Here is a 227,897-nt window from a genome sequence, read left to right on the forward strand (position 1 = left end):
TGCCGACGACCATCAGCTGGGTCTGGCCGGAGATGAAGGCCTGGATGACCGAATTGTAGTTGTCGAAACGCTTGATGTCGGCCGAGGCGGGCGCGGCCTCGGTGAGCGAGGTGTCCTCGAGCGTGCCGCGATTGACGGCGATCGACTTGTCGGCAAGGTCTTCCTTGCCTTTGACGCTGATAGCCGCCGGACCGATCACCGCGATGTAGTAAGGCGCGTAGGCGGCGGCGAAGTCGATGACCTGCTCGCGCTCCTTCGAGTAGCCGACGCTCATCAGGATGTCGACGCGATGGTCGTTCAGGTACGGGATACGGTTCTGGCCGGTGACGGCGACCGGGTTGAGCTTCACCTTGAGCGTGTCGGCGATGTACTGCGCGACGTCCATGTCATAGCCCTTGAGGCTCATATCGGCGCTGGCCGAGGAGAAGGGCGGGAAGTCGGCGAAGACGCCGACATTGATGGTGCCGGCCTTGGTGATGTCAGCCAGCGCGTCGGCATTGGCGGCCTGGGTGGAGAGACCGAGGCCGGCGGCGCCGAGCACCAGGATGGCGGCAATGGATGATTTCAGTGTCGAGTGGATTGTCATTGGTATTCCCCTTCTGGAAGCTTTGTTTGTTGGGGTCGGCCGCCGGCTCCAGCGCGGCGGCCGCCTTTCTGTTGCAGGTGTCAGGCGCCCTTGCCCGTGATGGCCGGGCTGAACACCATCAGGCTCAATATCTCGAACAGCACCTGGGCGCCGGCATGGGCGGTGTTGGTGGTGGCGTCGTATTGCGGCGCCACCTCGACGACGTCGCCGCCGACGATGTTGAGGCCCTTGAGGCCGCGCAGCAGTTCGAGCACTTCACGCGTTGTCAGGCCGCCGACTTCCGGCGTGCCGGTGCCCGGCGCGAAGGCCGGATCGACGCTGTCGATGTCGAAGGAGACATAGGTCGGGCCGTCACCGACGATCTTGCGCGCCTTCTCGATGATGGCCGGAATGCCGAGACCGGTCACCTCTTCGGCGTGCACCACGGTCATCCCGGACTCGTAGGTGAACTCCCACAGATATTCGGCCGAACCGCGAATGCCGATCTGGATGGTGCGAGTCGGATCGAGCACGCCGTCGAGCACCGCGTTGCGGAACGGGCCGCCGTGGTGGAACTTGGTCATGTCGAACAGGCCGCTGGTGTCGCAATGGGCGTCGATATGGATGAGGCCGACTGGGGCCTTCTTGCCGACGGCCTTCAGGATCGGGTGGCTGATCGAATGGTCGCCGCCGACCGACAACGGGATGACGCCGGCATCGACGATCTGGTTGGCGCGGCGCTCGATATCCTCATGGCTGGTCTCCAGCCGGTAGCGGCTGCGGAACGGCGTGTCGCCGATGTCGGCAACGCGAAGCTCATGCGTCGGGGCGCATTCCAGCACATGATTGTAGGGGCCGATGCGCTCGATGGCACGCAGCGCCCTCGGCCCAAAACGCGAGCCTGGCCGGTTGGTGACGCCAAGGTCCATCGGCACGCCGATGATCGCCACCTGCAGGTCACCGAAATCCGGGTTTTCCGCCGCGATTTCACGATAGGGCGCGGCGAGGAAGGTCGGGATGCCGGAATAGGGCGCCAGCCTGGTGCCCGATTTGGAAAAGATCTTGTCGGCGACCTTGCGGAATTTCGGGTCGAACATCTCGCCGCCATGGCTCTCGCCATATTTGCGACGCAACGCGTCTAGCTTGCCGCGATCGTATCCCATATCCGTTCCTCCTGGACTGATGCGGCCGTCGGCGACCTCAAGCGAACCGACCGTCATCCGGCCGGGTCGCTGTCCCGCTGGCTGCATGCAGATTTCACGTCTTGATGCTGTTCCGAGCCGAAGTGTCCGGCAGCCGCATTGAAAAATCAATTGATATTGTTAGGGTGTTTTCTGTGAGAAAATCTCACAAAGAAACCGGGCATCCATGGTCAAGCGCCTGCCACCCCTGAATCCGCTGCGCGCCTTCGAGGCAACGGCGCGGCATGGCTCGCTGACCAAAGCGGCGAGTGAGCTGAATGTCACGCATGGCGCCGTCAGCCACCAGATCAAGGCGCTTGAACAGTCGCTCGGCGTCAAGCTGTTCGAACGTGTCGGCCAGCGGGTCAGGCTGACACCGCATGGCGCCGAACTCTTGCCGGCGGTGTCGACGGCCTTCGACAGCATCGCCGCGGCCACGCAGCGGCTGACCCGGCCGGCAAGCAGCGGCGCGCTGTCGGTGTCCTGCGTACCGGCCTTGCTGCTTTTGTGGATGACGCCGAGGCTGGGTAGCTTCACCGCGCAATATCCCGACATCCAGCTGACGCTCAGCCCCTCCAACGACCCCAAGGATATCCGTGCTCCGCATATCGATGTCTGCGTGCACTATGGCAATGGCAGCTGGACCGATTGCTGGATGCGCAAATGGTCGGGGCTGGAGCTGTTTCCCGTGGTCAGCCCGACCTTGATCAACAACCGGCCGATCCGCAGCGTCAGGGACCTCGCCGACCATGTCTTCCTGCATGGCGACGACGGCCGCGAATGGCACACCTGGCTGGCGGCCGCCGATGCGCTGGACCTCGAAAAGGGCCGCCGCCATCATCTGGGCGACGCGCGCATGGCGACCGAGGCCGCGGTGCACGGCCATGGCGTGGCGCTGGGCGATTCCGTGACGGCAAGCGCGCTCTTGGCCAGGGGCATGCTGGTCGCGCCGTTCAGCCTTTCGGTGCCGGCGGTCGACGATTTCTACGTCGTCTGCCGCAACGAAATGCGCACGACGCCGATCGTGCAGGTGTTCATCGACTGGCTGTTCGCCGAGAAGGCCGGAGATGACGGTCGTGCCGACGCTCCGGTCGCCGGCCGTATCATCAGCCGCCGCAAGCGCCCGCAACTTAGGGTTATCGGCGCAAAGACCACGGGCTGAGACTGGCTGCGCACGGCCATACGCAGGCCGTTCTTTTTGTCGGGCCAGCCTGAAAGCGGGCAGCGCTCTGGCCAATTCGATGCTATGAGGCCTGTCGCGATTGTGGATGGCAGGCAGCGAAGGCGGCAGCAAGCATGGCAAGAACCGATATAGCGCGGCGTGTCTACAACCACACCTGGAAGCTCGATCCGATCGTGCGCAGCCTGCTCGACACGGACTTCTACAAGCTTTTGATGCTGCAGATGATCTGGGGCATGTACCCCAAGGTCGATGCCACCTTCTCGCTGATCAACCGCACCACTTCGGTGCGGCTGGCCGATGAGATCGACGAGGGCGAACTGCGCGAACAGCTCGACCATGCCCGCACCTTGCGCTTCTCCAAGAAGGAGATGATCTGGCTCGGCGGCAACAATTTCTACGGCCGCAAGCAGATCTTCGAGCCGGAATTCCTGGCCTGGCTGGAAGGTTTCCGGCTGCCGGACTACGAACTGTCCAAGCGCGACGGCCAGTACGAACTGACCTTCCCCGGTCCTTGGATGTACACCACGCTGTGGGAAATCCCGGCGCTCGCCATCATCAACGAAATGCGCTCGCGCGCCGCCATGCGGGCCTTCGGGCCGTTCGCGCTCGATGTGCTCTATGCCCGTGCCAAGGCCAAGATGTGGGCCAAGACCGAGCGGCTTAAGGCGCTGCCCGGCATCCGCATTTCGGATTTCGGCACGCGCCGGCGCCATTCCTTCCTGTGGCAGCGCTGGTGCGTCGAGGCGCTGAAGGAAGGCATCGGCGAGGCCTTCACCGGCACCTCCAACGTGCTGCTGGCCATGGACAACGATCTCGAAGCGCTCGGCACCAACGCGCATGAACTGCCTATGGTGTTCGCCGCACTCGCCAATTCGGAAAAAGAACTGAAGCAGTCGCCCTACAAGGTGCTGCAGGACTGGCAGCGCTATTATGGCGGCAACCTTTTGATCGTGCTGCCGGATGCTTTTGGTACAGCCTCCTTCCTGCGCGATGCGCCGGACTGGGTGGCCGACTGGACGGGCTTCCGACCCGACAGCGCGCCGCCGATCGAGGGCGGCGAAAAAATCCTCTCCTGGTGGCGCGAGAAGGGCAAGGACCCCAAGCAGAAGCTGCTGATCTTCTCCGACGGGCTCGAGGTGGAAACCATCGAGGAGACCTACCGCCACTTCAAGGGCAAGGTGCGCATGTCCTTCGGCTGGGGCACCAACCTCACCAATGATTTCGAAGGCTGCGCGCCGACGGAAACCAACAGCCTCGACGCGATATCGCTGGTCTGCAAGGTCACCGAGGCCAATGGCAGGCCGGCGGTGAAGCTCTCCGACAACCCGGCCAAGGCGACGGGGGATCCCAAGGAGATTGAACGCTATCTTCGGATCTTCGGGCAGAAGGATCGCGTGGAGCAGCTGGTCAAGGTGTGAGAGGATCGGCGGGCTCTTGGATAGGCTGAGTTCCTTGGCGGGCCTCGTAGAGCGCCTTCCTTCGGGATTTCTGCCTGTAAGCATCGCCACTTCGGTGGCCCTCCTCCCCACCCCCGCCTTCGCCCACGCCTCCGATCGAGGCCACGTCCTCCTCCTCCCAACCGGCTACTACCTGATCGGCGGCGCCTTCGCCGTGGCCGTCAGCTTCCTCGTGCTGGCGCTGCTGCCGCCGGCTTCCCTCGACCGTTTCTGGCGCCGGCGCCTGCCGCTGTTCACCCTCGGCGACAGCGTCCGCACTGCCGTCAGCCTGATCTCCTTTGCCGGCTTCGCAATCCTCATTGCCGCCGGCCTATGCGGCAGCCGCGACCCGCTCTCCAACCCGCTGCCGCTGGTGATCTGGACGCTGCTGTGGGCCGGCGTCACCTTGCTGCAAGGCATTTTCGGCGACCTCTGGTCTCGGCTCAACCCGTGGTATGGGCCGTGGCGCCTCGTCTCGCGCCTGTTTAGCGCAAGCGATGAAGGGCCATGGCGCCTCCCCCGATGGCTCGGCTGCTGGCCTGCCGTCATCCTGTTTTTCGCTTTTGCCTGGTTCGAACTCATCGATCCGGCACCCGACGATCCGGCACGGCTAGCATGGGCCGCCGGCCTCTACTGGCTGTTCGCCTTCCTGGCCATGCTGGTGTTTGGCTATCCCCGGTGGAGCCGCGGCGGCGAGTTCCTGACCATTTTCTTCGCGATGGTGGCCCGTTTCGCACCCGTACAGCGCGACGAGGAAGGCCGGCTTGGGCTATGCTGGCCGGGCGCCAAGCTGCTGGCGGCTGAGCCTCTTTCGCGCAGCGGCATCGCGTTCCTGCTGCTGGCCCTGTCGTCGGTGTCTTTCGACGGCCTGTCGAAAACCTTCTTCTGGCTCGGCCTGTTCGGCGTCAATCCGCTCGAATTCCCGGCCGCACCGCCGTGATCGGCAGCGGCACCTTCGGGCTCGTTCTGACATTCGTCCTGCTGGCAGCGGTGTTCATACTCGCCGTCTGGCTCGGCCTGCGTCTTTCCGGCAGCACTCAGCCATTCGGCCAAGCGGCCGGACTGCTGGTCTGGTCGATCGTGCCGATCGCGCTCGCCTATCACGTCGCGCACTATCTGACGGCGCTGCTTGTCGACGGCCAATATGCGCTTGCCTCGCTGTCGGACCCGTTCGCGCTGGGCTGGAACCTGTTCGGCACCGCCGACATGCCAATCGAAGCCGGCATCGTCGCCGGAGCGGAGTCCGCCTGGTGGCTGTGGAATATCCAGGCCGGTGCCATCATCCTGGGCCATGTGCTCGCCGTCCTCGTCGCCCACGGCTTTGCCTGGCGCCTGCATCCGCAACCTGCCCGTGCCGCGCTCAGCCAGTTTCCGCTCACGCTGCTGATGATCGCCTATACCGTCTTCGGTCTCTGGCTGCTTGCCACGCCAACGGTTGGATGACAAAAAGGCGGCCCCGATGTCGTTGGGGAAAGCTCGCTTGCCACATCAGGGCTTTGGTGATTTAGTTTGTACACATGCAATTTTCCGCACCCTCTGCGCGAGGATGCCGAACCCGCCTCATCGTTGGTCACGACTGAAAAACAGGGGAACGAACATGGCTGACAAGAACGGATTTTTCGACCTCTCCAAGACTGCACTTACCCGCCGCACGGCGCTGAAAGGGCTGGCCGCCGGCGCAGGCCTTGCCGTGGCGCCCGGGTTCGTCCGCTATTCCCAGGCGCAGAGCTCGGCGCCGATCAAGATCGGCTTCCAGTCGCACCGCACCGGCATCGGCGCTGCCTATGGCCGCTGGTACGAAAAGACCACGGCCGCCGCGGTCAAGGCGATCAACGCCGCCGGCGGCATCAATGGCCGTCAGGTCGAGGTCATCATCGAGGATGACGGCACCGATCCCGGCCGCGGCGCCGAAGTGGTCGGCAAGTTCGCCACCCAGCACAAGACCGACATCGTCTTCGGCACACTGTTTTCGCATGTCGTCATTGGCTCGGCGCCTGCCGCCGGTGAAAACAAGATCCCCTATTTCGTCGTCAGCGAAGGCCACCACGTCGCCTCGACCAAGCTCAACCGCTACGTCTTCCAGCCCGGCATCACCGATGTGAAGAGCCAGATCCAGTCGATGGCACCATGGATCGCGGCCAATGCCGGCAAGAAGGTGACGCAGATCTTCCCCGATTTCGCCTTTGGCTACGACCATCGCGACTACCTGCCGCCGGCATTGAAGGCGCAAGGGGCCGACGTCATTGCGCAGATCGCCATCCCGCCGACGGAATCGTCCTTCACCAAATATTTTCCGCAGATCCCGCCCGAGACCGAGGTCATCTATCACGTCATGGTCGGTCCGGCCGTGCTCACCTTCGTCAAGGAGCTCGGCGAATTCTACGGCTCCAACCGGCCGCAGCTGTTCGGCTTCATCGATTCGCTGGAAGCCACCGACATCAACAGCCCCGGCCTGGAATTCCTGGACGGCAGCCATTTCTGGGAAGGCTCGCCGCGCTACGCCCAGGCCGATGACAGCGAAGCGCAAAAAGCCTATCGCGCGGCCGTCGGCATCGACGACAATGGCGCGGCCGTCGGCGACCCCAAGGACGTCTCCACCGCCGCGCATATGTTCGGCTGCTGGGAAACGCTCTACGTCGTCAAGAAGGCGATGGAAGATGCCGGCTACAAGGGCCCGGAAGACCGCGCCAAGCTGGTCGAGGCGACCGAGGCGCTGACCGCCTTCGCCGAAGGCCCGGAGCATCCGCAAGGCGCGAAAACCTTCAACGGCAAGATCCACCAGTGTTTTGGTATCCAGAACATCTCCAAGGTCGAAGGCGGCAAGCTGAAGGTGGTGCACAAGACCAAGATCGAGGACGGGCTTTACGAAGCCGAAGGGGATTATACGACGCAGGCGCTGTGAGGCCTTCCCCTCCCCCTCGTGAGACGGTGGGGGCCGCGACGGCCCATGCCCCACCCCCCACCCGACCGCTTCGCGGTCACCCTCCCCACGAGGGGGAGGGTAAGGGCGCCCTGAATGCACTTCGGACCCCATCTCCTCCTCGCCGCCCTCGAAGGCCTCGTCACATCAGCGGTGCTGGCGCTTACCGCGCTTGGCCTCTCGCTGGTGTTCGGCGTCATGCGCGTCGTCAATGTCGCCCATGGCGAGTTCTTCATGCTGGGTGCCGTGCTTGCCTGGGCAATCACCACGGCGATCGGTGGCCACCCGGCGCTCGGTTTCCTGGCTGCACTGGTGATCGCGCCGCTGATCGTCGGCGCCATCGCGCTGGTGGCCGAGCGGCTGGTGCTGCGCCGGCTCAACTACAATCCGGAAGCCACCATCGTCGCCACTATCGGCATGCTCTACATCATCCAGCAGCTGGCGCTGAGCTTCTATGGCCCCGAGGCGCGGCCCGTCGAGCCGCCGTTCAGCTACCGCATCCTTTTGCCGTGGTTCGGCTATTCCGGCTACAAGCTGTCGATCATTGCGGCTTCCGCACTTCTCCTGATCGCCACCTGGCTGGTGCTGACACGCACCAGGATCGGCCTGATCATGCGCGCCACGCAGTATGACAGCGAGACGGCGCAGGCCTTCGGCATCCCGGTCGGGCGCGTCTATGGCGGCGTCTTCGCGCTTGGCGCCATGCTGGCGGCGGTTGCCGCGGTGCTGATCGTGCCGATCAGCCAGGCGCACTATCTGATGGGGCAGGACCCGCTGCTCTTGTCGTTCATCGTCGTCATCATCGGCGGCCTCGGCTCGCTGCGCGGCACCGTTGTCGCCGCCGTGCTGATCGGCCTCTCCGACGGCATCATCTCGATGTTCTTCTCGCCGACCTTGGCCAAGATCATCGCCACGCTCCTGGTCGCCATGGTGCTGGTGTTCCGGCCGCAAGGCCTGTTCGGGACGGCGTCGCGATGAGCGAAGCTTCGCCGGCAAAGGCCTATGCGCTGCATCTTGGCGTCATCGCCCTGCTCTTCGTGCTGAGCTTCGTTTTGCCCGAGTACTATTACGGCCTGCTTGCCCGCATCATGGTGCTGGCGGTGTTCGCCATGGGCTACAACATGCTGTTCGGCTATGTCGGCCTGCTCAGCCTCGGTCATGCCATGTTCTTTGGCGCCGGGCTCTATGGCGCCGGCCTTGCCATCATCCAACTCGGCTGGAGCGTGCCGCTGGCCTTCCTCGGCGGGATTGCTTGCGGCGCGGTGCTGGCGCTGATGATCGGCCTGCTGGCGCTGCGCACCACGGGTGTCGCCTTCATGATCGTCACCATGATGTTCGCCCAGGTGTTTTATCTGCTGATCCTCTATTTCGCGACCTGGACCGGCGGCGATCAAGGCCAGGTCGTGCCGCAGCCGGCGCGCGTGCTGAATTTCGGGGCGACCTCGCTGGACCTCACCAATCCGACCGTGCGCTACATGAGCGCGCTGGCGCTGTTCTCGCTCGTGCTTCTGGTCACGCTGGCGATCGTCCGCTCCCGCTATGGCCGCGTGCTGGTCGCCATCCGCGAGAACGAAGAACGCACGAAGATGCTGGGCTACGACACCTTCTCCAACAAGCTCATAGCCGTGGTCGTCTCGGGTACGATCTGCGCCGCCTCGGGCGCTGCCTATGCATTGCTGTTCGGCTATGTCGGATCGAGCTTCGCCTCGGTGCAATATTCGATCCTGCCGCTGCTATGGGTTTTGCTCGGCGGTGCCGCAACGACGCTCGGGCCACTGATCGGCACGGTCTTCATGTACTATGTCATCGACGTCACCAGCGGCTACACCTCCGCCTATCTGCTGATCGTCGGCGTGGCGCTGATCCTTCTGGTGCTGTTCTTTCCCAAAGGCATTCTCGGCAGCATTCGCCAGCGCTGGCTTGGGTGGCTGCCATGACGCCGCTTTTGACGACGAAAGGCCTGTCACGCAATTTCGGCGGTTTGCGCGCCGTCGACGGTGTCGATTTCACCTTGATGCCGGGCGAGATTCGCGCCGTCATAGGCCCCAATGGCGCCGGCAAAACAACCTTCGTCAGCCTCGTCAGCGGCCGCATCCAGCCCTCTTCGGGCGCGATCGTCTTTGACGGCGCCGACATTACCGGGCTGCCGGCCTATATCAGGGTGCGTCAGGGTATCGCCTATACGTTCCAGATCACCAGCGTCTTCGCCAATCTCAGCGCCTACGACAATGTCGCGCTGCCGGTGCAGCGCACGCTGAGCGATGGCCGCTCCAAGGGTGCAGTGAAGGCCGGCGTCATGACGGCGCTCGAACGTACCGGCCTGGCCGATCGCTCCCATATGCCGGCCGGGCAATTGTCCTATGGCCACCAGCGCCTGCTGGAAGTGGCGATGGGCCTGGCGCTGAAGCCGCGTCTGCTGATCCTCGACGAGCCGACGCAAGGCCTGGCCGACAGCGAGATCGACAATTTCATCACCCTGGTGCGCGACATCGCCAGAAACGCCACCGTGCTTTTGATCGAACACAACATGCCCGTCGTCATGCAGCTTGCCGACCGCATCACCGTCTTCAACGCCGGCAAGATCCTGGCGGAAGGCACGCCCGAGGCGATCCGCGAAAACACGGCGGTGCAGGAAGCCTATCTGGGGACCGCCCCATGATTGAGACGAACAAGGCGGAAGCATTGCGGATCGCGGGACTCGACTGCTTCTATGGCGAGGTCCAGGTGCTCTACGGCCTCGACCTCGTGCTGAACAAGGGCGAGGTGCTGTGCCTGTTCGGCCGCAACGGCGCCGGCAAGACGACGACGCTGAAGGCGATCATGGGCCTGGTTCCTTCACGTGCGGGTTCGATCAAGCTCGCCGGTCAGGAATTGACCGGCCTGCCGGCGCATGAAGTGCCGAAGGCCGGCGTCGCCTATGTGCCGCAGGGAAGGCGGCTGTTTGCCGAGATGACGGTGGCGGAAAACATCGAAATCGGGCTGATGGCACGCGGCAAGGGCAAGGCCGTGCGCGAAAACGTGCTCGACCTTTTTCCGTTGCTGCGCCAGCGACTTAGGCAACGCTCGGGTACGCTGTCCGGTGGCGAACAGCAGATGCTGGCCATGGCGCGCGCGCTCTGCCTCGAACCGCAGGTGCTTTTGCTCGACGAGCCGACCGAAGGTCTGATGCCGTCGATGATCGCAAAAATCCGCGAGACAGTGGCGAAGCTGCGCGACATGGGCGTCTCGACCATTTTGGTCGAGCAACGCGTCGATGCGGTGCTGTCGGTCGCCGACCGAGTTTGTTTCATCGAGAATGGCCGCAACCGCGAGACGGTCGATGTCGAGGAATTGCGCGCCGACCCGTCGGCGGTCAGGCGCTATGTCGGCGTCGGCTGATCAGCCGAAGAACAGAAAGCCCGCGATCAAAAAGGTCGGGATCAGCACCAGCCCGGACCACAGCATGTAGCCGAAGAAGCCGGGCATCTCGACGCCGCGCTGCCGGGCAATGGCGTAGACCATGAAGTTGGGCGCATTGCCGATATAGGTGTTGGCGCCCATGAACACGGCGCCGGCCGAAATCGCCGCAAGTGTCGAGGCGAACTCCGTCATCAGGTGGTGTGGATCGCCGCCGGCCAGCTCGAAGAACACCAGATAGGTCGGCGCGTTGTCGAGGAAGGACGACAGCGCCCCGGTCAGCCAGAAATAGGCGAGATCGTTGGGCGTGCCTTGCGCCGAGGTGACCAGCGCGACCAGCGGCGCCAGCGCGCCTTCATGGCCGGCTCTCAAGATGGCGATAACCGGCACGATGCAGATGAAGATGCCGGCAAACAATTTCGCCACTTCCGCGATCGGCCCCCAGTTGAAGCCGTTCGCCGCGCGGTATTCCTGACGCGAAACCGCTAGTGAAACGAAGGCGAGTGCCAGGATGACAGCGTCGCGCACCAGGTTCTGCAGTTCCAGCGTCACGCCTTGAATGGAGACGCTGACCTCCGGCCTCCATGTGGCTGACAGCAGGATGGCGCCGATGACGCCGGCCAGCAGCGGAATGTTGGGCAAGCCGCGGATGCGAACCTTCGAATCCGGCGTCGGGTCCTTGATCTTCGGCGCGCCGGCCTCGCGCCGGTGCAGGATGATGTCGATGGCCAGGAACACCGCCAGCACCAAGCCGCCGACGAACAGCGTCTCGCGCCAGAGGTTCGCGGTCGTCCAGAAGAAGTCGACGCCGCGCAGGAAGCCGACGAACAGCGGCGGGTCGCCGAGCGGCGTCAGCGAGCCGCCGATGTTGGAGACCAGGAAGATGAAAAAGATGACGACATGGGCGTTGAACGGCCTGGCGTCGTTGGCGCGGATGAGCGGCCGGATCAGGATCATAGAGGCGCCCGTCGTGCCGATGACCGATGCCAGCAGCGCACCGACCAGCAGCAGCCCGGCATTGACCAGCGGTGTGCCGTGGATGTTGCCGGCAACAAGGATGCCGCCCGAAATGGTAAACAGCGCGAACAGCAGAATGATGAAGGACATGTATTCGGTGAGCAGCGCATGCAGCACGGCCTCGGTCGCCGAAGGGATGCCGAAGGCCAATGCCAACGGCACTACGACCAGGGCCGCCCACAAGGCCGCGATCTTGCCGTAGTGATGCTCCCAGACATGGTGGAACAGCAGCGGGCCGGTGGCGATCGACAGCAGCAGACCGGCAAAGGGCAGCGCCCACCACAGCGACATCGCGGCGCCGGGCAGGGCGTGTTCATCAGCCGCGAAGGCTGCTCCCGGAAACAGCATGGCGAAGGCGATCGCCGCAGCCGCCATGATGCCTGCGCTGATCCGCGAAAAGCCCCCCTGACGCCCCACCGTCGGTTCAGTCCGACAACTGGTCTTCAAGCGTCACGCCGGCATCGCGCATGCGTTGCAGCATGGCATCGAGCGAGCCGTTGAGGTCGATGCCACGACAGGCATCGAGCCGAACGGTGGTCTTGAAACCCTGGCTGACGGCGTCCAGCGCCGAAAAGCCGACGCAGAAATCGGTCGCCAGGCCGACCAGGGTGACGGTGTCGATGCCGCGCTCCCTGAGGTAGCCGGCGAGGCCGGTCGGGGTCGTGTGGTCGTTCTCGAAGAAGGCCGAATAGCTGTCTATGGCGGGCCGAAATCCCTTGCGGATGACGAGTTCGGCCTTGGTCCAGGCAAGGCCGGAGTGGAAATCCGAGCCGAGGCTGCCCTGGATGCAATGGTCCGGCCACAGCGTCTGCTGGCCGTAGGGCATCTCGATCATGGTGAAGGGCTGCGCGCCCGGATGGCTGGAGGCAAAGCTCGAATGGCCGGCGGGGTGCCAGTCCTGCGTCAGCACGACGTGGTCGGCGCGCCGGATCATATCGTTGACCAGCGGCACGATCTCGTCGCCGCCGGTCACGGCCAACGCGCCGCCCGGGCAAAAGTCATTCTGCAGGTCGATCACAACAAGCGCTTCGTCGGCCATGGGCTTCCCTCTTCTGTACGTCATGCTCCAGTGGAAAATGCCGCGAACGCGACCGGAGGCAGAAACTTGACCAGATGGCCGGCCGCGTCAACCTCCGCAGGCGTAACAATCTTGTTGCCCGCACCGCGGCAGGCACGACAGGTCAAACTCTGGCTTTGACAATTTCCGCCGGCTTGATATCATTTGCATACGAATGAATTTCCGGTTTGCGGACCGGCAAGATCATGCCCGGGTAAACGCCCTGGGAGGGCTATTTCGGGGAAGGCCCACTCTCTGGGAAGGCAAAGCGTGATCCGTTACGCAAAACCCACCACGGTCGACGAAGCGCTCGCGCTGCTTGGCGAGGGCGCCTGGCGCATCCTTGCCGGCGGCACCGATTTCTATCCGGCGCAAGGCGCGAAGCCGTTCCGCGACAATGTCCTCGACATCAACGGCCTCGCCGCGCTGCGCGGCATCGCCGAGACGGACGACCACTTTGTCATCGGCGCGCGCACGACCTGGACCGATCTCATCCGCCATCCCTTGCCGCCAGCCTTCGATGCGCTGAAACAGGCGGCACGCGAGGTCGGTTCACCGCAGATCCAGAACGTCGCTTCCGTCGCCGGCAATCTCTGCAACGCCTCGCCGGCCGCCGATGGCGTGCCGGGCCTGCTTGTGCTCGATGCCGAAGTCGAACTGCGTTCGGTGACCGCCACGCGCCATCTGTCCTTGCCGGATTTCATTCTCGGCAACCGCCGCACGGCCTTGCAAGCGGGTGAAATGGTGACGTCCATCCGCGTGCCGAAACTGGCAGCCGCCGGTACGTCGGCTTTCGTCAAGCTCGGCGCGCGGCGCTATCTCGTGATTTCCATCGCGATGGTGGCGGCGCGCCTGGTCGTCGAGAACGGCACAGTGGCCGAAGCGGCCATCGCCGTCGGATCGTGTTCAGCTGTCGCCAAGCGGCTTGCCGGTGTTGAGACGGCGCTGCGTGGATTGCCTGCGGATCACCGGCTCGCCGCTGCGATCCAGTCCGCGCCGATGACCGAGCTGTCGCCGATCGCCGATGTGCGCGGCAGCGCCGAATACCGGCTCGACGCCGTGCGCGAGATTGTTGCCCGGGCCGTGCTGACGGCCGCCGGACCAATGAACGATCATATGGTGGCCGCATGAGCCAGGTTCTGCCTGAAGTCCGTGAAGCTCTGCCCGATCTGGGTGGGATGCAGTCTGGCCTCGAACGCGCCGCCATTGCCTTCGCGGTGAATGGCGCCGCCGTCTCGGTCAATGTGCCGCCTCTGCGCCGGCTATCCCAGGTGTTGCGCGACGAATTGCAGTTGACCGGCACCAAGGTCGGCTGTGACGCCGGTGACTGCGGCGCTTGCACGGTGCTGGTCGATGGCGACCCGGTCTGCGCCTGCCTGATGTCGGCGGCCTCGGCCACCGGCGCATCGGTGACGACAGTCGAGGGGCTGGCCAATGGCCGGCTTTCGGCATTGCAGGCCTCCTTCCTGGCGCATGGCGCGGCGCAATGCGGCATCTGCACGCCGGCGCTGCTGGTCGCGGCGACAGCGCTGCTGGACACGAAGCCCCGACCGACCGAGACCGAGGTGCAGGATGCGCTGGGCGGTATTTTGTGCCGCTGCACCGGCTACCGGAAGATCATCGCGGCGGTGATGGATGCCTCCTCGCAAGTGGTAAGCCTCGATTTCCGCTTGCCCGATCCGGCCAGGCGATCGGCGCGTCCCCTGTCAGGCTCGACGGCGTGCCGAAGGTCACTGGGGCTGAGAACTTCGGCGGCGATTCCTTCCCCGCCAATGCGCTTGCGGTACTCGTGGTCCGTTCGCCGCATTATCACGCCAGCTTCGCCTTCGGCGATCTCGACGGCTGGGCCAAGGCGCATCCCGGTATCGCCGCTGTCTTCACCGCGGCCGACATTCCGGGCAAAAACTGTTTTGGCGTCATCGGTCCGTTCGCCGACCAGCCGGCGCTCGCCGAAGGGTTTGCGCGGCTGCGCGGCGAGGCGGTGGCGCTGGTCGCCGGCGAGCGCGAGGCGATGCTCGATCTCGACCTGTCGGATTTTCCTATCCGCTGGACCGAACTGCCGCATTTTCTGCAACCTGCCGAAGCGCAGGCTGACGGCGCCGCGCTGATCCATGCAAATCGCCCTTCGAACCTGCTTACCTCCGGCTTCGTCGAGCGCGGCGACCCCGAGGCAGCCCTTGCTGCCGCCGCCATCACGGTTTCCGGCGCCATCGACACCTCCTATGTCGAGCACGCCTATATCGAGCCGGAAGCCGGCCATGCCTATCTGGACGGCGACACACTGGTCGTCGTTACCTGCACCCAGGCGCCCTACATGGACCGCGACGATACGGCAAAGGTGCTCGGCCTTGCCGTCGACAAGGTGCGCATCGTGCCTACCGCGACCGGCGGCGGCTTCGGCTCGAAACTCGACGTTTCGCTGCAGCCGCTGATCGGCCTCGTCGCGCTGAAGACCGGCCGGCCGGCGGCGCTCGCCTACACCCGTAACGAATCGATGATGTCGACCACCAAGCGTCATCCGGCCGAGATGAAAGCGACCATTGGCGCCGATGCCGAAGGCCATGTCACCGGCATGATCTTTGCCGGCGATTTCAACACCGGCGCCTATGCCAGTTGGGGTCCGACGGTGGCCAACCGCGTGCCCGTGCACGCTTCCGGCCCCTATGCGACGCCGAACTATCGCGCCGAGGGCCGCGCCATCCATACGCATGGCCCGATCTCCGGCGCCTTCCGCGGCTTCGGTGTGCCGCAGGCGACCATCATGCAGGAGACGCTCTACGATGAGCTGGCCGACAAACTCGGCATCGATCGCCTCGATTTTCGCCTGAAAAACTGCCTTCGGAACGGATCCGAAACGGTCACCGGACAGAGGCTGGAGTCCGGTGTCGGCATTGCCGAATGCCTCGAGGCGCTGCGGCCACATTGGGAGCGGGCGGAGGCTGACGCGGATGCTTTCAACAGTCAAAACCGGGATAAGAAGCGCGGCGTTGGCGTGGCGTCCTGCTGGTATGGCTGCGGCAACACTTCGCTGCCCAATCCGTCGACCATCCGGGTCGGCATTGCGGCTGACGGCACGGTCGTCCTGCACCAGGGGGCGGTCGATATCGGCCAGGGCTCGAACACCGTCATCACGCAGATCTGCGCCGACGCGCTTGGCCTGCCGCTGGAACGATTCCGGTTGAAGAGCGCCGACACGGCGATCAGCCCCGATGCCGGCAAGACGTCCGCATCGCGCCAGACTTTTGTCACCGGCAAGGCGGCCGAAAAGGCCGGCCGCGCCTTGCGCGAAAAGATCCTGCGCTTTGCCAATGTTTCCGAAAAGGCATCTCTGCAACTGGACGGCGCGGCGATTGTCATCCGCGAGGGCGAGGCCACCCGCCGCATCGATCTCGCTACGCTCGATGTGGACGCCGATGGCTTCGTCTTCCGCGCCGAGGAGACCTACGACCCGCCGACGCTGCCGCTCGATGCCAAGGGCCAGGGCAAGCCCTACGCCGTCTATGGTTATGGCGCGCAGATCGCCGAGCTCGAGGTCGATCTCAAGCTCGGTACGGTGAAGCTGATCAAAATCACCGCCGCGCATGATGTCGGCAGGGCGATCAATCCGCTGCTGGTCGAGGGCCAGATCGAAGGCGGCATCGCGCAAGGCATCGGCATGGCGCTGATGGAGGAGTACATCCCCGGCCGCACCGAGAATCTGCACGATTATCTCATCCCGACCATTGGCGACGTGCCGCCGATCGAGACCATTCTGGTCGAGGTTCCCGATCCCGAGGGACCGTTCGGCGCCAAGGGGCTGGGCGAGCATGTGCTGATCCCGACGGCGCCGGCGATCCTCAACGCCATCCGCCACGCCACCGGCGTGCTGGTCACCAAGGTCCCGGCGACGCCGACGCGTATCCGCGCCGCCATCCGCGAAAAAGAGGCACGCGCATGAGCGAGCTTGCCGAGCGTTTTGAGACCCATGATCCCGGCGAGAAGCAGGTGGCGGAGAAGATCCGTTGCGATGCCTGCCCGGTCATGTGCTACATCGCCGATGGCCGCACCGGCGCCTGCGACCGCTACGGCAATTCCGGCGGCCGGATCGTGCGCATGGATCCGCTGACCATCCTCGACCATGCGGCCGAGACTGGCGCCTCCATGGTTCCCTTCGTCGCCGAAGGCGAGGCATGGGATGGCGAGTTGCTCAACACCGGCCGCCGCTTCGTCACCGCAATCGGCGCCGGCACCACCTATCCCGACTACAAGCCGGCGCCGTTCATCGTCAGCCAGGAGGTCGAGGGCGTCGATCTCGTCACCGTCGTCACCGAAGGTATTTTTTCGTATTGCGGCGTCAAGGTGAAGATCGACACCGACCGTCATCTCGGGCCCGAAACGGCTATCGTACGCTCGCAAGGCGAAGCGATCGGCCATGTCACAACAGGCGAATATGGCTCGCAGATGCTGTCGCTGGGCGGTGTGCATCATTTGACCGGCGGCTCCAAGGCGGAAGGCCGGGCGACCTGCGACGCGCTGCTCAATCTGTGCAACCGCAAGCCGGTGGAACTCACCATCGACGGCGGCGCCACCATCATCGTCGAAGCCGGCAAACCACCTGTCATCGACGGCAAGCAGGAACACCGCATGCGTGTCGGCTGCGGCTCGGCGACCATCGGCATGTTCGCCACGCAATGGCGCGGGCTGGTCGACGAGGTGGTGGTGGTCGACGACCACATCACCGGCGTCGTCTCCGAGCACCAGGCCGGCAAGGTGCTGGGCTGGCAGGATACGGGCATCAAAATCATCGGCCGCCGCTCGACGCCGGGCCGCTATTTCAAGGTCTCCGAGCCCGGCCTCGGCTGGGGCGGCACCAGCATATCCGACCCGCTGTCGATCCTCGGCGAGTGGAACGCCAAGAAGGGCGCGCGGCCGGGCCTGTCGCTGCTGATGGTTTCGACGACTGGTGAGCAATTCGCCTACTACGAACTCGACGACGAATTGAAGCCGGTCGAAAAGCCGTTCCCCGAACGGCTGCAGAAGTCGGTCAATCTGATCGAGGACAATTGCGAGCCGGCGCTGTGCACCGTGCTGTTTATCGGCGGCGCCGGTGGCTCGCTGCGCGCAGGTGTCACCGAGAATCCGGTCAATCTGACCCGCTCGGTGCAGGGCTTGAAGACCTATGTGACGGTCGGCGGCGCGCCGGTCTATGTCTGGCCGGGCGGCGGCATCACGCTGATGGTCGATGTCACGCGCGTGCCCGAAGGCGCCTTCGGCTATGTGCCGACGCCGGCGCTGGTGGCGCCGATCGAATTCACCTTGCGCCGCGACGATTATGTCAGGCTCGGCGGCTACGAGGCCGAAATCCGCAGCGTCGAGGATATCGTCGCCAAGGGCGGCGAATACCTTAACCCGCGCCGCGGCACCGGTGCGCCGTCCGACAATCCATGGCCGCCGCTGGCACAGTTGCGGCGCGCCGCGTCGAACGGGACTGGATGATGGACGGCCCGCAAGCGCATTGGCTGCAGGACGGCAAGCGGCTTCATCTCAATCATGGGCCGATCGATCTGATCGTCGAGGCCTTTGGCGAGGCGCAGGAATGCCAGCTGGCCTATGAGCAAGCGGTTGCACGCTTCCAGACGATCCTGATCGAGTTGGTCGAGGAACTGCCCGAATTGCGGCTCCCGGCATTTTTCCTGGCACCGCGCACCTTTGCCGGCCCGACGGCGCGCCGTATGGAAGCTGCCGTCATGCCCCTGGCGGAATGCTTCATAACACCGATGGCCGCCGTTGCCGGATCGGTAGCCGACGAAATGCTCGCCGCATTGCTTGCCGGCCGCAAGCTCGATCGTGCCTATGTCAACAATGGCGGCGACAGCGCTCTTCACATCGGCAAGGGCCGATCGATCGGTCTGGCGGTCGCCGGCACCGGCAACGGCATGGCCGACCGGATCACGATCCGCGCGGAAGATGGCGTTCGCGGCGTCGCCACCAGCGGCTGGCGCGGTCGCTCCTTCTCGCTTGGCATTGCCGACGCCGTCACCGTGCTGGCGCGGACCGGCGCCGAGGCCGATGCGGCGGCAACGCTGATCGCCAACGCGGTGGACCTGCCAGGCAATCCCGCCATCAAGCGCATTCCCGCACGTGAACTGTCGCCCGACAGCGATCTCGGCGAGCGGCTGGTGACACAAGCCGTCGGCACGCTGGCATTTGGTGAGGTGGCGCAGGCGCTGGACAATGGCCTTGCTGTCGCCGAAGATTTTCGCCGGCGCGGCCTGATTGCCGGATCGGCGCTGTTTCTTGGCGGTGAGGCTCGCATCAGCGGCTCGGTTGCGCTTGCCGCGCCCAACAAAAATCCGAGGGAGGAAGTTGCCCATGCCTGAGTTTCCGATCCGCAAGGTCGCGGTGCTGAGCGAAGAGATCTTTCATGAAGGCGGGCCGGTCGCCGAAGTGCCGCGCCGACGGGCGGCGGCCATGGCCGTGGTCAGGAACCCGTTCGCCGGGCGCTATGTCGAGGATTTGCAGAGCGCCATGGACGATCTGAAGCCGCTTGGCCTGCTGCTTTCCGACAAGCTCATTGCCGCGTTGGGCGGTGACGTCAAGCAGATCGACGGCTACGGCAAGGGCGCCATCGTCGGCACGGCGGGCGAACTGGAACACGGCGCGCTCTGGCATGTGCCGGGCGGCTACGCCATGCGCGAACGGCTCGGTGACGCCAAGGCGATCGTGCCCTCGGCCAAGAAGGTCGGCGCCTTCGGCTCGAAGCTCGACGTGCCGCTCGGCCACATCAACGCCGCCTATGTGCGCAGCCATTTCGACGCTATGGAAGTCGGTATCAGCGACGGCCCGCGCCCCGACGAGATTCTTTTTGTCTGGCCATGACCTGCGGGCCGCGGGTTCACAACCGCATGGGCGGGTTGGCGGCCGCCGACATCAAGGCCTGGGACGGACTGCGGTGAGCGGCGGGGAGCTCAAGCTGGTCGAGGCTGAAGAGCCCGAGGAACACGATTACCTCCTGCAGGAGCAAGTCGGCTTCATCCTGCGCAAGGCGCACCAGCGCCATGTCTCGATCTTCGCCGCGCATATCGGCGATCTGACGCCACCGCAATTCGCCGCACTCGCCAAGCTGCGCGATGTCGGCGAAACCTCGCAGAACCAGCTCGGCACGCTGATCGCCATGGATGCGGCGACGGTGAAGGGTGTCATCGACCGGCTGAAGGCGCGCGGCCTGGTCGAACTCTCCAAACACGAGGTCGACAAAAGGCGGCTGCTGGTCAATCTGACCGCCGAGGGTCGCGACGCGATCGAACGGCTGATCCCGCTGGCGCGCGAGATCACCAGGGAAACGCTGGCGCCGCTCTCGGCCAAGGAGATCGCCACCTTCACGAAGCTGCTGGCGAAGCTTGCGTAGGTGCGGCGGCAAGGTCCTTTCCTCTCCCTCCGGAGGGGCTGCGGGATGCACAGATCTTCTGTGATTGGCGTGACTGATCGGCCCACGAGGCTTGATTGCCACGTGGTTCCCCCAATCCGTCGCTGCTTCGCAGCGCCACCTTCCCCCCTCCGGAGGGAAAGGAAGGGAGCGTTTCTGGACGAGCGTTGACGGCAAAAAGCTTGGCGCCTTTCCTCTACCCCGTCGATCGGGGGGTCCGAAGGACGGGCGAGACCCGTGGCTCGCCCCGGCAGGTGGCTCGGCGAAGCCGAGACGGAGTGGGGGTCGACCAGCGCACCATAAGACAATGCATGCACCAAGCTGTCCCTGCGACGGAAAACCTAATCCGCGAACACCCCGGAACATAGCGCCTGCAGCTTCGGAAAGACGCCCTTGCCGCCTGTGATGACCTGTGTTCCGCTCTGCAGCACCGTCTTGGGATCTGCTTTCAGGACCGTGCCGCCGGCCTCCTCGATCAGCAGCATGCCGGCCAGGCAGTCCCAGGCGTTCATGTGTTCTTCGACATAGCCAAGCAGCCGGCCCGAGGCCACATAGGCCAGCATCAGGGCGCCGGAGGCGTTGCGGAAGAAGACGCCGCCTTCGGCGAGGATTTTCTTGATCAGCACGGCGATATTTTCCGCCTCGGCCCGGTTCGAGAATCCCGTCCCCACCGAGCCTTCCTCCAGGCTGGTCGCTGCGCTTGCCTTGATCGGCCTGCCGTTGATGAAGGCGCCGCCGCCGCGCCTGCCGTGGAAGGTTTCGCCGGTCGACGGTTCGTGGATGACCCCGACCACCGTCTCCCCGTCCCTGGCGCAAGCGATCACCACGCACCAGGCCGGGATGCCGCGCACGAAATTGGCGGTGCCGTCGATGGGATCGATGACCCAGACATGGCCGGTCGAGCTGGCGACCGAAGCATGTTCCTCGCCGACGATGCCGTCCTGCGGATAGTCCTTGGCGATGGCCGCGCGGATGAACAGCTCGACCTCGCGGTCGGCTTGCGAGACCAGGTCCTGATGGCCCTTGCTCTCGATGGTCAGGCTTTCTAGGTCGCGGAAATATTCGAGCCCGAGTTCGCCGGCCCGCCGCGCCAGATCGATGGCAAACTGCGTGCGGGCGTCAAGATCATGGGTCACGGGAAGGCTCGCTCTGCGAAAGGATGCGCCGCACTTAGCAGAGCATCGCTGCCGGCAAAAGCACCTGGCGGATAAATGTCAGGCCGCCTGCGACAGCGATTTGTGCGCGTCAGCAAGGATCTCGAACGACCGCACCCGCGCCGCGTGATCGAATATCTGCGCGGTGACCATCAGCTCGTCGGCGCCGGTGCGGCGCACGAAGGCGTCGATGCCCTGGCGAACCGTTTCGGGAGAGCCGACGACGGCGCAGGACAGCGCCTGGCCGAGCATGGTCTTGGCCATCGGGTCGAGATCCCTGTCATAGTTCTCAACCGGCGGCGGCAAGCGTCCTGGCCGGCCGGTGCGCAGATTGACGAAAGCCTGCTGCAGCGAGGTGAACAGCAGCCGTGCCTCGGCATCGGTGGGCGCGGCAAAGACATTGAGGCCGAGCATGACATGCGGCCTGTCGAGCTGTTCCGACGGCTGGAAGCGCGAACGGTAGATGTCCAGCGCATGATCGAGCTCGGCGGGCGCGAAATGCGAGGCGAAGGCGTAGGGCAGGCCGAGCATGGCGGCGAGTTGGGCGCCATAGAGGCTGGAGCCGAGGATCCAGACCGGCACATTCTGGCCCTCGCCCGGCACGGCGCGCAAGCGCTGGCCTTCCTCCGCGGGGAGGAAATAGCCCATCAGCTCGACAACATCCTGCGGAAAATTGTCGACGCCAGCCTCGAGGTTGCGGCGCAAGGCGCGCGCGGTGTTCATGTCGGTGCCGGGAGCGCGGCCGAGGCCGAGATCGATGCGGCCCGGAAACAGGGCGGCCAGCGTGCCGAACTGCTCGGCGATAACCAGCGGCGCATGGTTGGGCAGCATGATGCCGCCGGCGCCGACGCGGATGGTTTTGGTGCCGCCGGCGACATGGGCGATGACCACGGATGTGGCGGCGCTGGCGATGCCCGGCATGTTGTGATGCTCGGCCAGCCAGTAGCGCTTGTAGCCCAACCGCTCGGCATGGCGGGCGAGATCGAGCGAGTTGGCCAGCGACTGCGAGGCATTGCTGCCTTCCACGATCGGCGACAGGTCGAGAACGGACAGTTCGGTCATGCGTTGGTCTCCACGATGTTCTTCTCACGCACCCTGGCCTCGAAAGCCCCGCGGTCGGGAATGATGATGCCGAGCCGGCCTTGCAGCGTGTCGGCGAGTTCGGCGGCGGTGGCTATCTCTGTCTGCTCGGTGCGGCCGCCAAGGTGATGGATCGACAGGCGGTTGCCGCGCAGCGCGTAACGCCGGTCCGTTGCGGCGCGCGCCGCTATGACAGTGCTGAGGAAATGCGATGTCGGGTTGGTCGACAGGAAGTAGCTGGTGACGGAATAGTCGACCTCATATTGCGGCTGCAGATCGAAGCGGTAAAGCGAGCGCCAGTCGCCGCCGATGGCGGCCTGGAGGCGGAAATGATCGTCGGCCTCGACGATGCGGAATGGCTCGTGCGGTGTCGCCTGTTCGCGGCCCGGTTCGAGCAGCAGCGGCGCCGTCAGGGTCAGGCCGCCGAAGCCGACATCGGCGATATAGGTCTTGCCATCGAGCTCGATGCGCAAAAGCATGTGGCTTCGCGCGGTGATGGCGTCCTCGCTCTGGCCCCAGAGCACGCGCGCGGCCAGGCCGCCGACCTCGAACCCAAGCGCCTTCAGCGCGTGCATGAAGAGGAGATTGTGCTCGAAGCAATAACCGCCGCGCCCACCAAGGACGATCTTGTCCTGCAGCGCGGCAAGGTCGAGCCGGACCGGATGGCCAAGAAACGGATCGATATTCTCGAACGGAATTGCCTGCGGATGCAGGAAATGCAGCGCCTTCAGCGTATCCAGCGATGCGTCAAGCGGACCGGCGTAACCGATGCGAGCTAGATAGGCGTCGAGGTCGAAGAAAACGTCGTTCATCGGGAGGGCACCGGCCATTGTCCGGCCGGATATAGGCATTCGGTCCGGGCGCCGCAAACACAGCGAGTTGGCTACGCGGCGGCCTTGTTGTTCTCCTCGACGGGTTCGTCCTCCACCACGGCGGTTTGTTGCGCGGCGAGGAAATTGCCGACATGGCCGAGCCCCTCGAAATGATCGCAGAACACCTTGATGACGACCAGCAGCGGCACCGCCATCAGCGCGCCCACGAAGCCCCACAGCCACGACCAGAAGGCGATGGCGATGAAGATCGCCACGGCGTTGATCTCCAGGCGCCTGCCGACCACCATAGGTGTCACGAACTGGCCTTCGACGACATCGCACAACAGCACGAAGGCCGGCGCCAGCAGCGCATAGGAAATGGTGTCGAAGCTGATCAGAGCCATCACCGCGACCAGCACGATGGTCAGCAGCGCGCCGACATAGGGCAGGAAGTTGAGGAGTGCCGCGGCGACACCCCAAACCAGCGGATTGGGCATGCCGAGCGCCCACAGGCCGAGGCCGATGACGGTGCCGAGACCGGCATTGATGATGGTGACGGTGAGCAGATAGTGCGAGATTTCGCGCTCGACGTCATAGACGACGCGCAGCGCCCGCTTCTTTTCGCTGAGGCTGGTGAAGGACTGGATGATCTTCTCGTAGAACATCGTGCCCGAGGAGAGCAAGAACAGTGACAGCACGAAGATGATGGTGAGGCTCGTGCCCGCCGAAAGAATGTTGCTGGCGGCCGCCGACAGGATACCGGACTGGGAGACCGCGACTTTCTGGATGCCCGGCTCCTGCGAGGTCTCGGTCATCTGTTCGACCTGATGCGAGATCTGCATGATCCTTTCCAGCGGACGCCGCAATTGCGCCAGCCGCTCGGTGAGTTGCTGGCCGATCGAGGAGGTGTTGTTGAGGAGATCGATGACAGGACCGCTGAGCAAATAGCCGGCGCTGGCGAAGACGCAGATGGACAGCAGCACCAGGAGCGTTGCCGAAACCACTTCGGGAATACCGCGCTTGCGCAGCAGCCGCACGATCGGCGTCAATGTCAGCGCCAGCAGGAAAGCCAGGATGACCGGCATGAAGAAGGCGCGGCCGAAGTAGAGCGCATAGACGGTCATGAAGATGAAGATGCCGACCAGCAGCGAGCGCATCAGATGGGTATCCGCGCGGGCCTCGACGCGCGGATCCGGGCTTTCGGCAACGCCTGCGCCGGTAGCGGCGGGTTCGGCTTTCATCATGGACCCTCGGCGGTGCGCCGCAATTGGCGCAGTCCGCAGAGGAAAAACGCCGGCACAACCGCAAGGTTCCTTTGGCCGGCAAGGCCAGTGGTGGCTTATGCAACCGGCGCTGCCACCGCAGGCACGGACTTCGCCGTCTCCTTGCGCACGATCGGCGCCACCCTTGTGCCGTAGAGTTCGATCGCCTTCATGATCTTGGCGTGCGGCATGGTGCCGATCGCCATCTGCAGCAGGAAGCGGTCATTGTTGAAGATCCTGTGCTGGGCGACGATCTTCTCGGCCACCTGCTCCGGACTGCCGACGAACAGGGCGCCATTGGGACCACGCGACTGGTCGAAATGCGCCCGCGATGTCGGGCCCCAGCCACGCTCACGGCCGATGCGGTTCATCACCTCGGCCTGCGGACCGTAGAAGTCGTTGGCGGCCTGCTCGGTGGTGTCGGCAATGAAGCCATGCACGTTGATGCTGGTGGCAAGACCCGCCGGGTCACTGCCGGCGCGTTTGGCGGCTTCGCGATAGAGGTCGAACAGCGGCGCGAAGCGCGCCGGCTCGCCGCCGATGATGGCAAGCGCCAGCGGCAGGCCGAGCGCGCCGGCACGGGCGGCAGATTGCGGCGTGCCGCCAATGGCGATCCAGACCGGCAACCTGTCCTGGAAGGGCCGGGGATAGACGCCGCGATCGTTGATCGGCGCACGCAGATTGCCGGACCAGGTCACCTTCACCTGATCGCGGATGGCAAGCAGCAGGTCCAGCTTTTCGGCGAAGAGCTCGTCATAGTCCTCGAGATTGTAGCCGAACAGCGGGAAGGATTCGATGAACGAACCGCGCCCGGCCATGATCTCGGCACGGCCACCCGAGAGAAGATCGAGCGTGGCGAACTGCTGGAAGACGCGCACCGGATCGTCGGAGGACAATACTGTGACCGCACTGGTCAGCTTGATGCGTTTCGAGCGCTCGGCGGCCGCGGCCAGCGCCACGACCGGTGCTGAGGCGGCATAATCGGGCCGGTGATGTTCGCCCAGACCAAAGACGTCGAGACCGACCTGGTCGGCCAGTTCAACCTCCTCGATCAGGTTGCGCAGGCGCTCGTGCGGGCCGATGGCGCCGGGGCCTGGCTGCGGGCTGACGTCGGCAAAAGTGTAGAGACCGAGTTCCATGTCATGTCATCCTGGTGTTGGGTTTTGCCGCTAGACGTAGCGAACGACCTGCCTTGCCGCCAGAGGCGTGGACGGTGAACAGTGCATGTCGGTTTGGGTGGAAAGGCGTCTCCCGGCTGCAACATCACGGAATTTCATGGCTGGCATACCGTTTTGGCGCTTGAACTCTCGGCATTCGCGCGTATGTAAGCCTCGCGAATTGACTTCAGGGAAGTGGACTTGGCTATCTACAGGGAAAAAGACATTTTCGAGCGGCGCAATGCCGCGAACGAGGCAAAGAAGGCGCTTCTGGAGCGCTTCAAGTCAAAGCCGGCGGCAGATGATCCTGCGGTGCTGGCGCGACAGGCCGAACGCAAGGCAATCCTCGAGGCCCGCGAAATCCGCGAAGCCGAGAAGGCAAGGCTGAAGCAGGAAAAGCTGGCACGCGAGGCGGTCGAGAAGGCCGAGCGCGAGGCAGCGGCTGAAGCGGCCCGCATTGCGGCCGAAGAGGCAGCACAGGCTGAAGCGAAGATCAAGGAAGCCGAAGAGACCGAGCGTATTGCTCGCTTGCTGGCCGACGAAGCCGAACGCAAGGCGAAACGCGACGCACGCTATGCGGCGCGCAAGCAGCGCACCGGCAGAACGCCCCCAGGCTTCTCCGCCCGCTAGCAGCTTCGGCGCAGCCAGTTCGAATATTGAATCAGGGTCGCCTCGCAGCGGCCCTGAAGGTGTTTGTGCGAAGGCAGCGCCTTTGGGCGACATGCATTCAGGCTGCGAATTTCAGCCCCATGATGCCGCAGACAATCAGCGCGATGCAGGCGAGCCGGATCGCGGTTGCGGGTTCGCCGAGCAGCCAGATGCCGAGCAGCGCCGTGCCGACGGTGCCGATGCCGGTCCACACCGCATAGGCAGTGCCGACGGGAAGCGCCTTCAAAGCCAGGCCGAGTAGTGTGAGGCTGACGATCATCGACGCGACCGTGAGCACGGTCGGAACCAGCCTGGTGAACCCGTCAGTGTATTTGAGGCCGATCGCCCAGCCGATTTCGAACAGGCCGGCGAAAAACAGAAGAATCCATGACATCGGGAACGCTCCATCCAGCATCGGGCCGGGCGGAAGCCGATCCTCAGATGCTGATTATAATGGCGGGTCGTCCCGACCGAATTTTCGGGGAGGCGCGGGGTCGTCCCCGCGCCGTTGATATAGGTTGTCCAAATGCCCGATCAACCCGGCGGCATCATCTGATGCCGCCGGCGGGATTTTGCCGCGCCTGACTTGCCGAGGCCTATTTTTCCTTGATGCGCATCGCCTTGACCGGCGGCGCCTTCAGGGCGGGGGCGGGCGCCGGCTTCTTGGCATCCTTCTTCGGCTTGCGGGCTTCCTTGCCAGCCTTCATCGCACCTTTAGCCATGATTCGTTCCTCCAATTGCGGGAAGCGAAGTGAAACAAGAGAAAGGCTTCGCTGCAAGGGGGCAGCGCCCGTCGCAGCCATCGGCCGGCTGCTTTCAACCAATTTCTAATTTACTCGTAAACCACGGCGGTCCGTGCCATTCTCATCTTCGCACTGCAGCATCGACCCGCGCCTTCGCCGGGTGATCGCTGGGCAGGCCGGTCAGGACAACAATGCGGATCCACATCGGCTGCGAGATGAGTTTCGACTTCCCGCAGGAAACGCCGCTCATCGCGATGCTCAATGTCCACTATTCCCGCGCCTCCGATCTTGAGCGCCCGGATTTTTTGACCTCGAATCCGCCGGTGCCGATCGAGAGCTACCGCGACAGTTTCGGCAATTGGTGCAACCGCTTCGTCGCGCCGCCCGGGCGGTTCAGCTTCGGCACCGATGCGGTGATCCGCGCGCCCGGTACCTTCGAGATGGGCGAGCTGATGGCCTGGCAGCACGACGTGCGCGACCTGCCGGCGGAAACGCTGCTGTTCCTGCTGCCCAGCCGGTTTTGCGAGAGCGACCTTTTGGCCAACGAAGCGTGGCGGCTGTTCGGCCATACGCCACTCGGCATCCCGCGCGTGCAGGCGGTGTGCGATTTCGTCCACAACCACATCGTCTTCAACTACGGCAACGCACGGCCGACGCGCACCGCGGCGGAAGCCTATCGCGAGCAGAGTGGCGTGTGCCGCGACTTCGCGCATCTCGCCGTCACCTTCTGCCGGGCGCTCAACATCCCGACACGCTACTGCACCGGCTACATCAGCGATATCGGCATGCCTAAGCCGTGGTCGAGCATGGATTTCGCCGCCTGGATGGAAGTCTATCTCGGCGGCCGCTGGCATGTCTTCGACCCGCGCAACAATGCACCGCGCATCGGCCGCATCCTGATCGCCTCCGGGCGCGACGCGGCGGATGTGCCGCTGACGCATATTTTCGGCCCAGGAACACTCGCCGGCTTCAAGGTGTGGACCGACGAGATCGTCGAATAGCGTTCCGGCCCCTTCGAAGACTTTGAACGACCCGGCGATTGGCGCGTTGTGATGGCTGTGGAGCTTCGGCGGCTGGGCCGTTACAACTGTATGCCTGAAGGGGACAACACTGCATGGCCGGGCATGGCGGCTCCAAGACGGTCATCTATGCGGCGCTCGCCGGCAATCTGGCGATCGCGCTGACCAAATTCGCCGCCGCCTTCTTCACCGGCAGTTCGGCGATGGTGTCGGAAGGCGTGCACTCGCTGGTCGATACCGGCAATGGCGGCCTGCTGCTCTACGGCATGCACCGTGCCGCGCGGCCCGCCGACCGCACGCATCCGCTTGGCCATGGTCGCGAACTCTATTTCTGGAGCTTCATCGTCGCACTTCTCGTCTTCGCGCTCGGCGCCGGCGTCTCGCTCTACGAAGGCATCGTCCATATCATGGCGCCGGAGCCGGTCGCCAACGTCAAGGTGAACTATATCGTTCTCGCCCTGTCCTTCCTGTTCGAAGGCAGCTCCTGGATGGTGGCACTGAAGGAGTTTCGTCGGCAGAAGGGCAAGCAGGGCTGGCTGCAGGCCCTGCAATCGAGCAAGGACCCGAGCGTCTATACGGTGCTGTTCGAGGACAGTGCAGCCCTTCTCGGCCTGATCGTCGCCTTTGCCGGCATATTGGCGGCAGAGATGCTGGAGATGCCGGAGCTCGACGGTGCCGCCTCGATCGGCATCGCGCTCATCCTCGCCGCGACGGCGATCTTCCTCGCCCGTGAAAGCAAGGGCCTGCTCATCGGCGAACCGGCCTCGCCCGAGGTGCAGAGAAAAGTGCTGGCGATCGCCCAGCAGGATCCGGCGGTGCAACGGGCGAACGGCGTCCTGACCGTCCACATGGGACCGCAAGAGATCGTTGCTGGGCTCAGCATCGAATTCGAGGACCATCTGACGGCGCCGGAGATCGAGGCCTGTGTCGAGCGCCTGGAGGCACGGCTGAAGAAGGAGATGCCGGAGATCACGCGGCTGTTCGTCAAGCCGCAGACCACGGGCACCTGGGAGCAGCGGCGCAAGCTGATCGAGGCGGCATCGAACTAGTCCTGGACCAGCGCAGCGCCGTTGCCCCGTCGCATTGCCTTGCTAAGATCAGGCGACGGATTTGGGAGGAGCAACCATGAAAATCGACGGCGGGTGCCATTGCGGCGCCATCACCTACGAGGCGGAGGTCGACCCGGAAAAGACCTCGATCTGCCACTGCACGGACTGCCAGCAGCTGACCGGCACGGCCTTTCGCGTCACCGTTCCCGCGCCCGAGGATCATTACCGGATTACCAGGGGCACGCCAAAAATCTATATCAAGACCGGATCGAGCGGCGCCAAGCGCGCCCAGGCCTTTTGCGGCGAGTGCGGTTCGCATCTTTACGCCACGTCTGTCGGCGACGGCCCGAAGGTCTATGGGATCAGGGTAGGCACCGCACGCCAACGCGAGGATCTGGTGCCGACACAACAGAAATGGCACCGGTCGGCGCTGCACTGGCTTCCGGAATTCGGTGGCATAAGCGTCGTGGAAGAGCAGTAGCACCTGCCACTCGGTCGAAAGCGGGCCTAGACTACCAATTATGTGCTAGCCTCGCTCACCATCAAAGGGCGGGTGATAGCGATGTTGGAAACGGACAAGTTGTTTGCCGGCTCGATCCCGGAAAATTACGACCGCTATATGGTGCCGTTGATTTTCGAGCCGTTCGCCGCTGACCTTGCGCAACGAGCAGCGTCCTTCACGCCCAATGCCGTGCTGGAAGTCGCCGCGGGCACCGGGGTCGTCACCCGTGCCATGGCGCCAAAACTATCCCCCGATGCAAGCTATGTCGTGACCGACCTCAACCAGCCGATGCTCGACTACGCCGCTTCGCGACAGGCTCCCGACAGTCGCATCCAATGGCGCCAGGCCGATGCCATGGCGCTGCCGTTCGAAGACGCGACCTTCGATCTCGTTTGCTGCCAGTTCGGCGCGATGTTCTTTCCCAACCGCCCATCCGCCTACCGCGAGGCCAGGCGGGTGCTGAAGCCCGGCGGACATTTCGTGTTCAACGTCTGGGACCACATCGAGGAGAATGTCTTTGCCGATGATGTGACCAATGCGCTGGCAAGGCTCTTTCCGAACGATCCGCCGCGCTTTCTGGCCCGCACGCCGCATGGCTACCACGATACGACACTGATCCGCAGCGAGCTGGAAGAGGCCGGCTTCTCCGGTGTGGCGATCGAGACCAGAGCCGAACAAAGCCGTGCGCCCTCGCCGCGCATTCCGGCCGTCGCTTACTGCCAGGGAACGGTGCTTCGCACCGAAATCGAGGCCAGGGACCCCGGGAAACTCGACGCCGCAACGGATTGTGCCGCATCCGCGATTGCGGCCAGGCATGGCAGCGGCGCGGTTGCCGCCAAAATTCAGGCGCACGTCATCGTGGCTGTGGCGTAGGCAAAATTATCCGTTCAGTCGTCGCCTTCGACGACGCGCAGCCTGAGCTGTCCGGTCTTCGAATCGGCAACGCGGGGGCCGGGCTCGATTTTTGCGGCAGGTGCCCGCGACGGCGCGTCCGGGCTGGCATCGCCATCGGGCTGCACTCCGAACTCCAGCGCCTCGATCTTCTGGCCGCGCTTGGTCACCTTCGATGTCGAGACGAGGATATCGTCGATGTCCTTGGCCGACTGGCCGAAATGGACCTGCAGCTTGCGCACGCGCTCGTCGACACGTTGCACATCCTCCATCAGCCGGATGACTTCGCCCTGGATCAGATGCGCCTGTTCGCGCATGCGGGCATCCTTGAGGATCGCCTGGATGACCTGGATCGACAGCATCAGCAGCGACGGCGAAACGATGACGACGCGGGCGCGGTGCGCCTTGTGAACGATCGCCTCGAAATTCTCGTGGATCTCGGCGAACACCGATTCCGACGGCACGAACATGAAGGCGGTGTCCTGCGTCTCGCCCTGGATCAGGTATTTTTCGGAGATATCGCGGACATGGATCTCGATGTCGCGGCGGAAGGCCTGCGAGGCGACCTTCTGCAGGTCGGCGCCATCGGCGGCGCGGATGGCATTCCATGCCTCCAATGGAAATTTGGCATCGATGGCCAGCGACGGCGCGCCGTTCGGCATCTTGACCAGGCAATCGGGCCGGCTGCCATTCGACAGGGTCGCCTGGAATTCGTATGCGCCCATGGGCAGGCCGTCGGCGACAATCGCCTCCATGCGCGACTGGCCGAAAGCGCCGCGCGTCTGCTTGTTGGAGAGGATCGCCTGCAACTGCACGACCTGGCCGGCGAGCGACTGGATGTTGCCTTGCGCGACATCGATGATCGCCAGCCGCTCCTGCAGTTTGGCCAGGCTCTCATGCGTGGATTTGGTCTGCTCGGTCATGGTCTGGCCGAGCCGGCCGGTCATGGCGTCAAGCCGCTGGCCGATCGACTGCGTCAGCTCCGCCTGGCGCGCGCCGAACACTTCGGCGATGGCGCCCATGCGGCCCTGCATTTCGGCCTGGCTTTGCAAGATGCCGGCCATCCGCGCCTCGGCATCGCGGGCATGGTCGGCGGCTTCCGCGGCAGCGACCGCGCGCGCCTTGGCCGACCGCCACAGCGCGATGACCAGCGCCACGAACAGGCCGAGAAACAGCAAGGCGCCGAAAGCCAGCGCGTGGCCGAGCGTGATCGTGGTGGCGCCAAGCCGTGCGACGGGCTGCGAAAGGATGGTGCTCAGATCATTCATGTGGACAGCATAGCCGATTCGGGTCGCTGGCACAGATCAAAACAAGAACACGGCTGAGATGCCCCGGTTGACGCTTTTCGCTGGAGGTCTTACGTGGGACGCCATGCCGATCAAGCCGCTCATCATCCTCCCCGATCCCATCCTGCGCCAGGTTTCCAAGCCGGTGGAGCGCGTCGACGCGCCTTTGCGCAAACTGGCCGACGACATGCTGGCGACCATGTATGACGCGCCCGGCATCGGGCTGGCGGCGATCCAGGTCGGCGAGCCGCTGCGCATGCTGGTGATCGACCTCGCCAAGGAAGACGAGACGCCGGCGCCGCACGTCTTCATCAACCCGGAGATCCTGGAAAGCGCCGAGGCGCGCTCCGTCTACGAGGAAGGCTGCCTGTCGATCCCAGACTACTACGCCGAGGTCGAACGCCCGGCTTCGGTGCGGGTGAAGTATCTCGACCGCGACGGCAAGCTGCAGGAGATGGAGGCCGAAGGCCTGATGGCGACCTGCCTGCAGCATGAGATCGACCATCTCAACGGCGTGCTGTTCATCGACCACATCTCGAAGCTGAAGCGCGACATGGTGGTGAAGAAGTTCAAGAAGCTCGCCAAGGACAAGGCGCCGGGCAAGCTGGTGGGATAGGGGAAAATGCCCCTTCGCGTCATCTTCATGGGCACGCCGGAGTTTTCGGTGCCGACGTTGCGCGCGCTTGCCGAGGCCGGACATCAGATTTCCGCCGTCTACACCCGGCCGCCGCGCGCGGCCGGCCGGCGCGGGTTGGAATTGACGCCGTCGCCGGTGCAGCGCGAGGCCGAGCGGCTGGGCATCGAGGTGCGGACGCCGACATCCCTGAAGGGCGAGGCCGAGCAGGCCGCGTTCAGCGCCCTGCAGGCCGACATCGCCGTGGTCGTCGCCTATGGTTTGCTGCTGCCGAAGGCGGTTCTCGACGCACCCCGGCTTGGCTGCATCAACGGCCATGCGTCGCTTTTGCCGCGCTGGCGCGGTGCCGCCCCCATCCAGCGCGCCATCATGGCGGGAGACCTGGAAAGCGGCATGATGGTGATGCGCATGGAAGAGGGGCTGGACACCGGACCGGTGGGATTGCTTGAAAAATGCGCCATAGACCCCGATATGACAGCCGGCGATCTGCATGATCGGTTGATGAGCGTCGGTGCAGCCCTGATGGTGGACGCGCTGGCGCGGCTGGAAGAGAACACCCTGACATTTACCGCGCAAGCGGCGGAAGGGGTGACTTACGCCAGAAAAATCGATAAATCCGAGACGCATGTGGATTGGACGCGGCCCGCGGCCGAGGTCCATAACCACCTTCGTGGCCTGTCGCCCTTTCCCGGCGCCTGGTCCGAAATTGACATTGGCGGCCGCATGGAACGGCTGAAACTGCTTCGCTCGACGCTGTCCGAAGGCCTGTCGCTTTCGGATGATTTGGGCGAGTCGGGAGGAATTCTCGATGACCGGCTGACGGTCGCCTGCGGGGCAGGCGCGATCAGACTGGTCGAAGTTCAACGTGCGGGCGGAAAGCCCGCCGCCGCGTCGGAATTCCTGCGCGGAGCCAAGATCGTAAAAGGAATGAAGTTCTCATGAGCATGATGTCGATACGCGCGGCGACGCCGCCGGGATCGCGAGGCCATTCGCCTCGTCGAGGAACACGCTTTCGGCCAGCAGGCGGAGGCCGGGCTGGTCGACGCGCTGGTGACCGGCGGCGACGCCGTCGTCGAACTGGTGGCCGAAGAAGACGGCCAGGTTGTCGGCCACATCCTGTTTTCGCGGCTGTTCGTCCAGAGTGGCGGCAAGAGCTCTGCGGCCGTGGCGCTGGCGCCGCTGGCGGTGGAGCCTTCGTTCCATGGCAGCGGCATTGGCGGGGCGCTGATCCGCGAGGCGCATATCCGCCTTAGGGATGCTGGCGAGACGCTGGCCGTGGTGCTGGGCGACCCGGCCTATTACGGCCGTTTCGGCTATAGCCATGCTCGCGCTGAAAAGTTCGAGAGCGAGTACCAGGGCGAAGCGCTGCAGGCGCTGGCCTGGGGCGATGCTCCCGAAGCCGGCCGGCTGGTCTACGCCTCAGCCTTCACTGCTCTCGCCGCTTAGGCGAGAGCGTATAGCCGCCCGGGCATGCCGCGTTTTCGCCTCGACATCGAATATGACGGCAGCCTGTTTGCCGGCTGGCAGCACCAGGCCGACCAGCCTTCGGTGCAGCAGGCGATCGAGCAGGCGATCGAAAAATTCAGCGGTGAGGCGGTGCGGCTGCGCGCCGCCGGCCGCACCGATGCCGGCGTGCATGCGACCGCCCAGGTGGCGCATGTCGACCTCACCAAGCCATGGCCTGGCGACAAGGTGCGCGATGCCATCAACGCCCATCTGCAGGCAGCCGGCGCGCATGTCGCCATCCTGAAGGCGGCGATCGTCCCAGACGATTTCGACGCGCGATTCTCGGCCACAGGCCGCCACTATCTCTACCGCATCCTCAACCGGCGCGCGCCAGCGGCGCTGGAAAAGGGCAAGGTGTGGTGGGTGCCGAAGCGACTCGATGCCGGCGCCATGCACGAGGCGGCTAAAATCCTGCTTGGCCGGCATGATTTCACAACCTTCCGCTCGACGCAGTGCCAGGCCAACAGCCCGATCCGCACACTGGAGCGGCTCGATGTGAGCCGGGCGGGCGACATGATCGAAGTAAGGGCCTCGGCCCGTTCCTTCCTGCACAACCAGGTGCGCTCCATGGTCGGCTCGCTCAAGCGGGTCGGCGATGGCGGCTGGACCGAGGCCGACCTCAAGGCCGCTCTCGAGGCGCGCGACCGCGCCGCCTGCGGCCAGGTGGCGCCGCCCGACGGGCTTTTTCTCATTGGCGTCTATTATCCCGAATAAGAGGCGCAGGCTCTATGCGGGATAGAGCCGGTAGGCTCTATCCCGAGCTCGGCAGGCTCTACCCCGGGAACGGTCCGGAAAGGCTCTGAGCCCCGACATCGTCCGGCACGGAGATGCCAAGCAGCATCTGCAGTCCAAACAGCACCAGCAGCGAAGCGATGAACATGCCGACGAAAACGGCGGTTCCGATCGCCGCGCCCTTGCCGATCGTGGCGTTGGTCATGCGCCAGGTCAGCGCCATCGACAGGGCAAACAAGAGCAGCGACACAAGGCTCGATATCTGGCTCGCGGACGACAGGAACAGTCTGATCAGCGCCGAGGGCAGCATCAGCCAGGCGGTGATGGCGGAGGCCCAGTTGCTGGCGACGACATAGTGGACGAAGCGGCCGCCGATGCCGGCGCGCGGCGCGACCACGGCGAACACGACCAGCGGCAGCACCCAGGAGCCGATATCGACCGTTGCCAGGCGCAACAGCATGCCGAAACGGCCCACAAAAGCGTTGGGATCGCCGATCTCGTTGGCGATGCCGACCCAGCCGACGATCAGCGCCGGCGCGGCAACGACGATGGCGAAGAAGGAATTCCAGAAGCCGTCCGCCGACAGGTCGAGCAGGCGCAATCCGTCGGCCTTGCCGAGCATCAGCCGCCAGGCACCTGTCAGCGAAGCTTGGGTTTCATCCGCCGAAAGCATGCTGCTCAGCCCTGCCCGAACCAGTCTTCGATGAAGCGTTGATAGATCCGCGTCAGCGTTTCGAGATCGGCAAGGGCGACGCGCTCGTCGACCATATGCATGGTCTTGCCGACCAGGCCGAACTCGACCACCGGGCAGTAATCCTTGATGAATCGCGCATCCGATGTGCCGCCGGACGTAGACAGCGCCGGTTTCTTGCCGACCGTCGCCTTGATCGAGCCGGCAAGCGTGTCGACCAACTTGTCGTCGCGGGTCAGGAAGACATGGCTTGGCCGGTCGCGCCAGACGAGGTCGTAGTCGACCGGCGTCTTCTTGCCCGGCCGATACTTCTTGCGCCTGGCCGCCTGGTCGAGGCGGTTGTGGATTTCGGCTTGGACGGTTTCGGCCGTCCAGGTGTCGTTGAAGCGGATGTTGAAGATCGCGGTGGCCTTGGCCGGAATGACGTTGGTGGCCGGGTTGCCGACATCGATGGAGGTGACCTCCAGATTGGTCGGCTGGAAATCCCTGGTTCCCTTGTCGAAGACGGGATGCAGCAAGGCGTCGACCAGGCTCATCAGCCCGCGCACCGGATTGTCGGCAAGCTGCGGATAGGCGGCATGGCCCTGACGGCCATTGACGGTGATTGAACCGGACAGCGAGCCGCGCCGGCCGATCTTGATCATGTCGCCGAGCGCATCAGGATTGGTCGGCTCGCCTACGATCGAGGCATCCCATTTCTCGCCCCTGGAGGCGGCCCATTCAAGCAGCTTGACGGTGCCGTTGATGGCGGGCCCTTCCTCGTCGCCGGTGATCAGCAGCGAGACCGAACCCTTGGGACCACCATGCTTCTCGACATGGCGCGCTATCGCCGCAATGAAACAGGCAATGCCGCCCTTCATGTCGACCGCGCCACGGCCATACATCTCGCCATTGGCGATCTCGGCGGCGAAAGGCGGATGCGTCCAGGCGGCTTCGTCGCCGACCGGCACGACATCGGTGTGGCCGGCGAACATCAGATGCGGGCCGTTGCCGGACCGCCTCGCATAGAGGTTCTCGATATCGGGCGTGCCGTCCTCGGAGAACACCGGCCGGTCGACCAGGAAGCCGAGCGGCTTCAGCATCGTTTCCAGCGCACTCAGCGCACCGCCTTCGGCTGGTGTCACCGAGGCGCAGCGGATAAGGGCGGCAAGGTTTGCGGCGGGATCGGTCGGCAGCGTCATGGCAAAAGCGATAGTCGAAAGCGGAAGGCCTGTCACGGCCAGACATGGAGGCCAGCCCGATGGCAGACGATGGCGCCGACATTATGGTTTGCATGTCGTATAGTCCGGCCGGTGCGGAGTAAGAAATGGCAGGCGGGGAAAAAAGGATCGTCATCGCCGGTGCCGGCAGCATCGGCTGTTATGTCGGCGGCTGCCTGGCGCTTGCCGGGCGACAGGTTGTCCTGCTGGCCCGGCCGCGCATCGAGGCCGCGCTGCGGCAGGGCGGATTGCGCGTCAGTGACCTCGAGGGCCGCGATCGGCTGGTCAAACCCGACGCACTCGGGATCACCACGGATCCAGCCACCGCCCTGTCCGAAGCGGACGTGATCCTGGTCACCGTCAAGAGTGGCGCGACGCAGGAGATGGCCGGGCTGATCAACGCCCATGCCCGCCCCGATGCGGTGGTGGTCAGCCTGCAGAACGGCGTCGACAATGCCGACAGGCTGCGCGCCGGACTTGGTCCGCGAACCGTGCTGGCCGGCATGGTGCCGTTCAATGTCGTACAATCGCCGGATGACGAACTGCCGCTGCGCGTCCACCGCGCCAGCGACGGCAAGGTGATGATCGAGGACGGCGGCCTTGCCGGCCTTCTCGATGTCGCCAGTCTTCTCGATGTCGCCAGTTTTCTTAATGTTGGGGGACTGGCGGTCGAAACGCATGGCGACATGAAGGCTGTGCTGTGGGGCAAGCTTCTGATGAATCTCAACAACGCGCTGGTGGCGCTGTCGGGCCTGCCGCTGGCAAGCGAACTCGCCGACCGCCGCTGGCGGCTGATCCTGGCCGGCCAGATCGACGAGGCGCTGCGGGCGATGAAGGCCTCCGGCATCGCGCCGGCTCGTGTCGCCGGCCTGCAGCCGGCGCTGCTGCCGAAGGTGCTGCGGCTGCCGGACTGGCTGTTCAAATTGCTGGCGCGGCGCATGCTGGCGATCGACCCTCAGGCACGCTCGTCGATGTGGGACGATTTGCAGCGCGGCCGGCCGACGGAGATCGGCGAGCTGCAGGGGGCGGTGCTCGGCCTCGCCCAGAGAACGGGTACGCCGGCGCCGCTGTTGAAAAGCGTTACCGCTTTGGTGCGCGCGGCGGAAGCGGCGCAGCGTGGCTCGCCGGGCCTGGCGCCCGAACAGGTTGCGCCGCCGGGTGGCTCTCGATCAGCGTGATCTTCTGCCAGATCTTGCGCGACAGGTTGGACGCCAGGTTCTCGATGTCGTTGACACCATCGATGACGACATCGTCATTGACCGACTGCGCGAACAGAGCGGCGATCTTGCCGGTGATCGACAGCATTTCGGAGCAATAGTCGAGGTAGCGCGCCAGATCGGCGGCATTGGTGATGCGGGCGGGAGAATGCGCCGTCGGCTTGAAATTGGCCGAAAGAGCCGCCGGATCCTTGGTCAGCTGATGCATGTCGATGACATGGATCAGCGAACGCAGGCCGTGCAGCTGACGAAACACCCGCTTGCGCTTGATGCGCTCCTCGGTGCGGATCAGCGCCAGCAGGCCGAGTACGGCGAGGATGATCATGTTGATCGTGGCTTCGATGCCTTGCACCGACTGCACCGCATCGTCGGCCTGGGAGATGTGAATGAGCGGCAGGATGGTGCCGACGAACAGAAAGATCAACGCGCCGGCGAGGACGGCGGCGATGATGAGCCCGCGCAGCCACCAGATCGGTTCCTCGAGCCCTTTCGCCGCCTTGGCCAGGTCGCGCGACAGCGACACCAGTTCGCCGGCGACGCCGCGCAGTCCGGCATCGGGAAAACGCTCGGCGACGCGGCCCTCGAGCCGTTCGGCGGTGTCGATGATCAGTTTCGGATCAAGCGTGCGGTAGCGCATGTCCGATCGGTCCTCAGGGTTGTGCCGGTTCGTTGGTGCGCCGGCCATAGCGGTTGGGCCCAGGCTGCCCTGGAAACAGGCACAACACAAGAAAGGCGACGATCGAGACGACCGGCACGAACAGGATCAGCGCGGCGATGCCCGGCTTGTCGAGGTCGTGCAGGCGTTTCACCGCCAGCACGATGTTCGACCATAGCGAGGCAATGAAGGCGATGAAGAAGATGAACGACCACATGTTGCTCTCGGCTGAGCCTTCCGGCACCAGCGTGAAGCGATACAGCGGGAACGCCTGGATGATGGCGACCAGCAAGCCACCAAGAAAATAGGCCGCGCGGCTGACGCGGCCCGATGTCTTGAAGAAAAGCCAGGTAAGATTTGAACTGTCAGGCAAGCGGGTCCGGTCCGTATTGATTGGCACCGCTGGTGCCCTGGAGGATGCCGAGTTCGACCAGCAGCCAGATGCCACCGATGATGGGGACAAAGCCGATCAGTGTCCACCAGCCCGACTTGTTGCGGTCGTGCCAGCGTTTGGCATAGAGGGCAACAGGAAATAGATCGATGCCAGCGCGAAGAGGATGCCGATGATGCCGACCTGGGCGCCACTGCTTGTGGTGAAACGCGTGCCAAGGATCGAGTCGAGAATGAAGGCGACGATACCGATAACGATGAACACGCCAATGCCAGCCCAGAATTTGGCGCGGTTGATGCGACCGTCGAAACTCGTCAGCAGATACTTCCAGTCCATGTCACCCCTCCATGTTGAACCAGCGCGACCGATTGTCGCGCCGGCGGAAGGTGCGCCCGCTTTGCGGAAAGATCAATCGCGCAGCAATTCGTTGATCGAAGTCTTCGAGCGGGTCTTGGCATCGACCCGCTTGACGATGACGGCGCAGTAGAGGCTGGGGCCGGGCTCGTTGTTTGGAAACAGCTTGCCGGGCATCGAGCCGGCGACGACAACGGAATTTGGCGGCACTTCGCCATAGAACACCTCACCGGTGGCGCGGTCGACGATCTTGGTCGACTGGCCGATGAAGACGCCCATGCCGAGCACCGAGCCTTCGCGCACGATGCAGCCCTCGACGACTTCCGAGCGCGCGCCGATGAAGCAATTGTCCTCGATGATGGTCGGGCCGGCCTGCATCGGCTCCAGCACGCCGCCGATGCCGACACCGCCCGACAGGTGAACGTTCTTGCCGATCTGGGCGCAGGAGCCGACCGAAGCCCAGGTGTCGACCATGGTGCCGGTATCGACATAGGCGCCGACATTGACGAAGGACGGCATCAGCACGGCGCCCGGGGCGACGTAGGCGGAACGGCGTACGATCGACGAGGGCACGGCGCGGAAACCCGCCTTCTCGAAATCGACGGCGCCCCAGCCATCGAACTTCGACGGCACCTTGTCCCACCAGACGGCCTCGCCCGGGCCGCCCTTGATGATCTCCATCGGGTTGAGCCGGAAGGAGAGCAGCACCGCCTTTTTCAGCCACTGGTTGACGTGCCACTTGCCGTCCGGCTGGCGCTCGGCGACGCGGGCGGCGCCGCGATCGAGCAGGTCGAGCGCCGACTGGATGGCGTCGCGCGTTTCGCCACGGGTCGCGGTCGAAATCGTGTCGCGCTCCTCGAAGGCCTTCTCGATGGTCTTTTCGAGGCTCGCCAGATCGGGCTTCGACATGAATTCGCTCCATTACCAAGCTGTTAAGGGGCTGCGCCTTAACCTGTTTCCAAAGTCGCGCGGACCCCGGGCATGCTTCGCCTGCCTAGGTCTTTGCCTGGAGCAGGTTCTGTCGCAAAACCGCAGGACACTTTTGCGGAACCTGCTTAAGTGAAGCCCTGGTGAGGGTCAATCGCGGGTGCGTCATGGGACGGCGCAAGTGAAGGAATTGGACGGGTAATTTGATGACACCTATGGAAAAGGCGGGGTGGACGCCGCTGCCACATTCGGACGAGGATCTGGAGCGGTCGAAAAGCGTGCCGGACACGCCGCAGACGCGGGCCGAGACCTACCGGCTTGCCTGGAACGATCCCGATTTCATGACACGGCGCGAATTGCGCGCGGTGCGCCTGCAGCTCGAACTCTTGAAGCCGGAGATGATCCTGGCGGAGCGCGGCATCCGTTCGACGGTGATCCTGTTTGGCGGCGCGCGCCTGCCGGAACCCGGCGGCGAGGCCTGGGCGGCCAAGAACGAGACGCAGAGGAAGAACCTCGAGGAAAACAGCAAATATTACGAGGAGGCGCGCAAATTCGCCCGGCTGTGCTCGCGGCAGTCGGCCGCCTCATACTATCGCGAGTATGTCGTGGTGACCGGCGGCGGCCCCGGTGTGATGGAAGCGGGAAATCGCGGCGCCGATGATGTCGGCGCGCCGTCGATCGGGCTCAACATCGTGCTGCCGCACGAGCAGGCGCCGAACGCCTATGTGACGCCGGAGTTGTGTTTCAACTTCCACTATTTCGCCATCCGCAAGATGCACTTCGTCATGCGCGCCAAGGCGGTGGCGGTGTTTCCCGGTGGCTTCGGCACAATGGACGAGTTCTTCGAGACGCTGACCCTGATCCAGACCGGACGCATGGAGCGCGTGCCGGTGATCCTGTTCGGCAAGTCGTTCTGGAAGCGGGCGATCAACCTCGACTTCCTCGCCGAGCAAGGCACGATCAGCCCCGGCGACCAGGACATCATCGATTTCGTCGACACCGCTGATGAGGCCTGGGGGATTATCAGCCGGTTCTACAAATTAGGGGAGTAGGGCGGGGAACTGAGGAATTGAGGAATTGAGGAATTGAGGAATTGAGGGGATCGCGGTCTCTGCGTTTCGGATCAATTCCCCAATTCGTCAGTTCTTCAATTCGTCAATTCCCTACTCCCCGGCAACTATCCCCGTCAGAAACCCCGCCAGATCGTCGGTGACGAAGTCGACGTCGTCTTCCTGCGCGGGGTCGCGCTCCCAGATCTCGGCAAAGGTCGGCTCGAAATTGCGCGGCACCACCAGAACGGTGGTCATGCCCAGCGCCTTCGGCACCTCCAGGTTGCGGGCGAGATCCTCGAACATCACCGCATTGTGGCCGGTGACGGCGTGCAGCGCGGCGAACTTCTCGTAGGTCTGGCGCGCGGGCTTAGGATTGAGGCCGGCAGCGACGATATCGAAGATGTCGTCGAAATGATCGAGGATGCCGAGCTGGCGCGCGGTGCGCTCGGCGTGCCTGCGGTCACCATTGGTGAAGATGAACTTGCGGCCGGGAAGCTGGCGGATGGCGGTGCCGAGGACGGGGTCGGGCACCAGCCAGGAATAGTCGATGTCATGCACCTTCTCGAGGAAATCGTCGGGATCGATGCCGTGGCGCGTCATCAGCCCGTTCAGCGTCGTGCCATATTCGAGATAAAGCTCCTTCTGCAGCTTGCGCGCCTCCTCGCGAGGCAGCGCCAGCAATTCCCCGACATAGGCGGTCATCTTGACGTCGATCTGCGAGAACAGATTCGAATGATGCGGATAGAGCGTGTTGTCGAGGTCGAACACCCAGTCGGTGACATGGGCGAAGCGGGCGGGATCAGGCAGCGTGGTCATGCGCTCCTTATGGCATGAAACGGGGATTCTGAAAGAGACTTTATCCACAACTTTCACGCGCTTTGAGTGGCGGAAATGGCCGCACGATTCAAATTTTAAGCAACCGGGAAAGGTGGCCTTCAGGGCTTGCTGGCACAGAGACAGTCCTGTGGGGAGTCTGCGATGAACAGCATTATTCTGAAATCCGCCGCTATCGCTTTCGCCTCCGTCGCCGCCTCTCTTCTCCTGACGCTGATCATCGTTCCGGCCCTGGGATTCCCGATCAACCGAACGATCTGGCTGACCTCCACCCTTTGTCCGCTGGTGCTCGCATGGGTGGCATGCGCCAGCACCTTCTGGCAGAGCGACAGGCTGAAAAACGCGCACCGCGAACTGGCCAGGGCGCACGCCCAGCTTGCCGCAGCGCATCGCCGCCTGTCGGAGAAGGCGAGCCGCGACGACATGACCGGCATGCTCAACCGGGAAAGTTTCTTTGCCGCGCTGGACGGCTCGCGGCGTAAGTCCGACCGCGGCGCGCTGCTGATCATCGACGCCGATCATTTCAAGAAGATCAATGACAGTTTCGGCCACCTGACCGGTGACGACGCACTGCTGTTGATCGCCAGCGCCATCGAGCGCGGCGTGCGCAGCGGCGACGTTCTTGGCCGCATCGGTGGCGAGGAGTTCGGCGCGTTCCTGGTCGGAGCCACCGAGCAGGAAGCCAAGCGTGTCGCCGAGCGCATTCGCCGCGAGGTTGAGCTGATCCGCTTCCGGCCGGTCGACGAACGGACCATTCCGCTGACCGTCAGCATCGGCGGCACCGTCTGCGGCGAGGACGTCAACGTCTCGGAACTGATGCGCGCGGCGGACCGGCGCCTCTACCAGGCCAAGCATCGCGGTCGCAACCTGACGATCCTTGACACGGACATTTCCGCGGCCGCGTGAGCCAGCCGGTCCGGTACACCCGGCCTGTTAAGGAATTTCTAACCCTGTTTGCATTCGGTTGTGCCGCTTGGCCGCCTTTTCACTGCTTCGAGACCGCGCTTGGCACGATACTGGCCTCTGTGACGATGCGTGTGCCGTTTGGGGAATGTCATGCGCGCATCGAAGCCCCTACCGAGAGACCTGTCATGAGTTTCTTCAAGAAAATGTCACGCCGCACGCTCGTGCGAGCAATGATCGCGCTGCCTGCCCTGTCCCTGTTCCGCAAGCTGCCCGAGACCGACGCGGCCCAGGCCAGTCCATCACGGGCCGACCCGAATGAGATCATCGAGGTCAATGGCTGGATCCTGAAGCGGAGCGACCTGGCATGATCTTCGACAGCTATGAGGCGTATCGCGCCGCCAACTTCAAACCCAAGGTCTGCATCCTCGGTTCCGGCCCGGCCGGCACAACCATTGCCCGCAAGCTGGGTGCCGCCGGCATCCCGGTCGTGGTGCTGGAGGCCGGCTCGCGGGACTTCAGCGACGAGTCGCAGGATTTCTACCGTGGCACCACGGTCGGCGATTTCTATTTCGACCTCGACATCACCCGGCTGCGGTATATGGGCGGCAGCTCCAACCACTGGGCCGGCTGGTGCCGCGTGCTCGACAAACAGGATTTCGAACCGAAGGCGTGGGCACCCGACACAGGCTGGCCGATCCGCCGCGCCGACATCGAGCCCTATCTGCCCGAGGTGCATGATATCCTGGAGCTTCCCGATTTCCGGTCCGACGTGCCGATCTCGGACGACATACGCTGGGTGCAGCTGATCAAGAGCCCGGCGGTGCGCTTCGCCGAGAAATTCGCGGACGAGCTCGACAAGAGCCGCAACATCGCCGTCGTGCTCAACACCTATGCCACCGAGCTTGCCGGCGACGGCAAACGGGTGACCGGCGCCAAACTGTGGTCCAACGGCCAGGACGCCGGCTCGTTCAGCGCCGACTACTTCATCGTCTGCACCGGCGGGCTGGAGAATTCGCGGCTGCTGCTGTGGTCGAACCAGCGCTCCAACGGCGGCGTCGTTCCGAACGCCACGGCACTTGGCCGCTATTGGATGGAGCACCCGACCTTCGAGGGCGGCAATGCCATCCTGGCCGACTATAGCGAGTTCGAGGTCGATGCCGTCAACGAGGCCTTTTTCTCGCCGACGCTTGCCGCGATGGAGCGGCTGCAGATCATGAATTTCGGCATCAGGCTGATCGAGACGCCCTATGCAGGCGTCAAGCATGTGATTGCGGATCTCGCCTGCACGGCGCCCGACATGGCGGAATGGGTCGCTTACCAGCTCAGCCAGAACCTGCGCTGCGCGGCCCAGCTCTACGTCGCCTGGGAACAGGCGCCGCTGGCGTCCAACCAGATCGAACTGTCGAAGACCGATGTCGACCATGCCGGCGTGCCGCGCATCGAGCTGCACTGGAAGAAATCGGCGCTCGAACGCCGCACGCTTGTCGAAGGCCTGAAACTGTTCGGCAAGACACTCATCGACAAGGATCTCGGCCGGGTTCGTCTGATGGACTGGATCGCCAATGGCGAGGATTATCCGACCAACGAGGAGACCGCGGGGCACCACCACATGGGTGGCACGCGCATGGGCACCGACGTCACCAGGAGCGTGGTGGACGCCAACTGCAAGGTGCACGGCATGGACAATCTCTATGTCGGCGGCTCCTCGGTGTTCTGCACCTCCGGTCAAGCCAACCCGACGACGACGATCACCGCGCTGGCCTGCCGGTTGGGCGAGCATCTGAGCAAGGTGGTCTCCGTCTGAGCGGCCGGAAATATCCGCGACGGGCGCGGTTGCCGGTCAGATCGATGGCTTTTCGAGCGGCGCCAGGTCGGCACGGTAACGCGTGAAGGCCCGGGTCGTGCGCGAGCCGAAGCGGATGAAGAAAGGCAGCATCAGGTCGCGCAGGAACAGGGCGACGCGGCCTTTCACCTGCTTTTGCGAGCCGATCCGCCGGCTGACCTTGACGATGTGTTCGACGCGGTCCTGGCGTAGCGCCTGAAAGGCGGCGAAGGCCTGCGTCGGCAGCGGTGTCGCATCCAGGCACGCGGCCAGCACCACGGCATCCTCGATGGCCATCGATGCGCCCTGCCCGGAATGCGGCGAGACGGCGTGCGCGGCATCACCCAGCAGAACCACCCGACCGGTGTGCCATTGCGGCAGATGCAGCATGTCGAACACCGGATAGGCGCGCGGGATTTGCGTGACGGTGTCGACGATCTGGCGGATCGTCCTGGGGTCACCGGCATGCAGCTGGCGAACGGTTGCCGCCAGACGCTGGGGATCGGGTCTCGTCAGGGCAGCATCCTCGTCCAGCGGAAAGGACGAGAACCACAACACCAGCCCATCATCCGGTTTCATGTAGCCGAAGAACGCTTTCTTGCCGAACACCATATGCATCAGGCCGTCGGTCGGCTCGACAAAGGGCAGTTCCGCCACACCGCCGACGCCGGTCAGTCCGGTATAGACAGGATCCGGGGAGGCAGGAAAACAGACGCGGCGGACGCGCGACCAGACACCATCGCAACCGGCCAGCCACGCGGCATCGACCGTGACATCGTTGCCGAAGGCAAGGCGTACACCGTCTGGCTGTTCCTCGATGGCGGCAAGCGCATGGCCAAAACGGATGTCGGCGCCAAGCGCCAGCGCTTCATCCAGCAGCGCGCCGAGCAGGTCCGAGCGGCGCAGCGTGACGCTTTCGGCGCCGGCTTCGCGCATCGACTGCCGCTCGTCGAGATGGATGAGCCGACGTCCGGCGGCGTTCATGATCTCGAAGCCAAGTGTGCGAATGCCCAAGCGCGCTTACACGCTCGGCAAGCCCAAGCGAACGCAAGGCGTTGATGCCATTGGGCGCCAGGGTGAGGAAGACACCTTCGCTCAACGCTTCGCGCGATCGTGCCTCGAACAGGCAGACGGCAAGCCCTTGCCGGCGAAGCATGACGGCAAGTGCCAACCCGGCAACGCCGGCGCCAATGATGGCGACCGGCAAAGCCGAGGGGGTGGAGACGGCCATGGTTAAAAGCCATAGATGGCGATGCGCACCAGCACCGCCGCGGCGGCAAGCGCCACGAGCAGGATGCCGAGGCCAATGGGAGAGCCCCAGCCATACCATTCCATCGCCAGCTTGGCGTATTTGAATTCATCCTCATGCGAGAGAGGGGTACGTTGTTGAATCAAGCTCATTTTTCACTCCTTGTCGGTGGCCGGCTCTTGCCTTGTCCAGGCTGCGGCCGCATATTTCTGTAATGATCTAAATGTTAGATAGATTGATAGTTAGATGGTCGAAATAAATTCGTCAAGCGAGAATCGTGACGACCTGACAAGGGCCATCGGCCTTGCCATCATGCAGTGGCAGGACGCGACCCAGGCCTATGACGAAGCGGTGGGGATGCGGCTCGGACTGAACATGGCCGAGCGCCATTGCATCGGGCTGCTCTATGGCGGCCCGCAATCGGCCGGTGCGGTCGCCACCGCGACCGGGCTGACGCCGGCGGCGGTGACGGCGCTGATCGACCGGCTGGAGGCGCGCGGCCTGCTGACGCGCACGCGCAGTCTCGAGGACCGGCGCAAAGTGGTGATCGAAGCGACCGAGGCGACGCGGGAGCTGTCGGCGCGCTATTACGGCGCCATTGCGCGGGAGGGTGAAAGGTGATCGCCACCTTCAGCGACGCCGAGCTCGCGACAATATCGCGCTTCGTCAACGCCGCGCTCGACTTGCAGCGCGCTCAGCTTGCGCGGCTGAAGGCCGAGGGGTCGGACAGCCCCGGGCGATAGGGGCGCGATGTGTTCGCGGCCTTGCCGCAGATGTCGGCAGGGAACGGGACTATTTCGGCTGGACCCCATAGGCGACAAGAAACGCCGCCACCGAGGCATCCGCGTGCCGTTCAAGTTCTGCCTTGGAGCGCCGGTTGCTTCCCGTGAACATAGCTTCATTCATCGGGATCCAAAGAAGCATTCCAAAAAGATGGCTGGCCGCCAGATAGGGGTCGCTGGTTTGTATCAGTCCTCGATTGGTGAGCTTTTGAAAGCAAGCCGCCGTCGAGGCAAGCATGCGCTCAAAACCTTTTTCGTACCAACTGCGGCCAAGCTGCGGCATTCGATCCGCATTGGCGATAATCAGGCGCCGCAGCTTCAACAGCTCTTCATCCATGAGAACCGCTATCAGACGTCGGGCAAGCTGCTGCAGGCCGCCTTCCATGAATTTCGCCTCGGAAAGCAGCGTCGTCACGGACTCGATGATGTCGTTGACCTGGCCAGCGGTTGACAGAACGACTTCGCAGAACAGGGTCTCCTTGTCGGTGAAATGCTTGTAGACGGTCTGCTTGGAAGCCCCCGCTTTGGTGGCGATTTCCTCCATGCTGGTTCCATCATAGCCCTTGCCGATGAACGCCGCCGTGGCCGCCTGGATGATCTCACGATCCTTGCGTGCTGATCTGGTCTCACCGTCGATTTCCATGGAATCCTCCTGACCAGTACTAGACGGTACCGTTCCCGCATGATAGTCATGACAACAGTACTAGACTGACTAGTACCCGTCAACGAAAGCAGGGCTTAAACCGATGAGCAAAATGATTTTCGTCAATCTACCGGTGCGCGATCTGCAGGCAGCGACCAACTTCTATCTCGCGATCGGCGGCACGCTGAATCCGCAGTTCTCGAACGACCAGGCCAGTTCGATCATGTTCTCCGACTCGATCGGGGTCATGTTGCTGACATACCAGCATTACAGCCAGTTCACAGCGCGGCAGATCGGCGACCCCAAGCGTGACAGCCAGATGCTGATCGCGCTCACCGCCGACAGCAAGGACGAGGTCAATGCCGTAATCGAGAAGGGCGTGGCGGCAGGCGGCCGCGCCGATCCCAACCCAGCGCAGGATCTCGGCTTCATGTTCAACCGCCACATCGAAGACCCCGACGGCAACGTCTGGGAATTCCTGTGGATGAACCCCGCCGCCATGCAATAGCCCGGCGGGATCAAGTCTCTAAAGCGCGTCGCGTCGAAACGGATTCATGCGACGCGCTTTAAACACTGGAGTCGGATTGCTAGACCGTCGCCGGGTCGAGCGCCGGCTGGCCCTTGCGGCGTGCGACGATCGCCTCGAAATCGGCAGTCTGGAAGGCATCGCGCAAGGCGTCGAAGGACGGCAGCACGAAATAGGCGCGCTGGAACTTGTCGATCTCGTAGCCGGTGCGCATCACCATTTCCAAGTCGAAGGGCACATGGTGCGCATCCTTGCTGTCGACAGCGAACTGCAGTTCGGTAAAGGACGACATCAGGCCGGCGCCAAAGGCCTTCAGCGGTTGGCCGGCCTCCTGCATAAGGCCGTACTCTGCCGTGTACCAGTAGAGCCGGGTGATCATCTCGTCACCGCCGAGAGCGATGATGTCGCCGGCCTTCTTGCCATACATCTGCATGAAGTCGGCGAAGACCGGCTGCGACAGCACCGGCACATGGCCGAAGAAATCGTGGAACATGTCCGGCTCGACGATGTAGTCGAGTTCCTGCCTGGTGCGCAGCCAGTTGGTGACCGGGAAGCGGCGGTTGGCGAGATGATCGAAGAAGGGGGCGGCGGGAATGAGGCCCGGCACCGCGACGATCTCCCAGCCGGTCAGCTTGCGCAGCTTGGCACTGACCTCCGCGAAATCGGGGATGCGGTCGAGCAGGCCGAGTTTTTCGACGCCGTCGAGATAGGAGTGGTGGGCGAGCTTGCGCGTCAGTTTGGTCTGGCGGTCGCACAGAGTGCGCCACACCGCCTGTTCCTCGGCGCTGTAGTCGTAGCCCTGCGCCACGGTGAAATCGGCACGGCAGACCGAATAGTCGCCGCGCAACCCTTGCGCCGCGCAGTCGCGGGCATATTCGGCAACACTCATCGTCGTCATGGTTTTTCTCCTCGCAAATCGGTGCTGTGAGGGTAACCGGATTTGCCGAGGCAATTTGGTTTTGATGATGGCTCATCAGCGATATTCGGGATAATATTCACTCACAATCCGCGCCGGAGGAGTGAAAATGCCTCAATTCGATGATTTCGAGATCAAGATGCTCGATGTCCTGCAGCGCGACGGCCGCAAGCCCGTCTCAGAACTGGCGCAGGAGATCGGCCTGTCGACGACACCATGCGCGCGGCGCTTCGAGGCGCTGCAGGACGCCGGCATCATCAAGGGCTTTGCCGCGGTGATCAGCCGCCGCGCGGTCGGCCTGATGGTCGAGGTCTTCATCCAGGTGCGCCTGGTCAGCCACAGCGACGGCTCGCCGGAAAAGTTCATTGCCGCCATGCAGCGCATGGACGAGGTGTCGGCGTGCTGGACGATGACGGGCGATCACGATTTCCTGCTGCATGTCATGGTGCCGTCGGTCGACGAGCTCAACGCCTTTGTCATGCACCGGCTGATGCGGCTCGACGGCGTGCGCGACGTCCACACGCAGCTTGTGCTGCAGAACATCAAGGGGCCCGGCCACGTGCCCCTCGCGCATCTCAGGCGATGATGGTGCCAGCCTTCCTCATTCCTGCGGAAAAGCTGCACGCAAACTGCTGAACCGGGCCAATCGGGCGGCTATATCGCCAACCAGCATATGCGGACCATCTCCCCATGAGGTCCGCCATGAAAATCGTCCTGATCAATCCGCCGCACACCGCCATCGGCAGCCGGGTGCCGGACGATCACCTGCCGCCGCTTGGTCTGCTGGCGATCGGCGGCCCGCTGATCGATGCCGGCCATCAGGTGCGGCTGGTCGATGCCGAATTTGGGCCGATGCCGCTCGGCACGGTGGTGCGCGACGCTCTGCATGACTTCCCGGACTTCGTCCTGATCGGCCATTCCGGCTCGACCTCGGCGCACCCGACCGCCCTGCTGATCGCAGGCATGATCAAGCAGCGCGAGCCGGCGACGATCATCATCTATGGCGGCGTTTTCCCGACCTATCACTGGCGCGACATATTGGCGGCGACCGATGTCTTCGACTTCATCGTGCGCGGCGAGGGCGAGGCGACCGTGGTGGCGCTGGTCGAGGCGCTGGAAATGCACCAGCCACCGGCGAGCGTCGCCGGCATCGCCTTTCGCGACGATCTGCGCCGGCCCTTCGCCACGCAGGCGGCCATGACGATCGCCGAGCTCGACGCCTACCGCGTCGGCTGGGAGCTGATCGACCACAGCCGTTACAGCTATTGGGGCGGTAAGCGCGCCGTGGTCATGCAGTTTTCACGCGGCTGCCCGCATCTGTGCAACTATTGCGGCCAGCGTGGCTTCTGGACCCGCTGGCGGCATCGCGATCCCAAAAAGTTCGCGCAGGAAATCGCCTGGCTGCACCGTAAACACGGCGTCGAACTGATCAACCTCGCCGACGAGAATCCGACGGTTTCGAAGAAGGCGTGGCGCGCCTTTCTCGATGCGCTGATCGCCGAGAACGTGCCGGTGCTGATCGTCGGTTCGACCCGCGCCGACGACATCGTGCGCGACGCCGACATCCTGCACCTCTACCGCAAGGCCGGTGTCATCCGCTGGCTGCTCGGCATGGAAAACACCGACGAGCAGACGCTGCAATTGATCCGCAAGGGCGGCAGCACCTCATCCGACCGCGAAGCGATCAGGCTGTTGCGAAAGCACGGCATATTGTCGATGGCGACCTGGGTGGCCGGCTTCGAGGATGAGGGGTTTCGCGACCTGTGGCGCGGCTTTCGTCAGCTGATCGCCTACGACCCGACCAGATCCAGGCGCTTTACGTGACACCGCATCGCTGGACGCCGTTCTTCCGCATCGCGCGCGACCGCAAGGTCATCCAGAGGGATGCCCGCCTGTGGGACTACAAACACCAGGTGCTGCACATGACCCGGCTGAAGCCATGGATGCTGTTCTTCAGCGTCAAGCTGATAGAACTCGCCGTACAGTCGCGGCCGAAGGCGCTGGCACGCATCGTGTTCCACCCCGACCCCGAGCAGCGGCATTCGATGCGCTGGTACACGAAAATGGGCCGCCGGGTCTGGTTCCGCGAGGTCTGGGGCTTTCTGGCCCGCGACGGCAGGGTGAAGGACGGCCCGACGCTTGCCGAATTCTGGGGCGCGCCGCAGGACGCGGAAGAGGAATCGATGACCGTCGCACGGCCGCCGCGCAAGCCGGCCGAAACCGCTGTCGCGATCTCGTCGAGCGCCTGACCAGGCTCGCGGCACTCTCGCAAAAATACGCGACGTATGCGTATTGACATACGCAACGTATGTACCCATTTCATACATACGAGGCGTATGTAAGTCTGCCTCGAACAGTGGAGCGCAGGTCGCGATCGTCGGGAGATCGGGCCTGCCCTTTGTTTGAATGGAGTGAAAATGACCAAACGCGATGCAATCTTCCCCGCCGGCCGGCAGGCGCTGTACGAGATCAACCGCTATTCGGCGGCGATCCGCTCGGGAGACCTTCTGTTCGTCTCCGGCCAGGTCGGCAGCCGCGAGGATGGATCGCCCGAGCCGGTTTTCGAGAAGCAGGTCCAGCTTGCCTTCGACAATCTCGCGGCCGTGCTGAAGGCCGCCGGCTGCACGTTGGACGACATTGTCGACGTCACCACGTTCCACACCGATCCGGCCGCGCAGTGGCAGGCAATTGACGCCGTCCGACTGAAGGTGTTTGGGGAACCACCTTATACGAACTGGACCGCGGTGGGCGTGAACTGGCTGGCGGGCTTCGACTTCGAGATAAAGGTCATCGCGCGCATCCCCCAGCCCGCCTGATCGGCCGGCCGTGGGCGACGCAGGGCGTCGCCTCAGGGCACAATCAGCGTGCCGGCGCCGTGTTCGGTGAAGAGTTCCAGCAGCACCGCATGCGGCGTCTTGCCGTTGAGGATGACGACGCCTTCGACGCCGCGCTCGATCGCCTCGATGCAGGTCTCGACCTTGGGGATCATGCCGCCCGAGACCGTGCCGTCCTTGATCAGCGCCCTCGCCTCGGCGACGGTCAGCTCGTCGATCAGCTTCTTGTTTTTGTCGAGCACGCCGGGCACGTCGGTGAGGAACAGCAGGCGCGAGGCCTTGCAAGCGCCAGCAATGGCTCCGGCAAAAGTGTCGGCGTTGATGTTGTAGGTGTGGCCGTCGCGGCCGGGCGCCACCGGCGCCAGCACCGGGATCATCTCGGAGCGCGCCAGGAGGTCGAGCAGCGTGCGGTCGACCTCGACCGGCTCGCCGACGAAACCGAGATCGAGCACACGCTCGATGTTGGAGTCGGGATCGATCATGGTCTTGCGCGCCTTTTCGGCGAACACCATGTTGCCGTCCTTGCCGCACAGGCCGATCGCCCATTCGCCCTCGGCGTTGATCAGCGCGACGATCTCCTTGTTGATCGAGCCGGCGAGCACCATTTCGACGATCTCGACCGTCTTCTGGTCGGTGACGCGCAGGCCACCCTCGAATTTGGATTCGATGCCCATCTTGGCCAGCATGGCGCCGATCTGCGGCCCGCCGCCATGGACGACGATCGGGTTGACGCCGGACTGTTTCAACAGCGCGATGTCGCGCGCAAAAGCCTTGCCAAGCTCGATATCGCCCATGGCGTGGCCGCCATATTTCACCACGACGGTCTTGTGTTCGTAGCGCTGCATGTAGGGCAGTGCGCGCGACAGCAGGGCGGCCTGCATTTCGGCGGTGGCGGTTATCTCCGTCATCGGCATGGTTCCCGGCTTTTGATTTGTGCATGTCGTTGTCCCAGAACCGCTGGGCACTTTTGGGCGACATGCACTTGGAAAGGACGGCGGCGTCTTAGCGGGAATTGGCCCGGGCCGCAAATGGCATTGCTGTCATATTCGAACGTCTCACGACGTCGTCATCGCGAAGGCACCATCAGCGGCGCCCTGCGGCCGAGCCAGCCCGAGAGCTTCTCCATCTGCGCGGCGAAGGACAAAAGCGTCTCTTCGTCGCCCAGGCGGCCGGCGGCCTGGATGCCGAGCGGCAGGCCGGCGTCGGTGACATAGACAGGCATCGCGATCGACGGCTGGCCACTGACATTGTGGATCGCCGGCCAGTGCGTGAACAGAAGGCTCTTGTCCATCAGCTGGCCGAACAGTGGCTTCAGCTTCAGCAAAGGCGTCAGGTGAAGCTTGTCGAGCAGGTTTTCGATCAGCTCATCGGCGCCTTTCGGATCCATGGCGCCGCAGGCGAGCGGCGGGTGCGCGATGACAGGCATCAGCACCGCATCGTACTGCGCGGTCTCTTCGATCATCCGCCGCGAGACGGCATGCAGCCGCTGCAGGCTGGCATAGATCTCGCCGGCCGAGAGCATTTCACCCAGTCTGCCGAGCACCCGCGTGGCGCGCTCGACGTCGCCGGTAACGGAACGGCCGACGCGCAGCGATTCCGCGCGCAGCATGCCGGCGACGGCGGAAGCAACCGTCCTGCAGAAGTCGGCCATGAAATCGCGACCGATGAAGGGCAGGTCGATGTCCTCGACGGTGTGACCGCCCTCACGCGCAAGCGCCACCGCCGTGTCCAGCGCTTTCATTGTTTCAGCCGAGATCGGCAGGCCAAGCGGCGATTTGCGATAGACGGCGAGCCTGAGCTTGCCGGGATCGCGCGCGGCGGCAGCAGCGAATGTGCCCTTCGGCGGCAGGGCCGCATAGGGCGACAAGGCGTCAGGGCCGTGGGTGAGGTCGAGCAGCAGCGCGCAATCGCGCACCGAGCGGGTGACGGCATGGTCGACCACCATGCCGTACCAGCTTTCGCTGACCAGCGGGGTCAGCGGGATACGGCCGCGCGAGGTCTTGAGGCCGACCAGGCCCGTGCAGGCGGAAGGCACGCGGATCGAGCCGCCGCCATCCGAGGCATGCGCCACCGGCACCACGCCGGCGGCGACCAGGGCTGCCGACCCCCCCGACGAGCCACCGCTGGTATGGCCGGTGTTCCAGGGATTGCGGGTGATGCCGAAGGCTTTCGATTCGGTCATCAGCCGCAGCCCGTGTTCCGGCGATGTCGAGGTGACGATCGGAATCAGCCCGGCGGCAAGGTAGCGCTCGGTCATCACCGAATTGACATCGGGCACTAAGGCCGGAATGCGGCTGCCGCCATGCGACGGCACGCCCTTGATGGCGATGCCGAGGTCCTTGATGGCAAAGGGCACGCCGGCCAGCGGCAGCGAGCGGTCGATCGTCTTCGCCCTGGCCCGTGCGGCCTCATAGAGCGGCTCGGCCGTGGCATTGATTTCGGGCCTTGTGGCCTCGGCGCGCGCGATCGCCGCTTCGGTCAATTCGACAGGCGAGACCTCGCCCTTGCTCACCAGCCCGGCGAGGCCGGTTGCGTCTTGTTCCCACAGGATCCGTTCGACCGACATGGCGCGCTCCCCCACTCCGGTCAAGCTAGCCAGCGGCGATTCCCTTGGCAATCGAAGCCTGCGGCCGGAGGCCGGAACTTTAGGCGCACAGAATATTTCCGGCGTTGCAAATACAGCGTAATCGCCTAATTTGACCCGCATGACGCCGCAGGACATCACCAAGCTGATTGTCCGGACTTCGATGAAGGATCGGGCAGCGTTCGATCTGCTCTACCGGCAGACCAGCGCGAAACTTTTCGGCGTATGCCTTCGTGTATTGAACGACCGGGGAGATGCTGAAGAAGCGCTGCAGGAAGTCTTCGTCAAGATATGGACGAAGGCGGATCGTTTTGCTGTCTCGGATCTGAGCCCGATCTCCTGGCTGGTGGCAATCGCACGCAACCACGCGATCGATCGCGTCAGGGCGCGGCGCAAGCCTGCCGCCGATATCGACGCCGCGCTCGACGTGGCCGATCCGGCACCGGGACCTGAAGCGATGGTGGTGGCGGGCGACGAATCCGAGCGCATCCATCATTGTCTCGAAGAGCTGGAGAAGGACCGAGCGGCGGCCGTCCGGGGCGCTTATCTCAAGGGCGAAAGTTATGCCGAACTGGCGGAACGCCACGGCGTGCCGCTGAACACGATGCGTACCTGGCTGCGCCGCAGCCTGATGAAACTTAGAGAATGTCTGGAAAGATGACACTGGCAGAGGACAATGGACCGGAACGTGGAGGCGACGACCTGCTCGCCGCCGAATACGTTCTTGGCGTTCTGCCGGTGGAAGAGCGGCAGATCGCATCCAGGCGCATCGACACCGAGACCGATTTCGCGCGGCTCGTCGATGGCTGGGAAGTGCACCTCTCGCCGCTGGCCGCCGCCTATGCGGAGGTCGAGCCGCCAGCTTCGGTGAAGCCGGCGATCGACCGCCGCCTGTTCTCGAGCACGGCTCAAACCTCTGCCGCACCAAGCGCCGGCCTGTGGTCCAGCCTCGCCTTCTGGCGCGGCCTTGCCGTCGCGGCTGTTGCTGCCCTGGCTCTCTATGTCGTCGTGCCCTATGTCAATCGGCCGGCCGAACAGCCGCAGGCGCGGCTTGTCGCCTCGCTGGCCGCCGACGGCAGCGATGTAAAATATCTTGCCGTCTATGATTCCGAGCGGCATGAGGTCAGCCTTTCACACGTTTCCGGCACGCTCGCTTCCGGCAAGGACTTCGAGCTTTGGATGATCGAGGGCAAAAACGCCCCGGTCTCGATGGGCGTCATCCCGGCCGGCGCGACCGCGCATATCGGGGTCTCGCCCGCCACGCAGCAGAAGCTGGCGCAGGGCGCGGTGCTGGCTGTCAGCCTGGAGCCTTCAGGCGGTTCGCCGACCGGGCAACCGACCGGGCCAGTGGTTGCCGCTGGCGATCTGAAGGGCATCTGACCGGATTCTCCTCACCGCGAACCCGTCGCCAGAATAATCCAAATCTATCTTGTGTCACGCATGTCTAAATAAGCGCGCGTGCCGGCAAACCGTTGCTCCGGGTAAATCTCCTCGCCCGAACAAATAAAATAAAAATCCAAAAATAGTCTGAAACTCCGGCGTTTGTGTTCCGTATCTCCTCGCGTCCCCAAAGATGGGAAGAGAAACCCGAGGAGTTTGAACATCATGCGTAGATACGCCACCCTTTTGCTCGCCGGTACGATCGCCGTTTCCGCGCTTGCCACCGCGGCCTATGCGGAAAACCCGATGGTCGGCGGCGCCGCCATGTATGCCCAGAAGAACATCGTCGAGAACGCCGTCAATTCCAAAGACCACACGACGCTGGTCGCCGCCGTCAAGGCGGCCGGCCTGGTCGAAACCCTGCAGGGCGCCGGTCCGTTCACCGTGTTCGCGCCGACCAACGAAGCCTTTGCCGCGCTGCCGGCCGGCACGGTCGACACGCTGCTCAAGCCCGAGAACAAGGACAAGCTCACCAAGATCCTGGCGTGCCATGTCGTCGGCGCCAAGGCGATGGCGGCTGATGTCGCCTCGATGGCCAAGGCCGACGGCGGCACGCACAAGGTCAAGACCGTCGGCGGCTGCGAGCTGTCGCTCAAGGCCGAAGGCGGCAAGGTCACCGTCACCGACGAGAACGGCAACGTCGCCAATGTGACGATCGCCGATGTCGAGCAGTCCAACGGCGTCATCCACGTCATCGACAAGGTTTTGCTCCCGAAGATGTGATCGGCCCTGGAATGTAACAAAGGGCTTGCAGCGACGAACCTGCAGCAAGAGCCCTCGGTCGGTTGCATGATCTCGCTCCCGCGACCTGCAGACGACACGCGTGCTCCGCGCCGCCCACGGTCTACCGTGGACCGGCGCGGAGTGTCGTTGAGGACCACCGTCACTGGCTTTTGACGTCTGCGTGGCGGTATAGTTTGGCAAAAAGAACAACCGGAGGAACTGGTCATGAACCGTCGCGACTTTCTTTTGAGCGGTGCCGCCGCCATCGGCGTCGTCGGGGCCGTCGGCAACCATGCTGCGCATGGGCAGTCCGCAGACGGCTCAGGCCGCCGAGAAATTCGAGATCACCAAGACGGACGACGAGTGGAAAGCCATCCTGTCGCCGGCCGCCTTCGACGTGTTGCGCAAGCAAGGCACCGAGTATCCCGGCACCAGCCCGCTGCTCAACGAGCACCGCAAGGGCATTTTTGCCTGCGCGGGCTGCGACCTGCCGGTCTATCCCTCGGAGACGAAGTTCGATTCCGGCACGGGCTGGCCGAGCTTCTGGCAGGAGATCGCCAACGGCATCGGCAAGACCGAGGACAGGTCGCTCGGCATGACGCGCACCGAGGTGCATTGCCGCCGCTGCGGCGGCCATCTCGGCCATGTCTTCGACGACGGACCGGCGCCGACCGGCCTGCGCCACTGCATCAACGGCGTGGCGCTGACCTTCAAGCCCGCCGCGGCCTGAACCAGCTATAAACGCAAAAAACTCCGGGTCTTGCGGCCCGGAGTTTTTTGCGCGGTCAGAGTTTTTCGGGCGTGGACTGGAGGAGCTTCCCGAAACCGCCGCGTGTGGTTCTTCTGTCAGTGCCCGCCGCCGCCTCCGCCACCAGGTGCGGCCGGCTTGTTGATCAGCATGGTGAACAGGCCGAGCGTCGCGAACAGCACCGTCAGCATGTAGAACACGTCCATGAAGGATAGCAGCGCCGCCTGCTGCTGGACCATGCCCGACAGTTTGGAGATCGCGGCACTGGTGGCATCGAGGCCCGTGACCTGCTCGAAATTGAGCGTCATGTTCTGCAGCTTGGTCTGCGCGGCCGCACTGCCCCACTGCACATGCTCGGCGAGCCTTGCATAGTGGAAGGCGTTGCGGTCGATCAGCACAGTGTTGATGAGGGCAAGGCCGACGGCACCGCCGAGGTTGCGGGTGAGGTTGAACAGGCCGGACGCGTTCTTCAACCGGTCGGGCGGCAAGGTGCCGAGCGCGATGTTGTTGATCGGCACCATGCACAGCATCATCGAACAGCCGCGCAGGATCTGCGGGATGAGCAGCTCATAGAAATCCCAGTCGGCGGTCAGATGCGTCATCCACCACGTACCGGTGGCGAAGCCGAAGAAGCCGATCATCATCATCAGCCGCAAATCCATCTTGCTCGACAGGATGCCGGAGATCGGCGCTGTGACGAACATGGCCAGGCCGCTGACGAACAGTGCCTCGCCGATCATCATCGAATCGTAACCGCGGATACGGCCGAGGAAGACCGGATAGAGATAGGTCAGGCCATAGAGGCCGATGCCGATGACGAAGGAAAACAGCGAGCCGAAGGCGAAGTTGATGTTGCTGAAGGCCCGCAGGTCGACGATCGGCTCCTCGGCGGTGAAGACGCGCCAGAAGAAGATCACCGCGCCGATGGTCATGACGATGGCACAGATGAACACTCCCTGGTCCTGCAACCAGTCATTGTTCGGACCCTCTTCCAGCACATATTCCATGCAGCCGAGGAAGGCCGCCATGCCGGCAAGGCCCCACCAGTCGAACTTGTTGAACAGCTTGAGATTGGGCTTGTCGAAATCGATCAGCGACCAGGCGGCGGTCGCCACCAGGATGCCGGGCACGACATTGACCAGGAACAGCCAGTGCCATGAAAAGGCGTGGCTGATGTAGCCGCCGACGGTCGGGCCGATGGTCGGCGCCAGCGTCGCCACCAGGCCGATCATCGGCGAGACGATGGCGCGCTTCGAGGGTGGGAAGATGGTGAAGGCCGCGGCAAAGACGCTCGGGATCATGCCGCCGCCGATGAAGCCTTGCACGGCGCGGTAGACGATCATCTGGTCGATGTTGGTGGCTGTCGCGGCGAGCGCGCTGGCCGCGGTGAAGCCGGCGGCGGCGATGGTGAACAGCACGCGCGTCGACAGCATGCGGCTGAGGAAGCCCGACAGCGGGATCATCACCACTTCGGCGATCAGATAGGCGGTCTGCACCCACGGAATTTCATCGGAACTGGCGCTGAGGCCCGCCTGGATCTCGGCCAGCGAGGCCGAGACGATCTGGATGTCCAGGATCGCCATGAACATGCCGAACACCATCGCCAGGAAGGCAATGACACGGCGTGTGGAGATGGTGTCCGGGACCGCCTGCCGTGCCGGTGGCGCTCCTGCGGTGATGGTTGCGGTTGCCATTGCATGGGCCTCCTTGAGGCAGGCCGGGCGGCCCGGTGCTTAATCAGCCACCGAGCCGCCCTCCGAAAAGCGCTTAGTTGGTCGTGGCGGCAGGTGCGGTGCGGCTGTCAACGTTGACGACAACACTCAAGCCAGCACGCAGCTTGCCGGTCTTCAGGGCATCGGCCGGGACGTCGATACGGACCGGAACGCGCTGCACCACCTTGGTGAAGTTGCCGGTGGCATTCTCCGGCGGCAACAGCGAGAAGACCGCGCCCGAGGCCGGGGCGAGCGACGAGACGGTGCCCTGGATGGGATGGCCGTCGATGGCGTCGACCGAGATGTTGACCTTTTCGCCAGGAACCAGCCGGGCAAGCTGCGTCTCCTTGAAGTTGGCGACGATGTAGAGCTTGTCCAACGGCACGACGACGGCGAGCTTCTGGCCGGGGCTGACGAGATCGCCCTGCTCGACCGAGCGGTTGCCGACGACGCCGTCATAAGGCGCCTTGAGCACGGTGAAGGACAGGTCGCGCGCGGCCTTGTCGTGGCTGAGCTGCAGGGAGGCGAGCGTGCTCGCCGACTCGCCGCGCTGCGCCTCAAACACGCCGATATTGGCCTGCGCGGCGGCGATCTGGGCATCGGCGCCGACGAGAGCGGCATTGGCCTGGTCGAGCGCGGTCTGGGCATCGTCCAACTGCGCCTGCGTGCCGACATGCGTCTTGACCAGTTGCGCGGCGCGCTGCTGGGCACGGGCGGCATTGTCGGCGGCGGCCTGGTCGGCGACCTTCTGCGCCTGGGCCTGCTGCAGGGAGGCCTGCGCGGCCTTGGTCTGCGCGTCGATGCGGTCGAGCGTCTTGGCCAGCGTGGCGATCTGCGCCTCGGCCTGGGCGACAGCGATCTTGTAGTCGCCATCATCGATCGTCAGCAGCGGGTCGCCGGCCTTGACCAGCTGGTTCTCGCTGACCTTGACCTGGTCGACATAGCCGGAGATCTTGGGCGAAACGAACGCCATGTCGGCCTGGACATAGGCGTCGTCGGTCGAGATCATGAAACGGCCGGTGGTCCAGTAGTCATAGCCGTACCAGGCGCCGCCGCTCAGCAGGGCAAGGCCGATGATCGGCAGCAGGAACGAGCGCACCGAGCGCTTCTTCCTGGCCGGAGCTTCGGCTGCAGGCGGCGGTGCCACCGGCAGGACGGGAATTTCCGGTGCTTCCGTCGCCGGAGCGACCTTGGCGTTGGGGAAAGGGCGGACTTCGGCAGTGGTGGGCGCGTTCGAGGACATGACAACTCTCTAAAGTAATAATACTGAACCGTTCGGTTCGATCTGGCCGTTGACATAGCGTGAAAAGAGGACCATATCAAGAGGCAATCGAACCGGTTGGTTCGAATTATTTTCGAGGTGTCACCCTATGGCCGAAACCTTACCCAATGCCGAAACCGCCGCCAGTCTCGACAAGGAACAGTGCGACCTGCTGGACAGCTTGCGGCGTGGACGCCCGGCGGCCGGGCAGGATCCGGTCAAGCGCAGCCAGATCATCGACGGCGCCCGCCGTGTCTTCATCGAGAAGGGCTTTGAAGCCGCCTCGATGAACGACATCACGCGCGAGGCCGGCGTCTCCAAGGGCACGATCTATGTCTATTTCGCCAACAAGGAAGAGTTGTTCGAAGCGCTGATCGAGGAAGAGCGCGGTACCATCTTCAAGAACATGTACGACATGCTCGACCGTGCCGACGATCTGCGCCAGACGCTGGTGAAGTTCGGCAAGGTGCTGTCGATGAAGATCACCTCGGCCAGGGTCATCCAAGCCCAGCGCACGGTGATCGGCGCTTCCGACAGGATCCCCGACATGGGTGCGCGGTTTTACGAACGCGGCCCCAAACGCGGCCATGACAAGGTGATGGAATTCCTCAATGCCGCCATCGAACGCGGCATGCTCAAGATCGACGATGTCGATCTTGCCGCCTATCAGTTCACCGAACTGTGCCTGGCCGGCCTTTTCCGCCAGTGCATCTTCGCCTACCGCACCAAGGCCCCGAGCCAGGAAGAAATCGATCACATCGTCAGGTCGGGCGTCGACATGTTCCTGAAGGCCTACGGCACGGAGAGGCTTTTCGAGGAAGAACGCCACCAGATGATTGCCCTGGAGGCAAAGGCCTAGAGCGATTCACCGTTTCATGGAAACGGCGAACCACTCTGACTCTTTGTTTTGACGCAATTCCCAAGGGAAAGCGCTATGCGCTTTTCCCGAGAAAACCGCTTACATTTTCCTGGAATTGCTCTAGCCGCCATTGGCCGCAAGCACGATCGCGGCCTGCAATTCCTCCATGCCTTCGCCCTTTTCCGACGATGTCGCCAGGACGAACGGAAACGCCGCCGGGCGCTTCTTGATCTTGGCCAGCGTCTCCTCGATCAGCCGCGGCACGCCGGCGACCTTGATCTTGTCGGTCTTGGTCAGCACGATCTGGTAGGACACCGCCGCCTTGTCGAGCAGCGACAACACTTCGTCGTCCTTGGCCTTGATGCCGTGGCGGGCGTCGATCAGCACATAGACCCGCTTCAGCGTCACCCGGCCCTTGAGATAGTCGAAGACCAGTTTGGTCCACTCGTCGACCTTCTCCTTGGGCGCGGTGGCGTAGCCGTAGCCCGGCATGTCGACCAGCGCCATCGGCGGCAGGTCGGCGCCTTCGCCCGAAAATCCGTCCGGCACGAAATAGTTGAGCTCCTGCGTGCGCCCGGCGTGTTGGAGGTGCGCGCCAGCCCCTTCTGGTTGACCAGAGCGTTGATCAGCGACGATTTGCCGACATTGGAGCGGCCGGCAAAGGCGATTTCCGGCGGCCCTTCCGGCGGCAGGAATTTCATCGCCGGCACGCCGCGGATGAAGATCCACCCGCGCGTGAACAGGTCGGTGCTGATCACAGTGCTGTTCAGAGCGTTCAAGCTGCTGCCTCCAGAAGAGAGATATTGGCGCCCCTGATGGCGTCGAGGTTGCGGCCGATCTTGTCCACCGGCCAATGCCACCATGCCAATGCCAGCAGCCGCCTGATCGTCCTGTCGTCGAAACGCATCTTCACCACCTTGGCCGCGTTGCCGGCGACGATCGCATAGGGCGCCACATCATGCGTCACGACGGATTTGGCGGCGATGATGGCACCATGGCCGATTTCCACACCGTGCAGGATCACCGCCTCCATGCCGATCCAGACATCGCTGCCGACCACCGTATCGCCGCGCACCTCCTTCGACCATGTCGCCGGGTCAAAGCCCTTTTCCCAGCCATGGCCGAAAATGTTGAACGGATAGGTCGAAAAGCCGGACATTGCGTGGTTGGCGCCATTCATGATGAAGCGCGTGCCTTCGGCGATGGCGCAGAACTTGCCGATGATGAGCTTGTCGCCGATGAAGGGATAGTGGTGCAGAACGCATTTCTGCGCGAATTTGTCCGGCCCGTCCGGGTCGTCATGATAGGTGAAGTCGCCGATCTCGATGTTAGGCTCCGTCACCAGCGGCTTCAGGAAGCCGACGCGGGTGTGCATCGGGATCGGGTGCTTGATGTCGGGGTTGGGTCCGTCCATGTCGGTTCGTCCGGGATTGGCAGGCGCATCCGCAACCGAAAGCGCCTGGTCAAAATAACGTGATCCGCCCTATAGCACCAATCGGCTGAGGAGCGAGCCTTCCTTGGCGGACAAGCTCATTTGTTGCCGCGGCAGATCACGATCGGATTGGACAGAGCGCTGTCGAAACCACTGCCCTGGTAGATCGTGACGTTCGAGGCTCCGGGCGGCAGCAGGAACGTGCCTTCGACAATTTTCTGATCGCCCGCCATCGTGTGCAGAGCCCAGCTGAACGTGCAGAATTGCGGCGGTGCCGTGGGTTCGACGTGGCTGCAGTTCAGCTGCGCGCCACCCAGCATGGCGGCACCGCCGCAGCTGACCGCCTCCTTTGCAACCGCCGCGACCGGACATCCGACGAGCGCCGTCACGGCTGCGATCCTGATCCAGTTCATCGTCGAAATCCTTGCCGGAAAACGCTCGCCGCCAAGGCGGCTTTTCCGCGCCGTGGCCCATGCGATTTTTGTTCCGGGCGGCTTAATCCGTCTTGCACGCGCCGTCCAGCAGGATTATGTGCATGATGATAATAAGCATGCTCACGAAAAGTTGCCGTAGATCCTGATCACCTCCCATGTCCTCCTCGCCCAATATCAGCTCCGTGCTGCACGACGTCGCGCGCCTGCTTCGAAAGCGGTTTGAGCAGCGTTCGCGGACATCGGGGCTGACCCGCGGCAACGGCCAGAAAACACGAGACGAGGCCTTTGCCGGTCTCTCACCTGAAACACAGCAGCATCTGCTGCAAACCCTAACCTTGATCAAATCCAATCTGCTCGCGGCTTGCACCCAGCCTGCCGTCGACCGGGAGAAAGTACATGGCTGAATCAACATCCCCCAAGAAGCCTGCCGAAGACGACCCTTCCACGGGTCGGACCGGCGACCAGGTCATCCGGTTGGACAGCGAACGCGAACAGAGACGCGCCAATGTCGTTATCGGCAATGACGAACTGGAAGCCCCGGCTGCGCTGGCGCCGGCGGCACTCGAAGCTCCGGCCAAGGAGCCGCGGGCACAGCCGGCCGCTGTCACCGTTGCCCCTCCTGCCCCGGCCAAGCCGAAGCGCAGCCTGACGCGGCCGGTGCTGTTTGCCCTGCTTCCCGTCGCGCTGGTCGTCGGCGGCTATTATTACGTCACCGGCGGCCAGGTGATGACGACCGACAATGCCTATATCCAGGCGCAGTCGCTCGGCGTGTCCACCGACGTCTCCGGCACCGTGCAGGAGATCGACGTGCACGAGAACCAGGCGGTGAAGAAGGGGGACGTGCTCTTCCGCCTGCGACCGGCCTCCTTCGAAACCGCGCTTGCCGCCGCCCAGGCCCAGCTTGGGACCGTACGCAACCAGGTGCTCACGCTGCAAGCGAGCTATCAGCAGTCGCTGGCGCAGATCGAGCAGGCCGAGGCCGACATTCCCTATTACGAGGCTGCCTTCCAGCGGCAGCAGGACCTGCTCAAGACCTCCACCGCCTCCAAGGCGTCTTTCGACAGCGCCCAGCACGACCTCGTCGCCGCGCGCCAGAAAGTGGCGGTCGCCAAGTCGCAGGCGCAGGCCACGCTTGCCCAGTTGGGCGGCGACGCCGACCAGCCGGTGGAAAAGAACCCGTTCTATCTGCAGGCCCAGTCGGGCGTCGACGATGCGCAGCGCAACCTCGGCGATTCCGTGGTCAAGGCGCCGTTCGACGGCGTCGTCACCAATGTCGACGCGCTTCAGATCGGCAAGTATCTGCCGGCTTCGCAGCCGGCCTTCAGCCTGGTGTCGTCGACCGATCTGTGGATCGAGGCGGAGCCGAAGGAAACCGAGCTGACCTATGTGCGGCCGGGACAGACGGCGACAATCAGCGTCGACACCTATCCGGGTGCCGTCTGGCACGGCACGGTTGCCTCGATCAGCCCGGCCTCGTCGTCGAGCTTCTCGCTGCTGCCGGCACAGAACACCACCGGCAACTGGGTCAAGGTCGTGCAACGCATCCCGATGCGCGTGACGGTCGACGACGCCAAGGGCAAACCGCCGCTGCGCGGCGGCATGAGCGTGGTGGTCGACGTCGAGACCGGCCACGCCCGCGGCCTGCCGGACTTCGTCACCAGTCTCATCAACCGGTTCGGACAGAAATCATGACCAGCGCGACCGCGGCAGGTGCCACACCGGTGGTCGCCAATCGCGGCGCCATCACAGCCTGCGTGATCCTGGCCGTCATCATGCAGGCGCTGGACACGACCATCGCCAATGTGGCGCTGCCGTACATTCAGGGCAGCGTTTCGGCCAGCGCCGACCAGATCAACTGGGTGCTGACCTCCTACATCGTCGCGGCGGCGGTGATGACGCCGCCTTCGGGCTACCTTGCCAACCGTTTCGGCCGCAAGCGCATCCTGTTGACCTCGATCACCGGCTTCGTGGTCGCCTCGGTGCTGTGCGGCTTCGCGCAGTCGCTGCCGCAGATCGTCGGCTTCCGCCTGCTGCAGGGCCTGTTCGGCGCGGCGCTGGTGCCGCTGTCGCAGAGCATCCTGCTCGACATCTACAGTGTCGAAGAGCGCGGCTCGGCGATGGCGCTGTTCGGTGTCTCGGTGATGGTCGGCCCGGTGCTGGGACCGGTCATCGGCGGCTGGCTGACCGAGAATGTCAGCTGGCGCTGGGTGTTCTACATTAACGTGCCGATCGGCGCGCTGGCTTTCGCCGGCGTGTCCCTGTTCGTCCTGGAAACCAAGCTGGACATCAAGGCAAGGCTGGACTGGCTGGGTTTCGGCATGCTCAGCATCACCATCGCGGCGCTGCAGATGTTTCTCGACCGCGGCGAGCAGCTCAACTGGTTTTCCTCCTCCGAGATCATCGTCGAGGCGCTGATCTGCGCGTCGGCCTTCTACATCTTCCTCGTCCACACCTTCACCGCCAAAAACACCTTCGTGAATCCGCGGCTCTTCCTGGATCGGAATTTCGCCGTCGGCATGATCTTCATTTTCATTATCGGCATCACCTATCTCGCCTCGCTCGCCCTGATGACACCCTATCTGCAGACGCTGATGGGCTATCCGGTGGTGACGGCCGGCATCGTCATGGGCCCGCGCGGCCTCGGCACGATGGCGTGCATGTTCCTGGTCGGCAGACTGATCGGCAAGGTGGATACACGATGGCTGCTGTTCATCGGCCTCGCGATCACCGCCTGGGCGATGTACGACATGACCGGCTGGACCCCCGACGTCTCGCAATGGACGATCATCAGCACCGGTTTTATCCAGGGGGCCGGCTTGGGCTTCCTGTTCGTGCCGCTGACCACCATCACCTTCGCCACGCTGGCGCCGGAGCGGCGCGCGGAAGGCACCGGCCTTTACAATCTGTCGCGCAACATCGGCTCCAGCGTCGGCATCTCGGTGGTCACCGCACTCTTGACGCAGAATGTGCAGATCAACCATGCCAACATTGCCACCTACGTGACGCCCTTCAACCAGGCGTTCGGCAATCCGGCGATCGCGCAAGCGATGAACCCCTACACCGCCGCCGGCCGCGCGGCACTGGACGGTGTGGTGACGCTGCAGGCGACTGTTATCAGCTACATGGACGACTTCAAGCTGATGATGATCCTGTCGCTGGCCGCCATTCCGCTGGTGCTGTTGCTGCGCAAGCCAGGCACGCCGGCCAAGGTCGATCACAGCGCCGTCATGGAGTGAGGCCGAGGCCCGGGCTGACGCGTCCGGACCCATCACGCATGTACCCCTCAAAAGAAACCGGGGTCCTGTGAGGGACTACAGGACCCCGGCCTCGCCGATAACGGCTTCCCTAGGAAATATGGACCTCGTCATGAGGCGGGGATGGCAGACCGAGAAAGCCCCAACCAGCTGCCACTGCCCCCTTTCGCCGGAAGTCGTTACTTCGGCAACAGCACCTTGTTGACGACATGGATGACGCCGTTCGACTGGTTGACGTCGGCGATCGTCACCTTCGCCTCGCCGCCGGACTCATCCATGATGTAGAGCTTGCCCTTCTTGACCTCGGCGGTGAGCGTGTCGCCCGAGACGGTCTTCATCTCGTATTTGCCGCCCATCGCCTTGGCCTTCTTCATCATCTCGGCGCCGGAAATCTTGCCGGCCACGACATGCGCGGTCAGCACTTTGGTGAGCTTGTCCTTGTTCTCGGGCTTCAGCAGCGTGTCGACCGTGCCGGCCGGAAGTGCGGCGAAGGCCTCGTTGGTCGGCGCGAAGACGGTGAACGGACCTGCGCCCTGCAATGTGTCGACCAGGCCGGCGGCCTTGACGGCGGCGACCAGCGTCGTGTGGTCCTTCGAATTGACGGCGTTCTCGACGATGGTCTTGGTGGTGTACATCGGCGCGCCGCCGACATTCGGGTTCTTGGCGTAGGCGGGAGCGGCAATCGCCACGCCGGCGACAAGGGCGGAAATGGCTATGATCCTGAATGACGGCAAGCGCATGTGGTCTTCCTCCGGGTGAGGGCTGATCGGAATTGATAGCCTTTGGAAATGCACACGCAGTCACGCCCCGCGACCGCTGGCAGTTTCGCCGATCACGGGAACGTGAACAGATATCCGCCCAAAGAAAAAGCCCGGGCGAACCGGGCTTTTTCGGGAAGAGAGCTTCTATTCCGCTGGAGACGGTTTCTTTCGGAACAGGGCCACCAGATTGTCCCACAGCTCGATCTTGGCGCCCTGGCGCTTCATGATGACGCCCTGCTGGAGGATCGACAGCGTGTTGTTCCAGGCCCAGTAGATGACGAGACCGGCCGGGAAACCTGCCATCATGAAGGTGAAGATTATAGGCATCCAGGTGAAGATCGCGGCTTGCGTCGGATCCGGCGGCGTCGGGTTCATGCGCATCTGCAGGAACATGGTGACGCCCATGATCAGCGGCCACACGCCAATCATCAGCATGTGCGGCAGCGTCAACGGGATCAGGCCGAACAGATTGAAGATCGAGGTCGGATCGGGCGCGGCCAGATCCTGGATCCAGCCGAAGAACGGCGCATGGCGCATCTCAATGGTGATGTAGAGCACCTTGTAGAGCGAGAAGAAGACCGGGATCTGCAGCGCCACCGGCCAGCAGCCGGCGAGCGGATTGATCTTCTCGGTCTTGTACAGCTCCATCATCGCCTGCTGCTGCTTCATCTTGTCGTCCGCGTATTTCTCGCGGATTTCGAGCATCTTGGGCTGCACCTTCTTCATGTTCGCCATCGACGCGTAGGACTTGTTGGCGAGCGGGAAGAACAGGGCTTTGACGATGACGGTGGTGGCGAGGATCGCCAGGCCGAAATTGCCGAAGAATTTGTAGAGCGTGTCGATCAGCCAGAACATCGGCTTGGTGATGAAATAGAACCAGCCCCAGTCGATCACCAGATTGAACTGGCGAATATGACGGTCCGCCTCGTAGGCGTTGATCTTGGCGACTTCCTTGGCGCCGGCGAAGATCTCCGTCTCGACCGTCGCGGACTGGCCGGCCTCGACATTGATCGCATCGGTCAGGAAGTCGGACTGGTAGCGGTGGCGGCCATCCTCGAAAAAGGCGTAGCGCGGCTGGAAAGGCTGCTTCTCGGTCGGCACCAGCGTGACGGCCCAGTATTTGTCGGTGATGCCGAGCCAGCCGTCGGTCGACTTGCCCGGCGTGACCTGCTTTTCAGATTCGATCTTGGCGTATTTGTATTCGGCCAAGCCCTCAGTGCCGGTAACGCCGATCAGGCCCTCATGCAGCACGTAGGTGCTGGCGACGGCCGGCTTGTCGTAGCGCGTGACGCGGCCATAATTGAACAGCGAAACCGCGCTCGAGCCGGAATTCTGCACCGTGTCCGACACCGTGAACATATAGTTGGCGTCGACGGAGAAGGTGCGCTTGAAGGTCAGGCCCTTGTCATTGGTGTAGGTGAGCGTGAGCGGCGTCGACGGGGTCAGCGTCGGATTGCCGTCCACGCTCCACTGTGTTTCCACACCCGGCACCGTGCCGGTCTTGTCGTTGCCAACGAAGCCGATCTCGGCGAAATAGCCGGTGGGCAGCGCCTGCGGGTTGAGCAATTCGATCTCGGGCGAATTCTTGTCGACGGTCTCGGTGTAGTGCTTGAGCTTGAGGTCGTCGAGACGCGCGCCGGTCAGGTTGATCGAGCCCTCGAGGCTCGGCGTGTCGATCTTGACGCGCTTCGAAGCGGCCAGCGCCTGGTCGCGGCCGGCGGCAGTGACGGTGTCACCGCCGGGCGCGTTGGGAATGGTGCCCGGCGCCGGCGCCGGCGCTCCAGCACCCGGATTGGCCGCCTCGGCCGCCTTCTTCTGTTCTTCCACGCGCTGCTGCTCGATGCGGGCGGCCTGACGCTGCACCTCGCTGCGCGGCAGCACATAGAAATACTGCCACAGGGCCAGGATCAGCACCGACAGCGCGATGGTGATGAAGAAGTTCCGGTTGTTTTCCATCGAGAGCCCTTGGCCTATCGTGTTCCGCGAAGTCGGCGGGAGAGTTCGGCCTTCAATTGGCCGAAGGGGGCACGCAGCGCATCATCGCGCCCGACGATGACATAATCATTGCCGGGCACCATGTCATCTGCGGCATGGACGCGGACGGCTTCTTCAGCCGCCGCCTGACGCGGTTGCGCACAACAGCGTTGCCGACCTTCTTGGTGACGGTGTAGCCGACGCGCGGCACGTCGCCATCGCCGCGGTCGAGGACCTCGACGAGGAAAAACCGCCCGCGTCGCTTTTCACCACGACGGACGGCCAGGAATTCCGCGCGTTTCAGAAGCCGCTTGGGATTTTTGCCCCACTGGCTTGCCGGTTGCGGGCAACGATCTCGTCTCGCTTAGGCGCTGAGCCGCTTGCGGCCGCGGTTGCGGCGAGCTGCGACGACGCCACGACCACCCTTGGTGGCCATGCGGGCACGGAAACCGTGCCGGCGTTTGCGGACGAGTTTGGACGGTTGGTAGGTACGCTTCATTTGTTTTAATACCGCGGGGTGCGGCCCTTCTTGATTCTGTCACTTTGTAACAGGAGCTTTGCCGGGCCGGCTTTGGCGCGATCGAAACCGCGCCGGGACGAATGGCCCGAGCGTGAGCGGGCTTATAGAAAGAAGGGTTTTGGAAGTCAATCCGGGGTCGTCGCGCCACGGACGCAGGTTTCATGACGGTAATTTAATGTTCGGACCAAAGGATAAAATTGGCAAAAAAGCCGTAATCGCCTAATCTTGGCTGATCAAGTGATTGTGAAGACAGAGTCGCATGAGCGAAGCTAGCCAAGCGGGGAAGGGATCGGCACGGCGCCTGCCACCGTCCGCAGCGTACCCTTGTCGCGTGGCCTGTCGACGAAATTGCTGCTTCTCACCATCGTTTTCGTGCTTTTGGCCGAAGTGCTCATCTTCCTGCCCTGGATCGCCAGCTACCGGCTGAGCTGGCTCAAGGAGCGGCTGAGCACGGCAGCAGCCGTGTCGATCGTGCTGGTGCAGGGCGAGTCGACCTCGCTGTCGCGCACGGCCCAGAATGACGTGCTGATGGCGATCGGCGCCAAGGCGATCGCGGTGCGCGATGGCGGCGTCTCGCGGCTTCTGGTGGTGGCGGACATGCCGCCGCAGGTCGACGAGCATATCGACCTCGCCAGCGTCGGCATGATCAAGGGCATGACCGGCGCGCTCGACACGCTGTTCTTCGGCGGCGACCGGATGCTGCGCGTCTTCGGACCGGTCGGCGACAGCGACAAGGAATTCGAGCTGATCATGCCGGATTACTCACTGCGCAAGGCGATGCTCATCTATTCGCGCAACGTCGCCTTCGTCTCGCTGCTGATCTCGCTGTTCACCGCCATGCTGGTCTATGCCGCGATCGACCTGATCATGATCGGGCCGATCCGCACCATGACGCGCTCGATGCTGTCCTTCTCCGAAGCTCCCGACGACCCTGGGCGCATCATCCATCCCGCCGCCCGCTCCGACGAGATCGGCGTTGCCGAACGCGAGCTGTCGCAGATGCAGGAGCGGCTGCAGAAGATGCTGTCCGAGCAGAAGCACCTTGCCGACCTCGGCCTGGCGGTCTCGAAGATCAACCACGACATGCGCAACATCCTGGCCTCGGCGCAGCTGATGTCGGACCGTCTGCGCCAGGTCAGGGATCCGACCGTGCAGGCCTTCGCGCCGAAGCTTTTGCGCGCGCTGGACCGGGCCGTCTCCTATTCGGAAGGCGTGCTTCACTATGGCCGCACGCAGGAGCCGCCGCCTTCGCGGCGCCGGGTGCGGCTGCGCCAGCTGGTCGAGGACGTGCACGGGCTGCTCGACATCGAGGAAGGCATCGAGTTCATCAACGCCGTCGAGGCGGCTTTCGAGGTGGACGCCGATTCAGACCAGCTGTTCCGGGTGCTCACCAATCTGTGCCGCAACTCGGTGCAGGCCATGGCGGCCGACACCGAGAGCGCCGTGGTGCGGCGGCTTGCGGTATCAGCCGTGCGCCTGGGCAGCGTCAGCCGCATCGCCGTCACCGACACCGGCCCCGGCCTGCCGCCGAAAGCGCGCGAAAATCTGTTCGCGGCCTTCCGCGGCTCGGCGCGCAGCGGCGGCACCGGCCTAGGCCTAGCCATCGCGCATGAACTGATCCGGGCGCATGGCGGCACGGTGGAACTGGTCGAGTCGATTGGCGGGCGCACCACTTTCGCCGTCACCATCCCCGACCAGCCGGTGCGGCTGGACCAGGCCCGCGGCAGCCTGCGCCGGCCGGCCTGACGGCCCCGGTGCTGTTTTCCTGAGGGGCGCTTGCCCTTCCGGCCTGACGCTTTCGATGATCTTTGCCGAGACTTTCTGCCACGCGGCCTGAAATCGGACCGGCTTCGCGGCAGCTTCAAAGCCCTGGGATCGGGGCCGTCATCACCGGATGACACACTCGCGACAAAACTTTTGCCGGATCGACTTGCTTTTCGCAAATTCAGTCGTTAGGGAACTGCACACATTCGCGGCCGGTCCCTGGGATCGGATCGCGGGGCCGTCGAAAACATGGCCTGATGCGCGCCCGTAGCTCAGCTGGATAGAGCACCAGACTACGAATCTGGGGGTCAGGAGTTCGAATCTCTTCGGGCGCGCCATTTCTTGAAACCGCTCATCTTATTCGATCGTCGAACCCGTCCGTAGCCGCGGCGTTTGGGACGTTTCCGTCGGGCAATGCGGCCCAGCGATCCCCCATCGCCGGGAGAGCCAGATCGGCCAGGAGCTCGATTGTGAGACGCATGCGCACCCCAAAAACCAATTGCGAGATCGAGTCCGCCGATCTAGACTGATTGCATAGTGCAATCAGAAGCGCGCGGATGCGCCGTATGAGGAAAGGCGGAAGGCATGGCCAAGCTCGTGTTCGGAATGAATCAGTCCCTGGACGGCTACGTCGACCATATGGAATTTGGGCCAACCCCCACGCTCTTCCGCCACTTCATCGAAGAGGCTCAGAGGCAGACGGGCAGCGTATACGGCCGCCAAATGTATGAGGTCATGCGTTACTGGGACGACGATCATCCTGAATGGGATGCGGATCGGCAGGCCTACGCGGCGGCGTGGCGGAACCAGCCAAAATGGGTCGTTTCGCGCTCGCTGAAGTCGGTCGGTCCCAACGCCAGGCTGATTGGGGATGATCTCGAGGGCGCGATCCGCAATCTGAAGGCCGGGAGCGACGGGGAGATCGAGGTTGCTGGTCCGACCTTGGCGCAAAGCCTTACAGAGCTTGGCCTGATCGATGAGTATCGAATCTACCTTCACCCCGTCGTGCTTGGTCACGGCAAGCCATATTTCGCCGGACCCCGGCCGCCGCTCCGCCTCATGACCCACGATCGGATTGGCGAGGACGTGATCCGGCTGACCTATGTTCCTGCCTGATCGCGCGATGTGCCCGTGCCGTCCCACCCCAGTCATCGGCGCGGAATCTTCACCAACATTCATACCTTGCTGCGCGATAGCAGTTTCACTATATTGATAGCAATGCTATCAATTATCCAGGAACGCTATCAGATGCCCGCCGTCACTATTCGAAACCTGTCCGAAGAGGCGCACCGCGCCCTCAAGGTACGCGCGGCCCATCATGGCCGTAGCACCGAGGCCGAAATGCGCGAGCTTCTGGAAGCGGCGGTTCGTCCCGCCAACCGTATTCTTATCGGCTCCGCCATGTCGGCGTTGAGCCGTAGCGCCGGGCTGACCAATGCCGATTTCGAGCCGCTGGAGCAGGATCGCGACAGAACGCCGGCTACGCCCATGAGCTTCGAATGATCGTTCTGGACACGAACATCGTCTCCGAGGCGATGAAGCCTGAGCCTGCCCCCGCAGTCCGCGACTGGCTGGACGAGCAGGCTGCCGAAACCCTCTACCTCTCGAGCGTGACCGTCGCGGAACTGCTGTTCGGCATCTGTGCGCTGCCTGACGGGCGGCGTAAACAGAATCTGGCCACGACGCTCGACGGGCTTCTCGACCTGTTCGACGGCAGAATCCTTCCCTTCGCTACAGATGCCGCCCGCCGTTACGCGGATCTGGCCGTCGCAGCCCGCAACGCGGGCAGGGGCTTTCCCACGCCGGACGGATATATTGCGGCGATCGCGGTCGCCCACGGCTTCGTGGTCGCGACCCGGGACGCCAGCGCCTTCAAGGCGGCGGGCGTTCCCGTGATCGACCCCTGGAAGGCCGGACAATAAGGCCGCGTTCTTGCGATGGAAACCACAATCCTGTTGCTGCTGATCGGCTTAGGCGCCGGTTTCTATTTTCGGGGTTTGCGCGCGAAGACCGAGGCGGCGAATTCTAAACGCCGCGCCGATGCGCTCGATCAGCAGACCAGCATACTTCGGCGCGATATCGTCGCAATGCACAACGCCGAATCCCGAAGGCTCGACGAGGTAGCCCGACGCAAACGCTTCTTCGAGGAAAATGACGTTTCCGACGTGGAGAATCAGATCAGGTTCATCAGCCAGACCGAATTGCGCGCCGTTCGTCCCGTCAACAAGGAGGCCGTGCGCGTCCTCTACGCGCTCGGCGAGTGGATTGCCACCCACCGGCCCGACTGGCGCATGGCGTTTGAAGTCTCCATGGGCGCCTTCATCAAGACCTCCTACGACCCCGAGGACCGGATGCAGAAGGCGGCATTCAGTTCCTACAACAGCAAGCGTGTGGATTTCCTGCTGATCGACAGATCAGGCCATCCCATGCTGGTGGTCGAATATCATGGTACAGGGCACGATCTGTCCGACGACGCGCCGGATCGCATGGAGGTCAAGCGTCTGGCTCTTGAACGCGCGCGAATTCCGCTGGTCGAGATTCCGGCCAAGGCGTCGAAGTCGGATATCATGCGCATGGTAGCCGAAAGGCTCTCTGCCGATACGGCGTCACCGAACTGAGTTTCTTCTAGTCTAAAGCATAACCATCGGGCAGCGGGCGATCGTCGCCGATATCACGACGCCTTCGCGAGAAAACTCTGGTAATCCGATTTCGCCTGCAGCAGGCGCAGCACGTTTTCGCGTGATCCGCGCACGTGGGCGCGGGCCAGGGCGCCGGCGCGGGCGGCATCGCCGGCGCAGATGGCTTCGACGATCTCGGCATGTTCGTCGCGGACGATCTTCCGTTCGTCGAGCCACAGGAGTTCGGCCCAGACTTAATGCTGGCACGTGCAAGCGGTAGCGTTCATCACGCGGTACGGTGCCAACCTCCTGATGGATTGTATGGTTCTGCTGATACAGCCGATACTGTCCGTTCGCGTGCGGCAGGCGCAGCCTTGGAGTAGATCCGACCATGACCCTTCCCGGCATCAAACGTGCCTTGATCACCGGCGCCGGAGCGGCCGACGGCATCGGCTTTGCCATTGCCCGCCAGCTTGGCCAAGCCGGCCATGCCGTGTTCCTCACTGGCGCCAGCGCACGCGTGCTTGATCGCGCCGCCGAGCTTTGTGCCGAAGGCATCGATGCCAGGGCCGTGGTCGCCGATCTCACCAAGGCCGCCGATGTCGCGCGGCTGCGGGCGGATGTCGGCGCCGTCGACATCCTTGTCAACAATGCCGGCATGGGCTCGCTGGCGTCACCCTCGGCCGACAAGGCTTTTATTGCGATGACCGAAGCCGATTGGGATCAAGGCATCGAGGTCAGCCTGAAGACGGCGTTTCTGGTCACCCATGCGTTCCTGCCGGCGATGGTCGAAGCGGGCTATGGGCGCATCGTCAATGTGGCGTCGGTCACCGGGCCGCTGGTGTCTTTCGTGGGCACATCAGCCTATTCCGCCGCCAAGGCCGGCATGGTCGGCCTGACGCGCACGCTGGCGCTCGAAGTGGCCAGGAACGGCGTGACCGTCAATGCCGTGGCGCCCGGCTGGATCGAAACGGGCTCGTCGAGCGAGATGGAGCTGAAAGCAGCCCTGCACACGCCGCCGGGGCGGGCCGGCCGGCCGGATGAAGTGGCAGCAGTGGTGGTGTTCCTCGCCTCGGCAGGCGCCAGCTATGTCAACGGCGCGCTCTTGGTCGTCGATGGCGGCAACAGCCTCCAGGAGCTCAAGGGCTGACGGACAGCGGGCAAGGGATCAGCCCTTGCCTGAGCTGTTCCTCGATCGCGATACTTCCGGCCTGAGATAGACCGCCAGGCAGCAGCAACAGATGACCAGTCCTGCAATCGGGTATTTCAGGGCCACCAATGCCGCCAGCGCGAAAAGGCAGAGCGTAGCCAGCGAGCGGACGCGCATGCGCCTTCGCACATCAAGCGGAACCTCATGCGCCGGCATCGGCTCTATGAGTTCCCGGATCAGAAAGATGTAGGTCAGGTTCACCAGGAAGAAGACGGCGGCGTAGAAGGCGACTGGCTGCGGCGCCAGTTCACTCACCGCCATCCAAGCGGTCGCCAGCGGCAGCAGCGACACCGAGAACAGATGCGCGAAATTGTACCACATCAGGCTCGCCGTCGCCTCTTTTGCATGGCGCAGAAGATGATGGTGGTTCGCCCAGACGATGGCGATGAAGAGATAGCTGACGCCATAGCTCAGCCATGTCGGCCACAGCGCCAGAAGCGCCACGAAGGTCGGAATTTCGGGCGGGCGCAGATCAAGCACCAGAACCGTGATGAGGACGGCGAAAACGCCGTCCGAAAATGCGCTCAACCGATCGAGCCCTGTGGAAGGAAGCACGTGGAACCGTCCTTGTAGCCGTTCGTCGCGCCTATAGTAGCGTTCTCGCCTGCAATATCCATGTCCGCGCCAGCCGTTTTGACATCGTCAGCGCCGCCGCTTCGGGCCAGGAGGCCGTGCCTCCGAAATCCACCAGCAAATTTTCTGCATTGTCGGCGGCGGTTTCGTCGGCCCGTCGGCATGGACGAGGTTGGTGGGTGGCGGGAAACGGCCAACCGGCCAGACCACATCATGCTGCGCGATAGCAATTTGACCATACTGATAGCATTGCCACCAACTATCCAGGAAAGCTATCAGATGCCCGCCGTTACTATTCGCAATCTGTCCGAAGAGGCGCACCGCGCCCTCAAGGTACGCGCGGCCCATCATGGCCGTAGCACCGAGGCCGAAATGCGCGAGCTTCTGGAAGCGGCGGTTCGTCCCGCCAACCGTATTCTTATCGGCTCCGCCATGTCGGCGTTGAGCCGTAGCGCCGGGCTGACCAATGCCGATTTCGAGCCGCTGGAGCAGGATCGCGACAGAACGCCGGCTACGCCCATGAGCTTCGAATGATCGTTCTGGACACGAACATCGTCTCCGAGGCGATGAAGCCTGAGCCTGCCCCCGCAGTCCGCGACTGGCTGGACGAGCAGGCTGCCGAAAACCCTCTACCTCTCGAGCGTGACCGTCGCGGAACTGCTGTTCGGCATCTGTGCGCTGCCTGACGGGCGGCGTAAACAGAATCTGGCCACGACGCTCGACGGGCTTCTCGACCTGTTCGACGGCAGAATCCTTCCCTTCGCTACAGATGCCGCCCGCCGTTACGCGGATCTGGCCGTCGCAGCCCGCAACGCGGGCAGGGCTTTCCCACGCCGGACGGATATATTGCGGCGATCGCGGTCGCCCACGGCTTCGTGGTCGCGACCCGGGACGCCAGCGCCTTCAAGGCGGCGGGCGTTCCCGTGATCGACCCCTGGAAGGCCGGACAATAAGGCCGCGTTCTTGCGATGGAAACCACAATCCTGTTGCTGCTGATCGGCTTAGGCGCCGGTTTCTATTTTCGGGGTTTGCGCGCGAAGACCGAGGCGGCGAATTCTAAACGCCACGCCGATGCGCTCGATCAGCAGATCAGCATACTTCTGCGCGATATCGTCACGATGTCGGCCTGGTGCCTGCGCCAATCAGTGGGAACCAAACCGCCCGGCGGCGGTTTTCCTCTTGAAGGGACGCAGACCTCAAAGGTGCGGAACAATGTACGACCATCTGGAATTGGAACTGGCGAGAGCCAGGCTGCGCGTCAAGCGTGCGGAACTGTTTCTCACGCGAGCGAATGAAATGCTGGACGAGGAGCGGGGCGTCGGCATCAGCATTGCCTTGTGCTGCAGGATCAGATCCGAGCAAAAACGTGTGGCTGACGCGCGCTCTCGCCTCCGCCACATCGATCCTACGACACACTGATTGTGCGATGATTATGATGTCTTTCGAATCTCCCGAAAAGAGTGCCGCATATCGCGCCGCGAAGCTCGCCGTGCTGCGAAAGCTGATGGTGAAGCATATCGAGCGCACCGATGCCCAGGCGCGGAATGTCGAACAGGCGCTCGCGGTGTTGGCCGAGGCAAATGCTCGGGCCCGCGGCGCGCATCAGTAGCGTCCAGGTCGTCCTCACGACGCCTTCGCGAGAAAACTCTGGTAATCCGACTTCGCCTGCAGCAGGCGCAGCACGTTTTCGCGTGATCCGCGCACATGGGCGCGGGCCAGGGCGCCAGCGCGGGGGGCATCGCCGGCGCAGATCGCCTCGACGATCTCGGCATGCTCGTCGCGGGCGATCTTCCATTCGTCGAGCCACAAGAGTTCGGTCCAGACATAATGCTGGCACTTGTCGAGGATGCCGCACAGCATGCCGTGCAGCATGACATTGCCGCTGATCTCGGCGATGACGCGGTGCAGGTCGATGCCGACCTCGAGCTCCTGGAATTTTTCCTTGGTGGTGCGGTCCGGAATGGCGGCCAGCCGCTCGCATTCGGCCAGCATGGCGCGCAACCGCGCTTTGTCCTTGTCGGTGGCGGCGGCCGCGGCCAGTTCGGTCGCGTGGCCGTCGAGCAGTTCGCGGATGTCGAAGGCCTCGCGGAACATGTTGATGTCGAACTCGGTGACGACATAGCCCTGGCGCGGGCGGCCGGTGACCAGGCCGTCGCGCTCGAGGCGGTTGAAGGCCTCGCGCACCGGCGTGCGGCTGACATTGAGTCTTGCGGCGATATCGCTCTCGGTGACGCGCGAGCCCGGCGGAATCTGGCCGGTCACGATCATCGCCTTGAGCGCGGAATAGACCGAGTCGCGCAGTGTGTTTTTGGTTTCCGTGGCCAAGTTCCGTTTCCAGTTCTCCGGTCTTTCCGCCGGAAGTCGATGTGTTCTCGCATAGCTGTATTCAAAGTCGGCGCGATTTGCCACGCCCCCGGCATTGCGTCCTCCCAGCCCGCCGTCGAAGGCATTCTAGCGACGCCGACCGGTGTTGACATCGCAGATCCCGAAGCTACACTCAAAATTGTATACAAAATCGCATGCGAAATCAAAAACAAATGGGAACACCGGTTGGAGAGCCGAAAATGAACAGGACAAGCGTTAGCATTCTCGCGGTTGCCGGCCTCATGGCCACAGTCGCGGCTCCCGCCATGGCGGGCGATACCATCACCGTCGCCTCGTGGGGCGGCACCTATCAGGAGGCGCAGACCAAGGCGTTCTTCAACCCGACCGCCGATGCGCTCGGCATCACCATCAAGCAGGACACCACCAACGGCCTCGACGATGTGCGCCTGCAGGTGACCGGCAATGCAGTGAAATGGGACATTACCGAACTCGGCGCCGACGAATGCGCGCGCGGCTCGAAGGAAGGGCTGTTCGAGAAGCTCGATTACGGCATCATCGACAAGGCCGGCATCAACCCGAAGCTGGTCCATGACGACTGGGTCGGCATTTCCTACACTTCGGTCGTGTTGATCTACCGGACCGATGTGTTCGGCGACAAAGGCCCGAAGACCTGGGCCGATTTCTGGAACGTGGAAAAATTCCCGGGGCGGCGCGCGCTCTCCGGCAGCCAGGCGACCGAGACGCTGAGCGTCGCCGCGCTCGCCTCGGGCTTGCCGATCGACAAGGTCTATCCCGTCGATGTCGACGGCGCCTTGAAATCCGTCGACAAGATCCGTGGCCATGTCGATGCCTGGTGGACCTCGGGCGCCCAAGCCATGCAGCTGGTCAAGGACGGCGAGGTCGACATGGCGAGCATCTGGAACGGCCGTGCCGGCACGCTCAAGAAGGAAGGCGCGCCGGTCAGCTTCTCCTTCGACCAGGGCGTGCTGACCGCCGACTGCATGGTCATCCCGAAGGGCGCCAAAAACAAGGAAGCGGCGATGAAGGCACTGGCGATGTTCGTCAGCCCGCAATTGCAGGCCAACCTGCCGCTCTATGTCGACAACGGGCCGGTCAACGAAAAGGCCTTCGAGACCGGCAAGATCCCGCCGGAACGGATCAAGGACATCAACTCGGCGCCCGAAAACGTCAAGAAGCAGGTGCTGCAGGATGCCGAATTCTGGCGTGACACACTGGTCGAGGCGACGGAGAAGTTCAACAATCTGATCCAGCAATAGGCCGCAGCCTTTAAGCTCACGGCGGGGCAGCACACGATCTGCCTCGCCACCTCTTGTTTTGCCGCCTAAGGAGAAAAGAATCTTGTCCATTGCGCCATCCGCGCTGCCGATCAGCATGCGTCGGATCGAAAAGAGATTTGGCAGCGTGCCGGTGCTGCGTGACCTGAACCTCGATGTCGAGGCCGGCGAATTCCTGACACTGCTCGGGCCTTCGGGCTCCGGAAAGACCACCTTGCTGATGATCCTGGCCGGTTTCGTCAGGGCCAATGGCGGCTCGATCCGGGTCGGCGATGACGAGATCATCACCACGCCGCCGCACAGGCGCAACATCGGCATGGTGTTCCAGAACTACGCGCTGTTTCCGCATATGAACGTTTTTCACAACATCGCCTTTCCGCTGAAGCAGCGCGGCGTGCCGACCGCCGAGACGACCGAGCGGGTGAAGAAGGCATTGGAACTGGTGAAGCTGCAGGGCCTCGGCGAACGGCGTGTCGACCAGCTTTCCGGCGGCCAGCGGCAGCGCGTGGCGCTGGCGCGCGCCATCGTCTTCGAACCGCGCATCGTGCTGATGGACGAACCCTTGTCGGCGCTCGACAAGGGCCTGCGCGAGCATATGCAGATCGAGCTGCGCGCCCTGCACCGGCGGCTTGGCATGACGACGGTCTATGTCACGCATGACCAGCGCGAAGCCATCACCATGTCGGACCGTATCGCGGTGATGAATGCCGGCCGCATCGAGCAGCTCGACAAGCCCGAGACGCTCTACGCCGCGCCGAAGACGCAATTCGTCGCCGGCTTCATCGGCGAGTTCGAATTTCATCCCCGTCGAGTGCCGCAACGGTTCGGTCTGGTATGAGGACAGGCGCATCCAGACCGTGGGGGCGGCGCCGGCGCCGGGCCAGCATTTGATGGTGGTGCGGCCGGAAAAGCTGCGGCTGGTCACGGCGGCCGAGCCGTCGAACGGCATCAATGTGCTCGATGCCACGGTCGGCGACATCATCTATCAGGGCGACAGTTTCGTCTGCTACGCGGTGCTGCGCGACGGCCGCCAGCTGACATTGCGCGACTATTGCCGCAGCGATGTGCTGGCGAAAATGCCGGCGCCCGGCCAGCCGATCAGCCTCGGCCTCGATGCGCAGGACACCATACTGGTGGCGGCCGAAGGATGAGCGCGCCATCCGCCCTGCTGGACGAAACGACCGGCCGCGCGGGTCAGGACCTGAACGCGCAGGCATTGCGCGCCGACGCGCGGCGCGAATCACTGCGGCTGCTGGCGCTCTTGTCGCCCAGCCTGTTCCTGGTCTTCGCCATCATCATCGTGCCGATCGGCTGGCTGTTCTGGCTGTCGCTGTTCGACGAGGCCGGCGCGCTGAGCGCATCCAACTATGCGCGCTTCTTCGAACAAGCCTCCTACATCAAGACCTTCATCACCACCTTCAAGGTCGCCTTCATCGTCACCGGCGCCTGCGTGCTGCTGGGTTATCCCCTGGCCTATATGCTGTCGCAACTGCCGCGTCGCGCCGCGTCGATCTGCCTGATCTTCGTTATCCTGCCGTTCTGGACATCGGTGCTGGTGCGCACCTATGCCTGGCTGGTGATCCTGCAGCGCAAAGGCCTCATCAACAGCTGGCTGATCGACCTTGGCGTGATCAGCCAGCCGCTGTCACTCGCCAACAATCTGTCCGGCGTCGTCATCGGCATGACGCATATCCTGCTGCCGTTCCTGGTGCTGCCGCTCTATGCCTCGATGAAGACCATCGATACCGACTGCCTGCGCGCCGGCATGAATCTCGGCGCCGGGCCGGTCGCCACCTTCCGGCAGATCTTCTTTCCGCTGTCGCTTCCCGGCCTCGCCTCGGGCGTGGTCATCGTCTTCGTGCTCTGCCTCGGCTTCTTCGTCACGCCGGCACTGATGGGCGGCGGCAAGGTGATCATGTGGGCGATGCGCATGGAACAGACCACCAGCCTCTATTCAAACTGGGGTGCCGGTGCAGCGCTCGGCGTGGTGCTGCTGGTGGTCACGCTGGCGCTTCTTGGCCTTTTCCAATGGCTGCTTGGCGCGCGCGCCACCGGTGTTTGGAGTTCGCGATGAGCGCAGATGTCGGCCTGCCGATCTCGCACCGGCAACGTCTGTGGCTTTATGCGCTCGGCGGCCTGGTGCTGTTGTTCCTGATCGCGCCGTCGGTCATCATCGTCATCATGTCGTTCTCGGATTCGACGCTGCTGCAGTTCCCGCCACAGCAATGGTCGCTGCGCTGGTACGAAGCCTATTTCCAGTCGCTGGAATGGCGCGATGCGACCATCGTCTCGGTCAAGGTGGCTGTCATGACCGTGCTGGTGGCGACGCCGCTCGGCACCGCTGCCGCCTATGCCATCAACCGGGGCACGCTGCGCTTCAACGGCACCATCAACGCGCTGCTGACCGCGTCGCTGATCATCCCGGTGATCCTGATCGGCATCGGCACCTTCTTCCTCTATGCGCGCATCGGCCTCAACAACACGCTGACCGGCCTGGTCATCGCGCATACGGTGCAGGCGCTGCCGCTGGTGGTGCTGACCGTGCTGTCGGGCCTGCGCTCCTATGACATGAACCAGGAGCGGGTGGCGCGCAGCCTTGGCGCCGGGCGCATCGCCGCCTTCTGCCAGGTGACCATGCCGCAGATCCGTTTCTCGATCGTCTCGGGCGGGCTGTTCGCCTTCATCACCTCCTTCGACGAGGTGGTGGTTTCGCTGTTCATATCGGGCGGCGAGACGACGACGCTGACGCGCCGCATGTTCAACGCGCTGCGCGACCAGATCGACCCAACGATTGCCGCGATCTCGACCTGCCTGATCGTGCTGTCGGTCCTGCTCCTGTCGGTTGCGCAGGTTTTCGGGCGGCGGCATTGATTTCACCAGACCAATTCGCAGAAATGACCCATGGGATATCCAGACAGAATGCGTGATTTCCAGTTTCCCGGCCGCTCGCCGGTTCGTGCCACGCAAGCGGTTGCCGCGACCTCGCACCCGCTTGCGACCCTTGCCGCGATCGACATGCTGCGCGCCGGCGGCAATGCCATGGATGCCGCCGTCTGCGCCGCCGCCGTGCAGGGCGTCGTCGAGCCGCAATCGACCGGCATAGGCGGCGATTGCTTCGTCCTTTACTGCCCGAGGGGACAGGGCGAGGTGCTGGCCTTCAACGGCTCGGGCCGCGCGCCGGCGGCCGCCACCGTCGACTGGTATCTCGACAAGGGTTTCAATGAGCTTCCGAAACAGGGGCCGCATGCGGTCACCGTGCCGGGCGCCGTCGACGCCTGGAGCCGGCTCTTGGAAGACCATGGCCGCAAGAGCCTGGCCGAGGTGCTGGCGCCTGCCATCCACTATGCCGAGAACGGCTATGTCGTGCATGACCGCGTCGCCTTCGACTGGGCGGAACCGGAAACCGACCTGTCGGCCGACGAGCACGCCGCGCGCATCTTCCTGCCGGGCGGCCAGGCGCCGAAGGCCGGCGATATCCACCGCCAGCCGGAACTCGCCGCCACTCTGCGGGTGATCGCCAAACAAGGCCGCGCCGGCTTCTACGAAGGCGCTGTCGCCGACGATATGGTGCGCCGGCTCAATGAATTGGGCGGGCTGCATTCGCACGAGGATTTCGCCGCGACCAAAGGCGACTATGTGGCGCCGGTCAGCACCGCCTATGGCGGCCATGACATCCACCAGATGCCGCCGAACAATCAGGGGCTGACGGCGCTGCTGATGCTGAACGTGCTGTCGGGCTTCAAGCTCGGCGGGCTCGACCCGAATGGCGCCGAGCGCCTGCATCTGGAGATCGAGGCCGGACGCCTCGCCTACCAGGACCGCGACCGCTACGTCGGCGACCAGGACCAGGTTCATGTGCCGGTAAAGCAGCTCCTGTCCGGGGCTTATGCCGACCGGCTGCGCGCCGAGATCCACCGCGAACGCGCCATGACGCATCTGCCGCGCCTGGACCTGCCCGGCAGCGACACGGTCTACATCTCGATCGTCGACCGCGACCGCAACGCGGTCTCCTTCATCAACTCGACCTATTATTCCTTCGGCAGCGGCGTCGTCGGCCCGAAGACCGGCATCGTGCTGCAGAACCGTGGCTCGAGCTTCCGCCTCGATCCGGCGCATCCGAACGCGATCGCACCCGGCAAACGGCCGATGCACACGATCATGCCAGGCATGGCGACGAAAGACGGCCGCGTGGTGATGCCGTTCGGCGTCATGGGCGGCGGCTACCAGCCTTTCGGCCATGTCCATCTTTTGACCAACATGATCGACTTCGGCATGGACCCGCAGCAGGCGCTGGATGCGCCGCGTGTGTTCTACAATGATGATACGGTGGAGGCCGAGCGCAACGTTCCCGCCGAGGCGATCGAAGGCTTGCGCAAGCGCGGCCATCGCGTCGCCGAGCCGCAGCATCCGCTTGGCGGCGGGCAAGTGGTGCTGATCGACTGGGAGAAAGGCACGCTCACCGGCGCCTCCGATCCGCGCAAGGATGGGATGGCGCTGGGGTATTGAGGCGATGGGGAGCCGGTACGCGGATCACTCCTCAACTCCCACAAACGGCAGGGCAATTGCATATGGTAGCGCCAGCCCCCTCTCCGTCCGCTTCGCGGCCACCTCTCCCCCATTTCATGGGGGCGAGGAAACGCTAACCGCCGAAGTCGCGGCCTTGAAAAGCTTGGGTTCCTCGCCCCCACAAAGTGGGGGAGAGGTGGCTCGGCGAAGCCGAGACGGAGAGGGGGCGGCGCCGACGTCGATAATTGTCCGGGGTCGGAATCATCCCAGGGCTTTCTAGAAGCAGCCGTTTGAAACATAGTCGGTGACCATGAGCACGAATTCACAAGACCTCTCCCACCGTCTCGCCGCCGGCGCCGATGACGCTCCGGCAATCCTGGCGCCCGACCGCGCTACCCTCACCCATGGCGGGCTGCGCAACCTGATCGCGGCCACGGCAAAACAACTGCATGCGCTCGGCATCGGCCGGGGCGACCGGGTGGCGATCGTGCTGCCGAACGGGCCGGAGATGGCCACCGCCTTTGTCGCAGCGGCGGCCGTTGCCTCGACGGCGCCGCTCAATCCCGCCTATCGCGCCGACGAACTCGATTTTTATCTCACCGACATCGGCGCAAAGGCGATCCTGGTGGCGGAAAACGAGACTGGCCCGGCGGTGGCAGTGGCAGAACGTCTCGGCATCGGCGTACTGCGGCTTGTCGTGCAGCCGGACACCCCTGCCGGCAGTTTCACCATCGAGGGCACGACGATCGGTCCACAGGCGGCGCCCGACATGGCGGGGGATGGCGACATCGCGCTGCTGCTGCACACGTCGGGCACGACATCGCGCCCAAAGCTGGTGCCGCTCAGCCATGCCAACATAGCGGCCTCCGCCCACCATATCGGCGCGACACTTGGCCTGAGCGCCGATGACCGCTGCCTCAACATCATGCCGCTGTTCCACATTCACGGCCTGATCGCGGCGGTGCTGTCTTCGCTGGCAGCGGGCGGCAGCATCTACTGCACGCCGGGCTTCAACGCGCTGCGCTTCTTCCAGTGGCTGAGCGACGCCAGGCCGAGCTGGTACACGGCGGTGCCGACCATGCACCAGGCGATCCTGCCGCGCGCGGCGCGCAATGAAGAAGCGCTGGCGGCGGCGCGCCTGCGCTTCATCCGCTCGTCCTCGGCGTCGCTGCCGGCGCAGGTGATGGGCGAGTTGGAGAAAACCTTCGGCTGCCCGGTGATCGAATCCTACGGGATGACCGAAGCGGCGCACCAGATGGCCTCGAACCGGCTGCCGCCGGGCCTGCGCAAGCCGGGCAGCGTCGGCGCCGGCGCCGGGCCGGAGGTGGCGGTGATGGCGCCGGACGGGCGACTGCTCACAGCCGGCGAGACCGGCGAGATCGTCATCCGCGGACCCAATGTGACGGCGGGCTATGAGAAGAACCCGGACGCCAACGCCACGGCCTTCGCGCATGGCTGGTTCCACACCGGCGACCAGGGCGTGCTCGACGAGGACGGCTATCTCCGCGTCACCGGCCGGCTGAAGGAGATCATCAACCGCGGCGGCGAAAAGATCTCGCCGCTCGAGGTCGACGACGTGCTGATGGACCATCCGGCGGTGGCGCAGGTCGTCACCTTCGCCATGCCGCATGACAAGCTCGGCGAGGAGGTGGCGGCGGCGGTGGTGCTGCGCGAAGGCATGAGCGCCAGCGAAAGCGATATCCGCGCTCACGCCGCAACGCGGCTCGCCGACTTCAAGGTGCCGCGCAAGGTGCTGATCCTGGACGAAATCCCCAAGGGCGCGACCGGCAAGCTGCAGCGCATCGGCCTTGCCGCCAAACTCGGGCTTTGACGATGAAGATCACCATTTTCGGCGCCGGCGCGATCGGCGGCTATCTCGCCGCCAAGCTGGCGATCGCCGGCCGCACCGACCTGTCGATCGTGGCGCGCGGCGCCCATCTCGAAGCCATTCAGGCCATCGGCCTGCGCCTGATCGAGGACGGCGAGGAATCGGTGGCTCCCGTCCGCGCCGCCGCGAAGGCCGAGGAGCTCGGCGTGCAGGACATCGTCGTGCTGGCGCTGAAGGCCCATTCGCTGACCCCGGCGCTGGACCAGATCGCGCCGCTGCTCGGGGACCACACCTCCGTCGTTACCATGCAGAACGGCGTGCCGTGGTGGTATTTCCATGGCGTTGGCGGGCCGCTCGAAGGCACAAGGTTGAACGCGGTCGATCCGGGCGGCGCGATCTGGCAGCGGATCGGCCGCGGCGCGTCATCGGCTCGGTCGTCTATCCCGCCGTCGAGGTCGACGCGCCCGGCCTCATCCGCCATGTCGAGGGCAAACGCTTCTCGCTCGGCGAACCCTCGGGCGCGCGCAGCGAACGGGTGACGCGTCTGGCCGAGGAGATGGTCAAGGCCGGCCTGCAGGCGCCGGTGCGCGACGACATCCGCAGCGAAATCTGGGTAAAACTGTGGGGCAACCTCTCCTTCAACCCGATCTCGGCGCTGACCGGCTCCACGCTGGCCGCAATCGTCGCCGACGAGGGCACCCGCACGCTTGCCCGCACGATGATGCTGGAAGCGCAAGCAATCGGCGAAAGCCTCGGCGTGCGTTTTCCGATCGGGGTCGATCGCCGCATCAAGGGCGCCGGCGATGTCGGCGAACATAAGACCTCGATGCTGCAGGACCTGGAGCGCGGCCGCCCGATGGAGATCGACGCGCTGGTGAGCGCCGTGCAGGAACTTGGCCGGCTAATGGACAAGCCGACGCCGACGATCGATGCGGTGCTGGCGCTGGTAAGGCGGCTGGCGATGGAGCGCGGGTGTTATGGGTGAGGGGGCAGACTGAGCCATGTGGGGGCTGCCGGCACAAGATCATTGACCGGCAGCCAGTGCTCGAACTCCTCGAAACAATCCCTGGAATGACGCGTTCAGCCGCCCTCAAGCCCCGCCTTGTCGACCAGATAGAAGATCGTATTGACCTCGCCGCCCGGCATCGTCTCGCTGAACTGGATGCGGCTGTTGGGCTGAATCAGACCGAGCAGGGTTTCCGCCGCACCTCGACGCCGAGGTCGCGCAGATCGCGGCCGTTGCCGCGCCGCGCCGATTTTCTGGAGTGATAAGCCGCGCCCAACGCGGCGAATTCGTAACCCTACTCGGCGGCCGTCTCCGATGGCGCCTCTGCCGGCCCCGAAGGTTCGGCCGCGGCACGGGGCTTGCGCGGTGAAAACAGCGACCTGAGCGTGACGTAGAACACCGGCGTCAGGAACAGGCCGACGAAGGTGACGCCGAGCATGCCGGAGAACACCGCGGTGCCGAGCGACTGGCGCATTTCCGCGCCCGGGCCCGTTGCGATCATCAGCGGCACGACGCCGAGGATGAACGCGAAGGCGGTCATCAGGATCGGCCGCAGCCTGAGCCGGCAGGCTTCGACGGCGGCCTCGGCGGCCGACAGGCCACGTTCCTGCGCCTGCCTTGCGAATTCGACGATCAGGATCGCGTTCTTGGCGGCAAGCCCGATCAGCACGATGAGGCCGATTTGCACGAGGATGTTGTTGTCCAGCCCTCGGAAAGACACGCCGAGCAACGCCGCGAGCACGCCGAGCGGCACCACCAGCACAATGGCGAACGGCAGCACCCAGCTTTCATATTGCGCCGCCAGAGCCAAGAATACGAACAGCACCGACAGTCCGAAGATATAGACAGCGGCATTGCCGGTGTTGCGCTCCTGATAGGCGAGTTCGGTCCATTCATAGGAGGTACCGGCCGGCAGCGTCTTTGCCGTGATCCCTTCCATCAATGCCAGCGCGTCGCCCGTGGAAACGCCGGGCGCGGCGTTGCCCTGTAGCGGCACCGAGACGTACATGTTGTAGCGCTGGACCAGCGCCGGGCCGGTGACGTCGCGGATCTCGATCAACGTGCCGAGCGGAACCAGCGCGCCGGTCGCCGAGCGCACCTTCAGTTTCAGGATGTCGGCGCGATCGAGGCGGAACGCCTGGTCGGCCTGCGCCCGCACCTGGTAGACGCGCCCGAAAGCGTTGAAGTCGTTGACGTAGGCGGTGCCCAAATTGATCGACAGCGTCTCGAAGATGTTGGGGATCGGCACGTTCAGGATGCGCGCCTTGTCGCGATCGATCGCCAGGAAGAATTGCGGGCTCGACGCGGAGAACGTGGTGAACACGCCCGTCAGCCCCGGCGTCTTGTTGGCCTTGCCCGCGATTTCGTAGGCAAGCGCCAGGATCTGCCGCATGTCGGCGCTGTTGCGCTCCTGGATCTGCAGCTTGAAGCCGCCGGCATTGCCGACGCCGCGAATCGGTGGCGGCGGCAGTGCGATAATGAAGGCTTCCTTGATGCTTTGCAGGCTGCCGAACAGATTGCCGATGACCTTGGTCGCCGACTGGCCGGCCTTCAGTCGCTCGTCAAACGGCTTGAACCTGGCGAAGATCACGCCCTGGTTGCTGGCGTTGGTGAAGGTCGCGCCGGAGAAGCCGGCGAAGGCGACTGCGTAGTCGACGCCCGGCGTTTTCTGGATGATCTGTGACGCCTGCTGGATGACCGCATCGGTCCTCGACAGCGAGGCACCGTCCGGCAACTGGACGACGACGATCGCATAGCCCTGGTCGAGCGACGGAATGAAACCGCGCGGCACCGTCTGCACCATGTAGACCGTGGCGTAGATGAGGGCGGCGAAAACGGCCAGCATGGCGGTGATCGCTATCCGCGAGCCGACCAGCACGCGGATGATGCTCGAATACCAATGGGCGACCCTGTCAAAGCCGCGATTGAAGCCGTCGGCGAGCGCCCGTCCGAACCGCGCCAGGAAAAAGCGCGGCGGCGCCGCCGCGGCGTGGTGCGGCTTGAACAGCAGTGCGGCCAGCGCCGGCGAAAGCGTCAGCGAATTGAATGCAGAGATCGCCGTCGACACGGCGATGGTGATCGCAAACTGCAGGTAGAACTGCCCGGAAATGCCGGGGATGAAGGCTGTCGGTACGAACACGGCTATCAGCACCAGCGAGATCGCGATGATGGCCGTTCCGACTTCGTTCATGGTCAGGTGCGACGCCGGATTGGGCGCCAGCCCACTGGCGATATTGCGCTCGACGTTCTCTACCACGACGATCGCATCGTCGACGACGATGCCGATCGCCAGCACGAGGCCGAACAGTGTCAGCATGTTGAGCGAGAAGCCGGCGGCATAAAGCACAGCCAGCGTGCCGATCAACGACACGGGGATCGCCACGATCGGCACGATCGCCATGCGCCACGATTGCAGGAAGACGATGATGACGATGATGACCAGCAACATCGCCTCGAGGATCGTCTTGTAGACCTCGTGGATCGACTCGGCGACGAACTCGGTTGGATTGTAGACGATGTCGTAGCTCAACCCCTTCGGGAAGTCGCGGGAAAGCTCCTTCATCTTGTCCTGGATCTCCGCGGCTGCGGCGAGCGCGTTGGTGCCCGGCCGCTGGAAGATGGCGAGCGCCACCGCCGGTTTGCCGTTGAGATAGGAGTTGGTAACGTAATCCTTGGCGCCGAGTTCGATGCGCGCCACGTCCTGCAGCGAGATCAGGCGGCCGTCGTCGGTCGATTTGACGATCACGTATCGGAAGTCGCGTGCGTCGTTGAAGCGGCCTTGCGTAGTGACCGTGTACTGGAACGCCGTGCCGCTGTTGGTCGGCGGCGCGCCGATCGAGCCGCCCGACACCTGGACGTTCTGGTCGCGCAGCGCCTGCACCACATCGCCCGAGGTCATCCCCAGAGCGGACAGTTTTTCCGGATCGAGCCAGATGCGCAGCGAATATTCGCGTTCGCCGAAGATGATGAGGTCGCCGACGCCGTCAAGTCTGAGCAGTATGTCGCGCACCCGCGAGCGGGCGTAGTTCGAGACGTAGAGCTGGTCGTAGGTATTGTCGGGCGACAGCATGTGCACGACCATCATCAGGTCGGGCGAGCTCTTGGTGGTGGTGATGCCGAGGCGGCGGACTTCTTCGGGCAGGCGCGGCTCGGCGACCGACACGCGGTTCTGCACCAGCACCTGCGCCTGGTCGAGATTGGTGCCCAGCTTGAAGGTGACGGTCAGCGCCATCGCCCCATCGCCCGACGAATAGGACGACATGTAGAGCATCCCCTCGACGCCGTTGATCTCCTGCTCGATCGGCGTTGCCACCGTCGCTGCGACCGTCTCGGCGTCGGCGCCCGGATACTGCGCGCGAATGACGATGGTCGGCGGCGCGATCTCGGGATATTGCGCGACCGGCAGCTGGGTATAGGCAATCCCGCCGAGGATCAGCAGGACGATCGAAACGACCGATGCGAAGATCGGACGGTCGACGAAGAAATGTGCGAACCTCATTGCTGCAACTCGGCGGTCTCGGCCTTGGGCGGCAACGTCACCATCTCGACCTTCACCTTGGTGCCGGGCCTGGCGTGCATCAGCCCGTTGACGATGATCGTCTCGTTGCCGGTCAGGCCCTCGCGGATCACGCGGTAGCCGTCGAGACGCGGGCCGGTGCGCACGGGCTTCGCCGACACCATCCCGGCCTCATCCACCAGGAACACGATGCGGCGATCCTGATCGGCGCCGATCGCCTCGTCGGGCACCAGCACGCCGCTATGCGGCAGCGACCCCGGCACGTTGATGCGCCCGAACATGCCTGGCTGGAGAACGCCGTCGGCGTTGGGAAACGTAGCCCGCACCCGCATGGTGCCGGTCGCGTTGTCGATCCGGTTCTCGGCAAAATCGAGCTTGCCTTTGAATACTGCCTCCGCGCGGTCGGCGACGTGAACCACCACATCGAGCCCGCCGGCGCCTTCCTGCATGCTGCCGCCACGCGCCTTCGCGTCGCGGGCGTAGCTGAAATACAGGCGCTCATCGACGTCGAAATAGAAGTCGATCGGATCGCGCGTGACGATGGTCGTCAGCAAGGTGGAATCCGGCTGCACGAGGTTGCCGACCGACACCAGCCGGCGGTCGATGCGGCCGGACAAGGGCGCCTTGATCTCGGTGAATTCCATGTTCAGGCTGGCCGTCGTCAGCGCAGCCGTCGCGCCCTGCATCTGCGCCTGCGCCGAAAGATATTCCCGCCGGCGGTCGTCGACCGTCGCGGTTGAGATATTGCCGGTCTTGGCGAGTTCGTCGGCGCGATCCAGCTGCATCTTGGAGAATTCGAGCAAACTCTTGGCGACGTCCACCTGCGATTTGGCGGCATCATAAGCCGCTTGGTACGGACGCTGGTCGATGGTGAAGAGCAGGTCGCCCTTGTTGACCAGTGCGCCGTCCTGGAAGCTGACCTTGTCCAGATAGCCGCTGACGCGCGAACGGATGGCGACCTGGTCGACGGCTTCGAAGCGCCCGACGAACTCGTCGTCTTCGACGATTTCACGGACCACCGGCTTGGCCGCCGTCACCACGGGTAGCTGCTGGTCCTGCGCAAACGCTGTGCTGCTGAAAGCAATGCCGAGCAGGAATGCCGCCGACACGGCGGCGCGGGCAAGCCAGCCGGCCGATCGATGGGGTCGCCCGCCCGCGTCGCGATGCAATTGCCCATTCCCTGGGGTGTCCATTTGCGTCCCCGCTCGCTGGACCCGGAGGTCGGTTGATACGCTCTACGCTCAGGCTTCTCGTCGAGAGAAGAGCACGGCAGTGTTGTGCATGGCAACATGATCATTTTCCATGTGGGCTGAAATGTCCACCCTGTGGCTGCCTCGCCACTTGGCTAGAGCCAGTCGCGATTTAGCGGCCAAGATGGGGCGCCAGCGGATGGCACCTTTTCTGGCTGGTTCGTCCCAGAACCGGACCGTCCGCTTCCCGCCCACCTCAAGACGTCTGCACATCGGCGCAGATTTCGCCTTGCCTCATCACGGTGATGCGGTCGCGGTCTACCACCGGCAGATCGTGGCCGATGAACAGCATGTCGCCTGCTGCCGGTCCTTCAATAGGTTGAGAATCTGTGCCTGGATGGAGACGCCGTCGCCGCCGGCCGGCGTGCGTCCATTGCTTACGCCGCGTTGCCGGTTTGGGGTTTGCGCAGCAGGCCCGCCGCCGGATCGAAAAAGGTCTTGGCGGCGGAGCCTTCGACGCGGCCTGCGTCGAAGGCCAGCGCGTCATGCATGGGAAGGGCTGGCGAGAAGAGAAAACCCTGCGCGATCATGCAGTCGAGCGATCGCAGGATCCGGCGATCCGCGTCGGTTTCGACGCCCTCGGCGACCACCTCTATTCCGAGCGTTCGCCCGAGATCGATGACTGCCTTGACCAGGGCCTGATCTTCCACGGAGCTGGCGAGATCGCGAACGAAGTCCTTGTCGATCTTGATCTTGCGGATCCGGCTGTCCTTCAGCGAAACCAGCGTCGAAAACCCGGTGCCGAAATCATCCAGCACAATGGACAGGCCGGCATCCGCCAGGCGTTCCAGCTTTTCGTCAATCCTGTCGCGATCCACGGGCGCTTCTTCCGTTATCTCGATCTCGAGCATCGCCACCGGGACATTCTTCGTCTTCAGGCTGTGCAGGATCATTTCATCGACATTGCCTGCCTCGAGCTCTCGCGGCGAGAGGTTCATCGCGACCCGAACATGCTGACGTCCGTTCCTCACGAGCTCTTCGATCATGGCGCAGCAGTTGAGAAACACCGTTTCCGTCAACAGGGAAAGCAGCCCGGTTTCACGCGCCGCGGTGACGATCTCGGGCGGGGAAATGGCGCCATGAACCTGGTGGCGCCAGCGCAGCAGCGCCTCGAAGCCGACGACTGCATTCGTGTCCAGCCGCACCAGGGGCTGGAACCATGAGCAAAGCGTGCCTGTTTCGATGGCGCCGCGCAGATCGCGCTCGATGCAGTGCTTGCGTTCGAGACCGCGGTCGAGACCGGCATCGAAGAGACGGTATTCATTCCTGCCACTGCGCTTGGCCGCATAAAGCGCGAAGTCTGCCCGCAGCAGCATCTCCGTCAATTGCGGCCTCTCCGACACATAGATGCCGATCGAAGCGCCGACGCGCACCGAATTCAATGCCGGATCCGGATTTGCGATAGCGGCGATGATCGAGGATGCAAGCTCGTCGGTTGACTGCACGGATTTGCCGGCGGGAAAGAGCAGCACGAACTCGTCGCCGCCAATGCGCGAAATGGTTGCGCCAGGCGGAGCATGGTCCTCGATCCTGCGCGCAACCCTGACCAGCAGGCCGTCGCCGATATTGTGACCATAGGTGTCGTTGACGGATTTGAAGCCGTCCAGGTCGATCAGCATGGCCACGAACGGACCGTCGGCAAGTCCAAGCTGGCGGATGGCTTGCTCGAGCCCATATCGGTTGTGCAAATTCGTCAGCGGATCGCGCCTGGAGTTTTGCTCCATCTGGGTGGCGAAGTCTTTCGCCTCGTATTTGAGGCGGCTTGTTTCCCGGAAGCGGGCTTGTCCAAGAAGCGCGCTTCTGATCATTCCAACGAGAAACAGCAGGACCGTGAAAGCCAGAATGTAATTTTCGATACCGCCTTTCGCCGAAAGGCAGCCGATGGCGACCAAAAGCGGCAGCGTCATGAAGTTGATCGAGGCCGGGGCGTATGATGTTCCGTAGGTGACCGAACCGGCCGACGTGCCTGCCAGGACGATCAGGTAGATCGGCGCCTGGGGCGTGGTGTAGCCATCGGTCAGCACCGCCAGGAAAGACCAGGCGATGCCCGACGCCAGAGCCAGCATGCCATAGGAAGAAAGCCGCGCACCGATCGGCTTCAGCCAGTTGTCGGCGGTGCCCGATTGGGAGAGAGCAAGGGCTATGCGTGCGCCATTTATTGTGCCGACCGCCGCAAACCACAACACCGCCGCAAACCCGCCGCCCGAAAGCAGCTGCACGGCCAGGATCAGCGCCGAAAGGACCGTGCCGATAGGCATCGAAATGAAGACACCCGCCCGCAGATCGGCGAACTGATCCCGGAGAATCCCGGCGTCCACGGATTCACCCTGCCCCTGAGGGGCGGATCCTTGAACAGGCTGCTCGGAGTGCCACATGGGGGTAAGTAGCTAGGCCAGTCGGGTGAAAATCGCGTTAAGGATTTCAGCACCTTACGGTGCAATCGCCCGATTTTTGGCCCGTGACGCGCCGTTCTTTTACTCGCTGGAGCGCGCCGGCCGATCCAGATCGACGCGTTGGCGCGGTGCAGGAAATTTGGCCGGCTAAAGGACAGGCCGAGGCCAGCGATTGATGCGGTGTCGGCACTGGTGCGCCGGCTGGTGGTGGAGCGCGGGTGTTACGAGTGAGGCAGGATATGACGGGCCAAGCCTTGACGCGTTCGAGCCCCGCCCAACATATCGTGTCCAACGTGCCGATGGACCGTGCTTGCTGCCAATCCGAGAGGCGCGCGCCGAAACAGCCCTAACCCGCATTCAGGAACCGCGTCCATGCGCCGATATGCCTGCCTCCTTGGAATTTCAGCCATGACCGCGGCTCATCCCGCGATGGCGCAGAGCGACGCCGAAATGAAAGCGTGCATCGACCGGTCCGCCGGCGTCACCTCGCAAATGCTGGATTGCGGGAAAGCCGAGATCGACAAGTTAGATGCCAGGTTGAACGCGGCTTACAACACCCTGATGCATCGCGAACATGGCCCTCAACGTGCCCAGCTGCAGCGTGAGCAGCGCGCCTGGCTGAAACATCATTTGCAGGAAACGCACCGTCTTGCCGCCGATCCCAACAACGGATCGGCGGCCTTCCTCTCATCTCAAGGGTTTGAACTGGACGATTTGAGCGCACGCACGGCCGAGCTCGAAAAGCGTGTCCAGCAAAACCCGTAGTCACTCAACCAGGATCATCAGCACAATCGTGGATTGCTCTTCGCTTTGGCGTCTCATGCCTGCAAAGCAACGCTCAACTGCACCAACACGGGCCGGACGCATCCTCACAAACTGGTTGTGTTCGACCCTTGCGAGCGGTTACTAAAGGGCTGATGTCGCGGCACTTCGAGGCCCTGGATTAGTCTTGCTCATTTGCCAGCCGTGCTGGGCCGGATGGGTCGTCTCGGGATTTAGATCCGTTGAAATGGAGCGAACGGGCATGGGCATTCTGGATTTTATTTCCAAACAATTTATCGACGTCATCCAGTGGACAGCCGACGAGCCGGGCGTGCTGGCCTCTCGCTTCCCGATGTCCGGCATGGAAATTCAGAACGGCGCCCAGCTCGTGGTGCGCGAGACGCAGAAGGCGGCCTTCTTCAATGAAGGCAAGATCGCCGACGTCTTCGGGCCAGGCACCTACACGCTCAATACCCGGACGCTGCCGGTGCTGACCTATCTGAAGAACTGGGACAAGTTCTTCGAGTCCCCCTTCAAGTCCGACGTGTATTTCTTCGACACCAAGGACCAGATCGACCGCAAATGGGGCACCACCCAGCCCCTGACCGTCCGCGACAAGGAATATGGGCCGATCCGACTGCGCGCCTTCGGCAACTATTCCTATGCCATCGGCGATGTCGAGATGTTCTGGTCGCGCCTGGTCGGCACGGCCGAGCGCTCCACCTCCGAGATGATCGAAGGGCAGCTGCGCGGTGTCATCCTCACGGCCATCGCCACCACGCTCGGCCAGAGCAGCGTCGCCTTTATCGACATGGCAGCCAATCAGGACGCATTCTCGCAAAAGCTGGCGGAGGCGATCGGTCCGGCGCTGCGGGCCTACGGCATCGACGTCAAGAGCTTCTACGTGCAGAGCCTGTCGCTGCCTGACGAGCTCCAACGCGTCCTCGACAAGGTGAGCTCGATGAACATGCTGGGCGACCTCAATCGCTACGTCCAGTTCCAGACCGCCGAATCGATCCCGATCGCCGCCGAGAATCCAGGCGGCCTGGCGGGGGCGGGAGCTGGCCTCGGAGCAGGGCTGGCGATCGGCCAGACCATGGCGCAGGGTTTCGGCAACGCTGCTGCTCCGGCAACGCCGGCCCAGGCGGCACCGGCCCAGCCGGCCGAGGATCCGATCCAGCTGCTCGAAAAGCTTGGCGGCCTGCTCGCCAAGGGGATCCTGACGCAGCAGGAATTCGACGCCAAGAAGGCCGAACTTCTGTCGCGAATCAAATAGGCTCCGAAGCGAGCCCAGCTTTCCAAACCTTGCGGTGCCGGGGGGCCGGCGCAGCCAACCGCCAACTCAGGGTTTTCATGCGCAAGTTCGCCTGTCCGTCTTGCGGCGCTGATGTCACCTTCCAATCGGCGCAATCGGTCTATGCCGTTTGCGCCTATTGCCAGTCCATGGTGGTGCGCACGGATGTCGACGTGAAGTCGATCGGCGTGATGGCCGCCCTGCCGGACGACATGAGCCCGTTGCAACTGGGCAGCGGCGGCTATTTCGAGGAGCAGTCCTTCACGCTCATCGGGCGGCTGAAGATCGGCTGGCGCGACGGGCTGTGGAACGAATGGCACCTTCTGATGGCGGACGGCCGGCGCGGCTGGATCGGCGAGGCACAAGGGTCCTTCTCCATCAGCTTCGAACTGGAAGGTGCCTTGCCCCGCGACGTCGAGGCGACCCTCGCCCACTGTCGGGCACTGCTGACAAGCGGCAAGGCCGCCGCCGAGGCAAGGCCCGGCTTTGTGGTCGAACTCGGCGGCGTCACGCTGCGCGCGGTCGACATCAAGCTGGCGACCTGCCTGGGATCGGAGGGCGAACTGCCCTTCGCCGCGCCCAAGGGCCGCCGGACGGTCGCGATCGACTGCATCGGCAGGAAGGGCGAGTTCGCCACGCTCGATCATGATGGCCGCGAGGCCCATGCCTATGTCGGCCGCTATGTGGAGTGGGATGCCTTCCGCTTCAGCAATCTGCGGCCGCTGGAGGGATGGTGATGGGCGAGCAGCCTTCGATCCTGCCGTCCGCCGAGCCGGCGCCGCCGCCGCGCGCGCCCGGCAAGCCGCGCACCTTCGCCTGCCCGAATTGCGGCGGGCCGGTCACGCTGCGCGCGGCCGGCCAGTCGATATCAGCCACCTGCAGCCAGTGTTCGTCCGTGATCGATGTCGCCGACGAAAATCTGAACATCATCGAGACGGCGCAATCGGCGATGCAGGACGCCGAGATCCCGATCGGCGCGCGTGCCCGGCTTGGTGATATCGAATGGGAAGTCGTCGGCTTTATGCGGCGCAGCGATGGGCCCGGCGACTTCCAGTGGACCGAATACCTGCTATTCAACCCCTATCACGGCTATCGATTCCTTGCCGAGGAATACGACCACTGGACCCTGGTGAAGATGCTGAACCGCGACGTCCCCGGCGCGGGCAGCCAGGGCGGGATCGATGCGAATGGACGCAGCTACCAGTTCTTCGGCAAGGGGATTGCACGCACAACCTACGTTGCCGGCGAATTCTTCTGGCGGGCATCAACCTCGGACGTCACCGCCGTAACCGACTATATCGCGCCGCCCTACAGGCTGATGGTGGAGAAAAACGACGAGGAGATCATCGTCTCCGAGGGCGAATATCTCGACGCAAGCCTCGTCGCCGCCGCCTTCAAGCTGCCGCTGCGCGTGCCCTCGTCCTTCTCGGCGGGCGTCAGTCAGGTAAATCCTTACAAGGCTTCCTTCAACGTCATCCTGGCGGCGGTGGTTGGCGCCACGCTGCTGCAAGTCGTCTCGCTGACAATGTCGGAAAACGCGATCGTCAGTTTCCAAACCTACGATCTGACCGCCGCCGACAAGGGCAAGACCCTGTCCTCCAGGCCGTTCCGATTGGAAAAGGAGGGCAATATCGAGATCGATACCACCTCGTACCTCAACAATGACTGGCTTGAGCTCGACATGGCGCTGGTCAACACCGACACCAACCAGGGCTATCCGGTGTTCCAGGCGCTGGAGCATTACAGCGGACAAGATTCCGACGGCGCCTGGGAGGAGGGCAGCTATGACACGACTTCGCTGCTGCCGCCGGTTCCGCCGGGCACCTATCAATTGCTGGTCGAGCCCGACGCCGGCGTGTTCTCCAAGGCATCGTCATTGGCGCAGCGTGTCGTCATCTCTGTCCGACACGGCGTGCCGGTCTGGTCGAACTATTTGATCGCCATGGCGCTGCTGCTGGTCGTGCCGGCGTTCGGCCTCGTCAAGCGGTCGATGTTTGAGAAGTCGCGCTGGGAAAAGGGTGGCGTTGCCGAGTGATGCGAGAGGGGAAGAGATGAGCAAACTGCAGATGATCTATGCCATGCTGGTCGTGCTCGGCATGTCGGCGGCCAACTTCAACGGCTATGCCTTGACCGCGATGTTCAACGGCAAGCAGACCGCCAACCGTGGCGTCAACGAATATCACAAATAGGGGGCTTTCGATGGATGTGACCGGCCTGATCGATTTGAAACTCGTCGTTGCCTCTTTGGTCTATTCGAGCCTGGGCCTCGTCGTCTTCGTCATCGCCTTCGTGCTGCTTGACCTCTTGACCCCGAAAGTGCACGTCTGGAAAGAAATCTGCGAGAAGCAGAACATGGCGCTGGCGATTTTCCTGGGGTCGGTGGCGATCGGCATCGCCCTCATCATCGCCTCGGCCATTCATGGCTGACGGGCGATCCCCGGGCGAGTTGGCGTAAGGCGCTTTCGTGGAAATCCTGCTGCTCTTTTCCGCCTTCGTCATCGCGACCTGCGGACTGGTCTACGAATTGATCGCCGGCACGCTGGCGAGCTACCTGCTCGGCGATTCCGTCACGCAGTTCTCCACCATCATCGGCGCCTATCTCTTCGCCATGGGCGTAGGGTCGTGGCTGTCGCGCTATATCGAGCGCAACCTGCTCGCCTATTTCGTCCGCATCGAACTTCTGATCGGGGCGATCGGCGGTTCCTCGGCCGCGGCGCTGTTCATCCTGTTCGACCAGGTCGCCTCCTTCCGCCTCTGGCTCTATGTCCTGGTCGGCGTGATCGGCATCCTGGTCGGCGTCGAAATTCCCCTGCTGCTGCGCATCCTGGAGGGGCGGCTCGCCTTCAAGGACCTGGTCTCCAAGGTCTTTACCTTCGACTATATCGGCGCGCTCTTCGCCTCGCTTCTCTTCCCGCTGGTGCTGGTGCCGCATCTCGGCCTGATCCGCTCGGCCTTCCTGTTCGGCATCCTCAACACCATGGTGGCGATCTGGATGCTCCATGCCATCAAGGCCGACATCATACCCCGGCGGGCGGCGCACAAGGCGGCGGCCTTCACCGTGCTGGCGCTGCTCATCGCCGGCTTCGTCTGGTCGGAACGCATCCAGTCGATCTCGGAGGCGAGCATTTATCCGGGCACGGTGATCTTCGCCCAATCCACGCCCTACCAACGCATTGTGGTCACCCGCCAGCAGCGCGACATCCGCCTCTTCCTCAATTCGAACCTGCAATTCTCGTCGCTGGACGAATATCGCTACCACGAGGCGCTGGTGCATCCGGCGATGAGCGCGCTGAAGGCGCCACGCAAGGTGCTGATCATCGGCGGCGGTGATGGCCTGGCGCTGCGGGAGGTGTTGAAATATCCGGCAGTCGAGGCCGTGACCATGGTCGATCTCGACCCCGCCATGACGCGCCTGTTTTCCAGCAACGAGCTGATGACGGCCCTCAATGGCGGCGCCCTGTCCTCGCCCAAGCTGACACTGATCAATGCCGACGCTTTTCTCTGGCTGCGGGAACGGAAGCCGGCCGATCAGCGCTTCGATGCGGTGATCATCGACCTGCCCGACCCCTCCAATTTCTCGATCGGCAAGCTGTACTCTCTCACCTTCTACCGCCAGCTGAAATCGGCACTGAACGATGACGGCATCGTGGTGATCCAGAGCACCTCGCCGCTCATCGCGCGCAAATCCTTCTGGTGCGTCGACAACACACTTGCCGCGGCCGGTTACCAGACCGCCGCCTATCATCTCTTCGTGCCGTCCTTCGGCGAGTGGGGCTTCATCATCGGCTCCTTCTCGCCCTATCGGGTGCCGAAACACCTGCCCGACGGGCTGCGCTTCCTTGACCTGCCGACCATGAAGGCGATGTTCCAGTTTCCGCCCGACATGGCACATGTCGCCACCGCCATCCAGCGGCTCGATGACCAGCCGCTGGTGCGCTATTTCGACGAGGAGTGGGGCGATTATCTCATCTATTGAAAACCGGCGTGCCGGTTTTCAGACCGGCAAGGAACGACCGCCTTTGAACGCCGTGCATCCGAAGATGCGGGCCGGGCGGCCGATGCCGCGAGCGATGGCCATGCCATGAGCCGGATCACCCGCAAGCAGTTCCTGGCTCTTGGCGCCGCCTCGATCGGCCTTGTCGGTTCCGGGGTGGCCGGCAGAGAGCTGCTGGCCGGAAGTGTGCTGTCCAGCGGCGGCGAGGGCGGAGCGGTGCCCGGTGAACTCGTCGGCGCCTCCTCCGCCATCGGCCACAGGCTGCGGGGCGGCACCTTCGCCGCGCCGGGCGAGATCCTGCGGACCGATATCGTCATCGTTGGCGGCGGCGTCGCGGGCCTGGGCGCCGGCTATCGCCTTGCCAAGGCCGGCTATGACGATTTCCTGCTGCTCGATCTCGAAGCCGCACCCGGCGGCAATGCCGCGAGCGGACGCAACGAGGTCTGCGCCTTTCCCTGGGGCGCCCACTACGTGCCGTTGCTGACCCAGGAAGCCAAGGCGGTGCGGGCACTGTTCGAGGATTTCGGTATCATCACCGGCTACGGCCCGACGGGCGCGCCGGTCTACGACGAATACGCGCTGTGCGCCGACCCGTCCGAGCGCCTCTACCGCTACGGGCGCTGGCAGGACGGCCTGGTGCCGGCGATAGGCCTCACGGCGCAGGAGGAGGCGGAGACCAGCCGCTTCTTCGCCACGATGCGCGACTTTCGCCGGCGCGTCGGCAGCGACGGCAAGCGCGCCTTTGCCATTCCGCTCGACCTGAGTTCGCAGGACGCCCACCTTATGGCACTCGACGCCATCGCCATGACGGCCTGGATGGAGCGCGAAGGCTACCGCTCGCCAGGGCTCGCCTGGTATGTCGACTATTGCTGCCGCGACGACTACGGCACGCGGTCGAAGGATGTCTCGGCCTGGGCCGGCATCCATTATTTCGCCTCCCGCAACGGCAGGGCGGCCGATGCCGACGATCAGGGGCTGGTGACCTGGCCGGAAGGCAACGGCTATCTCGCGCGCCGCCTCGCCGAGGTCCTGGGCCCGCGCGTGCGACCGCGGGCGCTGGCTTTTTCCGTTGAAACAGGGGGTACCGGCGTGTCGGTCGATGTCTGGGATGCGGCCGAGGACAAGACCTTCCGCGTCGAGGCGAAGGCGGTGGTGCTGGCGACGCCGCATTTCGTCACGGCGCGGCTGATCAAGGATGCTGCCCTGGCCGCCGGCTTTTCCTATGCGCCCTGGGCGGTGGCCAACATCACGCTCGACAGCCTGCCGGGCGGCACGGGGGCCGGCCTGAGCTGGGACAATGTCGTCTTCGACAGCCCCTTGCTCGGCTACGTCGTGGCCACCCACCAGATCACGCAGATGCGCCCCACCAAGACGGTGCTGACCTATTACTGGCCGCTCAGCCACCTGCCGCCGGAGGAAGCGCGCCGGGAGGCCCTGGCGCGACCGCTGCCGGCCTGGCAAGGCATCTTCCTCAAGGAGCTTCTGGCAGTCCACCCCGAGCTCGAAGGCCATGTCCGGCGGGTCGACGTCTGGGTTTGGGGGCATGCGATGATCCGGCCGGTGCCGGGCTTCATCTGGGGCGCGCAGCGGCGCGCCGGTCTCGTGCAGAAGCCGCCTGTCTTCACCGCCCATTCGGACATGAGCGGCGTCTCCATCTTCGAGGAGGCCTATACGCACGGGGTGCGTGCGGCCGAGAACGCCATGGCCTATCTCAGCCATCCCTTCGAGACGGTGCTGTGATGGCCTATTCCCTCCTCAAGGCCCAACCCTGGATATTCTCCGCCCGCTTCGACCTCGGCTTCATCCTGGCGCCGGCGCTGCTGGTGACGCTGGCCGCCCTGGCCTGGTCGCTGTTCGGCGGCGTGGCAAGCGAGACGTCGCCCTGGGTCTGGCTGGTGCTCGTGGTCGGTGTCGACGTGTCCCATGTCTATTCGACCCTGTTCCGCACCTATCTCGACCGCGCCGAGCTTCGCGCGCGCCCTTGGCTCTATGGCTTGACGCCGCTGCTGGCCTGGCTGGGCGGCTGCCTGCTCTATTGGTGCGGCAGCCTGGTGTTCTGGCGCGTGCTTGCCTATGCCGCCGTGTTCCACTTCGTGCGCCAGCAATACGGGTTCATGATGATCTATGCCCGCCGGGAACGCGGCCTGCCGCCGCTCTTGCGCCGCATCGACAAGGCAGCGATCTACGGCGCCACGCTCTATCCGCTGATCTACTGGCATTGCCACCAGCGGCAATTCTCCTGGTTCGTCGACGGCGATTTCATCCGCCTCGACCTGCCGCTGCTCGCCACCGTCGCCGGCCTTTTCTATGGCGCCATCCTGGCCGCCTACGTCGTCAAGGAGGCCGTGCTGCTGCGCCGCCGTATAGGCTTCAACCTGCCGCGCAATCTGCTGCTCGTCGGCACCGCGACATCCTGGTTCATCGGCATCGTGCTGTTCGACAACGACCTCGTCTTCACCGGCACCAACATCATCGCCCACGGCATCCCCTATATCGCGCTGATCTGGGGCTATGGCCGCAACCAGGCGCGTCTGCAAGGCGGGCGCAGTTCCTTCCTGGCGCCATGGATCGCCCATCTGTTCACCTGGCGGGCCGTGCCTGTCTACATGGCCGCCCTCTTCGGCCTCGCCTATCTGGAGGAGGGGTTGTGGGATGGCTTCGTCTGGCGCGAGCATGGCAGCCTCTTCGGCGTCTTCGATACCTTGCCGTCGCTCGGCTCTTCCGACGCGCTGATCTGGCTGGCGCCGCTGCTCGCCCTGCCCCAGGCCACCCACTACATCCTCGATGCCTTCATCTGGCGCATGCAGACCAGGGACACCAATTGGAAGCGGGTGCTGTTCGCGCAAGAGACGGGGCGGTCCTGATGGATAGCCGTGTGACCGATCAGGCCCAAACCGAGCAGGCCTTCGCCCCCGGCCTGCACCTCCTCGTCGATTTCTGGGAGTGCCGCGGCCTGCGGGATGCCGAGGGCATCGAGCGCGTGTTGCGCGAGGCGGCAGCGGCCTGCGGCGCCACGGTGCTCGGCGTCATGTTGCACAATTTCGGCGAGGAGGGCGGCATCACCGGCGTCGCCTTGCTCGCCGAATCCCATATCAGCATCCACACCTGGCCCGAGACCGGCTATGCAGCCCTCGACCTGTTCATGTGCGGCCGCTGCGACCCTCGAGGAGCCTTGCCCATACTGGAGGCGTGGTTCTCGCCGGGCCGTACGAGGGTGACGGAGCACCAGCGAGGATGAGGTTGCAGACCATCAGTTGGCGCAGGTTCTTCTGCCTCAAGCCAAGATGCAGTCCGAGTCCCGCCCTAGTCGGCACTCAACCCACTCTCGCTCAAAGCCTCGGCATCAGCCGTAGCAGTTCGCGCGCCCTGGCGATGGAGATGCGCTGGCGCTGGCCGCCGGAGAATTCATGCGGGAATTTGCGACCAGCGGCCTTTCCAAGGCCGGCCAGTTCCTGGAGATCGCCGACGATAGCCGCGGTTTCCTGCCCGCTCGGTGCCTTATTGTGCGGCCGCGCCCCGTCATCCCCTATATTAGTCAATAGTATGGACTCGACCGCCTGAGTCGCAACGCTTAGATTGCGTATGGACCTCTAGCCTTCCACGGGGAAGCCAACTGAGATATCAGGATGGCTTGGCAATGAATACGTCGATAACTGCTATCACTGTAACGCATAACAGCGCGCATACCGTGCGTGGCGCGCTTGCTCGCCTGCCGCCAGGGCTGGAGATCGTATGCGTCGACAATGCAAGCACCGACGATCTTTCCGCCGCGCTATCCGGCCTTGCCGTCCATCGTATTGATAATGCTGTAAATCTCGGCTTTGGGCACGCCTGCAACATCGGGGCGGCGGCGGCATCGGGGGAGTATCTGCTGTTCATCAACCCCGATGTGCGTCTTGAGACAGACGCCGTCGATGCGCTTATGCAGGCGGCTGAACGCTACCCAAATTGCGGCGTCTTCGTGCCCCGCACCAACACGGTGGATGGGCGGTTGTGGTTTCGCGAGCAGAGCGAAATCGATCGCCTTTCCGGCGTGTCGCTGCCCACACGTGTTCGGCAGGTCTGGGGAGATTGTTGCGTCCGCTTCGTCAATGGCGGCGTGTTCATGATCAAACGGACGCTCTTCCTGGATACGGGCGGGTTTGATGAGGATATCTTTCTGTATTTCGAGGATGACGACCTCTCATACCGTCTGCTGCAGCGTGACGAGCCGATGATCCTTGTCAGTGGCGCACATGCCGTCCACGACATTGGCACTTCGGTTGCGCAATCAACCCGCTCACGGATCTTCCGGTATCGGTCGAAGATGCGCTCGGAGATCCACTTGCGCAAAAAGTACGGCATCGCCTATAGCCCATTCGTGGACATACTCCGTTATTCGACGAAAATAGGCTTCTATTGCCTGACGCTTAATCGAAACAGACTGATCAATTCCTTGGGCCGACTGATAGGTATATTTGACAGCATCCTTGACCGATCGCGCGCGAATCGGAACAGCGGCTATGTCGCCTGACACTGCCGACACCAGCGTTGCCTTGGCTGATGTCCTGCCCCGCGAGCCGCGAAAGGAAGAGGCATGGGGCGTCGACCGAAGCAGTGACGTGAGCGAAATCCACATCGACGCGCCGGGACGCTACATCGTCGAGCTCTCGCCGACAGACAGGCGGATGCCGTTTCTCCGGGTCAATGTTCGCCGCCCAGGACATGCCGACAGGATCGTCTACGTGCCGGTTACCAGGCGGACGTCCTATCTGCTCAGAAGCAGCGAAGGCGGCTTGGTACTGCAATTTGATAGAGGCGACCTCGTTGCGGCGAGCGTTAGACCCTTAGGCATCGGGGATATTGGCACGCTGTTGAGTCGACGCCGTCGCCACAAGCGATTTCAACTGCCGTTTGGCCGAGGCCTCGTATTGCAGCCTCTTTTGCACATTTCAGGAGCGGAAGGGCGCGAATTGGCCCGTGCCCTCGGCAGCCTTGCCGGTTGGGGGTTTGGCACGGCGAGCGACAATCTGCAGAAGACCCTGTCGCGGCACTTTGATGGTCCGCCAGCCGAGGCACCCGAACGCCGGCCCACCGTCGAGCCGAAGATCGCCGTCGCGCTTCACCTGCACTACGTGGATCTCTGGCCCGAATTCGAGGTGCTGCTGGAAGCGATCGATCGTCCGTTCCATCTCATCCTCACACTGACCCGGCCCGACACGGCACTCGCGGCACGCGTTCAGGCGAAATTTCGGGATGCCGAGATCGTTGTCTATGACAATCGCGGTCGCGATGTCGGCCCGTTCATCCAACTGCTCCGCGAAGGAAGGCTCGATCCCTTCGATCTCATCTGCAAGCTGCATGGCAAGAAGTCGGGGCCGAGCGGGCCGCGTATGGTCCTTGGTGAGATCTGGCGCCAGGCGAGCGCCTTCGACCTGATCGGGTCCCGCGACGTGGTTGACCGCATCATCGCCGAATTCGAGCGTTCGCCCGACACCCAGATCATTGGATCCAGACGCTTTCGGTTGCCCAATGAATGGAAGGGGGAGAAGGCTGCGTGGGGCGAGAACAGGGCGATGGTCCTCAATTTGCTGGCTACAATGGGGATGCCCTCCAGTTCCCGTCTCGACTTCTTTGCCGGGACGATGTTCTGGGTTCGCCGCAGCGCGCTGGAACCCCTCATGCGACTTGACCTGCCTTTGGCAGCCTTCCCCGAAGAGGCAAGCCAACATGACGGCACATTGCAGCATGCCCTCGAGCGTGTGCTTGGAATGATCTGCACAGAGATCTCCGGCGTTGCCTGGGACGATGACACGACGCCGGATTCCCGCGAGGCAGACCCGATTGGATAGATCCGAATTTTTGATCTTCGTAGGATCGTTGGCCAGCAGAACGCGATGGAAGAGATTTCGGCTCCGTCAACGAATTCGAGCCAGCGGGCTGTTCGATGTGTCGTGGTATCTCGTTCAAAATCCGGATGTAGTCAGGAGCGGGAAAGATCCGATCCTGCACTACATCCGGCACGGTGTCGCCGAGTCCCGGAACCCAAGTCCGAACTTCGACAACGAATACTACCTGACGAAATATCCCGACGTGGCTGTCGCGTCGATGAATCCGTTGGATCACTACATTCGTTTTGGCAAGATTGAGGGGCGCAGCACCCGACGTGCTCCGGGCACAAATGCCGGCGACATCCAGAGACCCGCCACCTATGTGCCGCGATTCAGCGAGGGGCGACCGGCCGCTTTGAGGGCGCGCCTGATTGCATTCTATCTGCCGCAGTTCCACCCGATCCCCGAAAATGATGCTTTTTGGGGCAAAGGCTTCACGGAGTGGACGAATGTGACACGTGCGGTGCCGCAGTTCGACGGTCATTATCAGCCCCGGCTGCCGGGAGACCTCGGCTTCTATGATTTGCGGGTTAAGGACATCCAGAAGGAACAGATCGAGATCGCCATGCAATATGGCATTTCGGGGTTCTGTTTCCACTTCTACTGGTTCAACGGCAAGCGCGTCCTCGATATGCCGATCACCCAATTTGTCGAAAATAATGCTCATGAACTGGGCTTCTGTATCAATTGGGCAAACGAGCCTTGGAGCCGCCGTTGGGATGGGCGCGACCAGGAGGTGCTGATCCCGCAATCGCACTCGCCCGAGGACGACTTGGCCTTCATCGAACATGTATCCGGCTATTTCCGTGACCGGCGATACATCCGTGTCGGCGGCAAACCACTCCTCATGATTTACCGGCCCGGATTGTTTCCGTCGGCGACGGAAACGGCACAGCGCTGGAGAGCTTATTGCCGGGAAGCCGGCATCGGCGAGATTTTTCTTGCCTATCCGCAGTCGTTCGACATGGGCGATCCCGCCGAATTCGGATTCGACGCCGCCGTCGAGTTTCCACCGAATCTTGGAAGATTCCCCGAGATCAACGACAGCATCCCAACGCTCAAGAGCGGTTTCAGGGGAAAGATCTACGACTGGGCAGAGCTCCTCAATCGCAGCCGCGCCTACCCGCAGGTTCCTTACACGCTGTTTCGCGGACTTTGCCCCTCCTGGGACAACACCGCACGGAGAATGGAGGCAGCCTACATTCTGGTGAACGCATCGCCGTCCCGCTACAAAGAATGGCTCACCAACGCGGTCGTCGATACATGCGACCGTTTTGCCGATTTCGACAGCCGGCTGATCTTCGTCAATGCCTGGAACGAGTGGGCGGAAGGAGCCTATCTCGAGCCCGATGCCCGCTACGGCTATGCCTATCTGCAGGAGACGCGGTACGTCCTGTCGGCTTCGACAGCTGCCGGCAAACTGCCCAGGGATCCGTCCTGGAGCGTCTTGTTCGTGTCGCACGATGCGGTTCTCGGTGGCGCGCAGGCGTCGTTGCTCGACATCGTCAAATGGCTCCAGGCGCACACGGACCTGGAGATCAAGGTGCTGTGCCTGGCGGGCGGTGAACGGTTCGAAGAGTTTCGACGCATCGTCGATACCGTCCTTCTGGATGATCTGGTTTCGAGGACCGAGCCCACCGCTACAAGGCTGGCACGCATAACCGCCTGGTTCGGCGGCAGGCCGGACCTCATCTATTGCAACAGCCTGGCCACCGGCCGCGTGCACGCGCTGCTTGGTGAACTGGGCAGTCCTATCTTGACGCATGCCAGGGAACTGGCAACGAGCATCGCCCGATACGCCAGGGACGACATGGGGGATGTCGTCTCGCGCACGCAGAGATTCATAGCGTGTTCCCCAAGTGTCCGGGACTATCTGGCGGCCGAGTACAATGTCGAAGCGAACGCCATAGACGTCATTCCAAGTGCGGTTCCGCAAACCGACGCCGATCACAGTCGTACGGAAATCCAGCGCCTTGAAAGTCGCCAACGCGCCGGCTGGCCGGTGGACAAGACCATCGTGCTGGGATCCGGCCTCGGAATGCCATTCCGCAAGGGTGCCGACCTCTTTATCGAGGTGGCCCGCATTCTTCGTGCTCGCGGGGTCGAAGACTATCATTTCTACTGGCTCGGTTCGTTACCGGAGCGGGAACGGGATGAGGCTTTCGGTACGTGGTCGCAGCAACTCGACAGATTGCAAGCGGACGGGCTGGGCGAAAAGGTCACATTTCTGGGCGATGTCGAAGATGTGCGCGGCCATCTTCTGGCTGCCGATCTGTTTCTTCTGACTTCCCGAGAAGAGCCGTTCGGCCGTGTCATGCTGGAGGCGGCATTCGCCGAGTTGCCGGTGATCTGCTTCGCAGGGAGCGGCGGGGCACCAGATTTCGTCGAGGACGATGCCGGCATCATCGTCAAATGGGCTGATCCTGTCGCGATGGCCGATGCCACGCAGAAACTGATCCAGGACCAGCCATTGCGCAGGAAGCTCGGCAGGCAGGCAGGCGCCAAGGCACGGCGGCATTTTTCCACCGATCGGGTCTTTCCGCGCCTGCTGTCGACGATGCGGAAGGTCGCCGGCAAGCCGCCCGCGGTCTCGATCATCGTGCCGAACTACAATTACGCCCGCTACCTGCACGAGCGTATGGACAGTATTGTGGGGCAGTCCTTCCAGGATTTTGAACTCATCATCCTGGATGATGCGTCAACGGACGATAGCAAATCGATTCTGGATTATTATGCCGGTGTCCATGGTACCCGTGTCATCGTCAATGAAAGCAATTCCGGGTCGCCCTATCCTCAATGGTTCAAGGGCATAGAGCTCGCAAGGGCCGATTTGATCTGGATCGCCGAAGCCGACGACGTATCCGACCCGGCTTTCCTCGAAACCCTCGTGCCATTGTTCCGCGATCCAAGCGTGAAGTTTGCTTATTGCGCATCGAAGATCATCAACGATCGAAGCGAGATCGTCGGCGACTATCCGTCCAGCCCGTACCTCACCGATCTCTCCAATTTCAAATGGAAACGCAGCTACCAAGTTTCGGCGGAACAGGAAGTCAACGACGGGCTGGGCGTCAAGAATACGGTCTTCAACATCAGTGCGGCGGTTTTTCGGAAGTTTGAAATCACGACAGATTTCGCCGAGCACCTCCTGTCCCTGCCTACGAGCGGCGATTGGTACTTTATCCTCGAGGCAATACGTAACGGCTCCGTCGCCTACGAGTCCGCATTGCTCAACCATCACCGTCGGCACAGGGACAGCGTAACCAGCCTCATCATGGCTTCCCATTCAGAGGCCCTGCTGCGCACACGGCAGATGATCCATCACCATGTGTTGCGCACATACGGGACGGATTTGGCCATCAAGCTGAAAATGGCCGAATATGTCGTACAGCTCTGGAACCGGCAGTTCCCCGAGCGCCCGGCGGAAGAGATGGAAAGCTTGTATTCGCTAAAGGCATTGGGCGAGTTGCCTGCGAGACCATCGGAGAGCAGTTCCCCGGTGGCGTGAGTTGGCGAAGTGAGCTGGCCGCGCCTTAATTGCTGGCGGTGACGAGGTGGCCGTTGCCGACATCCTGCAGGGCCAGTTTCAGCGGTGCCTCGCCGATCCTGCGGGTGGCGCTCGGGATTTCCTGGTCGAGACGGGCGAAGCGGCTTCTGCGCTGCGCCGGGTCCGGCACCGGCACGGCCTCGATCAGCCGCCTGGTGTAGGGATGACGCGGGTTGGAAAAGACCTGGTCGCGCGTGCCCATCTCGACGATCTGGCCGAGATACATGACGGCGACGCGGTCGGAGATGTTCTCGACCACCGCCATGTCATGCGAGATGAAGAGATAGGCGACGCCGAATTCGCGCTGCAATTCCTTCAACAGGTCGAGCACGCGCGCCTGCACCGAGACGTCGAGCGCCGAAACGCTTTCGTCGGCGATGATCAGCTTCGGCCGCAAGGCAAGCGCGCGAGCGATGCAGACGCGCTGACGCTGGCCGCCGGAGAATTCGTGCGGATAGAGCTCCATCTGGTCGGCCGACAGGCCGACGCGCTCGAACAGTGCCGCCACGCGCTCCCGGCGCTCTTCCTTCGAGGCGATGCCGTGGATGACCAGCGGCTCGGCGACGAGGTCGCCGAGCCGCATGCGTGGGTCGAGCGAGGCGAAGGGGTCCTGGAAAATCATCTGCACGTCGCGGCGCACGGCCTTGCGCTCGTCGCGGCCAAGGCCCGACAAATTGCGTCCGCCGACGACGATGTCACCGCTGTACGGCACCAGCCCGGCCAGCGCCTTGGCGGTGGTCGACTTGCCGCAACCGGATTCGCCGACCAGCGCCAGCGTCTCGTTGGGCGCGATCGAGAAACTGACGCCTTCGACCGCGTGAACACGGCGGGTGACCCGGCCGAAAACACCACCGCGCAGGTCGAAGCGGACATGCAGGTCTTTGACGTCAGCGACATTTGCCGGCTCCGAACCTTCCGCCGCATCCCTGGATTTCTGGCGGCCGGCACCGCTGCCGATGCGCGGCACGGCGGCCAGCAGCTCGCGCGTATAATCGGCCTGCGGCCGAGCAAAAATGTCCGATGTCTTGCCTTCCTCGACCATGCGGCCATGCCGCATGATGATGACGCGGTCGGCCATTTCGGCGACCACGCCCATGTCGTGGGTGATGAGGATGACGCTGGTGCCATGCTGGCGCTGCAGGTCGCGCAAGAGCTCCAGAACCTCGCCCTGCACGGTGACGTCGAGCGCCGTCGTCGGCTCATCGGCGATCAGCACGTCGGGTTCGAGCGCCAGCGCCATGGCGATCATCACCCGTTGGCGCATGCCGCCGGACAGTTCGTGCGGAAACTGCTTTAGCCGGCTTTCAGCTTCCGAAATGCGCACCGCCTTCAGCGCCTCGATGGCGCGTAGACGCGCCTGCGCCTGTGACAGGCTGGTATGCGCCTCGATGGATTCGGTGAGCTGCCGGCCGATCGTCAGCACCGGGTTCAGCGACGTCATCGGCTCCTGGAAGATCATGGCGATGCGGTCGCCGCGAATGCGGCGCATCCGGCGCTCGTCGAGAGTAGTCAGATCGGTATTGCCAAGGCGAATCTCGCCTGACGATATGCGGGCGGCAGGCTGCGGCAGCAATTGCATGATCGCCAGCGCCGTCATCGACTTGCCGGAACCGGACTCGCCGGCAATGCAGAGCGTTTCGCCACGCGCCAGCGTCAGCGAGAGATTGGAGACGACCTCGCGCTCGCCCTCCTCGCCGCGCACGCTGACGGAGAGGTTGGCGATGTCGAGCACCGCTCCGGCAGTCACCGGGGCGGTTGCCCCGGTCCGGTTTTTGCCTGTGCCGGCCTTCATTCAAACACGCAGCGCGGGAAGTAGAACGACACCACCCAGTTCGGCATGTCGACGATCTCGCTGATTCTGAGATCGCCGCAGACAGAGGCGAGCATATAGGCTTCGACCGGGTCTATCTTGTAGCGCCCGGCAAGCAGGTCCACCATCTGAGCAACGGCCTCCCTCGCACCCGTCATCAGATCCGGTCCAATCCCCGTCGTCACCTCATAGCCCTTAGCGTCGAGATGACGCGTCACAGGACCGGACGTGGTGAAGCGCGGCGTCTTCAGCCTGGCATCCTTGACCAGGTCGAGCTTGAGCACGACGTCCATCGGGCTTTCGATCGCCGTGCCACAGACCTCGCCATCGCCTTGCGCGGCGTGGGTGTCGCCGACCGAAAACAGCGCGCCCGCCACCTCCACCGGCAAATACAGGGTGGTGCCGGCGGCGAGATCGCGGATGTCGAGATTGCCGCCGACGCGCCGTGGCGGCACGACCGAGTGAAGGCCCATCTCAGCCGGCGCATTGCCGATGGTGCCGGCGAAAGGTTTCAGCGGCACGCGCGCGTTCTTGCCGAACAGCGCCGGTTCGAGCGAGGCGGCATCGTATTTCCAGATGTTCAGCGCCGGCTCCTTGAAGTCGTCGGCGAGCAGGCCGAACCCCGGTATGTTCCCCGTCCAACCGAAGCCGGACGGTTTGAACATCTCGATCGTCACCTTCAGCGCGTCGCCGGGCTCGGCGCCCTCGACGAAGATCGGCCCGGTCACCGGATTGATCCCGGCGAAGTCGAGCTTGGCGATGTCGGCGACCGTGCTGTCGGCCTTCAACTGGCCGCCGGAAGAATCGAGACACTGGAACTCGATGGTCGAGCCAGGCGCCACCCGCTCGGCCGGGACAAAGGAATTGTCCCAGCCGAAATGATGATGGCGTCCATGGATGGTGTAGTCGCAGCTATTGCACATCTTTTACGTACACATTGTCATAGTTGATCGGGATATGGACCGGGTCGACATAGAGGTTGTCGGCGCCGCCCATGCGGGCCGATTTCATGGTGAAGCGCTGCTCGTTGAAGACCGGCGCCCAGGGCGCGTCTTCCATGATCTTGTCGTAGATAGCGCTCCACATCTTGTCGCGCTCGACGGCCTTCGCCGGGTCAACCACCGAGTCGGCCTCGGCCGCCTTGGCGTCGAGATCCTTGTTGCAATACCACGACCAGTTCCAGCCACCGGGCACCGCGCCGGCGCAGCCGAGGATCGGGCCATAAAAGTTCGACGGATCGGGGAAATCGGCGATCCAGGCCATGCCGCCCGACCAGATCATCGGCGCGCCGGCCTTGTCGCCGCCGGCGGCGATGACGTTGGCCTGGGCGAGCGACTGGATGCTGGCCTTGATGCCGATCGCCGCAAGATCCTGCTGGATCGCCTGGGCGATGCGCGGGTTGGGGTCGGTGTTCATGGCGAACAATTGCGTGTCGAAACCATCGGGGTGACCGGCCTCGGCCAACAGCGCCTTGGCCTTGGCGACGTCGTAAGCGTAGCCCTTGAACGCCTTGTCGTAGCCCGGCATCGACGGCGGCAGCGGCTGGTTGGCCGGCACGGCGCGGCCGTTGATGATCTGGATGATGCGCGCCTTGTTGATCGCCATGTTGACGGCCTGGCGCACCTTCACATTGTCGAACGGCGCCATAGTGGTGTTCATGGTGACGTAGCCGGTGTGCAGCTGGCCGCCTTCGACGACGCGCGCCTTCTGCTCGGGATCGGCCATCACCTCCTGGAATTTTGCCGGCGGGATGCCGTCGCCGGGCACGTCGATCTCGCCCTTCTGCAGGCGCAACAGCGCCACGATCGGCTCCTGGCCGATCTCGAAGGTGATCTTGTCCAAGTGCGGCAGGCCCTTGTGCCAATAATCCGCATTGCGCTCGAAGACGATGCGCTGGCCAAGCGTCCACTCGGCGAGCTTGAAGGCACCGGTGCCGACCGGATGCTTGCCGAAATCGGCGCCGTATTTCTCGACCTCTTCCTTCGGCACGACATGCGAGAAGTTGATGGCCATGACATGCAGGAAGGTGGCGTCGGGGCGGGTCAGTTCGAACTTGACCGTGTAGGGGTCGACGACGGTGACGCCGGCGAGGCTTGTCGCCTTGCCGGCGGAGACATCGTCATAGCCCTTGATCGAGCCGAAGAAGCCGGCGCCGGGGCTCTGCGTCTTCGGGTTGGTGACGCGGTCGAGCGAATATTTCACGTCGTCGGCGGTCATTTCGCGGCCATTGTGGAATTTCACGCCGTGGCGCAGCTTGAAGGTGAAGGTCTTGCCGTCCGGCGAAATCTCGTAGCTTTCGGCAAGGTCGGGCTTGAGGTTGGTGGTGCCCGGTTCGTAATCCATCAGCCCGTCGAACAGGCTCTTGATCATCGACCAGTTCTGCCAGTCATAGCCGATCGCCGGGTCGAGCGTCGCGACATCGTCCTTGTAGGTGATGGTGATGGCGCCGCCCTGCTTGGCGTTGGGATCGATGGTATCCTCGGCGCGGGCGCTTGCCATGCCGAGCATCAGCGCCAGCGCCGATGCCGCCACGGTGAAGGCCAGAAATTTTTTCATGTCGTGTTCCCTTTCTCTGATTGTTTTCTGGTTTGAGCTTGATGCTCATCTGAGTTTGATGCGAGGGTCGATCAAGGGCGCGATGATGTCGGCCAAGAGATTGCCGAGCACGATGGCGAAGGCCGAGACCAGCGTGACGCCCATGATGATCGGGATGTCGACCCGCTGGATGGCCTGCCAGGCAAGCTGGCCAATGCCGGGCCAGCCGAACACGCTTTCGACGACGACGATGCCGCCCATGAAGATGCCGATATCGATGCCGATCATGGCGATGACCGGCAGGATGGCGTTGGGCAAAGCATGGCGGAAAATGATGGCGCTGCGCGCCAGGCCCTTGGCGCGCGCGGTGCGCACGTAATCCTGGCGCAGCACGTCGATCATCGACGAGCGCATCATGCGCGCGTACCAGCCGGCGCCGAGTATGCCCATGGTCAGCGACGGCAGCACAAGATGGCGCCAGGTGCCGTAGCCGCCGATCGGAAACCAGCTCAGCCGCGCCGCAAAGACGTAGAGCAGCAAAAGCCCGACAACGAATTGCGGCGCCGAGACGCCGACGAAGGAGGCGACCATCAACGTCTGGTCGGTCGCCGTGCCGCGCTTGACGGCGGCGATCAGGCCCATGGAGAGCCCAATCAGCAGCTCGCACAGGATGGCGCCGAGCATCAGGAGCAGGCTCGCCGGCAGGCGCGAGACGATCAGCTCGGTGACTTCGGAGCGCTGGATGTAGGAGCGGCCGAGATCACCGCTGATGAGCCTCGTCAGATAGTGCCAGTACTGGACGACGAAGGGCTGGTCGAGGCCGAGCTGCTGGCGGATGTTCTCGACCGTTTGCGGCGTGGCGCTGCGGCCGGCGATCTGGCGCACCGGGTCGGCCGGCAGGAGATAGAGCAGCGCAAAGGTGATCAGCGAGACGCCGAGCAGGATGAGCAGCGACTGGATCAGGCGGCGGCCGAGATAGGCGATCATGCCCGGCCCCTTTGCGTCGGATCGAGAATGTCGCGCAGCGCGTCGCCGATCAGGTTGAAGGCCAGCGCCAGCGCCAGGATCGCGGCGCCGGGGAAGAACACCAGCCAGGGTGCGGCCTGGAAATAGGTCTGGTTCTCGAAGATGATGTTGCCCCACGAGGCGGTCGGCGGCTGCACGCCGATACCGAGGAAGGAGAGCGTCGCTTCGAGCAGCACCGTGGTCGAGATGCCGAGTGTGCCCCAGACGATGATGGTCGGCAGGAGATGCGGCAGGATGTGGCGAAACAGGATGCGTGGCGCGCCGGCGCCGATGGTGCGTTCGGCGTCGATGAACTCGCGTTCGGCGAGCGAGGAGGTCTCGGTGTAGATGACGCGCGCCGTCTGCACCCAGTTGACCAGCGCGATGACCATGGCGACGATCCACAGGCTCGGCTGGAACACCGCCGCCAGACAGATGGCCAGAAGCAAAGCCGGAAATGCCATCATCAGATCGGTGAAGCGCATCAGCGCACTGCCGACCCAGCCGCGGAAATAGCCGGCGGTGACGCCGACCAGCGTACCGATGAAAAGCGCCACGCCATTGGCAACGATGCCGATGATCAGCGAGGTGCGGGCGCCATAGAGGATGCGGGTCAACAGGTCGCGGCCGAGCAGGTCTGTGCCGAGCCAGAATTTGGCATCCGGCGGCAGCGGCGAGCCCTCTATGGTCAGGCCGTCGAACATCTGCTCGTTGGGGTCATAGCCGGTCAGCCAGGGCGCCAGCACGGCTCCGGCGACGACGATGGCGACGATGACAAGGCCCAGCAAAGCCAGACGGCGTTTGACCAGCCGGCGCCAGACACCGGCGCGCGGCTTGGCCGGCATGCGCACTGTTGCCGACAGATCAGGCGCGATGGGACTGGTCATCGCCGCCTTCCTCATCCGTCATTGCCACGATTCGGCGCGCGGCGTCCTCGACGCTGATCTGCCAGCTCATCGCCAGCGAGCGCAGCTGTGCATAGGCGCGCTCGTCATCCGTGCCTTTCGACAAGGCCGCCACCGCGCGCACGATGGTCTGCCGCTCGGCGACGCGCTGGCGCAGCGAGGCGATTTCGCCGGCTAAATGTTTTCGAGCCTCGAAACTCTGCCGCGCGATCAGCAGCGCGCTGTAGACGCCGGCAGTGCCGACCGGCTTCAACAGCTGCGCGTCGGCCTTGTGCGACAGTGCCCATTCGATGCGGCCCGGCGCTTCGGAACCGATCAGCGCCACCAGCGGCATCGGCGCCTCGCCGGCTTTCCACGGGAATTGCTCGTCAAAGCCGAGATCGGCGTCGAAGAAGACGAAATCGGCGGCGAGCGCTTCGGGCGGCAGTTCCGGCCAGCAATCGAGCGTGACCAGGCCGATCGCCGACAATTGCCTTGTGATCGCCTGCACCGTCGGATGCGGGCGATGCAGGATGAAGGCCCTGGCGCCGCCGAGATTGGGGATGCGCGGCGTCCTGGTCACGACACCACCCGCAGGCGCGGACGGCCAAATGTCTTTGCGGGATCGTAGCGAGACAGATAGGGATCCGGCGCAACCTCATCCTCGCGGCTGACGACCTCGAAGAAGCCGTCGGCGATCCGGCCGATGATCACCGGCAGCGTCGCGTGCTGGGAATGGGCGTCGATAGCGATCGGCCCGAGCCGGGTGGAGAACCGTGTCTCAGCAAACGCCTTTGAGAATTCCGCCGGGCCGGCATCGGGATCGCGCGAGAGTACGTCGGCCATCACCTGCACAGAAGCATAGGCGGAGGCCTCGAAGGACGAGGCAAAGGCGGCCGGCCGTGGCGCGAAATACGGCCCGACCGACAGATGGCCCTTGCCCGTTTGGCCGATCGCCGGCAGCTCGCCCTCGGTGAGGTTGCAGGAGATGACCGGGCAGGATTCCGGACGGAAGGCCGCATCCTCGTCGCCCAGATCGCGATAGGCGGCCAGAAAGGCGTAGGACGAGGTGCCGATCAGATTGTTGAGGATGAAGCTCGGCCGTGTCGCCCGGATCTCGGCGATTAGACGCGAAACATCGGTCTCGCCGATGCGCAGATAGCGCTCACCCAGCACCTTGCCACCAGCGTCCGCGATCAGGTCGCGCGCCACGCGGTTCATCTCCCAGCCCCAGATATAGTTCGAGCCGAGCAGGAAGCCATTGGCGCCGAAGCGCGGCACGACATGCGCCATCAGCGGCACCAGGTGCTGGTTGGGGCAAGCGTGCATGTAGACGACATGCTCATTGGCCTCGAAACCCTCATAGGGGCAGGCGTACCAGAGCATGCCACCCGCCTTCTCCAGCACCGGGATCGTCTCCTTGCGGCTCCAGGAGGTGACACAGCCGACGACATGGCGGGCGCTGCTGGTCTTGAAAATGTCCTCGCAGAGCGTCGCGTAGCGGTCGGCATTGCTTTGCGGATCGCGCTCCACCGGCACCAGCTCGATACCTGAGCCGCGGTCGGCATTGATGTCGGCGATGGCGCGCATGGCGCCCATGCGGCACGCATCGGAGACGAGCTGATAGCTGCCCGAACGGGAATAGAGGATGCCGATCTCGATGCGCCGCTTCAAACAGGACCCCAGAAATGAAAATGCCCCGCAGCCAGCGCCACAAGGGCGAGGCATACGAGGCATTCTTGCCGCCCGGCGATCAGAGCCGGTATTTGGCCTTAGGGTATTCGGTCCGGCTGGTCAGTCAAGCGGGAAAGTGGATAGTGTCCCGGTCTGAAATTTTGAGGCCGTCGCTTGTCGCGATCCACCTAAACTGAACCCATGGGAGGTCCAATGCCATTGCGCTATGCTGTGAGACTTGCCCCGACGACGCCACGGTGCTTCACTTGAAGCTCAATGAGGCTGCTGACAACGGCGGTCGCGTCGTTAACGTCATCTGGCAGCCGGAGCGCGAAGTAATCAACAGAGAGTACCATGACGATGTCAGGTTGCCTGTCTTAGCTGGCTACATCATCATTCTTGAGTATTTCGAATAATCCCCGGTGGGTCTTAGCGTCGTGGGCTCACCCTGCGCATGCCGGTGCGCCGCTTTCGCGCGCCTTACCAAAATACCTGTCACTTCCGGGCGATGTCCTCGAAGCTGAGGTCGAAGCGCATGAGATATTTGCGCAGCCGGTCGGCATCGTTGCCGCTGGTCTTCTGCAGCCGCGAGACGGCAAAAAGTTTCCGGCCGGCGGCGCTGATCGAATTGCTGTCGCGGCAGACCGCCATCACGGTTGCCAGCTGCGCCCGGTCGAAAATGTCGATCTGGCTTTGCCGCTCGGGACCGAGCACCTCCCCAAGAATGGCCTCCCGGTCGTCGGCCTCACCGGCACGCCAGAGTTTGGCCAGACGTTCGATCTCGTCGCGCACCGTCTCCTCGTTGATGCGGCCGAGCGGCGCCAGTGTCGCCATGCGGGTCACCGAGGCCGAGAGATCGCGGAAATTGGCGCGCCACATCGCCTCCGGCGCCACGGCGAATTTCAGATAGAGGTCACGGGCTTCCTTATTGAAGGTGGCGTTCTGTCCCTCCCGCTCGCCGAAGCGGCGCAGCTCGAAGTCGAGGTTCGGCTCGATGTCTTCCTTGCGGTCTCGCAGCGCCGGCAGCTGGAAGGTCCACAGGTTCAGGCGCGCAAAAAGATCCTCGCGGAACTTGCCCTCCTTCACGCCGATCGACAGATCGCGGTTGGTGCCGGCCAGAAGCTGGAAATCCGACATCACGTCCTGGTCGGCGCCGACCGGCAGGAAGCGCTTTTCCTCGATGGCGCGCAGGCACATGGCCTGCTCGTCGGGGCCAAGCTCGCCGATCTCGTCGAGGAACAGCACGCCCTTGTTGGCCGACTTCATCAGCCCGGCACGCTCGTTCTGGGCGCCGGTGAAGGCGCCCTTGACGTGACCGAAAAGGGTCGACATCGCCTGGTCGCCGCGCAAAGTCGCGCAATTGACCTCGATGAAGGCGCCGGAAACCTGTCGCTGTGCTTTCTTGAGCTCGTAGATACGCCTGGCCAGCTGCGACTTGCCCGCGCCTGTCGGGCCGGTGAGCAAAACCGGCGCGCGCGAGCGGATCGTCACCTTCTCGATCTGGTCGATCATCTGGTTGAACGCGGGATTGCGGGTGGCAATGCCCGACTTCAGGAAGGATGTCGCCTCGTCGTGCTCGGCGGTGAAGCGCGTGGCGATCGCATCGTATCGCGACAGATCGAGGTCGATGATTGAATGGCTGCCGGAGACGTCCTCGTCACGCCCCTCCTTGCGCGGCGAAAGCTGTAGCAGCCGCGCCGGGATGAAGTGCGCCTCGGTGAGCAGGAACCAGCAGATCTGCGCGACATGGGTGCCGGTGGTGATGTTGACGAGGTAGTCTTCCTTCTCCGGATCGAATTGATAGGCGCGGGCGAAATCGCGCAGGCCAGTGTAGACCTCGCTGAAATCCCAGGGGTCGCGCATGCTGATCAGATGCGGCCTGACCTCGGTGGCGGGCGAGACCTGCTCGATGTCGGCAATGATTTGCGTGGCCAGTTGCCGCGACTGGGTCCCATGGATGAGCTCCAGCCGATCGATGAACAATCCCGGCTGCTGGCACAGCGCAACCGTTGGCCGCCACTTCCGCCAGCGGTCTTCGGTACGGCCGGCATCGAGCGTTGTGCCGAGAATGCCAATCGCAACGCGTCGTTTCATTTTATCCTGTGATATAAGTTGCGAGATTTTTAGATCACTATACAGGCTCTCCCTGGACAAGGCCAGAGGGAGCATAGCTGTCAGCTCGTTTTTATTTCCTTGTTGAATCAAATAACTAGCTGAATTTGAGCGGATCGATACGCGCTCATTCTTCAAACTGGCACGCTGCCTGCAATGATGCTGGTGTGAAAATGAAGGATGAGAACAATGGCGAACAAATCCGTGTTTGCGACGATTGCAGGAAAGCTGCTCCCGCCGGCTGATGCCAGGAACCGTGAAGGCGCCAGGGCTTACCGCCTGTCGCCGCATCAGGCCCTGGCGCAGCTGGCGGCGACGGGCACGTTCAACGCGACCTTCTATGCCGAGCCGCGTGAGCAGCTGGACGAAGTGCTGAAGCTGGCGTGGCAGGTCGAGCCGGGGTTCCTGGCGCGCACCGCCGTCCACGCTTCCGAGCAGGGCTACATGAAGGACATGCCGGCACTGCTGCTGGCCGTTCTGTCCGCGATGCAGGGTGACGAGTTCAACCGGGCTTTCGGGCGTATCGTCAGGAACGGCAAGATGCTGCGCAACTTCGTGCAGGTCATGCGTTCGGGCGCCACCGGGCGCAAGTCGCTCGGCACGCGGCCGAAGCGGCTTGTCCAGGCGTGGCTTGAGCAGGCGGCCGACTTCGAGATCATGCGGGCCGCGGTCGGCAATGATCCGTCGCTGGCCGATGTCATCAAGATGGTTCACCCGAAGCCGAAGTCGGCGTCGCGTGAGGCGCTTTATGGCTACCTGATCGGCAAGCCGCATGATGTGGCGGTGCTGCCGGACGTGGTCAAGGCATTCGAGGCCTTCAAGCGTGATCCGTCGCTGCCCGTGCCGGAAGTGCCGTTCCAGATGCTCACCTCGATGCCGCTGTCGCGGGAGCATTGGGCGCAGATCGCGGCGACGGCCGGCTGGCAGATGCTGCGCCAGAACCTGAACACTTTCGCCCGCAACGGCGTGTTCGAAGTGGAAGGTTTCGGCGAAAAGCTGGCGGCGCGGCTGCGTGACCCGGAAGAGGTCCGGCGTGCTCGGGTGTTCCCGTATCAGCTCATGGTGGCGTTCACCATGGCCGGTGCGGAGGTGCCCGGCGTGGTCAGAGACGCGCTGCAGGATGCAATGGAAATTGCGCTCGGCAACGTGCCCCGCATCAAGGGCAAGGTGGTCGTGTGTCCGGACGTTTCGGGCTCGATGGGCTCGCCGGCGACCGGTTACCGCAAGGGCGCGACCTCGGCCGTGCGTTGCATCGACGTGGCTGCCTTGGTGGCCGCCGCGATGCTGCGACGCAACCCGACGGCGAGGGTCTTGCCGTTCGAGAACGATGTGGTGGATATCCGCCTCAACGCTCGCGACACGGTGATGACCAACGCCGCAAAGTTTGCCGCCATCGGTGGTGGCGGAACCAACTGTTCGGCTCCGCTGGCACGGCTGGTGCGTGAGAAGGCTGATGTCGACCTGGTGGTGTTCGTGTCGGACAACCAGTCCTGGGTGGATGCGACAGCGCATGCGCATCAGGGGACGGCGACGATGCAGGAATGGCAGAAGCTGAAGGGGTTGAACCCGGCAGCCAAGCTGGTCTGCATCGACATCCAACCCTATGCGACGACGCAGGCCAAGCCGCGGGCCGACATATTGAATGTCGGTGGTTTCTCCGACCGCGTCTTCGATGTGGTGGGCACGATGCTGTCCTCGAGCGGCGACCCGGACCATTGGGTGCGCACGATCGAGGCGGTCGAACTCTAAGCAATTCCAGGAAAAGTGAGCGCTTTTCCGTCCGGAATTGCGTCAAACAAAAAGGTCCCGGCGGTGCGCCCGCCGGGACCACCGGAACAAATTTTCTGGGCATGACGAATGCCGATGGAACTACAGGCTGTTCACCTCCAGGTCGCGGGTTCGAATCCCGTCGGGTTCGCCACTATGGACCCGTAGCTCAGCGGTAGAGCGGGACGTTTCGTCAAACCTTGTCGTCATGCCCGACGACTTTTTTGCGCGGCTTCGGTCGCAACTGGACAGAAAGGGACTCAACAAACGGCGTGACGAATGCCTGTGGAACTACATCCTAACTTTCGGGTCGCGGGTTCGATTCCTGCCGGAGCTGCCAATCGGCTCCGTAGCTCAGTCGGTAGAGCAGAAAGGCAGTTTCACAACAGACTTGTCGTCACACCTCGCAAGGAACAGCCGCGGCGAATGCCGGATGGAACTACAGCACCATAACGGGATGCTCCGTGAGGTTCGACTCCTCACCTTGCTGGCGCTCTCTGGCACGAGCGGAACTCCCGGTGTTTCATCATCCTTTGTCGCCGCGGCGACGCGAATACATGGCGAATGCAGGCAGGACTACAGGTAGCGCGCCCGCCGAAAGGCGGGAGGTCGGGTGTTCAAATCACTCTCCCGCTCCGTGGAGCGGGGTGGCGCAGTCAAGCGTCGTCTTGCCGATCCTTGTCGCCAGCCGATTGAACAGGGCGAATGCCTGCGGGAATACATTGGGATCTGGCGGTTCGAATCCGCCCGTCGGTCGGTTGATCGATCGGTTTCTCGCATCGACTTGTCGCCCGCCGAGGGAAGAGAATGAATGGCGAATGCAGGCAGGACTACAGGGACAGAGCGTCCGCGGCGAAAGTCGCGGAAGGTCGGATGTTCAAACCATCCCTTCCGTCTCAGGATGGAAGTAGCTCAGTTATTGTCTTGCCGACCCTTGTCGCCAGACCGAATGAACAGGACGAATGCCTGCGAGACTACAGGTAGACGCGGCTCGCTTCAGGAAAGCGGGTGCCGAAAGGCGTGAGGGTTCGTGTCCCTCCTTCGCAGCTTCGCGAAGTGGCGGAAAAGATGTCTCGCATTCCCTTGTCGTCCGTCCGCAATACGCAGTGCTTGATATGGACCGAAAGTGAAAGACATGACCGAGATTTTGAGTGGACAGGATTTGATCGACGCCGGCATGCCGCAGGGCAAGTGGTTCGGCAAGGCGCTCGCCGCCGCTAACGCGGTACTGGAAAGCGGCGGATCGCAGGGCGATGCGCTGGAGGCCGCGCGTGCTTTCGCGCCGCCGCCGGCCATGAAGCTGCATGCCGCCTCCTCGATGCCGCTGCATCTCAACATCGAGGCCGAAACGCCTGACGAGGCCGCCAATGTCGAGGCGGTGATGCGCTCGATGGTCGAGCTGATGCGCACGCCGGTGATCCGCGCCGGCGCCATCATGCCGGATGCCTGCCCGGCCGGTCCGTCGGGCACGATTCCGGTCGGCGGCGTCGCGGTGTCGGAGGCGATCCATCCCGGCATGCATTCGGCCGACATCTGCTGCTCGATGGCGATCTCGGTGTTTCCCGGCGTGGCGCCGGCCGTGTTGCTCGATGCCGTTCATGGGGTCACCCATTTCGGACCGGGTGGGCGTCCGCGCGGCCAGCAGATCCGGCCGGCCAAGGAGGTCTTCGAGCGTTTCGAGGCCAACCCCTTGCTGCGCGACCTGACCAGTGCCGCGATCGAGCATTTCGGCACGCAGGGCGACGGCAACCATTTCGCCTATGTCGGCACGCTGAAGTCGAGCGGCGAGACGGCGCTGGTTACCCACCACGGCTCGCGCTCGCCGGGTGCGCGGCTCTACAGCAAGGGCATGAAGATCGCCGAGGGTGTGCGCAAGACGCTGTCGCCGGAGACCTTGCCGCAGAACGCCTGGATTCCGGCCGATACACGGGAAGGCGATGACTATTGGGAGGCCCTGCAAACGATCCGCGAATGGACCAAGGGCAACCACATGCTCATCCACGACCTGGCGGCCGAAAAGCTGGCTGCGAAGGTGTCGGACCGGTTCTGGAACGAACACAACTTCGTCTTCCGCCGTTCGGACGGGCTGTTCTACCACGGCAAGGGCGCCACGCCGGCCTTCGACAACTGGGCCGACGACGCGACCGATCTGACGCTGATCCCGCTCAACATGGCGGAGCCGGTGTTGATCGTGCGCGGCAAGAACGCGGCGCACGGACTTGGCTTCTCGCCGCACGGCGCCGGGCGCAATTTCTTCGCGCACCCAGCACCGGCGCATGCAGGCGGGGCGCAGCGACGCCGATATCTTCGCGCAGGAGACGAAAGGCATCGATGCCCGCTTCTTCTCCGGCGTGACGGATATCTCGGAGCTGCCGAGCGCCTACAAGAACGCGGCCTCGATGCGCCGCCAGATCGAGCACTTTGGTCTGGCAGAGGTCGTCGACGAGGTGCTGCCTTATGGCTGCATCATGGCCGGCGACTGGGAAGCCAACGCGCCCTGGCGCAAGAAGCGGGAAGCGCGCCAGCAGCAGGGGCGTTAGCCGGAAACAGGATGCGGGCCGCAAGGTCCGCATCCGCCAACACGCGATCAGTGCCCTTGCAACTGCTTCCGGCGCCAGGCGGCGGGTGCCTCGCCGACCCGCTCACGAAAGAACCTGGAGAAATAGGCGGGATCATCAAAACCGATCTCGTAGGCGATGTCTTCGACCGTGCGCACCGTGAACAGCAGCAGGCGTTTGGCTTCCAGCAGCCGCCGTTCGCTGACCACCCGCTTGACGCCGCTGCCCAGCACCGCATGGGCGGCCTTGTCGAGAAGATGCGGTGTCGTGGCCAGCGTCTCGACGTAGCGGTCGACTGGCCAGTTGTCGCGGAAGTGTGCGTCGACAAGCCGGCGCAGGCCGAGTGCCAGAGAAGCTTCAGAGGATTGGGCGGCTGCGACGGTCGCCGGAGCGAGACGTGCTATGTGGGAGAGTGCGACAGCGATCAGCGACGGCAGGACCTTGTCATTGCCAGACTGCGCCTCGGCGTATTCGGCGGCGATCATGTCCAGCACCGTCGCCAACCTCTTCCACGCGGGACGGTCCGGCAGGCCATCGGTAAAGACCGGCCTGTCCAAGGGCAGCAGGCTGTGACCGGCGATTGCGGCGAGCGCATCGTCGGCGACCGAGACGACGATGGCGTCGGTGCCGGGACCGATCGAGAAGCCATGCACGACATTGCTCGGCACGAAGCTGACGGCGGGTGCCGAAAAGTCCCAGGACCGGTCCTCGATGCGATAGGTGCCGGAGCCGCTGGTCCAGTAGGTGATCTGGCCCATCTGCGGATGCTTGTGCGCCGCGACCTGACCGAGATGGATGTTGCCGCGCGCCAGCACTGTTTCGACGTGCAGGAAGCCGACATCGAGCGGCCGCACCGGCTCGCCATAGACGAAGAAATCGGGAATGGAACTCTGGCTCATGGCGCCGGAAAAAGTCCAATCGGTTTTGCCGTTCCGTCCATAACCGATCCTCAGGCCAGGCGCTAGGATCGGCGTGACAAGTGGAGGAACATCATGCGGTCAGAAGATTATCGTGCGGACAAAGCATGCCCATTCACCGGGGCCGAATATCTGGAGAGCCTGCGCGACGGCCGCGAGGTCTATATCAACGGCGAACGCATCGCCGATGTCACCACGCATCCGGCGATGCGCAATTCGGCGCGGTCGCTGGCACGGCTCTACGATGCGCTGCATGATCCGAAACGGCGCGATACGCTGACCTCGGCCACCGACACCGGTTCGGGCGGCTACACGCATAAATATTTCCGCGTCGCCAAATCCTCGGGCGAACTCGTTGCCCAGCAGACGGCGATCGCCGAGTGGTCGCGCATGTCTTATGGCTGGATGGGGCGCACGCCCGACTACAAGGCGGCGCTGATGAACACGCTCGGCGCCAATGCCGACTGGTACGGGCCGTTCAAGGATAATGCGCTGTCCTGGCACAAACGTGCCCAGGAAGCCGTGCTGTTCATGAACCACGCCATCGTCAACCCGCCGATCGACCGACACAAGCCGGCCGAGCAGGTGAAGGATGTGTTCGTCCACATCACCAAGGAGACGGATGCCGGCATCTATGTCTCGGGCGCCAAGGTGGTGGCGACGTCGTCGGCGCTGACGCACTACAATTTCCTGGCGCAGGGCTCGGCGACGGTCACCGAGGATCCGTCGCTGTCGGTGATGTTCATCGTGCCGATGAACGCGCCGGGGATCAAGATGTTCTGCCGCGTCTCCTATGAGCAGACGGCCAACACGGTGGCAGCCCCCTTTGACTATCCGCTGTCGTCGCGCTTCGACGAGAACGACGCGATCCTGGTGCTCGACAATGTCTTCATCCCCTGGGAGGACGTGCTGGTGCTGCGCGATGCGCAGAAGATCCTGTCGTTCCATCCGGCGTCGGGGTTCATGCATGGCTATTGCTTCCAGGGCTGCACGCGTTTTGCCGTCAAGCTCGACTTCCTCGCCGGCCTGCTGGCCAAGGCGCTGCGCGCCACCGGCGGCGATGCTTTCCGCCGGCAACCAGGCCGCACTTGGCGAGGTGATTGCGCTCAGGCACATGTTCTGGAGCTTTTCCAATGCCATGGCCTATAACCCGATCCCGTGGGCGAATGGCGCGGTGCTGCCCAATCTCGACGCCGCACTTGCCTACCGGACCTTCATGTCGGAGGCCTATCCGCGCGTCATCGACACGGTGCGCCGCGTGATCGCGTCGGGGCTGATCTACCTGCCGTCTTCGGTGCGCGACTTCAACAATCCCGAGATCGACAAATATCTGGCGCAATATGTGCGCGGCTCCAACGACATGGGCCATGTCGAGCGCATCAAGATCATGAAGCTGCTGTGGGACGCGACCGGCACCGAGTTCGGGGGCCGCCACGCGCTTTATGAACTCAATTATGCCGGCGCGCCGGAAGAGGTGCGGCTGCAGGTGCTGAAGGGCGCCGAACGCGGCGGGCGGCTGAAGGCAATGGAGGAGCTCGTCGACTCTTGCATGGCCGACTATGACGAGAATGGCTGGACGGGCGACACCTGGCTCGATCCACTTGCTTCGCCGGCTGGGTGAACGCCGATGGCCACGCAGATTTCGAAAACCGATTTCCGCGACGCCATGGCAAGGGTCTGCGCGCCGGTCAACATCGTCACGACCGATGGGCCGGCGGGGCGCGGCGGCTTCACCGCCACCGCCATGTGCAGCGTTTCCGACGAGCCGCCGACGCTCTTGGTGTGCATGAACGGGCGTTCGACGCAGGCCGCCATGTTCCTCGCCAACCGGCGCTTCTGCGTCAACGTGCTGACGCATGACCATATGCATCTGGCGGGAAAGTTCGCCGGCGCGACCAGGGACATGGAGGCACGCTATTCGGCGGCGCGCTGGCAGACGCTGACATCGGGCACGCCGGCGCTGTCGGACGCGATCGTCAATTTCGATTGCGAGATCGAGGACGTGCACATCGTCGGCACGCACAATGTCATGATCGGCCGCGTCATCGATGTCAGGCACGGCAGCGGCGGTTCGGCGCTGCTCTATGTCGACCGCAACTACACGCAGCCGACGCGGCTGGGGAGTTTTGGCGGGTGAGCCTCAGCTCTCGCCGTCGATCAGCGTCTCCAGCAGGTCGAGCAACTGCTCCAATTTCTCATGGCCGAAGCGCCGCTCGATGTCGTCATAGATGACGCGGCGCTCGGGCGACAGGGCGTCGATCAGGGCGGAGCCGGCCGGGGCGATGGTCAGGACAACGCGGCGACCGTCGCCTTCCGCCTTGTTGCGGGTGATGAATTTTCGACCCTCGAGTGCCTTGATGATGCGTGTCAGGCTGGGTGGCAGCACCGAGGCGCGATCGGCCAGCTCCGTCGCCTCGACCGAGCCGGCCTCGCTCAGCACGCGCAGCACGCGCCATTGCTGTTCGGTCACGTCATGCGCGGCGAGCATCGGGCGAAACCGCGCCATCACCACTTCGCGGGCATGAAGGAGCGCCATTGGCAAGGAGCGGCGGGTGTTTTCCGGCAGCAAGTGAAATTCTCTCCAACGCTGGCTTGCGATCGGCGGCAGGCTTCGCCGGGCGCTTGCTCTCAAAGCCCGTTACAGTCATCCCGTATCGTCGCCTCAGGCCGGATGCAAGGCTTGACTTCGGCGACACCCCATGTAATTAACGCGCTAACTACAACAATGCAAGCGACCAGGGAACGAAACGCCGTGCCGCACTTCTCCATCGAGTATTCGGCCAATCTCGATGCCAAGGTCGACATGGGCGAATTGTGCGCGCTGGTGTTGCGCACCGTGCTCGACACCGGGCTGTTCGAGACCGGCGCGGTGCGGGTGCGGGCCTTTCGCGCCGAGGCCTATGCCATTGCCGACAGCCTGCTGGAAAACGCCTTTCTCGACATGTCGTTTCGCATCGGCACCGGCCGCAGCGCCGAGGACAAGAAGCGGACCGGCGAGGCTGTGTTCGCGGCGGTGAGCCAATATCTGGCCGCGCTGTTCGAGACCCCGCATTTCGCTCTGTCGCTGGAGATCCGGGAAATCGACCCGGTGCTGAGCTGGAAGAAGAATGCAATCCACCCGCGGCTGCGTGGCAAGTGACGGAAAACTGACATGTCCGACCTCGAAGGCAATCTGAAAAAGGCCGAGGCCTATCTCGCCCGCTTCAAGAAAGACGGCGTGCTGAACCAGATCGGCGGCGAAGCGGTGCCGGCCGCCGACGGTTCGACCTTCGAGACGCTGTCGCCGGTCGACTTGAAGCCGCTGGCCAAGGTCGCTCGCGGCGGCACCGCCGACATCGACCGAGCCGCCAAGGCGGCAAAAGCAGCATTCCCGGCCTGGGCCGCCATGCCTGGCGGGGCACGCAAGAAGCTGCTGCACAGAATTGCCGACGCGATCGAGGCGCGCGCCGAAGAGATCGCCTTCGTCGAATGCATGGACACCGGCCAGGCGCTGAAATTCATGGCCAAGGCGGCGTTGCGGGGTGCCGAAAATTTCCGCTTCTTCGCCGACCGTGCGCCGGAAGCGCGCGACGGCGAGACGCTGCGCACGACAGGCCAGGTCAACATCACCACCCGCGTGCCGATCGGCCCGGTCGGCATCATCACGCCGTGGAACACACCGTTCATGCTGTCGACCTGGAAGATCGCACCGGCGCTGGCGGCAGGCTGCACCGTCGTTCATAAGCCGGCTGAATTCTCGCCGCTGACCGCGCGGCTGCTGGTCGAGATCGCCGAGGAAGCCGGCCTGCCGAAAGGCGTGTGGAATCTGGTCAACGGCCTTGGCGAGCATGCCGGCAAGGCGCTGACCGAGCACCCTGACATCAAGGCGATCGGCTTTGTCGGCGAAAGCCGCACCGGCTCGATGATCATGAAACAGGGCGCCGACACGCTGAAGCGCGTGCATTTCGAGCTCGGCGGCAAGAATCCGGTGATCGTCTTTGCCGACGCCGACCTCGAACGCGCGGCGGATGCGGCGGTGTTCATGATCTACTCGCTCAACGGCGAACGCTGCACCTCGTCGTCGCGCCTTCTCGTCGAAGCCTCGATCTATGACCAGTTCAGCGATCTGGTGGCGGAGAAGGCCAAGCGCATCAAGATCGGTCACCCGCTCGATCCGAAGACCGTGGTCGGCCCGCTGATCCATCCGGTGCACGAGGAGAAAGTGCTGTCCTATATCGAGATCGGCAGATCGGAGGGCGCGGTGGTTGCCGCCGGCGGCGGCAAGTTCGCCGGCCCGGGCGGCGGCTGCTATGTCAGCCCGACGCTGTTCACCGGCGCCACCAACAGGATGCGCATCGCCCAGGAGGAGATTTTCGGGCCGGTGCTGACGGCCATCGCCTTCAAGGACGAGGCGGAGGCGCTGGCGCTCGCCAACGACACGCAATATGGCCTGACCGGCTATCTCTGGACCTCTGACGTGACCCGCGCCTTCCGTTTCACCGATGCGCTGGAGGCCGGCATGATCTGGGTCAATTCGGAAAATGTGCGGCATCTGCCGACGCCATTCGGCGGCGTCAAGAATTCCGGCATCGGCCGCGACGGCGGCGACCATTCCTTCGACTTCTACATGGAGACGAAGAACGTCGCCTTTGCGACGACGGCGCACGCGATCCAGAAACTCGGCGGCTGACGGAGGAAATCAGATGCCCTTGCCCAAGCCCAACCTCTATCCCGCCTTCAACATCGTGCGCCTCAGCCATGTCGAACTGGCGGTGACCGACCTTGCCAAATCCCGCGCCTTCTATGTCGACACGCTTGGCCTGCAGGTCACCGACGAGACCTCAGGCGCAATCTACCTGCGCGCCATGGAAGAGCGTGGCCATCATTGCATCGTGCTGCGCAAGGCGACGACGCCGGAAGCGCGCGACCTCGGCTTCAAGGTTTTTTCGGATGACGACCTCGACAAGGCGGTGCACTTCTTCAAGGGCAAGGGCCTGCCGGTGGAATGGGTCGAGCGGCCCTACCAGTCGCGGACCTTCCGCACGCGTGACCCGCACGGCATACCGCTGGAATTCTACGCCCAGATGGAAAGGCTGCCGCCGATCCATCAGAAGTATGCGCTCTACAAGGGTGTGAAGCCGCTGCGTATCGACCACTTCAACTGCTTCTCGCCCAATGTCGACGAATCCGTCGCCTTCTACAACGAGCTCGGTTTTCGCGTGACCGAATACACCGAGGATGCCTCAAGCGGGAAGCTGTGGGCGGCGTGGACGCACCGCAAGGGCGGTGTCCACGACATCGCCTTCACCAATGGCGTCGGCCCGCGCCTGCACCACGTCGCCTTCTGGGTGCCGACGCCGCTCAACATCATCGACCTGCTCGATTTGATGGCGACGACGGGCTATTTGCCGAACATCGAACGCGGCCCCGGCCGGCACGGCATTTCCAACGCCTTCTTCCTCTATGTCCGGGACCCGGACAACCACCGCATCGAGATCTATTGCTCGGACTACCAGACGGTCGATCCTGACCTCGAGCCGATCAAATGGGACCTCAAGGACCCGCAGCGCCAGACGCTGTGGGGCGCGCCGGCGCCGAAAAGCTGGTTCGAGGAAGGCAGCAGCTTTGCCGGCGCAGTGGCACGCCAGCCGGACCTGACGGCATCGCCGATCATTGCGCCGTGAGCAGCACCATGAACCGGCTCGCCACCTTCACCATCAACGGCAAGACCCGCTATGGCGCGGTCACCGACAAGGGTGTCATCGACCTGTCGGCTCGCCACAGCCAGTGGCCGACATTGCGCGAAGTGATCGAAGCCGGCGCCTTGCGGCGGCTGGCGGAAGAGGCCGAGGCCTTTGCGGTCGATTTCCCGCTCGACGCCATCGCCCACGACATCCCGATCCCGTCGCCGGAGAAGATCATCTGCGTCGGCGTCAACTATCCGGACCGCAACGAGGAGTACAAGGACGGGCAGGCGGCACCCTCTAACCCGTCGCTGTTCATCCGCTTCCCCCGTTCCTTCGTCGGCCATGGCACGCCGCTGGTGCGGCCGCCGGAATCACCGCAGCTCGACTATGAGGGCGAGATCGTCATCGTCATCGGCAAAAGCGGGCGGCGCATCGCCGAGGCGGATGCGCTCGGTCACATCGCGGCGCTGTCGCTGTGCAACGAGGGCACCATCCGCGACTGGGTGCGGCACGCCAAGTTCAACGTCACGCAAGGCAAGAATTTCGACCGCACCGGGTCGATCGGGCCGTGGCTGGTGCCGTTCACGGACGAGGCGCAGATCGCCGATATCGCGCTCTCCACTCGCGTCAATGGCGAATTGCGCCAACAGGACCGCACCAGCCGGATGATCTTTTCCTTCCGCAAGATCATCAACTACATCTCGACCTTCACCACGCTGATGCCGGGCGATATCATCGTCACTGGCACACCGACCGGCGCCGGCGCCCGCTTCGACCCGCCGATCTGGCTGAAGCCGGGCGATGTGATCGAGGTCGAGGCCGACGGTATCGGTGTGCTCAGAAACGGCGTCGTCGACGAGGCAGCTTCATGACCCCGGAGCAGGTGGAAGACGCCGCGGCCCGGCTGTTCGAGGCCGAGCGTTCGCGCCGGCAGATCCGGCTGCTCAGCCTCGATTTCCCAGAGGCGACGATGGAGGACGCCTATCGCGTCCAGGCGGCGCTGGTGAAACGCAAGACCGATTCCGGGCTGACGCCGAAGGGCTGGAAGATCGGCCTGACCTCCAAGGCGATGCAATATGCGCTGGCCATCGACACGCCAGATTCGGGTGTGCTGTTCGACGACATGTTCTTCAACGACGGCGCGACGATTCCGGCCGGCCGCTTCATCCAGCCGCGCGTCGAGGCCGAGATCGCCTTCGTCATGAAAGCGCCGCTCAAGGGTCCCGGCGTGACGATCTTCGACGTGCTCAACGCCACCGACTACATCACGCCGGCGCTTGAAATCCTCGATACGCGCATCGAGCGCGTCAATGCCGAGACAAAGAAGGTGCGTACCTTCTTCGACACGATCTCCGACAATGCCGCCAATGCCGGCATCGTCATCGGTGGCCGGCCGCAGCGGCCCGATGAAGCCGATATGCGCTGGATCGGTGCCATCGTCTCGCGCAATGCCGAGGTCGAGGAGACCGGGCTTGGCGCCGGCGTGCTCAACCATCCGGCCATGGGCATCGCCTGGCTGGCCGACCGGCTCGGCCGCTACGGCATGTCGATCGCGGCTGGCGAGGTCGTGCTGTCGGGCTCCTTCGTCCGCCCGGTCGAGGCGCGGCCGGGTGACACGATCGTCGCCGATTTTGGCAGCTCGGGAACGGTCAGCATCCATTTCGCCAAGGACTGACGGTTCGGCAACTCATGCGCCGTGCAGATAGGCCGCCACCACGCCGGCGGCGATGGTCGAGATGCGCATGCCGGCTTCGCGGGTAATGTCGCCCTCGACGCGGCTCTGCACCCAGCCAAGGAAGGCAAAGGCGCGTAACGCGGAAAACAGCGGCAAGGCCGCGACGTCCTGCGGCGTCAGCTCCCGCTCTTGCCGGTAGCCGTCAAGCAGTGACGCCTCGATCAGCGGATAGATCGCCTCCTCGCGGTTCTGGTAGAGCGCGACGGCAAGATCGTAGGCGTGCCAGCCATGGCCGCAATCGTCGAAGTCGATGATCTCTATGGTGTCGCCGTCGAGCAGCACGTTCTCGCGCACCAGATCGGCATGGATCAGGCCGAAATTGCGCGGGCTGCGCTCATGCCGCGACAGTGCCGCGACCGCTTTCTTGTGGGCACGCCGGACCAGGTCGCGATTGGCATCGTCCAGAAACGGGCAGGTCTCGAAGCGGCCCCAGGTCGGGTTTGGGCCGAAGAAACCGTCGAAATCCCAGGCGTGGCGGGCAAAACCTTGTGGTGGCACCCAGTTAGCGGCGGCATTGTGCATGCGCGCGATGGTTCGTCCTATGGCGGTGAAGACTTCTCGCGCGCGTTGCGGCGTGTAATCAAGCGGCACGCCGCGCGCGCCGACGGCGCGGCCTTCAAGCCAGCTCAGGCAATCGACCTGACGCGGCGTCGAGGTGCCGATGCCGACCGGCACGAATAGATCGCCGGCTAAAGTCGGCACCGGGGATGGCGTGGCGACACCGGCCGATTGCAGGAAGGCCATCCATTGCAGTTCCGAGCGCAGCGCGGCGTCCGTGTGATAACCAAGCCGATGGATGCGCATGGCTGCCGGCCGGCCATCGGCCAGGCAGACGCGGAAGACCGCGTTCTCGCGGTATTTCAGCAGCTCTGGCTCAGCGTTGCGGACGCCCCAATGCTCGAGCGCATGCCGGGCAAGCGCCGTGACATCCGCCGCCGTCTCAGGCTCGGATCGCGCGGAAACCACGTTCACGCCGTCACTCCGCCGACTTCGCCGAGCACCTCGTCGAGCGTTCCGATCAGCAGCTGGGCATTGGCGCGGGAAAACGGCATTGGTGGGCGGATCTTCAGCACATTGCCATGGATGCCGGTCTTGCCCATCAACACGCCACGGTCACGCATAGCGTTGATGACGCGCCCGGCGATATCGGGCGCGGGCTCGCGGGTTTCACGGTCGCGGACCAGCTCGGCGCCGAAGAACAGGCCGGCGCCTCTGACCTCGCCGATGCAGTCGTGGCGATCGGCCAGCGGCCGTAAGAGGTCCAGCGCATAGGCGCCGACATCGTGTGCGTTGGCGACGAGGTTTTCGTCTTCCAACACATCGAGGACCGCGTTGGCCACCGCGCAGGAGACCGGATTGCCGCCGAACGTATTGAAGTAGCGGAAGGCATTGCGGAACGTCGCCAGGATCTCTTGGTGGTCACCACGGCGGCGACCGGGTGGCCATTGCCCATCGGCTTGCCCATGGTGACGATGTCGGGGGTGAAGCCGGCGCGCTGATGGCCCCAGAAATGGCTGCCGGTGCGGCCGAAGCCGGGCTGCACTTCGTCGGCGATGACCAGCCCGCCCGCCTCGCGCACGGCCGCCACGGCGTCATCGAAGAACCCGTGGGGGAGCGTCGGGAAGCCTTCATTGGCAAGCAATGGACACAGGATCATGCCGGACAGGCCGATGCCGTCCTTTGCCAGCGAAGCGATGGCTTCCCGTACGGCGTCGCCAAAGGCCTTGCCGTTGGCCATCGCGTCGAGGTGGCGAAAACTGTCGGGCGCCGGCATCAGCCTGACATGCGGCGCGCGGCCACCGACCGGCGGCATGCGGGTTGAGAGCTGTGAAACCGCTGAGGTGTTGCCGTGATAGGTGGCGTCGGTGGCGATGATGCCCATCTGGCCTGATGTCGCCTGCGCCATGCGCAGCGCGATATCATTGGCCTCGCTGCCGGTGCAGGTGAGGATGGCGGTCGACAGGCTGGCATCAAAGGTTGTGGTCAGCCGTTCGACATAGTCGAGGATGGCGGTGTGGAGATAGCGCGTGTGGGTGTTGAGCAGGCTCGACTGCCGGCACAGCGCCTCGACCACATGCGGATGGCAATGGCCGACATGGGCGACATTGTTGTAGGCGTCGAGATATTTGCGGCCGTCGGCATCGTAGAGCCAGACGCCTTCGCCGCGCACCAGATGCACGGGCTCGTCATAGAACAATTGCGATTTCGCGCCGAGCAGGCGGCCACGCCGGCTAATCAGCGTTTCTCCAGCCGCTTTCTTCTGGGATTGAGCCATCTGTGCGTACCAAACCTCCGTTGTGCCCGTCGACCCGTCAGACCTTCGACAGGCCAGCGTCGAGCGCTTCGCCGATCTTCGCGACGTCAGCGGCGCTGATGATGAGGGGCGGCGACAGGATGATGTTGTTGCCGGAGACGCGCAGCATGACGCCGGCCTCGTAGGCAGCCTCGGAAACCACGGCCATGGTCTTCTTGTCGGTCGGCTTCTTGGTGGCGCGGTCGGAGACCAGCTCCAGCGCCGCCATCAGGCCCTTGTAACGGACATCGCCAACGATGGCGTGCTTGGCCTTCAGGCTTTCCAGCACCGCCCCTAGCTCGACGCCGCGCGCGGTCGCGTTCTCGTTCAGACGAAGCCGTTTGGTCTCGGCAAGCGCCGCCAGACCCGCAGCGCAGCCGACCGGATGGCCGGAATAGGTGTAGCCATGGCCGATCGACCCAAAACTGGTCTTGTCGGCCTCGAAGACATCGGCGACCTTGGCGCCGATTAGCGTCGCGCCGAGCGGAAAATAGCCCGAGGTGATCGCCTTGGCGATGGTCATGAAATCCGGCCTCACACCCGTCAGCCGCGAGCCGGACCAGGCGCCGGTGCGGCCAAAGCCGGTCACGACCTCGTCGGCGATCAGCAGGATTTCGTGGCGGTCGCATATTTCGCGCACCAGCGGCATGAAGCTTTCGTGCGGAACGATGACGCCGCCGGCGCCGAGCACCGGCTCCATGATGAAAGCCGCAATGGTGTCGCCCCCCTGGAAGGCGATCTCGTCCTCCAGCGCCTTGGCGCAGAGTCTGGCCAGCCTTGCCGGATCGGTCTCGTCGAACGGGTTGCGGAAGGTCCAGGGTGCGGGAATGTGGAAGACGCCGGGCAGCAGCGGCTCATAGTTGCGGCGGAAATTGGCGTTGCCGTTGACCGATGCGCCGCCAAAATGGGTGCCGTGATAGCCCTTCTTCATGGCGAGGAATTTTGTCCGGTCGCCCTGGCCGAGGATCTTCCAGTATTGCCTTGCCAGCCGCAGCGCTGTTTCGACCGAATCCGAACCGCCCGAGGTGAAGAAGGTCCGCACCATGCCTTCCGGCGCGAACCATTCGGCGAGTTCGTAGGCGAGCTCGATCGACGGTCCGGTCGAGGTGCCGCGAAAACCGGAATAGTAGGGCAACGCGCCGAGCTGGTCGGCCATCGCCTTCTTGATCGGGTCGCAGCTGTAGCCGAGATTGACGTTCCACAGGCCGCCGACGGCGTCGAGCACGCTCTTGCCATCGATGTCGGTGACCATGACGCCCTCGCCTTTCATGATCACCTTGGGCGGATTGGCCCGCATCTCGGCCGGATGCGCCATCGGATGCCAGATCGGCTTGGCGTTGGTCTCGGTGAGGAAATTGATGTCGCGCATGACAAGGCTCCGCAAATAGTCTCAGGCAACTAAGACAAGGTCGAAATGGGCAAGGGCTTCGGCATAGGAAAGGGCCGGCCAGGCAACGTCGAAATGCACCGTGCGCATGCCGGCGGCACGACCACCATCGACATTGCGCTGCTGGTCGTCGACGAACACGCAGGCACCGGCAGACAGGCCGAGCGCCTCGGTGACGAATTGATAGGCGCGCGGGTCGGGCTTGAGGATGCCGGTGTAGGTCGCGTCGACGATGACGTCGAACAGGCCGAGCAGCGGCAGTTTTTGGCGAAAGTCGGCGCCGTAGAACAGGTCGAGCTCGTTGGACAGGATCGCCAGGCGAAAACCGGCCGCGTGGACGGCGCGAATGGCATGGTCGGCCTCGGGCCGCATCACCTTTTCCGGCTCGGCGCCGCGGGCGCGCTGGACGAAGGTTTCCATCGCCTGCCAGTCCTCGCCGACGAGACGGCCGACCTCGCTGGTGCGTGTGCGCCAATAGTCGCGTTCGCTGATTTCGTCGGCCTGCATCGAGCGCCACAGCGGATCGCCGTCGGGATCGAATGGCCCGCGCCATTGCAGCGTGCCGGGGTCGAGCCCGAGCGCCTGTTCGGTCAAGGCATGGGTTTCGAACAGGGTGCGGGTGACGACACCACCGAAATCGAGGACAAGCGCCTGGGCCACGGGAGCGCTCACGCTGCCACTCCCTTGGCCGGCACGCCGCGTGGAATTATGCCTTCCTCGACCCAGCGATCGAAGATTTCCAACGCCTTGGCGACAAAGCCGTCGCTGTTGATGTGGGCGTCGATCTCATGGAACTCGACGCTGGCGGGAATGGCTTTGCGCATCTCATCGACGAAGGCGGCCAAAGCTTCCGGTTCATAGAGCGGCTCGCCCTGCATGTCCCATTCCTGGATGCCGCCCGTGGGCAGGATAAAGGCGGAGCGCCCTTTCGATGCGCCGAGCTTGGCGGCAATGGTCCTGGCGACCTGGCGGCGATCATCGGCATCGACGGTGATCGAGGCGATCAGCCTGTTGTGAGCGTGAAACGGGCGTTCGGAAAATTTAGCCGGCAAATCCTGCCAGGTCGGCAGGTCGACCATATCGACCGCGCCGGGCGCCGCGATCTGCGGGATGCCGCGCGCGCCGGCATTTTCCAGCCGGTCGTTGCCGGAGGAGACGACGGAACCGGCCAGATGGTTGGTGATCTCCTGCAGGCTGAAGTCGAAGACAGCGCAGAAATGGTCCTGGCCGGCGATCGATTCGAAGGCGCGGCCACCCATTCCGGTGGTGTGGAAGACGGCGACATCATAGCCGCGCCGCTCCAGCGCCGGCTTCAGCGTCTTCATGTAGCGCAGGCAGGAGCTGCCGAGCGAGGTCATGCCGATGGTCGGGCCGATCGCCGGCGCCGAGGCGCGGGTCTCCAGCACGATTTTCGTGGCGCCGACCACCGCACCACACGCCTGTGAAAGCACCAGCTTGCAGATCGAGTTGAGACCGTAGAGCCCGCCGGCCCAGAGGATCATCATCAGATCCGGCGCGACGCGCTCGGGCGGGATGAGGTGCGAATAGGCGATGGTCGAGACGACGAATTTCGGCACGCCGAGCGGCAGAGAGAGCGCCACGTCCAGCGCCAGATCGGTGCCCATCGAGCCGCCTATGGCGATGAAGGCATCGATCTCGCCATTCCCATGCAGCCGGCGCACCAATTGCACGGCCCCGCCCGCCATCAAGGTCATGGCGGTGTTCTCGTCACCGCTGGCGACGATCTCCTCGATCGTCACGTCGACGGCCCGGGCGACGGCATGCTTGTCGTGATCGGGACTGTAGGGCGGATTGCCGAGCACGCTGACATCCATCATCACGGCGCTGCCGCCGGAGGCCTCGATGCACTGCTTCATGAACAGCAGCTCTTCGGCCTTGGTGTCGCCAGTGCCGATGACCAGGATGCGGGGCGTTGTCTGTGCAGACATCAGGCCTGCCTCCTCAGGGTTTGCAAATTGTCGCCATTGAGGCGCATCGAAATCTCCCGTGCCGTGGCCATGACCGCAAGCCCTCGCTGCGTGATGTCGGCCGTCGTCGTTCTCGCCTTCGGCGCGGCCACAGCGATCGTGCCGAGGGCAAAGCCGTCCGCCGCCAGGATCGCCGCCGCGACGGAGATGACGCCTTCTTCCAGCCCCTGATCGCAGAGCGAATAGCCGCGCTCGCGCGCCTCAGCCATGGAGCGCGAGATGGCGGCGGGGTCGATCAGTGTATGGGCCGTGAAGGCTTCGAGCGGACCCGCCAGGCATGCCTTGACGGCCTCATCCCCGGCAAAGGCCAGATAGGCGATGCCGGAGGCGGTTGAATGCAGGGGCAGCAGTTGGCCGATGTCGATGTTGACGCGGTTTGCCCAGGCGGGATGCTCGACATGGACGGTGACCAATCTGTCGGTGCCGAATTCCGACAGATGCACGGTCTCGGCCGTAGCACTTGCCAGATCTCGCACCAGCGGCACCGCGGTCTGCAGGAAGGGGAAGCGCGCCTCGCGGATGCGCGCCAGCCGCGACAGGCCGGCGCCAAGCCGATAATGCCGCGTGCCGGCGTCCTGCTCGACGAAGCCATGGCCGGTCAGGGCCACCAGCAGCCGCCGCGTCGTCGCCTTGTCGAAGCCCGACCGGCGCGCCAGATCGGTCAGCCCGAGTTCGGGCTCAGCCACGGTGAAAAGCTCCAGAAGTGAAATCGCCTTGCCGACCGTACCCACATTTGCCTCCAAGCACGGGCCAATCAATTAACGTGTGAATTAACTTGACAGGAAGCCGCTTTGTTTGCAAGTCTATATTCAAAATAAGGGTTCAAATAATGAACCGACATCCAGAGCGTATGGGACAGGCCAAGCGGCCGGCGAACCGACTCCCGGTTTGCAAACAGGAGGGACCAATGTCAGCAGTTTCGGAACAGGCGCCGGCCAACAGGCTGCGCAAGAACAGTCTCGGCGTCGGCGCCATCACCTTCATGGTGATCTCGGCGGCCGCACCCCTTACGGCGGTCGCCGGCGGCACGCCGCTCGGCATGCTGATGGGCAATGGCGCCGGCTTTGCCGGCACCTATCTGATCGTGACGGTGCTGCTGCTTTTGTTCGCGGTCGGCTATGTCGCCATGTCGCGGCATGTCGGCAATGCCGGCGCCTTCTATGCCTATGCCGCGCGTGGCCTGGGCGGTCTCGCCGGCGGCGCCACGGCGCTGATCGCCATCCTGTCCTACAATGCCATGCAGATCGGCGTCATGGGCCTGCTCGGTGCCGCGACCTCCGGGCTGTTCGCCGGCTGGGGCATCAATCTGCCCTGGTGGGTGTGGAGCTTCATCGCCATCGCCATCGTCGCCGTGCTCGGCTACCGCCAGGTCGACCTGTCGGCCAAAATCCTGACGGTGCTGGTTCTCTGCGAATATGCCGTCGTGCTGATCCTCGATCTGACGATCCTGAAGACCGGTGGCGACAGCGGCCTGTCGGCCGCGCCGTTCAGCTGGAGCCAGATCACATCGGGTGCGCCGGCCATCGCCATCCTGTTCTGCTTTGCCGCCTTCATCGGCTTCGAGGCGACGACGATCTATGCCGAGGAAGCCCGTGACCCCAAAGTCACCATTCCGCGCGCCACCTATTTCTCGGTGCTTTTGATCGGTGTCTTCTACATGGTCACGGCCTGGCTGATGGCGGTCGGCGCCGGCGTCGACAAACTGCTGCCGGCACTGCAAGGCCTGCAGGATCCGACGACCTTCCTGTTCGGCCTGTCCGACCGCTATGCCGGAACGCTGCTGACCCATGCGATGAGCATCCTGTTCGTGTCGAGCCTGTTTGCCGGCGTGCTGGCCTTCCACAATGCGGTTGCCCGCTACATCTATGTCTCCGGCCGCGAGAAGCTGTTGCCGCAGTCGATCGGCGTGACGCATTCCGCCCACCAGAGCCCGCATGTCGCCTCGGTGATCCAGAGCGTGCTGGCGGCTGTCGTCGTCGGGCTGTTCGCCGTGCTCGGCCTCGACCCGGTGCTGGCGCTGTTTTCGTGGCTGACCAATGTCGCGACGCTCGGCGTCATCGTCATGATGGCTGTCGCCTCGCTCGCCGTGGTGATGTACTTCCGCGCCAACCCGTCGGCGCAGGAAAACGCCGTGAAGACCACCATCCTGCCCGGACTGACCTTCATCGCCTTCGTCGTCATCATCTACCTGATCGTCATCAATTTCGGCAGCCTGTCGGGAGCCGGCGGCTTCCTCGGCGTGTTCCTGCCGGGGCTGGTGCTGATCGCCGCGGTGGTCGGCCTGCTGCTGGCCGGCGCCTTGAGGGGCCGCGATCCGGTCGCCTTCGAGAGCCTCGGCCTGCCGCTGAAGGATTGAGGACCGGAGAGACGCACCAGGGCGGCGGATCACGCCGCCCTTCTCACCCGTGAAGGAGTGGCGGCATTGAGCTTTGCCGAAAACATCACCGTCGAGGCGCTGGAAGCGGACCCCTACCCGATCTATGCCGAACTCAGGCGCAGCGCGCCGGTCGCCTTCGTGCCCTCGGTCAATCTCTGGTTCGTCACCCGCTGGAAGGATGTCGAACTGGTGGCGAAGTCGCCCGACATCTTTTCCGCAATCGTCAGAGCCGGCGTGTCACCCGTCGAGCGCTCCTTCGGCAAGCCGACCATCCTGACCAGCGATGGCGAGGACCACAAGAACCTTCGCCAGGGCGTCGACCCGAAATACCGGCCGCGCACCGTCGCCGCCTATGCCGGCGATCTCGTGCGCGCGATCGCCGAGCCCTATCTCGACGTGATCGCCAGCCAAGGCTCGGCCGAACTGATGGCCGATTATTTCGAGCCGGTGTCGACGCTCAGCCTGGCACGCTCGCTCGGTCTTGCCGACATCGACATGCCGACGCTGCGCCGCTGGTTCTACGGCTGGCGCAAGGCGCCATCAATTTCGAGAAGGACCCGAGGCGGCAGGAGATCGCCGACGCGATCGGCGCCGAGGTCGGTGAAGCCGTGGCGCCGACGCTGGAAAGGCTCGCCCGCGAGCCTGACGATTCCGCGCTGTCGCACATGCTGCATGACGGCATGCCGGAAGGCCAGACGCGCCCGATCGACTTCCTGATGCCGACCATAAAGGTCATCCTGCTCGGCGGCATGCAGGAGCCGGGGCACGGCGCCGGCTCGATCCTTGTCGGCCTGCTGAGGAATCCTGACCAGCTGCGGCAGGTGCTCGACGATCCCGGAACCTTCGTGCCCAAGGCAGTCGACGAGGGCCTGCGCTGGGTGGCGCCGATCGGCACGCAGACGCGCGAAACGACCCGCGCGGTCGAGATCGGCGGGGCGACGATCCCCGCCGGCGCACCGGTCGCCGCACTGGTCTCCTCGGCCAGCCGCGACGAGAGCCGCTTCGCCGATCCGGACCGCTTCGATATCCACCGCGACGAAGGCAATCACGCCGCTTTCGGCTTCGGCCATCATTTCTGTTCCGGCCGGTTTTTCGCGCGCGAGCAGATGTGCCTTGGGGTAAGGCTGCTGCTTGAACGCCTCCCCGACTTCAGCCTTGTGCCAGGCAAGGAACCGGTGTTCCGCGGCTGGGAATTCCGGGCGCCAACCACATTGCATGTCAGTTTCGGAGCCCGTTCCCCATGATCACTCAAAATGCCATCGACACGCTGCGCCACACGGAGATCGGCGCGCGCGGCCTGTTCATCGATGGCGCACAGTCGCAGGGAACAAGCGGCGCGACATTGCCTGTCATTTCGCCGATCGACGGTCGCGCTTTCGCCAACATAGCCGACGGCAATGCCGCAGATATCGACCGTGCGGTGAAATCGGCGCGCAGAGTATTTGAGAAGGGTTCGTGGTCGCGCGCGGCGCCCGCCTTCCGCAAGAAGGTGCTGACCAGGCTTGCCGAACTCATCGAAAAGCATGTCGATGAACTGGCCGTGCTCGGCGTGCGCGACAACGGCACCGAGATCGGCATGGCCTACAAGGCCGAGCCGCTGTCGGCCGCCGGCACCATCCGCTACTACGCCGAGGCGATCGACAAGGTCTATGGCGAGATCGCGCCGACGGCCGAGAACGTGCTGGGGCTGATCCACAAGGAGCCGCTCGGCGTCGTCGGCGTCATCGTGCCGTGGAATTTCCCGCTGATGATCGGCGCCTGGAAGATCGCGCCGGCCCTTGCCACCGGCAATTGCGTGGTGGTCAAGCCCCCGGAGATCGCCTCGCTGACGCTGCTGCGGCTGGCGGAACTGGCCAGCGAGGCCGGCCTGCCCGCCGGCGTGCTCAACGTCGTCACCGGCCGCGGCGCCGTCACCGGCGAGGCGCTCGGCCTGCATATGGATGTCGACGCCATCGCCTTCACCGGTTCGGGACCGGTGGGCCGGCGGCTGCTCGACTATTCCGCGCGCTCCAATCTGAAGCGCGTCTTCCTCGAACTCGGCGGCAAGTCGCCCAACATCGTCTTTGCCGATGCGCCTGACCTGAAGCAGGCGGCGCTCGTCTCAGCCAATGGCATTTTTCGCAATTCCGGCCAGGTCTGCGTCGCCGGCTCGCGCCTGCTCGTCCAGTCATCAGTCTATGACCGCTTCATGGACGAGCTTGTCTCGGCGACCACGCGGTTGAAGGTCGGCGACCCGCTCGATCTCACCAGCGATATCGGCGCGGTATCGAGCGCCGAACAGCTGGAGAAGAATCTCGGCTTCGTTGCCAAGGCTGGGCAAGAAGGTGCAAGGCTGGTCACCGGCGGCGAACGGATCCTTGCCGAAACCGGCGGCAGCTACATGGCGCCGACGATCTTCGAGAATGTGACTGAGGATATGCAGCTTGCCCGCGAGGAGGTGTTCGGGCCGGTGCTTGGCGTCATGCGTTTCGAGACCGAAGAAGAGGCCGTGCGCCTCGCCAATTCCACCGTCTACGGGCTGGCCTCCGCGGTCTGGACAGCCAACCTCTCCACCGCGCATCGCATGGTGCGGGCCATCAATGCCGGCGTCGTCCACGTCAACACCTATGGCGGCGCCGACATCACCGTGCCGCTCGGCGGCGTCAAGCAGTCCGGCTTCGGCCGCGACAAGTCGCTGCACGCGCTAGAGAAATATCTGGAGCTAAAGACAGCCTGGATCGCGCTTTGAGACCCGTGGCGATCTCGGGCTGCCGCCGAATCTGATCTTACATCCTAGGCGTACAGGCCCGTACCGCAGTCCGCTGCGGTCGGTCCGGTGCCGTCTTGTGCTCCATGTCTTGAGATTTTTGAGAGAATATTCCCGGCTTTGCCGAGAATGGCGAAACGCATTCTTTGATAAAATCGATAGAATTTCTGACGATGTGGTCAAGCCTAGGCAATCCGCCTTGCTGCCATGACTTCACAACCGCAGAGATTCAGACATGTCCGACGTCAACAACACTTTGCCATCTTCCCTTTGGTCAACCCTCAACCGGCGCAGCGGCCTTGCTCTGCTGTTCGCATCGGCGGTCGCGGTCGGCAGCCTGATGGCGCCGCATGCTTCCTTCGCCGAGGACAAGAAGGCGATCAAGGTCGGCATCATCAGCGGCGAGGACGAGGATGTCTGGCGTGTCGTCGTCGCCCAGGCGGCCGAGAAGGGCCTGACCATCGAGACCGTGGTGTTCAACGACTACACCCAGCCCAACGAGGCGTTGGAGCGCGGCGAGATCGACGCCAATGCCTTCCAGCACCAGCCCTATCTCGACAACCAGATCAAGACGCAGGGCTATCACATCGTGCGCGTCGGCTACACCGGCGTCTGGCCGATCGGCCTCTACTCCAAGAAGTTCAAAGCGGTCGCCGACCTGCCCCAGGGCGCGGTTATCGGCGTGCCGAACGACCCGTCCAATGAAGGCCGGGCGCTGCGCGTGCTGCAGAACGAGGGCGTGATCAAGCTGAAGGACGGCACCGGCATTCTGGCCACCACCGCCGACATCGCCGAAAACCCCAAGAAGGTCGAGATCAAGGAGCTCGACGCCGGCATCGTCGGCCGCTCGGTCGAGGATCTCGACGCCGCCGTGGTCAACACCGACTGGGCGCTGAAGAGCGGCCTGACGCCGGACAACCGTATCGCGCAGGAGCCGATCGCCGACAATCCCTACCGCAACTTCATCGCGGTGAAGGTCGGCAATGAGAACGAAGCCTGGGTGAAGACGCTGGTGGCTTCGTACCAGAACGACGCGGTCAAGGCCGAGTTCGACAAGGTCTACAAGGGCACCGGCCTCAGCGCCTATTGATCCGCCGGACGTCTAGTTCGAGAGCAAATGCGGTCCGCGCCTGAGCGCGGGCCGCAATCGCGTTTTCGGATGACGAGAACAGGAACACGCATGAACCAGCACATCACGGCATCCCAGGAGATTGCCGATCCGACCCACGCCCGGCCCGACGCGTCGCAAGACGTGGTGCGGCTTGTCGAGCTGAAACGCCGCTTTGGTGCCACGCCGGCGATCGACGGCATCTCGCTGACGGTGCGCAAGGGCGAGATCCTCGGCATTATCGGCCGCAGCGGCGCCGGCAAATCGACGCTGATCCGCTGCCTGAACGGGCTGGAACGGCCCGATTCCGGCGAGGTGTTCATCGAGGGCCGCGAGATTAGCCGGCTCGGCGAGCGCGATCTGCAGCCGCTGCGGCGGCGCATCGGCATGATCTTCCAGCACTTCAACCTGCTGTCGGCCAAGACCGTCGAGGAGAATGTGGCGCTGCCGCTGAAGATCGAGGGCCGTCCGAAGGCCGAGCGGCTGGTGCGGGCGGCGGAGCTGCTTGAACTTGTCGGTCTCTCGGAGAAGGCAAAAGCCTATCCTGCATCGCTGTCGGGTGGCCAGAAGCAGCGCGTCGGCATCGCCCGGGCGCTGGCCGCGCGACCGGCGCTGCTGTTGTCGGACGAGGCGACGTCAGCGCTCGACCCGGAGACGACGCGCTCCATTCTGGCGCTGCTGAAAGACATCAACCGGCAGCTTGGCCTGACCATCCTTTTGATCACGCATGAGATGGAGGTGATCCGCTCGATCGCCGACCGCGTGGCGGTGATCGATGCCGGGCGCATCGTCGAGCAAGGACCGGTCTGGTCGGTGTTCGCCGATCCGCAGTCGGACATCACCAAAAGCCTGCTCGGCGCCATCCGCCCGCAACTGCCGGCCGAACTGGCGGCAAGGCTGCTGCCGGCTTCCGGAGCCGAGACGATCCTGCGCATCGACGTTGCCGGCGAAGCCGCAAGCGGGCCGCTGCTTTCCGACCTTGCTACTTCTGTTCCAAGGCGCCTTCCGCCTCGTCCATGGCGGCATCGATCATATCCAGCAACAGCCGGTCGGCACGCTGTTTCTCTCCGTTCCCGGCAGCGAGGCTAGCCATCTCGCTGAAATCATCACATTCCTGAAGGCCCGCCAGGCGCGGGTGGAGGTGCTTGGCCATGTCGCCAATCCTGTTTGAGCTTCTGCTGCGGTCGATCTGGGAGACGGTGCTGATGACGGCCGCCTCCGGCCTGATCTCGCTGGTCTTCGGCCTGCCGCTTGGGCTGGCCTTGATATCAACCGAACGCGGCGGCATTGCCGAAAACCTGTGGGTCAACCGCGCGCTCGCCGCAATTATCAACGGCTTCCGCTCGGTGCCGTTCATCATCCTGCTGGTGGCGCTGATTCCGCTGACACGGCTGATCGTCGGCACCTCGATCGGCACCTGGGCCGCCATCGTGCCGCTGTCGATCGCCGCCACGCCCTACTACGCGCGCATCGCCGAAGTGTCGCTGCGCGAGGTCGACCATGGGCTGATCGAGGCGGCGCGGGCCATGGGCGGCAACCGCTGGACGATCATCCGCGAGGTGCTGGTGCCCGAGGCGCTCCCCGGCATCGTTGCCGGCTTCACCGTGACGCTGGTGACGCTGATCGGCGCCTCGGCCATGGCTGGCGCGATCGGCGCCGGCGGCTTGGGCGATCTCGCTATACGGTACGGCTATCAGCGGTTCGAGACGTCGGTGATGGTGGCGGTGGTGATCGTGCTGATTGTTTTGGTCTGCGGCATCCAGTGGGTGGGGGATCGGCTGGTGGCGAGGTTGGACCGGCGAGGGTGACGGCGAGCTAGGCGATGATGTCTTCGATGAGAGCCTGTAGTGGTGCTTCGGACCCACTGAAACTGTCAATCATAGCCTGGATCACCCGGTCACGGTCGAGGATATCGGCGTTGAACGTGAAGCCTGCGTGCTCGGCGAGCATGGCAAGGAATGTGAGCTGGGTATGGCCATTGCCTTCACGAAATGGGTGAACGGCATTGATCTCGGCGATGATGTGCGCCAGATGCTTCGCAAAGCTGACTCTGTCAAGATCAGCCAGGTGGTCGGGATTGCCGAGTTCGCGGAACACCCGCGCCATCTCACTGGCTATGTGTTCGGGATAACAGAACCAACTGCCGGCCTTGCCGATGCGGATCGTGCGCGCCTGACCCGCCCAGCCATATACATCCTGGAACAAGTGCCGGTGCAGGCTGAGGTAGTGAACGTAGTCGAGTTCGCCTGCCGGAAGAGGCTCATCGGCGCGAGTCTGGTCGCTGACGTCCAGCAGATTGATAAGCACCGTCGTGCCGGGATAGCAGAGCGGATCGAATTCGGCGGCATAGATCAACGTCTATTTCTTTTTGCGGATTTCTTCCTTGATGAGCGAACGCCGCTCATCACCGGACAGTCCGCGCCGCACGCCCTGGCTAAGTATTTCACCCATGCGGGGAGACAGCTTCATCCCTTCCACAGCGCTGATTTTCTCACCGCGCACGCTCGTCAGAACGAACTGGCCTGTCTTGGCGGAACGGACGATTCTTGAACTCGGAGACTTCATTGGGAGATCTTATCATAAGCTCGGAGGCGAGGCCAAAACGATTCCCGGCAAGCCAAGCTAGCCCCGCAACCTCGCCCCCTCCGGATCGAAGAACGGCATCGGCGCGACCACCGCGCGGGTCGGCACGCCGTCAATATCGACGCTTAGTTCTGTGCCTATCCCCGTGAAAGGCAGGCGCAGATGCGCGGTCGCCAGCACCTTGCCGAGTGAATAGCCGTGATCGCTGTAGGTGACAATGCCGGCATCCTCGCCTTCGGCCAGCACACGCGCATCCGTTGCCGCTGGTTTGTCGCCGTCGACGATCAGGCCGGTCCAGCGCTCGTCGAGGCCCTTGTCGCGGATTTTGAGCAGCGCCTCACGGCCGATGAAATCGCCCTTGTCGAACTTGATCCAGCGGTCGAGACCGACATGGAACGGTGTGCGGGTCTCGTCCATGTCGATGCCATGCGCCGGATAGGCTTTTTCCAGGCCAAGCGTGAACATCGCCAGCACGCCATAGGGTTTCAGGCCGAAGTCCTTGCCGGCCCGCATCAGTGCATCCCAGACGGAGGCTGCCTCGTCGGCCGGCACGAAGAGTTCGAAGCCGAGTTCACCGGTCACGCCGGTGCGCGAGATCAGCACCCTTGTGCCATTGATCTGGCCTGAGGTGAACGCCCAGCGCTTCAAGCCGTCTAGGTCGGCCTCTGCGACCAGCGCCTTCAACAATTCGCGCGAGCGCGGGCCCTGAATGGTGGGGAAGGCGACGGCGGCGGTGATGTCGGTGACATAGGCTTTTCGCCCTCCGGCATGGTGCTGCAGCCAAGGCAGCATCTTCAGGCGGTTGACCGAACCGGTGACCAGCATGAAATGCTCCGGTCCTAGCCGGAACACGGTGAGGTCGTCCATGATGCCGCCGTCCTCGCGGCAGACGGTGGAATAGCGGACCTGGCCCGGTTTCATCGCCGCGGCATCGTTGACGATGACAAGGTTGACCAGCGCCTCGGCGTCCGGCCCCTTGATGTCCATCTTGCCCATGGTGCTGAGATCCTGCACGCCGACATTTGCGCGCGTGTTCAGGTGCTCGTCGGCGATGCCGGAATAGTACTTGGCCGAGATGAAATCGCCGCCGACCCGACCCATGGTCGCGCCGAGCCCGACAATGCTGCTGTAAAAGGGGGAACGCCGCTCAGCCAAGAAGATCTCCATCATGTATTTGCTGTGCAGAGACCGTTTCGAAATTCGCTCTGGCGAGCCATATGTTGGTGGTTTCGAGAACCGGAGCGCAGCGGACGTTCAGGTCCGTGAGCACCGGAAGCGCAGAAAACGCCTTCAGATGGCCGCCAGAGTAGAATTTCCAAACGGTCTCAGTTGCCGTAGACGTCGAAGGCAAAGTATTTGTCGTTGATTTCCTTGTATTTTCCGCTGGCGCGCAAGGCGTCGATGGCGGCATTGAACTTATCCGCCAGTTCCTTGTTGCCCTTCTGCAGGGCGATGCCGACGCCGGGGCCGTGAATGGCCGGATCGGCGGTCAGCGTGCCGAGCAACTTGCAGCAGGCGCCGTCGGGCTTCTTCAGCCATTCGGTCAGGATGATCGAGCCGTCCATCATCGCGTCGAGGCGGCCATTGGCCATGTCGGTGCGGGCGTCGTCGCCGGTCGGATAGGCCTTGACGGTCGAGCCCGCATATTTCTGCTCGGCGAATTTCTGGTGGATGGTGGCGGTCTGCACGCCGAGCGCCTTGCCCTTCAAATCGTCCGGCGATGTGCCGGCGATGGTCGAATCCTTCGGCACCGCGATGGCCGGCGGCGTCTGGTAGTATTTGTGGGTGAACTCTACCTTCTCGGCCCGCTCCGGCGTGATGGTGATGTTGATGATGGCGTCGAACTTGCCGGCCTGGAGTGCGGGGATAGAGCCGTCGAAATCCTGGACATTGAATTCGCATTCGGCCTTCATTTCGGCGCACAGCGCCTTGCCGAGATCGATGTCGAAGCCGCCCAGCGTGCCGTCGGCACTGGCGTAGTTGAAGGGCGGATAGGCGCCCTCGGTGCCGATCCTGAGCTTGTCCTGGGCGCTGGCAGCGCCGGTGGCAAGCGTGAGGGCGACGGAAGCGGCAAGCACGAAACGACCGAAAAGACGCATGTTCCAGATCCCGTTGAGGACGAGAAGTCTACGGGCTTTCGTGCCTCCGGCGGAGACGGAAGCGACATGTCATGCGGCGATCACGGCGCGGCGGGTGGTCCGCGCCATAGGAGGGCGTTAGCCAGCGCGGTGCTTGTCCGTTGCCTCCCGGTCAACGGTGAGATCGCCCGCCGACAGGACAACGCCGAATTTTTGGCTGGCTTCCTCTGCGGTGTAGTATCCCAGCGCCACATCGCGCTGCACTTGATCGGCATCACGCTCGCGCGGATCGCCATAGCCGCCACCGCCCGGTGTGCCCACGCGGACGCGGTCGCCGGCCTTCAGCGGGATGTCCTGCTCCTTGGACAGATGCGGCGGCACGTGTTCCTCGCCGTTGCGGAACACGGTCACCGTGTTGACCGCGCCATCGCCGCCGCCGAGCGCGCCTTGCGGGCCGAAACGACCGTGATCCATGACGAAGGAGGCCCGGGCATCGCCGCGCAGGATCTCGACCTCATAGGCGAGCCCAAAGCCGCCGCGATGCTTGCCGGCGCCTCCCGAGCCTTCGCGCAAGGCATAGTGGCGGTAGAGCACCGGAAAGGCCTGTTCCATGATCTCGACTGGCGGCGATTTCGAAATGCCGATGGTCGAGCAGCCATTGGTCAGGCCGTCATGGCCCGAATTGCCGCCATAGCCGCCGCCGGAGATCTGGTACATGACATAGTCGCGGCCACGTGCCGGATCGTTGCCGCCAAGCGCGAAATTGCCGCTGGAGCCGGCGGGTGCTGCTGTCACCTTGTCCGGCAACGCCTGCACCATCGCTGCGAACACCGCCTCGGCGATGCGCTGCGAGACTTCGGCCGCACAGCCCGACACGGGACGCGGGTACTTGGCGTCCAGGAAGGTGCCTTCCGGCCGCTTGACGATCAGCGGCTCGAAAGCGCCGGCACTGATCGGCACATCCGGAAAGATGTGGCGCATGGCGAGGTAGACCGAGGACAGCGTCGTCGCCAGCACGCTGTTCATCGGCCCGGCGCAGGGTTTTGACGAGCCGGCGAAATCGAAGGTCAGAGTATCGCCCTGCTTCTCCACCGCGAGGGCGATGGTCAGCGGCTCGTTGATCACCCCGTCGGAATCGACAAAGGCCTTGGAGCGATAGGTGCCGTCGGGAATGGCCGCGATGTTGGCGCGCATCTGCTCGGCGGCACGACGGCGCAGTTCGGCGATTGCCTCCACAACCGTTTCATCTCCGTAACGATCCAAGATTCCATTGAGCCGGTCCTGGCCGATCAGCAGCGCGGCGGCCTGCGCCCTGATGTCGCCAATGCGCTGGTCGGCGACGCGGATGTTGGAGCAGATGATGGCGTAGATCTCGGGATCGAGCACGCCCTTCTTGAACAGTTTCACCGGCGGCAGCCGCAGGCCTTCCTGTTCGACCGCGGTCGCGGAGGCCGAGAAGCCGCCCGGCACCGAGCCGCCAATGTCCGGCCAATGGCCGGTGTTGGACAGCCAGCAGAAGATCTTGCCGTCCCGGTAGACCGGCATGGCGAAGCGCACATCCATCAGATGCGTGCCGCCGAGATAGGGGTCGTTGACGATGTAGATGTCGCCGGGCTCAGGGGCCAGGCAGCGACCGTCGGCGATCATCTCGATCACCGTTTTTGTCGAATATTGCATGACGCCGACGAACACCGGCAGGCCCTGGCTTCCCTGTGCGATCAGCGAGCCGTCGACGGCCGAATAGATGCCGTCGGAGCGGTCATTGGCTTCCGCAATGACCGGGGAGAAGGCGGCGCGGGAGAATGTCAGGTCCATCTCGTCGCAGACCTGCTGCAAAGCAGCCTGGAGGACCGAAAGCGTGATGGCGTCGAGTTTCATTCTCAGGCCTCGCCAATGTCGATGATGATGTTGCCGTCGGCATCCGATCTTGCGCGGTCGCCGGGTTCGAGCACGGTGGTGGCGTCCATCTGTTCGAGGATCGCCGGGCCGTCGATGACGGCATCGAGCGGCAGTTTTTCGCGAGCATACACCGGCGTGTCGTGCCACTGGCCCGCGTACCAGACCGGCCGGATCTCGCGCCTTGCCTCTTCGAGCGTCTTGGCGCGCCCGGCCGGGTCGATCAGCCGCGACAGGTCGATCGCCGGCCTGACGCCGGTGACCGATGTGTTGAGGTTGACGAGGTTGGCGCGGATTTCCGGCAGCTCGACCTTGAAACGGGCGAAATAGGCCTTTTCGAACAGGGCTTGCAGTTCCTGCCGTGTCACGGACGAAGACGGCAGCGGCACGTTGATGATGTGGGTCTGGCCGACGAACTGCATGTCGGCGGAGTGGGTGACGCGGATCGTCTCCGGCTTCACCGCTTCCTTGGCGATCAGCTCCTCGCCTTCGTTTCGGTGCCGTTCCAATACGGAGTGGAGCTGGGATTCATCGAGCACAGCCACCGGCTGGTTGATGGTGTTGACGAAGTCGTGCCGCAGATCGGCGACGACGCAGCCGAGCGCGTTGGTGATGCCCGGCCGCGCCGGCACCAGCACACGCGGCAGGCCGAGTTCACGCGCCAGTGCGGTGGCATGCAGCGGCCCGGCGCCGCCAAAGGCGAACAGCGCGAAATCGCGTGGATCATGGCCGCGCGACACCGAGACCATGCGGATGGCGCCGGCCATCTTCATGTTGCCGAGCCGCAGAACCGCACCCGCAGCCTCGACGCCGGACAGGCCGGTCGGTTTGCCGATCTTGTCCGCGAAAATGCCGGTGACGCGCTCTGACGTGACCGGGTTTTCAACCGCCAGCAGCTTCTTCGGCGCCAGCCGGCCGAGCACTAGGTTGGCGTCGGTGATGGTCGGCTCCAGCCCGCCGCGGCCATAGCAGATCGGGCCGGGATTGGCGCCCGCACTTTCCGGGCCGATCTGGATCAGGCCGGCCGCGTCGACGCGGGCGATCGACCCGCCGCCGGCGCCGACCGTGTGCACCGCCACCATCGGCACATGGATGGGCATCGCGTATTCGATCTCGATCTCGTTCGACACCGCCGGCTCGGCGTTGCGGATCAGGGCCACGTCGGTCGAGGTGCCGCCCATGTCGTAGGTGACGAGGTTTTCGAAACCGGCGCGCTTGCCGGTATAGGCGGCGGCAATCACCCCGGAGGCCGGGCCGGACATCACCGTCTTGGCCGACTCACGTGTGACGAAGCGGGCCGAGATCATGCCGCCATTGCCGTTCATGATCAGGAAGTCGCGGGCATAGCCTTTTGCCGCCAGTTCCTTGCGCAGCCGCTCGACATAGCGCTCGAGGATCGGCTGCACCGAGGCGTTGACCGAGGCAGTGACGCCACGCTCGAATTCGCGCGCTTCCGACAGCAGCGCATGGCCCGTGGTGATGTAGCTGTTCGGCCAGAGTTCGACGGCGATCTCGGCGGCGCGCCGCTCATGCGAAGGGTTGGCGTAGGAATGCAGGAAATGGATGACGAGGGATTCGCAGCCGGCCGCGATCAGCGCCTTCACCGCCTCGCGCATTTCGGCTTCGTCGAGCGGCGTGCGCACGGTTCCGGATGCCTCGACGCGCTCCGACACTTCGAGCCTGAGATTGCGCGGGATGATCGGAACGAACGTGCCGGTCATGCCATAGGGTTGCGGCCGTGTGCGCCGGCCAAGCTCGATCACGTCGCGAAAGCCGCGCGTGGTGATCATGCCGGTCTTGGCCAGCCGGCGCTCCAGCACCGCATTGGTGGTGGTGGTCGTGCCATGCACGATGAGGTCGATGCCGTCGATCGCAAATCCGGTGGCGCCAAGTGCTGAAACCACGCCGAAGGCCTGGTTGTCGACCGTCGTCGGCGTCTTGGCGATATGCACCTTGCCGCCGTCCTTGCCGTCGATCAGAAGCAGGTCGGTGAAGGTCCCGCCGACATCGATGCCGGCAACAACATTTCCCTGGGAATGGCGCGCTTGCGCGGGAAAATTCTCTTTCATCGTCGAAACCCGAAACGCTGGGACTACGGATATGCGTCAGTTTGGAAAGGTGTTTTAAGGTAGCATCTTGACGCAAATATCGTTTGTATACTAATAAATTCCGGACACAAGAGCTTACCGCTTTGGAGTGTGCGAACAGCACGCCGGGACCTGAACGGTCCGGGCGCGCAGGTGAAAGTTTGGCGCCCGCGTCCCTGGTTGGGCCAGAAAGTTGGATTTGATGAACACCACATCCGCTCTCAACACCGCCGGCGCCCGCCCGCTGCAGTTTCCGATTCCGGCGAATGTCTATGCTGAAACCGTCGTCTCGGTGAAGCACTACACCGACCGGCTGTTCTCGTTCCGCATCACCCGTCCGCAGTCGCTGCGCTTCCGCTCCGGCGAGTTCGTCATGATCGGCCTGCCCAACGCCGAGAAGCCGGTGTTCCGCGCCTATTCGGTGGCGAGCCCGGCCTGGGACGAAGAGCTGGAATTCTTCTCGATCAAGGTGCCGGACGGCCCGCTGACCTCGGAACTGCAGAAGATCCAAGTCGGCGACACCGTTATCATGCGTCAGAAGTCGACCGGCACGCTGGTGGTCGACGCGCTGACCCCGGCCAAGCGGCTGTTCATGATTTCGACCGGCACCGGCATCGCGCCCTTCGCCAGCCTGCTGCGCGACCCCGACACCTACGAAAAGTTCGATCAGCTGATCCTGACGCATACCTGCCGCGACAATGCCGAGCTGACCTACGGCCAGGAATTGGTGGCGGCGCTGGAAAGCGATCCGCTGATCGGTGAGCTGACCACCGGGCGCGTCACGCTCTACAATTCGACGACCCGTGAAGAATCGGCCCGCATGGGCCGAATCACCGCGCTGATCGGCTCGGGCAAGTTCTACGCCGACCTCGGCATCGAGAAGCTCAATCCGGAAACGGACCGCATCATGATCTGCGGCTCTATGCATATGCTGAAGGACGTCAAGGAACTCGCCGAAAGCCTCGGCTTCCAGGAAGGCTCGCTCAGCCATCCCGCGACTTTCGTCGTCGAGCGCGCCTTCGTCGGCTGAGCCGGACGCGGACACCTCGAACCTGCATTTTGACCATGCGGTCAAAAACTAGCTGCTTTTGCGGCCTTTTTCAGCTATCCCTCGCTTGAGGACTCGTGAAGCACGACTTCACGGGCTATCTTTGTTCGCGCCGGGAAACGACGCGCACCAAGACATAAGCGCAAGTCGCTGAATGAAAGGGCAGGAGATGAGCAGCACAATCCGCGAAGCCGATCTTGGCACCAAGGTGACGCCCCTGCCGGCGCGCGCCGCCGCCAACACCCCCGTACCGCTGGACCATCGCATCGCGCGCAATCCGGGCATGAAACTCGACCTCGGCTTCATGGAATCGGTGCGCAGCGTCAACCGCTCGGCGCTGGAACGCCGGGTCGCTAGCCTGACCAAGCGGCGTTCGATCAAGGCCGACAACCAGGCGGCATGGCTGCTGCGCGCCGTCGCCTGCATGGACCTGACGACGCTGAACTCCAACGACACCGAGGAGCGTGTGCGCCGGCTCTGCGCCAAGGCGATCAACCCGTTCCGCCGCGACATCGTCGAGGGCCTCGGCATTGCGGGCGAAACTATCCGGCCGGCCGCGGTCTGCGTCTACCATCCCTTTGTCGCCACCGCCGTTGATGCCGTGCGCGGCACCGGCATTCATGTCGCCGCCGTCTCCACGGCCTTTCCGCATGGGTTGGCGCCGCTGTCGACCCGCCTGCAGGAGATCGAAGCTTCGGTGCGTGACGGCGCTGACGAGATCGACGTCGTCATTCCGCGCGGGCTGGTGTTCGGCGCCAAGTGGCGGGAGCTTTACAACGAGATCGTCTCGATGCGCGCCGCCTGCGGTGACGCGCATCTGAAAGTCATTCTGGGCACCGGCGACCTCGCCACTTTGCGCAATGTCATGCTGGCCTCGATGGTGGCGATGATGGCCGGCGCTGACTTCATCAAGACCTCGACCGGCAAGGAAAGCGTCAATGCGACGCTGCCTGTAGGCCTGGCCATGGTGCGCGCCATCAGGGCCTATTTCGAGGAGACCGGCTATCTCATCGGCTTCAAGCCGGCCGGCGGCATTTCCACGGCAAAGGCCTCGCTCGATTGGCTTGTGCTGATGAAGGAGGAGCTCGGCCGGCCGTGGCTGGAGCCGGAGCTGTTCCGCTTCGGCGCTTCAAGCCTGCTGACCGACATTGAGCGGCAGCTTGAGCATCATCTGACCGGGCACTATTCGGCCAATCACCGCCACGCAATGGCTTGAGCACCCAATTACCCCCACCCCGATCGGCTTCGCCGATCGACCCTCCCCACAAGGGGGAGGGTAAAGGAGGCACCTTATGAATATTCTCGACCGCTATCACGCCATGGAGTACGGCCCGGCGCCGGAAGCCCGCAACGAGGCCGATGCGTGGCTCGCCGCACGCGATTTCGGCAAGGCACTGTTCATCGACGGCGGCTGGAAAGCCGCGAGCGGCGGCAAGACCTTCGACACCAGCGAGCCGTCTTCCGGCAAGCTGCTGGCCAAGGTGTCCGACGCCAGTGCGGCCGATATCGACGCAGCGGTTGCGGCCGCCACCAGGGCGCTGCCGAAATGGAGCGCCAGTTCAGACTACACCAGAGCAAAAGTGCTCTACGCGATCGGCCGCGCCATGCAGCGGCATCAGCGCCTGTTCGCCGTGCTTGAGACAATCGACAATGGCAAGCCGATCCGCGAAAGCCGCGACATCGACGTGCCCCTGGCGATCCGCCATTTCATCCATCATGCCGGCTGGGCGCAGGCGCTGGACAAGGATTTTCCCGGGCACAAGGGCGTCGGCGTCGTCGGCCAGATCATCCCGTGGAATTTCCCGCTGCTGATGCTGGCCTGGAAGATCGCGCCGGCACTGGCCGCCGGCTGCACGGTGGTGCTGAAACCGGCCGAATTCACGCCGCTGACCGCCATCCTGTTCGCCGAGATCTGCGAACGCGCGGGCGTGCCGAAGGGCGTCGTCAACATTGTCCACGGCGGACCGGAAGCGGGCGCTGCCATCGTCAACCATGCCGGTATCCAGAAGATTGCCTTCACCGGCTCTTCGGAAGTCGGCAAGATCATCCGCAAGGCCACCGCCGGCTCGGGCAAGAAATTGTCGCTGGAACTCGGCGGCAAGTCGGCCTTCATCGTCTTCGAGGATGCCGATCTCGACAGCGCCGTCGAAGGCCTGGTCGACGGCATCTGGTTCAACCAGGGCCAGGTCTGCTGCGCCGGCTCGCGGCTCTTGGTGCAGGAAGGCATTGCCGAAGCCTTGATCGCCAAGGTCAAGACGCGTATGAGCCGGCTGCGCGTCGGCAGCCCGCTCGACAAGAACACCGATATCGGCCCGCTGGTCGACATCACACAGCTCGACCGAGTCAAGGGCCTGGTCGCCGAGGGCGCGAAGCAGGGCGCCGTCTGCTGGCAGCCGGATGCGGCGCTGCCGTCTTCCGGCTACTACCATCTGCCGACGCTCGCCACCGGTGTTTCGCCGGCTAACATTCTGGCGCAAGAGGAAGTCTTGGCCCCGTTCTGGCGACCATGACCTTCCGCAACACCGAGGAAGCGATCGAGCTTGCCAACAACACGCGCTACGGCCTTGCGGCGAGCGTGTGGAGCGAGAATATCAACCTCGCTCTGCATGTCGCGCCGCAGTTGAAGGCCGGTGTCGTCTGGGTCAACGGCACCAACATGTTCGACGCCGCCTGCGGTTTTGGCGGCTACCGCGAAAGCGGCTTCGGGCGCGAGGGCGGGCGCGAGGGCATGTTCGAATATCTCACGGCAAAGCTGCCGCTCGGCCCGGTCATCAAGCCGGCGGTGGTTTTCGGCGCAACCTGTCGAGCAGGCTGACGGCGCGGCCATCGACCGCACCGCAAAACTGTTCATCGGCGGCAAGCAGGTGCGGCCGGACGGCAATTATTCGCTGGCGGTCGCAACAGCCAAGGGCAAGCTCGCCGGCGAAGTCGGCTTTGGCAGCCGCAAGGACATCCGTGATGCTGTTTCGGCCGCCCGCGCCTGCAAGGCCTGGCCGGAAGCGACCGCCTACAACCGGTCCCAGGTGCTCTACTATCTGGCCGAGAACCTTTCCGGCCGCGCGAGTGAATTCGCCACCCGCCTGACCGAGCTGACCGGCGCTGCGCCCAAGGCCGCGCGGGAAGAAGTCGACCAAACGATCGAACGGCTGTTCCTCTATGCCGGCCTTGCCGACAAGTTCGAGGGCCGCGTGCACCAGCCGCCGGCGCGTGCGGTGACGCTGGCACTGCACGAGCCGGTCGGAGTCGTCGGCATCGTCGCACCCGACGCCTCGCCGCTGCTTGGCCTGATCTCGCTCATTGCGCCGGCGCTGGCCATGGGCAACACGGTGGTCGCGGTGCCGTCCGAGCGTTATCCGCTGCTCGCCACCGATCTCTATCAGGTGATCGAATATTCCGACGTTCCGGCCGGCGCCATCAACATTGTCACCGGCCGCACGGCAGAGCTTGCCGGCGTGCTGGCCAAGCATGACGATGTCGACGGGCTCTGGGTGTTCGCCGATGCCGAGACCTGCGCCAAGGCGGAAGCCGAGTCCATCGGCAACCTCAAGCGCGTCTGGAGCGGCAATGGCCGCAGCCTCGACTGGGCGTCCGACGAGGCGGCTGGCGATGCCTTCCTGCGCCGCGCCATCGAGGTGAAGAATGTCTGGGTGCCTTACGGCGACTGACATTTCAGGGCTGTCGCAATGGTGATCGTGTTCGGGCTTGACGCCCGAACGCATGTTCTTTAACGAGAAAAAACATCTTTATCAGTGAACTGGCTGCGACACAGGCCGCACAATCGAGCCTGACTGGCACATGACGCCTTCGCCGGCCGCCGATAAAGGCAGTTGACCCAAGCTGACGAGGAAAAACATGGCGGATCTGGCAGGCAAGGTCGTTGTCATCACGGCAGCGGCGCAAGGCATCGGCAAGGCGAGCGCGCTGGCCTTCGCCAAGACTGGGGCCACCGTCCACGCCACCGATATCAACGAGACGCTTCTCGCCGAACTCGCCAAGACGCCAGGGATCAAGACCCGCAAGCTCGATGTGTTGAACGACGAGGCCGTGAACGCCGCCTTCGCCGAGATCGGCCGCGTCGACGTGCTGTTCAACTGCGCCGGCTTCGTCCATTCCGGCTCGATCCTCGAGATGAAGGATGGCGATCTCGATTTCGCCTTCAACCTCAATGTCCGCGCCATGATCCGCACCATACGTGCGGTGCTGCCCGGCATGCTGGAGCGCGGCGATGGATCGATCATCAACATGTCTTCGGTCGCCGGCGCCGGCAAAGGCGTGCCGAACCGCTTCGCCTATGGCGTCACCAAGGCCGCGGTCATCGGCCTGACCAAGGCGATTGCCGCCGACTATGTCAGCAAGGGCATACGCTGCAACGCCATCTGCCCGGGCACGGTCGAGAGCCCGTCGCTGCAGGACCGCATGCACGCGCAAGGCGACTATGAGGCCGCCCGCGCCGCCTTCATCGCCCGCCAGCCGATGGGCCGGCTCGGCACGCCTGAGGAAATCGCCGATCTCGCCGTCTATCTGGCCGGCGCCACCTATACGTCCGGACAGGCCTATAATATCGACGGCGGCTGGTCGATCTGAACCAATCTGACTGAGGAGAGTATTTAGATGAAACTGCTGCGCTATGGCGAAGCCGGGAGCGAACGTCCCGGTCTGCTCGATGCGGATGGAACGATCCGCGATCTCTCCGCCCATGTCGCCGACATTGCCGGCACCACGCTTCATCCGGCCTCGCTGGAGATGCTGGGCAAGCTTGATCCGAAGTCGCTGCCTGTGGTTTCCGGCAAGCCTCGCCTCGGCGCCTGCGTCGCCGGCACCGGCAAGTTCATCTGCATCGGTCTCAACTATTCCGACCACGCCGCCGAAACCGGCGCCACCGTGCCGCCGGAACCGATCATCTTCATGAAGGCAAGCTCGGCCATTGTCGGCCCGGATGACGACGTGCTGATCCCGCGCGGTTCTGAAAAGACCGACTGGGAAGTCGAACTCGCCGTGGTGATCGGCAAGACGGCAAAATATGTCAGTGAAGCCGACGCGCTCGACTATGTCGCCGGCTATGCCGTCGCCCACGACGTCTCCGAACGCGCCTTCCAGGCCGAGCGCCAGGGCCAGTGGACCAAGGGCAAGAGCTGCGACACGTTCGGCCCGACCGGCCCGTGGCTGGTGACCAAGGACGAAGTGGCCGATCCGCAGAACCTGAAGATGTGGCTGACCGTCAACGGCAAGACCATGCAGAACGGCTCGACCAAGACCATGGTCTATGGCGTCAAATATCTGGTTTCCTATCTCAGCCAGTTCATGTCGCTGCACCCCGGCGACATTATTTCCACTGGCACGCCGCCCGGCGTCGGGCTGGGCATGAAGCCGCCGGTGTTCCTGAAGGCTGGCGATGTGGTGGAGCTGGGCATCGAGGGCCTGGGCCAGCAGAAGCAGACGTTCAAGGCGGATTTGTAGGCGGCGAGAGATCTTTCCCTTCTCCCCTTGTGGGAGAAGGTGGCCTCGCGAAGCGAGGTCGGATGAGGGGTGCGCGAAGGATCTCTGCTTTGCAGAAGCAAGCGCCTGAAATCTTTCGATTTTTTTGACGCCTCACTCCGCTGGAACACCCCTCATCCGTCTCGGCGCTGCGCGCCGATCCACCTTCTCCCGCAGGGGGAGAAGGTAAGAAGCGTTGGCGCCCGGTCTACTTCAGCACTTTCCCATCCGCCCCAAACCTATACGTCTTCGCCGGATCCGGCGTCGCATAGAGCGTCGCGCCGGGCTCGGCGTCATAGACGCCAAAAATTCGCACCGTGATCAGCCCGGCCTTCTCGCAGTCGAGATAGAGATTGGTATCCGCTCCGAGATGCTCGGCATGCACCACCGTGCCCTTCCAGGCGCCTGACTTCAGATCGACCGTCAGATGCTCGGGCCGCACGCCGATGGTCTTGGCCGTCTCGCCGAGCCTGGCGCCGTCGATGAAATTCATCTTCGGCGAGCCGATGAAGCCGGCGACGAACTCGTTTGCCGGCGAATTGTAGAGCTCCATCGGGCCGCCGATCTGCTCGATCTTGCCGGCGTTGAGCACGACGATCTTGTCGGCCAGCGTCATCGCCTCGACCTGGTCGTGGGTGACGTAGATCATCGTCGCCTTCAGCCGGCGGTGCAGCTGCGCGATCTCCAGCCGCGTGTTGACGCGCAGAGCAGCATCGAGATTCGACAGCGGCTCGTCGAAGAGGAACAGTTTTGGCTCGCGCACCACGGCGCGGCCGATGGCGACGCGCTGGCGCTGGCCACCAGAGAGTTCGGCCGGCCGTCGCTCGAGATAAGGTTCCAGCGACAGCATCGACGAGGCGATGCCGATGCGGCGGTCGATCTCGGCCGCTGGCGTGCCGGCTTGCTTGAGGCCAAGGCCCATATTGTTCTTCACCGTCAGATGCGGGTAGAGCGCATAGGTCTGGAACACCATGGCGATGCCGCGCTTGGCCGGCGGCGTGGCGGAGACATCCGCGCCGTCGATGACCACCCGGCCCGAGGTCGAATCCTCCAGGCCGGCAATGACCCTGAGCAAGGTCGACTTGCCGCAGCCGGAAGGGCCAACGAAGACGACGAATTCGCCATCGTTCACTTCGAGGTTGATGCCCTTCAGCACCTCGACCGGCCCAAAGGCCTTCTTTACATTCTCAATCTTCAGCGAGCCCACGGCTTCGTTCCTGTCGTTAGAGTTTGACGGCTGCGCCGCTGCGCACGCTCTCGTCGGCTGCGAGGCAGACGGCGAGCGATTTCACCGCGTCGTCCATGTGTTTGGTGAGATCCAGATCCTCGCGGATCGCCTTCAGCACAAAGGCCTGTTCGAGGTCGCAGAGATCCTGATGACCGGGTTCGCCTGCCATCGACAGCATTTCATCTTGCTTAGCGAATTTGCCGTCCGGGCCGGTCTCCGCACTGTGCAGGCGGATGGTCGAGGTCTTGGTGTGGGTGTCGATGTCATCCGACTTCACACCTTCCTTCATGACGATCGACACGCAGCCCTTCGGCGAGATGACATCCTTCACGAAGAAAGCTGTCTCCGAAATCATCGGTCCCCAGCCGGCCTCGTACCAGCCGACCGAGCCGTCATCGAACAGCACCTGCAGATGGCCGTAATTGTACATGGTGGGCGCGACCTCTTCGGTCAGCCGCACGCCCATGCCGCGCACCTCGACTGGCCTGGAGTCGGTGATCTGCAGCATGACGTCGAGATAGTGGACACCGCAGTCGACGATCGGCGAGGTCGTCTGCATCAGCTGCTTGTGCGTCTCCCAGGTGTGGCCCGAGGATTGCTGGTTGAGATTCATGCGGAAGACGTAGGGGCCGCCGAGTTTGCGCGCCTCGGCGATCAGCCTGATCCAGGAGGGGTGATGGCGCAGGATGTAGCCGATCACCAGTTTCTTGCCATTGGCCTTGGCCGCCGCGACGACGCGCTCGGCGTCGGCTACGGTCGTTGCCAGCGGCTTTTCGACAAAGACATGGCAGCCGGCCTCGAACGCCTTGACCGCATAGTCGGCATGGCTGTCGGAATAGGTGGCGATGCAGGCGACATCGGGTTTTTCGTCGCGCAGCACCTCATCGAAGGACCGCCTGATGCCATAGCCCGACAGGCCTTCCGGCAGCGGCACGTCGGAGCGGTTGATGAGGGCTGCGATCTCGAAGCCCGGATTGGCGTGATAGGCCAGCGCATGGCTGCGGCCCATATTGCCGAGCCCGGCGACGACGACACGAAGAGGGGTCTGCGAACTCACTTGACGGCTCCGGAAGTAATGCCGCGGATCAGTTGCCGCGAGAAGATGACGTAGAGGATCAGCACCGGCATGATCGCCAGCGACAGTGCTGCCAGGATGGCGTTCCAGTTGGTGACGAACTGGCCGAGGAAGAGCTGCGCGCCGAGCGTCACCGTCTTGGTTTCTTCCGACGGCGCCAGGATCAGCGGGAACCACAGATCGTTCCAGATCGGGATCATGGTGAAGACGGCGACCGTCGCCATCGATGGCCTGACCAGCGGCAGCACCAGCCGGAAGAAGATGGTGTATTCCGACAGGCCGTCGATGCGGCCGGCGTTCTTCAGGTCGTCGGACACCTGCTTCATGAATTCCGACAGGATGAAGACGGCCAGCGGCAGGCCTTGCGCGGTGTAGACCAGGATCAGCGCCGTCAGCGTGTTGACCAGCCCACTCGCCACCATCAATTGCAGGATGGCGACGGTGCCCAGCCGGATCGGGATCATGATGCCGAGCGCCAGATAGAGGCCCATCAGCGTGTTGCCGCGAAAACGGTATTCCGACAGGGCAAAGGCGGCCATAGCGCCGAACAACAGCACGAAGAACAGCGAGGCGACGGTGACGACGAGGCTGTTCTGGAAATAGTGGATGAAGTCGCCCTGGCCGATGACGGTGGTGTAGCCGATCAGGTCGAATGTCCCGGGCGTCGGCGGCGTCAATGGCGCGCCGAAGATGCCGGCACGGGACTTGAACGAGTTCATGATGACCAGGATCACCGGAAACAGCGCGATCGCCGTGTAGGTCAACAGGATCGCGTGGGCGCCGATGGTGCGGGGCAGCGAACGGGTGGCGGTGCTCATCTCTTGCCCCTCAGAACTGGTAGCGACGCAGGCGCGTCTGGACGAGGAACAGGTAGACGCAGACGCCGCCGAGGATGATAAGGAACATCATCGTGGCGATCGCCGCGCCCATATTGGGATCGCCGACCTGCAGCTGGAAGCCGAAGAAGGCGCGGTAGAGGAAGGTGCCGAGAATATCGGTCGAATAATTCGGCCCGGCGAGCGCCCCTTGCGCGGTGTAGATCAGGTCGAAGGCGTTGAAATTGCCGACGAAGGTGAGGATCGAGATGATGCCGATCGACGGCAGGATCAGCGGCAGCTTGATCTTCCAGAACTGCGACAGGCCGGTGATGCCGTCACACTCAGCCGCCTCGATCACCTCTTCAGGGATCGACAGGAGGGCGGCGTAGATCAGCATCATCGGGATGCCGACGAACTGCCACACCGAGATCAGGCTGAGCGCGGTCAGCGCGTATTGTTCCTTGCCGAGCCATGGTGTGAACAGGCTTTTCAGGCCGACCAGATCCATCATATGCGGCGCCACGCCCCAGAGCGGCGACAGGATCAGCTTCCAGGCGAAGCCGACGATGACGAAGGACAGGATGGTGGGCACGAAGATCGCCGTGCGGTAGAAGGCGGCGAATCTCAGTCTCGGGCTGGACAGAAGGGCGGCCAGCATGACGCCGATCGGGTTTTGCACCAGCATGTGGATGATGAAGAACCAGACGTTGTTGCGCAGCGCATTCCAGAAATTCACCGACCAGTTGGGATCGCCGAACAGGGTGCGGAAATTGTCCAGACCGACGAAGACCTGGTGCTGTTCGATGTTGCGGAACAGCGACAGCTGCAGCGTGCCGGCGAGTGGCAGGATCATGATCGCCGTATAGACAAGCACGGCCGGCGCCAGGAAGATGCCGATGTGCCAGCGGAACGGTCTTTTCGGTCGTATTTCTGCGGCCATGAGTTCGGTCCCCGCCGTCTCTCGGTTCCAAAGGGTGTCGATGCTAGATGATGCCTCGATGCACGGCCCAGACATCCTTGCCCGGTACGGCAAGAACAAAGGCCTGCGACTGATCAGCTAGCCTTCCCCAAGACGAACAAGGGTAAGGCCGCGAGGCGGTGCCGACAATCGCTATCTGAATGGGCTTGTTCTGAAAGCCAGGGTATCCGGAACCGGCCAGGCATGCGCCCAGCCGGCTCCGTTGCCTGAGCTCTTACTTCGCCGGCTTGTACCAGCTGTCGAGACCGGTCTGCAGCTTCTTGGCCGCGGCTTCCGGCGTGTCGGTGCCGTTGATGACGTTGGCCGATTCAACCCACGTCTCGTTTTCGAGGTTCGGCGTGCCGCGCGACAGGATCTGGTAGGTCGAACGGATCGTCGACTTGCACTTGCCGCGCCAGGAGACGAATTCCTGCGCCAGCGGGTCTGCCATCTTCACCGGCGCGGAGTTCAGGCTGAAGAAGCCCGGCAGCGCGTTGGCGTAGATGGTGGCGAAGTCCGGCGAGGCCACCCAGGACAGGAAGGTCTTGGCGGCGTCGGCGTTCTTCGATGCTGCATTCAGGCCCATGCCGATATCGGTATGGTCGGAGATGTAGCAGGTGTCGCCGGCCTTCTCGACCGGCGGCGGGAAGGCGCCCATCTTGAACTGCGCCTGGGTGTTGAACAGGCCGATTTCCCACGAGCCGGCCGGATAGATTGCGGCGCGGCCGAGCGTGAACAGGTTCTGGCTGTCCGGATAGGTCTGGGCTTCAAAACCGTCGCCGAGATACGGCTTCCACTTGGCCAGTTCCTCATAGGGAGCGACCCAGTCCTTGTCGGTCAGCTTCTGATCACCCTTGATCAGCGCCGCGCGGCCGTCCTCGCCCTTCCAGTAGTTGGGGCCGATGTTCTGGTAGCCCATGGTCGCGGCTTCCCAAAGATCCTTGGTGCCCATGGCCATCGGGATGTAGGTGCCGTCGGCCTTGATCTTGTCGAGCGCGGCGAAGAACTCGTCACGGGTCGTCGGCACCTTGATGCCGAGCTTGTCGAAGGCGTCCTTGTTGTAGATGAAGCCGTGGATGACGGAGGCCATCGGCACGCAGAAGCTCGCCTTGCCGTCGTCGGTCTGCCAGGCGGACTTGGCGACCGGCGAGAAGTTCTCCATGCCGGGCAGCGCCGAGAGGTCGGCGAGGTTGCCCTTCTTGTAGAGTTCAAGCGACTTGTCGAACGGGCGGCAGGTGATCAGGTCGCCCGCCGAGCCAGCGGCGAGCTTGGCACCGAGTGCGGCGTCATATTCGGTCGGCGCCGAGGGTGCGAACACCACCTTGATGCCGGGGTTCTTGGCTTCGAAAGCCGGGATCAGCTTGTCCTTCCAGATGGACAGGTCGTCGCCGCGCCAGCTTTCGATGTTGAGCGTTACGTCCGCGGCAGAAGCCATCCCGGCCGAGCCGAGAATGCTGGTGCCCAGAAGCAGTGCCGTCAGTAGTTTCGTTGTCATGCTCAGTCTCCCTGTTGACCTTTTTCAGGTTCGGTTTTGATGAGAACAGAGGCTTTTGACCCCTTGCTCCCCTCGATCGCGGAAAGCGCCGGCCGCAATTTGTGGCCGGTTCCTTCCAGCAGTTTCTCGGCCGCATCGGCGCTGTCGGCACCGGCGGCGAGCAGAATGGCGGTCTTGACCGCGCCGCCGCTCTTTTCGAGCAGACGGGCTGCATCGTCCGTGCTGCGCCCGCTGACGGCGGCGACGATGCGCGCTGCGCGGTCGCGCAGCTTGATGTTGTCGGCCATCAGATTGACCATGTAGCCGTCATGGACATGGCCGAGATGGACGGCGGTCAAGGTCGACAGCATGTTGAGCGCGATCTTCTGCGCGGTGCCGGCGCCCATGCGCGTCGAGCCGGCGATCACTTCCGGCGGTGTTTCGAGCAGGATGGCGGTTTCCGCCTGGCGAAGCAGAGCAGAATCCCGGTTGTTGGCGATGCCGATGGTGGCCGCACCGCGGCGAGCGGCTTCCTCGATGGCGCACACGGCATAGGGCGTGGTGCCGCTGGCGGAAAGGGCGATCAGGCAATCGCCCGCACCGATGCCGGCATTGGCGACGGCAGTCGCGGCCTCCTCGGTGTCATCCTCGGGGCCGCCGGCCAGTGTCTTGAAAGCCTCGTCGCCGCCGGCGACCAGGATGGCGATGCGGTCGCGCTGAATGCCGAAGGTGCCGGGCAATTCCAGGGCGTCGGCCAGCGCCATCAGGCCGGAGCTGCCGGCCGCTGCATAGGCAAGCTTGCCGCCGCTGCGCAACCGGGCGGCGATGATCTCGGCGGCTTTGGCGATGGCGGGGATGGCGTTGCGGACGGCCTTGGCGGCTTCGATCTGCGCGTCGGCCAGCGAAACAAGGATGGCTTCCGGAGCCTGGATATCCAGCCCCTCGGCATTCCTGTGAAGCGCTTCGGTGCGCGTTTCAGCCATCCGTGTTCCTCCAATACCAGAACAATACCAAAAAAATACCACTTGTCCACATGCATTAACGAATTCGCTGACAGGAAATCGCTGAGCCGGCGAAATGTGCAGATTTTTCAATAAAATACGGCTTAATCTTTTTGAAACGGAAATTAACCCTTGGCTATTGGTATTTTATTGGTATTATCCGCCCGGAGGAGAAATCGCGTGAAATTCGTGCTCGGTATCGATGGCGGCGGCACCAGCTGCAGGGCCGCCCTGGCAACAGTGGACGGCGCTGTCATTGGTCGCGCCAAAAGCGGCGCCGCCAACATCCGCACCGACCTCACCGGGGCGCGGTCGAACATTGTCGACGCAGCACGGCAGGCTTTCATCGTTGCCGGGCAAGATCCGAACTGATCCCGCAGACACCGGCCATTCTCGGCCTCGCCGGCGCCAATGTCGGCACTTACCGGCAGCAGCTCGAAGCGATCCTGCCGTTCAGCACCAGCCGCGTCGAGACCGACGCCGAGATCGCGCTGGAGGGCGCCGTCGGTTCCGGTGACGGCGCCATGGCCATCCTCGGCACCGGCACCGCCTATATGGCGCGCAGGAACGGCAAATCGCGCGCCATTGGCGGCTGGGGGTTCCAGGTCGGCGACCAGGGCAGCGGCGCCCGCATCGGCCGCGACCTACTGGAACAGACGCTGCTGGCCCATGACGGCGTGCGCGCGCGCTCACCGCTGACCGACGCCATGATGGCCACCTTCCGCAACAATCCCGAGGACGTGGTCGAGTTCACCACCAATGCCAAGCCCGGCGATTTCGGCGGCTTCGCGCCCAAAGTGTTCGAGCACGCCGAAAAGGGCGATGCCGTCGCCAACTGGATCGTCGACAAGGCGGTCAGCGATGTCGAAGCCTCGCTCGGCGCGCTCGGCCTTCCGGATGATGCGCCGCTTTGTCTGCTCGGCGGACTGGCACCGCTTTATGCGCCGCGCCTGTCGGCACGCTACCAGGCGCTGCTGAAGCCGCCGCTCGACGACGCGCTGGGCGGGGCGGTGCAGATGGCGGCGCGGCTGTTCGCCAAACCAGCGGAGGCGGCTCGATGAGCGACGCCGCCGACCAGATCTTCGCCACGCTGAAGCAATCCTCGCAAAGCGGCGCCCCGCTCTATCTGCAATTGCGCAAAAGCATCGAGGACGCGGTCAACCGTGGCCTGATCGGGCCGGGCGACGCGCTGCCTTCGGAGCGCGACATCGCCACCAAGGCCGACATTTCGCGCGTCACCGTGCGCAAGGCGGTGCAGGATCTGGTGAAGGGCGGCATCCTGGTGCAGCGCCACGGCTCCGGCACCTTCGTGGCGCCGCGCATGGAGCGCGTCGAGCAATCGCTGTCGCGTCTGACCTCGTTTACCGAAGACATGGCGCGGCGCGGCATGGCGGTGCGGTCGGCCTGGCTCGATCGTGGCCTCTACGCGCCCTCGCCCGACGAGATGATGGTGCTTGGCCTGTCGTCGAGCGAACTGGTGGCGCGCGTGGCGCGCCTGCGCATCGCCAACGACACGCCGCTGGCGATCGAACGCGCCTCGCTGTCGGCCAGCGTGCTGCCCGACCCGGCGGGCATCGGTTCCTCGCTCTATGCGGCGCTGGAATTGACCGGCAACCGGCCGGTGCGGGCGGTGCAGCGCATATCGGCCGCCAATCTCGGCGACAGCGATGCGCGCCTGCTCGAAGTGCCGCCGGGCATTGCCGGCCTGCACATCGAACGCATTTCCTATCTGGCGAGCGGCAAGGTGATCGAATTCACCCGCTCCATCTACCGGGGCGACGCCTATGATTTCGTCGCCGAACTGCGGCTGACAGGGCCGAGCGAAGAGGGCCGACCATGATCTCCAACACCACCCATATGCAGCGCGAGATCGAGGAGATCCCGCAGGCCGTCGCCCGTCTGCTCGACGGTTCCGGCGCCGTGCTGGCGGAAGCCGGGCGCGGCATTCGCGAGCGCGACCCGCAGTTTGTCGTCACCGTGGCGCGCGGTTCGTCCGACCATGCGGCGACCTTCATGAAATACGCCGTCGAACTGACCGCGGGCCTCGCCGTCGCTTCGGTCGGCCCCTCCATCGCCTCGATCTATGGCCGTAAACTCCGGCTCGGCGGCTCGGCGTGTCTCGCGATCTCGCAGTCGGGCAAGAGCCCCGACATCGTCGCCATGGCCGAAACCGCACGCGCCGGCGGCGCGCTGACCATCGCCGTTACCAACACCGCCGATTCGCCGCTGGCGCGGGCCTCGGACTATGCGATCGACATATTGGCCGGGCCCGAGCGCAGCGTCGCGGCTACCAAGACCTTCGTCAATTCCGCCGTCGCCGGTCTCGCCTTGATGGCGCATTCCACCGGCGACGAGGCACTTCTGGCAGCGCTGGCGCGCTTGCCCGAGCATTTCGGCAAGGCGATTGCCTGCGATTGGATGAGCCTGCTCGCTGAAACGATCGAGAAGCAGAAGTCGCTGTTCATCCTTGGCCGCGGACCGTCGGCGGCGATGGCCAACGAGGCGGCGCTGAAGTTCAAGGAAACCTGCGGCATGCATGCCGAGGCCTACAGCGCGGCCGAAGTCATGCATGGCCCGCTGGCGCTGATCGGCCCCGATTTTCCGGTGCTGGCGCTGGCCGCGCGCGATGCGTCCGAACCGTCCGTCGCCGAAGCGGCCGACGGGCTGGCGGCCAAGGGGGCACCGGTGTTCGTCACATCGGCGCTTGCCAACCGCGCCACGCGGCTGCCGCATGTCGCCACCGGTCACCCGCTGACCGACCCGCTGACGCTGATCGTCTCGTTCTACGTGTTCGTCGAGGCCTTCGCGCGCCACCGCGGCCTCGATCCGGACACGCCGCGCAATCTTCGCAAGGTAACGGAGACGGTATGAGCGACCGTTTTGCCCTGACTGGGGGCCGCATTTTCGACGGCGACGACTGGCACGAAGGCGCGGCACTCGTCGTGCGCGACGGTCTTGTCGAGGCTATTTTGCCCACCGGCGCCATCCCCTCGGATATCCGCACCGTCGACACCGGCGACGGCATGCTGGCGCCGGGCTTCGTCGACATCCAGGTCAATGGCGGCGGCGGCGTCATGCTCAACGACCACCCCGATGTCGCCTCGATCGAAACCATCTGCAGGGCGCACGCGCCGTTCGGCACGACGGCGCTGCTGGCGACGCTGATCACCGACACGCCCGCCATCACCGCTTCCGCCATCGCTGCCGGCGAGGCCGCCATGCTGCAAAAGGTGCCAGGCTTCCTCGGCCTGCATCTCGAGGGCCCGCATCTGTCGATCGCCCGCAAGGGCGCGCATGATCCGGCGCTGATCCGGCCAATGACGGACGCCGACCAGGCGATGCTGATCGCCGCGCGGCAGAAGCTGCCGGTGCTGCTCACCACGATCGCGCCGGAATCCGTGGAACCAGCCCGCGTTGCGGCCTTGGCCAAGGCCGGCATCATCGTCAGCCTCGGCCATTCCGACACGGGTTACGCGACGGCAATGGCCTTCGCCGAAGCCGGTGCCAGTGTGGCTACCCATCTGTTCAACGCGATGAGCCAGATCGGCAACCGCGAGCCTGGCCTTGTCGGTGCGGCCATCGACATCGGCACCTTGTCCGCCGGGCTGATCGCCGACGGCATCCATGTCCATCCCGCAAGCATCAGGATCGCGCTCGACGCCAAACAGGGACCGGGCAAGATCGTGCTGGTCTCAGACGCGATGGCGACGATCGGCACCGACATGACTTCGTTCACGCTGAACGGCCGCACCATCTACCGCCGGGATGGCAGTCTCAGGCTTGCCGACGGCACGCTGGCCGGCGCCGATCTCGATATGATCTCGGCCGTGCGCTTCATGCACAATGTCGTCGGCGTCAATCTGTCCGAAGCCTTGCGCATGGCCTCGCTTTATCCGGCACAGGCGATCGGCCAGTCGCACCGGCTTGGCCGTTTCGCCAATGGCACGGCCGCCGACATCGTTGCGCTGTCGGACGATCTTGGCATAGGAAGCGTCTGGATCGGCGGCGCCAAAGTGTTCGAGGCTGTCGCTCCGCACTGAGAGCGAGGCCATGCAGACAATCGATTGCGTCGTCGCCGGAGCAGGCGTCGTCGGACTTGCCATTGCCAGGGCGCTTGCCGTATCGGGCCGCGAGGTGGTGGTGATCGAACAGGCCGACGCGATCGGCACCGTCACCAGTTCGCGCAATTCCGAAGTCATCCATGCCGGACTCTATTATGCGCCCGGGAGCCTGAAGGCCCGGCTTTGCCTTGAAGGGCGGCAGCGCCTCTACGCCTATTGCGCCGAGCACAACATCGCCCATACGCGCACCGGCAAGCTGATCGTCGCCAGCGAGCCCGGCCAGACGGACGGGTTGCGGGCAATCGAGGCCAATGCCCGACGCTGCGGGTCGATGATCTCCAGTTCCTGACGCAAAGCGAGGCCGAAAGCCTGGAACCGGCGCTGACATGTGCCGGCGCGCTGTTGTCGCCGTCGACCGGCATTGTCGACAGCCATGCTCTGATGCTGTCGTTGCGCGGCGCCGCCGAGACCGCCGGCGCGTCCTTCGCCTTGCTCACCGCGTTCGCCGGGGCGACGATCGAGACCGACGGGATCCGGATCGACACGCGCCATGCCAATGGCGAGACCTTTGCGCTGGAGGCGGCAGCCTTCGTCAATGCCGCCGGCCTCGATGCGCAGGCCGTGGCCGGCCGGATCGCCGGCTTCCCACAAGGGCTCATCCCCCGGCAGTGGCTGGCGCGCGGAAACTACTTCTCCCTGCCAGGCCGGTCGCCCTTTTCGCGGCTGATCTATCCGGTTCCGGTCGACGGTGGGCTTGGCGTCCATCTGACGCTCGACCTCGGCGGCAGTGCGCGCTTTGGGCCCGATGTCGAGTGGGTCGACCATGTGGATTACATCGTCGATCCCAGCCGAAGCGCCGTCTTCTACGAAGCGATCCGGCGCTATTGGCCCGCCCTTGCCGACGGCGCGCTGCAGCCGGCCTATGCCGGGGTCAGGCCGAAACTGTCCGGCCCCGGCCAGCCTGCCACCGATTTCGTGATCCAGGGTCCTGCGGATCATGGCGCTGGGCGCATCGTCAACCTGTTCGGCATAGAAAGCCCCGGCCTGACGGCAAGCCTGGCGATCGCCGACCATGTGGTCGAACTGCTCTATCCGCAATGAGAGGCGCCGCTGGGAATTTATCATCCCAAGCGGAGGTCATGAAACCTTTTGATTTCCAGGTCGTTGTCGGGGCGTATGTCCGAGGCGAAACCCAGATCGAACCCGGCCGACGGCATCGAACCGCGCGGCGCCCCGAAGCCGCGACGGCAAACGCCGCGTGACGAGAGACCGCGCGAGCAGGAACCGCGCGAAAAAAAGCCACGCGACAAGAAGGCATCGGCCGTCGAAGCGGCCGCCTCCGACATTGTCGGCGAAGCTCCACCGCCGGAGGCCGTCGAACCCGATCCGGAGTTGACGCCCGAGGCGGCCGAACAGGCGCGCAAGAAATATCTGCTCAAGCGGTTCTGGATCAGCGGGCGCGGCTATTGGGGGCGGCATGGCGACAAGCTCGGCTGGCCGCTGACGATCGGGCTGTTGATCCTGATCGGCGTCAATGTCGGCTTTCAGTACGGGATCAATCTCTGGAACCGCGCCATTTTCGACGCCATCGAGAAGCGCGACGCCCATACCGTCTATTTCCTCAGCGCGGTGTTCGTGCCGCTCGTGCTTGGCAGCATCAGCCTTGTCGTCGTGCAGGTTTATCTGCGCATGACGATGCAGCGCCGCTGGCGCGCCTGGCTGACCACCTCGGTGATCGCGCGCTGGCTGGCCAATGGCCGCTACTACCAGCTGAACCTCGTGAAGGGCGACCACCAGAACCCCGAGGCCCGCCTCTCGGAAGATCTGCGGGTGGCCACCGATGCGCCCGTCGACTTCGTTGCCGGCGTGATTGTCGCCACCCTGTCGGCCTCGACCTTCATCGTGGTGCTGTGGACGATCGGCGGGGCCTTGAGCATCAACCTGGGAGGCTCGACCTTCACCGTGCCCGGCTTCCTCGTCGTCACGGCGGTAATCTATGCCGCGATCACCTCAACGTCGATGTTCGTCATCGGCCGCGATTTCGTGCGGCTGTCCGAAGAGAAGAACCAGACGGAAGCCGAATTTCGCTACGTGCTGACGCGCGTGCGCGAAAACGGCGAGAGCATCGCCTTGCTCGGCGGCGAGGAGGAGGAACGCAGCGGCATCGACAGGACCTTTGCCGGTGTGCTGAAGCGATGGGCACAGCTGACCGGACAGCATATGCGCACGGCCCTGGTGTCGCAGGGCTCGAGCCTGTTCGCGCCGGTCGTGCCGGTCTTGCTCTGTGCGCCAAAGTTTCTCGAAGGCTCGATGTCGCTCGGACAGGTCATGCAAGCGGCCTCCGCCTTCGCCATCGTGCAGGGCTCGTTCGGTTGGCTGGTCGACAACTACCCGCGTCTCGCCGACTGGAACGCCTCGGCGCGCCGCATCGCCTCTCTGATGATGTCGCTCGACGGGCTGGAGCGCGCCGAGCAGAGCGACGAGCTGGGGCGCATCCTTCACGGCGAGACCAGGGGCGATACGATGCTCTCCCTCGACAACCTCTCCGTGACGCTCGACGACGGCACGTCCGTGGTCAAGGAAACGGAAGTCGGGGTCGAGGCGGGCGAGCGGGTGCTGGTTTCAGGCGAATCCGGCTCGGGCAAGTCGACGCTGGTGCGGGCGATCGCCGGCCTGTGGCCATGGGGAAGCGGCAGCGTCAGTTTCCATCCCGATAAGCGATTGTTCATGTTGCCGCAGCGGCCCTACATCCCGTCCGGCACGCTGCGCCGGGTGGTCGCCTATCCCGCGGCCGCCAACAAGTGGAAGCTCGAACAGATCAAGACCGCCCTCGACAAGGTCGGCCTCGGCCACCTCACTGGGCGGATCAAGGAGGAAGCGCCCTGGGACCAGACCTTGTCGGGCGGAGAAAAACAGCGGGTCGCCTTCGCGCGCCTTCTGCTGCATCGCCCCGACATTGTCGTGCTGGACGAGGCGACCTCGGCGCTGGACGAAAAGAGCCAGGACCAGATGATGCAGACGGTGATCCGCGAATTGCCTGAGGTCACCATCGTCAGCGTGGCGCACCGCGCCGAACTGGAAGCCTTCCACACCCGCAAGATCACGCTCGAGCGGCACAAGGGCGGCGCAAAGCTGGTCGGGGATGTCGACCTTGTATCACGCAACCGCAAACGCGGCCTGATCCAGCGTGCCTTGTGGGGCTCCGGTACGAAGGCCGAAAAGCCGCGCAAGCCGAAGTAACGGGGCGCACCCACCACCTAGGATGCGTAGAGGTCCTTGTACGTGTCGCGCAGAAGATTCTTCTGCACCTTGCCCATCGTGTTGCGCGGCAATTCGTCGACGAAGATCACCTGCTTCGGGTGTTTGTACCTGGCCACGCGTTCGGCGATGGCGCTGAGAATTTCGGCTCCGGTGATCTGCGATGCCGGCGCCCGCACGACGACCGCTGTGACGCCTTCGCCGAAATCCGGATGGGCAACGCCGATGACGGCGCTTTCGCTCACGCCGTCAAGCGCGTCGATCTCGCTTTCAAGCTCCTTCGGATAGATGTTGTAACCACCTGAGATGATCAGGTCCTTGCCGCGGCCGACGATATGGACATAGCCGTCGGTGTCGATCGTGCCGAGATCGCCCGTGATGAAGAAACCGTCGGCGCGGAATTCCGCCTTGGTCTTTTCCGGCATGCGCCAGTAGCCGCCAAACACGTTCGGGCCCTTGACCTCGATCATGCCGACCTCGCCTTGGGCCAACGGCTTGCCGTTGTCGGGATCGGCGATGCGCAGCGCGACCCCAGGCAAGGGAAAGCCGACTGTGCCGGCGCGCCGTTCGCCTTCATAGGGGTTGGAGGTGTTCATGTTGGTCTCGGTCATGCCGTAGCGTTCGAGGATGGCGTGGCCGGTGCGCTCGCGCCAGGCCTTGTGCGTGTCGGCCAGCAACGGCGCCGAGCCGGACACGAACAGGCGTATGTTTTTCGCCGCCTCGCGGTCCAGTCCAGCCTGCTGCAGCAGCCTGGTATAGAAGGTCGGCACGCCCATCAGCGCCGTGGCGCGCGGCAGCAATGCGACGATGCGGGCCGGATCGAATTTCTGCTCAAACAACATCGCGGCGCCGGCCATCAGGATGACGTTGGTGGCGACGAACAGGCCGTGGGTGTGGAAGATCGGCAGCGCGTGGACAAGCACATCGCCTGATGTGAAGCGCCATTGCTCGACCAGCACCCGCGCGTTCGAAGCCAGGTTCTCGTGGCTGAGCATGGCGCCCTTCGAGCGTCCGGTGGTTCCCGAGGTGTAGAGGATTGCCGCGAGATCCTCCGGCCCACGCGCCACATCGTGAAAATCCGACGGCAGACGCGAGGCCTGGTCCGCTAACGATCCCCGGCCGTTGCGGTCGAGCGTGACCACGATGGCACCGGATGGCTCGACCATGCGGCCGATATCGGCCGCCTTCGCCGGATCGCAGACGATGACCCGAGGGGCTGCATCCCCAAAGAAATAGCTGAGCTCGGTCAGCGTATAGGCCGTGTTGAGCGGCAGGAAGACGGCACCGGCGCGCACGCAGGCGAGATAGAGCAGCAGCGCCTCCGGGCTCTTCTCGACCTGCACGGCGACCCGGTCGCCGGGCTCGACGTCCAGTTGCAGGAGCGCATGCGCGAGCTGTGCCGACCGCGCCAGCATGTCGCCATAGCTCAGCGAGCGCCCATCATCGGTTTCCATCAACAGACTTGCCGGTGCCGGCATCCGGGACCGGAACGCATCGAACAGATGATTGCTCATGGAGTCTTCCCTGGGTGGCGGCAATAGCGACGCCGCCCTTTGGGCGGCATGCGTCGGCGGCGAAGAGTTCGCGTTTCCCAGCGATGCCGTCAAGACTGGAGGTGGCGGTCCAACGCGTCACGTCCGCCGAAAGGCCGCGAACGACGACGGCAAGGCTCGCCAAAGGAAATGATCGTTACCGCCGGGCGCGTTCGGCCGGGGCGGCGGCTTTTGCGACTTCGCCTTCCTTGAAGCGTTCCAAGCACATAGAGGCGGTCAGCTGGTAGTGATCGATCAAGGCCTGGACGGCGCCGTCGGCATTGCCGTCCAGCGCGCATTCGGCGATCAGCCGGTGTTCGCCGAAATCGTCACGCTGGATGCTTTGGTCGTCATTGGCCATTTGCCGGTAGCGATAGGCATGATCGGAAAGCTGATCGCAGAAACCCACCAGCCAATGCGACCGGCAGGCCGAGATCAGCACCCGGTGGAAGGTGCGGTGCAATTTCTCCCAATCCGGATCGAGCGACGAGGCATTTTGCGGCGAAAGACGTGAGGCGCGGCCCAGGCGGTGCAACGCCAGCACCAGCTGTTCTTCCCATTCGGCGGTGCGGTGGGCAATGGATTCGCGAAGCGCCCGCTCCTCGAGCCAGCAGCGGGTGCGCGTCAGCTCCTCGAGCTCCGTCGCACTGACCGGCATGATGAAAAAGCCACGCTGGTCATGACGACCAAGAAGTCCTTCGGAGGCAAGGCGATTAAGGGCTTCACGAACCGGGGAAGCACCGGCGCCATACTTGGAGACAACCCACTCGACCCGCAGTTTGCTTTCGGTTTCAAGAGCGCCGCCGAGAAGATCATCCCGCAATTGGTGATAGACCGTGCTGGCAAGCGTGCTCTTGGATCCTGTGCCGTCGTCGTTCAGGTTGGCAGCTCCGTATGTCAAAATCGACTCCTTGTCCCCATTTTTCTCCGGGCAATTCGAGTCCGAAACGATTCCTTCCGTACATGTACCATACAGTGCTTGCGTCAAGGGGCTCAAGCAGAAGATGGCGTTATTGTACTTAAGCACAAAGGAATGTACCCGATCTGCATCTGTGCGTGGAAAATCGTGCATCTCTACAACCAGTAGAAACTTAACATGTTTTGTATGCACGCAGGATCATCTGTTTCCTGTGTGCCCATGCGAGCATCTTTTCTGTCGCGCGCAAAGACAACCGCCGGTTCACCGCGAATCAGGCCTCCCGTGCGGGTGCTGATTCGAGCGCGCCGGACCTGGAAGAGTCACGTCGGCACAAGGACTCTTAGCCGACCGTTGGATTTTGACCGGAATGGAACGCAGCGCGTTAGCCGGCGGCCTCGTCGGCCGCCGTCCGGATCGCCTCGATGTTGGCGCGGTAGGCTTCGACGCTGCCGCCCTTGAAGATCGCGGCGCCGGCCACCAGCACATCGGCGCCGGCTGATGTGACCAGGGGGGCTGTTTCCGGCGAAACGCCGCCATCGATCTCGATGCGGATCGGCCGGTCGCCGATCAGCGCCTTGACCCTTCTCACCTTGTCGACGATCCCCGGGATGAAGGCCTGGCCGCCGAACCCCGGGTTGACGGTCATGATCAGGATCAGGTCGAGCCGGTCGAGCACATATTCGATCGTCGCTTCCGGCGTCGCCGGATTGAGCGCCACGCCGGCCTTCTTGCCGAGGTTCCTGATGGTCTGCAGCGAGCGGTCGAGATGCGGCCCGGCCTCGGCATGCACCGTCATGCCGTCACAGCCGGCCTCGGCGAAGGCGGCGAGATAGGGATCGGCCGGCGCAATCATCAGATGGCAGTCGAAGAAGGCCTTGGTGCGGTTGCGGATCGCCTTGATCACCGGCGGGCCGAAGGTGATGTTGGGGACGAAATGGCCATCCATGACATCGAGATGGATCCAGTCGGCGCCGGCGGCCGCGACGGCTTCGACCTCGTCGCCAAGCTTCGAAAAGTCCGAAGCCAGCACCGACGGTGCTATCAAGGTCTTTTTGCTCATGCCGCAGCCTTTCCGGACGGCCTTTTCGTCCGCTGATCCTGGACCGACTGCCTAATGCCCGGCGGGTGACTTGTCGAGGGTGCAGGCACAGGGGCTCCACAGGCTTGGGTGGCGTTGCGGCGTCTCCGATCCTGCCGCAGCCAATTCCCGCTTGCCGGGCCATGAAGAAAACCCGCCGGATTGCTCCGGCGGGTTTTGACCTGGCGTCGAGCAGAATGGTTACTGCTGCTGGAGTTTCAGGATCCTGTTTGGTGTCGGATCCTGCTGCTGTTCGACCTGCGGTGCGCGCCGTGGCAGGACCTGCTGCAGCAGCAGGCCCGGATTGATCTCCAGCGACGGCTGCCCGCGTATCGGCCGGCAGTTGGGATAGCGCCCAATCGTGCCTTCCGGGCAGCGCCGCCTGAAGATCGGCTGGCACTGGCCATCGACCATCTGCGAGCCCGGTGCGCATTCCGTCTGTTGCCTGGGCTTGCGGCACGCGTCGTCGATGACCTCGGTCCCACGCGGACAGACGCACTCGCCGCGCTTGTTGTGGACCTGGCCGCGTATGTCGCACTGCTCCAGCTGCGGCTGCTTGCGCCGGCATGCGCCGTCGATCACCTCGGTCCCACGCGGGCAGACGCAATCGCCATTGGCATCGTGCACCTGGCCGCGGATGGTGCACTGGTCAGGCTTCGGCCGGACCGGTCGGCAGGCGCCATTGCGCACCTCGGTCCCTTGCGGACAGACACAATCGCCATCGGCATTGCGGATCTGGCCGGGGATGCGGCACTGCTGAGGCTTCGGCCGGATCGGTCGGCAGGCGCCGTTGCGCACCTCGGTCCCTTGCGGACAGACACAATCGCCATCGGCATTGCGGATCTGACCGGGGATGCGGCACTGCTCAGGCTTCGGCCGGACCGGACGGCAGGCGCCGTTGCGCACCTCGGTCCCTTGCGGGCAGACGCAGTCGCCATCGGCGTTGTGGATCTGGCCACGGATGGTGCACTGCTCGGGTCTGTCGGTCCTGACGCACTTCCCGTTCTCCAGTTGCGTACCGCGCGGGCAAATGCAGCGCCCGTCCTCGGTGCGGATCTGGCCTTCGAGCAGCACGCAGCGCTTCGGCGGCGGCGGTGGCGTCGGCAGGATGTTGGTGCCGCCGCCGGTGCACTGGCCGTTGCGGAAGGTGGTGCCTTCCGGGCAGACGCAGCGGCCGGCGTCGTTCATGACGAAGCCCGGCGAGCACTGGTTCTTCACCTCATGGGTGATGATGAAGGGGTGGCACGCATAGGCCTTTCCGCGATCGCCCTGCACGTTGGTCTGGTCGCCGCCCAGCACGTCGCCGCCGCCCTGCACCCGCGTGTCGGGAGACAGGACGCCAACGCAGTTCTGGCCATTGACGTTGCCCTGCAGGTTGGCCAGACGCCCGTCGTCGGGAATGACCACGGTAACGCGATGCGACTGGCTTTCGCCGGCGCCGAGCGTCAGGTTGGCGATGCAGGACAGCGGCAAGGTTGCCGGTTCGGGCGAACAGCCGAAGGGCGGGTCGATCGAGGTGATCGCAACGCCGTCCAGCCGGCCGAGCCCTTCCACGCCGATCGCATCACCGATGCGAACCGGGCCGGAGAAGGGGCTCGTCCCGTCATTGGTGATGGTGATGTCGAACGAGCAGGGCTGGCCGAGCTTGCATTCGCGGTCGCCGGTCTTTTCGACACGGATGGTCGAAGAGCCGCCGCCCTTGGCGCAGGCCTGGCCGATCGGGTAGACGATGTCGTCGCCTTGCGCCGGCCCATAGGAGCCGCGCGCGCAGTTCTCGAACTCGCCATTGGCCGACACCGTCACGTCGAAGTGGCGGCTGGTTCCGGGTGTCATGACGGCACCGGGAATCTGGCACGACAGCGTGTTGGCCGGAACCGGTCCGCACGCCCATTCCGCGCCGTCTGGTGTGACGGTCTGGATCTGGACGGGCGCGCCGCCCGATACCAGCGTGGCGGCATCGTTGACCCGCACCGGACCGGTGGGGGCTGCCGTGCCGGCGTTGGAGACGGTGATGCGGCAAGAGACGACCGCGGCACCGGCCAGCGAGCCGCTGCACACCTTGGTGATGCGCAAGCCAGGCTGGCCGCCATTGGGACGACGGATGCGTTCCTTGGCGCAGGCTTTGTTGTTGGTGAGGTCGACCTCACCGGGAATGGCCTTCACCGCGGCGCAGTTCTCGACCGTATCCGACTGGTAGCCGGCCGGCATGACCGCCTTGACGAAGATCGGTGTCGAGGCGCCCGCAGGCAGCGAGATGCCTGCATTGTCGCAGCGGAACTGGCCGGGGCCGTTCGGTCCGCATGTCCAGGGCGGGCTCGGGCCGAAGGTCGAGGAGGCCGGGGCGCCGCCAGGATAGTTGTCGATCACCGTCAACGGCCCGTTATAGGTCGATGTGCCGTTGTTGATGATGTCGATCACGAAGTAGCAGACGCCGTCGGCCGTGCAGATTTCGGTGCGGGCCCGCTTCTTCAGGATCAGGTCGACCTTCTTCTCGACCGGCGGCTGGCAGTCGCGGTCACGATCGCCACGGCGGCAGATCGGGATCGAGGCGCAGCCACGGTCGTTTTGCTGGCTGCCGAACAGCGGCTTGCCGCTGGCCGGATAATTGTAGGTGGCGCAGTTGCGCAACACCTTGCCTTGCCAGCCTCCCGCCGGCTTGAAGCCGAGCGTGAGGTCGACAAAAGCCCCCGGATTGAGCGTGGTCACCGGATAGGTGCACGTCATCGGGGTGGTGCCAGGCACGCAGACCCAGGGCGGATTGGGCCCCGAACTCAGCGTCGAACCGGCCGGCAGCGTCACCTCGTCGAGCACGATCTTGCCGTTGTAGGGCGCGGTGCCGACATTGGTGACCCTGATGGTGAAGTCGCAGCCGCCGGCCATGGTGCAGCGCGCGACATCGGCGCGTTTCTCGACCTTGAGGTCCGGCTCCTTGTCCTTGGGCGGGCAGCGCTGGTCACGCGGGATGACGATGTCGATGGTCTGCGTGCAGCACAGGCCCCAGCCTTCCTTCGGCCCGGCATAGGTCTCGATGCCGGTGACGATGAGGTGGATGACGTCGCCGGGCGATGCCCCGACGATCTTCCAGTTGAGCACACCGCCGCCCGGAGGCACCAGCTGAGTGTCTGGGATGATGGTGATGCCCGGCGTGGTGGTCGACACCTGCACCCACTTGCCGCCCATCTCCGGGCCGACCGGCATGTGGTAGATGAAGGCGCCGCCGCCGGGCACGCAATCGACCGTGCCGCGTTCCACCTTGAAGCATTCCTTGCCGGGAGGTGGTGGCGGCGGTTCGCACTTGGTGACATCGATCTTGATCGAGGTCTTCACGCCGGTCTTGTAGTCGCCGTCGTCGGGCTTGCTCGGATCCTGCGACGGGATGATGGTCCCGGTGCCGGCTTCGTTGCTCACCTTGATCAGGCCCTGATTGTCGACGATCGTCGGCGCGGGAAATGCCGCATGGTCGATCTTGGCCGTGATCTGGAAGTTGATGACGCGTTCATTGGCAGCCCCGGCGCCATCGAGATCGGCGGCGGAGAGCCGGAAATCGGACACCGTGGCGGTATCGTTGGGACCCGCCGAATTGCTGATCGTCGCGCCCGGCAGTGGCCCGCCGGAGGCATCCGTGCCGTCGCCGGACACATTGACGTTGACGATCGAAAGGCCGTGCGGAAGCTGGTCCTTGAACTCGATCTTGAGTTTCTTCAGCAAGGCCACCAGGCCCGGATCGGCAAAGCCCTGAGGATCACCGCGCAGGCCGAAGCTCAGGGAGTAGACGACATAGTCGCAGCCTCTCTGGGTGCCTCTTTTGGTGAAGAAGGGGACGACCCGTTCCGGCCGCGGATTGACGACGCGCGAATTGTCGAGGTCGAGCCTCAGTTCGGGGGTGATCGGAGCGGCGTCTTCCGCATGGCTTGCCAGAGGGGTGAACATGGCGACCGCGATACCGGCCGCCATCAGCCAGCGCGCGCCGCGCCTGGCGTATGACAGGGGTTTCATGATCGTCTCCATGACGGTTGCGTTGTTTTGCGCGAGCGGGGAGAGTGCGAGATTTTTCATCTTCCCCTCCTCAACGTTCGCAGCTGACGGCTGGGGTGCGGAGCGGCAAGGTCATCTTGCAGCAAGGGTAGTAGCCACCCTTGTCCTTGTCGGACTTCCTGTAGAAGCAAAGTCCAACATCCACTCTGTCGCCCGGATAATGGCCGGTGATGTTGATCGTGTATGGCGTGCCGGGCGCATGCGACATGGGTGAAGTCACCCGACGCCTGGCGTCCTGGACTGGGCCTTGATCGAATCGCCGCCGAAGCCGGCATGGTCATGGAGATAGAGATCGGCCTCGAGGCCCGAAGGCGTGCAGTAGTACTGGACGTCCTCGACATCGAGACAGGGAGGCAGATTGCCGGGCGGTGGGAAGTCCGGCGGGTAGAAGGGAGGCAGATAGCCGCCCGGAATTTCTTCATAGTAGCCGGCACGGCCCTCGCAGGGATGCCAGACGGCGACGTCGCCGACATGACCTTCCACCTCGGGATCTTCGAAATAGCCGTCGAAATCGACGAACCAGGAGCCGAAAGGCGGCACGTTGGCCGGTTTGACCAGGTCCTTGGGCGTGATCTGCACGCCATGCACGGCGAGCGGCCCGCCAGCGGCGAGCTGCTCGGCAAGCGTTGGATTGTCGCGCAGTTTGTCGCCGGTGTTGACCAGCGTCTGCGTGCACACCGAAGTGTCGAGATTGCCGTCGGCATCATAGCCATATTGCAGGTCGAGGCCGCCGGCCGACTGCCGGTTGCCTTGCGGGAAACCGACCGCATATTCCTGCGGCGCTTCCACCCAGACCGATTCCGTTGCCGGATCGTCCGGATTTTCTCTGAAATAGCGGATGATCTCGCCCTTGCCGGAATCGGCGAAGCGGCTGTAATCATAGCGGTTTTCGACCGGGCCGCGCTGGGCCAGGTACATGAAGCCCTGATTGTCGAAGGCAATGTCGGTGACGGCGTAGTCCTTGTCGGCCTTGACCGTCAATTCCCAGCGCGGGTCGCCGGCAAAGCTGCCGTCGCGGGCAATGCCCACCGACCAGATTTCCGACTTTTCGCCGACAGAATAATAGAGCCGGCCGCCATGGTAGGAGACCGCCCAGACGCGGCGATCGTCCTGGGTGTAGCCCCAGGTCTCGGGATCTTCCGTGTCGAAGGCGGCACCCTGTATGTCCATCACCGCGCCATCGTCGGCGACGGGAGCCAGGCCATGCGCCGGACGCCCGGCGACACCATGGTCGAACGTGTCGATCAGCCTGCCGGTGGCGTCGATGCGATGGATCAGGCCGGTGTCGAGGTCGGAGGCAAAGAACTGGCGGTGGTTCGGATCGAAGGTGAGATTGCCGATGCCGGGACCGCTGTTGGTGTCGATGTCGGCGAATTTGGCGACCTGGCCGGTGATGCCGTCGATCTTCCAGATGGTGCCCGGCCCGCCGCCATTTTCGCTGCCGAACTGGCCTTCCATGAAGGTGGCGCCTGCCGTACCGCGGCGTTGACGCTCCGGCCTGCCGTCACTGTCTGCGTCCGGCGTGACGATGCGGATGCCGTGCACCGAGGTGGCGGCGGCGTAAAGGTTGGGAATGCCCGATGGGACACCATCGCGCACGCCGTCATCATAGGCGACGCCGAAAACCTGGCCGATCTGGCCGGCCGTGACCTCGAAAGGCGGCGGCGTGAAGACGAGCTGGCCCGCAGCCGGGCCACCGAGATGCGAAACGTCGAAAACGCGCAAGGTGGCGCGCGTGGTGTCGATAAAGGTTTCATCGACCGGATCGACCCCGGGCGGCAGGCCTTCGTCGAAATTGGGGATGATGGTGCCGGAAAATCCGGTGACCGCCATCGAGCCGGGATAGATGATCTGGGTGTCCTGCGCCCTGGCGGCGCCGCCAAGCCAAAGGCTGGCGGTCAGGGCAAACACGAGAAGTCCGCCGGTTGCCTTGATCAGACGGTGCAAACGGCTGGTGAAAGAAGGCACGAACGGGCCGTGATCGCAAGACATAGAACTCCCCCCGAAGTCTATGGGCGGAACCTCCGGCTGAGCCGCGCGAACCAGGGCAAGGCGCGGCGGTCCGGCTCGTTCTTCCCTGATCGAATTGTCAGCTTTCCTCATTGTCACGATACGCCTGCTCTTACGCAGGGTCAACGGAATCAGCGGGAAGCCCAGCGCATCGACCCCGTCCCGAAGGCGGTGGTCGCGCCGAGCTCCTGTTGTTCCCGGAGACCGCAGAGCCTCTGGGTTGCTGGTCATGGGGGCTTCCTTTCCGGGCCGCACCATGCGGCACCTGGACCTCAGTCGCGGGCGGCGGTGGAAAGGTTCATGGAAGCCTTGCGCAGAATGCTTGCGCCCGATGCCGCCTGTTCTTATATACGCGCCAAGCCGTGCGGCGCCGGAACCCCGGTTGCCGAACGGGATTTCTTATGAACAGGGGCTTTCGTCGGAACGCCTTCATGGGTCCTGAAAGCCTGCTTAGCGGAGAGACTAGAAAAATGGCAAAAGTAATCGGTATCGATCTCGGCACCACCAATTCCTGCATCGCCATCATGGATGGCAAGGAGCCCAAGGTGATCGAGAATGCGGAAGGCGCGCGCACAACGCCCTCCATCGTCGCCATCTCGGGCGACGGCGAACGTCTCGTCGGCCAGCCGGCCAAGCGCCAGGCGGTCACCAATCCTGAAAACACCATCTTCGCGGTCAAGCGCCTGATCGGCCGCCGCTATGACGATCCGGTGACGGAAAAGGACAAGAAGCTTGTCCCCTACAAGATCGTCAAGGGCGACAATGGCGATGCCTGGGTCGAGGCCGGCGGCAAGAAGCAGTCGCCCAGCCAGATCTCGGCCATGATCCTGCAGAAGATGAAGGAAACGGCGGAAGCCTATCTTGGCGAGAAGGTCGAGAAGGCGGTCATCACCGTTCCGGCCTATTTCAACGACGCCCAGCGCCAGGCCACCAAGGATGCCGGCAAGATCGCCGGCCTCGAAGTGCTGCGCATCATCAACGAGCCGACGGCTGCCGCGCTTGCCTACGGCCTCGACAAGAAGGATGGCAAGACCATTGCCGTCTATGACCTTGGCGGCGGCACGTTCGACATTTCGGTGCTCGAAATCGGCGACGGCGTGTTCGAGGTGAAGTCAACCAATGGCGACACCTTCCTCGGCGGCGAGGATTTCGACATGCGCCTGGTCGAATATCTGGCGGCCGAGTTCAAAAAGGAACAGGGCATCGACCTGAAGAACGATAAGCTCGCCCTGCAGCGCCTCAAGGAGGCGGCTGAAAAGGCCAAGATCGAGCTGTCGTCGACGACGCAGACCGAAATCAACCTGCCCTTCATCACCGCCGACGCGACCGGCCCGAAGCATCTGACGCTGAAGCTGACGCGCGCCAAGTTCGAAAGCCTGGTCGAAGACCTCGTCCAGCGCACCATCGACCCGTGCAAGGCGGCGCTCAAGGATGCCGGCCTGAAGGCTGGCGAGATCGACGAAGTTGTCCTGGTCGGCGGCATGACCCGCATGCCCAAGATCCAGGAGATCGTGAAGCAGTTCTTCGGCAAGGAGCCGCACAAGGGCGTCAACCCGGATGAGGTCGTTGCTCTCGGCGCCGCCATCCAGGCCGGCGTGCTGCAGGGCGATGTCAAGGACGTGCTGTTGCTCGACGTGACGCCGCTGTCGCTCGGCATCGAGACGCTGGGTGGCGTGTTTACCCGGCTGATCCAGCGCAACACGACGATCCCGACCAAGAAGAGCCAGGTGTTCTCGACCGCTGAAGACAGCCAGTCGGCCGTGACCATCCGGGTCTTCCAGGGCGAGCGTGAAATGGCCGCCGACAACAAGGCGCTCGGCCAGTTCGACCTGGTCGGCATTCCGCCGGCGCCGCGCGGCGTGCCGCAGATCGAGGTCACTTTCGACATCGACGCCAACGGCATCGTCAACGTTTCGGCCAAGGACAAGGGCACCGGCAAGGAGCACCAGATCCGCATCCAGGCCTCGGGTGGTCTTTCGGACGCCGACATCGAGAAGATGGTGAAGGACGCCGAAGCCAATGCCGAGAGCGACAAGAAGCGTCGTGCCGTGGTCGAGGCCCGCAACCAGGCCGAGGCTCTGGTGCATTCGTCCGAGAAGTCGCTGAAGGAATATGGCGACAAGGTCTCGGAAGCCGAACGCACGGCGATTTCCGATGCGATCGCGGCGCTGAAGACCGCGGCCGAAGGCGACGATCCGGCCGACATCGAGGCCAAGAGCCAGGTGCTCGCCGAAGCTTCGATGAAGCTCGGGCAGGCCATGTACGAGGCCTCGCAGAAGGAAGCGGCGGAAGCCGACGCCAAGGCGGATGCCGCCAAGGACTCCGACGTGGTCGATGCCGATTTCGAGGAAATCGACGAGGACGACGACAAGAAGAAGTCGGCCTGAGCCGCCTGACGGCAAAATAAAGCGGAAAGCCCGGCGTAAAGCCGGGCTTTTTTGCAACCCTTGCTGAAAAAATGCGGGCCTTTCCGAAAAAATGACAGAAAAACCCGGACCGGCGCTTACCAGCACTGGCATCCGGGCGGCACCGATCCTAAATCGAGGCGACGTGCCGGCAAACGACGCGACAATGCATCAAGACGTTGAGCATCCGGACAGCGGGAAAAAATGAAAGCTGATTTCTACGAAACGCTGGGCGTGCAAAAGGGCGCCGACGAGAAGGAGCTCAAGAGCGCTTTCCGCAAGCTAGCCATGCAGTTCCATCCTGACCGCAATCCCGGCGATCATTCCTGCGAGCACAAGTTCAAGGAAATCAACGAAGCCTACGAGACGCTGAAGGACCCGCAGAAGCGTGCGGCCTATGACCGCTTCGGCCACGCCGCCTTCGAACATGGCGGCATGAATGGCGGCGCGCAAGGCTTTGGCGCCGGCGGTTTCGCCGATATCTTCGAGGATATTTTCGGCGACATGATGGGCGGGCGGCAGCGCCGTTCGTCCGGCGGCCGCGAGCGCGGCGCCGACCTGCGCTACAATATGGAAATCTCGCTGGAAGAGGCGTTTGCCGGCAAGACCGCGCAAATCCGCGTTCCGGCCTCGATCTCGTGCACGGAATGCTCAGGCAGCGGCGCCAAGCCCGGCACCCAGCCGGTGACCTGCTCGATGTGCCATGGCCATGGCAAGGTGCGGGCGACGCAAGGCTTCTTCTCGATCGAGCGCACCTGCCCGCAGTGCCAGGGCCGCGGCCAGACCATCAAGGATCCGTGCCCGAAATGCACCGGCCAGGGCCGTGTCACCGAGGAACGCTCGCTGTCGGTCAACATTCCGGCCGGCATCGAGGACGGCACCCGCATCCGGCTTGCCAATGAGGGCGAGGCCGGCCTGCGCGGCGGGCCTTCGGGCGACCTCTATATTTTCCTGGCGGTGAAGCCGCACGAATTCTTCCAGCGCGATGGTGCCGATCTCTATTGCAAGGTGCCGATCTCGATGACGACGGCGGCCCTCGGCGGCTCCTTCGAGGTGACGACGCTGGACGGCAGCCAGACCAAGGTGAAAGTGCCCGAAGGCACGCAGAACGGACGCCAGTTCCGGCTCAAGGGCAAGGGCATGCCGGTGCTGCGCCAGCCCAATGTCGGCGACCTCTACATCCAGACCGCTGTCGAGACGCCGCAGAACCTGTCGCGCCGCCAGCGCGAGTTGCTGGAGGAGTTCGAACAGCTCTCCTCGCAGGACAATTCGCCCCAATCGAGCGGATTTTTCGCCCGCATGAAGGATTTCTTCGAATCCTTCGGCGAGCGTTGATCGTGCAAGAACGGCGCGGGAATCGATGAAACGCGCCGCATTTTGAGACGCGACGAAATCTATCTTATCCACGACATGCGTCTCGCTGCGCCTTGCCTTGCGTCACGCAGGTGTTAAGTAACTTGCGGGGAGCGTTGAGGAGAGCTTGCATGACACGTCCCGGACTGCGGAAGGCGCTTGCCGAAAAGTTCGACGACGAGCTCAAATTCTTCAAGGGCTGGATCGACAAGCCGAAGACGGTGGGTTCGATCGTTCCGACGAGTTCGATCACCGCGCGCAAGATGGCCTCGATCGTCAATCCCAAGTCCGGCCTGCCGGTGCTCGAGGTTGGTCCTGGCACCGGCGTCATCACCCGCGCCATCCTCGCCCAGGGCGTGCGGCCCGAAAACCTCTATGCGGTCGAATACAACACGGATTTCGTGCGCCATCTGCGCCAGCTCTATCCCGGCGTCAACGTCATCGAGGGCGATGCCTTCAACCTCAACGCCACGCTTGGCGAGAGGAGCGGGATGATCTTCGATTCCGTCGTGTCCGGCGTGCCGCTGCTCAACTTCCCGGTCGCCCAGCGCATCGCCTATATTGAGAGCCTGCTCGACCGTATCCCGGCGGGCCGGCCGATCGTGCAGCTGACCTATGGCCCGATGTCGCCGATCCCGGCCGGCCGCGGCGACTATACGGTGAAACATTTCGATTTCATCTTCCGCAACATCCCGCCGACGCAGCTTTGGATTTATCGCCGCGAAGCGCATTAGGGTGTGCCGATATTCAGGTGAGGCCGGTCTGCAAATGGCTGATACCTGCGCTTCCGGTGCTCACCTACGAAAAGTACGCTCCGCTCCGGTTCTCGGAAGCCACCATTTTCGACTCGGCCTGACCTGAATCTCAGCACACCCTTCACGCGTTTGCGCCAAATCGGTTTCGATTTTCGGCTACGGCGCGTTGATTTGATCGAACCTTGGCTGTACCTGTCCGGGAACAAGGGTGGCCAATGGCAGTGATCCCGAAAATCCTCGTCTTCGCCGGTTCGGTGCGCAGCGGCGCCTATAGCGGCAGGACCGCCGACGTGGCGCAGAAGGAACTTGCGGTGCAAGGCGCCGAGGTGACCCGCATTTCGCTCGCCGACTATCCCTTGCCGATCCTCGACGAGGATCTCGAGAAGGAAAAAGGCGTTCCCGAAAACGCCGTCAAACTCGGCCGTCTGATTTCAGTCCATGACGGCCTGCTGATCGCCACGCCGGAATATAACGGCTCGATCCCGCCGCTGCTCAAGAACACGATCGACTGGGTGAGCCGGGTGCGCCGGGATGGCGGCCGGACGGTCAGGCCGCTTGCCGGCAAGGTCGTCGGCCTATGCTCATCCTCCAACGGCCACTTCGCCGGCATACGCTGCATCAACCATCTGCGCGCCGTGCTGATACGCTGCCAGATGGAGGTGGTGACGCCGGAATGCTCGGTGCCGGACGGCGGCGACGCCTTCGACGCAGGCGGCAATTTCCGTGACGAAAGACTGTACAAATCGATGGAGCACCTATGCCGCACGCTGATCGAAACCTCGCGCATGCTGTCGACCCGGATCGAGGCGTGATCGCCGCAACCATGCAGACCCAATCCATGCAGGCCAAATCCATGCAGGAGAGACTGATCGTCGGCCTCGACCTGCCGACCGTGCGGGAAGCCGAGCAGGCGGTGCGCGAACTTGACGGTGTCGTCTCCTTCTACAAGATCGGCTATCAGCTAGCCTTTGCCGGCGGGCTCGACTTCGCCAGGGAACTGGCCAGCGGCGGCACCAAGATCTTCCTCGACATGAAGCTGCTCGACATCGACCACACGGTGGCCAAGGGCGTCGAGAACATCGTCAAGATGGGCATGACCATGCTGACCATCCACGCCTACCCAAAGGCGATGCGGGCGGCGGTGGAGGCGGCCAGGGGCAGCGAGCTTTGCCTGCTTGCGGTCAGCGTGCTGACCTCTATGGACGAGCAGGACATGATCGATGTCGGCTATGAATATGACCCGCACACGCTGGTGCTGCGGCGCTCGGAACAGGCGCTGCATGCCGGCATGGGCGGCATCGTCTGCTCGGCCGCGGAGGCCGAAGCGGTGCGCCGCATCGTCGGCCCCGACATGGCAGTGGTGACGCCCGGCATCCGGCCGGCGGGCAGCGACCATGGCGACCAGAAGCGTGTGGTGACGCCGGCGCAGGCGATCCGCAACGGCGCCAGCCATCTTGTGGTGGCCCGGCCGATCGTCGCGGCCAGCGACCGCCGCGCGGCAGCGCAAGCGATCCTCGACGAAATGCGCTCTGCATAAAATAGGGAGAAGAACAATGCCCAAGGGATACTGGATCGCCCGCGTCGATGTGCGCGATGCCGAAGGCTACAAGGAGTATGTCGCCGCCGCCAAGCTCGCCTTCGATCGTTTCGATGTGAAATTCCTGGCACGCGGCGGCGAGCACGAGTTTGCCGAAGGGCAAGGCCGGGCCCGCAACGTCATCATCGAGTTCCCGTCGCTCACTGCTGCGCATGACTGCTACCACTCGCCGGAATATCAGCGTGCGGTCGCCATTCGCCAGAAGGTCGCCGACGGCGAGATCGTGCTGGTTGAAGGGACCTGAGGCGGGGCAACCGGGGCCGGCACTTCAGACGAAGTCCTGCAGGTTCACGTCTCGCAGCTTGGCTCCGCCAAGCAGGGCGCCGACCAGCTGGTGCTTGAGGGCAAGGCACTGCGAGCGGGCAAGTTTCACGATGCCGGGGACGTCGCTCCTTTCGCAGGCCTGCAGCAACTGCTTCTGCTGTTCGATGATCAGCGGCATGAAATCGCGCGACTTGAAGCCGAGATGGAGCGCCCGCTCCGACTGATCGAGGATCTGGCTGAGAAGCTGTGCAAGCCGCAAATTGCCGGAAAGCTCGGCAATCGCCAGGCGAAAGGCACGGTCGGCCGCCAGGAACGCGACAGGGCTGCGCAGCGTCTCGGGCTTCAGCACCTTTCTGGCCGCCAGCCTGATCTCCTCCAGCCCGCGCTCGGTGATGCCAGTGGTGGCAACCCGGAACACTTCGGGCTCGATCAGGCTGCGCACATCGAAGATCTCGTTGACGTCGCGCAAAGTCAGCGTCGTGATGACATAGCCACGGCGCGGCTCGCTCCTGACCAGACCTTCCTGCATGAGGCGGGCAAGTGCTGAACGGATCGTCGCCTTCTTGATGCCGTAGCGCGCCTCGATCTGCTTTTCGGTCAAGGCTTCGCCGGGTGACAGGACGCACGCGACGATATCGCTCTTCAGCTGCTCGTAGGCCTGTTCGCTGCGCAGCAGATCCGCCGTCGACAGCGCCGGTGCCCCACCTGGGGACGCGGGTGATTTCGGTGGCGTGGCTTTGGTCGGCTTCATGCGTCTCTCGCTTTGCATCGGCCTTGACATTGGCCATCTTAGCTATTCTAACTGAGCATCTCAGTCAGGAGCTGTGGCATGCCTCTATCCGCCGACTCCCCTCTCTACCCTGCGATCAAGGATATCGTCAACGCGGCGGCAGGCGCCCGTCCCTTCGATGCGGTCAAGGCCGTCTTGCGCGACTACACCAACCGCTTCCATGCGCTCGGCGGACTTGTCCACGAGGAGGATGAGGACGAGCTTTTGCTGCATGCCAGCCCGCAGTTGACGATCTACCACATCACGCTTTCGCCCGGCGTCCAGTATCCGCCGCACAACCATCTGATGGACGCTCTGATCGGCATCTACTGGGGCGGCGAGACCAATTTCATCTACCCGCTCGCCGGCGAAAAGGTCGACGCGCCAGAGCGGCAGGATTTTTCGGCGCCCGCGCTGGTGCACATGTCTTCCAACACCATTCACTCGGTCGCCAACACCGGTAGTGCCCGCTCCGGCGCCCTGCATGTCTATCTCGGCGATCTGCCAGGCACCGACCGCCAGCTATGGAGCCTGGCCGACAGCCGGCCGGAGCCGTTCGACAACGCCAGGTACATGGCCGGGGCGCGACCCATCCCGCAATCGCAGGGATAGGCCGGTATCGGCTAATGCAGTGTCGAGGGCTCGTCGCCGGCGAGCGCTTCGGCCTGATGGTGATGGCCGAGCGTTTCGTACCCGACCACGCTGACGGCTGGCGCCAGCATCAGGATGACGAGGCAGAGTGCCATGTCGACGCCGGCAGACGCGGCGATAATGGCGAGCGCCACGACCGCCGCCGTCGCGGCCAGCAGCCAAATGTGGAACAGGTCGTTCATCGCGCAGCCTTCGCTGGGGTCGTCAGCCGACACTAGAGACAGGACAGTCAGCGTCAAGGCGGGCAGCCAGAACCGCGTCCGACCAACCAGAGGTTTGCGATATACCGGCTAGCCGCGATGGCGCTGGCTGGTCAGCCGGCTGGCGGCGGTTTCGGCCATGGCGTCGGCAAGCTCCAGGCCCCATTGCGACCGGCAATAGGCGCGGAAATCGAAGCAAGGAAGGCCGGGGCAGACTTCGAACTCGATCAGGTGGACCGTGTCGTCGGCCTCGACCCGCAGGTCGACGGAGAACACGTCACGCAGGCCAAGCCCGCTGATCAGTCGCTCGGTGATCGCCCTGATCCTGGCGTCGGCTCCTGGCTGGACGTCGGCGACGGCAACGAGATCCGGCTCGGCATAAAGTCCTGCCGCCTTGGCCGCCTCGCCGGTTTCGCCGTAAAGCGCCATGCTGTCCGCCATGGTCTGGAAATCGGCGCCTGAATCGACAAAGGCGATGCCGAGCGCTTCGACGCCGGTTTGCGGCGTCAGCCCGAGGAAGCTGGCGCGGACATTGCGGCCGGCGACATAGGGCTGCACGACGACATCGTCGCGATAGGCGGCAAAGACACGCCGGCTAAGTTCCAGCGCATGGTCGAGATTGCTGCTGCGCGAATCCGGCCAGATGCCGATCTTGGCGCCGAGCCGGTTGGGCTTGACGAACCAGCCGGCGGCGGAAGCCGGCGGCTCAACCAGCCATTTGCCGTCCCGGGCAAGGCCAGCCTGCGGCGCCGGCAGCCCGAGCGCACCAAGGACGGCGCCGGAGCGGAACTTGTCCTGGCAGAGCGCGAACAGCGCATCATCGGCGCCGATCGTCCGCAATCCCTTGAGCCTGGCCAGCGCGGGCGCGGCGCCACCGCGGAAATAGGCGACGCCGTCGGACAGCGTCCAGACCAGCGTGCCTTCCGCATCCGCATCCTCCAGCGCCCCGGCGGCATCGTCGAGCGCCACCGGCGCGAAGGCGAGACCGCGCGCCTCGCAGGCGGCGGCAAGTGCCGCGAAGTCGGGGGCGATATCCGTAGACTGCGCCAGATAGGACGAGATTTCGGTGGCGCGCTGCGGTGGGTAGCCGTCGGCGATCAAACGATCGAAACAGGCCTTTTCCGGCTCGTAGACAAGGATCAGCGTTGGCTTGTGGCTCGACATAAGATGAACGATTCCCGGCGATGCGATCGCCTACCATCGCACGGCCGAGGCAAACGGCTTTCGCGAAACCGACCCAGGCCGGACGCCTGCGTGACAGCTAGAGGTTTGAGCGGCGCCGATCGCCCAATCTGTTCAGGCGATCAGCACGCGCGGTTCGAACCGGCCGTTGACGGGAATGTCGAGCAGGAAAGTCATGCCGCCTTGCAGGTCGAGCAGGCGCTGCTTCTCATTCTTGCCCGACCAGGCCGATGTGACCGCCAGCCGATCGGCGTTCTTGCCGACGAAGGCCGGACAGGACGGCTGTGTCACCGGCATGGCGACCGTGCGGACGAGCTTGCCGTCGGGTCCATAAGCCTCGATGACACTGCCGCCCCAGACGGCATTCCACAGGATGCCGTCACGGTCGAGCACCGAACCGTCGATATAGCCCTTGGCAGAACGGTGATCGACGAAGATCTTCGGCTCGCCGGCCGGCAGGCCGGTCGACGGGTCGCAGGCGACACGCATCAGCAATCCGGTCGAGGTGTCGGTATAGTAGGCAAGCGCGCCGTCGGCGGAAAAGCAGATCGAATTGGAGACGGTGATGTCCGAAAACAGGCGGCGCAGTTCGCCCTTGAAGAACCAGTAGATCGAGCCGGCGCCCTTTTCCTCGCCCTTGCCCATGGTGCCGACCCAGAAGGCACCGCAGGGATGGACACGCGAATCGTTGGAGCGGGTGACCGGATTGTCGGCCTCGATCGGCGTGTGCAGCGTCATTTTGCCGGTCGCGACGTCCCTGACGAAGAGTCCGTGTTCCGTAGCGATCAGCTGCCGCTTGTCGTCGATGATGGCGATGGCGCTGGCCATCTGGCCGAGCTCATGGACCTGGGTCGCGCCGCCGGACAGCTGCTTCTCCAGAAGCTGGCCGTTGACGATGTCGAACCAGAACAGCGCATCGGTGGCGGGATCATAGCTCGGTCCTTCGCCGAGTTGACAGACATGGTCGGAAAAAACCGAAACGATCGCTTCACTCATCATGCTTCTCCGAACACCGCATCCCAGGCCGCAACGGCGGCGTGCGCACGGGCGGCAACGTCGTCGACGCTCATGCCAGGCTTGAACAGGCTGGAGCCGAGGCCAAAGACCGTGACGCCCACCGCCTTGTAGCCGGCAAAATCCTTCTCCGAAACGCCGCCGACGGCGCCGACCAGGGTCTGCGCCGGCAGCACCGCCCGGATCGCGGAAATGCCTGATGCACCGAGTGCGCTCGCCGGAAAGAATTTCAGCGCCGAGGCGCCCAGGCGAATCGCCTGGAAGGCTTCCGTCGGGGTGAACACACCGGGCATGGTCACCATGCCGTAGTGCATGGCGCGCGCCATCACCTCGGCATCGATGTTGGGGCTGACCAGGAGCCGCCCGCCGGCCTGGTGCAGACCGTCGACATCGGCCGCCGTCAGCACCGTGCCGGCGCCGACCAGGGCTGACTTCGGCAGCACTTCGGCAATTCTGGCGATCGACGAGAATGGCTGGGCGAGTTGAGCGGCACTTCGATCGCCTCGATGCCGGCGTCGAACAGCGCCTGGCCCATGGCAATCGCCTCGGTGGGTTTCAGGCCACGCAGGATGGCGACCAACCCGCGCTTGAGTTTTGGAAAGGCTGCGGTCTCGGTCATGCCAAGGCTCCGGTTCTGGCGATCATGCCGTTTTCGCGCGCGGCTTCGATGAGGCCGGCGCGCACCGCTACATCCGCGTCGACGGTGCGGACGGCAAGACCTGCAAGGTCGAGTGCGGCCTGATAGAGCACGGCGAGCGCACCAGAGGCAATCAGCACGACCGGCGCATCGCCGGCGCCATAGCGCCGCTTCGCCGAGGCGATCTCGCCGCCGATCAGAAGCCCGGACAGGCAGGCCGCCGCATCTTCCGTCTTCAGGTCCTGCAGCAGCCCGGCGGCGCGGATGGCAAACAGCTTCGAGGTGACGTCGCCGCCCTCGCCAAGCGCCCGTTCGCACCATTGCCGGAAGAACGGACTGTCGCCTGCAACCGGAGCCGGATGCTCGCCCAGCGAATGCTTGAGAATCGAGTGCGCGGCCAGAACCGAGAACAATTCACCGGTCGGCCATGTGCCGAAGCCGGCAACAGCGCCGTCCTCGACCAGCACCCATTTCGAATGGGTGCCCGGCATGCAGGCGAGATGCCGCCCATTTGCCGGCAAACCCGCACCGGCAAGCTGTGTTTCCTCACCGCGCATGACATCCGGCGCATCGGCCAGGCGCTGGGCGAGACCCGGCACGATGCGGATATCGCGTTTCTGATCAGCCACGCGGGCGGCGCCGCCGAGAATGGCGCCGATCGGCGCCGGCACGGTCACGTAGGGCGCCTCGATCCAGCCCTGACGAGAGCCGGCCATGCCGCAGATGATGACGGGCAGTGTTTCCGGCGCGCCCAGGGCGGCCAGATGGCCTTCCAGAACGTTCGAAAACCCTTTTTCGCGTGCGGTGATCAGGCCGTCATCACCACGGCGCTCGGCAAGCACCTTGCCGCTGCCGTCGATCAGCCATGCTCGAAGCCGGGTCGTGCCCCAATCGAGCGCGGCGACCGCCGGAGCGTTGCCGGCAAATTCTGGGCTCACAGAAAACCTCCGTCGACGATCAGCATCTGCGCGGTCAGCATGCGCGAGGCATCCGAGGCCAGGAACAGCACCGTGCCGACCATGTCGTCCGGACGCATGATTTCCTTGATACACTGCTTGGCGACATGGGCTTCAAGCGCCCCTTCGGTGACCCAGCGTTCCTGCTGCCGTTCGGTGATCACCCAGCCGGGCGCGACGGCATTGACGCGGATGCGGTCGGGCCCGAGCTTGCCGGCGAGGCCCTTGGTGAGGCCGAGAATGCCAGCCTTGGCGGCGGTGTAGGCGGGCATGTCGGGATGGTTGATGAGGTAGGATGTCGAGGTGAAATTGATGATCGAGCCGCCGCCGGCCCGCTTCATGCCGGGCGCCACCGCCTGCGCGGTGAAGAAATGTGGTCTGAGGTTAATCGCCTGGTTGTTGTCCCAGAACTCCACCGTCACGTCCTCGACGGCGTGGCGCTCGTCCCAGGCGGCATTGTTGATCAGCACCGTGACATCGCCATGCGCCTCTGCCGCTTTGCCCGCCGATGCGCGCAGCGCCTCGATGTCGCGCAGATCGGTCTTGAGGTAGAGCGGACGGCGACCGAATTCCTTCTCGATGCGGTCGGCAAGCAGCGTGCTCGGGCCATCGGCAATGTCGATGAAGGCGACATTGGCGCCCTGGCGTACAAAACCCTCGGTCAGCGCCGCGCCGATCCCGGAGCCGCCGCCGGTGATCAGCACCGAGGCGCCCTTGAGGTCGGCAAAATCCGCCGATGGCATCATGTCTTTCTCTCCGAGCATGGACGGCGCGCATCCTAGCCATGGAGGTCCCGTGAGCAAGGGCGAAAAGCTGGATTTGCTGGCTTATGTCAGGCAAAATGACAATGCGCCGCACCGGAAGCGCGCCGCGACATCGGCGGAATGCCAATCAGGTCGAAATCGCCGGTCAGATCGCCTTGGCGCGCAGCGCGCCACGGAAGGAATCGCGGAGATAGCCAAGCGTGGCGTCGGCATCGACCGGTTTGCCGAACAGATAGCCTTGCCCGCCGGCACAGCCAAACTGGACGAGGCGATCGGCCTGCGCTTCCTCTTCGATGCCTTCGGCGACCACATCCATGCCCAACCCTTCGCACATGGCGAGAATGGCGCGGATGATGTGTTCGGACGGTCGGTCGTCGAGAATGGAGGAGACGAAGGCGCGGTCGATCTTGAGCTTGTCGAAATGGAATTCGCGCAGGCGGCCGAGCGAGGACTGGCCGGTGCCGAAATCGTCAAGCGAGACGCGGATGCCGACGCGGCGCAGATCCTCGACGATCTGCGCGGCCGAGGCCGGGTCGTTCATCAGGCCGGTCTCGGTGATCTCGATCTCGAGGCGGCGCGGATCGAAGCCGGTGCGGTCGAGGATCGCCAATATGTGCAGGCCGGTGTTCTGGTCGACAAGCTGCGACGGCGACAGGTTGAAGGACAGGAACAGGTCGCTCGGCCAGCTCCTGGCCGCCTCGGTCGCCTTGCGCAGCACCAGCTGCGACAGCGGGCCGATGATGCCGCGCTCCTCGGCGATCGGGATGAACACCGTCGGCGGCACCGCGCCGAGGTCGCGATCGGTCCAGCGCGCCAGCGTCTCGAAGCCGATGGTGCGGCGGGTGGTAAGATCGACGATCGGCTGGAAGTGCGGCTCGACCTCGCCGGCCGAGACAGCGCGGCGCAGCGCCTGCTCGATGCGGGTGACGCGCTTAGCCGCCTCTTCCATCTCGCGGGTGTAGACGACGACCCGGCCACGGCCGGAGCGCTTGGCGTGGTAGAGCGCCGTTTCGGCCTTGTTGATGAGGATTTCGGTGGTCTCGTCGCCGGAATAGAACAGCGAGCAGCCGACCGAGGCCGACAGCCTGGCGGTGCGTTCGCCGACATCGTAGGGCGCCGACAGGATTTCGATCAGCATGCGGGATTTTTCCGCCGCCGCCTCTTCGGAGAACACCAGCGGATAGAGGAAGGCAAACTCATCGGCGCCGATGCGGCAGACCGTCGAATGGCCGTCCATCGAGGCCCGCAGCCGCATGGCGACCTGGATCAGGATGTCGTCGCCGGCCTTGTGGCCAAACAAATCGTTGATCGGCTTGAAGCCGTCGAGGTCGAGAATGCCGACGGTGAAAGGCGCGGGATCGTCGGCACGGTCGCTGATCAGGCGATCGACCTTGTCGAAGAAGCGGCGATGGTTGCCAAGCCCGGTCAACGGATCTGTGAAGGCCAGATCCGTGCTCTCCCTGTTTGCCTGACCGGTGCCAAACGAAGTTTGCATCGGTGTCCCTGTTTTTGACGTCGGAATTTATGCGCGAGACTGGCAGGAAACCCTTTAGGAAACGTATCCCGAAAATCGATTTTTCGCGGCCAGGGCATGATCGCAAAAAACGCAATCCGGTTTTCCCTGTCGATCATGCCCAGGCAGAAGGCCGGATGCGGTCTGGAAGCCGGCTAAACCGTGCGTCAACCTTCTGTTTCCGCGCCGATTTTCAGCCGCTGGACTTGACGCGATAAAGCTCGAGCGGGGCGCCGCGCGTCTCCGCCACCGGCTCCAGCCAGGCCGGCACGCTGCCGCGCATCAGCCCGGCCAGGAAGCCGTCCGGTGCCTTGGCCGCGAACAGCCGGCTTTCCGTGTTGCCGCGGCAGAGCGCGACAAGGCCGACATGGTGGCTTTCGACAATGGCTTTGGCGTCAGCGGCCGAACCCAGCAAGGCATCGAACACCAGCAGGTTTCCGGCGACGTTGCGATGGTAGGGGCCGGCGAACACGCGATGGCCGGTGAAGGCGAGGATCGGCGAGCCAAGATTGGAGATGGCAAGCACCGTGGTGGGGGCCATCGCGCCAAGTGCCGCGAACGACGCCTTGCTGTTGCAAGGTGCATCGATGCTGGCGTCCTGGACAGGCGCGCCGGCTTCAAAGGCGTTCGATGCGGCTTGAGCGGCGCCCGACCAGATTGCATTGACCGAGATCAGCCAGGCCGCGGCCATCCTGAGCACCGAGCCGCTGGATGGGCTGGCCTCGGCCCGCTGCCGCCATTTGGCGATCCAGGCCGAAAGCGGGATCACCGCGAACGCGATGGAGAAGGTCGAGCCGCGCACTTCCCAGGCGCTGACCAGGACCGCCACCACCAGCAGCGCGCCAACGAGGCTGTCCTGCCGCCGCCAGCCGCCATGGCTGAAATGAAGCGCCATCAGGATGATCGCCACCAGAGGGGTGGCAAAACGCGCCACGGCCCTGGCTGGGTCATCGGAGACGAGCTGGACGATCGACTGTGCCTCCTCGATATAGCCGAGCCACATCTGCTGCAGGCGCGGGTCGAGGTGGGCATAGGGCGCCGCCAGGCATTGCGGGAACAGCAGCGCCACGATGAGAGCGAGCACGGCGGCAAGCAGGCCAAGCGCCATCAGACGCCGGGCGGCCGTGGCGTTGGCGACCCTTAAGGAGGCGATGACCGCCAAGCCGGCACCAGCAAGCCCGGTGACAGTGAATTGCACGACCGAGAATGTGTCGCACTGGGCCTGGCCCCAGGACGACATCGGACCGTGGCGGCGAAGACGAGTGCCGAGACGCCGGCGACGCCGAGGCCGAAATCCCTGGCGATCAGCCTTTCGCCGTCACCCCTCGCGAGAAACAGCAGCGCGACGACGGCGCCGAGGGTTCCGGCATAGGGAGCGCTTTCCATGCCGATGGCAAGGGTCAGCGTGGCGCAGATGCCGGCGACAAAGGCAGCCGGCCGGCGCGTGGGCGCCTCGAGCAGCAGAGCGAGGCTCGCCAGCGTCAGCATCAGCTGGATGTTGTGGTGATCGAGCGCACCGGGCGAAAAAATGCCGATGTAATAGAGGGCCGCCCCGCCGACGACGGCAGCGGGCAGCACGGCATGCGGGCCGGCGAAAGCGCGCGCGGCGCGGATGATGAAGAAGATGGCGAGAAAGAACTGCAGGGTGGGCCAGACTATCTGCACGATTTGCTCGGCCAGGGCGGTGCTGCCCGTCAGGGCCGAAACGGCAAGGATGGCAAGCGCCAGCGGCGCGTCGAGCAGCCGCGACCAATGCATGACGAAGCCGCCTTCCAGTCCCATTCTGTACTGGTGCAGGTCGAACCAGCCCTGGCCGGCCATGAGGTCGCGGACTTCGACCAGTTGCAGCAGGCTGTCATTGTCGCCCGCAGGATTGGCCAGTTGCGCGAACCCGGCATAGGCATTGAGCGCCAGCAGCAGCAAGGCGGCAAGCAGCGCGAACGCGATATCGGACTTCCACGTGGAAGTTCCCCTTGCTGTGCCCATCCCGATCGCCCTTGGCGGGAGTGTCGGGTCTTTCCAGACCAATCGGCACTCATGAAGTCGACCTTAAACCTAGCCTTAACGGCTTCAATAAATAGTAAAACCGCCTGGACAAGGCCGGTTTCCGGCGCGCGACCGTGTGGTCGACAAGGCATTCGGAGACGAAAATGCCGCAAGACCCTGTCATCGCCGTGCTCCTGCCTTGCTACAATGAGGAGCTGACCATCGCCGAGGTGGTGCGGCGGTTCCGCGAGACGCTGCCGGCCGCCACGATCTATGTCTATGACAACAATTCGAAGGATCTGACGGCGCTCCGCGCCCGCGCGGCCGGCGCCATCGTCGTGCGCGAGCCGCGCCAGGGCAAGGGCAATGTGGTGCGCCGCATGTTCGCCGACATCGACGCCGACATCTATCTGATGGCCGATGGCGACGGCACCTACGCGCCCGAGGACGCGCCGCAGCTGATCAACACGCTGCTGACCGAGCGTAGCGACATGGTGGTGGGCACCAGGCGCGGCGTCACTGACGATGCCGGCCGGGCCGGCCATGCCTTCGGCAACCGCGTTTTCAACAGCCTCTACCAATGGCTGTTCGGCAGCGATTTCAGCGACATCTTCTCCGGCTACCGCGTCTTCACCCGACGCTTCGTCAAGAGCTTTCCCGCCGTCTCCGGCGGCTTCGAGATCGAGACCGAAATGTCGGTGCACGCCTCGCAGCTCAAATTGCCGGTCAGCGAAATCGCGCTCGACTATGGCCGTCGCCCGGAGGGCTCGTCGTCGAAGCTGTCGACCTTCCGCGACGGCGCGAAAATTCTCTGGATGTTCGCCATGCTTATGAAGGAGACGCAGCCGCTGCGCTTTTTCGGTGCCTTTTCGCTGTTCTTCCTCGCCTCCAGCCTGTTCCTGATGGCGCCGGTGCTGGTCGAATTCGCCGAAACCGGCCTCGTGCCGCGTATGCCGACCTGGGTGCTGTCGGTCGGCCTGCTGCTCCTGTCGATGCTGGCGGCGGTGACCGGACTGATCCTTGATTCCGTCTCGCGCGGGCGCGCCGAACAGAAGCGTATTTTTTATCTCTCCATGCCTTCGGGGCGTGTCGAGCGCCGCGCCACCGAGGTGGTGCGGAAGCCGCAACCGGGCAAGACCCCGCGCGCGGCCTGAATGATGCAACGCCTTGTCCGGTTTGTCTTCGCCGGCGGCATCGGTTTCGCCGCCGACGCGGCCGCACTCTGGCTGCTGCTCGCCGTCACGCCGCTCGGGCCATTCCTCGCCCGCATGCTGTCGATCGGCTTTGCGCTCTGCGTCACCTGGCAGGTCAACCGGCATCTGACCTTCTCGCCCTCGCGCCGTGGCGTGGCAGAAGAGGGCGCCCGCTATGGCGGCGTCGGCATCGCCACCAGCGTCGTCAATTATCTCGTCTACTCGGCCATCCTGTTCGCGGCGCCGGCGACCCCACCGCTGGTGGCCCTTGCGGCCGCATCGCTGGTCGCCATGGCGCTCTCCTTCCTGGGTTACTCACGGCTGGTCTTCGACCGTTAAAGCTCTGGCCCTAGGCTAGCGCAAGACCCGAAGATGTCGCCGCTCTGACGTCCTGCAAGGATCGGATCTGACGGCCATTGGCGAAATTGGCCGGGACAGCCAGGCATCGAACGCCGCGCCGGCGACCGACCATTCGCGTGCCAGCATCGAATACATGCAGATGTCGCGCGCGTGGCCTTTCAGCACCAAGCCGTCGCGCAATATGCCCTCGAAGACAAAGCCCAACCTGTCGGCCGCACGCCTCGATTTCGCATTGCCCGTGGTGCACGTCCACTCCAACCGCCGATAGCCGAGGTCGTCGAAGATGTGCCGCATGATCAGGAAGAACGATTCGCTGGCCGCGATCGTCCGTTGCAAAGCTGGCGAGAAGAGCACGTAACCCAGCTCAATCACCCTGTGCGCCGGTCTGGCCTCCATCAGACAAAGCCAGCCGACCGGCCCCGCCGCCGTGGTGCGCAGTGTCAGGAATGTGCGCGATTGGTTGCTGAGCACGTCGCCGACATGAGCCCGGAAGGACTCGATCCCGTCGAACGGTCCCACCTTCATTTCAGCCCAGATTTCGTCGCGTTCGCCGGCATGGTCAGCCGAAAGATATCCTCCGCATCTTCAAGACTGAGCGGGGCGAGACTGACGTGGTTTCCGGTCAGGGTCGTCGCCGACGGCAAAGTCGCGCGACCTGCCGAATTCGACATTGCATTCCAGTTTTCCTGCCTGGCCATCTCCCCTCCTATCCCGACTGCATCCGCCCCTGTCGAAGCGCCGGAGCGCATAGGCCCGGCTGCGCCGGCATGGGCTTGGGCCTGTCAGAATTTCTCGAACCTCCGCTCCACCTCGCGCGCGAACATTTCCCTCTTTTCGTTGGATATGCCCTCGACGGAATATCTCGTCATGTACAGATGCTTCACCTTGCCGCCACACATGGTCTTCAGGCCACGCAGCAGCACCTTCCTTCCAGGATTTTGCATATATATCTCCGTGTACCACCAAGGCGATCCGCACGTCGTCACCACCCCCATCCGGCGGATGTTCAGAAGTGCTGGCCTGATGACGCCGCCATCCGCCGGCACGTGATATGCGACGCCGGGTCGCCAGACGCGATCGAAATAGCCCTTCAGCATGGCCGGCATGCCTGACCACCATGTTGGAAAGCAGAACACGCACGCCTCAGCCCATCGCAACGCGTCGATATAGACCTGCAGATCCTCCGGTGTCCGAGAAGGATCAAAGTGGCCACGCCTCTCCTCGGGCTGCATCACCGGATTGAACTTCATTGCGTAGAGGTCGAAGTCGATGACCTCGTCGCCCCTGGCTTTGAGCGCCTGCACGACACGTTTGTGAAGCGATGCCTGGTAGCTGTCGGCGAGCGGGTGTGCGTAGACGACATTGACTTTCATTCACGGTTCCCCCGGCGTAAACATATATTAGCGAACGCTCAAGCAAATGGAATTGGCTGGGAGCCGAACCGTGCTGCCTTGGGAGCCGTTACCGAGAGCCAAGGTCGTCGAACCCGACAAAGGGGGATGAGATGCGTATTGCGGTGATGGCGGCCGGTGCCATCGGCGGATATTTCGGCTCGCGGATGGCGGCAGCGGGGCACGATGTGATCTTCGTCGCGCGCGGTGCCAATCTCGACGCACTTAAGGCGAACGGATTGCGGATCGAAAGCGTGCTTGGCGATCTGCACCTGCCGAGTCCGAATGTCACCGACGACCCTGCCTCGATTGGTCCGGTCGATATCGTGCTTTTCGCGGTGAAGCTCTGGGACACCGAAAAGGCGGCCAAGCAAGCGAGTCCGCTCGTTGGGCCCGCCACGCGCGTGGTTACCGTCCAGAACGGTGTGGACAGCACCGAGCGCCTGAGCCCTATCCTCGGCGCCGGGAATGTGGTTTCCGGCTGTGCCTATATCGCTGCGGCGATCGCCGCGCCCGGCGTGGTGGCGCATACAAGCAAATTCGCGCGCCTCATCTTCGGGCGCGCGGACGGCAAGCCCGACGCAATGCTGAAGGCTTTCGCCGATGCCGCCCGGGCAGCGAAGCTCGACGTCGCCTTGTCCGATGCGATCGAGCGCGAGAGGTGGCAAAAATTTGTTTTCCTGGTTGGGCTTTCCGGAGCGACCGCAGCGACCCGCAAACCTCTTGGAGCGATACTTGGAGATTCAGACACGCGCGCTTTCTTCTACGATCTCATGCGCGAAGTGGTGGAGATCGGTCGCGCCAAGGGCGTATCGCTGCCGGCTGATTTCGCTGACGACCGGATGAAGTTCGGCAAAGCCTCGCCACCGGGCTTCAAGGCATCCATGCTGCATGATCTGGAGCGCGGCAACCGGCTTGAACTTGATTGGCTCGCGGGCAAGGTGGTTCAACTCGGCCGGGAGCTCGGGATCCCGACACCGGCGAACAATGCGGTTCATGCGGTGCTCAAACTACACCGCCCGGGCAGATTTGCCGCGGACGACACGCATTAGGCCTGTGCCAAGCAAGCGTGATTGGCAGACGGTGGAGAGTTCCGTATATCGCTCTCGTCGACGCATCGACCCGCACGTCGCTCCAATCGCGCCGGAGACCCGCCATGAAGCTGAAAATTGCCGTCCAGATGGACCACATCTCCACCGTGTCGATCGCCGGCGACACCTCGTTCGCGCTGTCGCTGGAAGCGCAGCGGCGCGGCCATCAGTTGTTCCACTACACGCCTGACCGGCTGTCGCTGCGCGATGGAAAGGTGTTTGCCCGCATCGAGGAAATGCAGGTGCGCGACGAGAAGGGCAATCACTACTCGCTGGGCGAAAAGGTGCGCACCGACCTTTCGGAGATGGACGTCGTCCTGCTGCGCCAGGATCCGCCCTTCGACATGAATTACATCACCACCACTCACATCCTCGAGCGCATCCATCCCGGGACGTTGGTCGTCAACGACCCGGCCTGGGTGCGCAACAGCCCGGAAAAGATCTTCGTCACCGAGTTTTCCGACCTGATGCCGGACACGCTGATCACCAAGGATCCGCAGGAGGTTGCCGCCTTCCGCAAGGAGTTCGGCGACATCATCGTCAAGCCGCTCTACGGCAATGGCGGCGCCGGCGTCTTCCATCTGCTCGAAGGCGACCGCAACCTCGCCTCACTCTTGGAAATGTTCGGCCAGCTGTCGCGCGAGCCCTATATTGTGCAGCGCTATCTCAAGGATGTGCGCAAGGGCGACAAGCGCATCATCCTGATCGACGGCGAGCCGGTCGGCGCCATCAACCGCGTGCCGGCCGAACACGATTCCCGCTCCAACATGCATGTCGGCGGGCGCGCCGAGAAGACCGAGCTGACCGAGCGCGAGCGCGAGATCTGCGCCCGAATCGGACCGGCATTGAAGGCACGCGGCTTCATTCTGGTCGGCATCGACGTCATCGGCGACTACATGACCGAGATCAACGTGACCTCGCCGACCGGCGTGCGCGAGGTTCGGCGTTTTGGCGGCGCCGATATCGCCAGCCTGTTCTGGGACGCGGTCGAGGGCAAGCGCAAGTAAGCCGTTTTCAGTTCGTATTAACCATGTTCCGCTTTTGCAACCGGGCGCAATCCGGCTGCAACCCAGGCGATTGCCTGTTCCCGTAATGTTCTTGATTTGACCGAGGAAGTGTGGTTGTCTCTTGCGGGGGCCACATTCTTGGCCGATCGCATGGGTTACGGCCCATATCCGGGGTGGGAAAATGGTGGCGCGGGTTCGCACGGTCGCTTTCCAGGGCATCGAGGCCGTGCCGGTCGACGTGCAGGTGATGATCGCGCCCGGCAAGGTCGGCATGCAGATCGTCGGCCTACCCGACAAGGCGGTGGCCGAAAGCCGCGAACGCGTGCAGGCCGCGCTCCACGCGTCAGGCCTGTCGATGCCGTCGAAGAAGGTGACGGTCAATCTGGCGCCCGCCGACCTACCCAAGGAAGGCAGCCATTACGATCTGCCGATCGCGCTTGGCCTGATGGCCGCCCTTGGCGCCATTCCGGGCGACATGCTGGCCGGCTATGTCGTGCTTGGCGAACTCTCGCTCGACGGCACGATTGCCGCCGTTGCCGGTGCCTTGCCGGCGGCGATCGGCGCCAATGCCGAGGGCAAGGGCCTGATCTGCCCGTTCGCCTGCGGGCCGGAAGCGGCCTGGGCCGGCAAGGACTTCGACATATTGGCGCCGCGCAGCCTGATCGCCATCGCCAATCACTTCCGCGGCACGCAGGTGCTGTCGCGCCCCGAAGCCGGCATCCATGCCGCGGCGCGCGACCTGCCCGACCTTGCCGACATCAAGGGCCAGGAGACCGCCAAGCGGGCGCTGGAGGTGGCTGCGGCCGGCGGCCACAATCTGCTAACATTGTGGCTAATTAAACGGCGTACAGTGGTTCAGGCTCAGAGGGACCGTTAAGCGTCGGAAGCGGTCGTCGCCGCCGGTTTCTCAAAAGACCGGAGTTGGTCGGGAGCTGACAGGCAGCTTCTGGGCCGTGCAACGAGAAAGCGGACACACAATCACCTATAGCCCGAGGCCGAAATTGGCCCGAAGCGAACCTTGTCGGGGCTATGATGCTAGAAACGAAGGCTGCCGCCTAGCTCCTGCGGCGGCGGATCGCTATCAACGCCGCAACCGGCCGGCCCGCTATGTAGCCTTCGGGCAGAGCGAGTTCGGCGCATCGCTCGAATGCCTATTTGGTCTCTCAGGGTGAGCGCCAGGACAACATCCTCCCTTCCCAACCCCTGCAATCTATGATCCGCTCCCGCCACAGGAGGATCGCATGGCATTATCTGTTATCGGGGCTGGGTTCGGCCGCACCGGCACGCACACTCTGAACCTGGCGCTTGAAATGCTCGGGTTCGGGCCGTGCCATCACATGGAGGACGTCAACTCTAACCCCGAGCACCGCGACCTGATCCGCGCCGCCGGGCGCGGCGAGCCGGTGGATCGGGACGTCGTCTATGCCGGTTACAAGTCGGCAGTCGACTGGCCCACGGCCTATTTCTGGCGCGAACTCGCCGAGTATTTCCCCCACGCCAAGCTCATCCTCACCGTTCGCAACCCCGAGGACTGGTACAGGAGCGCACGTGCCACGATCTTCAACACCATGGGCGAGACCTCCGACCCGCAAAGTTTTGGCCGGGCCGTCATAGAGACGAAAATTTTCGGCGGTCGTCTCGACGACGAAACCCATGCTATCGAAGTGCTCGAAGCCCACAACGCCGAAGTGATCTCGGCTTTCCCGCCGTCGCGCCTGCTGGTCTATCAGGTGGCCGACGGTTGGCCGAACCTATGCGCCTTTCTCGGCGTGCCGATCCCGGCCGAACCCTTCCCCCACAGCAACACCACTACCGAATTTCGAAGCCGCTTCGCCAAATAAGCCCCGCACCGAGTTCGAGGCCGCAGCCCGGGTAACGCGCGTAGCAGCCTGTCCACGCCGGCTCGGATGCTTGTACCAATAGAAGCGGGCGCACCAGCAAGGGGAGGGTGGCCGCTGTTGGGCGCGAAGGTTCCATTGCGGCTAGCCGCTCGGATGTCCGCTTCTTTGATAAGTTCAACGGCTAACTTGAGGCGCAAAGCTGCCGTTCCTCGGCGCACTAACTGAACGGATCCGCGTCAAAAGGCGACCCATTGCCGGCGGGCGATCCATGCTAACATTGTGGCTAATTAAACGGAGCGCCATTGGCGCGGCCCAAAAGGTCCGCTAAGCACAGATCGCGTCATGCGACGCTCACAACTGAACGACCGCAAAGGGTGGAAGTTGCCGTTCGGCTCGTCCGCCAAAACGAGCATGTTGCGCCAGCAGAGGCCATTTGAGCATGTGATTTCAATGACTTAGTATGGCCGTAAAGCAGCCCGTTGCCTCGAAAGATCCGGACGAATGGCCTCCCAGTCCTCCAGCCTCAAGCGTCCAGCCAGACCTTGCCGAAGTCATGCTCGAAAGTCGGGTGCATGCCGTGGTTCTTCACGGAAGCGGTCGAGTGGTTGTAGAGTTTGCGCCAGTATGGCTGGATGATAATACCCGAATCCTGCAGGATCTTCTGGATGTCGGCCATCACAACCTTGCGCTTCTCCGCATCCGCGATGGAGAGCGCCTCGCCGATTTTCGCATCCAGTTCGGGATTGGAATAGGCAGCCTCGTTCCAGGCTTCGCCGGTGCGGTAGGCGATAGCGATGACCTGGATGCCGAGCGGGCGCATGTTCCAGTTGGTCGTCGAGTACGGATACTTCGTCCAGTCGTTCCAGAAGGTCGAGCCCGGCAGAACCGTACGCTTGACCTTGAAGCCGGCCTCGCGCAGCTGTGCGGCGATCGCGTCGCCGGTGTTCTTGAGCCAGTCCTCGTCGACCGTGATCAGCTCGTGCTCGAAGTCGATCTGCCCGGCTTCGGTCATCAGGGCCTTGGCCTTCGCGATGTCACGGGCGACCTTGGGCATCTCGGCATATTCGGGATGGATCGGGCAGACATGGTGGTTTTCTGCCGGGTCGCCGGCATTGCCGTAGCCGAGCTGGAGCACGACGGCGTTGTCGACGGCGAGCTGCAGAGCGTTGCGGACCTTCTGGTCGTCATAGGGCTTGTTGGCGACGTTGGTGCGCGCCACGATCGTCGACGCGGTCATCACCTCCGACTTGACCAGACCGAGCGCATCGAGGATCGGCACGTAGTCGGCGGTCGTCTCGTCGTTTGTGTGGACCTCGCCGGCCTCGAAGGCCGAAACCATCGCCGAGGGGTCCGCGCCGTAATCGATGAACTCGACGCCGTCGAGATAGGCCTCGCCGCCCCACCACTTGCCGTTCTCGCGGCGCTTGTAGACGACCTTCTGGCCGACATCGTAGGAGACGAGCTCGAACGGTCCGGTGCCGATCGGGTTCTGCACGAAGTTGGCACCGGTCTCGTCAAAGGAGCGGTGGACCATCAGGCCGGGATAGTCGCAGAGATTCGGAATCAGCGCGATGTCCGACTTGGTCAGGCTGAGCTTGACCGTCATGTCGTCGACCTTGGTAATTGAGCCTTCGCGCAGCTTGCCGGTAGCTTCGTCAACCAGCGTGCCGAGGCGGCCGGGCATGGAATTGCCCTCAGCGCTCTTGTCGGCCCAGCGGGTGAAATTGAAGATCACGTCGTCGGCATTGAACGTGTCGCCATTGTTCCAGGTCACACCCGGACGGACCTTCAGGGCGTATTCGGTAGCATCGTCGTTCACTTCCCAGCTTTCCAGCAGATAGGGCTTGAAGGTGAATTCACGGGTATATTTGACCAAGGGCTCGAGCGTCTGGCGCTGCGCGGTGGCGATCTGGGACCAGTCCGCCATGCGCGGATCCTTCGGATCCTTGACGTGCATCGCGACCTTGAGGACACCGCCCTTCACGGGTTCCTGCGCCATGGCCTTGGTGGGCACTGCAAGAGCGATCATTCCGTAGGCGTACGCGGTCGACGCGCCGAATACGCTGGCGAGAGCCAGGAACTCGCGCCGGTCCATCTTGCCGGCCCTGACGTCCTCTGCCAGTTGGCGAGTGTGATGGGGAACCCGGTCCCCGTTGCTTCTGTAAAGGGCCATGACGTGCTCCCGGCGTGATCATGACGATGCACAGCTGTCCAGAAGCGCCTTCGCATCGATCAAGTCGCGCGTGTTGAAGCCTTCCGTGAACCAGGCGTAGGTCGGCGCGAGCAGGTCGTAGGCTTCTTGCCGATCGCCGCGGTCGGCCCACAGGCGGGCGAGCGAGGTCGACGCGCGCAGGTCCAGTGATCGCGCCTGCTGTTCGCGAGCGATCTCGATGGCGCGGCGATAATGCGCCTCGCTGTGTTCGGAGTCACGGGGTTTTGCCAGGAGCAGGAGATTTCCAGTGAGCCGGCTAAATTCAGACTCCCAGAGGCGCGCGCCAGTAGCCGCCGCCTCGGATATTGCTGGCTGCAGCATGCTTAGGCCGGCGTCGATCTCGCCCGCCAGTTCGCACACGCATCCGAAAAGACAGAGAACAAGTCCTTTTCCCTCGACGTCACTGAGGATTTCGTTTGGCAGCGCCGGCGGGGCGGCGGTGACGGGGGCTGGAACCTGCTGTGCGCTCTCGAGGGCCTGGATCATGGCCAACTGCAGATTGATTGTGGGGACCCAGGCCGGAAATCCCTCGTGCGCCAATTGAAGCCTCGCCGCGGCTGCTTCCCGAGCCGCCGCGGCATCGCGGCGGAAGTAGTGCAGCACGGTGGCATGATAGAGAGCGTGCTGCAAACTGGGCGGATGAGGCAGTTGGCGGGCCCGGGTAATGGATTCTCGCGCCCGGGCCAACGCCTGATCCGGAAAGCCAAGCATCCACAGACTGACGCCCTGCTTGGCAGCTGCGCACACGCCGGAGTCGTGGCCGCCATAGACGAAGGCGTGCGAGAAGTGTTCTGGCCGATAGAGGAAGAGACCCTGGTCGGTGTGCTCGCACACCGACCGCCACTTACCGAGCGCGTATTGCGTCGTCCAATTGACATGGTGGGCCTCCAGCAGCAGGGATGGGTCGCCCGATTGCCGGGCGATCCCGATCAGTTGATCAGCGAGGGCGCTGGCCGTGTGCATCCGCCCCCGGGCCCGGTGGCCGGTGCACAGGCCGCGCAGCGCGGGGAACGATTTGGACGTGTCGCTGCCCAGTTTGGCACATAGCTCGCAGGCTCGCGTATAGGCGGCGACGGCCCCGGCAGACCCATAGCCCTTGAGGGATGCCAAGGGTATGCCACGCGCAAGCTGCAGATCGATCTCGCGATCGTCGCGGGCCGGGCTCTCTGGGAGTTGCGCGAGAAGGTCCAGGCCCTTTGAGAGGTGCGCAATGGCTTCGGCGTCGGCCGACCGATAGTTTGCGCGCAAGCCCGCCTCGTACCAGGATGACACTGCATCATCGAACAGTCCGCCCTCGGTAGCATGGTGGGCGAGCACCTCCGGTTCTGCCTCTGCTCGTTCGGGAAAGCGATCACGGAGGAGGGTGGCGATCCGGCAATGGAGTTGCTGGCGTCGGCTCTTCAATAGCGACTCGTAGGCGGCATCCCGCACCAGCGCGTGCTTGAAGGTGTAGTTCGCGTCAGGAGGTTTGCCACGGCAAAACGCCAGTTCTGCGTGGACAAGTTCGTCCAGAGCGGTCCTGACCTTCGGCTCGTCCATCTGCGCGGTCGCTTCCAGCAATTCGTAACTGAACTCGCGGCCGATGACAGCGCCGATTTGCGCCACCTCCTTAACCGGCGACAACCGATCGAGGCGAGCCAAGAGCGAGTCCTGTAGCGTCGAGGGGATGGCGAGCGGCGGCAGCGGACCGGTAAGCTCGTAGCGGTCGCCGGCCTCGCGGAGCAGATCGGATTCGAGCACCGCCTTTGTCAGCTCCTCGACGAACAGCGGCACGCCTTCGGTCTTGGCGAGAATATGCGCCTGCACCTCGGCAGGAAGCGGCCGCCCGCCAGACAGCTGGTCGATCAGCATGGCACCTTCGTTCTGCTCAAGGCGATCGAGCGTCAGCTGTGTCACATGCGGTCGGCCGGTCCAGCGTGGCGCGAACTCAGGCCGGAAGGTAACGACCAGCAACACCGGCTGCCGCTCGATCTGATCGACGATTCGATCGAACAGCTCCAAGGTGGTGGGATCGAACCAGTGAGCATCCTCGGCCGTCATGAGCACCGGCTGCTTGGCTGCGAGGCTCTCAAGCTGGGCTAGCAGCGCCTCAAAGGTCCTCGCCTTCTTCTCTTGCGGTGCAAGCTCGGGCATCGGGTAGCGGTCGCCTGTCGGGATCGTCAAATGCTCGGCGATCAGCGACATCGCCGTTTTCGGGTCAGGCCCAGCCAAGACAAGCAGTGCCTCCAGCTTGGCCAATTTCACCTCCGGCGCATCCTCGTGCCCGAAGCGGGCGGCCCGACGCAGCTGGTCCAGCACCGGGAACAGCGCGCTGTTCGTGCGATAGGGCGAGCCGTGATAGCGCAGCGACAGGCATTCCTCGCCGAGCCGCTCGCGCAAGGCGATCGCGATGCGCGACTTGCCCATGCCCGGCTCGCCCGACAGCAGTACGACCTGACCCCTGCCATCCTTGGCCCGCCGCCAGCGGTTGAGGAGCAAGGCTACCTCCTGATCGCGGCCGACGAGCGACGTGAGGCGCATCCCGTGCAGCGCCTCGAAGCGGCCCTCGGCTCGGCTCTCGCCCATGACCAGCCATGTCTGCACCGGCTGGGCGAACCCCTTCAGATCGTGGGTGCCGAGATCAACCAGCTCGAAGAGCTCGCCAAGCAGCCGTCGCGTCGGTTCGGATACCACCACTGCGCCGATCTCGGCCAGTGATTGGAGTCGCGCCGCCAGGTTCGGCGTCTCGCCGACCACCGCCTCCTCCTGCGCTGCACCTTCGCCGACCAAGTCGCCTACCACCACCAGACCCGTGGCAATGCCGACACGCGCGCCCAGTGGCTCTTTCGCGGGTGTCGCCAGCTTGGCGACCGCGCCGGCAATGGCGAGCCCGGCCCGCACCGCCCGCTCAGCTTCGTTCTCGTGGGCCCGAGGCCACCCGAATAGGCTAGGATCCCATCCCCCATGAACTTCGCTACATGGCCATCCACACGCGTGATTTCTGCGGCCACCGCGATCTGGTACTTCCGGATCACCTCCCCCATCTCTTCGGGGTCCAACCGACCTGATAACGCGGTCGATCCAACCAAATCGACAAACATCACCGTCAACTGGCGACGTTCAGCTTCCGGGCGAGGCGGTGGACCACTTCCAGGGATCGGTTCAATTCCGGCCGCTGTGGCGGGATCCCCTATATCGCGCTTGCCAAGCTCCGCGATCGCGGCCAATACGAGCTTCCTTGGGCCCATCGGCAGCCCCAACGCCTTGAGGTCCGCGTCCGAGAGATGCCGGAGCACTTCGGGCGTGATCTCGTTCTTGGCGAAGGTTCTGCTATATTTGCCGAGCCCAAGGCTCGAGAGCCACCCGGCAATGTCCATGGCGCTCTCCGTGTAGTCCGAGGCAGATTAGCACCGAGCGAGCCCAGGACGAAGCCCGCATGCATCAATGTCATGCCCAGGCTAGCGCATGCTGGGGGTGAGATTGGGATTCCGCAGGGGATGGAACCCTGCCGCATCGGCGCGGAGAATGAAAGCATTCTACACCCGATTGAAACCCGGGTGGCGGCCTGAGAGGATTGCGCTGACACAGGTCAATAGCAGGTTACTCAACTCTGGGAATGTCGCGATTGGCTCGGTTCGAGCCCTTTGCGACAACACTCGGGAAGGTCTGGAACGGTCAAGAGCCGGCAGTTGCTGGCGGGCCACTCGTGCTGATGGTCGGCCCACCAGGCTCGGGCAAATCGATGCTGGCGCAGCGGCTGCCGTCGATCCTGCCGCCGCTGGCGCCGAAGGAATTGCTCGAAGTCTCGATGATCGCCTCGGTGGCGGGCGAGCTCGGCGAAGGCAAGCTGACCGACCGGCGGCCATTCCGCGCCCCGCACCATTCGGCCTCGATGGCGGCGATGGTCGGTGGTGGCTTGCGCGCACGGCCGGGCGAGGTGTCGCTCGCCCATCACGGCGTGCTGTTCCTCGACGAGTTTCCCGAATTCACGCCGCAGACGCTCGATGCGCTGCGCCAGCCGCTGGAGACCGGCGACTGCATGATCGCGCGCGCCAACCACCGCGTCACCTATCCGGCGCGCATCCAGCTGGTGGCGGCGATGAACCCATGCCGCTGCGGCATGGCCGGCGAGCCGGGCTATCGCTGCCTGCGCGGCGAACGCTGCCGCACCGACTACCAGGCACGCATTTCCGGTCCGCTGCTCGATCGCATTGACCTGCGGATCGAAGTCCCTGCGGTCTCGGCCAGCGACCTGATAAGGCCCGACCGGGCGGAGAAGAGTGCAGCCGTGGCACTGCGCGTCGCCCGCGCGCGTACCCTCCAACGCGAGCGTTTCGAACGGCTCGGCGTGACCAGCGCCACCACCAACGCCCATTGCGCGCCGGCTGTCATCGAAGACATCGCCATGCCCGACGCATCAGGCCTGTCGCTGCTCAAGGACGCCAGCGAAAAGCTCGCCTTTTCGGCGCGGGCCTACCACCGCGTCCTGAAAGTGGCGAGAACACTGGCCGACCTCGATGCCAGCGAAACCGTCGGCCGCATCCATCTCGCCGAAGCGATTTCCTATCGCATGAGTTCGGAGCGCGTGGCGCAGGCGGCATAGGCGAAGGGCATTTGCAGCTACGCCCGGTTCGTTTCTCCGGACCGATCCTCTTTTGCCCGGATCAATCGGTCGCGGGGATCAGCTTCTGAAGCGTCGGCGTCAGGATCATGCCGAAGGTCAAGACATCGCCATAAGCTCGCGCCGAAAGCATTGCGCCATGCACGGTCGCCATGAAAGCCTCGGCCTCGACGCGTGGCGAAGCGGAGATTGCCAGCGTGCCTTTTTCGGCGCCGCGCTCGATGACGCCGGTCAGCCATTTCGAGAGGAACTGAAAATACGCCCGGACTTCCACGGCAACCTCTGGCGGAAGGGCCGGAAGTTCGCTGGCAAGCAGTGCGCAGACACAGAACGGCATGCTCGCATCCTCGATGCATCGGGCCCAGATGCCGGCATAGGTTCGAAGCAACTCAGGCGACTCGGGGACATCGCGCTCGAGCCCTCCCAGGCCCGTGACGGCCTCCTCGAGGTAACGCTTGAGCAGGGTCTGCACGAGGTCGACCTTGCTGGGGAAATGGTGATGGATGCTGGCTTTGCGGATGCCGATCACTTCGGCGATATCGGCGTAGCTGAAGCCATTGTATCCGCCGGCGATGATGAAGGTTCGCGCTGCGGCCAGGATCTCGTCGGCAGTGTTCGAAGGCTTGCTCATGGCTTGCTCCGGCAGAGGGCTCCTCTGTCCTTAGAGCGGTTCACCGTTTGATGGAAACAGCGAACCTCTCTAACTCTTTGTTTTGACACAATTCCCAAGGGAAAGCGCTCACACTTTTCCTGGAATTAAGTCGTTACCTCTATGCATGTCGTTGCCTCAAAACCGGGGGACTTTTGAGCGACATGCATTAGCTTGCGACGCGCGGCGATTTACGAAGGGCGTCGCTGACCGACAACCACACCGCGGACACGAGGAAGTAGAAGGCGCCGAACGCGGCATAGGGCGCAACATTGGCGATACCAATGATCTCCGTGCCGCCGGCCATCTTTACGAAGAAGAGACCTGCCAGCGCCGATTGGGCGCCGCTCAGGATCATCGCCCATTGCGCGCCGTTGGTTTTCCAGCGACGCACTGCGGTCAAGAGTTGCAAGATGCCGGAAAAGGCGGCCCAGACGCCATAGACCGAGAGCACCGCGTTCATGCTGTGACCGAGCGCGATGGCGACCGCAATCGTGGCGACGATGCTGACGGCGAAGTTCAGCAATTGCGACTTGTTGCGGCTAAGTCCGCCCGTGCGCCGGGCGTCGATGTAGTTCGCGAGCGCGTCCCATGCGGGGTAGGCAACCAGCATGGCGGCAGCGAGCGGCGGGCTGCTTTGGCGACGGTGAAAGCCGCCGCGACCCAGGCTGCCGACACGGCAAACCGCAGATAATAATAGGTTTTGAGCCAGCCGTTCGATGACGGGGCGCGGCTCTGATCGTTCACTTGTCCAGGCATGATGGGACCTCTTGTTTCAACTACCTTCCAACTAGTAGGTAGATTGTTGATCGTCAAGGCGCCTGGAGCGGATCGCCCATCACCTCGACATCTCATTTATGTGATCGAGGGCTCGACCTCGTGACGCCGGTTCGCTGTCTAACCAATCGTAGCGCCGCCCCTCATCCGCCTGCCGGCACCTTCTCCCCGTATACTGACGGGGAGAAGGGAGCTACTGCCCCCTCGGCGCTCTTCTTGCGACGTTGGTGATTGGCGAAATCGGCGATAGCAGCGTCTTCTCCCCGTCACTATACGGGGAGTTGAGGAGCGGTCCGCGAAACGGACGAAAAGCCAATTGCTTGGCTTTTTCGAATGACGAACGCCCGGCAGGGCGATGAGGGGCAGCACGGATCGACGAGACTTAATCGACCCGTTGCGTCAGGTCATTTCAAACGTAGATCCGCTTAACCCTGCTTCCCCTTCAGCTCCAGCCGCCGCGCATGCAGCACCGGCTCCGTATAGCCATTGGGCTGGCTGGTGCCCTTGAACACCAAGTCGCAAGCAGCCTGGAAGGCGATGGAACCGTCGAAGTCCGGCGCCATCGGCCGGTAGAGCGGGTCGCCGACATTCTGGCGGTCGACGATGGCCGCCATGCGCTGCAGGGAATCGCGCACCTGGATTTCCGAGCAGACTTTGTGGCGCAGCCAGTTGGCGATGTGCTGCGAGGAGATACGCAGCGTGGCGCGGTCTTCCATCAGGCCGACATCGTTGATGTCGGGCACTTTCGAGCAGCCGACGCCCTGGTCGATCCAGCGCACGACATAGCCGAGAATGCCTTGCGCGTTGTTGTCGAGCTCGCGCTGGATCTCGTCCGGCGTCCAGTTCGGCCGCACGGCCACCGGCACCGACAGGATATCGTCGAGTTTTGCCTTCGGCCGGTTCTTCAGCGCCGCTTGCACGGCATGGACGTCGACCTTGTGGTAGTGCGTGGCATGCAGGGTCGCCGCCGTCGGCGAGGGCACCCAGGCGGTGTTGGCGCCGGCCTTGGGGTGGGCGATCTTCTGTTCGAGCATCGCCGCCATCAAATCCGGCATCGCCCACATGCCCTTGCCGATCTGGGCGTGGCCGGCCAGCCCACATTCGAGCCCGGTGTCGACATTCCATGCCTCGTAGGCGGAAATCCAGGCGGCCTGCTTCATGTCGCCCTTGCGGATCATCGGCCCGGCTTCCATCGAGGTGTGGATCTCGTCGCCGGTGCGGTCGAGGAAGCCGGTGTTGATGAACACCACGCGTTCCCGCGCGGCACGGATCGCTTCCTTGAGGTTGACGGTGGTGCGCCGCTCCTCATCCATGATGCCCATCTTGATGGTGTTTTTGGCCATCCCGAGCAGCACCTCAACACGATCGAATATCTCGACGGCGAAGGCGACTTCCTCCGGCCCATGCATCTTGGGCTTCACCACATACATCGAGCCGGCGCGGGAATTGGCGCGGCGGCCCTTCGCTCCGACATCGTGCAGTGCGATCAGCGCCGTCATCGCCGCGTCCATGATGCCTTCCGGCACCTCGTTGCCGTCGCGGTCCAGGATCGCCGGATTGGTCATCAGGTGGCCGACATTCCTGACCAGCATCAGCGAGCGGCCGGGGACGGTGAGCTGGCCGCCGGCGGGCGTGGTGTAGGCGCGGTCGGGATTGAGCTTGCGGACAAAACTCTTGCCGCCCTTGACGATCTCTTCGGCAAGGTCGCCCTTCATCAGGCCGAGCCAGTTGCGGTAGACGACAACCTTGTCCTGCGCATCCACCGCCGCGACCGAATCCTCGCAGTCCTGGATGGTGGTCAGCGCCGATTCCAGGATGATGTCGGCAATGCCGGCCGGATCGGTGCGGCCGATCTGGTTGGCGCGGTCGATCACGATCTCGATATGCAGGCCGTTTTTAACCAGGAGCACGGCATCGGGGTTGGCGGCATCGCCGCGATAGCCGACGAACTGTTTGGGGTCGGCCAGCGTGGTGCCGCCGGCGCCGGCGCCGAGCTTCAGCGCGCCATGCGCCACCGAAAGGCCGTTGACGCCTGCCCATTTGCCCGAGGTCAGCGGTGCGGCCTCGTCGAGGAAGCTCTTCGTCCACGCCACGACCTTGGCGCCACGTGCCGGATTGAAGCTCTTGCCCTTTTCCGCGCCGCCGGCCTCGGGGATGGCATCTGTGCCGTAGAGCGCGTCGTAAAGCGAACCCCAGCGCGCATTGGCGGCATTGAGCGCATAGCGCGCATTCATCACCGGCACGACCAGCTGCGGTCCGGCAACGACAGCGATTTCCGGATCGACATTCTCGGTCGATACGCTGAAGGACGGACCCTCGGGAACGAGATAGCCGATCTCCTTGAGGAAGCCCTTGTAGGCCTCCATGTCAATCGGCGCGCCATTGTCGCGATACCATGCGTCGAGCTTTTCCTGCATGGCGTCGCGTTTTTTTAGCAGCATCCGGTTCTTTGGCGCAAGGTCGTGGACGATGGCCGAAAAACCGTTCCAGAACGCATCGGCCGCAATGCCGGTGCCGGGCAAGGCCTCACCAGCCACAAAATCATGCAGCTCGCGGGCAATCCGCAATCCGGCGATCTCGATGCGATCGGTCATCAGCTTGTCTCCAGACGAAAGGCTCGGGCGCGCCTTTGGCATGTCGGGTTGGCAGGGTCAATTCGGCTTAAGGTGAAGGGGCCATTTAGGCAAGGATGGCGAAGCGGCTGATCTCCCCCCTCGAGGGGGAGATGGCCGGCAGGCCAGAGGGGGTCGCCGGACATAAGGCGCCAGCCTCTTCTGTTCAAAGCAGGAGGTCGCGTCCGGTCGGACCGACCCCCTCTGTCGCCTTCGGCGACATCTCCCCCTCGAGGGGGGAGATCAACCGCTACACCGCAATTCTCGGCCGTCCCGAGGCCACCGCCACCACATGCGCCTCGATGAACATGCGTTGGGCTTCGACCGTGGAAACCTTGAACTCGGTCGCGACGTCGATCTCGGCGTTGTCGGTGCCGGCGTCCCGAGCGCGCTCAGCGACGATCGCCCGCACATCGGCCTCAGCGGCGGCGATCGCCGCCGCCTCGTCGAGGAAATCGCGCACCGTTTCTCCGGATGCGAGACGGAACAGCCCTTCCCTGGGCTGACTGACCCGCGCTTCGGCCGAGACCCTGACCTGGCCGACGACGGCACCGAGTGCGTTGGCGACATCGGTGTCTTCCGGCACCACGCAGTCATTGCCGACCAGAGGCGCCAGGCCGGCATAGTGCAACGGCGCCGAGGCGCCGAGGCCGATGACCGGGCGGTCGAGCGCGACGCTGAGCCGGGCTATGCCGGGATGGGCGTCGACGGCGCGCTGTACCAGCGCATGCGCGACCGTCGCTGCGCCATCGAGCCCGTCCTCGGCGAAGGCGGTTTCGAGGATGTATCGGCCGACCAGCGCGTCAGCGTCACCAGCACGCGCTCCGAGATCACCTCCGGCGACGCGGCAATCGGCTGGCCACGGCCGTCACGCTTGCGGGCAAACAAGTCAGCGCCGAGGCGGGCGGTGGCGGCGTCCCAGTTGGCCTGCTTGCCCAGAACATGCGCCGCGTCCGACGGGGTGAAGCCGCAGATATGGACCAACCCGCGCGAGACCAGCCGGTTCAGAGTGGCGTTCTGGGCATTCGACGTCAGCAACCTGTCGAGGGCAAGCGGGGTCGCGCCGATGGCCTCGTAGAGCCGCGCTTCCGGCGCGGTGAGACCCGCGGCAAGCCTGTCCGGCACGCCGGTGCGAACCGCGAAGCGGCCATCCATGCGGCCGGGATTGGGCGCCCGCAGCTGGCGTTCGAGCTCCGATTTGACGGCGTCGCCATGCGCCATGCCGGCCAGCGCCAGCGGCACCAGGCGGCGCGGCCCAAGCAGGATTTTTGGGTTGAGCGAACCGTCTTCCAGCGCCACTTCGGAATCCCCGCCAAGACCGAAAGTGCGCATGGCGACGGCCTCGACCATGGTGCGAAAGCCACCGACCGTGGCGCCTTCGGGATCCAGGCGCGGACGGCCCTTGTCGAGCACCGCGACGTCGGTGGTGGTGCCGCCAATGTCGGAGACCACGGCATTGTCGAGCCCGGTCATGTGGCGGGCGCCGACGAGGCTGGCGGCCGGGCCGGAGAGGATCGTTTCGATCGGCCGCTGGCGGGCGAACGCCGCCGAGACCAGCGCGCCGTCGCCGCGCACCACCATCAAGGGGGCGGCGATGTTGCGCTGCTCCAGAAAGCCTTCGGTCGCCGCCACCAGCCGGTCGATCATCGAGATCAGCCTGGCGTTGAGCAGCGTCGTCAGCGCCCGGCGCGGGCCGCCGAGCTTGGCCGACAGTTCGTGGCTCGCTGTGACCGGCAGGCCGGTCTTGTCGCGGATCAGCTCGCGGGTGGCGATCTCATGCGCCGGGTTGCGGGTGGCGAAATAGGCGCAGACGGCAAAGCCGGACACCGAGGCACCGAGTTCCGGCAAGGCCTCTTCCAGCCCGGACAGGTCAAGCTTGGCGGCATTGCCGTGGACGTCATGGCCGCCCGGACAAAACACCACCGGATCGGTGCCGAGCGCCGTCTTCAGCCCGTCGCGGGCGAGGTCGGCTTCGGAAAAGCCGATCATGATGAGCGCCACGCGGCCGCCCTGGCCCTCGACCAGCGCATTGGTGGCAAGCGTCGTCGACATCGAGACCAGTTTGATGGCGGCCGGGTCGGTGCCGGCCTTTTCAAGCACCGCGTCGACCGCGCCGGAAATGCCGACGGCCAGATCATGCCTGGTGGTCAGCGCCTTGGCCTTGGCCAGCACCTTGCCCTTGTTCGGGCCCTGCTGCGGGCCTTCGGTCTCGGACCACAGCACGGCATCGGTATAGGTGCCGCCGGTGTCGATGCCGAGGAACAGGGGTTTTGGCTTGGTCTTGGCGGTCATTCTTGGCGGATCCGGACGGGTAGGGAATTTTACTTCCCCGCCCTTAACCGATACGAGCCCGCCGATAAAGCCGCGAGCGCTGGGCCAACGCGCGATGACCGCCATACGAACTCCGATCTCCCCCAAGAGAGGAGATCGGCAACTTTTGCCGCAACGCCAGGGGCATTTCTCCTCCAACGCAAGAAGTCTTCTGGCGAGGATGCCGCTATTTGGCGGTGACAATGCCCTTCATCGAGCTGTGGATCGCACAATGGAATGGATGTGCGCCGGCTGCCGATACCTTGACCTTGGCGCTCTTGCCGGTGGCGAGATGGCCGGTGTCGAAGGAGCCATCGAGTGCGGTGGCGGTGTGCGTCATTGAGTCGGCATTGGTGAAAGTGATGGTATCGCCAACGGCGACCGAGATTTTCGACGGGTTAAATTTCATGCCCTTGATCTGGACCGCATGATTGGCGGCATAGGCGGGCATGGCAAAGGCAAGCAGAGCAAGAACGAGCATGGTGCGCATGATGGATTTCCTCCTGAGCGAACCCTCATCCTACACTAACGCTGGCGAACGGCCTTTCATGCCACGAAGCCAATCTTTTTATGCGATCCATCGCAAAACGGCTTGTTGGCCGAGTGGCCGCAGCGGCAGAGGAAGGTGCGTTGCGTGCGGTCGATCGTGTGGCCGGTGCCGGTGACGATCTCGACATTGCCCTCGAGCTTGAGCGGGCCGTTGGTGGTCGGCGTCACGTTCAGCGGGCCATTGCGCGCCTCCAGCGCCGGTGTGTCCTTCAGCGGCGGCTCACCGGTGGCGGTGAACCCCGATTTGGTGTGGCTGCCGTCGCAGAACGGCTTGTTTTCCGTAGCGCCGCAGCGGCACAGCGTGGCGCGATAGAAGGTTTCGCCGTCAAGCACGATCTCGGCGTGCACGGCGAGCGGGCCGTTTTCGCGCAGCCGCACGGTGTTGACCACCGGCGGCTGCTCCTGCGGCCCGCCATCCTTCCTGACATAGGTGATGGCGCCGGACGGGCAGCTTTCGGCGAGGGCGACGATCTTTTCGACGCTGGCCGCATCGGGATGGATCCATTGCCCCGGCGCGTTGGGCACGAAGACATGCGGGTCGCCGAGCACGCAATTGCGCGAATGGATGCAGCGCTTGCCGGCAAAGCCGACGTCGATCTTCTCGCCTTCGACCGTGCCTGCCATTGCCGTGCTCCTGTTGCCTGGAGCACGCCGCGCCTCAAAGGGAGCTGTACGGCGTGCTCTGGGTGATCGTCTCGATGCAGGCTATGGCTCGAATGGGAAAACCGTCAAGCTGGCAAACCGGTCAGGGGACGAGATTGATCTCCTCGGTCTCGCCGCCGCTGCAGGTGTAGCAGCAATCCTCGCATTTTTCCTTGTTGCCGGGGCCGACGCCCCAATAAGTGCCTTCGTCGCCATCGACCCAGGCGCCGTAGCAGATCGATTCGCCCTCGTTGCAGGAAATCGGCAACGACTTGGTCTCGCCGTCGTCGAGGTAGAAATCCTTGCCGTTACCCGGCCAGACATAGTCGCGGTCCTGGCTGTAGAGCTCAAGACGCATGGCGTTGGGATGGCTGTTCTTGACGGTGAAGGTGACGTCGCCGGCATGGGCGGCTGGTGCAAACAGGATGGCAAGCGAAAACGCGGCGGCAAGCCGGCGCGCTGGTATGAAGGACATGGAAACCCCCGATGAAGAATCGGCCCCCACGGCCGATAGAGGGGATCATAGCCAAACATGTGCGGACGCTAAAGGGATGATGACGACAATCCCTGATATAATCGCAGAAGCTAAACGACGAACCGGCGTCATCGCAGGCTTCGCCTATCGCTGCCAGAAGGGCAGCTTGGCGATCTCTTCCTCCACCTGCCGTTCGGTCAAACCGATGTCGTCGATCAGATGCGGATTGACTTCCGAGATCCGCTTAAGGTCCCAGCGAAAGCGTGTCTGTTGACGCCAGGTCGCGATGGTGTTTCGCAGGGCGGCAAGGCTGTGGCGCCGGCGCGATGTCTGTCCCACACACATTCCCCGCCGCACTGCCTGATGCGGGGCCGATGCAAAGATATTGGTCATGACAACCTCCATGTGGCTTGGCGCCCTTAGGGTTTGAGAATGGGCCGCCCTCGATCTGAACGAGGTTGAATTCTGCAGGATATGGAGGGCGCCGTAATTAAGCCCTGCCAAATAGTTCTCAAAAGTTCCAAACGGGCCCTAACTCTTTGTTTTGGCGTCATTCCCAAGGGAAAGTTCTGGACGCCTTTTCCCCGGCAAACCGCCTCACACTTTTCGCGGAATTGCTCTATAGATGCGCCTATGCAGGGATCGCGCTTTGCTTTTGGTCCGTTCGTGCTTGATCCGGGTGCGGGAACGCTGCTTCGGAACGACGATCCCGTTGCCGTCGGCTATCGCGGGCTGAAGCTGCTTGCCGCACTCGTCGGACGGCCCGGCGAAATCCTCGAGAAAGCCGAGCTGATGGACGCGGCGTGGCCGGGGACGGCGGTCGAGGAAGGCAACCTCACCGTCCAGATCGCGCAGCTGCGCAAGCTGCTTGGTCCGCCCGCCGATGGCGGTGAATGGATATCGACGGTTCCGCGGGTCGGCTACCGCTTCACCGGCGCCATCGAACAGCTCGATCGTGCGAAGCGTAAACCCTTGCCGCTGCCCGACAAACCATCGATAGCGGTGCTGCCCTTCGTCAATCTCAGCAACGACCCCGAGCAGGAGGCCTTCGCCGACGGGTTGACCGAAGATTTGATCACCGACCTGTCCAGGGCCCCGGGCCTGTTCGTCATCGCCCGCAATTCGACCTTTGCCTACAAGGGCAAGGCGATGGACGTGCGCGCGATCGCCGAAGAGCTTGGAGTGCGCTATCTCCTGGAGGGCAGCGCCAGACGCGCCGCGGGGCGCGTGCGTATCAACGCCCAGCTGGTCGACGCCAAGAGCGGGGAGCATCTGTGGGCCGAACGCTTCGATCGCGGCCTGGACGATATCTTTGCCGTTCAGGACGAGGCCACGGCCAAGATCGTCGAGGCGCTGCTCGGCCGGCTGCGCGCGCCGCCGCCACGCAACCGGCCGACAAATCTCGAGGCGTACGATCTGTGCGTACGGGCGCGCAAGCTGATCGAGGAATCCCCGCAGACGGCACGGGAAGCGCATCTGCTGCTGACGCGCGCGGTGTCCCTCGATCCGGACTACGCCGAGGCTCATCGCTGGCTTGCCATGAACCACTGGATGGGATGGGTGCATTGGGGCGAGCCGGTCGACCCCAACCGGCGCATCGCGCTGGAACTGGCGCGCAAGGCCGTGGCGATCGATCCCAACGATGCCGGCTGCCGCTGGGTGCTCGGCAATCTGCTTGCCTATGAGCACAGCTTCGAAGAGTCGGACGCCGAATTCGCCAAAGCGTTCGAACTCGACCCGAACGAGGCCGACGCCTGGGCGACATTGTCCGACATCGCAGTGCTGGCCGGACGGGTCGAGGAAGGCCTCGAGCATATCCGCAAGGCGTTCCGGCTCAATCCCTATCCGGCAAGCTGGTACTATCTGACGCTCGGCGAGGCGCAGTATGCGGCGCGCGACTACGAAGCCGCCGTCGAGACACTGCGCCGGGAGGAGACCTATCGGACGAGCTCACGCCGTTTCCTGGCGGCAAGCCTGGCGCAACTCGGCCGGCTCGACGAGGCGCGCGCCGAGGTCGAACTGTTCCTCATCGGCAACCCGCATTTCACGACCGGCTACTGGGTCTGGACGGAGCCGTTCCGCGACACCGCGATGCGCGATCATTTCGTCGATGGTTTTCGCAAGGCGGGTCTTCCGGACTGACGTGGCCTCCTGCGTAGGTTCAGCTACTGGATGCACACTCTTCTGTGATTGGCGTAACTGATCAGCGCGAGGCTTGATTGCACCGTGGTTCCCCCAATCCGTCGCTGCTTCGCAGCGCCACCTTTCCCCCCTCCGGAGGGAAAGGAAGGGAGCTTTGCTGGATGAGCGTTGACGGCAAAAAGCTTGGCGCCTTCCTCTACCCCGTCGATCGGGGGAGAGGTGTCTCGGCGAAGCCGAGACGGAGTGGGGGTCGACCAGCGCAGCATAAGACAATGCATGCGCCAAGCTCCTATGCACGCTATCGGCAAGGACCAGCTGCTTGGAAATGTGTGCATACCGTAGCTAGATTCAGGACGCGCCAATCACGGCACCAGATCGCTCGTTTCGGTCGTGTGTTCCACGCAGATGAAGCAACAGTTGTCGCAAGGCTGATCGTTATCAGGCCCGACACCGGCGGAGATCCGGTCATTGCCGTCGACCCAGGCGCCATAGCAGATGCGCTCTCCGGAATTGCAGGAGAGCGGCACCGATTTCTGGGAATTCGGGTCGATCATGAACACCTTGCCGTTACCCGGCCAGACCGTCTCGCGGTCGCGGCTGAACAGCTCGACCGCAACCCCTTCCTTGCGCAGGTTCTTGACGAAGAAGGCCATGTCGGCAGCTTCCGCCGAATTGGTGCAGACCAGTGCCGCAAGCACGGCCATACGAAACAGCGTCACGGTCGGACCTCCCGAATCACCGCCGCAGAATCGCATGGCCGCCCATGCCTGTCGCTCGCGTTCTCACCTATTTCGCGCGGGAGCCTTCGGCCGCGATCTCCCGCCCCAGCCGCACCGTTTCCGCGACCAAAAGGTCGAGATCTTCGCGCCTTGTGCGATGGTTGGCGATCGCCACGCGCAGCCAGTGCTCGCCATGCACGGTGGTGTCGGAGAGGGCGGCGATGCCCTGTTCCTGCAGCCGCAGCATGATCTCGGTGTTGAGTGCCTTCAGCGCCTCGCCGGTGACGCCAGGCTGATAGCGGAAGCAGACGATGTTGATGGTCGGCGACATCGCCAGTTCCAGCAGCGGCTCTGCCTCGATCAAACCGGCCAGATAAGAGGCCTGCGCGATGTTCTGGTCGATCAGGCGGCCAAATTTGTCGACGCCATGCTCTTTCAGCGCCATCCAGACTTTGAGCGCGCGAAAGCCGCGCGATGTCTGCAGGCCGTAATCGTGCAGCCATTCGCCGGAGGCAAGACCGCGCGGCGTCGATTCCAGATATTCGGGGGTGACCGCGAAGGTCCGGCGATGCGCGATGGCGTCCCTGACCAGGGCGCAACCGACCTCGAACGGTGCGTGCAGCCATTTGTGCGGATCGAGCGCGACGGAATCCGCCCATTCGATGCCAGCAACGCGATGCGCATTGTCAGGCGCAATCGCGATCAGCGCGCCGATGCAGCCATCGACATGGAACCAGAGGTCTTCTTCATGCGCGAGTTTAGCAAGCGCCCGCAGATCGTCGATCGCGCCCGTATTGACCGTACCGGCATTGCCGATGACGCAGGCCGGTTTGAAGCCGGCCGCGCGATCCTCTGAAATCGCCGCCCGCAAGGCCGGTATGTCGATGCGCAGGCCGGCGTCGGTCCTGATGCGGCGCAGCGCGCGATTGCCGAGGCCGAGCGCTTCCATCGCCTTGCGGTGGCAGGAGTGGATCTGGTCCGAGCCATAGAAGCGCAGCGGTTTTTCGATCGCCGCGACGCCGTGCTCGCGCACGTCGATGCCGGCCTTGGTGTTGCGTGCCACGGTCAGGCCGATGATGTTGGCCATCGAGCCGCCGCTGACCAGAGTGCCGGAGGCGGAGGCGGGAAAACCCAGCATCTGCTTGCACCAGTTCACCACCTGGCTGTCCATCAGCCCGGCGGCGTGGTTGCCGCCGCCGAGATCGGAGCCCTGGATTGCCGCCAGGAAGTCGCCGAGCGCACCTGTGAAGTTGCTCGACCCCATATACCAGGCCCAGAAGCGCGGATGGATGTTGCCCATCGGGTAGGACATCACCGTGCGCGAGACCTCGTCATAGACAGACGCCAGCGGCGCCGGCGATAGCGGCAACGGTGCCGCGAAGGCTTCCCTCACATCCGCCGGCATCTCCCGCCAGGCCGGCCGGTCCCTGACATCACTGAGATAGTCGACGGCATCGTCGATGACCTGGTGCGACAGGGCCTGCACTGCGGCCCAGTCTGCGGGGTCGAGTGTTTCGTCAGCGACCATGCCGAGGCTTTCCGGCGCGATATCCATGACGACCTCCCGTCAAGCCGCGGCGAATTGGCAGCCGGGCGTCGAGCGCGACAGCGCCATCTCCTCGGCATCCATCTCGGCCTCGATGCCGTCGAACAGCGGCGTCGACATGTAGCGCTCGCCGGTGTCGGGCAGCATGCACAGGATCACCGATCCGGCCGGCGCCTTCTCGGCGACCTGCCGCGCCACGGCGAAGGTGGCGCCGCCGGAAATGCCGGTGAAGATGCCTTCCTTCTGCGCCAGGGCCTTGGCCCATTTGATGCCTTCGGGCCCGGCAATCGGCATCACCTCGTCATAGAGGCTGGCGTCGATCGCCTCCTGCAGGACATTGGGGATGAAGTCCGGCGTCCAGCCCTGGACAGGATGCGGCTCGAAGGCCGGATGGCTGGCGGCAGGGGCGCCGTGGGCACCGCGCTGCTGCGCCTTGCCGCTGCCGACCAGCTGCGCATTGGCCGGTTCGGAGAGCACGATGCGGGTGTCCGGCCGTTCGCGGCGCAGCACGCGCGCCACACCGACGACGGTGCCGCCGGTGCCGTAGCCGGTGACGAAGCAGTCGAGCCGCGAGCCGGCGAAATCATTGACGATCTCGCGCGCCGTGGTCGCCTCGTGGATGGCGGCGTTGGCGGCGGTTTCGAACTGGCGGGCAAGGAACCAGCCATTCGCCTCGGCCAGTTCCACCGCCTTCTTGTACATGCCAAACCCCTTTTCGGCGCGGGGCGTCAGCACCACCTTGGCGCCCAGCATACGCATCAGCTTGCGGCGCTCGACCGAAAAGCTGTCGGCCATGGTGACGACCAGCGGATAGCCCTTTTGCGCGCAGACCATGGCGAGCCCAATGCCGGTGTTGCCGCTGGTTGCTTCGACCACCGTCTGGCCGGGCTTCAACGCGCCGCTGCGCTCGCCCTCCTCGATGATGTTGAGCGCCAGCCGGTCCTTCACCGAGGCGGCGGGATTGAAGAACTCAGCTTTGACGTAGATCGTCGCATGGGCCGGCCCGAGATTGTTGATACGGATCACCGGCGTGTCGCCGACCGTATCCAGAATGCTGTCGAACAGGCGGCCGCGCCCGGCCGTGGTTCTGATTTTCCGTTGCTGCAACATGGAAGAACTCCTTGTCTGTGCTCGTTGTCATCACAGGCCGGTTACAAACCAGCGGGTTGGGCGGCGAGGTTTCGAGACCTTGCCACGCTAGGACTGACGTGCCGGCGATGCGGCAACAGCCGCATGCGGCGCGAAATTCGCCGCCGGATGCGCCGTGTCGTGTTTGGTGATACAGCAAGGGCCGACAGGCCAGCGTGGGAGCAGGCGTGGGAACGGACGTGGAATCCGCGAGACCGGCCGGTGGCATGCCGAGCCTGTCCGTGCGCCTGCTCGGCCCGCTGGACATCATGCGCGACGGCGTGCCGGTGACGCTGCCGGCCTCGCGCAAGCTGCGTGCGCTGTTTGCCTATCTGGCACTGGCGCCGCACCCGGTCGGCCGCAGCCGACTGTGCGAGTTGTTGTGGGATGTGCCCAACGATCCGCGCGGCGAGTTGCGCTGGTGCCTGAGCAAGCTGCGCGGTGCCCTCGACACGCCGGACCGGCGCCGGGTCTCCACGCAAGGCGATACGGTCGCGCTCGATCTCGATGGCTGCCTTGTCGACGCGCTGGAGATCAGCCTTGCCGCCGGCCCAGGGATCGGCACGCTCGACAGGGAGCGGTTGCAGGGGCTGGCAAAACTGTTCGCCGGCGATCTGCTCGACGGGCTGGAGCTCGAGCGCAGCCCGCTTTTCGACAGCTGGCTGATCGCCCAGCGCCGGCGTTTTCACGTATTCCACGCCGCCGTGCTGGAACAGCTTGCCGCAAACCATCCGGCAGGCTCGCCCGAAATATCCACGCATCTCGACAAATGGGTCGAGTTGGCGCCCTTCGACGCGCGCGCGCACCTGGCCTTGCTAACCAATCTGGCTGCGCGTGGTGCCATCGGCGCGGCCGAGGCGCATCTGGCTTCGGCGGCTCGCCTGTTCCAGTCGGAAGAGCTGGATTTCGCCCCGCTTCGCGCGGCCTGGCAGGCAATCCGCGATCAACAGTCCGGCAGCCCGCTTAAGGCGCAGCCGGCCTGCCCGTCCACACTGCCGTCTTTGGTCGTCACATCAGGCGATGCCGGCCCGGTCGAGCCGAGCCAGGCTTCGCTGGCGGTGATGCCGTTTGTCGAAGAAAGTGGCGCGCGCGGCGGACTGGCCGACGGTTTCACCCACGACATCATCACCCGTCTGGCCAAGCTTCGGGATTTCTTCGTCATCGCGCGCGGTTCGGTGTTCGCGCTGGCGCAGACGACCATCGCGCCGGAGGAAGCCGGCAGAAAGCTTGGCGTCGACTATGTCGCCACCGGCACCGTGCGCAGCCTGACCGGCCGCCTCATCGTCAACGTCGAACTGATCGAGGTGCGCACCGCCAGGATCGTCTGGGCCGAAACCTTCGAGCGCCAGCCCGATGACCTTTTCGCCATGCTCGACGATATCGGCGACAGCATCGTGTCGTCGATCTCGGCCGAGATCGAAACGGTCGAGCGCAACCGCGCCATGCTGAAGGCGCCCAATTCGCTCAATGCCTGGGAGGCCTATCACCGCGGCCTCTGGCACATGTACCGCTTCACCCAGGCCGAGAACGAGCAGGCGCGGCATTTCTTCGACAGGGCTTTGCAGCTCGATCCCACCTTTGCCCGCGCCTATGCCGGCCTGTCCTTCACCCACTGGCAGAATGCCTTCCAACGCTGGGGCGACCGCGATCGCGAAAGCGCGCTGGCCTATGAGAGCGCCGGCCACAGCCTGCTGGTCGACGACCACAATCCGGCCGCGCACTGGGCGATGGGCCGGGCGCTGTGGCTGCGCGGCGAGCAGGACGGTTCGCTGTCCGAACTGGAACGGGCGGTGGATCTCAGCCCGAATTTCGCGCTCGGCCATTACGCGCTGTCCTTCGTCCATTCGCAGTCGGGCGACCCGCAGGCGGCGATAAGCTCGTCGGACCATTCGCGGCATCTCAGCCCCTTCGACCCGCTGCTGTTCGGCATGCTGGGGTCACGCGCCATGTCGCATGTCCGGCTCGGCCAGTTCGAAGAGGCGGCCGAGTGGGCGCTGAAGGCGGCCGCGCGGCCCAATGCGCATACCATCATCCTGGCGATCGCCGCGCACTGCCTGGCGCTGGCCGGCCGGCTCAACGAGGCGCGCGGCTTTGCCGCCGCCATCCGCAAGACATTGCCTGATTATCGCGCCGACGATTTCATCGGCACCTTCCGCTTCGATCCCGATGCCGAGGCACTGTTCCGGCAAGGCGCAAGGCGCATCGGGCTCAGCTGATTTCGCGCTTCAGCACCGCCCGTTAACGAAGTCGGAAGGAGTTGCTTAACAGTTCACCTCTATGTGACCCCTCGGGGGGTCCATGGCAAAGTGAGTATGATGAGCGACAGCCCCGACAAGCGCAGCAACGA

The 227,897-nt window shown here is 63.9% G+C and carries 192 protein-coding genes, 1 tRNA gene and 27 pseudogenes (2 of these 220 only partly in view); 119 read left to right on the top strand and 101 right to left on the bottom strand.

Going from position 1 to position 227,897, the window contains the following annotated elements:
• Both AC0V8S_RS03015 and speB read right to left on the bottom strand, forming a co-directional pair.
• Positions 1-586 carry the 5' portion of a transporter substrate-binding domain-containing protein gene (locus AC0V8S_RS03015; RefSeq protein WP_475436782.1) on the bottom strand. 224 nt of this gene lie to the left of the window's left edge, so only the first 586 of its 810 coding nucleotides appear in the window; the start codon lies at positions 584-586; the stop codon falls past the left edge of the window.
• 80 nt (positions 587-666) lie between these two features.
• The gene (gene speB / locus AC0V8S_RS03020; RefSeq protein WP_475436783.1) at positions 667-1,728 is read right to left on the bottom strand and encodes an agmatinase; all 1,062 of its coding nucleotides are present in this window, start codon (positions 1,726-1,728) and stop codon (positions 667-669) included.
• 205 nt (positions 1,729-1,933) lie between these two features.
• Here speB and gcvA point away from each other — a divergent pair, with 205 nt between their 5' ends.
• The 8 genes and pseudogenes from gcvA to AC0V8S_RS03060 all read left to right on the top strand — a co-directional run bounded on the left by gcvA (position 1,934) and on the right by AC0V8S_RS03060 (position 10,663).
• A complete protein-coding gene (gene gcvA / locus AC0V8S_RS03025; protein ID WP_475436784.1) occupies positions 1,934-2,908 on the top strand; it encodes a transcriptional regulator GcvA in 975 nt (324 codons plus the stop codon).
• Positions 2,909-3,042: 134 nt separating this feature from the next.
• Positions 3,043-4,347: a nicotinate phosphoribosyltransferase gene (gene pncB / locus AC0V8S_RS03030; protein WP_475436785.1), complete on the top strand. Its 1,305-nt coding sequence runs from the start codon at positions 3,043-3,045 to the stop codon at positions 4,345-4,347.
• Between the two features lie 34 nt (positions 4,348-4,381).
• A pseudogene (locus tag AC0V8S_RS03035) lies at positions 4,382-5,808 on the top strand (hypothetical protein).
• Positions 5,809-5,962: 154 nt separating this feature from the next.
• Positions 5,963-7,267, top strand: coding sequence for an ABC transporter substrate-binding protein (locus tag AC0V8S_RS03040; RefSeq protein ID WP_183464712.1), 1,305 nt, complete (start codon positions 5,963-5,965; stop codon positions 7,265-7,267).
• A gap of 114 nt (positions 7,268-7,381) precedes the next feature.
• On the top strand, positions 7,382-8,263 hold the full coding sequence (locus AC0V8S_RS03045; RefSeq protein WP_475436786.1) for a branched-chain amino acid ABC transporter permease: 882 nt from the start codon (positions 7,382-7,384) through the stop codon (positions 8,261-8,263).
• Positions 8,260-9,222: a branched-chain amino acid ABC transporter permease gene (locus AC0V8S_RS03050; protein ID WP_183464710.1), complete on the top strand. Its 963-nt coding sequence runs from the start codon at positions 8,260-8,262 to the stop codon at positions 9,220-9,222. The genes AC0V8S_RS03045 and AC0V8S_RS03050 overlap by 4 nt, the downstream gene beginning before the upstream one ends.
• Complete coding sequence (locus AC0V8S_RS03055; protein ID WP_475436787.1) at positions 9,219-9,944, top strand: ABC transporter ATP-binding protein; 726 nt, start codon at positions 9,219-9,221, stop codon at positions 9,942-9,944. The genes AC0V8S_RS03050 and AC0V8S_RS03055 overlap by 4 nt, the downstream gene beginning before the upstream one ends.
• The gene (locus AC0V8S_RS03060) at positions 9,941-10,663 is read left to right on the top strand and encodes an ABC transporter ATP-binding protein (protein WP_475436788.1); all 723 of its coding nucleotides are present in this window, start codon (positions 9,941-9,943) and stop codon (positions 10,661-10,663) included. The genes AC0V8S_RS03055 and AC0V8S_RS03060 overlap by 4 nt, the downstream gene beginning before the upstream one ends.
• On the opposite strand, the gene AC0V8S_RS03065 is transcribed toward AC0V8S_RS03060, so the two are convergent.
• Both AC0V8S_RS03065 and pncA read right to left on the bottom strand, forming a co-directional pair.
• Positions 10,664-12,073 (bottom strand): sodium:proton antiporter, encoded by a 1,410-nt coding sequence (locus AC0V8S_RS03065; protein ID WP_475436789.1) that lies wholly within the window; start codon positions 12,071-12,073, stop codon positions 10,664-10,666.
• A 49-nt stretch (positions 12,074-12,122) separates the two neighbouring features.
• On the bottom strand, positions 12,123-12,737 hold the full coding sequence (pncA, locus tag AC0V8S_RS03070; protein ID WP_095203737.1) for a bifunctional nicotinamidase/pyrazinamidase: 615 nt from the start codon (positions 12,735-12,737) through the stop codon (positions 12,123-12,125).
• Positions 12,738-13,025: 288 nt separating this feature from the next.
• Here pncA and AC0V8S_RS03075 point away from each other — a divergent pair, with 288 nt between their 5' ends.
• From AC0V8S_RS03075 to AC0V8S_RS03100, 6 genes and pseudogenes are all read left to right on the top strand, one after another.
• Entirely contained in the window at positions 13,026-13,886 is an 861-nt protein-coding gene (locus AC0V8S_RS03075; RefSeq protein ID WP_475436790.1) for an FAD binding domain-containing protein, read from the top strand.
• A 47-nt stretch (positions 13,887-13,933) separates the two neighbouring features.
• Positions 13,934-16,692 (top strand): annotated as a pseudogene (locus AC0V8S_RS03080) (molybdopterin-dependent oxidoreductase).
• Positions 16,689-18,230: a 6-hydroxynicotinate reductase gene (locus tag AC0V8S_RS03085; RefSeq protein WP_475436791.1), complete on the top strand. Its 1,542-nt coding sequence runs from the start codon at positions 16,689-16,691 to the stop codon at positions 18,228-18,230. Before AC0V8S_RS03080 ends, AC0V8S_RS03085 begins: the two are co-directional and overlap by 4 nt.
• Positions 18,230-19,114, top strand: a complete 885-nt coding sequence (locus AC0V8S_RS03090; protein ID WP_475438562.1) for a UPF0280 family protein — start codon at positions 18,230-18,232, stop codon at positions 19,112-19,114. The genes AC0V8S_RS03085 and AC0V8S_RS03090 overlap by 1 nt, the downstream gene beginning before the upstream one ends.
• Positions 19,107-19,690 (top strand): annotated as a pseudogene (locus AC0V8S_RS03095) (amino acid synthesis family protein). The gene AC0V8S_RS03090 and the pseudogene AC0V8S_RS03095 overlap by 8 nt, the downstream one beginning before the upstream one ends.
• Positions 19,687-20,142, top strand: coding sequence for a MarR family winged helix-turn-helix transcriptional regulator (locus AC0V8S_RS03100; protein ID WP_095203741.1), 456 nt, complete (start codon positions 19,687-19,689; stop codon positions 20,140-20,142). Before AC0V8S_RS03095 ends, AC0V8S_RS03100 begins: the two are co-directional and overlap by 4 nt.
• A gap of 359 nt (positions 20,143-20,501) precedes the next feature.
• Here AC0V8S_RS03100 and AC0V8S_RS03105 read toward each other — a convergent pair whose 3' ends face one another.
• The 5 genes from AC0V8S_RS03105 to AC0V8S_RS03125 form a co-directional block, all read right to left on the bottom strand.
• Entirely contained in the window at positions 20,502-21,296 is a 795-nt protein-coding gene (locus tag AC0V8S_RS03105) for an inositol monophosphatase family protein (protein ID WP_475436792.1), read from the bottom strand.
• Between the two features lie 78 nt (positions 21,297-21,374).
• On the bottom strand, positions 21,375-22,376 hold the full coding sequence (locus AC0V8S_RS03110) for an LLM class flavin-dependent oxidoreductase (protein ID WP_183464703.1): 1,002 nt from the start codon (positions 22,374-22,376) through the stop codon (positions 21,375-21,377).
• Positions 22,373-23,206 (bottom strand): arylamine N-acetyltransferase family protein, encoded by an 834-nt coding sequence (locus AC0V8S_RS03115; protein ID WP_475436793.1) that lies wholly within the window; start codon positions 23,204-23,206, stop codon positions 22,373-22,375. Before AC0V8S_RS03115 ends, AC0V8S_RS03110 begins: the two co-directional genes overlap by 4 nt.
• Positions 23,207-23,277: 71 nt before the next feature.
• A complete protein-coding gene (locus AC0V8S_RS03120) occupies positions 23,278-24,447 on the bottom strand; it encodes an AI-2E family transporter (protein WP_183465104.1) in 1,170 nt (389 codons plus the stop codon).
• A 98-nt stretch (positions 24,448-24,545) separates the two neighbouring features.
• Positions 24,546-25,607: an LLM class flavin-dependent oxidoreductase gene (locus AC0V8S_RS03125; RefSeq protein ID WP_475436794.1), complete on the bottom strand. Its 1,062-nt coding sequence runs from the start codon at positions 25,605-25,607 to the stop codon at positions 24,546-24,548.
• A gap of 219 nt (positions 25,608-25,826) precedes the next feature.
• On the opposite strand from AC0V8S_RS03125, the gene AC0V8S_RS03130 reads away from it, so the two are divergent.
• Positions 25,827-26,255 (top strand): DUF6481 family protein, encoded by a 429-nt coding sequence (locus AC0V8S_RS03130; protein ID WP_027052925.1) that lies wholly within the window; start codon positions 25,827-25,829, stop codon positions 26,253-26,255.
• Positions 26,256-26,352: 97 nt separating this feature from the next.
• Here the strand turns inward: AC0V8S_RS03130 and sugE are convergent, their stop codons facing one another.
• Together sugE and AC0V8S_RS03140 are read right to left on the bottom strand one after the other, a co-directional pair.
• Positions 26,353-26,667, bottom strand: a complete 315-nt coding sequence (gene sugE, locus AC0V8S_RS03135; RefSeq protein ID WP_027028310.1) for a quaternary ammonium compound efflux SMR transporter SugE — start codon at positions 26,665-26,667, stop codon at positions 26,353-26,355.
• 202 nt (positions 26,668-26,869) lie between these two features.
• A complete protein-coding gene (locus AC0V8S_RS03140; protein ID WP_475438772.1) occupies positions 26,870-27,076 on the bottom strand; it encodes a hypothetical protein in 207 nt (68 codons plus the stop codon).
• 131 nt (positions 27,077-27,207) lie between these two features.
• On the opposite strand from AC0V8S_RS03140, the gene AC0V8S_RS03145 reads away from it, so the two are divergent.
• From AC0V8S_RS03145 to AC0V8S_RS03160, 4 genes are all read left to right on the top strand, one after another.
• Positions 27,208-28,017, top strand: coding sequence for a transglutaminase-like domain-containing protein (locus tag AC0V8S_RS03145; RefSeq protein WP_183464700.1), 810 nt, complete (start codon positions 27,208-27,210; stop codon positions 28,015-28,017).
• A gap of 113 nt (positions 28,018-28,130) precedes the next feature.
• Complete coding sequence (locus tag AC0V8S_RS03150; protein WP_475436795.1) at positions 28,131-29,084, top strand: cation diffusion facilitator family transporter; 954 nt, start codon at positions 28,131-28,133, stop codon at positions 29,082-29,084.
• 76 nt (positions 29,085-29,160) lie between these two features.
• A complete protein-coding gene (locus AC0V8S_RS03155; RefSeq protein WP_183464698.1) occupies positions 29,161-29,565 on the top strand; it encodes a GFA family protein in 405 nt (134 codons plus the stop codon).
• 81 nt (positions 29,566-29,646) lie between these two features.
• Entirely contained in the window at positions 29,647-30,459 is an 813-nt protein-coding gene (locus AC0V8S_RS03160; RefSeq protein WP_475436796.1) for a class I SAM-dependent methyltransferase, read from the top strand.
• A gap of 14 nt (positions 30,460-30,473) precedes the next feature.
• Here AC0V8S_RS03160 and AC0V8S_RS03165 read toward each other — a convergent pair whose 3' ends face one another.
• Positions 30,474-31,745 (bottom strand): DNA recombination protein RmuC, encoded by a 1,272-nt coding sequence (locus AC0V8S_RS03165; protein ID WP_183464696.1) that lies wholly within the window; start codon positions 31,743-31,745, stop codon positions 30,474-30,476.
• A gap of 103 nt (positions 31,746-31,848) precedes the next feature.
• On the opposite strand from AC0V8S_RS03165, the gene def reads away from it, so the two are divergent.
• From def to truA, 4 genes and pseudogenes are all read left to right on the top strand, one after another.
• The gene (gene def / locus AC0V8S_RS03170) at positions 31,849-32,379 is read left to right on the top strand and encodes a peptide deformylase (RefSeq protein ID WP_183464695.1); all 531 of its coding nucleotides are present in this window, start codon (positions 31,849-31,851) and stop codon (positions 32,377-32,379) included.
• 6 nt (positions 32,380-32,385) lie between these two features.
• A complete protein-coding gene (gene fmt / locus AC0V8S_RS03175; RefSeq protein WP_183464694.1) occupies positions 32,386-33,339 on the top strand; it encodes a methionyl-tRNA formyltransferase in 954 nt (317 codons plus the stop codon).
• Positions 33,336-33,843 (top strand): annotated as a pseudogene (locus AC0V8S_RS03180) (GNAT family N-acetyltransferase). The gene fmt and the pseudogene AC0V8S_RS03180 overlap by 4 nt, the downstream one beginning before the upstream one ends.
• Before the next feature lie 24 nt (positions 33,844-33,867).
• The gene (gene truA, locus AC0V8S_RS03185; protein WP_475436797.1) at positions 33,868-34,617 is read left to right on the top strand and encodes a tRNA pseudouridine(38-40) synthase TruA; all 750 of its coding nucleotides are present in this window, start codon (positions 33,868-33,870) and stop codon (positions 34,615-34,617) included.
• Positions 34,618-34,675: 58 nt separating this feature from the next.
• Here truA and AC0V8S_RS03190 read toward each other — a convergent pair whose 3' ends face one another.
• Positions 34,676-35,308, bottom strand: coding sequence for a transporter (locus AC0V8S_RS03190; protein ID WP_183464691.1), 633 nt, complete (start codon positions 35,306-35,308; stop codon positions 34,676-34,678).
• 5 nt (positions 35,309-35,313) lie between these two features.
• A complete protein-coding gene (gene dapE, locus AC0V8S_RS03195) occupies positions 35,314-36,507 on the bottom strand; it encodes a succinyl-diaminopimelate desuccinylase (RefSeq protein WP_475436798.1) in 1,194 nt (397 codons plus the stop codon).
• A 125-nt stretch (positions 36,508-36,632) separates the two neighbouring features.
• Between dapE and AC0V8S_RS03200 the strand changes: the two genes are divergently transcribed.
• Positions 36,633-37,703: a 2-dehydropantoate 2-reductase gene (locus AC0V8S_RS03200; protein ID WP_475436799.1), complete on the top strand. Its 1,071-nt coding sequence runs from the start codon at positions 36,633-36,635 to the stop codon at positions 37,701-37,703.
• Here AC0V8S_RS03200 and AC0V8S_RS03205 read toward each other — a convergent pair.
• The 4 genes and pseudogenes from AC0V8S_RS03205 to dapD all read right to left on the bottom strand — a co-directional run bounded on the left by AC0V8S_RS03205 (position 37,606) and on the right by dapD (position 40,051).
• A complete protein-coding gene (locus AC0V8S_RS03205) occupies positions 37,606-38,379 on the bottom strand; it encodes a hypothetical protein (protein ID WP_475436800.1) in 774 nt (257 codons plus the stop codon). The genes AC0V8S_RS03200 and AC0V8S_RS03205 overlap by 98 nt on opposite strands.
• 13 nt (positions 38,380-38,392) lie before the next feature.
• Positions 38,393-38,770 carry a DUF805 domain-containing protein gene (locus AC0V8S_RS03210; RefSeq protein ID WP_064990109.1) on the bottom strand — a complete coding sequence of 126 codons (378 nt, stop codon included), beginning with the start codon at positions 38,768-38,770 and terminating at the stop codon, positions 38,393-38,395.
• Positions 38,763-39,124 (bottom strand): annotated as a pseudogene (locus AC0V8S_RS03215) (DUF805 domain-containing protein). The gene AC0V8S_RS03210 and the pseudogene AC0V8S_RS03215 overlap by 8 nt, the downstream one beginning before the upstream one ends.
• A gap of 72 nt (positions 39,125-39,196) precedes the next feature.
• Positions 39,197-40,051: a 2,3,4,5-tetrahydropyridine-2,6-dicarboxylate N-succinyltransferase gene (gene dapD / locus AC0V8S_RS03220; protein WP_183464686.1), complete on the bottom strand. Its 855-nt coding sequence runs from the start codon at positions 40,049-40,051 to the stop codon at positions 39,197-39,199.
• Positions 40,052-40,275: 224 nt separating this feature from the next.
• Here dapD and AC0V8S_RS03225 point away from each other — a divergent pair, with 224 nt between their 5' ends.
• Positions 40,276-41,121, top strand: coding sequence for an LOG family protein (locus tag AC0V8S_RS03225; protein ID WP_183464685.1), 846 nt, complete (start codon positions 40,276-40,278; stop codon positions 41,119-41,121).
• Positions 41,122-41,232: 111 nt separating this feature from the next.
• On the opposite strand, the gene AC0V8S_RS03230 is transcribed toward AC0V8S_RS03225, so the two are convergent.
• The gene (locus AC0V8S_RS03230; RefSeq protein ID WP_475436801.1) at positions 41,233-41,937 is read right to left on the bottom strand and encodes a pyrimidine 5'-nucleotidase; all 705 of its coding nucleotides are present in this window, start codon (positions 41,935-41,937) and stop codon (positions 41,233-41,235) included.
• A gap of 162 nt (positions 41,938-42,099) precedes the next feature.
• Here AC0V8S_RS03230 and AC0V8S_RS03235 point away from each other — a divergent pair, with 162 nt between their 5' ends.
• From AC0V8S_RS03235 to AC0V8S_RS03245, 3 genes are all read left to right on the top strand, one after another.
• A complete protein-coding gene (locus AC0V8S_RS03235) occupies positions 42,100-42,861 on the top strand; it encodes a GGDEF domain-containing protein (RefSeq protein ID WP_095203769.1) in 762 nt (253 codons plus the stop codon).
• Between the two features lie 185 nt (positions 42,862-43,046).
• Positions 43,047-43,229, top strand: coding sequence for a hypothetical protein (locus AC0V8S_RS03240; RefSeq protein ID WP_183464684.1), 183 nt, complete (start codon positions 43,047-43,049; stop codon positions 43,227-43,229).
• Positions 43,226-44,665: a GMC oxidoreductase gene (locus AC0V8S_RS03245; RefSeq protein WP_183464683.1), complete on the top strand. Its 1,440-nt coding sequence runs from the start codon at positions 43,226-43,228 to the stop codon at positions 44,663-44,665. Before AC0V8S_RS03240 ends, AC0V8S_RS03245 begins: the two co-directional genes overlap by 4 nt.
• Before the next feature lie 36 nt (positions 44,666-44,701).
• Here AC0V8S_RS03245 and AC0V8S_RS03250 read toward each other — a convergent pair.
• Positions 44,702-45,914, bottom strand: a pseudogene (locus AC0V8S_RS03250) (FAD-dependent monooxygenase).
• Positions 45,915-45,916: 2 nt separating this feature from the next.
• Positions 45,917-46,084 (bottom strand): hypothetical protein, encoded by a 168-nt coding sequence (locus tag AC0V8S_RS03255; RefSeq protein WP_171892201.1) that lies wholly within the window; start codon positions 46,082-46,084, stop codon positions 45,917-45,919.
• A gap of 94 nt (positions 46,085-46,178) precedes the next feature.
• Here AC0V8S_RS03255 and AC0V8S_RS03260 point away from each other — a divergent pair, with 94 nt between their 5' ends.
• The gene (locus AC0V8S_RS03260; RefSeq protein WP_475436802.1) at positions 46,179-46,553 is read left to right on the top strand and encodes a MarR family winged helix-turn-helix transcriptional regulator; all 375 of its coding nucleotides are present in this window, start codon (positions 46,179-46,181) and stop codon (positions 46,551-46,553) included.
• On the top strand, positions 46,550-46,675 hold the full coding sequence (locus tag AC0V8S_RS03265) for a hypothetical protein (RefSeq protein ID WP_475436803.1): 126 nt from the start codon (positions 46,550-46,552) through the stop codon (positions 46,673-46,675). The genes AC0V8S_RS03260 and AC0V8S_RS03265 overlap by 4 nt, the downstream gene beginning before the upstream one ends.
• Before the next feature lie 49 nt (positions 46,676-46,724).
• On the opposite strand, the gene AC0V8S_RS03270 is transcribed toward AC0V8S_RS03265, so the two are convergent.
• Positions 46,725-47,357, bottom strand: coding sequence for a TetR/AcrR family transcriptional regulator (locus AC0V8S_RS03270; RefSeq protein ID WP_183464681.1), 633 nt, complete (start codon positions 47,355-47,357; stop codon positions 46,725-46,727).
• A 103-nt stretch (positions 47,358-47,460) separates the two neighbouring features.
• On the opposite strand from AC0V8S_RS03270, the gene AC0V8S_RS03275 reads away from it, so the two are divergent.
• Positions 47,461-47,865, top strand: coding sequence for a VOC family protein (locus AC0V8S_RS03275; protein ID WP_183464680.1), 405 nt, complete (start codon positions 47,461-47,463; stop codon positions 47,863-47,865).
• Positions 47,866-47,944: 79 nt separating this feature from the next.
• Here AC0V8S_RS03275 and phhA read toward each other — a convergent pair whose 3' ends face one another.
• Complete coding sequence (gene phhA / locus AC0V8S_RS03280; protein ID WP_475436804.1) at positions 47,945-48,781, bottom strand: phenylalanine 4-monooxygenase; 837 nt, start codon at positions 48,779-48,781, stop codon at positions 47,945-47,947.
• A 127-nt stretch (positions 48,782-48,908) separates the two neighbouring features.
• Here phhA and AC0V8S_RS03285 point away from each other — a divergent pair, with 127 nt between their 5' ends.
• The 3 genes and pseudogenes from AC0V8S_RS03285 (at position 48,909) to AC0V8S_RS03295 (ending at position 51,615) form a co-directional block, all read left to right on the top strand.
• Positions 48,909-49,385 carry an Lrp/AsnC family transcriptional regulator gene (locus tag AC0V8S_RS03285; RefSeq protein ID WP_183464678.1) on the top strand — a complete coding sequence of 159 codons (477 nt, stop codon included), beginning with the start codon at positions 48,909-48,911 and terminating at the stop codon, positions 49,383-49,385.
• A gap of 116 nt (positions 49,386-49,501) precedes the next feature.
• Positions 49,502-51,048, top strand: a pseudogene (gene bchE, locus AC0V8S_RS03290) (magnesium-protoporphyrin IX monomethyl ester anaerobic oxidative cyclase).
• A 168-nt stretch (positions 51,049-51,216) separates the two neighbouring features.
• On the top strand, positions 51,217-51,615 hold the full coding sequence (locus AC0V8S_RS03295) for a RidA family protein (protein WP_475436805.1): 399 nt from the start codon (positions 51,217-51,219) through the stop codon (positions 51,613-51,615).
• Between the two features lie 32 nt (positions 51,616-51,647).
• Here AC0V8S_RS03295 and argB read toward each other — a convergent pair whose 3' ends face one another.
• Both argB and AC0V8S_RS03305 read right to left on the bottom strand, forming a co-directional pair.
• Positions 51,648-52,541 (bottom strand): acetylglutamate kinase, encoded by an 894-nt coding sequence (gene argB, locus AC0V8S_RS03300; RefSeq protein ID WP_258588154.1) that lies wholly within the window; start codon positions 52,539-52,541, stop codon positions 51,648-51,650.
• Positions 52,542-52,699: 158 nt separating this feature from the next.
• Positions 52,700-54,199 (bottom strand): amidase, encoded by a 1,500-nt coding sequence (locus AC0V8S_RS03305; protein WP_475436806.1) that lies wholly within the window; start codon positions 54,197-54,199, stop codon positions 52,700-52,702.
• Positions 54,200-54,338: 139 nt separating this feature from the next.
• Between AC0V8S_RS03305 and AC0V8S_RS03310 the strand changes: the two genes are divergently transcribed.
• From AC0V8S_RS03310 to msrB, 4 genes and pseudogenes are all read left to right on the top strand, one after another.
• Positions 54,339-54,878 carry a sigma-70 family RNA polymerase sigma factor gene (locus tag AC0V8S_RS03310; RefSeq protein ID WP_095203779.1) on the top strand — a complete coding sequence of 180 codons (540 nt, stop codon included), beginning with the start codon at positions 54,339-54,341 and terminating at the stop codon, positions 54,876-54,878.
• A complete protein-coding gene (locus AC0V8S_RS03315) occupies positions 54,875-55,597 on the top strand; it encodes an anti-sigma factor (protein WP_475438563.1) in 723 nt (240 codons plus the stop codon). Before AC0V8S_RS03310 ends, AC0V8S_RS03315 begins: the two co-directional genes overlap by 4 nt.
• A 225-nt stretch (positions 55,598-55,822) precedes the next feature.
• Positions 55,823-56,380, top strand: a complete 558-nt coding sequence (locus tag AC0V8S_RS03320) for a fasciclin domain-containing protein (RefSeq protein WP_475436807.1) — start codon at positions 55,823-55,825, stop codon at positions 56,378-56,380.
• Between the two features lie 225 nt (positions 56,381-56,605).
• Positions 56,606-57,110 (top strand): annotated as a pseudogene (gene msrB, locus AC0V8S_RS03325) (peptide-methionine (R)-S-oxide reductase MsrB).
• A gap of 116 nt (positions 57,111-57,226) precedes the next feature.
• On the opposite strand, the gene AC0V8S_RS03330 reads toward msrB, so the two are convergent.
• Positions 57,227-58,822 carry a DHA2 family efflux MFS transporter permease subunit gene (locus AC0V8S_RS03330; RefSeq protein ID WP_475436808.1) on the bottom strand — a complete coding sequence of 532 codons (1,596 nt, stop codon included), beginning with the start codon at positions 58,820-58,822 and terminating at the stop codon, positions 57,227-57,229.
• Positions 58,823-58,895: 73 nt separating this feature from the next.
• Positions 58,896-60,083 carry an HlyD family secretion protein gene (locus AC0V8S_RS03335; RefSeq protein WP_475436809.1) on the bottom strand — a complete coding sequence of 396 codons (1,188 nt, stop codon included), beginning with the start codon at positions 60,081-60,083 and terminating at the stop codon, positions 58,896-58,898.
• A 127-nt stretch (positions 60,084-60,210) separates the two neighbouring features.
• Here AC0V8S_RS03335 and AC0V8S_RS03340 point away from each other — a divergent pair, with 127 nt between their 5' ends.
• On the top strand, positions 60,211-60,960 hold the full coding sequence (locus tag AC0V8S_RS03340; RefSeq protein ID WP_475436810.1) for a TetR/AcrR family transcriptional regulator: 750 nt from the start codon (positions 60,211-60,213) through the stop codon (positions 60,958-60,960).
• Positions 60,961-61,080: 120 nt separating this feature from the next.
• Here the strand turns inward: AC0V8S_RS03340 and yihA are convergent.
• The 3 genes and pseudogenes from yihA to AC0V8S_RS03355 all read right to left on the bottom strand — a co-directional run bounded on the left by yihA (position 61,081) and on the right by AC0V8S_RS03355 (position 62,805).
• Positions 61,081-61,661, bottom strand: a pseudogene (yihA, locus tag AC0V8S_RS03345) (ribosome biogenesis GTP-binding protein YihA/YsxC).
• Between the two features lie 74 nt (positions 61,662-61,735).
• Positions 61,736-62,374: a CatB-related O-acetyltransferase gene (locus AC0V8S_RS03350; RefSeq protein WP_475436811.1), complete on the bottom strand. Its 639-nt coding sequence runs from the start codon at positions 62,372-62,374 to the stop codon at positions 61,736-61,738.
• Positions 62,375-62,490: 116 nt separating this feature from the next.
• A complete protein-coding gene (locus AC0V8S_RS03355) occupies positions 62,491-62,805 on the bottom strand; it encodes a hypothetical protein (RefSeq protein WP_475436812.1) in 315 nt (104 codons plus the stop codon).
• Positions 62,806-62,981: 176 nt separating this feature from the next.
• On the opposite strand from AC0V8S_RS03355, the gene AC0V8S_RS03360 reads away from it, so the two are divergent.
• From AC0V8S_RS03360 to AC0V8S_RS03370, 3 genes are read left to right on the top strand one after another with little or no spacing between them, the layout of a single operon-like run.
• Positions 62,982-63,230 carry a hypothetical protein gene (locus AC0V8S_RS03360; RefSeq protein ID WP_475436813.1) on the top strand — a complete coding sequence of 83 codons (249 nt, stop codon included), beginning with the start codon at positions 62,982-62,984 and terminating at the stop codon, positions 63,228-63,230.
• Positions 63,223-64,518 (top strand): HlyD family secretion protein, encoded by a 1,296-nt coding sequence (locus tag AC0V8S_RS03365; RefSeq protein ID WP_475436814.1) that lies wholly within the window; start codon positions 63,223-63,225, stop codon positions 64,516-64,518. The genes AC0V8S_RS03360 and AC0V8S_RS03365 overlap by 8 nt, the downstream gene beginning before the upstream one ends.
• Positions 64,515-66,062, top strand: coding sequence for a DHA2 family efflux MFS transporter permease subunit (locus tag AC0V8S_RS03370; RefSeq protein ID WP_183464666.1), 1,548 nt, complete (start codon positions 64,515-64,517; stop codon positions 66,060-66,062). Before AC0V8S_RS03365 ends, AC0V8S_RS03370 begins: the two co-directional genes overlap by 4 nt.
• A 197-nt stretch (positions 66,063-66,259) precedes the next feature.
• Here AC0V8S_RS03370 and AC0V8S_RS03375 read toward each other — a convergent pair whose 3' ends face one another.
• From AC0V8S_RS03375 to rpmH, 4 genes and pseudogenes are all read right to left on the bottom strand, one after another.
• Positions 66,260-66,820 carry a fasciclin domain-containing protein gene (locus AC0V8S_RS03375; RefSeq protein WP_183464665.1) on the bottom strand — a complete coding sequence of 187 codons (561 nt, stop codon included), beginning with the start codon at positions 66,818-66,820 and terminating at the stop codon, positions 66,260-66,262.
• Positions 66,821-66,985: 165 nt separating this feature from the next.
• Complete coding sequence (gene yidC, locus AC0V8S_RS03380; protein ID WP_475436815.1) at positions 66,986-68,797, bottom strand: membrane protein insertase YidC; 1,812 nt, start codon at positions 68,795-68,797, stop codon at positions 66,986-66,988.
• A gap of 14 nt (positions 68,798-68,811) precedes the next feature.
• A pseudogene (gene rnpA / locus AC0V8S_RS03385) lies at positions 68,812-69,101 on the bottom strand (ribonuclease P protein component).
• 78 nt (positions 69,102-69,179) lie between these two features.
• Complete coding sequence (gene rpmH / locus AC0V8S_RS03390; protein ID WP_008833937.1) at positions 69,180-69,314, bottom strand: 50S ribosomal protein L34; 135 nt, start codon at positions 69,312-69,314, stop codon at positions 69,180-69,182.
• A gap of 309 nt (positions 69,315-69,623) precedes the next feature.
• Between rpmH and AC0V8S_RS03395 the strand changes: the two genes are divergently transcribed.
• The 6 genes from AC0V8S_RS03395 to AC0V8S_RS03420 all read left to right on the top strand — a co-directional run bounded on the left by AC0V8S_RS03395 (position 69,624) and on the right by AC0V8S_RS03420 (position 73,717).
• On the top strand, positions 69,624-71,081 hold the full coding sequence (locus AC0V8S_RS03395) for an ATP-binding protein (protein WP_475438564.1): 1,458 nt from the start codon (positions 69,624-69,626) through the stop codon (positions 71,079-71,081).
• A 279-nt stretch (positions 71,082-71,360) separates the two neighbouring features.
• Positions 71,361-71,437 (top strand) — tRNA-Arg (locus tag AC0V8S_RS03400).
• Between the two features lie 247 nt (positions 71,438-71,684).
• Positions 71,685-72,215, top strand: a complete 531-nt coding sequence (locus AC0V8S_RS03405; protein WP_475436816.1) for a dihydrofolate reductase family protein — start codon at positions 71,685-71,687, stop codon at positions 72,213-72,215.
• Positions 72,216-72,347: 132 nt separating this feature from the next.
• Positions 72,348-72,602 carry a FitA-like ribbon-helix-helix domain-containing protein gene (locus tag AC0V8S_RS03410; protein WP_475436817.1) on the top strand — a complete coding sequence of 85 codons (255 nt, stop codon included), beginning with the start codon at positions 72,348-72,350 and terminating at the stop codon, positions 72,600-72,602.
• A complete protein-coding gene (locus AC0V8S_RS03415) occupies positions 72,599-73,021 on the top strand; it encodes a PIN domain-containing protein (RefSeq protein WP_475436818.1) in 423 nt (140 codons plus the stop codon). The genes AC0V8S_RS03410 and AC0V8S_RS03415 overlap by 4 nt, the downstream gene beginning before the upstream one ends.
• A gap of 33 nt (positions 73,022-73,054) precedes the next feature.
• Positions 73,055-73,717 (top strand): DUF2726 domain-containing protein, encoded by a 663-nt coding sequence (locus tag AC0V8S_RS03420; protein ID WP_475436819.1) that lies wholly within the window; start codon positions 73,055-73,057, stop codon positions 73,715-73,717.
• Positions 73,718-73,770: 53 nt separating this feature from the next.
• On the opposite strand, the gene AC0V8S_RS03425 is transcribed toward AC0V8S_RS03420, so the two are convergent.
• Complete coding sequence (locus tag AC0V8S_RS03425; protein WP_475438565.1) at positions 73,771-73,956, bottom strand: FCD domain-containing protein; 186 nt, start codon at positions 73,954-73,956, stop codon at positions 73,771-73,773.
• 152 nt (positions 73,957-74,108) lie between these two features.
• Here AC0V8S_RS03425 and AC0V8S_RS03430 point away from each other — a divergent pair, with 152 nt between their 5' ends.
• Positions 74,109-74,867: an SDR family oxidoreductase gene (locus AC0V8S_RS03430; protein WP_475436820.1), complete on the top strand. Its 759-nt coding sequence runs from the start codon at positions 74,109-74,111 to the stop codon at positions 74,865-74,867.
• An 18-nt stretch (positions 74,868-74,885) separates the two neighbouring features.
• On the opposite strand, the gene AC0V8S_RS03435 is transcribed toward AC0V8S_RS03430, so the two are convergent.
• Positions 74,886-75,455 carry a TMEM175 family protein gene (locus AC0V8S_RS03435; protein WP_475436821.1) on the bottom strand — a complete coding sequence of 190 codons (570 nt, stop codon included), beginning with the start codon at positions 75,453-75,455 and terminating at the stop codon, positions 74,886-74,888.
• A gap of 324 nt (positions 75,456-75,779) precedes the next feature.
• On the opposite strand from AC0V8S_RS03435, the gene AC0V8S_RS03440 reads away from it, so the two are divergent.
• From AC0V8S_RS03440 to AC0V8S_RS03455, 4 genes and pseudogenes are all read left to right on the top strand, one after another.
• Positions 75,780-76,034 carry a FitA-like ribbon-helix-helix domain-containing protein gene (locus AC0V8S_RS03440; RefSeq protein WP_475436817.1) on the top strand — a complete coding sequence of 85 codons (255 nt, stop codon included), beginning with the start codon at positions 75,780-75,782 and terminating at the stop codon, positions 76,032-76,034.
• Positions 76,031-76,453 (top strand): annotated as a pseudogene (locus tag AC0V8S_RS03445) (PIN domain-containing protein). Before AC0V8S_RS03440 ends, AC0V8S_RS03445 begins: the two are co-directional and overlap by 4 nt.
• Before the next feature lie 15 nt (positions 76,454-76,468).
• A complete protein-coding gene (locus AC0V8S_RS03450; RefSeq protein ID WP_475436822.1) occupies positions 76,469-76,795 on the top strand; it encodes a hypothetical protein in 327 nt (108 codons plus the stop codon).
• Positions 76,796-76,935: 140 nt separating this feature from the next.
• On the top strand, positions 76,936-77,109 hold the full coding sequence (locus tag AC0V8S_RS03455; protein ID WP_244571522.1) for a hypothetical protein: 174 nt from the start codon (positions 76,936-76,938) through the stop codon (positions 77,107-77,109).
• A gap of 14 nt (positions 77,110-77,123) precedes the next feature.
• Here AC0V8S_RS03455 and AC0V8S_RS03460 read toward each other — a convergent pair whose 3' ends face one another.
• The gene (locus tag AC0V8S_RS03460) at positions 77,124-77,825 is read right to left on the bottom strand and encodes a GntR family transcriptional regulator (RefSeq protein WP_475436823.1); all 702 of its coding nucleotides are present in this window, start codon (positions 77,823-77,825) and stop codon (positions 77,124-77,126) included.
• 239 nt (positions 77,826-78,064) lie between these two features.
• On the opposite strand from AC0V8S_RS03460, the gene AC0V8S_RS03465 reads away from it, so the two are divergent.
• The 8 genes and pseudogenes from AC0V8S_RS03465 (at position 78,065) to AC0V8S_RS03500 (ending at position 86,723) form a co-directional block, all read left to right on the top strand.
• Positions 78,065-79,102, top strand: coding sequence for an ABC transporter substrate-binding protein (locus AC0V8S_RS03465; RefSeq protein WP_475436824.1), 1,038 nt, complete (start codon positions 78,065-78,067; stop codon positions 79,100-79,102).
• Positions 79,103-79,184: 82 nt separating this feature from the next.
• Positions 79,185-80,271: pseudogene (locus tag AC0V8S_RS03470) on the top strand (ABC transporter ATP-binding protein).
• Positions 80,268-81,194, top strand: a complete 927-nt coding sequence (locus AC0V8S_RS03475) for an ABC transporter permease (protein ID WP_475436825.1) — start codon at positions 80,268-80,270, stop codon at positions 81,192-81,194. Before AC0V8S_RS03470 ends, AC0V8S_RS03475 begins: the two are co-directional and overlap by 4 nt.
• Positions 81,191-81,991, top strand: coding sequence for an ABC transporter permease (locus tag AC0V8S_RS03480; RefSeq protein ID WP_475436826.1), 801 nt, complete (start codon positions 81,191-81,193; stop codon positions 81,989-81,991). The genes AC0V8S_RS03475 and AC0V8S_RS03480 overlap by 4 nt, the downstream gene beginning before the upstream one ends.
• Before the next feature lie 48 nt (positions 81,992-82,039).
• A complete protein-coding gene (gene ggt / locus AC0V8S_RS03485) occupies positions 82,040-83,626 on the top strand; it encodes a gamma-glutamyltransferase (protein WP_475436827.1) in 1,587 nt (528 codons plus the stop codon).
• Positions 83,627-83,936: 310 nt separating this feature from the next.
• Positions 83,937-85,457: an acyl--CoA ligase gene (locus AC0V8S_RS03490; protein ID WP_475436828.1), complete on the top strand. Its 1,521-nt coding sequence runs from the start codon at positions 83,937-83,939 to the stop codon at positions 85,455-85,457.
• 2 nt (positions 85,458-85,459) lie between these two features.
• Positions 85,460-86,439 (top strand): annotated as a pseudogene (locus tag AC0V8S_RS03495) (2-dehydropantoate 2-reductase).
• A 56-nt stretch (positions 86,440-86,495) separates the two neighbouring features.
• The gene (locus AC0V8S_RS03500; protein WP_475436829.1) at positions 86,496-86,723 is read left to right on the top strand and encodes a hypothetical protein; all 228 of its coding nucleotides are present in this window, start codon (positions 86,496-86,498) and stop codon (positions 86,721-86,723) included.
• Positions 86,724-86,755: 32 nt separating this feature from the next.
• On the opposite strand, the gene AC0V8S_RS03505 is transcribed toward AC0V8S_RS03500, so the two are convergent.
• The 3 genes from AC0V8S_RS03505 to AC0V8S_RS03515 all read right to left on the bottom strand — a co-directional run bounded on the left by AC0V8S_RS03505 (position 86,756) and on the right by AC0V8S_RS03515 (position 93,545).
• Positions 86,756-89,959 carry an efflux RND transporter permease subunit gene (locus AC0V8S_RS03505; protein WP_475436830.1) on the bottom strand — a complete coding sequence of 1,068 codons (3,204 nt, stop codon included), beginning with the start codon at positions 89,957-89,959 and terminating at the stop codon, positions 86,756-86,758.
• Positions 89,956-91,170, bottom strand: a complete 1,215-nt coding sequence (locus tag AC0V8S_RS03510; RefSeq protein WP_475436831.1) for an efflux RND transporter periplasmic adaptor subunit — start codon at positions 91,168-91,170, stop codon at positions 89,956-89,958. The genes AC0V8S_RS03505 and AC0V8S_RS03510 overlap by 4 nt, the downstream gene beginning before the upstream one ends.
• A 434-nt stretch (positions 91,171-91,604) precedes the next feature.
• A complete protein-coding gene (locus AC0V8S_RS03515; RefSeq protein WP_475436832.1) occupies positions 91,605-93,545 on the bottom strand; it encodes a putative bifunctional diguanylate cyclase/phosphodiesterase in 1,941 nt (646 codons plus the stop codon).
• A 447-nt stretch (positions 93,546-93,992) separates the two neighbouring features.
• Between AC0V8S_RS03515 and AC0V8S_RS03520 the strand changes: the two genes are divergently transcribed.
• The 10 genes from AC0V8S_RS03520 (at position 93,993) to speD (ending at position 102,908) form a co-directional block, all read left to right on the top strand.
• Entirely contained in the window at positions 93,993-94,385 is a 393-nt protein-coding gene (locus AC0V8S_RS03520) for a lysozyme inhibitor LprI family protein (RefSeq protein ID WP_183464623.1), read from the top strand.
• 259 nt (positions 94,386-94,644) lie between these two features.
• Positions 94,645-95,658 (top strand): SPFH domain-containing protein, encoded by a 1,014-nt coding sequence (locus tag AC0V8S_RS03525; RefSeq protein WP_475436833.1) that lies wholly within the window; start codon positions 94,645-94,647, stop codon positions 95,656-95,658.
• 77 nt (positions 95,659-95,735) lie between these two features.
• The gene (locus tag AC0V8S_RS03530) at positions 95,736-96,413 is read left to right on the top strand and encodes a DUF4178 domain-containing protein (RefSeq protein WP_183464621.1); all 678 of its coding nucleotides are present in this window, start codon (positions 95,736-95,738) and stop codon (positions 96,411-96,413) included.
• Positions 96,413-97,711 carry a DUF4178 domain-containing protein gene (locus AC0V8S_RS03535; protein ID WP_475436834.1) on the top strand — a complete coding sequence of 433 codons (1,299 nt, stop codon included), beginning with the start codon at positions 96,413-96,415 and terminating at the stop codon, positions 97,709-97,711. Before AC0V8S_RS03530 ends, AC0V8S_RS03535 begins: the two co-directional genes overlap by 1 nt.
• A 16-nt stretch (positions 97,712-97,727) precedes the next feature.
• Positions 97,728-97,865: a hypothetical protein gene (locus AC0V8S_RS03540; RefSeq protein ID WP_183464619.1), complete on the top strand. Its 138-nt coding sequence runs from the start codon at positions 97,728-97,730 to the stop codon at positions 97,863-97,865.
• A 10-nt stretch (positions 97,866-97,875) separates the two neighbouring features.
• Complete coding sequence (locus AC0V8S_RS03545) at positions 97,876-98,103, top strand: DUF350 domain-containing protein (protein ID WP_183464618.1); 228 nt, start codon at positions 97,876-97,878, stop codon at positions 98,101-98,103.
• Between the two features lie 37 nt (positions 98,104-98,140).
• Entirely contained in the window at positions 98,141-99,652 is a 1,512-nt protein-coding gene (locus AC0V8S_RS03550; RefSeq protein ID WP_475436835.1) for a polyamine aminopropyltransferase, read from the top strand.
• 105 nt (positions 99,653-99,757) lie between these two features.
• On the top strand, positions 99,758-101,410 hold the full coding sequence (locus AC0V8S_RS03555) for an FAD-dependent oxidoreductase (protein WP_475436836.1): 1,653 nt from the start codon (positions 99,758-99,760) through the stop codon (positions 101,408-101,410).
• Entirely contained in the window at positions 101,410-102,534 is a 1,125-nt protein-coding gene (locus AC0V8S_RS03560) for a hypothetical protein (RefSeq protein ID WP_475436837.1), read from the top strand. The genes AC0V8S_RS03555 and AC0V8S_RS03560 overlap by 1 nt, the downstream gene beginning before the upstream one ends.
• 11 nt (positions 102,535-102,545) lie before the next feature.
• The gene (gene speD, locus AC0V8S_RS03565) at positions 102,546-102,908 is read left to right on the top strand and encodes an adenosylmethionine decarboxylase (RefSeq protein ID WP_475436838.1); all 363 of its coding nucleotides are present in this window, start codon (positions 102,546-102,548) and stop codon (positions 102,906-102,908) included.
• A 124-nt stretch (positions 102,909-103,032) separates the two neighbouring features.
• On the opposite strand, the pseudogene AC0V8S_RS03570 reads toward speD, so the two are convergent.
• A pseudogene (locus tag AC0V8S_RS03570) lies at positions 103,033-103,161 on the bottom strand (ABC transporter ATP-binding protein); the annotation flags it as partial.
• Between the two features lie 146 nt (positions 103,162-103,307).
• On the opposite strand from AC0V8S_RS03570, the gene AC0V8S_RS03575 reads away from it, so the two are divergent.
• The 3 genes from AC0V8S_RS03575 (at position 103,308) to AC0V8S_RS03585 (ending at position 109,045) form a co-directional block, all read left to right on the top strand.
• Positions 103,308-104,183 carry a glycosyltransferase family 2 protein gene (locus AC0V8S_RS03575; protein WP_183464613.1) on the top strand — a complete coding sequence of 292 codons (876 nt, stop codon included), beginning with the start codon at positions 103,308-103,310 and terminating at the stop codon, positions 104,181-104,183.
• Positions 104,173-105,501, top strand: coding sequence for a rhamnan synthesis F family protein (locus AC0V8S_RS03580; protein ID WP_475436839.1), 1,329 nt, complete (start codon positions 104,173-104,175; stop codon positions 105,499-105,501). Before AC0V8S_RS03575 ends, AC0V8S_RS03580 begins: the two co-directional genes overlap by 11 nt.
• A gap of 97 nt (positions 105,502-105,598) precedes the next feature.
• Positions 105,599-109,045 carry a glycoside hydrolase family 99-like domain-containing protein gene (locus AC0V8S_RS03585; protein ID WP_475436840.1) on the top strand — a complete coding sequence of 1,149 codons (3,447 nt, stop codon included), beginning with the start codon at positions 105,599-105,601 and terminating at the stop codon, positions 109,043-109,045.
• Between the two features lie 25 nt (positions 109,046-109,070).
• On the opposite strand, the gene AC0V8S_RS03590 is transcribed toward AC0V8S_RS03585, so the two are convergent.
• The 7 genes from AC0V8S_RS03590 to AC0V8S_RS03620 are packed head-to-tail and all read right to left on the bottom strand — an operon-like array spanning position 109,071 to position 116,992.
• Entirely contained in the window at positions 109,071-110,876 is a 1,806-nt protein-coding gene (locus AC0V8S_RS03590) for an ABC transporter ATP-binding protein (RefSeq protein WP_475436841.1), read from the bottom strand.
• A complete protein-coding gene (locus AC0V8S_RS03595; protein ID WP_475436842.1) occupies positions 110,873-111,817 on the bottom strand; it encodes an acetamidase/formamidase family protein in 945 nt (314 codons plus the stop codon). The genes AC0V8S_RS03590 and AC0V8S_RS03595 overlap by 4 nt, the downstream gene beginning before the upstream one ends.
• A complete protein-coding gene (locus AC0V8S_RS03600; RefSeq protein ID WP_475436843.1) occupies positions 111,807-113,450 on the bottom strand; it encodes an ABC transporter substrate-binding protein in 1,644 nt (547 codons plus the stop codon). Before AC0V8S_RS03600 ends, AC0V8S_RS03595 begins: the two co-directional genes overlap by 11 nt.
• A gap of 45 nt (positions 113,451-113,495) precedes the next feature.
• Positions 113,496-114,416: an ABC transporter permease gene (locus AC0V8S_RS03605; RefSeq protein WP_475436844.1), complete on the bottom strand. Its 921-nt coding sequence runs from the start codon at positions 114,414-114,416 to the stop codon at positions 113,496-113,498.
• Positions 114,413-115,321, bottom strand: a complete 909-nt coding sequence (locus AC0V8S_RS03610) for an ABC transporter permease (protein WP_475436845.1) — start codon at positions 115,319-115,321, stop codon at positions 114,413-114,415. The genes AC0V8S_RS03605 and AC0V8S_RS03610 overlap by 4 nt, the downstream gene beginning before the upstream one ends.
• Positions 115,299-115,901 carry an ANTAR domain-containing response regulator gene (locus tag AC0V8S_RS03615; RefSeq protein ID WP_183464606.1) on the bottom strand — a complete coding sequence of 201 codons (603 nt, stop codon included), beginning with the start codon at positions 115,899-115,901 and terminating at the stop codon, positions 115,299-115,301. The genes AC0V8S_RS03610 and AC0V8S_RS03615 overlap by 23 nt, the downstream gene beginning before the upstream one ends.
• A complete protein-coding gene (locus AC0V8S_RS03620; RefSeq protein ID WP_475436846.1) occupies positions 115,898-116,992 on the bottom strand; it encodes a transporter substrate-binding protein in 1,095 nt (364 codons plus the stop codon). Before AC0V8S_RS03620 ends, AC0V8S_RS03615 begins: the two co-directional genes overlap by 4 nt.
• 266 nt (positions 116,993-117,258) lie before the next feature.
• On the opposite strand from AC0V8S_RS03620, the gene AC0V8S_RS03625 reads away from it, so the two are divergent.
• Positions 117,259-117,408 (top strand): hypothetical protein, encoded by a 150-nt coding sequence (locus AC0V8S_RS03625; protein ID WP_183464604.1) that lies wholly within the window; start codon positions 117,259-117,261, stop codon positions 117,406-117,408.
• 79 nt (positions 117,409-117,487) lie between these two features.
• Here the strand turns inward: AC0V8S_RS03625 and rtcR are convergent, their stop codons facing one another.
• Complete coding sequence (rtcR, locus tag AC0V8S_RS03630) at positions 117,488-119,086, bottom strand: RNA repair transcriptional activator RtcR (protein ID WP_475436847.1); 1,599 nt, start codon at positions 119,084-119,086, stop codon at positions 117,488-117,490.
• A 207-nt stretch (positions 119,087-119,293) separates the two neighbouring features.
• Here rtcR and AC0V8S_RS03635 point away from each other — a divergent pair, with 207 nt between their 5' ends.
• Both AC0V8S_RS03635 and AC0V8S_RS03640 read left to right on the top strand, forming a co-directional pair.
• Complete coding sequence (locus AC0V8S_RS03635) at positions 119,294-120,853, top strand: vWA domain-containing protein (protein ID WP_475436848.1); 1,560 nt, start codon at positions 119,294-119,296, stop codon at positions 120,851-120,853.
• A 1,153-nt stretch (positions 120,854-122,006) separates the two neighbouring features.
• A pseudogene (locus AC0V8S_RS03640) lies at positions 122,007-123,411 on the top strand (RtcB family protein).
• Between the two features lie 47 nt (positions 123,412-123,458).
• Here the strand turns inward: AC0V8S_RS03640 and AC0V8S_RS03645 are convergent.
• Entirely contained in the window at positions 123,459-124,328 is an 870-nt protein-coding gene (locus AC0V8S_RS03645; RefSeq protein WP_475436849.1) for a helix-turn-helix domain-containing protein, read from the bottom strand.
• A gap of 93 nt (positions 124,329-124,421) precedes the next feature.
• Here AC0V8S_RS03645 and AC0V8S_RS03650 point away from each other — a divergent pair.
• A pseudogene (locus tag AC0V8S_RS03650) lies at positions 124,422-125,967 on the top strand (4-hydroxyphenylacetate 3-hydroxylase N-terminal domain-containing protein).
• A 6-nt stretch (positions 125,968-125,973) separates the two neighbouring features.
• Positions 125,974-126,483, top strand: a complete 510-nt coding sequence (locus AC0V8S_RS03655; RefSeq protein ID WP_027040919.1) for a flavin reductase — start codon at positions 125,974-125,976, stop codon at positions 126,481-126,483.
• Positions 126,484-126,486: 3 nt separating this feature from the next.
• On the opposite strand, the gene hpaR is transcribed toward AC0V8S_RS03655, so the two are convergent.
• Positions 126,487-126,978 (bottom strand): homoprotocatechuate degradation operon regulator HpaR, encoded by a 492-nt coding sequence (hpaR, locus tag AC0V8S_RS03660; protein ID WP_475436850.1) that lies wholly within the window; start codon positions 126,976-126,978, stop codon positions 126,487-126,489.
• Positions 126,979-127,098: 120 nt separating this feature from the next.
• Here hpaR and AC0V8S_RS03665 point away from each other — a divergent pair, with 120 nt between their 5' ends.
• The 5 genes from AC0V8S_RS03665 to hpaH are packed head-to-tail and all read left to right on the top strand — an operon-like array spanning position 127,099 to position 131,687.
• Entirely contained in the window at positions 127,099-127,485 is a 387-nt protein-coding gene (locus AC0V8S_RS03665) for a 5-carboxymethyl-2-hydroxymuconate isomerase (protein ID WP_475436851.1), read from the top strand.
• A gap of 12 nt (positions 127,486-127,497) precedes the next feature.
• Positions 127,498-129,015: a 5-carboxymethyl-2-hydroxymuconate semialdehyde dehydrogenase gene (gene hpaE / locus AC0V8S_RS03670; protein WP_475436852.1), complete on the top strand. Its 1,518-nt coding sequence runs from the start codon at positions 127,498-127,500 to the stop codon at positions 129,013-129,015.
• 13 nt (positions 129,016-129,028) lie between these two features.
• Positions 129,029-130,009, top strand: a complete 981-nt coding sequence (hpaD, locus tag AC0V8S_RS03675; RefSeq protein ID WP_475436853.1) for a 3,4-dihydroxyphenylacetate 2,3-dioxygenase — start codon at positions 129,029-129,031, stop codon at positions 130,007-130,009.
• 8 nt (positions 130,010-130,017) lie between these two features.
• A complete protein-coding gene (locus AC0V8S_RS03680) occupies positions 130,018-130,884 on the top strand; it encodes a fumarylacetoacetate hydrolase family protein (protein WP_475438566.1) in 867 nt (288 codons plus the stop codon).
• Positions 130,881-131,687, top strand: a complete 807-nt coding sequence (hpaH, locus tag AC0V8S_RS03685) for a 2-oxo-hept-4-ene-1,7-dioate hydratase (RefSeq protein WP_475436854.1) — start codon at positions 130,881-130,883, stop codon at positions 131,685-131,687. The genes AC0V8S_RS03680 and hpaH overlap by 4 nt, the downstream gene beginning before the upstream one ends.
• 12 nt (positions 131,688-131,699) lie before the next feature.
• On the opposite strand, the gene AC0V8S_RS03690 is transcribed toward hpaH, so the two are convergent.
• The 6 genes and pseudogenes from AC0V8S_RS03690 to AC0V8S_RS03715 all read right to left on the bottom strand — a co-directional run bounded on the left by AC0V8S_RS03690 (position 131,700) and on the right by AC0V8S_RS03715 (position 138,146).
• Positions 131,700-132,719, bottom strand: a complete 1,020-nt coding sequence (locus AC0V8S_RS03690) for a phosphotransferase enzyme family protein (RefSeq protein ID WP_475436855.1) — start codon at positions 132,717-132,719, stop codon at positions 131,700-131,702.
• Positions 132,716-134,022: pseudogene (locus tag AC0V8S_RS03695) on the bottom strand (aminotransferase class III-fold pyridoxal phosphate-dependent enzyme). The gene AC0V8S_RS03690 and the pseudogene AC0V8S_RS03695 overlap by 4 nt, the downstream one beginning before the upstream one ends.
• Before the next feature lie 37 nt (positions 134,023-134,059).
• Positions 134,060-135,409, bottom strand: coding sequence for an aminotransferase class III-fold pyridoxal phosphate-dependent enzyme (locus AC0V8S_RS03700; RefSeq protein ID WP_475436856.1), 1,350 nt, complete (start codon positions 135,407-135,409; stop codon positions 134,060-134,062).
• Between the two features lie 21 nt (positions 135,410-135,430).
• Positions 135,431-136,087 carry an HAD-IA family hydrolase gene (locus AC0V8S_RS03705; RefSeq protein WP_475438567.1) on the bottom strand — a complete coding sequence of 219 codons (657 nt, stop codon included), beginning with the start codon at positions 136,085-136,087 and terminating at the stop codon, positions 135,431-135,433.
• A gap of 8 nt (positions 136,088-136,095) precedes the next feature.
• Positions 136,096-137,376: a Tm-1-like ATP-binding domain-containing protein gene (locus AC0V8S_RS03710; RefSeq protein WP_475436857.1), complete on the bottom strand. Its 1,281-nt coding sequence runs from the start codon at positions 137,374-137,376 to the stop codon at positions 136,096-136,098.
• Positions 137,376-138,146 carry an IclR family transcriptional regulator gene (locus tag AC0V8S_RS03715; protein WP_475436858.1) on the bottom strand — a complete coding sequence of 257 codons (771 nt, stop codon included), beginning with the start codon at positions 138,144-138,146 and terminating at the stop codon, positions 137,376-137,378. Before AC0V8S_RS03715 ends, AC0V8S_RS03710 begins: the two co-directional genes overlap by 1 nt.
• 176 nt (positions 138,147-138,322) lie before the next feature.
• Between AC0V8S_RS03715 and AC0V8S_RS03720 the strand changes: the two genes are divergently transcribed.
• The 7 genes and pseudogenes from AC0V8S_RS03720 to AC0V8S_RS03750 all read left to right on the top strand — a co-directional run bounded on the left by AC0V8S_RS03720 (position 138,323) and on the right by AC0V8S_RS03750 (position 145,454).
• On the top strand, positions 138,323-139,771 hold the full coding sequence (locus AC0V8S_RS03720; RefSeq protein WP_475436859.1) for an APC family permease: 1,449 nt from the start codon (positions 138,323-138,325) through the stop codon (positions 139,769-139,771).
• Between the two features lie 66 nt (positions 139,772-139,837).
• The gene (locus AC0V8S_RS03725) at positions 139,838-140,509 is read left to right on the top strand and encodes a cytochrome P450 family protein (protein WP_475436860.1); all 672 of its coding nucleotides are present in this window, start codon (positions 139,838-139,840) and stop codon (positions 140,507-140,509) included.
• On the top strand, positions 140,473-141,036 hold the full coding sequence (locus AC0V8S_RS03730) for a cytochrome P450 (RefSeq protein ID WP_475436861.1): 564 nt from the start codon (positions 140,473-140,475) through the stop codon (positions 141,034-141,036). The genes AC0V8S_RS03725 and AC0V8S_RS03730 overlap by 37 nt, the downstream gene beginning before the upstream one ends.
• A complete protein-coding gene (locus AC0V8S_RS03735; RefSeq protein WP_475436862.1) occupies positions 141,033-142,520 on the top strand; it encodes an aldehyde dehydrogenase in 1,488 nt (495 codons plus the stop codon). The genes AC0V8S_RS03730 and AC0V8S_RS03735 overlap by 4 nt, the downstream gene beginning before the upstream one ends.
• Positions 142,521-142,773: 253 nt before the next feature.
• Entirely contained in the window at positions 142,774-143,628 is an 855-nt protein-coding gene (locus AC0V8S_RS03740) for a MetQ/NlpA family lipoprotein (RefSeq protein ID WP_475436863.1), read from the top strand.
• 90 nt (positions 143,629-143,718) lie between these two features.
• A pseudogene (locus AC0V8S_RS03745) lies at positions 143,719-144,817 on the top strand (methionine ABC transporter ATP-binding protein).
• Positions 144,798-145,454, top strand: coding sequence for a methionine ABC transporter permease (locus AC0V8S_RS03750; protein WP_183464584.1), 657 nt, complete (start codon positions 144,798-144,800; stop codon positions 145,452-145,454). Before AC0V8S_RS03745 ends, AC0V8S_RS03750 begins: the two are co-directional and overlap by 20 nt.
• A 7-nt stretch (positions 145,455-145,461) precedes the next feature.
• On the opposite strand, the gene AC0V8S_RS03755 is transcribed toward AC0V8S_RS03750, so the two are convergent.
• From AC0V8S_RS03755 to AC0V8S_RS03780, 6 genes are all read right to left on the bottom strand, one after another.
• Positions 145,462-146,001: a Fic/DOC family protein gene (locus AC0V8S_RS03755; RefSeq protein ID WP_475436864.1), complete on the bottom strand. Its 540-nt coding sequence runs from the start codon at positions 145,999-146,001 to the stop codon at positions 145,462-145,464.
• A gap of 3 nt (positions 146,002-146,004) precedes the next feature.
• A complete protein-coding gene (locus AC0V8S_RS03760; protein ID WP_475436865.1) occupies positions 146,005-146,211 on the bottom strand; it encodes a hypothetical protein in 207 nt (68 codons plus the stop codon).
• 57 nt (positions 146,212-146,268) lie between these two features.
• On the bottom strand, positions 146,269-147,399 hold the full coding sequence (locus AC0V8S_RS03765) for an aminomethyl transferase family protein (RefSeq protein ID WP_183464583.1): 1,131 nt from the start codon (positions 147,397-147,399) through the stop codon (positions 146,269-146,271).
• Positions 147,400-147,554: 155 nt separating this feature from the next.
• Complete coding sequence (locus AC0V8S_RS03770; RefSeq protein ID WP_475436866.1) at positions 147,555-148,328, bottom strand: ABC transporter substrate-binding protein; 774 nt, start codon at positions 148,326-148,328, stop codon at positions 147,555-147,557.
• A 117-nt stretch (positions 148,329-148,445) separates the two neighbouring features.
• Complete coding sequence (locus AC0V8S_RS03775) at positions 148,446-150,185, bottom strand: hydantoinase B/oxoprolinase family protein (protein ID WP_475436867.1); 1,740 nt, start codon at positions 150,183-150,185, stop codon at positions 148,446-148,448.
• 2 nt (positions 150,186-150,187) lie between these two features.
• A complete protein-coding gene (locus tag AC0V8S_RS03780; RefSeq protein WP_475436868.1) occupies positions 150,188-152,272 on the bottom strand; it encodes a hydantoinase/oxoprolinase family protein in 2,085 nt (694 codons plus the stop codon).
• Between the two features lie 220 nt (positions 152,273-152,492).
• On the opposite strand from AC0V8S_RS03780, the gene AC0V8S_RS03785 reads away from it, so the two are divergent.
• From AC0V8S_RS03785 to AC0V8S_RS03805, 5 genes and pseudogenes are all read left to right on the top strand, one after another.
• Positions 152,493-153,320, top strand: coding sequence for a ferredoxin--NADP reductase (locus tag AC0V8S_RS03785; RefSeq protein WP_475436869.1), 828 nt, complete (start codon positions 152,493-152,495; stop codon positions 153,318-153,320).
• A gap of 187 nt (positions 153,321-153,507) precedes the next feature.
• Positions 153,508-154,554 (top strand): deoxyribose-phosphate aldolase, encoded by a 1,047-nt coding sequence (gene deoC / locus AC0V8S_RS03790; RefSeq protein ID WP_010912704.1) that lies wholly within the window; start codon positions 153,508-153,510, stop codon positions 154,552-154,554.
• A 76-nt stretch (positions 154,555-154,630) separates the two neighbouring features.
• Positions 154,631-157,003: pseudogene (locus AC0V8S_RS03795) on the top strand (aldehyde dehydrogenase family protein).
• A 187-nt stretch (positions 157,004-157,190) separates the two neighbouring features.
• A complete protein-coding gene (locus tag AC0V8S_RS03800; protein WP_183464576.1) occupies positions 157,191-157,922 on the top strand; it encodes an SDR family oxidoreductase in 732 nt (243 codons plus the stop codon).
• Between the two features lie 27 nt (positions 157,923-157,949).
• The gene (locus AC0V8S_RS03805) at positions 157,950-158,795 is read left to right on the top strand and encodes a fumarylacetoacetate hydrolase family protein (RefSeq protein WP_183464575.1); all 846 of its coding nucleotides are present in this window, start codon (positions 157,950-157,952) and stop codon (positions 158,793-158,795) included.
• Between the two features lie 226 nt (positions 158,796-159,021).
• On the opposite strand, the gene AC0V8S_RS03810 is transcribed toward AC0V8S_RS03805, so the two are convergent.
• From AC0V8S_RS03810 to AC0V8S_RS03835, 6 genes are all read right to left on the bottom strand, one after another.
• Positions 159,022-160,020, bottom strand: a complete 999-nt coding sequence (locus AC0V8S_RS03810) for an ABC transporter ATP-binding protein (RefSeq protein ID WP_475436870.1) — start codon at positions 160,018-160,020, stop codon at positions 159,022-159,024.
• A gap of 16 nt (positions 160,021-160,036) precedes the next feature.
• On the bottom strand, positions 160,037-161,098 hold the full coding sequence (locus AC0V8S_RS03815; RefSeq protein WP_475436871.1) for a Gfo/Idh/MocA family protein: 1,062 nt from the start codon (positions 161,096-161,098) through the stop codon (positions 160,037-160,039).
• On the bottom strand, positions 161,095-161,934 hold the full coding sequence (locus AC0V8S_RS03820) for a carbohydrate ABC transporter permease (RefSeq protein ID WP_111545303.1): 840 nt from the start codon (positions 161,932-161,934) through the stop codon (positions 161,095-161,097). Before AC0V8S_RS03820 ends, AC0V8S_RS03815 begins: the two co-directional genes overlap by 4 nt.
• A 10-nt stretch (positions 161,935-161,944) precedes the next feature.
• Positions 161,945-162,874, bottom strand: coding sequence for a carbohydrate ABC transporter permease (locus tag AC0V8S_RS03825; protein ID WP_475436872.1), 930 nt, complete (start codon positions 162,872-162,874; stop codon positions 161,945-161,947).
• 253 nt (positions 162,875-163,127) lie between these two features.
• Positions 163,128-164,387 (bottom strand): ABC transporter substrate-binding protein, encoded by a 1,260-nt coding sequence (locus AC0V8S_RS03830; protein ID WP_095202945.1) that lies wholly within the window; start codon positions 164,385-164,387, stop codon positions 163,128-163,130.
• Positions 164,388-164,389: 2 nt separating this feature from the next.
• On the bottom strand, positions 164,390-165,349 hold the full coding sequence (locus AC0V8S_RS03835; protein WP_183464571.1) for an N-acetylmuramic acid 6-phosphate etherase: 960 nt from the start codon (positions 165,347-165,349) through the stop codon (positions 164,390-164,392).
• Between the two features lie 198 nt (positions 165,350-165,547).
• Here AC0V8S_RS03835 and AC0V8S_RS03840 point away from each other — a divergent pair.
• The 6 genes and pseudogenes from AC0V8S_RS03840 (at position 165,548) to AC0V8S_RS03865 (ending at position 172,668) form a co-directional block, all read left to right on the top strand.
• A pseudogene (locus tag AC0V8S_RS03840) lies at positions 165,548-166,428 on the top strand (glucosamine kinase nucleotide-binding domain-containing protein).
• Positions 166,425-167,207, top strand: a complete 783-nt coding sequence (locus tag AC0V8S_RS03845; protein WP_096452258.1) for a GntR family transcriptional regulator — start codon at positions 166,425-166,427, stop codon at positions 167,205-167,207. The pseudogene AC0V8S_RS03840 and the gene AC0V8S_RS03845 overlap by 4 nt, the downstream one beginning before the upstream one ends.
• Positions 167,204-168,238, top strand: coding sequence for an SIS domain-containing protein (locus AC0V8S_RS03850; protein ID WP_475436873.1), 1,035 nt, complete (start codon positions 167,204-167,206; stop codon positions 168,236-168,238). Before AC0V8S_RS03845 ends, AC0V8S_RS03850 begins: the two co-directional genes overlap by 4 nt.
• Entirely contained in the window at positions 168,235-169,407 is a 1,173-nt protein-coding gene (gene nagA, locus AC0V8S_RS03855) for an N-acetylglucosamine-6-phosphate deacetylase (protein WP_475436874.1), read from the top strand. The genes AC0V8S_RS03850 and nagA overlap by 4 nt, the downstream gene beginning before the upstream one ends.
• Positions 169,408-169,417: 10 nt before the next feature.
• A pseudogene (locus AC0V8S_RS03860) lies at positions 169,418-170,529 on the top strand (NAD(P)/FAD-dependent oxidoreductase).
• Positions 170,530-170,604: 75 nt separating this feature from the next.
• Positions 170,605-172,668 carry an ABC transporter ATP-binding protein/permease gene (locus AC0V8S_RS03865; RefSeq protein ID WP_475436875.1) on the top strand — a complete coding sequence of 688 codons (2,064 nt, stop codon included), beginning with the start codon at positions 170,605-170,607 and terminating at the stop codon, positions 172,666-172,668.
• A 17-nt stretch (positions 172,669-172,685) separates the two neighbouring features.
• Here AC0V8S_RS03865 and AC0V8S_RS03870 read toward each other — a convergent pair whose 3' ends face one another.
• The 5 genes and pseudogenes from AC0V8S_RS03870 to AC0V8S_RS03890 form a co-directional block, all read right to left on the bottom strand.
• Positions 172,686-174,200, bottom strand: coding sequence for a malonate--CoA ligase (locus tag AC0V8S_RS03870; RefSeq protein ID WP_475436876.1), 1,515 nt, complete (start codon positions 174,198-174,200; stop codon positions 172,686-172,688).
• 175 nt (positions 174,201-174,375) lie between these two features.
• A complete protein-coding gene (locus tag AC0V8S_RS03875) occupies positions 174,376-175,119 on the bottom strand; it encodes a GntR family transcriptional regulator (RefSeq protein WP_475438568.1) in 744 nt (247 codons plus the stop codon).
• A gap of 400 nt (positions 175,120-175,519) precedes the next feature.
• Positions 175,520-176,197, bottom strand: coding sequence for a ribulose-phosphate 3-epimerase (rpe, locus tag AC0V8S_RS03880; protein ID WP_475436877.1), 678 nt, complete (start codon positions 176,195-176,197; stop codon positions 175,520-175,522).
• 219 nt (positions 176,198-176,416) lie between these two features.
• Positions 176,417-180,271, bottom strand: coding sequence for a DUF7929 domain-containing protein (locus AC0V8S_RS03885; protein WP_475436878.1), 3,855 nt, complete (start codon positions 180,269-180,271; stop codon positions 176,417-176,419).
• A 10-nt stretch (positions 180,272-180,281) separates the two neighbouring features.
• Positions 180,282-182,518, bottom strand: a pseudogene (locus AC0V8S_RS03890) (NHL repeat-containing protein).
• A 212-nt stretch (positions 182,519-182,730) separates the two neighbouring features.
• Between AC0V8S_RS03890 and dnaK the strand changes: the two are divergent.
• From dnaK to AC0V8S_RS03920, 6 genes are all read left to right on the top strand, one after another.
• Complete coding sequence (gene dnaK / locus AC0V8S_RS03895; protein ID WP_475436879.1) at positions 182,731-184,647, top strand: molecular chaperone DnaK; 1,917 nt, start codon at positions 182,731-182,733, stop codon at positions 184,645-184,647.
• A 222-nt stretch (positions 184,648-184,869) separates the two neighbouring features.
• A complete protein-coding gene (dnaJ, locus tag AC0V8S_RS03900; RefSeq protein ID WP_475436880.1) occupies positions 184,870-186,000 on the top strand; it encodes a molecular chaperone DnaJ in 1,131 nt (376 codons plus the stop codon).
• 149 nt (positions 186,001-186,149) lie between these two features.
• Complete coding sequence (gene pmtA, locus AC0V8S_RS03905) at positions 186,150-186,752, top strand: phospholipid N-methyltransferase PmtA (protein ID WP_183464562.1); 603 nt, start codon at positions 186,150-186,152, stop codon at positions 186,750-186,752.
• Between the two features lie 236 nt (positions 186,753-186,988).
• Positions 186,989-187,585, top strand: a complete 597-nt coding sequence (locus tag AC0V8S_RS03910) for an NADPH-dependent FMN reductase (RefSeq protein ID WP_183464561.1) — start codon at positions 186,989-186,991, stop codon at positions 187,583-187,585.
• A gap of 11 nt (positions 187,586-187,596) precedes the next feature.
• Complete coding sequence (pyrF, locus tag AC0V8S_RS03915; RefSeq protein WP_475438569.1) at positions 187,597-188,310, top strand: orotidine-5'-phosphate decarboxylase; 714 nt, start codon at positions 187,597-187,599, stop codon at positions 188,308-188,310.
• A gap of 16 nt (positions 188,311-188,326) precedes the next feature.
• Positions 188,327-188,614, top strand: coding sequence for a DUF1330 domain-containing protein (locus AC0V8S_RS03920; protein ID WP_095202930.1), 288 nt, complete (start codon positions 188,327-188,329; stop codon positions 188,612-188,614).
• A 24-nt stretch (positions 188,615-188,638) separates the two neighbouring features.
• Here the strand turns inward: AC0V8S_RS03920 and AC0V8S_RS03925 are convergent, their stop codons facing one another.
• Positions 188,639-189,385: a GntR family transcriptional regulator gene (locus AC0V8S_RS03925; protein WP_475436881.1), complete on the bottom strand. Its 747-nt coding sequence runs from the start codon at positions 189,383-189,385 to the stop codon at positions 188,639-188,641.
• 78 nt (positions 189,386-189,463) lie between these two features.
• On the opposite strand from AC0V8S_RS03925, the gene AC0V8S_RS03930 reads away from it, so the two are divergent.
• Positions 189,464-190,015, top strand: coding sequence for an autotransporter (locus AC0V8S_RS03930; RefSeq protein WP_475436882.1), 552 nt, complete (start codon positions 189,464-189,466; stop codon positions 190,013-190,015).
• 11 nt (positions 190,016-190,026) lie between these two features.
• On the opposite strand, the gene AC0V8S_RS03935 is transcribed toward AC0V8S_RS03930, so the two are convergent.
• From AC0V8S_RS03935 to AC0V8S_RS03975, 9 genes and pseudogenes are all read right to left on the bottom strand, one after another.
• The gene (locus tag AC0V8S_RS03935; RefSeq protein ID WP_475436883.1) at positions 190,027-190,293 is read right to left on the bottom strand and encodes a hypothetical protein; all 267 of its coding nucleotides are present in this window, start codon (positions 190,291-190,293) and stop codon (positions 190,027-190,029) included.
• Positions 190,294-190,344: 51 nt separating this feature from the next.
• Entirely contained in the window at positions 190,345-191,418 is a 1,074-nt protein-coding gene (locus AC0V8S_RS03940; RefSeq protein WP_475436884.1) for a D-alanine--D-alanine ligase family protein, read from the bottom strand.
• 132 nt (positions 191,419-191,550) lie between these two features.
• Positions 191,551-192,432 carry an SMP-30/gluconolactonase/LRE family protein gene (locus tag AC0V8S_RS03945; protein WP_475436885.1) on the bottom strand — a complete coding sequence of 294 codons (882 nt, stop codon included), beginning with the start codon at positions 192,430-192,432 and terminating at the stop codon, positions 191,551-191,553.
• A pseudogene (locus AC0V8S_RS03950) lies at positions 192,432-193,069 on the bottom strand (2-dehydro-3-deoxy-6-phosphogalactonate aldolase). The gene AC0V8S_RS03945 and the pseudogene AC0V8S_RS03950 overlap by 1 nt, the downstream one beginning before the upstream one ends.
• The gene (locus AC0V8S_RS03955; protein ID WP_475436886.1) at positions 193,066-194,025 is read right to left on the bottom strand and encodes a 2-dehydro-3-deoxygalactonokinase; all 960 of its coding nucleotides are present in this window, start codon (positions 194,023-194,025) and stop codon (positions 193,066-193,068) included. The pseudogene AC0V8S_RS03950 and the gene AC0V8S_RS03955 overlap by 4 nt, the downstream one beginning before the upstream one ends.
• Positions 194,022-194,789 carry an SDR family NAD(P)-dependent oxidoreductase gene (locus AC0V8S_RS03960; RefSeq protein WP_475436887.1) on the bottom strand — a complete coding sequence of 256 codons (768 nt, stop codon included), beginning with the start codon at positions 194,787-194,789 and terminating at the stop codon, positions 194,022-194,024. Before AC0V8S_RS03960 ends, AC0V8S_RS03955 begins: the two co-directional genes overlap by 4 nt.
• 163 nt (positions 194,790-194,952) lie before the next feature.
• Positions 194,953-196,302 carry a putative bifunctional diguanylate cyclase/phosphodiesterase gene (locus AC0V8S_RS03965; protein WP_095202923.1) on the bottom strand — a complete coding sequence of 450 codons (1,350 nt, stop codon included), beginning with the start codon at positions 196,300-196,302 and terminating at the stop codon, positions 194,953-194,955.
• Between the two features lie 211 nt (positions 196,303-196,513).
• Positions 196,514-197,518: a hypothetical protein gene (locus tag AC0V8S_RS03970; protein WP_475436888.1), complete on the bottom strand. Its 1,005-nt coding sequence runs from the start codon at positions 197,516-197,518 to the stop codon at positions 196,514-196,516.
• Complete coding sequence (locus AC0V8S_RS03975; RefSeq protein WP_475436889.1) at positions 197,461-198,306, bottom strand: hypothetical protein; 846 nt, start codon at positions 198,304-198,306, stop codon at positions 197,461-197,463. The genes AC0V8S_RS03970 and AC0V8S_RS03975 overlap by 58 nt, the downstream gene beginning before the upstream one ends.
• 164 nt (positions 198,307-198,470) lie before the next feature.
• Here AC0V8S_RS03975 and AC0V8S_RS03980 point away from each other — a divergent pair, with 164 nt between their 5' ends.
• Positions 198,471-199,460 carry a glycosyltransferase gene (locus AC0V8S_RS03980; RefSeq protein ID WP_183464550.1) on the top strand — a complete coding sequence of 330 codons (990 nt, stop codon included), beginning with the start codon at positions 198,471-198,473 and terminating at the stop codon, positions 199,458-199,460.
• A gap of 3 nt (positions 199,461-199,463) precedes the next feature.
• Positions 199,464-199,838 (top strand): GtrA family protein, encoded by a 375-nt coding sequence (locus AC0V8S_RS03985; RefSeq protein ID WP_475438570.1) that lies wholly within the window; start codon positions 199,464-199,466, stop codon positions 199,836-199,838.
• A 15-nt stretch (positions 199,839-199,853) separates the two neighbouring features.
• On the opposite strand, the gene AC0V8S_RS03990 is transcribed toward AC0V8S_RS03985, so the two are convergent.
• From AC0V8S_RS03990 to AC0V8S_RS04000, 3 genes are all read right to left on the bottom strand, one after another.
• On the bottom strand, positions 199,854-200,384 hold the full coding sequence (locus AC0V8S_RS03990; protein WP_475436890.1) for a GNAT family N-acetyltransferase: 531 nt from the start codon (positions 200,382-200,384) through the stop codon (positions 199,854-199,856).
• Positions 200,381-200,557 (bottom strand): hypothetical protein, encoded by a 177-nt coding sequence (locus AC0V8S_RS03995; protein ID WP_475436891.1) that lies wholly within the window; start codon positions 200,555-200,557, stop codon positions 200,381-200,383. The genes AC0V8S_RS03990 and AC0V8S_RS03995 overlap by 4 nt, the downstream gene beginning before the upstream one ends.
• Positions 200,558-200,641: 84 nt before the next feature.
• Positions 200,642-201,232 (bottom strand): NAD(P)H-dependent oxidoreductase, encoded by a 591-nt coding sequence (locus AC0V8S_RS04000; RefSeq protein WP_475436892.1) that lies wholly within the window; start codon positions 201,230-201,232, stop codon positions 200,642-200,644.
• Positions 201,233-201,363: 131 nt separating this feature from the next.
• Between AC0V8S_RS04000 and AC0V8S_RS04005 the strand changes: the two genes are divergently transcribed.
• The 4 genes and pseudogenes from AC0V8S_RS04005 to AC0V8S_RS04020 all read left to right on the top strand — a co-directional run bounded on the left by AC0V8S_RS04005 (position 201,364) and on the right by AC0V8S_RS04020 (position 205,189).
• Positions 201,364-202,302 carry a ketopantoate reductase family protein gene (locus AC0V8S_RS04005; protein WP_475436893.1) on the top strand — a complete coding sequence of 313 codons (939 nt, stop codon included), beginning with the start codon at positions 201,364-201,366 and terminating at the stop codon, positions 202,300-202,302.
• Positions 202,303-202,406: 104 nt separating this feature from the next.
• On the top strand, positions 202,407-203,348 hold the full coding sequence (gene gshB, locus AC0V8S_RS04010) for a glutathione synthase (RefSeq protein WP_475436894.1): 942 nt from the start codon (positions 202,407-202,409) through the stop codon (positions 203,346-203,348).
• Between the two features lie 181 nt (positions 203,349-203,529).
• A pseudogene (locus AC0V8S_RS04015) lies at positions 203,530-204,171 on the top strand (magnesium chelatase domain-containing protein); the annotation flags it as partial.
• A gap of 418 nt (positions 204,172-204,589) precedes the next feature.
• Complete coding sequence (locus tag AC0V8S_RS04020; protein WP_475436895.1) at positions 204,590-205,189, top strand: sulfotransferase family protein; 600 nt, start codon at positions 204,590-204,592, stop codon at positions 205,187-205,189.
• A 523-nt stretch (positions 205,190-205,712) separates the two neighbouring features.
• Here the strand turns inward: AC0V8S_RS04020 and AC0V8S_RS04025 are convergent.
• Genes AC0V8S_RS04025 through AC0V8S_RS04035 form a run of 3 tightly spaced genes read right to left on the bottom strand, consistent with a single transcriptional unit; the run spans position 205,713 to position 210,757 of the window.
• Complete coding sequence (locus tag AC0V8S_RS04025; protein ID WP_475436896.1) at positions 205,713-207,362, bottom strand: ABC transporter substrate-binding protein; 1,650 nt, start codon at positions 207,360-207,362, stop codon at positions 205,713-205,715.
• An 18-nt stretch (positions 207,363-207,380) separates the two neighbouring features.
• Positions 207,381-210,281 (bottom strand): AAA family ATPase, encoded by a 2,901-nt coding sequence (locus AC0V8S_RS04030; protein ID WP_475436897.1) that lies wholly within the window; start codon positions 210,279-210,281, stop codon positions 207,381-207,383.
• The gene (locus tag AC0V8S_RS04035; RefSeq protein ID WP_475436898.1) at positions 210,176-210,757 is read right to left on the bottom strand and encodes a hypothetical protein; all 582 of its coding nucleotides are present in this window, start codon (positions 210,755-210,757) and stop codon (positions 210,176-210,178) included. The genes AC0V8S_RS04030 and AC0V8S_RS04035 overlap by 106 nt, the downstream gene beginning before the upstream one ends.
• A 302-nt stretch (positions 210,758-211,059) precedes the next feature.
• Here AC0V8S_RS04035 and AC0V8S_RS04040 point away from each other — a divergent pair.
• Positions 211,060-211,983 (top strand): annotated as a pseudogene (locus AC0V8S_RS04040) (YifB family Mg chelatase-like AAA ATPase); the annotation flags it as partial.
• A gap of 61 nt (positions 211,984-212,044) precedes the next feature.
• Here the strand turns inward: AC0V8S_RS04040 and AC0V8S_RS04045 are convergent.
• The 8 genes and pseudogenes from AC0V8S_RS04045 to AC0V8S_RS04080 all read right to left on the bottom strand — a co-directional run bounded on the left by AC0V8S_RS04045 (position 212,045) and on the right by AC0V8S_RS04080 (position 220,408).
• Positions 212,045-212,632, bottom strand: a complete 588-nt coding sequence (locus AC0V8S_RS04045) for a TetR/AcrR family transcriptional regulator (protein ID WP_183464547.1) — start codon at positions 212,630-212,632, stop codon at positions 212,045-212,047.
• Positions 212,633-212,819: 187 nt separating this feature from the next.
• Positions 212,820-213,409, bottom strand: a pseudogene (locus AC0V8S_RS04050) (DUF308 domain-containing protein).
• A gap of 443 nt (positions 213,410-213,852) precedes the next feature.
• Positions 213,853-216,021 (bottom strand): malate synthase G, encoded by a 2,169-nt coding sequence (locus AC0V8S_RS04055; protein ID WP_475436899.1) that lies wholly within the window; start codon positions 216,019-216,021, stop codon positions 213,853-213,855.
• Between the two features lie 268 nt (positions 216,022-216,289).
• Positions 216,290-218,331, bottom strand: a pseudogene (locus tag AC0V8S_RS04060) (hydantoinase/oxoprolinase N-terminal domain-containing protein).
• Positions 218,332-218,536: 205 nt separating this feature from the next.
• Positions 218,537-218,839, bottom strand: a complete 303-nt coding sequence (locus tag AC0V8S_RS04065; RefSeq protein WP_010912607.1) for a cupredoxin domain-containing protein — start codon at positions 218,837-218,839, stop codon at positions 218,537-218,539.
• Between the two features lie 56 nt (positions 218,840-218,895).
• Positions 218,896-219,522 (bottom strand): CDGSH iron-sulfur domain-containing protein, encoded by a 627-nt coding sequence (locus AC0V8S_RS04070; protein WP_475436900.1) that lies wholly within the window; start codon positions 219,520-219,522, stop codon positions 218,896-218,898.
• A 121-nt stretch (positions 219,523-219,643) separates the two neighbouring features.
• The gene (locus tag AC0V8S_RS04075) at positions 219,644-220,015 is read right to left on the bottom strand and encodes a hypothetical protein (RefSeq protein WP_183464542.1); all 372 of its coding nucleotides are present in this window, start codon (positions 220,013-220,015) and stop codon (positions 219,644-219,646) included.
• A 144-nt stretch (positions 220,016-220,159) separates the two neighbouring features.
• Positions 220,160-220,408: a DUF1127 domain-containing protein gene (locus tag AC0V8S_RS04080; RefSeq protein ID WP_183465093.1), complete on the bottom strand. Its 249-nt coding sequence runs from the start codon at positions 220,406-220,408 to the stop codon at positions 220,160-220,162.
• A 240-nt stretch (positions 220,409-220,648) separates the two neighbouring features.
• Between AC0V8S_RS04080 and AC0V8S_RS04085 the strand changes: the two genes are divergently transcribed.
• On the top strand, positions 220,649-222,157 hold the full coding sequence (locus tag AC0V8S_RS04085) for a winged helix-turn-helix domain-containing tetratricopeptide repeat protein (RefSeq protein ID WP_183464541.1): 1,509 nt from the start codon (positions 220,649-220,651) through the stop codon (positions 222,155-222,157).
• A 362-nt stretch (positions 222,158-222,519) separates the two neighbouring features.
• On the opposite strand, the gene AC0V8S_RS04090 is transcribed toward AC0V8S_RS04085, so the two are convergent.
• The 3 genes from AC0V8S_RS04090 to AC0V8S_RS04100 form a co-directional block, all read right to left on the bottom strand.
• Positions 222,520-222,876, bottom strand: coding sequence for a hypothetical protein (locus AC0V8S_RS04090; protein WP_475436901.1), 357 nt, complete (start codon positions 222,874-222,876; stop codon positions 222,520-222,522).
• Positions 222,877-222,943: 67 nt separating this feature from the next.
• Positions 222,944-224,431, bottom strand: a complete 1,488-nt coding sequence (locus tag AC0V8S_RS04095; protein WP_475436902.1) for a pyridoxal phosphate-dependent decarboxylase family protein — start codon at positions 224,429-224,431, stop codon at positions 222,944-222,946.
• A gap of 12 nt (positions 224,432-224,443) precedes the next feature.
• Positions 224,444-225,532: a PLP-dependent cysteine synthase family protein gene (locus AC0V8S_RS04100; protein ID WP_475436903.1), complete on the bottom strand. Its 1,089-nt coding sequence runs from the start codon at positions 225,530-225,532 to the stop codon at positions 224,444-224,446.
• A 245-nt stretch (positions 225,533-225,777) separates the two neighbouring features.
• Between AC0V8S_RS04100 and AC0V8S_RS04105 the strand changes: the two genes are divergently transcribed.
• Positions 225,778-227,766, top strand: coding sequence for a transcriptional regulator (locus AC0V8S_RS04105; protein WP_475438571.1), 1,989 nt, complete (start codon positions 225,778-225,780; stop codon positions 227,764-227,766).
• Between the two features lie 99 nt (positions 227,767-227,865).
• A protein-coding gene (locus tag AC0V8S_RS04110) for a hypothetical protein (protein ID WP_056576321.1) crosses the window boundary here: on the top strand, positions 227,866-227,897 show its beginning. 148 nt of this gene lie beyond the right edge of the window; only the first 32 of its 180 coding nucleotides appear in the window; its start codon is at positions 227,866-227,868; its stop codon lies beyond the right edge, outside the window.

The sequence above is a fragment of the Mesorhizobium oxytropidicola genome (assembly GCF_056174625.1).

Coding starts and splice junctions, on each gene's coding strand:
- speB (WP_475436783.1), bottom strand. CDS start 1,728: ATGGGATACGATCGCGGCAAGCTAGACGCGTTGCGTCGCAAATATGGC.
- gcvA (WP_475436784.1), top strand. CDS start 1,934: ATGGTCAAGCGCCTGCCACCCCTGAATCCGCTGCGCGCCTTCGAGGCA.
- pncB (WP_475436785.1), top strand. CDS start 3,043: ATGGCAAGAACCGATATAGCGCGGCGTGTCTACAACCACACCTGGAAG.
- AC0V8S_RS03040 (WP_183464712.1), top strand. CDS start 5,963: ATGGCTGACAAGAACGGATTTTTCGACCTCTCCAAGACTGCACTTACC.
- AC0V8S_RS03045 (WP_475436786.1), top strand. CDS start 7,382: ATGCACTTCGGACCCCATCTCCTCCTCGCCGCCCTCGAAGGCCTCGTC.
- AC0V8S_RS03050 (WP_183464710.1), top strand. CDS start 8,260: ATGAGCGAAGCTTCGCCGGCAAAGGCCTATGCGCTGCATCTTGGCGTC.
- AC0V8S_RS03055 (WP_475436787.1), top strand. CDS start 9,219: ATGACGCCGCTTTTGACGACGAAAGGCCTGTCACGCAATTTCGGCGGT.
- AC0V8S_RS03060 (WP_475436788.1), top strand. CDS start 9,941: ATGATTGAGACGAACAAGGCGGAAGCATTGCGGATCGCGGGACTCGAC.
- AC0V8S_RS03065 (WP_475436789.1), bottom strand. CDS start 12,073: ATGGCGGCTGCGGCGATCGCCTTCGCCATGCTGTTTCCGGGAGCAGCC.
- pncA (WP_095203737.1), bottom strand. CDS start 12,737: ATGGCCGACGAAGCGCTTGTTGTGATCGACCTGCAGAATGACTTTTGC.
- AC0V8S_RS03085 (WP_475436791.1), top strand. CDS start 16,689: ATGAGCGAGCTTGCCGAGCGTTTTGAGACCCATGATCCCGGCGAGAAG.
- AC0V8S_RS03090 (WP_475438562.1), top strand. CDS start 18,230: ATGGACGGCCCGCAAGCGCATTGGCTGCAGGACGGCAAGCGGCTTCAT.
- AC0V8S_RS03110 (WP_183464703.1), bottom strand. CDS start 22,376: ATGACCGAACTGTCCGTTCTCGACCTGTCGCCGATCGTGGAAGGCAGC.
- AC0V8S_RS03115 (WP_475436793.1), bottom strand. CDS start 23,206: ATGAACGACGTTTTCTTCGACCTCGACGCCTATCTAGCTCGCATCGGT.
- AC0V8S_RS03120 (WP_183465104.1), bottom strand. CDS start 24,447: ATGAAAGCCGAACCCGCCGCTACCGGCGCAGGCGTTGCCGAAAGCCCG.
- AC0V8S_RS03125 (WP_475436794.1), bottom strand. CDS start 25,607: ATGGAACTCGGTCTCTACACTTTTGCCGACGTCAGCCCGCAGCCAGGC.
- sugE (WP_027028310.1), bottom strand. CDS start 26,667: ATGTCATGGATTCTTCTGTTTTTCGCCGGCCTGTTCGAAATCGGCTGG.
- AC0V8S_RS03140 (WP_475438772.1), bottom strand. CDS start 27,076: ATGGCTGCGACGGGCGCTGCCCCCTTGCAGCGAAGCCTTTCTCTTGTT.
- AC0V8S_RS03145 (WP_183464700.1), top strand. CDS start 27,208: ATGCGGATCCACATCGGCTGCGAGATGAGTTTCGACTTCCCGCAGGAA.
- AC0V8S_RS03150 (WP_475436795.1), top strand. CDS start 28,131: ATGGCCGGGCATGGCGGCTCCAAGACGGTCATCTATGCGGCGCTCGCC.
- AC0V8S_RS03155 (WP_183464698.1), top strand. CDS start 29,161: ATGAAAATCGACGGCGGGTGCCATTGCGGCGCCATCACCTACGAGGCG.
- AC0V8S_RS03160 (WP_475436796.1), top strand. CDS start 29,647: ATGTTGGAAACGGACAAGTTGTTTGCCGGCTCGATCCCGGAAAATTAC.
- AC0V8S_RS03165 (WP_183464696.1), bottom strand. CDS start 31,745: ATGAATGATCTGAGCACCATCCTTTCGCAGCCCGTCGCACGGCTTGGC.
- def (WP_183464695.1), top strand. CDS start 31,849: ATGCCGATCAAGCCGCTCATCATCCTCCCCGATCCCATCCTGCGCCAG.
- fmt (WP_183464694.1), top strand. CDS start 32,386: ATGCCCCTTCGCGTCATCTTCATGGGCACGCCGGAGTTTTCGGTGCCG.
- truA (WP_475436797.1), top strand. CDS start 33,868: ATGCCGCGTTTTCGCCTCGACATCGAATATGACGGCAGCCTGTTTGCC.
- AC0V8S_RS03190 (WP_183464691.1), bottom strand. CDS start 35,308: ATGCTTTCGGCGGATGAAACCCAAGCTTCGCTGACAGGTGCCTGGCGG.
- dapE (WP_475436798.1), bottom strand. CDS start 36,507: ATGACGCTGCCGACCGATCCCGCCGCAAACCTTGCCGCCCTTATCCGC.
- AC0V8S_RS03200 (WP_475436799.1), top strand. CDS start 36,633: ATGGCAGGCGGGGAAAAAAGGATCGTCATCGCCGGTGCCGGCAGCATC.
- AC0V8S_RS03205 (WP_475436800.1), bottom strand. CDS start 38,379: ATGCGCTACCGCACGCTTGATCCGAAACTGATCATCGACACCGCCGAA.
- dapD (WP_183464686.1), bottom strand. CDS start 40,051: ATGTCGAAGCCCGATCTGGCGAGCCTCGAAAAGACCATCGAGAAGGCC.
- AC0V8S_RS03225 (WP_183464685.1), top strand. CDS start 40,276: ATGACACCTATGGAAAAGGCGGGGTGGACGCCGCTGCCACATTCGGAC.
- AC0V8S_RS03230 (WP_475436801.1), bottom strand. CDS start 41,937: ATGACCACGCTGCCTGATCCCGCCCGCTTCGCCCATGTCACCGACTGG.
- AC0V8S_RS03235 (WP_095203769.1), top strand. CDS start 42,100: ATGAACAGCATTATTCTGAAATCCGCCGCTATCGCTTTCGCCTCCGTC.
- AC0V8S_RS03240 (WP_183464684.1), top strand. CDS start 43,047: ATGAGTTTCTTCAAGAAAATGTCACGCCGCACGCTCGTGCGAGCAATG.
- AC0V8S_RS03245 (WP_183464683.1), top strand. CDS start 43,226: ATGATCTTCGACAGCTATGAGGCGTATCGCGCCGCCAACTTCAAACCC.
- AC0V8S_RS03255 (WP_171892201.1), bottom strand. CDS start 46,084: ATGAGCTTGATTCAACAACGTACCCCTCTCTCGCATGAGGATGAATTC.
- AC0V8S_RS03260 (WP_475436802.1), top strand. CDS start 46,179: ATGGTCGAAATAAATTCGTCAAGCGAGAATCGTGACGACCTGACAAGG.
- AC0V8S_RS03270 (WP_183464681.1), bottom strand. CDS start 47,357: ATGGAAATCGACGGTGAGACCAGATCAGCACGCAAGGATCGTGAGATC.
- AC0V8S_RS03275 (WP_183464680.1), top strand. CDS start 47,461: ATGAGCAAAATGATTTTCGTCAATCTACCGGTGCGCGATCTGCAGGCA.
- phhA (WP_475436804.1), bottom strand. CDS start 48,781: ATGACGACGATGAGTGTTGCCGAATATGCCCGCGACTGCGCGGCGCAA.
- AC0V8S_RS03285 (WP_183464678.1), top strand. CDS start 48,909: ATGCCTCAATTCGATGATTTCGAGATCAAGATGCTCGATGTCCTGCAG.
- AC0V8S_RS03295 (WP_475436805.1), top strand. CDS start 51,217: ATGACCAAACGCGATGCAATCTTCCCCGCCGGCCGGCAGGCGCTGTAC.
- argB (WP_258588154.1), bottom strand. CDS start 52,541: ATGACGGAGATAACCGCCACCGCCGAAATGCAGGCCGCCCTGCTGTCG.
- AC0V8S_RS03305 (WP_475436806.1), bottom strand. CDS start 54,199: ATGTCGGTCGAACGGATCCTGTGGGAACAAGACGCAACCGGCCTCGCC.
- AC0V8S_RS03310 (WP_095203779.1), top strand. CDS start 54,339: ATGACGCCGCAGGACATCACCAAGCTGATTGTCCGGACTTCGATGAAG.
- AC0V8S_RS03315 (WP_475438563.1), top strand. CDS start 54,875: ATGACACTGGCAGAGGACAATGGACCGGAACGTGGAGGCGACGACCTG.
- AC0V8S_RS03320 (WP_475436807.1), top strand. CDS start 55,823: ATGCGTAGATACGCCACCCTTTTGCTCGCCGGTACGATCGCCGTTTCC.
- AC0V8S_RS03330 (WP_475436808.1), bottom strand. CDS start 58,822: ATGGCAACCGCAACCATCACCGCAGGAGCGCCACCGGCACGGCAGGCG.
- AC0V8S_RS03335 (WP_475436809.1), bottom strand. CDS start 60,083: ATGTCCTCGAACGCGCCCACCACTGCCGAAGTCCGCCCTTTCCCCAAC.
- AC0V8S_RS03340 (WP_475436810.1), top strand. CDS start 60,211: ATGGCCGAAACCTTACCCAATGCCGAAACCGCCGCCAGTCTCGACAAG.
- AC0V8S_RS03350 (WP_475436811.1), bottom strand. CDS start 62,374: ATGGACGGACCCAACCCCGACATCAAGCACCCGATCCCGATGCACACC.
- AC0V8S_RS03355 (WP_475436812.1), bottom strand. CDS start 62,805: ATGAACTGGATCAGGATCGCAGCCGTGACGGCGCTCGTCGGATGTCCG.
- AC0V8S_RS03360 (WP_475436813.1), top strand. CDS start 62,982: ATGTCCTCCTCGCCCAATATCAGCTCCGTGCTGCACGACGTCGCGCGC.
- AC0V8S_RS03365 (WP_475436814.1), top strand. CDS start 63,223: ATGGCTGAATCAACATCCCCCAAGAAGCCTGCCGAAGACGACCCTTCC.
- AC0V8S_RS03370 (WP_183464666.1), top strand. CDS start 64,515: ATGACCAGCGCGACCGCGGCAGGTGCCACACCGGTGGTCGCCAATCGC.
- AC0V8S_RS03375 (WP_183464665.1), bottom strand. CDS start 66,820: ATGCGCTTGCCGTCATTCAGGATCATAGCCATTTCCGCCCTTGTCGCC.
- yidC (WP_475436815.1), bottom strand. CDS start 68,797: ATGGAAAACAACCGGAACTTCTTCATCACCATCGCGCTGTCGGTGCTG.
- rpmH (WP_008833937.1), bottom strand. CDS start 69,314: ATGAAGCGTACCTACCAACCGTCCAAACTCGTCCGCAAACGCCGGCAC.
- AC0V8S_RS03405 (WP_475436816.1), top strand. CDS start 71,685: ATGGCCAAGCTCGTGTTCGGAATGAATCAGTCCCTGGACGGCTACGTC.
- AC0V8S_RS03410 (WP_475436817.1), top strand. CDS start 72,348: ATGCCCGCCGTCACTATTCGAAACCTGTCCGAAGAGGCGCACCGCGCC.
- AC0V8S_RS03415 (WP_475436818.1), top strand. CDS start 72,599: ATGATCGTTCTGGACACGAACATCGTCTCCGAGGCGATGAAGCCTGAG.
- AC0V8S_RS03430 (WP_475436820.1), top strand. CDS start 74,109: ATGACCCTTCCCGGCATCAAACGTGCCTTGATCACCGGCGCCGGAGCG.
- AC0V8S_RS03440 (WP_475436817.1), top strand. CDS start 75,780: ATGCCCGCCGTTACTATTCGCAATCTGTCCGAAGAGGCGCACCGCGCC.
- AC0V8S_RS03450 (WP_475436822.1), top strand. CDS start 76,469: ATGGAAACCACAATCCTGTTGCTGCTGATCGGCTTAGGCGCCGGTTTC.
- AC0V8S_RS03455 (WP_244571522.1), top strand. CDS start 76,936: ATGTCTTTCGAATCTCCCGAAAAGAGTGCCGCATATCGCGCCGCGAAG.
- AC0V8S_RS03465 (WP_475436824.1), top strand. CDS start 78,065: ATGAACAGGACAAGCGTTAGCATTCTCGCGGTTGCCGGCCTCATGGCC.
- AC0V8S_RS03475 (WP_475436825.1), top strand. CDS start 80,268: ATGAGCGCGCCATCCGCCCTGCTGGACGAAACGACCGGCCGCGCGGGT.
- AC0V8S_RS03480 (WP_475436826.1), top strand. CDS start 81,191: ATGAGCGCAGATGTCGGCCTGCCGATCTCGCACCGGCAACGTCTGTGG.
- ggt (WP_475436827.1), top strand. CDS start 82,040: ATGCGTGATTTCCAGTTTCCCGGCCGCTCGCCGGTTCGTGCCACGCAA.
- AC0V8S_RS03490 (WP_475436828.1), top strand. CDS start 83,937: ATGAGCACGAATTCACAAGACCTCTCCCACCGTCTCGCCGCCGGCGCC.
- AC0V8S_RS03505 (WP_475436830.1), bottom strand. CDS start 89,959: ATGAGGTTCGCACATTTCTTCGTCGACCGTCCGATCTTCGCATCGGTC.
- AC0V8S_RS03510 (WP_475436831.1), bottom strand. CDS start 91,170: ATGGACACCCCAGGGAATGGGCAATTGCATCGCGACGCGGGCGGGCGA.
- AC0V8S_RS03520 (WP_183464623.1), top strand. CDS start 93,993: ATGCGCCGATATGCCTGCCTCCTTGGAATTTCAGCCATGACCGCGGCT.
- AC0V8S_RS03525 (WP_475436833.1), top strand. CDS start 94,645: ATGGGCATTCTGGATTTTATTTCCAAACAATTTATCGACGTCATCCAG.
- AC0V8S_RS03530 (WP_183464621.1), top strand. CDS start 95,736: ATGCGCAAGTTCGCCTGTCCGTCTTGCGGCGCTGATGTCACCTTCCAA.
- AC0V8S_RS03535 (WP_475436834.1), top strand. CDS start 96,413: ATGGGCGAGCAGCCTTCGATCCTGCCGTCCGCCGAGCCGGCGCCGCCG.
- AC0V8S_RS03540 (WP_183464619.1), top strand. CDS start 97,728: ATGAGCAAACTGCAGATGATCTATGCCATGCTGGTCGTGCTCGGCATG.
- AC0V8S_RS03545 (WP_183464618.1), top strand. CDS start 97,876: ATGGATGTGACCGGCCTGATCGATTTGAAACTCGTCGTTGCCTCTTTG.
- AC0V8S_RS03555 (WP_475436836.1), top strand. CDS start 99,758: ATGAGCCGGATCACCCGCAAGCAGTTCCTGGCTCTTGGCGCCGCCTCG.
- AC0V8S_RS03560 (WP_475436837.1), top strand. CDS start 101,410: ATGGCCTATTCCCTCCTCAAGGCCCAACCCTGGATATTCTCCGCCCGC.
- AC0V8S_RS03575 (WP_183464613.1), top strand. CDS start 103,308: ATGAATACGTCGATAACTGCTATCACTGTAACGCATAACAGCGCGCAT.
- AC0V8S_RS03580 (WP_475436839.1), top strand. CDS start 104,173: ATGTCGCCTGACACTGCCGACACCAGCGTTGCCTTGGCTGATGTCCTG.
- AC0V8S_RS03590 (WP_475436841.1), bottom strand. CDS start 110,876: ATGAAGGCCGGCACAGGCAAAAACCGGACCGGGGCAACCGCCCCGGTG.
- AC0V8S_RS03595 (WP_475436842.1), bottom strand. CDS start 111,817: ATGTGCAATAGCTGCGACTACACCATCCATGGACGCCATCATCATTTC.
- AC0V8S_RS03600 (WP_475436843.1), bottom strand. CDS start 113,450: ATGAAAAAATTTCTGGCCTTCACCGTGGCGGCATCGGCGCTGGCGCTG.
- AC0V8S_RS03605 (WP_475436844.1), bottom strand. CDS start 114,416: ATGATCGCCTATCTCGGCCGCCGCCTGATCCAGTCGCTGCTCATCCTG.
- AC0V8S_RS03610 (WP_475436845.1), bottom strand. CDS start 115,321: ATGACCAGTCCCATCGCGCCTGATCTGTCGGCAACAGTGCGCATGCCG.
- rtcR (WP_475436847.1), bottom strand. CDS start 119,086: ATGAAACGACGCGTTGCGATTGGCATTCTCGGCACAACGCTCGATGCC.
- AC0V8S_RS03635 (WP_475436848.1), top strand. CDS start 119,294: ATGGCGAACAAATCCGTGTTTGCGACGATTGCAGGAAAGCTGCTCCCG.
- AC0V8S_RS03645 (WP_475436849.1), bottom strand. CDS start 124,328: ATGAGCCAGAGTTCCATTCCCGATTTCTTCGTCTATGGCGAGCCGGTG.
- AC0V8S_RS03655 (WP_027040919.1), top strand. CDS start 125,974: ATGGCCACGCAGATTTCGAAAACCGATTTCCGCGACGCCATGGCAAGG.
- hpaE (WP_475436852.1), top strand. CDS start 127,498: ATGTCCGACCTCGAAGGCAATCTGAAAAAGGCCGAGGCCTATCTCGCC.
- hpaD (WP_475436853.1), top strand. CDS start 129,029: ATGCCCTTGCCCAAGCCCAACCTCTATCCCGCCTTCAACATCGTGCGC.
- AC0V8S_RS03680 (WP_475438566.1), top strand. CDS start 130,018: ATGAACCGGCTCGCCACCTTCACCATCAACGGCAAGACCCGCTATGGC.
- hpaH (WP_475436854.1), top strand. CDS start 130,881: ATGACCCCGGAGCAGGTGGAAGACGCCGCGGCCCGGCTGTTCGAGGCC.
- AC0V8S_RS03700 (WP_475436856.1), bottom strand. CDS start 135,409: ATGCGCGACATCAATTTCCTCACCGAGACCAACGCCAAGCCGATCTGG.
- AC0V8S_RS03710 (WP_475436857.1), bottom strand. CDS start 137,376: ATGTCTGCACAGACAACGCCCCGCATCCTGGTCATCGGCACTGGCGAC.
- AC0V8S_RS03720 (WP_475436859.1), top strand. CDS start 138,323: ATGTCAGCAGTTTCGGAACAGGCGCCGGCCAACAGGCTGCGCAAGAAC.
- AC0V8S_RS03730 (WP_475436861.1), top strand. CDS start 140,473: ATGCCGGAAGGCCAGACGCGCCCGATCGACTTCCTGATGCCGACCATA.
- AC0V8S_RS03735 (WP_475436862.1), top strand. CDS start 141,033: ATGATCACTCAAAATGCCATCGACACGCTGCGCCACACGGAGATCGGC.
- AC0V8S_RS03740 (WP_475436863.1), top strand. CDS start 142,774: ATGTCCGACGTCAACAACACTTTGCCATCTTCCCTTTGGTCAACCCTC.
- AC0V8S_RS03750 (WP_183464584.1), top strand. CDS start 144,798: ATGTCGCCAATCCTGTTTGAGCTTCTGCTGCGGTCGATCTGGGAGACG.
- AC0V8S_RS03760 (WP_475436865.1), bottom strand. CDS start 146,211: ATGAAGTCTCCGAGTTCAAGAATCGTCCGTTCCGCCAAGACAGGCCAG.
- AC0V8S_RS03765 (WP_183464583.1), bottom strand. CDS start 147,399: ATGATGGAGATCTTCTTGGCTGAGCGGCGTTCCCCCTTTTACAGCAGC.
- AC0V8S_RS03770 (WP_475436866.1), bottom strand. CDS start 148,328: ATGCGTCTTTTCGGTCGTTTCGTGCTTGCCGCTTCCGTCGCCCTCACG.
- AC0V8S_RS03775 (WP_475436867.1), bottom strand. CDS start 150,185: ATGAAACTCGACGCCATCACGCTTTCGGTCCTCCAGGCTGCTTTGCAG.
- AC0V8S_RS03780 (WP_475436868.1), bottom strand. CDS start 152,272: ATGAAAGAGAATTTTCCCGCGCAAGCGCGCCATTCCCAGGGAAATGTT.
- AC0V8S_RS03785 (WP_475436869.1), top strand. CDS start 152,493: ATGAACACCACATCCGCTCTCAACACCGCCGGCGCCCGCCCGCTGCAG.
- deoC (WP_010912704.1), top strand. CDS start 153,508: ATGAGCAGCACAATCCGCGAAGCCGATCTTGGCACCAAGGTGACGCCC.
- AC0V8S_RS03800 (WP_183464576.1), top strand. CDS start 157,191: ATGGCGGATCTGGCAGGCAAGGTCGTTGTCATCACGGCAGCGGCGCAA.
- AC0V8S_RS03805 (WP_183464575.1), top strand. CDS start 157,950: ATGAAACTGCTGCGCTATGGCGAAGCCGGGAGCGAACGTCCCGGTCTG.
- AC0V8S_RS03820 (WP_111545303.1), bottom strand. CDS start 161,934: ATGAGCACCGCCACCCGTTCGCTGCCCCGCACCATCGGCGCCCACGCG.
- AC0V8S_RS03825 (WP_475436872.1), bottom strand. CDS start 162,874: ATGGCCGCAGAAATACGACCGAAAAGACCGTTCCGCTGGCACATCGGC.
- AC0V8S_RS03830 (WP_095202945.1), bottom strand. CDS start 164,387: ATGACAACGAAACTACTGACGGCACTGCTTCTGGGCACCAGCATTCTC.
- AC0V8S_RS03835 (WP_183464571.1), bottom strand. CDS start 165,349: ATGGCTGAAACGCGCACCGAAGCGCTTCACAGGAATGCCGAGGGGCTG.
- AC0V8S_RS03845 (WP_096452258.1), top strand. CDS start 166,425: ATGAGCGACGCCGCCGACCAGATCTTCGCCACGCTGAAGCAATCCTCG.
- AC0V8S_RS03850 (WP_475436873.1), top strand. CDS start 167,204: ATGATCTCCAACACCACCCATATGCAGCGCGAGATCGAGGAGATCCCG.
- nagA (WP_475436874.1), top strand. CDS start 168,235: ATGAGCGACCGTTTTGCCCTGACTGGGGGCCGCATTTTCGACGGCGAC.
- AC0V8S_RS03865 (WP_475436875.1), top strand. CDS start 170,605: ATGTCCGAGGCGAAACCCAGATCGAACCCGGCCGACGGCATCGAACCG.
- AC0V8S_RS03870 (WP_475436876.1), bottom strand. CDS start 174,200: ATGAGCAATCATCTGTTCGATGCGTTCCGGTCCCGGATGCCGGCACCG.
- rpe (WP_475436877.1), bottom strand. CDS start 176,197: ATGAGCAAAAAGACCTTGATAGCACCGTCGGTGCTGGCTTCGGACTTT.
- AC0V8S_RS03885 (WP_475436878.1), bottom strand. CDS start 180,271: ATGAAAAATCTCGCACTCTCCCCGCTCGCGCAAAACAACGCAACCGTC.
- dnaK (WP_475436879.1), top strand. CDS start 182,731: ATGGCAAAAGTAATCGGTATCGATCTCGGCACCACCAATTCCTGCATC.
- dnaJ (WP_475436880.1), top strand. CDS start 184,870: ATGAAAGCTGATTTCTACGAAACGCTGGGCGTGCAAAAGGGCGCCGAC.
- pmtA (WP_183464562.1), top strand. CDS start 186,150: ATGACACGTCCCGGACTGCGGAAGGCGCTTGCCGAAAAGTTCGACGAC.
- AC0V8S_RS03910 (WP_183464561.1), top strand. CDS start 186,989: ATGGCAGTGATCCCGAAAATCCTCGTCTTCGCCGGTTCGGTGCGCAGC.
- pyrF (WP_475438569.1), top strand. CDS start 187,597: ATGCAGACCCAATCCATGCAGGCCAAATCCATGCAGGAGAGACTGATC.
- AC0V8S_RS03920 (WP_095202930.1), top strand. CDS start 188,327: ATGCCCAAGGGATACTGGATCGCCCGCGTCGATGTGCGCGATGCCGAA.
- AC0V8S_RS03925 (WP_475436881.1), bottom strand. CDS start 189,385: ATGAAGCCGACCAAAGCCACGCCACCGAAATCACCCGCGTCCCCAGGT.
- AC0V8S_RS03930 (WP_475436882.1), top strand. CDS start 189,464: ATGCCTCTATCCGCCGACTCCCCTCTCTACCCTGCGATCAAGGATATC.
- AC0V8S_RS03940 (WP_475436884.1), bottom strand. CDS start 191,418: ATGTCGAGCCACAAGCCAACGCTGATCCTTGTCTACGAGCCGGAAAAG.
- AC0V8S_RS03945 (WP_475436885.1), bottom strand. CDS start 192,432: ATGAGTGAAGCGATCGTTTCGGTTTTTTCCGACCATGTCTGTCAACTC.
- AC0V8S_RS03960 (WP_475436887.1), bottom strand. CDS start 194,789: ATGATGCCATCGGCGGATTTTGCCGACCTCAAGGGCGCCTCGGTGCTG.
- AC0V8S_RS03965 (WP_095202923.1), bottom strand. CDS start 196,302: ATGCAAACTTCGTTTGGCACCGGTCAGGCAAACAGGGAGAGCACGGAT.
- AC0V8S_RS03975 (WP_475436889.1), bottom strand. CDS start 198,306: ATGGGCACAGCAAGGGGAACTTCCACGTGGAAGTCCGATATCGCGTTC.
- AC0V8S_RS03980 (WP_183464550.1), top strand. CDS start 198,471: ATGCCGCAAGACCCTGTCATCGCCGTGCTCCTGCCTTGCTACAATGAG.
- AC0V8S_RS03985 (WP_475438570.1), top strand. CDS start 199,464: ATGCAACGCCTTGTCCGGTTTGTCTTCGCCGGCGGCATCGGTTTCGCC.
- AC0V8S_RS03990 (WP_475436890.1), bottom strand. CDS start 200,384: ATGAAGGTGGGACCGTTCGACGGGATCGAGTCCTTCCGGGCTCATGTC.
- AC0V8S_RS03995 (WP_475436891.1), bottom strand. CDS start 200,557: ATGGCCAGGCAGGAAAACTGGAATGCAATGTCGAATTCGGCAGGTCGC.
- AC0V8S_RS04000 (WP_475436892.1), bottom strand. CDS start 201,232: ATGAAAGTCAATGTCGTCTACGCACACCCGCTCGCCGACAGCTACCAG.
- AC0V8S_RS04005 (WP_475436893.1), top strand. CDS start 201,364: ATGCGTATTGCGGTGATGGCGGCCGGTGCCATCGGCGGATATTTCGGC.
- gshB (WP_475436894.1), top strand. CDS start 202,407: ATGAAGCTGAAAATTGCCGTCCAGATGGACCACATCTCCACCGTGTCG.
- AC0V8S_RS04020 (WP_475436895.1), top strand. CDS start 204,590: ATGGCATTATCTGTTATCGGGGCTGGGTTCGGCCGCACCGGCACGCAC.
- AC0V8S_RS04025 (WP_475436896.1), bottom strand. CDS start 207,362: ATGGCCCTTTACAGAAGCAACGGGGACCGGGTTCCCCATCACACTCGC.
- AC0V8S_RS04035 (WP_475436898.1), bottom strand. CDS start 210,757: ATGGACATTGCCGGGTGGCTCTCGAGCCTTGGGCTCGGCAAATATAGC.
- AC0V8S_RS04045 (WP_183464547.1), bottom strand. CDS start 212,632: ATGAGCAAGCCTTCGAACACTGCCGACGAGATCCTGGCCGCAGCGCGA.
- AC0V8S_RS04055 (WP_475436899.1), bottom strand. CDS start 216,021: ATGACCGATCGCATCGAGATCGCCGGATTGCGGATTGCCCGCGAGCTG.
- AC0V8S_RS04065 (WP_010912607.1), bottom strand. CDS start 218,839: ATGCGCACCATGCTCGTTCTTGCTCTGCTTGCCTTTGCCATGCCCGCC.
- AC0V8S_RS04070 (WP_475436900.1), bottom strand. CDS start 219,522: ATGGCAGGCACGGTCGAAGGCGAGAAGATCGACGTCGGCTTTGCCGGC.
- AC0V8S_RS04075 (WP_183464542.1), bottom strand. CDS start 220,015: ATGTCCTTCATACCAGCGCGCCGGCTTGCCGCCGCGTTTTCGCTTGCC.
- AC0V8S_RS04080 (WP_183465093.1), bottom strand. CDS start 220,408: ATGACCAATATCTTTGCATCGGCCCCGCATCAGGCAGTGCGGCGGGGA.
- AC0V8S_RS04085 (WP_183464541.1), top strand. CDS start 220,649: ATGCAGGGATCGCGCTTTGCTTTTGGTCCGTTCGTGCTTGATCCGGGT.
- AC0V8S_RS04095 (WP_475436902.1), bottom strand. CDS start 224,431: ATGGATATCGCGCCGGAAAGCCTCGGCATGGTCGCTGACGAAACACTC.
- AC0V8S_RS04100 (WP_475436903.1), bottom strand. CDS start 225,532: ATGTTGCAGCAACGGAAAATCAGAACCACGGCCGGGCGCGGCCGCCTG.
- AC0V8S_RS04105 (WP_475438571.1), top strand. CDS start 225,778: ATGCCGAGCCTGTCCGTGCGCCTGCTCGGCCCGCTGGACATCATGCGC.